The following is a 227,537-nucleotide window of genomic DNA, read 5'->3' as shown; positions in this document are numbered from 1 at the left end:
ACCCACCAGCCGGTCGAGCACATCGCCTCGCTGCGTTACATCCCCAACAACGACGTGTGGCGCCCGTGCGACGCCGCCGAGTCGGCGGTGAGCTGGAAGGCGGCGATCCTGCGCCGGGACAACCCGAGCTGCCTGATCTTCAGCCGCCAGAACCTGGCGCCGCAGGCGCGCAGTGCCGAACAGGTCAAGCTGATCGAGCGCGGCGGCTACGTGCTGGCCGACGCCGCCGGCACCCCGGACGTGATCCTGATCGGTACCGGCTCGGAAGTGGGGCTGGCCATGGCCGCCAAGGCCGAGCTGGACGCGGCCGGCATCAAGACCCGCGTGGTGTCGATGCCGTCCACCAACGTGTTCGATCGCCAGGACCCGGGCTACCGCGAATCGGTGCTGCCGCACGCGGTGCGCGCACGCGTGGCGGTGGAAGCCGGCGTCACCGGCTTCTGGCGCCAGTACGTGGGCCTGGACGGCGCCGTGATCGGCCTGGACAGCTTCGGCGCCTCGGCACCGGCCGACAAGCTGTACCAGCACTTCGGCATCACCACCGAGGCGGTGGTCGCCGCGGCCCGGGCGCAGCTGGCGAACTGACGCGCGGCATCGCTCCGTGGTGGAAAAAGGCCGGGATTTCCCGGCCTTTTTTCTGGCCACGGATGAGGTATCAGAGGTCCGCGCCTGCCGGCCCGTGCTGGCCCGCGATCCGTGCGCGTGCGAGCATCCGGCCAGCTGCCCGCGGGGGCGGCATTCCCGGAGAACCAGCATGAAGCGCGTGACCGGTATCGGCGGCATTTTCTTCAAGGCGAAGGACCCGGCCGCGCTGGCGGGGTGGTACCGCGACCATCTGGGGCTCGACGTCGGCGGCTGGAACGGCGCGGTCTTTCCCTGGGGAGGCGAGGGCAGTGCCCCGGGCATGACGATCTGGAGTCCGTTCGCGGCCGACACCGACTACATGGCGCCGGGCACCGCGTCGTTCATGGTCAACTTCCGCGTCGCCGACCTGGATGCGCTTCTTCCCGCGCTCCGTGCCGAGGGCTGCGATGTCGTCGACAGGACCGAGACCTCGGCGCAGGGAAAGTTCGGCTGGGTCATCGACCCCGAGGGCAACAAGGTCGAGCTCTGGGAGCCTGCACCGGGGCAGTAGTCCACGCGGAGAATCCAGAGCGGGCCGAGCGTATCGGCGCCGGCACCCGCGCCGGAGGGTGGGCGACGGCGTCCGTGTGCGGGCTGTCCGTGGAGCACGGGCGCCCGGCGCGGTGCGGGTCAGTCGCCTGGGCGTGCCCGCTGGCGCCGCTCAGGTCCGCGCCGTGCGCGCCAGCGCCAGCCGCAGCAGGCGCGCGTCGAGCCATTCGCTGAGGCCGGCAGCCCGCTCCAGCCGCATGCGCTGCAGGTACATGGCATCGTTGTCGCCGGACCCCTGGCGCAGGGCGGCAAGCACGGTACGCAGCTTGCCGCCGGCACTGCCGGTGTTGGCTTTCAACCAGCCCAGGGCACGCAGCAGGTCCTGCTCGACCGGGGTGAAGTCGCTGCCCAGCGGGTAGTCGGGCAGGCTGCCGTCGCGACGGAACGGTGCCAGTGCCGCGGACAGGACCCCGGCGCGGTTGCGCTGCCAGCGTGCCGGCGCCACGAAGTCGCCGGCCAGCTTCTTCGCGGCCCTGGCCTGTTGCAGCAGCGGCGCCTGGAAGGCGGCGTCGGTAATGCCGGCCATCGCGATCACGCAGTCCTCGTCGGTCATGCCGCGCAGGTCGGCGATGCCGTATTCGTTGATGAAGATATCGCGCAGGTGCCGCGGGATGGTGGTGTGGCCATAGTTCCAGCGCACATTGGACTGCGTCTTGCCGGCATCTTCGCGCAGCGCACGGAACATCAGCACGCCGCGGGCATCGGCCAGCGCGTGCGCCATCGCCACGAAGTTGTACTGGCCGCCGACCCCCGACACTACCCGGCCGTCCTCCAGTCCATCGGATACCGCCGCGCCGAGCGCGGTGGCCATCATGCAGGAATTGAAGAAGCGCGCCTGCCGGCGCTGCAGCCGCTGCAGGGCTTCGTCGCCGCTGCGGAACTGGTTGATCTCGCTGATGCGGCGCATGCCGATGGCGCGGCCTTCGTCGGCGGGCAGGTGCCGCAGCCAGTCGTAGAATTCAGGCGAGCCAAGATAGAACGCGCCATGCAGGTACTCGCCCTCCTCGGCCAGCCGCGCATGGTCGGCGGTGTACGCGCTGCCGTTGGCCAGGCGTTGCATCAGCGCCAGGTCGTCATGCACCTTGCGACGGATCACGCCACTCTGCACCAGCTTGCGGAAGCCCTCGTTGAGCATTTCGCTGCAGCCGTACAGGCCGCTGTCGAACGGCTCCAGCCCACCGATGGCGTGCACCAGCGGATGCTGCTCCAGTGCCGGATCCAGCGCGTGCAGTACCCGGCGATAGCGGGCGTTGTCGGTGTGGCGCAGGACCAGCGCATGGCTGAGCGCGTCGGCCAGCGCACCGATGCCGATCTGCAACGTGCCGCCGTCGCGCACCAGGGTGCTGGCATACAGGCCGATGGCGTAGTCGGCATCGCTTACCGGTTGCCGCGGCAGGCCGAACAGTTTCGGATACGGGCCGGGCGGGGTCAGCACCAGGTCGAAGAACCCGGCCTCGACCGTGGCGCTGCCGCCCAGCCAGGGCAGTTGCGGGTCGATCTCGGCGATCAGCAGCGGGCGTGGCAGCCCGCGAGCGATGACGGCGTCGATCGTGTCCTGGGTGAGATCGTTGTTGCATGACAGCGACAGCCGCGTACTGCCTTCGCGGCTGGCCACTTTCTGCACGATGGCATGCGGCGCGCGCTGCGCCAGCGCATCGGCGACGTGGGTGTAGTTGAGGCTGCTATAGGCGCGTTGCGCCTGCGCCGAGCGCAGCAGCGCCCCGGACTGCATGTAGAACTCCTCCACCTGCACATGCGCCGGCAGGGCATCGCGCGCGATCGCCTTGGCGTAGGCCAGGCGCGGGAAATCCGCGCCGAAATGGCGCTCGACGAACGGCCCCAGGAAGCGCGCCTGCAATCCGTCGCCGGCGGCATCGGGCGGATCGAGCGAGAGCGCGGTGTAGAGCTGCAGCGGATGCGATGGATCGTTCTCGATGCGCGCATACAGCGCATTGAGCAGGCGGTGCGGCTTGCCCAGCGCCAGCGGCGCGGCGATGCGCAGGGGGCCGCCGACATGGGCCAGCAGCCACGCCACGGCGGCATCGGGATCGGTCACGTGATGGGGCATGGCAGGCGCATCGTTCGTGGGAAGCGGCATTACAGCATCGGTGTGATGAAGCCGTGGTCGGCGCGCTTGACAGGTGGTTCGATTACTCGTGTAATCGTTAAAAATTACGGATGTAAACGATGATCCGGATCAGCGAAGCCGAAGCGGTGGTGATGGAGGTCCTGTGGGAGGCGCACCCGCTCGCGGCCGAGGACGTGATCGCGCGCGTCGCCGGGCGCAACGACTGGGCCGAAGCCACCGTCAAGACCCTGCTCAACCGCCTGCTCAACAAAGGCGCGATCAGCGCGGTGAAGGAGCGGCGGCGCTATCTGTATGCGCCGCGGGTGCAACGCGATGCCTGGGTGCTCGAGGAAAGCAGCAGCCTGCTCGAGCGCCTGTTCGACGGGCGCGTGGCGCCGCTGGTGGCGCACTTCAGCCAGCACCGGAAGCTGGGCCGCGACGACGTGGCCGAACTGCGCAGGCTGCTGGAGGAGCTCGATGATGACCAGCCTTGAGTTGATGCGGGCCTTGCTGGCCACCACGCTGGCCAGCAGCGCGGCGATGGCGGTGGTGCTGGCGCTGCGCGGCGTGGTGCGACGCCGGCTGGGTGCCAGCGCGGCCTACCTGCTGTGGCTGGCGGTGCCGGTGACGCTGCTGGCCGTGCTGGTGCCGGCGCCGCGGGTGGCGGTGCTGCCGATGCACGCCATCGGCGCGGTGCTGCCTGCCACCAGCGCCGTCCTCGGGCAGGCCACGCCGATGCTGCCGTGGACCTGGGCGCTGGGCGCGGCCTGGCTGGCGGGCGTGCTGCTGGCGATGGCGGGGTTGCTGCGCCAGCAGCGGCGTTTCGTCCGTGGGCTGGGAGCGCTGCAGCGCCGCGACGACGGCATCTGGCAGGCGCAGGGCATGGCCGGGCTGCCGGCCGTGGTCGGCCTGTGGCGGCCGCGCATCGTGTTGCCGGTGGACTTCGAACAGCGTTACACCGCGCCCGAGCGCCGGCTGGTGCTGATGCACGAACGGGTGCACCTGCACCGGGGCGACATCGTCGTCAACGCGCTGCTGGCGGCCATGCAGTGCCTGTACTGGTTCAACCCGCTCGTGCCGCTGGCGCTGCGCCGCTGCCGCGAGGACCAGGAATTCTCCTGCGACGAGCGCGTCATCGCCCGCAGCGATGGCGCGCGTCGCAGCTATGGCAACGCCATGCTCAAGACCGGGCTGTCGCTGTCGCCGTTGCCGGTGGGCTGCCACTGGCGGGACCCGCATCCGCTGAAGGAGCGTATCGCCATGTTGAAGCATCCCGTGCCCGGCAAGAAGCAGTGGTTGGCGATGGTGCTGTTGGCGGTGGGATTGTCATCGGGCCTGGGCTATGCGGCGTGGGCCGCGCAGCCGGCGCAGGTGCGGGCCGTCGCCACCGGCGCTGCCTATTACAGCGTGAAGCTGCGGTTGGACGTGGACGGCCAGGCCCGCGACTTCGAGGTGCGCGAGCAGGCGGGCAAGCCGTTCGCATTCTCGATGGACACGCCGGCCGGCCGCAGGTGGGAGGGGCAGTTCAAGGTCGACACGCTGGACACGGCGCGTGTCGCGTTGTCCGGCACCCTCCGCGAAGGCGACAGGATCATCGCGGCGCCGCGGCTGGTGGTGGCGATCGACGACGGCACGGCCGCCATGCATGCCCGCGCGAAGGACGGCGGTTCATCGTTCCGGATGGAGGCGGTCGTCACCGACCTCGGCAGGGACCCCGGCCCCGCAGCCGGTCTTTCCGCGCCGGCGGACGCGCCGGCGCGCACGGCGGGATTCGCCAGCATGCAGCCGCCGCGCTATCCACCGAGCATGAACACCGGCGAGGTGGTGCTGCTGGTCGAGGTGGCTGCCGATGGCACGGCTGCGGGCATCATGCTCGACCGCAGTTCGGGGCATGCCGACCTGGATGAAGCGGCCATGGAAGCGGCCCGCGCATGGACCTTCGTTCCGGCTTTCAAGGACGGCAGGGCGGTCGCCGGCAAGGTGCGCGTGCCGGTGCGTTTCGAGATGGACGCGACGACCGCCCCCGGCGCGGACGGCGCATCGTGATGCGGGGGGCTGTGCGCGGCGCGATGTGCCTGCTGCTGGCCCTGGCCGGTTGCGCGACGCGACCGGCCGTCACCGAAGACGTGGCGGACAGCAGCTACACCATCGGCCAGCGCCTGCTGCTGCCGGAGTCGGCGGGTGGGCAGGCCGGGGACGTGCAGCCCTACATGCTGTCCGGGCGTGAAGTCTTCCGCATGCCCCGGCCGGTGCATGCGCCGCCGCCGGAACTGCCGCCGCTGCAGGGCCGGCAATCGCTGCCGCCGGTGACGGTCTGCCTGAATGTCGTGGTCGATGCGCAGGGCGGGGTGCAGCGCAGCTTCCCGCTGCTGGGCCACAGCCAGTGCGGCGCCGGCAATGACGCCGGCAACGGGCATCTGCTGCAGGCCGCGGACGACGCCGTGCGGCAATGGCGCTTCGCGCCCGCGGCGATCTGCCGTTTCGCCGCCGGTGCCGCACCGGTGGCGCCGGATGACTGCAGCGGTGCCACGCAGGTGGAGGAGGTGCCGGTGACGCTGCCCTACGCCTTCACCTTCGAGATCGTGCAGGGGCAGGCACGCGTGCGGGTCGGCAATGCGCCGCGTTGAGCGGCGCGCTACGGCAACCCGTCGCGGCGGGGGCAGTGCCCGGCCATGCGCCAGCGGCAGGGCATCCGCCGGGCGGCGTCCGCTGCCGCGGGGTCAGCGCGGCGTCTGCGCGGTATCCAGCAGTGCGTTCAACAGCGCCGCCAGCCGTTCGCCGGCCAGGCGCAGCTGCGCTTCGGCCACCGGCCGCCAGGTGTCGGCGTAGGCCTGGCCGACCTTGCGGTTGGCCGGATACACGCCCTCGCGGGTGGCGATGCGGCAGCTCTGTTCGGCCCACAGCGAGGCATCGCGCTGCAGTTGCGGCGCGGTGATGCCCGCCGGAGCGGGCAGCGCCTGCAGGCGCTGCAGGTAGTGGTCGTCGTCCAGTTGGAGGGCGTAGAACATGCCGCTGTCCCACAGCGAGTGCAGGTTGGTGCCACGCTCGTTGAACTGCAGCTGGTAGGTGTTGCCGCCCTTGTCATGGCCGTAGCCGGCGTGCATGGGCTGATGCAGGTCGCCGGCCAGGTGCACGACGAATTTGAGTGCCTGCAGGCGCTCGCTGTCGGAGAGGCTGCGGTCGGCCAGGCGCGCGCTCTGTGCCTTCAGTGCCTCGACCACGCAGTCGCCGTCGCGGCAGTGTTTCGGCGGATCGTAGGTGCAGCCGTCCTCGGCCATGTTGATGTAGTGCCAGCCGGCCGAGCGCTTGCCCAGGTCCGGGTCCCCGGCGCGCAGCTGGTCGGCCCACGGTGCGATGCTGGCCAGGGTGGCGCCGGGCTCGGTGGCGAGCAGGCGCTGCACTTCCGCTGCCGCGGCGGGGTCCAGCCGGGTTTCGGCGATGCGCGCGACCAGGCGGTGGCCCTGCGCGCCCCAGGCGAAGGCGGGTGTGGAGACCAGGGAGCAGGCGGCCAGGACGACGCCGGAGAAAAGCAGGGGGGTGCGGACGCGGATTTTCATCGCCGCATTCTAGCGGCGCGGTGGCGGGTGCCGTGTGCCGAAAGTGGCGGGCCTGTCCACGACCCCACCGCGCTTGGCTCGCGGCGGGTCATGAACAGGCCCTGGGAAACGCCCTTCCCCCTCGGTACCGGGGGAGGGTGGGATCAGAACGAGCGGACGTAGGCCACGCCGTACACCAGCGGGTCGATGTTGGCGGTGCCCAGCTTGTTGCCGTTGACCTTGACCTTGGTGTCGATGTCGGCCCAGCGCAGGTCCACGCGCAGCGCGTCCTTCTTGGTCAGCGCGAAGTCCAGGCCGGCATGCGCGGCCAGGCCCCACGAGTCTTCCAGCTTCAGGCGGGTGCCGGCCAGCGCGCCCTTGCTGTCGGTGCTGAAGAACTTGGTGTAGTTCACGCCCAGGCCGACGAACGGGGTGACCTTGCTGCTGTTGGCGAAGTGGTACTGCAGCGAGACCACCGGCGGCAGCTGCTTGGTGCGGCCCACCGTGCCCACGCCGTCGATGCTGACGTCGTGCTGGAACGGCAGTGCGGCCAGCACTTCCACGCCCACGTTGTTGGCGACGAAGTATTCGAACGTCACGGTCGGACGCACGCTGCTGTCCACCTTGGTCGGCAGGGCGCCCAGGCCCAGGGCCGAACCGTTGAGGTCGCCGGCGCTGGACTTCGGATCGACGTTGTGGACGCCGACGCCCAGGGTCCAGTCACCCTTGGACTGCGCCATGGCGGGAGCGGCGGACAGGACCAGGGCGGCGGCGAGGCCGGACAGCAGCAGGGCGGGGGTCTTGCGCATGGTGCGTTTCCATTGCTTGGTGAGGATGGCGCAAGTCTCCGCGTGGCGGCGGACGCCTGCCTTGATCCGGATCAAACCGGCGTCCGCGCTCATGGCGCGTTCACGATCCGGGCGCTGGCGGGCCACGCTCCGTCGCCGATCCGCGCCGGGGCCGCCACGGCCAGCGGGCTGGGCCCGGCTGCTACAATGAGCCCCCTTTCCACCCCCGCCGCAGCGGTCTGCGGCCGCAGGAGTTCGTGAACATGGCAATCAAGGTCGGCATCAACGGTTTCGGTCGCATCGGGCGCAACGTGCTGCGCTCGGCAGTGTTGAACTTCGGCAACGACATCGAAGTCGTGGCCATCAACGATCTGCTGGAGCCGGATTACCTGGCCTACATGCTCAAGTACGACTCCGTGCACGGCCGCTTCAAGGCCGATGTCGCCATCGAGGGCGGCCACCTGCTGGTCAACGGCAAGAAGATCCGCCTGACCCAGGAGCGCGACCCGGCCAACCTGAAGTGGGACGAGGCGGGCGTCGACGTGGTGATCGAGTCCACCGGCCTGTTCCTGACCAAGGAAGCGGCGCAGAAGCACATCGATGCCGGCGCCAGGAAGGTGATCATGTCGGCGCCGTCCAAGGACGACACGCCGATGTTCGTGTTCGGCGTCAACGACAGGACCTATGCCGGCCAGGTGATCATCTCCAACGCCTCGTGCACCACCAACTGCCTGGCGCCGCTGGCCAAGGTCATCAACGACAAGTGGGGCATCAAGCGTGGCCTGATGACCACCGTGCACGCCGCCACCGCCACCCAGAAGACCGTCGACGGCCCGTCCAACAAGGACTGGCGCGGCGGCCGCGGCATCCTCGAGAACATCATCCCGTCGTCCACCGGCGCGGCCAAGGCCGTGGGCGTGGTGATCCCGGAACTCAACAAGAAGCTCACCGGCATGAGCTTCCGCGTGCCGACCTCGGACGTGTCGGTGGTCGACCTGACCGTCGAACTGGAGAAGCCGGCCACCTATGCCGAGATCTGCGCCGAAGTGAAGGCCCAGAGCGAGGGCCCGCTGAAGGGCGTGCTGGGCTACACCGAGGACAAGGTCGTGGCCACCGATTTCCGCGGCGAGACCCACACCTCGGTGTTCGACGCCGAAGCCGGCATCGCGCTGGACTCCACCTTCGTCAAGCTGGTCAGCTGGTACGACAACGAGTGGGGCTACTCCAACAAGTGCCTGGAAATGGTGCGCGTGGTCGCGGCCTGATCCGCACCGCGGGGATATGAAGGAAGGGCGCCGCGGGCGCCCTTCTTTTTGCCTGCGGCGGCGCGGATGCGGCAGGGCGCAGGGCGCCGTCGGGGCGGTTGCGCGGCTTGCGTTTCGACGGGGCGTGGATGAAGGTGGCGTGGCACCTTCCGGTGACAGGGACGGCGAATGGACGACGAGATCGTGTTGTTGGGGTTGCTGCTGCTGGCGGTGGTGCTGGCGGTGCCGGTGCTGCTGGTCATGGCACTGGTATCGGTGGCCTCGCTGAAGCGTCGGGTGGCCGCGCTTGAAGACGCGCTGGCGCGCGGGCAGGCCGGCGAAGCCGGCCGCGCCGCCGATCCGGGCAACGCGCGGCATGGGCTGCCGCAGGCACGCGAGCTCGCGCCCGCGCCGGTCGGGCCCGTGCCGGAACCCGCGATGGATGCGCCGGCGCCCCCATCGCCCGCGGTTGCGCCGCCGCTGCCGCCGCTGCGCGAACCCCTCGCGCCGCGGCAGGTCCGCAGCGCGCCCGGTCCCGCGCCCGTGCCGGAAGCGACGGCCGCGGCTGGGCCGAACCTCGTCGAGCGCGGCATCGCGTACATCAGGCAGTGGTTCACCCGCGGCAACGTGCCGGTCAAGGTCGGCATGCTGGTACTGCTGGCCGGCGTGGCGGCGCTGCTCAAGTACGGCAGCGATGCCGGCTGGTTCAGTTTCCCGCCTGCGTTCCGCCTGGCCGGGATCAGCCTGGCGGCATTGGCCGGGCTGGCGTTCGCCTGGCGCAAGCGCGGGAGCCACCGTGCGTTCGCGCTGGCCCTGCAGGGCGGTGCGATAGGCGTGCTGCTGCTGGTGGTGTTCGCCGCGTTCAAGAACCACGGCCTGATCGACGCGCTGCCGGCGTTCGCGATCAGCGTGGTGCTGATCGCCGGGCTGTGCGTGATGGCGGTGCTGCAGGAGTCGCGCACGCTGGCCATCCTCGGCGTGCTGGCCGGGTTCATGGCGCCGGTCTGGCTGTCCGATGGCAGCGGCAACCATGTCGGCCTGTTCTCGTACTACGCGCTGCTCAACGCCGGCATCTTCGCCATCGCCTGGGTGCGGCCGTGGCGCATCCTCAACCTGCTTGGTTTCGTCTTCACCTGGGGCATCGGCACGCTCTGGGGCGTGCTCGATTACGCGCCGGCCAAGTTCGCCAGCACCGAGCCGTTCCTGCTGCTGTTCTTCGCGTTCTACCTGCTGTTGCCGCTGCTCCATGCGCGCAAGGCGGCGACCCCGGGCGGTGCACGCATCGATGGCTGCCTGCTGTTCGGCACGCCGCTGGTGGCGTTCTCGCTGCAGGCCGCCCTGCTGCAGGGCGAGCGCATGCCGCTGGCACTGTGCGCGCTCGGCATGGCGGCGATCTATGCGCTGCTGGCGCGTGCGTTGTGGCACCGCGAGCGCCTGCATCTGCTGGCGCAGGGGCATGCCATCCTGGCGGTGGGCTTCGCCACGCTGGCGGTGCCGCTGGCGCTGTCGGCGCAGGCCACGGCCTCGGTCTTCGCGCTGGAAGGCGCCGGCCTGGTCTGGCTGGGCCTGATGCAGCAGCGCCGGCTGGCGCGCTGGACCGGCATCGGCCTGCAACTGGCGGCGGCGTTCGCGCTGGCGGTGGGCATCGAGGGCGCCCATGCCATTCCTGACGGTGCCGGATACGCCGTCGCCAACGCGACTTTCATGGGCGCGCTGCTGGTCGCGCTGGCCGGTTTCGCCAGCGCGTGGCTGTACCGCGGTGCCGGCAACATGCCGCTGGCCGCGATCGCCTATGCCTGGGGCCTGGCCTGGTGGATGGGCAATGCCGGTACCGAGATCGCGCGCTTCGTGGAGCCGCGCAGCGTCCTGCACGCGATGCTGCTGCTGCTGGGCGTGAGCGGCTGGGTGGCGGCCGAGGTGCACCGGCGCCGGCCGGCGCTGGCGCTGTCGCTGACCACGCTGGGGTGTCTGGTACTGGCGTTCCCGCTGGCGTTCCTGCAGCTCGCCGCGTACGGCCAGCCGTTTGCAGGCCACGGTGCCTGGGCCTGGCCGCTGTTCGCCGCGCTGGGCCTGCGCAGCCTGCTGTGCCTGCGCGCGGCGGGCGATGCCATCGCCGGCGCGGCGCAGCTTGCCTGGTGGCTGCTGTGGCCGACGGTGCTGTCGCTGTTGTCCTGGCACCTGGGCACGCGCTTCGCGCTGGCCGGGGGCTGGGTCGGCATGCTGCTGGCGCTGCCGTGGCTGCTGCTGGCGGCGGTGTCGATCCGCCGCTGGCGCTGGCTGGCGCAGCCGCTGGGTGCCGCGTTCGACCGCTACCGGCCGGTCCTGCAGGCGGCGACCTTCGCGGTGCTGGGCCTGTGGTGGCTGGTCTCGCTGGCCGGCGCCGGGGCTGCGGCGCCGCTGCCGTGGATCGCGCTGCTCAACCCGCTGGACCTGGCGCAGCTGGCGGTGCTGGTGCTGGCGGCGATGGCGCTGTGGTCCGCCGATGCGGGCACGCCGCTGGCCGGGCTGCGGCGGGGCCTGCTGCCGCTGGCGGCGCTGCTGCTGGTCAGCACCATCACCCTGCGCGCCGTGCATCACTGGGGCGGCATCGACTGGAATGGCCGCCTGATCGACACCAGCCTGGCGCAGACCAGCCTGACCGTGGTGTGGAGCCTGCTGGGCGTGATCGGCTGGGTGAGCGGCTCGCGCCGCGGGCAATGGGCCGTGTGGCTGGCCGGTGCGATCCTGATGGGCGTGGTGCTGGCCAAGCTGCTGCTGATCGACCGCGCCAACCTGGGCGACCTGCTGGGCATCGGCGCCTTCATCGCCTACGGACTGCTGTGCACCTTGGTGGGCTGGCTGGCGCCGGCACCGCCGCGACGCTCAGGTGCTGAAACGAACCACGAGGAAACAACCGCATGATCAGGCGTTTGTGGTGGATGGCGCTGCTGCCGCTGGCGGCGCAGGCGGCCGACGATTTCGCCATGCAGTGGCCGCTGCAGCCGGCGCATCCCGATGCCGGCGCGTATCGCGTGGTGCTGGATGCCGGGGTCTACCGTGCGGCGTACTGGCGCGACCTGCGCGACGTGCAGGTGATCGACGCCGACGGCAAGCCGATGGCCAGCGCGGTGCAGGCCGCGGCCACGCCGATCGCCGGGCCGGCGCGGCAGGTGGAACTGGACTGGTTCGCCGTGCCCGCCGGTGCCGCCACGACGACGGGCGGGGACCTGAGCGTGGTGGTGCAGCGCGACGCCGGTGGCAACGTGGTGTCGGTGCGCAATGCGCTGGGCACCGCCGCCGTGGGCCAGGGCGACCCGGTGTGGCTGGTGGACCTGGGGCGGCAGGCCGGGCAGGTGCAGGCATTGCGCGTGGAATGGGAAGGCGAGCCGGCGGCGCTGGACCTGGGCTACCGGCTGGAGGGCAGCGATGACCTGCGCCGCTGGCAGGTGCTGGACCCGGAAGTGCGGCTGGTAAGGCTGCGCAACCAGGGGCGGCAGTTGAGCAGCGAGCGCGTGGCGGTATCCACGGCGCTGCGCTACCTGCGGCTGGTGCCGCTGCAGCGTGAAGGCGCGCCGCCGCTGCGCGCGTTGCGTGGCGAGCTTGCCGGCGATGCGGTCGCTGGCGATTGGCAATGGGTCGAGCTGGCCGCATCGGTACCCGGCGGCGACCCGGTGGCCCGGTTCGGCTACCAGGTCCAGGGCCGTTTCCCGGTGCAGCGGGTGGACGTGGCGATGCCGGCCAACACCGCGGTGGCGTGGACTGTGTCCAGCCGCGACGAGGATCGCCGGCAGGCCGGCGCGGAGCCGGCCTGGCAGGTGCATGCCCGCGGCTGGAACACCTGGACGCTGCAGGAAGGCGGGCGCCGGCAGGCCTCGGCACCGCTGCAGCTCGGGCAGGAAACCAGTGACCGCGACTGGCAGCTGCAGGCCGAGCCGGCCATGGCCGGCACGCCGGCGCCGACCCTGAAACTGGGCTACCGGCCGGGCAGCGTGGTGTTCCTGGCCCAGGGCCGCGCGCCGTATCGGCTGGTCGCCGGAAACGCGCGGGCGGCCACCCGCGAAAGCAGCCTGGAGCCGATGCTGGCCGCGCTGCGGGCGCGCAACGGCGCGCAGTGGCAGCCGACGGTGGCGCGTCTGGGCGAAGGCACGGTACGTGCGGGCGACAAGGCCTATGCGCCGGCGGCACCGGTACGCGACTGGAAGAGCCTGCTGCTGTGGGCGGTGCTGGTGGCCGGTGCGCTGGCCGTGGCCGGTTTTGCGATCAGCCTGCTGCGCGGCGCCCGCCCCGCGAACGGCTGAGGCGGACACCGCGGGCGCCGCGTCCGCCGCGGCGGGCCTCAGCGCGCAGGCGCCCCGGCATGCCCCTGCGCGTACGTGGCCTGCGGGTCGATGAAGTCCCGCCGCAGCAGGCCGTAGATGGCGCTGTCACAGACCTCGCCGTTTACATGCCAGCGTTCGCGCAGCGTGCCTTCGCGGACGAAGCCGAGCTTTTCGACCAGCCGGCACGAGGCCAGGTTGCGCGGGTCGATGTCGGCTTCGATCCGGCGCAGGCCCATGCCGTCGAACAGATGGCGCAGGATCATGCGCAGCGCCTCGCTGGCCAGCCCGCGCCCCTGCCAGTCGCGATGCAGGCTGTAGCCGATCTCGGCGCGGCCCTGCTCCAGGTTCATCGCGAACACCGCGCTGGTGCCGATGAGCTGGTCGCTGCGCGCATCGGCGATGGCCCAGACCAGGACGTCCAGTTCGCGCCGCTGGCGGCGGATGTCGGCCAGCTTCTGCTCGGCCTGGGCCGGCCGGGTCCAGGCCGGACAGCTCCAGTAGCGCATCACCTGCGGATCGCCGTGGATGGCGAACAGGGCCGGCGCATCGTCCTCGCGCGGTTCGCGCAGGCGCAGGCGCAGGCTGGACAGTTCCGGTTGCGGCAGGCGCGTCGGCATCGTGCGTACCTCGGGTTTGCCCCGCCAGCGGGGGCGGGCGAGAATCACGGTTTGCCCACAGTCTTCCGGAGCCGACCCCGCCCTGTCCATCGTCCGCATGGCCCAGCTCGACCCCGCCGGCAAGCGCCTGCGGGTGGACCGGGGCGCGAGGCGGCCAGGGTGGACTGCCGCATCGGCCTGCCGCGCTGCCGGGACCGGCGTCCCCGGGCAGGCATGCCGTGCCATGACCGGCGGCTCCACGACGTATCCCACCCCTTCCCGAGAAGCCAGAGAATTGCACATGTCCATCGTTCGCATGACCGACCTTGATCTTTCCGGCAAGCGTGTCCTGATCCGCCAGGATCTCAACGTGCCGATCGACGACAACGGCACGATCACCTCCGAGCAGCGCATCACCGCGTCGCTGCCGACCCTGAAGCTGGCGCTGGAAAAGGGCGCCGCCGTGCTGGTGACCTCGCACCTGGGCCGGCCGAAGGAAGGCGTGTGGAGCGAGGCCGACTCGCTGGCGCCGGTGGCCGCGCGCCTGTCCCAGCTGCTGGGCGTCGAGGTGCCGCTGGTCAAGGACTGGGTGGATGGCGTGGACGTGGCCCCGGGCAGGATCGTGCTGCTGGAGAACTGCCGCATGAACGTGGGCGAGGGCAAGGATGACGAAGCCCTGTCGAAGAAGTACGCCGCGCTGTGCGACGTGTTCGTGATGGATGCCTTCGGCACCGCGCACCGTGCGCAGGCCTCGACCCATGGCGTGATCCGCTTCGCCCCGGTCGCCGCCGGTGGCCCGCTGCTGATGGCCGAGCTGGATGCGCTGGACAAGGCGCTGGCCAACCCCGCGCGGCCGCTGCTGGCGATCGTCGCCGGCTCCAAGGTGTCGACCAAGCTCGAGCTGCTCTCCAGCCTGGTCGGCAAGGTCGACCAGCTGATCGTCGGCGGCGGCATCGCCAACACCTTCATCGCCGCCGAGGGCCATGGCGTGGGCAAGTCGCTGGTGGAGAACGACCTGCTGGAAACCGCCCGCAGCATCGACGCGGCCGCCAGGGCGCGCGGCGCCGAGATTCCGCTGCCGGTCGACGTGGTCGTGGCCCCGGCCTTTGCCGCCGATGCGCCGGCCACCATCAAGGCGGTCGATGCGGTGGGCGCCGACGACATGATCCTGGACATCGGCCCGCAGACCGCCGCGCAGTACGCCGCGCTGATCGCCGGGGCCGGCACCGTGGTGTGGAACGGCCCGGTCGGGGTGTTCGAGTTCGATGCCTTCGGCAAGGGCACCGAAGCGCTGGCCCGCGCCATCGCCGCGTCCAGCGCGTTCTCCATCGCCGGCGGTGGCGACACCCTGGCCGCGGTGGACAAGTACGGCATCGCCGACAAGGTCAGCTACATCTCCACCGGCGGCGGCGCGTTCCTGGAATTCCTCGAGGGCAAGACCCTGCCGGCGGTGGCGGCGCTGGAGGCCCGCGGGGCGTGAGCCGCGATGTGCTGTTCTTCGATCTCGACGGCACGCTGATCGATTCGGCCGTCGGCATCACCCGCTGCGTGGCCTACGCACTGGAGCGGATGCAGCAGCCGGTGCCGCCGCCGGCCGAGCTGCGCCGCTGGATCGGACCGGCGCTGCGCACCAGCTTCACCCCGCTGTTCGGCGACGCGCAGCGCGTCGAACAGGCGGTGGCGCTGTATCGCGAACGCTTCGAACTGCACGGCTGGCAGGAACATGACGTCTATGCCGGCATCGGCGAGGTGGTGCAGGGGCTGCATGCCGCCGGCCACCGGTTGGCGGTGGTCACGGCCAAGAACGAGCCGCACGCGCGGCGGATCGTGGAACACCTGCCGTTCGGCGGCTGTTTCGAGGACGTGATCGGCGCCACCGCCGACGGCGCGCGCAGCCACAAGCCGGAGCTGATCGCTGAAGCGCTGCAGCGGTTGTCGCTGGCGCCCGCGCAGTGCTGGATGATCGGCGACCGGCGCATGGACATCGAGGGCGCGCGCCACCATGGCATGCGCAACGTCGGCGTGCTGTGGGGCTTCGGCGGCCGCGAGGAACTGAGTGCGGCCGGTGCCGGTTCGCTGGCCGGCACGCCAGCCGAGCTGGCGCGGCTGCTGTCGCGCTGACGCCGCGGCGGCGGGCGGAGCGCGGCGTGCGCTGAAGCCGCGCGCGCGGTGTATGCGCGCCGGTGGGCGACAGCCGCGACCGGTCCGTCGCAAGCGCCGGTCGTTGCCGTCGCGTTGTCCTGGCTGGCTGTCGGGTTGTCCCGTGTCGACAAATCGAGACTCGTGCGTGTCCGGTTGCCGCGTCGCCGGTGGACAGCGCGGTGTAACGCGAAGGTGATGTCCGGACATGCTGTCCGCGCTGTCTGCGGGACAGCGTGGAAAGTGTCTTCTGAAATCGTATGCGACATCGTTGTCATGCGGTGGATATGCTAATTTCGGCGGCCTTTCAGGGAGTTTTTGCACCATGATCGAACGCCAGCGCCGCACCAAGATCCTCGCCACCCTCGGACCGGCCACCGATGCGCCGGGCGTGCTCGACGATCTGTTCCGCGCCGGTGTCAACGTGGTGCGCCTGAACTTCTCCCATGGCGATCCGTCCGGCCAGGCCAAGCGCGCCGCCGAAGTGCGCGCCGCCGCCAACCGCATCGGTGTGGAAGTGGGCATCCTGGCCGACCTGCCGGGCCCGAAGATCCGCATCGAGCGCTTCGCCGAAGGCAAGGTGCAGCTCAAGGCCGGTGACCGCTTCGACCTGATCGCCAAGGCCGATGCGGCGCCCGGCGACGCCACCCAGGTGGGCGTGAGCTACCTCGGCCTGCCGCAGGACGTGGGCCCGGGCGACGTGCTGCTGCTGGACGATGGCCTGATGCAGCTGCAGGTGGTGGAGGTGCAGGGCGAGCGCATCATCAACACCGTGCTCAACGACGGCGTGCTGTCCGACCGCAAGGGCCTGAACAAGCAGGGCGGCGGCCTGTCGCTGGGCGCGTTGACCGAACGCGACAAGGAGCTGATCGGCATCGTGGCGAAGATCGGCGTGGACTTCATCGCCGTCTCGTTCTGCCGCAACGCGCAGGACATGAACGACGCCCGCGCCATTGCCCGCCAGCATGGCTGCGATGCGGCGCTGGTCTCCAAGATCGAGCGTACCGAGGCGATCGAGAACCTGGAGGAGATCGTCGAGGCCAGCGACGTGGTGATGGTCGCGCGCGGCGACCTGGGCGTGGAAATCGGCGACGCCGAACTGCCGGGCCTGCAGAAGAAGATCATCAAGGCCGCGCTGGCGCAGAACAAGGTGGTGATCACCGCCACGCAGATGCTGCAGTCGATGGTCGAAAGCCCGATCCCGACCCGCGCCGAAGTGCTGGACGTGGCCAACTCGGTCATCGACGGCACCGACGCGGTGATGCTGTCGGCCGAGACCGCCGCCGGCGCCTATCCGGTCAGGGCGGTCGAGGCGATGGCGCGCATCTGCCTCGGGGCCGAACGCCAGTTCCAGATCGACACCGATTTCAATGCCTCGCCGCGCAACCTGGAGCGCGCCGACCAGGCCATCGCCATGGCCACCATGTTCCTGTCCCAGCACGTGGGCGTGCGCGCGATCGTGGCGATGACCGAGTCCGGCGGCACCGCGCGCTACCTGTCGCGGTTCCGCGCCAAGGCGCCGGTGTTCGCGGTGACCCGCCACGACGGCGCGCGCCGGCAGATGGCGCTGATGCGCGACGTGTTCCCGATCAATTTCGACAGCCGTGGCTTCACCCCGCGCGAAGCCGCGCGCGGCAGCATCCGCCTGCTGGTCGAGGCCGGCCTGCTGCAGGCCGGCGACCGCGTCGTGTTCACCAGCGGCGAGCACATGGAAACCCACGGCGCCACCAACACCCTGCGCCTGCTCGAAGTCGGCAGCGACGGCCGCGCCAGCGGACTGGGCGAGCTCTGATCGATGTGCCTGCACGGGCCACCGCGGTGGCCCGTGCGTGACCGCGGTGGACAGGAATTGTCCTGGCCGGTGGATTGAAAGCGGTTCCAGTGCGTCCTCACGGCCGGCCGACGACGGCCGCGGGCTATAATCCGGGTTTTCCCGCACCCCGTCACAGGAACTTCATGAGCATCGAACTGCTGGCTGAAACCGCCCAGGCCATGGTCGCCCCGGGCAAGGGCATCATCGCCATCGACGAATCCACCGGCACGATCGCCAAGCGCTTCGCCAGCGTCGGCATCGAGAACACCGAAGAGAACCGCCGCGCCTACCGCGAGCTGCTGCTGACCACGCCCAAGCTCAACGAGCACATTTCCGGCGCGATCCTGTACGACGAAACCATCCGCCAGAGCACCCGCGACGGCGTGCCGTTCGCCAAGTACATGGCCGACCACGGCATGATCCCGGGCATCAAGGTCGACAAGGGCGCGCACCCGCTGGCCGGCTGCCCGGGCGAGCTGGTCACCGAAGGCCTGGACGGCCTGCGCGAGCGCCTGCAGGAGTACTACAAGCTGGGCGCGCGCTTCGCCAAGTGGCGTGCGGTCATCAACATCGGCGAGAGCATCCCGTCGGGCACCTGCATCGAGTCCAACGCCCACGCGCTGGCCCGCTACGCCGCGCTGTGCCAGGAATGCGGCCTGGTGCCGATGGTCGAGCCGGAAGTGATCATGGACGGCGACCACGACATCGAGACCTGCTACGAAGTCACCGAAGCCACCCTGCGCTCGCTGTTCGACGCGCTGTACCAGCAGAACGTGCTGCTGGAAGGCACCATCCTGAAGGCCTCGATGGTCATCTCCGGCAAGGACTGCGACGAGCAGGCCGACGTCGAGGAAGTGGCCGAAGCCACCGTGATGTGCCTGAAGAGCACCGTGCCGGCGATCCTGCCGGGCGTGGTGTTCCTGTCCGGCGGGCAGAGCGACGAGCAGTCCACCGCGCACCTGAACGCCATGAACCAGCTCGACAAGCTGCCGTGGCCGCTGAGCTTCTCCTACGGCCGCGCGATGCAGCAGGCCGCGCTGAAGCTGTGGGCCAAGGACATGAAGGGCAACTACGAGGCCGCGCAGAAGACCGTGTACGAGCGTGCCCGGGAAAACGGCCTGGCCGCGCTGGGCAAGTGGGAAGGCTGACCGGCCCCTGCCCGTGATGGATGTGGAAACGCCGGCCCTGTGCCGGCGTTTCCATGTGTGCGGGCCCGCAGCGTGACTGGCGGCCCGCGCCGCTAACGCGCGAACGATGGCAGCGGATCGTCCACGGCCACCGCCGCATGCGCCTGCGCGGCAACGGCCAGTGCCTGCTGGTAGGCCTTGAAGGTGGCGGTGTTGTAGGCCACCAGCACAATCCGCACCGGCCGCGCGTGGCTCTTCTGCCAGGTCACCGTTTCGGTGACGGCGATGGCGGCGGCCTGGTGCATGGGGTAGCCGTAGACGCCGCAGCTGATCGCCGGGAAGGCGATCGATTCCAGCCGCATCTGCTCGGCCAGCCGCAGCGATTGCCAGTAGCAGTTGGCGAGCAGCGCGGCCTCGTCGCGCTGGCCGCCGTGCCAGACCGGGCCGACGGTGTGGAACACATGGCGTGCCGGCAGCGCATGGCCGGCGGTGGCGCGGACCTCGCCCGGCGGGCAGCGCACGCCCGGGCGCAGTTCCGGCAGGCGCGCGCATTCGGCCAGCAGGCCCGGCCCGGCCGCGCTGTGGATCGTGCCGTCGACACCGCCGCCACCGAGCAGGCTCTCATTGGCCGCGTTGACGATGGCGTCCACGTCGAGGGTGGTGATGTCGCCGTGCCAGATGTCGATGTTCATGCCCGCGATCTTCCCTTCCCGTATATGAGCAAAACGTGACGGATGCACGGCTTGCGCCGGCCCACGGCAAAGTCTGAGGAAGATGCGTCTCCACGGCTGCGACGCGGCGCCCGGCAAGCAGCAAGGCCGCCCGGGGGCGGCCTTGTGCGGGGGGAGGGCGGCGCGCGGGACGCGGGGTTACGGCAGGCCGGCCAGCCAGTCGTCGTCGCTGCCTTCGTTGATGTCGGCGAACAGCGGGGTGGAGAAATAGCGCTCGCCGGTATCGGGCAGCATGGCCAGGATCACCGAGCCGGCCGGTGCGTTGGCGGCGACCTCCAGCGCGGTGGCGGCGGTGGCGCCGGAGGAGATGCCGACGAAGATGCCCTCCTCGGCGGCCAGCCGGCGCGAAGTCTCGATCGCGCGTTCGTCCTGCACCGTGTACAGCGCGTCGTAGACGTTGCGGTTGAGCACGTCCGGCAGGAAGTCCGGGGTCCAGCCCTGGATCTTGTGCGGCTTCCACTCGTCGCCCTTGAGCAGCGCCGCGCCGGCCGGCTCGGTGGCGATGATGCGGGTGTCCGGGCGCGCCAGTTTCAGCACCTCGCCCACGCCGGTCAGGGTACCGCCGGTGCCCCAGCCACTGACGAAGTAGTCCAGCCGCTTGCCGGCGAAGTCACGCAGGATCTCGGCGGCGGTGGTGTTGCGGTGGTAGGCCGGATTGGCCGGGTTGGCGAACTGGCTGGCGAGGAACCAACCGTGCCTGGCGGCCAGTTCCTTCGCCTTTTCCACCATGCCGGTGCCGCGTGCCGCGGCCGGGGTCAGGATCACCTTGGCGCCATACGCGCGCATCGCCTTGCGGCGTTCCACCGAGAAGGTCTCGGTCATCACCGCCACGAACTTGTAGCCGCGTGCGGCCGCGACCATGGCCAGGGCCACGCCGGTGTTGCCCGACGTGGCCTCGACGATGGTGTCGCCGGGCTTGAGCACGCCGCGCTTTTCTGCGTCGAGCACGATCGCCAGCGCCAGGCGGTCCTTGACCGAGCCGCCGGGGTTGAACGACTCGACCTTGACGTAGACGTCCACCCCGGCCGGCGCCAGGCGGTTGAGCTTGACCACCGGGGTATTGCCGACGGTGTCGAGGATGTTGCTGTAGATGGCCATGGGGATCTCCTGGAAGGAATCAGGCGGCGTCGGCCAGTGTGGTCGGCGGCGTCTTTGCTGAAGGTGAGGATGCGTGGGCAGCGGCGGGCAGCGGCGCCTGGCCGAACCAGTGCAGTTCGTTCGCCAGCGCGGCCACCTCGCCGACGACCAGCAGTGCCGGCGACTGCACCGCGTGCGTGGTGGCGGCCTCCGCCAGTTGCCGCAGGTGCCCGCTGACCACCCGCTGGCCGGGGCGCGAGCCGTTCTCCACCAGCGCGAACGGCGTGGCGGCGGGCAGCCCGGCTTCGAGCAGGTGCGCCTGGATCCGTGCCAGCGCGGCCACGCCCATGTAGAACACCAGGGTCTGTCGTGGCGCGGCCAGCGCATGCCAGTCGAGCGTGTCCAGCGATTCGCGGCAATGCGCGGTGACCAGGCGCAGCTGCTGGGCGTGGTCGCGGTGGGTGAGCGGGATGCCGGCGTGCGCGGCGCAGGCCAGTGCCGCGGTGATGCCCGGTACCACCTCGTAGGCGATGCCGTGCGCACGCAGGAACTGCAGCTCCTCGCCACCGCGGCCGAACACGAAGGCATCGCCGCCCTTGAGCCGTACCACGCGGCGACCGGCGCGGGCGTGTTCCAGCATCAGCGCGTGGATATGCTCCTGGCGGGTGCTGTGGCCGCGCGCGGACTTGCCGACTTCGATGCGGTCGGCGTCGCGGCGGGCCAGCTGCAGCACCTCGGCGCTGACCAGGCGGTCGTGCAGGATGACGTCGGCCTGGTTGAGCGCGCGCAATGCGGCCAGGGTGAGCAGGCCGGGGTCGCCGGAACCGGCGCCGACCAGCACCACCGAGCCGGCCGCTGCCGGCGGCTCGTCGGCCATCGCCTGCCGCAGCGCGGATTCGGCGTCGCCAGGGCGATGCCGGCGCAGCAGCTCCAGCACCGGGCCGTCGAGCAGGCGGTCGAAGAAGCGGCGGCGTGCGGCGGTGTCCGGGAAGCGCGCGCGGATGGCCGGGCGGTGGCGCCCGGCCAGTGCGGTCAGCTGGCCCCAGGCGCCATCGAACAGCTCTTCCAGCCGGCGGCGGACATGCCGCGCCACCATCGGCGCGGCGCCGCCGCTGGAGATGGCGATCTGCAGGGCGCCGCGCTCGACCACGGCCGGCACGTGGAAGCGCGACAGCTGTGCGTCGTCGACCACGTTCACGAACAGCCGCTGCGCCTCGGCCGCACGCGCGACCGCCTGGTTGACCGCGACCGTGTCGGTGGCGGCGACCACCAGCCACACGTCTTCGGCCAGCCAGCGCGTGTCGAACAGGCCGGGCAGCCAGTCGATGCGGCCGGCCTCGGCCAGCGCCCGCAGTGCCGGCGACAGGTGCGGCGCGCCGACCCGGGGCCGTGCACCGGCGTGCAGCAGCGCCTCGACCTTGCGCCCGGCCACCGCGCCACCGCCGACCACCAGCACGGCACGGCCGTTGAGATCGGCGAACAGCGGGAACAGGGGGGCGTCCAAGGTGGCAGGGGCGGCGGTCGTGGCAGGGATGCTGACCGTAGTCCCGCCCCGCGGGCCCCGGAAATGACTTGCCCCGCCTATCAAATTACTTTCGGTTATAAGTAGGCCATGCGATCTGACCTACAGTGGGTCGGGTCCCCGCCTAGCCTCCGCCCCGACCCCCGATGACCCTGACCCAACTGCGCTACCTGGTGGCGATCGCCGACGCCGAGCTGAACATCACGCTGGCGGCCACGCGCGTGCACGCCACCCAGCCGGGGCTGTCCAAGCAGCTCAAGCAGCTGGAGGACGAACTGGGCTTCCTGCTGTTCGTGCGCAAGGGGCGCAGCCTGGAGTCGGTGACCCCGGCCGGCGCGGAAGTGATCGCGCGGGCGCGGCTGGTGCTGGCCGAAGCCAACAACATCCGCACCTACGCCGCCAACCAGCGCCGCGAGAGCCACGGCCAGCTGGTCCTGACCACCACCCATACCCAGGCGCGCTTCGTGCTGCCGCCGGCGGTGGCGCGGATCAAGCAGGCCTATCCGCAGGTCAGCGTGCACCTGCAGCAGGCCGCCGAGAGCGACGCGCTGGACCTGCTCAGCCAGGGCGACGCCGACATCGCCATCGTCAGCACCGCCGGCGGCGAACCCAGCACCGGCATCGCGGTGCCGCTGTACCGCTGGCGGCGGCTGGTGCTGGTGCCCAAGGGCCATGCGCTGGAGCGTGCCGGCAGGCTGCCGGACATGGCCGCGCTGGCCGCCCACCCGCTGATCAGCTACGAATCCTCGACGCGGCCCAGTTCCTCGCTGCGCCGCGCCTTCGCCACCCAGGGGCTGGAGCCTGACCTGGCCCTGACCGCGCTCGATGCCGATCTGATCAAGACCTATGTACGCGCCGGCCTGGGCGTGGGCCTGCTGGCGGAAATGGCGGTCAGCGCCGGCGACGGCGACCTGCGCGCCTGGCCGGCGCCGTCGGCGATTCCCGAGTGCACCGCGTGGGCGGTGCTGCCGCGCGACCGCGTGCTGCGCGACTACGCGCTGGAACTGGTGCACGTGCTGGCGCCGCAGATCGACAAGCGCGACCTGCGGCGCGTGCTGGAGGGCAACCAGGCGGCCGACTGGCCGGTACCGCCGAGCTGGGAAGAGCTGACCCAGACCATCACCAACTGAGGCCGGCAACCAGCCTGGGATACCGGGCGCGCCGACTGCGCCGACTGCGCCGACGCGGGCCAGGAGCGCGTGGCCTGGCGCGTCGCGGTGTCCGCCGGCCCGCATCGGCGAGGATCCCGGGCCGGCGTCCGCGGCCTTCCGTCGGTACCGGTTTCCCCCTGCGGCGATGTGTCGCACATGGACGGCCGCGGCGGGGTCTTAAAATCGTGCCGTGATCCGATCCCCGCACATGCACCGCTGGATGTTGCTGCTTGCGCTGGCAGCCGCGCTGCTGATGGCGCTGGCGCCGGTGGTGAGCCGCGGGATGCAGGCCGTGCAGGGGGCGCATGCGTCGATGGCGCATGCGATGCCCGCGATGGCCATGGCGGGCGGCACGCAGGCGCTGCCGCCTGCGATGGATGCGCATGCCGGGCATGCCGATGCCGTCGGCTCTACCGGCAAGACCCCTGCGCCTGATCCGCATGCCGCCCATGGCGAGGCCTGCGACTACTGCACCATGGCGTCGCGGCTGCTGCCGTGGCTGGCGGTGCTGCTCCTGCTGGCACCGCTGCTGTACCGCATCGCGCCGCAGCCGGCGCGTGCCTCCCTGTTCAGCGCCGGCCTGCGCTGGCCGGCGCATCCGGCGCGTGGGCCGCCGTTGTTCTCCTGACGACAGATCCCCTTCTTCCCGCTGCCTGTCGCTTCGTGCGGCACGTGGCATGTCGTACCGGAGAATTCCATGTATCCCGTTTCCCGTACGCCGGGCGCCCCGGCGTGCCTGGCCGCCTGCGTCTGCCTGGCGCTGTTTCCCCTGCTCGCGCACGCCGACGAGCCCGATTCGATCAAGACCCTGGACACCCTGGTCGTGACCAGCGCCGCGCCGTCCTCGCCGCTGAACTGGGTCACCGACCCGCGCCTGCCGCGGCAGCCGGTGCCCGCCAGCGATGGCGCCGACTACCTCAAGACCGTTCCCGGCTTCTCCGCGATCCGCAACGGCGGCACCAACGGCGACCCGGTGCTGCGCGGCATGTCCGGTTCGCGGCTGAACATCCTCACCAACGACGGCAACCTGCTCGGCGCCTGTCCCTCGCGTATGGACAACCCGCTGTCCTACATCGCGCCGGAAACCTATGACCGGCTGACCGTCGTCAAGGGGCCGCAGAGCGTGCGCTGGGGTGCCGGCGCTTCGGCCGGCACGGTGCGCTTCGAGCGCGACATGCCGCGCTTCGACGCCCCGGGCATGGAGCTGCAGGCCAGCGCGCTGGGCGGCTCCAACAGCCGCAACGACCAGATGCTCGACGCCAGCTTCGGCAGCCGCCCGGGCTACGTGCGGGTCAACGGCAACCGCTCCGAGTCCGGCGACTACCGCGACGGCAACGGCGAGGTGGTGCCGTCGCGCTGGCGCAAGTGGAACGCCGATGTCGCCGTCGGCTGGACGCCGGATGCCGACACCGTGGTCGAACTCAATGCCGGCACCGGCGATGCCCTGGCCCGCTATGCCGGCCGTGGCATGGACGGGGCGGCGTTCAAGCGCAGCAGCTACGGCCTGCGTTTCGAGCGCGGCAACCTGCCCGGGGCATGGGACAAGCTGCAGGCCAACCTGTACTACAACGAGGCCGACCACTTGATGGACAACTACACGCTGCGCACGCCCAACCCGAACGGCAGCATGCCGATGCCGATGGCGTCCAACGTGGCGCGGCGCACCAGCGGCGGCCGCATCGCCTCGGAATGGCGCTGGCAGGACGTGGCCATCGTCGCCGGCATCGACGCCCAGGACAGCCGCCACCGCAAGCGCAAGGGCATGGGCCGCGACACCTGGAAGCAGATGCCGTGGATCCGCGATGCCGAACTCAGCAACACGGGGGCATTCGCCGAACTGACCTTCGGCGAGGACACGCCGCGGCGCTGGGTGAGCGGGTTGCGGGTGGACAAGGCGCAGGCCAAGGACCTGCGCGTGACCAGCGGTATGATGTCCATGCCCAACCCCACCGCCGGGCAGACGCGCGAGCAGACGCTGGGCAGCGGCTTCCTGCGCTACGAGCGCGACCACGGCCAGGCCTGGACCTGGTATGCCGGGCTCGGCCACAGCGAGCGCATGCCCGACTACTGGGAGCTGTTCTCTGCCGACGCCGGCCCGGCCGGCAGCGTCAACGCTTTCGCCGGGGTGAAGCCGGAGAAGACCACCCAGCTCGACCTCGGCCTGCAGTTCCGCGGGCGCACGCTCGATGCCTGGGTGTCGGCCTACGCGGGGCGCCTGCAGGACTACATCCTGTTCACCTACCGCAGCGGCGGCATGATGGGCAGCAGCACGCGTGCGGGCAATGTCGATGCGCGCATTGCCGGTGCCGAGGCCGGGCTGGAATGGCGGCCGGCGCAGGGCCTGAAGTTGGGCAGCACGCTGGCCTATGCCTGGGGCGAGAACCGCGACGAGCAGCGGCCGCTGCCGCAGATCCCGCCGCTGGAAGGCCGCTTCAGCGCATCCTGGGAACACGCGCGCTGGTCGACCGGGGCGTTGCTGCGGGTGGTCGCCGGGCAGGACCGGGTGGCGCAGGACGAAGGCAACGTGGTGGCGCGCGATCTCGGCCCGAGCGCCGGCTTCGCCACGCTGTCGCTCAACGCCGCCTACCGCATCAGCGATGGCCTGCGGGCCAGCGCCGGCGTGGACAACGTGTTCGACCGCGCCTATGCCGAACACCTCAACCTGGCCGGCAGCGCCGACTTCGGCTTCCCCGCCGACCCGGTGCGGATCAACGAACCCGGCCGCACGCTCTGGCTGAAGCTGGACTATCGCTACTGACGTGGCGGCTCCCGCTGCCGGGCGACCGGCAGCGGGAGACCTGTGTCATGCTTGCCCGACCAGGCACGGAGCAGGGAACCGCAGATGACGCACCGGGCCGTGGCCTATACCAGTACCGCCGTGGCCGGGCTGACCCCGGCCGACCTCGACCACCTGCTGGTCGATGCGCGCGCGCGCAACCGCATGGAAGGCGTCACCGGCGTGCTGCTCTACGACGGCCAGCGCTTCTTCCAGTATTTCGAGGGGCCGGATGCCGGCGTGGAGCGGATCTACGCGCGCATCCGCGGGTCGCGGATGCATGTCGAACTGGACGTGCTGCAGGACGGGCCGGTGCAGCAGTTGCATTTCATGCAGTGGCACATGGGCTGTACGCGTACCGACGGCAGCGTGCTGCTGCAGTTGAGCAGCCGCCAGTGGCAACAACAAGCGCGCTACCTGGGCGAGGACCTGGCACGCGCCAGCGATACGCCGGGGCTGCGCGGGTTGCTGGCGTTCTGGGAGCAGCAGGAAGCCGCGCTCAGCTGATCGCGCCCAGGCGGGCGACGCGTGGACACCGGCAGCACCGGCGGGCGCCAGCGTCCGGCCGCGGCAGCGCTCACATCTCGTGCAGCCCGCACTCGCGCTTGAGGCCGAAGAAGCGGGTGTCTTCCTCGCGCATGCCCGGCTCCCAGCGGCGGGTGGTGTGGTAGTCGCCGATGGAGACATAGCCCTGTTCCCACAGCGGGTGGTAGGGCAGGTCATGCTGCTTGAGGTACTGCCACACGTCGCGGTCGCTCCAGTCGGCGATCGGGTTGACCTTCCAGCGCGCATCGCGACGTTGCAGCACCGGCGTGGCGGCACGGCCGGCCGACTGGCTGCGGCGCAGGCCGGTGAACCAGGTGGCGGCCTGCAGTTCGTCCAGGGCGCGTTTCATCGGCTCGACCTTGCGCAGGTTGTTGTACTGCTCGATGCCGACCAGGCCCTGTTCCCACAGGCGGCCGTGGCGGGCCTCCATCCACGCGCGGCTGACCAGCGGCCGGTACACCTTCAGGTTCAGGCCCAGGCGCTCGGTCAGGGTGTCGGCGAAGCGGTAGGTTTCCGGGAACAGGTAGCCGGTGTCGATCAGGATCACCGGGATGTCCGGCTGCTGGCGGCTGAGCAGGTGCAGGGTCACCGCCGACTGTGCGCCGAAACTGGAGGACAGCACGTGCGTGCCCGGCAGGTGCTGCAATGCCCAGCGCACGCGCGCGGTTGCGTCCATCGCCTCGAGCCGCGCGTCGAGCGTGGCGACGTCCTCGGGGGCGGCAGTGCTTGCGGGGTCGCGGGAAGACAGGGGCAGGGCGCTCATGCGTGCAGTTCCACGGCAATCTGGCGGTGGGTGGGGTAGGGCGGCAGTTCGATCAGCCCGCTGCGGTGCAGGAAGTCGCCGAAGCGCTCGCCGGCCTCGCGGTCGCCGGCATAACGCGCCAGCAGCGGTTCCAGTGCCTGCAGGATCTGCGCCTCGGTGACGTTGTCGCGGTACAGCGTGTTCAGGCGCTGGCCGCGGTGGTCGCCGCCGAGGAACAGGTTGTAGCGGCCCGGTGCGCGGCCGACCAGGGCGATCTCGGCCAGGTACGGACGCGAGCAGCCGTTGGGGCAGCCGGACACGCGCAGCAGGATCGGCGCCTCGCGCAGCCCGTGCCGGGCCAGCAGCGGTTCCAGCGCGGCGAGGAAGCCGGGCAGGTAACGCTCGGCCTCGGCCATGGCCAGCGCGCAGGTCGGCAGCGCCACGCATGCCACCGCACTGCGCGCGGTGGCGGTGGGCGCGTTGTTCTCCAGGTCCAGCGCATGCTGCGCGACCAGCGCGTCGATGAGCGCGCGCTGCGCCGCCGGCACGCCGGCGATGATCACGTTCTGGTTGGCGGTCAGGCGGAACTCGCCGTGGTGGACGCGGGCGATCTCGCGCATGCCGGTCAGCAGCGGCCGGCCCGCGGTGTCGGCGATGCGCCCGCTGGGCAGCGACAGGGTCAGGTGCCAGAGCCCGTTGCCGCCCTCGACCCAGCCGAAGCGGTCGCCGTTGTGCTCGAAGCGGAACGGCCGCGCCGGCTGCAGGACGACGCCGGCCCGTTCCTGCATCAGCGCCACGATCGCGTCGGTGCCATGGTCGTCGATGGTGTATTTGAAACGCGCATGCTTGCGTTCCTCGCGGTCGCCCAGGTCGCGCTGCACGGCGATGGCGGCCTCGGCGATGGCGAACACCTGTTCCGGCGCCACGAAGCCGATCACGTTGCCCACCCGCGGGTAGTGCGCGGCGATGCCGTGGCTGGCGCCCATGCCGCCGCCGATGGCGACGTTGAAGCCGGCAAGGTGGCCGGCGTCGTCGACGATGGCGACCAGGCCGAGGTCGTTGGCGAACACGTCGACGTCGTTGTGCGGCGGCACCGCAACGGCGATCTTGAACTTGCGCGGCAGGTAGGTCTCGCCGTACAGCGGTTCGTGCTCGACCCCGCTTTCGGCCACCTTCTCTTCGTCCAGCCAGATCTCGTAGTAGGCGCGGGTGGCCGGGCGGAAGCGCAGCGACAGCTGCTGCGCCCATTCGTGTACCTGCGCATGCAGGTCCGACTGCAGCGGGTTGCTGGCGCCGAGCACGTTGCGGTTGACGTCGCCGCAGGCCGAGACCGTATCCAGCGCCGCGGCGTTGATCGCCTGCATCGTCGCCTTCAGTTCGCGCTTGATCACGCCATGGAACTGGAAGGTCTGGCGCGTGGTCACCCGCAGCGAGTGGTTGCCCCAGGTGGTGGCGATGCGGTCGAGCGCGAGCCACTGCCGCGGGGTGAACACGCCGCCCGGCGCGCGGATGCGGATCATGAACTGGTGCGCGGGCTCGAGCTTCTGCCGGCGGCGCTCGTCGCGCAGGTCGCGGTCGTCCTGCTGGTAGCTGCCATGGAACTTGATGGTGCGCTGGTCCTCGAAGCCCAGCGAGCCGGTGCTGGCGTCCAGCAGGCCCTCGCTGATGGTGCCGCGCAGGCGCCGGCTTTCGCGTTTGATCGTTTCGACGGAAGGGTGGCTCATGGTCTGTCCAATGGCTGTGTGGGCCGCGGCGGCGGCTTCAGTACACGTCGCGGGCGTAGCGGCCTTCGCGCTGCAGCGCGGACAGATAGTCGGCCGCGGCGTCGGCATCGCCGCCGTTGTGCGCGGCGATCACCTCCAGCAGCGCGGCGTGCACGTCCCTGCCCATGGCGATGGCGCCGCATACGTACAGGTGCGCGCCGCCCTGCAGCCAGTCGTACAGGTCGCGGCCGCGCTCGCGCAGACGCTGCTGCACGTAGATTCGTTGGTGCGGGTCCCCCGCAACTGCCCGCACCTCCCTGTGCGGGGAATACGGTTGGTCGCGCGAGAAGGCCAGGTCGAGGCGATGCAGCTCCTTCTTCTGCAGGGCCTCCTGCCACTCGACCTGGTAGAGGAAATCGGAGTTGAAGTGACGCGCGCCGAAGAACAGCCAGTTGCGGCCGCTGGCGCCGGTCTCGGCGCGCTCCTGGACGAAGCCGCGGAACGGCGCCACGCCGGTGCCGGGGCCGATCATGATGATGTCGCGGCTGGCGTCGGCGGGAACGCGGAAGCGCTCGTTCGGCTCGACGAACACCGGCACCTGCGCGCCTTCCTCCAGCGCGGCGAGGAACGCGCTGGCGGCGCCCACATGGCCACGGCCATGCGCGTCGTAGGCCAGTTCGTCGACGGTCAGGTGCACTTCCTCGCCCACCCGCTTGCGGCTGGTGGCGATCGAATACAGGCGATGCGCGGCCGGGCGCAGCGCGGCAACCAGGGCGCTGGCGTCCCAGTCGGCCGGCCAGCGTTGCAGCACGTCGACCAGCTGGTGGTCGGCGAACACCACGGCCAGCTCGTCGGCGCGGGCCGGCTGCAGCAGGCCGGCAAGGTCGGCGTTGCCGCTGCGTTCGGCCACGGTGGCCAGCAGCGGGCGCGAGATGCGGGTCAGCTCGCGGTGCCCGCCCAGCCACTGCGCCAGTGGGCGGTCGTGGCCGTCGTGGCTGACGCCGGTGTCGCCATCCAGCCCGGTGGCGGCGAGGATGGCATCGACCAGTTGCGGTGGATTGCGGTGGACGATGCCCAGCGCGTCGCCCGGCTCGTAGTGCAGGCCACTGCCTTCCAGCGACAGTTCGAGGTGATGCACGCGCTTGTCGATGCGACCGTACTGGCCATAGCCCGGGCCCTTGAAGTCGCGGCCGCTGATCAGGTGCCGCGCCAGCAGTTCGGCCGGGAACGGATGCGCGGCGCCGTGTGCGCCGCCCTGGCCGTGGCGCAGCGGGGTGACGTTGCTGGTGGCCGCCGCAACGCCTTCGCCCAGCACCTGGCGCGCATCGGCCAGGGCCCGCGTGCGCCAGGGCGTGGCCACGCTGTCGATGTCCAGGTCGGCCTCGCCCAGCGGCTGCAGGCGCTGCGCGCCCAGTTCGGCCAGGCGCGCATCCAGCCTGCGGCCGATGCCGCAGAAGTCGACGTAGCTGGAGTCGCCCAGGCCGAGCACGGCATACCTGAGTCCGGGCAGTTTCGGCGCGCGCCTGCCGGCGATGAATTCGACCAGGCCGATGGCGTCGTCCGGCGGATCGCCTTCGCCCTGGGTACTGATGACGATGTACAGCAGGCGCTCGCCGGCCAGCTCGCGGGTGGGGTAGGCGTCGGCGCGCAGCAGCCGCACCGCCAGTCCGGCGGCCTCGGCATCGCCGGCCAGCTGCTCGGCGGCACGGCGCGCGTTGCCGGTCTGGCTGCCGTAGACGATGGTCAGGCGCCCTGCGGCCTGCGCGGTGGGCGGGCCGCCGGCAATCACCGCCAGCGACGGCGGCGGATGGCCCTGGGCGAGGCCGGCGGCGAAGCCGGACAGCCACCACAGGCTGTTGCCGTCCAGGCCCTCCACCAGGCGCGCCAGCAGCGCCCTGCGTTCTTCGGGCAGGGGGCTGGGTGGCACGGTGGCGACGACGGCGGTCATGTCCTGTCCGGTCTGGGTTGGGGTGACCGATGCTAGGGAGCCGCGCGATGCGCGGGAAAGGATGCGCGGTTATCGGTTCATGCCCTGCGTTTATTTCTGCACGGGGTGGATGGGGCGCACACTCGCCGTCCCGCCGGGAACCTGTGCCCGGCTGCGCTGTTACCCTTCCCCCCGTTCTCTCAACACGTGCAGGCGCCGAGTCTTCCGCAATGACCGTTACCGCTCCCCTGTCGCACCTGGACCGGCTGGAAGCCGAGAGCATCCACATCCTGCGCGAGGTCGCGGCCGGGTTCGCCAACCCGGTGCTGCTGTATTCGGTCGGCAAGGACAGCTCGGTGCTGCTGCACCTGCTGCTCAAGGCATTCGCGCCCGGGGTGCCGCCGATCCCGCTGCTGCACGTGGATACGCGCTGGAAGTTCCGCGAGATGATCGCCTTCCGCGACCGCCGTGTCGCCGAGACCGGCGTGGACCTGCGCGTGCACATCAATCCCGATGGCATCGCCCGCGACATCGGCCCGGTGAGCCATGGCGCGTCCGTGCACACCGACGTGATGAAGACCCAGGGCCTGAAGCAGGCGCTGGACAAGTGGAAGTTCGATGCGGCCATCGGCGGCGCGCGTCGCGACGAGGAGAAGTCGCGGGCCAAGGAGCGCGTGTTCTCGTTCCGCAACGACCGCCATCGCTGGGATCCCAAGAACCAGCGCCCGGAGCTGTGGAACCTGTACAACGCGCGCATCCACCCCGGCGAGAGCGTGCGCGTGTTCCCCCTGTCCAACTGGACCGAGCTGGACATCTGGCTCTACATCTACCGCGAGCAGATCCCGGTGGTGCCGCTGTACTTCGCCGCCGAGCGCCCGGTCGTCGAGCGCGACGGCAGCCTGATCATGGTCGACGACGGGCGCCTGCCGTTGCTGCCGGGCGAGGTGCCGCAGCAGCGCAGGGTGCGGTTCCGCACGCTGGGCTGCTACCCGCTGACCGGCGCCATCGAATCGCAGGCCGACACGCTGGAGAAGATCATCGCCGAAATGCTGGTGTCCACCAGCTCCGAGCGGCAGGGCCGGGTGATCGACCACGACCCGTCCGCGTCGATGGAGAAGAAGAAGCTGGAGGGCTATTTCTGATGAACGCACCGGCAATGCCTTCCGATATCGCCACGTACCTGCAGCAGCACGAATCCAAGCCCCTGCTGCGTTTCATCACTTGCGGCAGCGTCGATGATGGCAAGAGCACGCTGATCGGGCGGCTGCTGTACGAGAGCAAGCGCCTGTTCGACGACCAGTTGGTCGCGCTGGAGGCCGACAGCCGCCGCCATGGCACCCAGGGCGAGCGCATCGACTACGCGTTGCTGCTGGACGGGCTGGCCGCCGAGCGCGAGCAGGGCATCACCATCGACGTGGCCTATCGCTATTTCGACACCGACCGGCGCAAGTACATCGTCGCCGACTGCCCGGGCCACGAGCAGTACACCCGCAACATGGCCACCGGCGCCTCCACCGCCGACCTGGCGGTGGTGCTGGTGGACGCGCGCAAGGGGCTGCTGCAGCAGACCCGCCGCCACAGCTACATCATCTCGCTGCTGGGCATCGGCCAGGTGGTGCTGGCGGTCAACAAGATGGACCTGGTCGATTACGACGCGGCGGTGTTCGAACGTATCGCCGGCGAGTACGCGGCATTGGCCGCGCAGATGGGCATCGCCCACGTGCAGGCCATCCCGCTGTCGGCGCTGGAAGGGCAGAACCTGTCCGCGCGCTCGGCGCTGATGCCGTGGTACGCCGGCCCGACCCTGCTCGAACACCTGGACACGATGGCCATCGCCGGCCATGGCGCCGGTGGCGGCCTGCGCCTGCCGGTGCAGTGGGTGAACCGGCCGCACCAGGATTTCCGCGGTTTCGCCGGCACCCTCGCCGCCGGCCAGGTGCGCGCCGGCGACGCGGTGGTGGTGCTGCCGTCGGCGCGGCGTTCGACGGTGCGCGAGGTACTGGGCCCGGATGGCCCGCTGGACGTCGCCCGTGCCGGCCAGGCGGTGACCCTGGTCCTGGCCGACGAGATCGACGTCAGCCGTGGCGATGTCATCGCCGCCGCCGGCGACCCGCCCGAGGTGGCCGACCAGTTCGCCGCGCACGTGCTGTGGATGGACGATGCCGCGCTGCTGCCCGGGCGGCCGTACTGGCTGCAGATCGGCAGCCGTACCGTGGCTGCCAGCATCAGCGAGATCAAGCACCGCGTCGACGTGAACACGCAGGACAAGCTGGCGGCCAAGCGGCTGGAATTGAACGAGGTCGGCTACTGCAACCTGTCGCTGGACGAGCCGATCGCCTTCGAACCGTATGCGCGCAACCGCGCGCTGGGCGGCTTCATCCTGATCGACCGCCAGAGCAACGCCACCGTCGCCGCCGGCACCCTGGACTTCGCCCTGCGTCGCGCCGGCAACGTGCACTGGCAGCACCTGGACGTGGACCGGGCCGCGCGTGCGCGCATCAAGGGACAGACCCCGCGGGTGCTGTGGTTCACCGGCCTGTCCGGCGCGGGCAAGTCCACCATCGCCAACCAGGTCGAGAAGCGCCTGCATGCGCGCGGCTGCCACACCTTCCTGCTCGATGGCGACAACGTCCGCCATGGCCTGAACCGCGACCTGGGCTTCACCGACGAGGACCGGGTGGAGAACATCCGCCGCGTGGCCGAGGTGGCCCGGCTGATGGTCGACGCCGGCCTGATCGTGCTGGTCAGCTTCATCTCGCCGTTCCGAGCCGAGCGGCAGATGGCGCGCGAGCGTTTCGCCGGGGGCGAGTTCATCGAGATCTTCGTCGACGTGCCGCTGGAGGTCGCCGAAGCGCGCGACGTGAAGGGCCTGTACCGCAAGGCGCGGGCCGGGCAGATTCCCAACTTCACCGGCATCGATTCGCCCTACGAGCCACCGGAAGCGCCGGAGCTGCACCTGTATGCCGATGGCGAGGCGCTGGACGCGATGGCCGACCAGGTGGTGCGGCTGGCGCTGCGCTGAGACGCCGGTCCGGCCCGGCCCGCTCCGCCCGGAGACGGGGGTCGGGTCGGGCGTGCGCCGTCGATGCTGCCCGTGCCATTGGCCGGGCCATGGCATGCGGTACGGCGCAGGCCGCACGCCGCACGCGTCCGCCGCCCGGCGGATCCAGGCCCCCGGTCAGGGCGGATGGATGCCCGCCCGGCGCGTGCCGGGCGTCCCTCCGGTGGCACCGGCATCCATCATGTCCCGGGCGCGGGCGCGGGCGCGGGCCCTGCGCCGTCCGTCGCGGCGGCCCGGCTTCCCGGCCCTTCGCCGCGGGGTGGTCCCCGGCCATAACGCCAGGTAATGGGCGCCCTCCTTCGGGGTGTGCCATGGCCCCACCCAATGGCACATCCGGCCCTTCACCGGCGCCGGCTAGACTGCCCGATCGTGTATTCGACGGAACTGCGTATGTTGGGGCGTTTTGCGGCCATCCTGGCCGGTGGCACTGTCTTGGCGCTGGTGTTGGCCGGTTGCGGCCGGGGTACCGGCGATGCGCCGCGCGCGCCGGGGGCCGCCGTGCCGGTGACCACCCAGGTGGTCGCGCACTCGGCGTGGAACGACACCCTGCAGGCGATCGGCACCACCAAGGCGCGCGAATCGGTGGCGGTCACCGCCAAGGTCAGCGAGATCATCGACGCGGTGCATTTCGACAGTGGCCAGGAAGTCAGCGCCGGCGCGCCGCTGGTGACCCTGCGCATCGAAGCGCAGCAGGCCGCGCTGGCCCAGGCCCAGGCCACCTTCGACGAGGCCGACCGCCTGTACCGGCGGCAGAGCGAGCTGGCCACCCAGCAGCTGGTCGCCAGTTCCACCCTGGACACCCAGAAGTCGATCCGTGACGCGGCCGAGGCGCGGGTGCGGCAGATGCGCGCGGATGTGGCCGATCGCCAGGTGCGGGCGCCGTTCGCCGGCGTGCTGGGCATCCGCCAGGTCAGCCCCGGCTCGCTGGTCACCCCGGCCACGGTCATCGCCACGCTCGACGACATCTCGCGGATGCATGTCGATTTCCAGGTGCCGGAAGCCGAGCTGGCTTCGCTCAAGCCCGGCGACAAGGTCAGCGGCAGCAGCATCGCCTATCCGGGGCGCAGCTTCGAAGGCGAGGTCAGCACCATCGATGCGCGCGTCGACCCGGGCAGCCGTGCGGTCACCGTGCGCGCCGATTTCTCCAACCCCGACCATGCGCTGCGCCCGGGCATGCTGCTGGATGTGCGCGTGTTCCGTCCCGAGCGCAAGGCACTGGTGATCCCGGAGATCGCGGTGGTCCAGGTCGGCCGTGATTCCTACGTGTTCCGGGTCAAGGGCGATGCCACCGTCGAGCGCGTCGACGTGAAGACCGGCACCCGCCGTTCCGGCGTGGTCGAGATCATGCAGGGCCTGGAAGCCGGCCAGCGCATCGTGGTCGACGGTACCGGCAAGCTGCGCCCGGGCCTGCGCATCGCCGATGCCAGGGCCGAACCGGCCGCCGCCGGGGCCCGCAGCGAATGAAGCTGTCGGACCTGTCGATCAAGCGGCCGGTACTGGCCGTGGTGATGAGCCTGCTGCTGGTGGTGCTGGGGCTGATGTCCTTCAACCGCCTGACCCTGCGCGAGCTGCCGGCGATCGACCCGCCCATCGTCTCGGTGTCGGTCGACTACACCGGCGCCTCGGCCGCGGTGATCGAGAGTCGCATCACCCAGGTGCTGGAAGACGCCCTGGCCGGCATCGAGGGCATCGACACCATCAACGCGCGCAGCACCAACGGCCGCGCGTCGGTGAGCATCGAGTTCACCGCCAACCGCGACATCGAGGCTGCCGCCAATGACGTGCGCGATGCGGTCAGCCGCGTCGCCGACCGCATGCCCGAAGAGGCGCGCCCGCCGGAGATCGCCAAGGTCGAGAGCGACGCCGACCCGATCATCTGGTTCAACATGAGCTCCTCGACGATGGACACGCTGGAGCTCAGCGACTACGCCGAGCGCTACGTGGTCGACCGTTTCTCCAGCATCGACGGCGTGGCCCAGGTGCGCATCGGCGGGCGCCAGCGCTATGCCATGCGCATCTGGCTGGACCGCGACCAGCTGGCCGCGCGCGGCCTGACCGTGGGCGAGGTGGAAGCGGCGTTGCGCAACGAGAACGTGGAACTGCCGGCCGGCCGCATCGAATCGACCGACCGCGACTTCACCCTGCGCGTGGAACGCAGCTACGTGGCCCCGGCCGATTTCGCCAGCATCCCGCTGGGCAAGGGCAGCGACGGTTACGTGGTGCGGCTGGGCGACGTGGCCAGGGTGGAGCTGGCCTCGGCCGAGCGCCGCGCCTACTACCGCAGCAACGGCGAGCCCGGCATCGGCATGGGCATCGTCAAGACCTCCACCGCCAACGCGCTGGACGTGGCCCGCGCGACCCGCGCCGAGGCCGAACGCATCGCCAGGACCCTGCCGGCCGGCACCCGGATCTTCGTCGCCTTCGACAACACCACGTTCATCGAGGCGGCGGTGGAGCGCGTCTACGCCACCCTGGTGGAGGCGATGCTCCTGGTGCTGGTGGTGATCTGGCTGTTCCTGGGCAGCCTGCGCGCGGCGCTGATCCCGGCGGTGACGGTACCGGTGTGCCTGGTGGCGGCGTTCATCGCGCTGTTCGCCTTCGGCTTCTCGATCAACCTGTTCACCCTGCTGGCGCTGGTGCTGTGCATCGGCCTGGTGGTGGACGACGCCATCGTGGTGGTGGAGAACGTGCAGCGGCGCATCGACCTGGGCGAACCGCCGCTGGTCGCCGCGCGGCGCGGCACCACGCAGGTGGCGTTCGCGGTGATCGCCACCACCGCGGTACTGGTGGCGGTGTTCCTGCCGGTGGGGTTCCTCGAAGGCAACACCGGCCGCCTGTTCCGCGAGCTGGCGGTGGCGCTGGCCGCGGCGGTGGCGCTGTCGGCCTTCGTCGCGCTGACCCTGACCCCGATGATGGCCTCCAAGCTGCTCAGGCCGCACAGCGAGCGCCGGCCCAGCCGCATCAACCGCTTCGTCGACCGCCAGCTGGCGCGCGTGGCGGCGGCCTACGGCCGCGTGCTGGACCGCCACGTGCAGCGCAGCTGGGTGTTCGGGCTGGTGATGCTGGCCGCGCTGGGTGCCAGCTGGGGCCTGTTCCGGCTGCTGCCCTCGGAGCTGGCGCCGGCCGAGGACCGCGGTTCGTTCCAGATCATCATCGACGGCCCGGAAGGCGCCGGCTTCGACTACACCGTCGGCCAGGTGCAGCAGGTCGAGCGCATCGTCGACCGCTTCGTCGGCCCCGAGGAGCCCATCGTGCGCGCCAACCCGCGCGTGCCGGGCGGCTGGGGCAACAGCGAGGAAATGCACACCGGCCGCATCAGCGTGTTCCTGCAGCCGTGGCGGCAGCGCGAGGAGGCCACCGCCGACGTCGCCGGCGCGCTGCAGAAGGAGCTGGATGGACTGAGCGGGGTGCGCGTGCGTACCCAGGTCGGCGGCGGCCTGGTGCGCAGCTTCGGGCAGCCGTTCCAGGTGGTGCTGGGCGGACCGGAGTACGCGGAGATCGCGCAGTGGCGCGACCGCCTGCTGGCGCGCATGGCCGACTACCCGGGCCTGGTCGGCGCCGATTCGGACTACAAGGAAACCCGGCCGCAGATGCGGGTCAACATCGACCGCCAGCGTGCCGCCGACCTGGGCGTGAGCGTGACCGACATCGGCCGCGCGCTGGAAACCATGATGGGCTCGCGCCGCGTCACCACCTTCGTCGACAACGGCGAGGAATACGACGTGCTGGTGCAGGCCGGCCGCGAGGGCCGCGCGTCGCCGGCCGACCTGGCCGCGATCCAGGTGCGCGCAAGGTCGGGCGAACTGGTGCCGCTGTCCAACCTGGTCCGCCTCAGCGAGGTGGCCGAGGCCGGCACCCTGAACCGCTTCAACCGGCTGCGCTCGATCACCATCAGCGCCAGCGTCGCCCCCGGCCACACGCTGGGCGAGACCATCGCCTGGGTGCAGCAGGTGGCGCGCGAGGAACTGCCCGAGTACGCGCAGATCGACTGGAAGGGCGAGTCGCGCGAGTACCAGAGCGCCGGTGGCGCGGTGCTGCTGACCTTCGCCATGGCGCTGCTGGTGGTCTACCTGGTGCTGGCCGCGCAGTTCGAGAGCTTCATCCACCCGCTGGTGATCATGCTCACCGTGCCGCTGGGCGTGCTCGGCGCCTTCATCGGCCTGTACGTCAGCGGCGGCACGCTCAACCTGTTCAGCCAGATCGGCATCGTCATGCTGGTCGGCCTGGCGGCGAAGAACGGCATCCTGATCGTGGAGTTCGCCAACCAGCTGCGCGACGAGGGCCGCAACGTGCACCAGGCCATCGTCGAGGCATCGACGGTGCGCCTGCGCCCGATCCTGATGACCTCCATCGCCACCGTGGTCGGCGCGGTGCCGCTGGTGCTGGCCGGCGGCCCGGGTTCGGCCAGCCGCGGCACCATCGGCATCGTGGTGATCTTCGGCGTCGCCGTCTCCACCTTCCTGTCGCTGTTCGTGGTGCCGGCGTTCTACGCGCTGCTGGCGCCCTACACCCAGTCGCCGGAAACGGTGGCCAACGAGCTGGCCAGGCAGGAACGCGACACGCCATCGGTGGGCGGGCATGCGTGAGCCGCCCGCCATCGGCGCGGTACGGCTGCGCCACTGGCGGGCGGACGACCTGGAGTCGCTGCTGCGGCATGCCGATGATGCGGCGGTGTCGCGCGGGCTGGGCACGCGCTTCCCCTATCCCTACACCCGTGCCGACGGCGAAGCGTTCCTGTCCGGGCGGGTGCTGGACCTGTCCGGGCCGGTGTTCGCGCTGGAGATCGACGGTGAGGCCTGCGGCGGCATCGGCGTGCAGCAGGGCAGCGGCGAACGCCGCCATGGCGCGACCCTGGGCTATTGGCTGGGGCGGCGCCACTGGGGGCAGGGCATCATGACCACGGTCGTGGACGGTTTCGCGCCGTGGGTGATGGACGAACTGGGCCTGTACCGGCTGGCGGCACAGGTCATGACCGGCAATCCCGCCTCGGCGCGGGTGCTGCTCAAGACCGGTTTCATCGAGGAAGGCCTGGAGCGCCAGGCCGTGTTCAAGGATGGCGTACTGCACGACATGCGCTGCTTCGCCCGCCTGCGGGCGTGGCCGCCGGGGTCGTGACGGCCCTGCACAGGGCCATGCAATCGTGGAAGAATCGCCGGTTCCTGAAGCCGGCACCCGCCTACCATCAGCCACCCGGGGAGATCGTGTGGAATCCATCGTCGAATATGTAAATGGCATCATCTGGAGCAATGCGCTGATCTTCATGTGCCTGGGCGCAGGGCTGTGGTTCACCCTGCGTACCCGTTTCATGCAGATCCGCGGCTTTGCGGAGATGTGCCGGCTCACCGTGCGCGGGCAGAAGTCCGATGCCGGTGTCTCCTCGTTCCAGGCGCTGGCCATGTCGATGGCCGGGCGCATGGGCATCGGCAACATCGCCGGCGTGGCCACCGCCATCGCCTACGGCGGCCCGGGCGCGATCTTCTGGATGTGGGTGATGGGCTTCCTCGGCGCCTCCACCTCCTACGTCGAGTCGACCCTGGCGCAGATCTACAAGACCAAGGATGCGGAAGGCCGCTACCGCGGCGGCCCGGCGTACTACATCGAAAAGGCGATGGGCCTGAAGTGGTACGCGGCGGTCTTCGCCGTGGCCACGGTGGTCGCCGCCGGCTTCCTGCTGCCGGGCGTACAGGCCAACGCCATCGCCGACAGCGCGGTCAACGTGCTGTGCACCGGCGCCGATGCCTGCGCTTCGCTGGGCGGCGCCGCCAGCATGAAGCTGTGGATCGGCATCGCGGTCGCGGTGCTGTTGGGCGTGATCATCTTCGGCGGGGTCAAGCGCATCGCCAGCTTCGCCGAAGTGATCGTGCCGTTCATGGCGCTGGGCTTCATCCTGATGGCCGTCGTGGTGATGATGCTCAACGCCGGCAAGGTGCCGGCGATGTTCGCCGACATCTTCTCCAGCGCCTTCGGCGCGCATGCGGCCTTCGGCGGCATCATCGGCCAGGCCATCGCCTGGGGCGTGAAGCGCGGCATCTATGCCAACGAGGCCGGCCAGGGTACCGGCCCGCACGCGGCCGCCGCGGCCGAGGTCTCGCACCCGGCCAAGCAGGGCTACGTGCAGGCGTTCGCCATCTACTTCGACACCATGCTGGTGTGCACCTCCACCGCCTTCCTGCTGCTGTCCACCGGCATGTACAACGTGTTCCGCGAGGTCACCGAAGGCGGCGTGCAGAAGCTGGAGGCGATCGTGAGCGGGGTGCCCGGCGTGGCGCCCTCTGAGGGTGCGCTGTTCACCCAGGCCGCGGTCGAGTCGGTGCTGCCGGGCTGGGGCGCGGGCTTCGTGGCGCTGGCGCTGTTCTTCTTCGCCTTCACCACCATCATGGCCTACTACTACATGGCCGAGACCAACCTGACCTACCTGGCCGGCAGCAACCGCACGCATCCGGCGGCGACGCTGTTGCTGCGCCTGGGCATCATGGGCATGGTGGTGTTCGGCGCCTTCCACAACGCCAAGATGGCGTGGGCGCTGGGCGACATCGGCGTCGGCCTGATGGCCTGGCTCAACGTGATCGCGATCCTGATCCTGCAGAAGCCGGCGATGCTGGCGCTGTCCGACTACGAGCGGCAGAAGAAGCTGGGCCTGGATCCGACGTTCGACCCGGATGCGCTGGGCATCCGCAACGCCGATTTCTGGCGCGGCAACAAATAAGCGAGTGCAACGGCAGTGAACAGCCCCTGGAACAATCGTCGTCCCTCCGCGCGCCCGCCGCGCGCCACGCCGCTGCCGCCTTCGGGCGCGCGCGGCGATGGCTCCGGTCCGGTACGCGGCAACGACGAACTGCGCCTGTATGGCGTCAACGCGGTACTGGCGATGCATGCGCGCCGCCCGCAGGCGTTGCGCAAGCTGTACCTGGCCGAGGCGCTGATTCCGCGCCTGCAGCCGTTGCTCAAGTGGTGCGTGGGCAACCGCGTCGGCTACCGCGTGGTCGGCGAGGGCGACCTCAACAAGCTCGCCGCCACCACCCACCACGAGGGCGTGGTGGCCGACGTGCTGCGCGCCGAGCCGCAGCCGCTGGCCGCCTGGCTGGCGGCGCTGGGCGAGGGGCCGGTGCTGGCGCTGTGGCTGGATGGCGTGGGCAACCCGCACAACTTCGGCGCGATCCTGCGCTCGGCCGCGCACTTCGGTGCGGCCGGCATCCTGTTGCCGGCCGAATCCACGCTGAGCCTGTCCGGGGCCGCCGCCCGTGTCGCCGAGGGCGGTGCCGAAGCGGTGCCGCTGGTGCGCCTGCCGGCGCTGCCGCAGGCGCTGTCGCAGCTGCGCGATGCCGGCTTCGCGCTGGCCGCGACGCTGGTGGAGGGCGGGCAGGACCTGTTCGCCACGCCGTTGCCGCCGCGCATGGTCTACGTGATGGGTGCCGAGGGCGAGGGCATGGACCGCGGCTTCGCGCAGAGCTGCGACCTGCGCCTGTCCATTCCCGGCACCGGCGCGGTGGAAAGCCTCAACGTCGCCGCGGCCACCGCGGTGTTCCTGGCCGGCTGGCGCAGCCGCCAGGCCAGGGGCTGAGGCGCGCGGCCACGCCGCTGCTGCGTCCCCCGGCCTGCCGGCAGCACCGACTCCGGCCGCGGCTGTCCGCCACGCCGGCTTGCCGCAGCGGCAGGAGGGCGCCGCTGCGCAGGACGAATCCGGTGACTAGCCGCGATAGCCGTTGCTGATCGGATAGCGCCGCTCGCGGCCGAATGCACGGCGCGAGATCTTCGGGCCGGGTGCGGCCTGGTGCCGCTTCCATTCGCTGGTGCGTACCAGCCGCAGCACCCGGTCCACCACCTCCGGCGCATAGCCGGCGCCGACGATGTCGCCGCGCGACTGCTCCTGGTCGATGTAGCGGTAGAGGATGCCGTCGAGCACGTCGTAGGCCGGCAGCGAATCCTGGTCGGTCTGGTTCTCGCGCAGTTCGGCCGAGGGCGCGCGCGCGATCACCGCCGGCGGGATCACCGGCGCGCCGCCGACGGTGTTGCGCCACTTCGACAGGCCGTAGACCTCGGTCTTGTACAGGTCCTTCAGTGGCGCATAGCCACCGCACATGTCGCCGTAGATGGTGGCGTAGCCGACCGCGTATTCGCTCTTGTTGCCGGTGGTCAGCAGCAGCCCGCCGAACTTGTTGGACAGCGCCATCATGATCACGCCCCGGCTGCGCGACTGCAGGTTCTCCTCGGTCACATCCGCGGCCTGGCCCTGGAACAGGGTCGACAGCGACTGCATCAGGCCCTGGAAGGCGGGCTCGATCGGCACCGACTCCAGCTTCACCCCGAGCGCGCGGCACTGCTCGGCGGCCAGGTCGTTGGACAGGTCGGCGGTATAGCGCGACGGCAGCGCCACCGCGGTGACGTTGTCCGCGCCCAGCGCATCGACCGCCAGCGCCAGCACCAGCGCCGAATCGATGCCGCCGGACAGGCCCAGCCAGACCTTGCCGAAGCCGTTCTTGCGGCAGTAGTCCTGGATCCCGCGGGTGATCGCGCGCCAGGCCAGCGCGTCCATGCTCTCGTCGCCGTCGTCGATCCAGCGCATCGGCACGAACGCGCGCGTGTCGGCGTCGTAGTCGACCACCAGCATTTCCTCGGCGAAGGCCAGCGCCGCCGGGTGTACCGTGCCGCTGCCGTCGGCCACGACCGAGGCGCCGTCGAACACCAGTGCGTCCTGGCCACCGACGAGGTTGACGTAGGCGATGGCGGCGCCGCTGTCGCGGCTGCGTTCGGCCAGCAGTGCGTCGCGCTGGGCATGCTTGCCGCGCTCGTAGGGCGAGGCATTGGCCACCAGCACCAGTTCGGCGCCTTCGGCCACGGTGGCGGCCAGCGGCTCGGCGAACCACAGGTCCTCGCAGACCAGCAGGCCCAGCTTGACCCCGCCGACCTCGAACACGCAGTTGCCGCCATCCGGGTCGACGTCGAAGTAGCGGCGCTCGTCGAACACCGCGTAGTTGGGCAGTTCGCGCTTGCGGTAGGTGGCGGCGATGGCACCGTCGCGCAAGACGCTGGCGGCGTTGTACACCACCGCGCCGGCACTCTGCGGCCAGCCCAGCACCGCGACGATGCCCTGGACCTGCGACGCGATGCGGGCGACCGCCTGCTCGCACTCGCGCAGGAACGCGGGGCGCAGCAGCAGGTCTTCCGGCGGGTAGCCGCTGACCGCCAATTCGGGGAACAGCACCACGTCGGCGCCGTACTCGTCGCGGGCGATCTGCGCCAGTTCGATGATGCGCGCGCTGTTGCCGGCCACGTCGCCGACCGGGAAGTCGTACTGCGCCAGGGCGATGCGGAGGGATCGGGACATGATGTCGGCTGCCTTGTCGTTGCAGGCGTCCACGACGGACGCGGGGGTGGGACGATGCCGGCATTATCCCAGATGTGCCGTTGACGCCAGCTGATGCCGGCGATGCCCGTATGCGACAACGCCCCCGGCGACGGGGGCGCTGCTGCGTTGCCACGCCCGCGCCCGCTGCCGGGCGCGCGTCGCGGGTCATTCCTTGGGCGGCACCACGTCCCTGGCTTCGCTGCCGAAGCTGCCTTCGGACTCGGCGGCCATATAGGCGAACACGGTATAGGCAGCCACGTTCTGCGCCAGCGCCTTCGGGTCGATCTTGTCCAGGGTGTCGTCGGCGGTGTGGTGCAGGTCGAAGTAGTCGGTTCCATCCTGGGCCAGCCACGCCCACGCACCGCCCTTGGCCGCCAGCGGGCCCACGTCCGGGCCGGGGCCGCCCTGGTCCGGGCGGTACTCGATGCCCAGCGGCGCCAGTACCCGGGCGATCTGCGCGGTGGCCTCGCGCGATCCGGCGGGGTTGCCCGAGCCGGTGTTGAAGGCGTAGATGCGGCCGGCACCGAAGTCGCTCTCGGCGGCGATGTGCTGCAGCGGGATTTCCCTGGCCTTCACGCGTGCGGCGGCATAGGCGAATCCGCCATGCAGGCCCTGTTCCTCGTTGGCGAAGGCAATCACCCGGATGCTGCGCCTGGGCGCCTGCCTGAGCTGGCCGATCAGGTGGCCGGCGGCCATGGTGATGCCGATGCCGGCGCCGTCATCAACTGCGCCGGTGCCCAGGTCCCAGGAGTCGAGGTGGCCGCCGATCACCACCACTTCCTTCGGCAGCTCGCGGCCGGTGATTTCGCCGATCACGTTCTGCGAGGTGTAGCTGCCGTCCCAGCCGCAGTCCAGGGTCATGCGGATCCGGGTCGGGCCGCGCGCGACCAGCCGCGCCAGCTGCTCCGCGTCGGGCACCGACAGCGCTGCCGACGGCACCGGGGTCAGGCCTTCGTCGAAGCGGGTGATGCCGGTATGCGGCACGCGGTGCGAATCGGTGCCGGCCGAGCGCATGATGTAGCCGAGCGCGCCCTTGCGGATCGCCTCGGAGGGGCCGCGGCTGCGCACCGTGCCGCCGATGCCGTAGTCCTCGCCGCTGCGGCTGCGGGTCATCTGGTAGTCGATGAAGGCGATCTTGCCGGCCAGCGACCCGGCCGGTGCCGCCTTCAGCGCATCCAGGCTGTCGAAGCGCACCACCTCGCCCTCGGCGGTACCGGCCGGGCTGCCGCCCAGGGCGGTGATCGCCAGCGGCTGCGCATGCGCGCCCAGTACCTGCGCCTGCTCGCTGCGGCGCTCCCACTTGGGGAAGGTGACCGGTTCGGTCCATACCCTGTCGAAGCCCAGCGCCCTGAACTTCGCCTTGGCCCATTCCACCGCGCGCGCATCGGCCTCGCTGCCGGCCAGGCGCGGGCCGACTTCGGTGGTCAGCGATTCGACCACCTTCCAGCCGGTATCGTCGGCCAGTGCCTGCTCGCGCAGTTCCACGGCCCTGGCCAGCGCCTGCTCGGGAATGCGGGTGGGGGCGGCCTGTACGCTGGCACAGGCGAGCACGGCGGCGATGGCGAAGGTGAGGCGGCGCATGGCGGGCTCCAGGTCGGTCGGGGGCGCACCGGTGCGTGCGCGGCGGCTGCGAGGGGTTCGCAGACAAAGAAGCCGCGAGCATACGCCCGCGGCTTCCGGTGCAACCGTGCTGGAGGTCATCGCCCCGGCGGGTGCATCACTTCCTGAGGGTGTCGCGGATCTCGCGCAGCAACAGCACTTCCTCGCTCGGCGCGGCCGGTGCGGCGGGCGCCTCCTCCTTCTTGCGCGACAGCCGGTTGACCACCTTGACCACCATGAAGATGGCGAAGGCGACGATGACGAACTGCACCACCGTGTTGATGAAGTCGCCATAGCCGACCACCACCGCCGGGATCTCGGTGCCGTCGGCGGCTACCCGCGCCGGCGCCAGCGTCCAGGCCAGCTTGGAGAAATCGACATTGCCGATCAGCCAGCCGATCGGCGGCATGATCACCTTGTCCACCAGCGAGGTGACGATCTTGCCGAACGCGCCGCCGATCACGACACCGACCGCCAGGTCGATGACGTTGCCGCGCATCGCGAACTCCTTGAACTCACTGATCATTCCCACGGGTTTCTCCTGTAAAGCGTGTAAGGGGGCAGGCACAGACTACCCCGACACCGGTCATCCGGCGATCATGCCGTCGCGGCGCGCGATGTTGCCCAGCCGCGCGCTGAAGCGGTCGCCGGGCTGCAGCGCGGCCACGCCCGCCGGGGTGCCCATGAACACCAGGTCGCCGGCGCGCAACGCATAGAGCCTGGACAGTTCGTGCAGGATTTCCGGCACGTTCCAGATCATGTTGTCCAGCGTGGAGTGCTGCCGCGTCTGGCCATTGACCTCCAGCGACAGTTCCAGCGGCGCCAGCTCGCCTACCTGCGTGGCGGGCACCAGCATGCTGACCGGTGCGGAATGATCGAAACCCTTGGCGATGTCCCACGGCCCGCCCTTGGCCTTGGCCGCGGCCTGCAGGTCGCGACGGGTCAGGTCCAGGCCGACGCCGTAGGCCAGCACCAGCGACATGGCCTGGTCGACCGGCAGCACGCCGTCCGGCGCGTCCTGGCCCAGTGCGACCACCAGCTCGACCTCATGGTGCAGGTCGGCGGTGGCCGGCGGGTAGGGAACCGGCGCATCGCCGGTGACGATGGCGTCGGCCGGCTTCATGAAGAACATCGGCTGCCCACGCTCGGCGGCCGATGCAGGTGCATTGGCGCCCATCTCGCGTGCATGGTCGGCGAAGTTGCGGCCCACGCAGTAGATGCGGCGCACGGGGAAGGTGCCGCCGCCGGCCACCGGGATGCGGGGAACGGGCGGAGCGGGAATCAGGTCGGTCATGGTCGGTCCGGAAACGGGGCTGGCCGCATGATGCCGGACGTCGCCGTCGCGTTGGTAGTACCGGCGGCCATGCGGGCGGGACAGCGGACGGCTGCGCATCGTGCGCGCGGGGCAGTCGCGGCCGGGCCGGATGCAACACGCCCGGCAGGGGCCGGGCGCGGGTGTCGAAGCCTGTCGGGGACGCCCGCCGTCAGTGGGCGTGCGGCAGCGCCGGCTTGCGCACCACGCGGTACTCGCCGTCCATCACGTTGCCGGCGGCCTTGCCCGCGGCACGCGCCCTGCGCGCGGCCAGCAGCTTCCAGGTCAGGCCGACCAGGATCATCGCCGCGCCGACGAACAGCCCGGCCACGACCAGTACCGCGAGGATCGCCAGGCCCAGCAGGCCCAGCGCGATCCGCAGCAACGGGTTGCGCGGCTTGCGCGGCGCGAACAGGTTGCGGAGGGTGGCGAACTGGAAGTAACGGATCTGCATGTCGGTGGTATGACGATTTGGCTGGCCGAAGTATCGGTGGGGATGCGGGCCAATGAGTGAATTTGTCGTTAAATGAGGTCGCGCATTCATGCGGGCCCCTGGCCGGGCGGGCCTGGCCGGCGTGCGACAATCGGCGCAATTTCCTGCTGTCATGCGGTCCCGCGATGTCCATGTCCGTCCCTTCCGCCGTCGAGCTGGCCCGGCTCGACGCCCTGCCCGACCCGGGGTTCCTCCTGGTGGAGGCGATGGTCGAGGGCGATGCCGAGCCGGTGATCCTGTACCGCGAAGGCGCCCAGGTACGGGCGTGGCTCAATGTCTGCCCGCATGCCGGCCGTCCGCTCGACTGGGCGCCGGGGCAGTTCCTGAAGAGTCGCGATGGCCACCTGGTCTGCGCGGTGCACGGCGCCGCGTTCGAGCTGCAGGGAGGCAACTGCGTGTCCGGGCCGTGCAAGGGCGACGCGCTGCGCGCGGTGCCGGTACGGGTGGAGGACGGCAGGGTGCTGCTGGGCTGATCCCGCTGCCGCGCCACGCGTGCGGCGCGGCGCTCAGAACATCAGGTTGACCATCACCACCACCACCAGCGTGTAGATCAGCGACAGCGGGCCGCCGACGCGCCACATCTCGCGCGGGGTGTACTTGGCCGGGCCCATCACCATCGAGATCACCGGGTTGGAGGCGGTCATCAGGTTGTTGGAGGCCGACAGCGCCACGATCAGCGCGAACGCGGTGGGGTTGCCGCCGGCGGCCAGCGCCAGGTTGACCGCGATCGGCACGGTGACGATGGTGGCGCCGACATGGCTGATCACCAGCGAGAACGCGGTGGTCAGCACCGCCAGCGCCAGTTCCAGCACCCAGATCGGGATGCCGGCCGGCAGCTTGTCGATGGTGTGGCCGGCGACCCAGGCCGCCGCGCCGCTGGAATCCATGGCCCAGCCCAGCGGGATCAGCCCGGCCATCATGAAGATGGTCTTCCAGTTGATCGAGGCATAGGCCTCGTCCATGCGCAGCACGCCGGTGAGCAGCATGCCGGCCACCCCGGTGAGCAGGGTCAGCGCCACCGGCAGGTGCGAGGTCAGCGCGATGATGATGGTGATGGCGAAGATCGCCATGGCGATCTTGAACTTGTGCGGGCGCTGTTCGCCCTTGGGGTAGTCGGTGACCACCACGAAGTCGCGGCTCTCGGCGGCGGCGGCCAGGTCCTGCCATATGCTGTGGAATACCAGCATGTCGCCGGCGCGCAGCGCCACGTTGCGCACGTCCTCGCGGATCACCTGCTTGTCGCGGTTGATCGCCAGCAGGCTGATGCCGCGCTCCTTGCGCAGCCGCAGCTGGCCGGCGGTCTTGCCGATCAGCTTCGAGGTCGGCGGGACCACCGCCTCGGAGATGCCGGCGCGACTGGGGTTGAACAGGTCGCCGAGGGTGCGCAGGCGCGAGGACATGCGCAGGAACTGGTTCTGCGCGAAGTCGGATACCGGCTGGCGCGGGCCCATCGCGCCGATCACGCTGCCGACCCAGATGCGCATGTCCGCCGGCGGCGCCAGGCGGGTGTCGTTGCCGGTCTTCAGCGCCAGCAGCAGCGGCGCCTCGAACAGGCTCTCGACCTCGCCCACGGTCATCCCGACCAGCGGGCTCTCGGCGGTCACCGTCAGCTCGAACACCTCGCCCTCGATGCCGTAGGCCTTGGCGAAGTAGCTTTCGGTGCGCGCCGGAGTCTGGCCATCGCCCTCCTCGGCGCCTTCGCGGGACAGCTTGCGGTCGCCGAAGAAGCGGAAATACAGCAGCGAGGCGACCAGCAGCGCGATGCCGATCGGCAACGGCGCGAACATCCGCAGCGGCTCGATGGTGGCAGTGCCGGAGGGCAGGTTGTTGTTGGCCGAGATCAGCAGGTCGTTGAGCAGGATCAGTGGCGAGTTGCCGACCATGGTCAGGCCGCCGCCCATCACGATGGCGGCGGTGATCGGCAGCAGCAGCCGCTTGAGGGTGAGCCCGGTATGCGAGGCCAGCCGCGAGGCCACCGGCAGGTACAGCGCCATCACCGACGGGTTCTGCATGAACGACGAATTGAGCCCGGCGGTGGCGCTGGTCAGCAGCAGCAGGCGCTGCTCCAGCCCGTGCGAGCGCCGCAGCAGCCAGCCGGCCAGCCGGTTCAGCGCGCCGGTGCGGTCCAGCCCGGCGCCGAGGATGGTGGTGGCGATGATGCTCATCACCGCGTTGCCGGAGAAGCCGCCGAAGATCTCCTCCGGTGCGATCAGGCCGGTGACGCCCAGCACCACCATCACCACCAGCGCCACCACGTCGGCGCGGATGCGCTCGAACAGGAACATCGCCATCGTGAAGCCGACCAGCCCGAGGACGAGCTTCATGTCGGTCGTCAGCGTGAGGGCGGTATCCATGCGTGGGCGGTTCCTTCAGTCCCGGTCAGGTGCGGTCGTAGAGCAGGTCCCAGACGCCGTGGCCGAGTTTCTGGCCGCGGGTCTCGAAATGGGTCTGTGGGCGCCAGTCCGGGCGCGCCACGCTGCCGCGCGGGCCGGCGCGGTTGGTCAGGCCTGCGGTGGCGTCGAGCACGTCCCACATCTGTTCGGCGTAGTCGGCCCAGTCGGTGGCGCAGTGCAGCAGCCCCCCGGGGCGCAGCTTGCGCACCAGCAGCGCGGCGAACGCCGGCTGCACCAGGCGCCGCTTGTTGTGGCGCTTCTTGTGCCACGGGTCGGGGAAATAGATGCGTACCTCGTCCAGCGCGCCGTCTGCGATCTCCTTCTCCAGCACTTCCACCGCGTCGTGGTGGTAGAGCTTGACATTGCCGGCGTCGTCGTCGGCCAGCGCGTTGAGCAGGCGGCCCACGCCCGGGGCATGCACCTCGATGCCGATGTAATCCTTGGAGGGGTCGAACCGCGCGGCATGGCGCAGCGCGGCGCCGTTGCCGAAGCCGATCTCCAGCACCTTGGGCGCAGTGCGGCCGAAGGTGGCGTCGAGATCGCGCGGCTGGCCGCTGAAGTCGATGCCGAAACGCGGCCAGCGCTCGTCGAACGCGCGCTGCTGGGCCGGGGTGAAGCGGCCCTGGCGCAGCACGAAGCTGCGGATCTCGCGGCGGCCTTCGGTGGCGGTGAAGGGCTTGGGCGGCGCCTTGGCGCCGGCGCTGTCGAAGGGATTGGTCATCAGCCGATCAACCCGTCCACCGGCGAGGATGCGCTGGCGTAGCGCTTGCGCGGGATGCGCCCGGCCAGGAAGGCTTCGCGGCCGGCCTCGACCGCCTTGCGCATGGCGCTGGCCATCAGCACCGGGTTGCGCGCGCCGGCGATGGCGGTGTTCATCAGCACGCCGTCGCAGCCCAGCTCCATGGCGATGGCGGCGTCCGAGGCGGTGCCGACGCCGGCGTCGACGATGATCGGCACCCTGGCGTTCTCGATGATCTCGATCAGGTTGTACCGGTTCTGGATGCCCAGGCCCGAACCGATCGGCGCGGCCAGCGGCATCACCGCGACGCAGCCGATTTCCTCCAGGCGCTTGCACAGGATCGGGTCGTCGGAGGTGTAGACCATCACCTCGAAACCGTCCTTGACCAGCTGCTCGGCGGCCTTGAGGGTCTGCACCACGTCCGGGTACAGGGTCTTCTGGTCGCCCAGCACCTCGAGCTTGGTCAGATTGTGGCCATCGAGCAGTTCGCGTGCCAGGCGGCAGGTGCGCACCGCGTCCTCGGCGGTATAGCAGCCGGCGGTGTTGGGCAGGATGGTGTAGCGGTCCGGCGGCAGCACGTCGAGCAGGTTCGGCTCGCCCGGGTTCTGGCCGATGTTGGTGCGGCGGATGGCGACGGTGACGATCTGGGCGCCGGCGGCCGCGGTGGCCAGGCGGGTTTCTTCCAGATCCTTGAACTTGCCGGTCCCGGTCAGGAGCCGGGACGCATAACTCTTGCCGGCGATGACCAGCGGATCGGTGGGGACGTGTGCGTTCATGGGGCGATTATCGCCCATCGCGCCAGGCGCCGCCCCGTTTTCAGGTGGCGCCATCCCGCGCAGCGGTGGCATCGGTGCTTTCCGGGCGGTGTCGGCACAGGCCTCGCGAGCATGGTTGCCGGTGGCCATGCCCGGCGCCGGTCAGCCGCCGCCCAGTGCGTGCACGATCTCGACCACGTCGCCCTCGTGCAGTTGCCACTGGCCGTGCCGGCTCCGGGAAACGATTTCGCCGTTGACCTCCACCGCGACGCGGCGTTCGGCCAGGCCTTCGGCGGCCAGCAGGGCGGCCAGGGTCAGCGGCGACGGGAGCTGGCGGGTTTCGCCATTGAGCTGGATATCCATGCCGTCATTCTCGCCAGCACGGCCGCAAAAGCCCAGCCCATGCGGCAGTGCAGCGTGAGCCTGCCGTGGTGCGGTGAAAAACTAGTTCCATGCGGCAGCGTACGCTGTCGTCTTCCTCGTCCGTGCAGGAGTCTCCCCATGCGTGCCACTTCCCGTCCACTGCGCACCGCGCTCGCCCTGGCGCTGGTCGCCGCCGCCGTTCCGGCGATGGCGCAGTCCCCGTTCTCGAGGACCGTGTTCTTCGGCGACAGCCTGACCGATACCGGCTACTTCCGTCCCATCCTGGTGCAGGTCAATCCCGGCGCCTCGGCCGCCGGCCGCTTCACCACCAACCCCGGCTGGGTCTGGTCCGACTACCTGGCCAACTACTACGGCACCAATGCCCAGCCCAACGGCAACGGCCAGGTGGGCGACAACTACGCTGCCGGCGGTGCGCGCGTGGATGTGGATGTCGGCAATCCGCTGAGCCCGCTGCTGCCGCCGATTCCGTCGCTCAAGAGCCAGCTCAACAGCTACCTGGCGGCCAATGGCGGTCGCGCCGATGCCAATGCGCTCTACACCGTGTGGGGCGGCGCCAACGACGTGTTCGCGGTGGCCGGCGGCGCACCGGCGCAGGCCACCATCGGCGCGGCGGTCGCCAGCCAGGTGGGCATGGTCGCCACGCTCAAGGCGGCCGGCGCCCAGTACGTGATGGTGCCCAGCCTGCCCGACATCGGCCTGACCCCGGCCTCGCGCGCCGGTGGCCCGGTGGCGATGGCGCAGGGCACCGCGCTGGCCAAGGCCTACAACGACGCGCTGTTCGGGGGGTTGAAGCAGGCCGGCCTGCAGGTCATCCCGATCGACACCTTCGGCATCCTGCAGGAGATCGTCGCCAACCCGGGGGCATACGGCTTCAGCAACGTGTCCGGCACCGCGTGCCAGCCGCAGGTCACCGCCCAGTCGCTGACCTGCACCCCGCTGAACTACGTCACCCCCAACGCCGCCGATACCTATGTATTCGCCGATGGCGTGCACCCGACCACGGCTGCACACCAGATCCTCGGGCAGTATTCGATTTCGGTGCTCGAGGGCCCGCGCCTGCAGCAGGTGCTGACCCATTCGGCGCAGACCACCGGTCGTGCCCGTGCCGCCCAGGTGGGCGGCCATCTCGCGGGCCGTCCGGCCGACGGCATGAGCTGGTGGGGCAACGTGCGCGGCGACATGCAGCGCTACGACCATGCCAACCTGTACGACGGCATGGCGCCGGCCGGCCTGTTCGGCATCGACTGGGCGCGCGACGGCATGGTGGTCGGCGGCTTCGCCGGCTACGGCCGCATGGACGCGGACTTCGGCAACAGCATGGGCGATTTCACCCAGTCCGATACCACCCTGGGCGTGTTTGCCGGCTGGTATGGCGACCGCGCCTGGGTCAACGGGCAGGCCAGCTACAGCTGGCTGGGCTATGACGTGACCCGCAAGGTGCAGCTGGGCCCGGCCACCCGCGAGCACAAGGGGTCGCCCGACGGCAGCAACCTGGCCGTCGCGCTCGATGCCGGCTATGAGTTCGGCCCGCAGGGCGGCTTCCGCCACGGCCCGGTGGCCGGGGTGGTGTGGCAGAAGGTCAAGCTGGACGGCTACCTGGAGAGCAACCCCAGCGCCACCGCGCTGGGCTATGCCGACCAGAACGTGGATTCCACCGTCGGCCGCATCGGCTGGCAGGCGCGTTTCGACGGCGGCAGCGTCCGCCCCTACGTGCAGGTCACCTACGACCATGAGTTCGAGGATGGCGGCAAGCAGGCCAGCGCCTGGCTGCAGACCATGGCCGACGTCGGTGCCTACAAGGTTCCGGGGCTGCAGTTCGACCGCAACTACGCCACCGCGGTGCTGGGCGCGCGGATGGACCTGTGGGGGCTGCAGAGCAATATCGGCGTGAGCACCACCGCGGGCCAGAAATCGGCACGCGACGCCACGCTGTTCGCCACGTTCAGCGGCGGATTCTGAGCCCGCTGCTGCGGGTTGCAGGGCGGCGCCGCGTCCCGGCGTCGCCCCTGTCCCGGACCGGCATCGGGCCTGCGCGCTGCAGATTGGCATTGCGCGGCAGGCCCCGGTCCACATAGACTGCGCATCGCCGCGCGGGTGTAGCTCAATGGTAGAGCAGAAGCTTCCCAAGCTTACGACGAGGGTTCGATTCCCTTCACCCGCTCCATCTTCCAGGTGCCGCACAGGCACCGAGGCGGCAGCCCAGGGCAGGGCGTGATGTCCCGGCCTGTCTTCCAGGCCCTGCGATGAAGCTCGCCATCCTCTCCCGCAACAGCAAGCTGTACTCGACCCGCCGTCTGGTCGAAGCGGCGCGCGCGCGCGGCCACACCGTGCGCATCCTCGACCCGCTGCGCTGCTACATGCGCATCAACGCGGGCGATTTCAGCATGCACTACAAGGGCCGGCCGCTGGCCGGCTTCGACGCGGTGATCCCGCGCATCGGCGCTTCCATCACCCGCTATGGCACCGCGGTGCTGCGCCAGTTCGAGATGATGGGCACGCGCACGCCCAATCCGTCCGACGCGATCCTGCGCGCGCGCGACAAGCTGCGCGCGCACCAGGTGCTGGCTGCCAAAGGCATCGACATGCCGGTGACGGTATTCGGCGACAACCCGGACGATACCCATGACCTGCTGTCCATGCTGGGGCCGCCGCCGCACGTGGTGAAGCTCAGCGAGGGCACCCAGGGCCGCGGGGTGATTCTCACCGAGAAGCTCAGTGCGTCCAAGGGCACGGTGGAGGCGCTGCGCGGGCTGTACGCCAACTTCCTGGTGCAGGAATTCATCGCCGAGGCCGAGGGCGCCGACCTGCGCTGCCTGGTCGTGGGCGACCAGGTGGTCGCGACCATGCGCCGGCAGGCCCAGGACGGCGATTTCCGCTCGAACCTGCATGCCGGCGGCAGCGCCGGCCCGGTGGTCTGCAGCCGGGCCGAGCAGCAGGTCGCGGTGCGTTCGGCCAAGGCCCTGGGGCTGGGCATCGCCGGGGTGGACATGATCCGCTCCCGGCGCGGGCCGCTGGTGCTCGAGGTGAACTCCACCCCCGGCCTGGAGGGCATCGAGAGCGTCTCCGGTGGCGATGTCGCCGGGCGGATGATCGACTATGTGGTCAATCTCAGGCGCTGAGCCCGGATTCCGAATTGCTTGCACGGTTTTAACGGGTCTTTAATTCCCCGGGTCCTACGCTTTCCCCACTGTGGCCAGCCTTCCTCAGCGGGTCCGGTGATCGGGAATCTTCAGGCCCTGGCGGTGTTCGCCGGGGCCTTGTTTTTTTCACTTGTTGCTGCCGATGAGGCAGGCTACAGTCGAGCGAATGACCAGACAGGAGGTTGAGGTATGAAACGGACGTTGCTTTTTGCCGCATTGATCGCGTTCCCGGTGATGTCAGCGATCGCTGCACCTGTGGCGGAAAAGCCGTTGATGGAAGGCAAGCCGTACGCCGAACAGCGCCTGCGCATCATGAATGATCTGCAGGGCGGCGAGGTCTACAGTGAAATCAGCGCGGAGAACCGCATGCGCGTGGTTGACGCGCTTGGCCGCATCGATGCGTTGCTGGGGAAAGGGGGGCACGCCAGTCTTCCGGACAAGGACAAGATCGAGGTCTTCAATGACCAGGACCTGGTCAATACCCTGCTGACCCAGGCGCGCGAGGACAGTCGCCTTGTCTGTCGCCGCGAACGCCCGGTCGGCAGCAACCGGCCACAGAACATCTGCATCACGGTCGCGGCCCGTCGACAGGCCCGCGAAAACGGGGCCGATACCCTGCGCGACCTGCGGATTTCGACGCAGAAGGTCGAAAACCCGTGACGTCCGGTCTGTCTTCTCCGGCAGCTTGAGTGCCGGACCACGGTGGAAGGCGTGGCTGGTGCCGGCGTGCGAGCGCCACGTCTTCCCCGTGTGTTGAACGGTTTTAATGAAGCCGGAGTCACGAGCCGGGTATGCTCTGCTCTTCGGTACATGACAGAGGTTCCCAGTGCGCATTCTCGTAATCGAAGACAACAGCGACATCGCGGCCAACCTGGGGGACTACCTTGAAGACCGCGGGCATACCGTGGATTTCGCGGCCGACGGCGTGACCGGCCTGCACCTGGCGGTCGTGCACGATTTCGATGCGATCGTGCTCGACCTGAACCTGCCGGGCATGGACGGCATCGAGGTCTGCCGCAAGCTGCGCAACGACGCGCGCAAGCAGACCCCGGTGCTGATGCTCACCGCGCGCGATTCGCTGGACAACAAGCTGGCCGGGTTCGACTCCGGTGCCGACGACTACCTGATCAAGCCGTTCGCGCTGCAGGAAGTCGAGGTGCGGCTCAACGCGCTGTCGCGTCGCGGCAAGGGCGGGCACACCCGCGTGCTGGAAACCGGTGACCTGGAGTACAACCTGGACACGCTGGAGGTTCGCCGGCAGGGCAAGCTGCTGCAGCTCAATCCGACCGCGCTGAAGATCCTGCAGGCGCTGATGGAGGCCTCGCCGGCGGTGGTCACCCGCCAGGAGCTGGAAACCCGGGTGTGGGGCGAGGAACTGCCCGATTCGGACTCCCTGCGCGTGCACATCCACGGCCTGCGCGCGGTGGTGGACAAGCCGTTCAACGCGCCCATGATCCAGACCCGCCATGGTATTGGATACCGGATCGCCGCACCCGATGCCTGAAAACGCCTCGCCGGCGGTCGTCCGCAAGCAGGGGCGGTATCGACGGCGCCTGCGCAGCCGCATCATCGTCTCGTTCGTGCTGCTGGGCTTCTGCCTGACGGCGCTGTTCGCATTCGCCACCAACTGGGCGCGGACCCGGGTGGAGAACCAGCTTGTCGAAGAGGTGATGAACCGGAACATCGACGAGTACGCCAAGCGATATTCGCTCGACCCCAGCCGGAACTCGACCTGGCCGGTGAAGCAGATGTATGCAAGGGCGGTGAAGCCTGACAAGTTCGAGGCGCTGCGGACTGAAGAGCCTGACTGGTATGAATTCAAGGATGGCATCCATAATCTCTCCGGGGTTGATGAGGGAGGTCTTCCGTTTTCTTACAAGTTGGCTGTGCGTAAAACGCCGCAAGCGTGGTTCTTCCTTGCTTATGACATGACCGACAGTATTCGCGGTGAGCAGCAGCTCAAGCGCGCCCTGTTCTTGTCGGTAGTCGTCTTCAGTGTTTTGTCCTGGATTCTGGGCTGGTGGTCGGCTTCGCGAGTGATGCGGCCGGTATCGGATCTGGCCAGGCGGCTGCGGGCCTATCGTGGGGGCAGCGCGCAGCCTGAACCGCTGGCGCTGCATTTCCCGGACGATGAGGTCGGTCAGCTCGCCGAGGCGCTGGACGACTATTCCGCGCGCCTGACCGAAGTGGTGCAGCGCGACCGCGAGTTCAACGCGGACGTGAGCCATGAACTGCGCACGCCGCTGGCGGTGATCCGTGGCGCGACCGAGCTGCTGCTCGCGCGCCCGGGCCTGGACGAGAAGATGCTGCAGCGCCTGCAGCGCATCCAGCGTGCCGAGCAGCAGTGCAGCGACCTGATCGGCTCGCTGCTGCTGCTGTCGCGCAACGAACGCGGGCAGGGCAGCAGCAACGTCGCCAAGGTCGCCGAACAGCTGCTCGAGGCGCACCGGGCACAGCTCGGCGGCAAGCCGCTGGAACTGGTGCTGGAAGGCGGCCGGGACCTGGTGATCGACGCGCCGGAAGCGGCGCTGTCGGTGGCGCTGGGCAACCTGATCGGCAATGCCGTGAAGTACACCCAGGAAGGCCAGGTCCGGGTGCGGGTGCTGGACGACGCGGTCGAAGTGATCGACACCGGCCCGGGGTTGAGCGAGAAGGATGCGGCGAGCCTGTTCCAGCGCGGTTACCGGGGTACCCATGCAGGCCATTCGCAGGGCGGCGGCATCGGCCTGTCCATCGTCAGCCGGCTGTGCGCGCTCTATGGCTGGCAGGTCAGCATCCGGCCGGGTGCCGAACGTGGCGTGGTTGGCAGGCTGACGTTCGCCCCCGCGGACTGAGCGCGCGGGCAGCCATCGCGCCGTGCCGTGCCGCGTCAGGGCGGCGGGTTTCCGGCAGCCAGGTGCCGGTACAGGCGATCCAGTGCTTCCACCTGCGGCTGCAGGTGTTCGGGGTGTCCGTCGTTGACGATCACGTCGTCGGCCAGCGCCAGCCGCTGCGCGCGGCTGGCCTGGGCCTGGATCATGCGTGTCGCCAGGGCGGCGTCGATGCTGTCGCGCTGGCGCAGGCGGGCGTGGCGCACCGTTTCGGCGGCGTCGACCACCACGATCCGGTCCAGCCAGGGATAGGTGGCCCGGCCACCGGCTTCGGCCAGCAACGGCACCGCGGCGATGGCATAGGGGCTTTCCGCGGCCTGGCAGGCCTCCCGCACGCGGGCGCGGATGGCCGGGTGGGTGATGGCTTCCAGTGCCCGGCGTTCCTCGTCGTTGCCGAATACATGCCCGCGCAGGCGCGCCCGGTCGAGCGTGCCGTCGGCCAGCAGCATCGCGGTGCCGAAGCGGTGGCCGATCTGTTCCAGTGCAGGGCTGCCCGGTGCCACCACTTCACGCGCGGCAAGGTCCGCGTCGGCCACCACAATGCCGAGTGCCTCGAAGCGCCGCGTGACCTCGCTTTTGCCCGAGGCGATGCCGCCGGTAAGCCCGACGATGAACCTGCTCATGGGCGGCGGCCCGTGTCCATGGGGTGGCCGGGGCCGCCGGCCGTGGTCACGCCAGGCCGGCCCACTGCCGGTAGGCGGCGACCATCGGATCGCCCCACATGAAGACCAGCCAGCCGGCGATGGCCAGGTAGGGACCGAACGGGATGGGCGTGGCGCGGTCGCGTCCGCGCGCGTACAGCCAGACCGAGCCGACGATGGCGCCCACCAGCGAGGACAGCAGGATGATCGGCAGGATGCCCTTCAGGCCGCACCAGGCGCCCAGCGCCGCCAGCAGCTTGAAATCGCCGTGGCCCATGCCCTCCTTGCCGGTGATCTGCTTGAACAGCCACCACACCGTCCACAGCGACAGGTAGCCCACCGCGGCACCGATCAGCGCAGGTTTGGTGGGCATGTACAGGTTGTCCATGCTGCCGATCAGGCCCAGCCACATCAGCGGCAGGGTCAGCTGGTCGGGCAGCAGCTGGGTGCGCAGGTCGATGCCGGACAGTGCGATCAGGAAACAGGTCAGTACGATCGCGCCGAAACCCTGCCAACCGAAGCCGAACTGCCACACGCTGGCCAGCACCAGCACGGCGGTCAGCAGTTCCACCAGCGGATACTGGATGGAGATCGGCGCCTGGCAATGGCGGCAGCGCCCGCGTTGCAGCAACCAGCTGAACAGCGGGATGTTCTCGTACCAGCTCAGCTTGTGCTTGCAGTGCGGGCAATGCGAGGGCTCCACCACCACGCCCGGCGGCGGCGGTTCGTAGATGTCCGGCTCGTCGAGGATCTCGCGCGCATCGCGCTTCCACTGCCACTCCATGCGCCGGGGCAGGCGCAGGATCACCACGTTAAGGAAGCTGCCGATCAGCAACCCCAGTCCCGCAGCGGCCGGGTAGCCGATGCCGGGATGCTGGTCGAGAAATGCCATGGGTCAATTATCCAACGACGGAAGCGAGCTTGAAGATCGGTAGGTACATGCCGACAACCATGCTGCCGACCACGACGCCGATGAACACCATGATTATCGGTTCGATCAGGCTGCTCAAGGCATCCACGGCATTGTTCACTTCCTGTTCGAAGTACTCGGCCACCTTGAACAGCATGGTGTCCAGCGCGCCGGCTTCCTCGCCGATGGCGGTCATCTGTACCACCATGTGCGGGAACAGGTTCACCTGTTTCATGGCCATGTTCACCGGATAGCCCACCGCCACGTCGTCGCGCATGTGCAGGACGGCATCCTCATAGGTCTTGTTGCCGGTGGCGCCGGCCACGATCCCCAGGGCTTCAACCAGCGGCACGCCGGCCTTGAAGGTCACTGCCGTGGTGCGGGCGAAGCGGGCAATCGAGCTGTTGTGCATGATCTGGCCGATCACCGGCACCTTCAGGATCAGCCGATCCATCGCGTACTGCATCTTCGGGCTGCGCTTGTAGGCGAAGATGGAACCGCCCACGCCCACGACCGACGCCAGCAGTATCAGCCACCACCAACTGACCATGAAGCGGGATGCCGCCACGATCATCTGGGTGAATACCGGCAGTTCCGTGCCGAAGCTCTTGAAGATGTCCTCGAACTGCGGCACGACCCACATCAGCAGCACCGAGCTGACCAGGAGTGCGACGACGATGACCATCGCCGGGTAGAACAGCGCCTTCTTGATCTTGCCTTTCAGCGACTCCAGGTTTTCCTGGTAGTTGGCGATGGTTTCCAGCACGGTCTCCAGCACGCCGGCGCCTTCGCCGGCCCGCACCAGGTTGCGGTACAGCTCGTCGAACTGAACCGGGTGCTTGCTGATGGCCTCGTACAGCGAGGAGCCGCCCTCCAGATCGGCGCGGACCTGCCCCACCAGCTTGGCCATGCGCGGGTTTCTATGGCCGCTGCCGATGATCTCCAGCGCGCTCACGATGGGCACGCCAGACTTCATCATGGTCGCCATCTGGCGGCTGAAGAAGGCGATGTCGCGGGCCTTGATGGGCTTGCCGGCGGCGCCGAACAATGGTTTGGGCTTGGGTTTGACCACCGATGGGGTGATGCCCAGCTTGCGCAGCTCGGCACGCAGCAGGTTGGCATTGCGGGCTTCCTGTTCGCCCTTCATCTTCACGCCGCGTTTGTCGGTCCCCTCCCAGACAAACGGCTGCATCAGGCTGGTGCTGCGATCCACGGGCGGTTTGTTCACTGCGCTGCGGGTAGCGGACATCGTTCTTCTCCCCGTCCGGCCACTCCCCGGGCCAGACAACTTCCGCATGGTAGCCGGTCCGCCGTAGGACGGCATCCATGGCGGCGACAAGCGTGGCGGTCATCACGTTCCGGTGGGATGGGCGGATGCCCCGGGTCTCCGGTGCTGCGGTGGGGCCGGGCGGGCCCTTCCATGCCCGGCCCGGGGGCAGGGGGGAGGGGGAGCCGCCGGGGGGTACGAGCTGGCAATAGAGTGTCGCGATGTGACGCAATGCGTCACCTTGGCGGTTTCATCTCAGAATCGACAGGCCGCGCTTCCCTTCTGCCGGAAGGCTGCCCATCATGCGTTCCGGGGATATGGCAGGCGTCGGGCTGCTGGCACACGACTTGCTGTTCAACCCGCACGGGGTGGGCGACGGCCCTCCCGGTGCTCACAATCCAAACCTCTAGGGGATGTACAGATGAAGAAGATGCAGAAGGGCTTCACCCTGATCGAACTGATGATCGTCGTCGCGATCATCGCCATCCTGGCTGCCATCGCGCTGCCGGCCTACAACAACTACCGCGTGAACTCGGCCGACGGCGCCTGCCAGGCCGAAGCCAAGGCCTACATGAACTCGGCCGTTGCCGCTCTCATGTCCAGCATGACGGTCAATCCTCCGAAGGCGAAGGCCTGCACCTCGCCGACCGCTGCGCTGGCCAGCATCACTGGTACCACCACCTTCGTCCCGAAGGGTCCGGGTAACAAGAACACCACCTGCAACAACGACACGGCCACCTGTGGCAAGCCGGGTGCGGGCGCTCCGTAATCACCGCGGAGTCGTGCCGTCCACAAAAAGCCCCTCTCAAGAGGGGCTTTTTGCTGACTACCCGTCCTGATACGTGAGGGGGTGCCTATGGCACACCAATTGCTTGGAAAGATGAGAAGGGGAGGGGTCCCCGGGGAATCGAGTGCCATGAATCGAAACGCGCACGGCTTTACTTTGGTCGAGCTGATGATCGTGGTCGCGATCATCGCCATCCTGGCGGCTATCGCCCTGCCTGCTTACAACAACTATCGGATCAAGTCGGCAGAAGGGGCCTGCCAGGCGGAAATGAAGAACTACGCCAATTTCGCCATCACCGCGATCTACAACAGTGTCACCATCCCGTCACCGCCACGTCGGGCATGCCCCACCGCGGATACGGCCGTCGATCTCAATACGCCGATTACCGGTACGCCCAAGTCGCCGGGTGTGGCAACGACGACCTGCGACATGCACACGGCGAACTGCGTGCTCTGATCGAGCGTTGTGCACCGTCGGCAGGCAGGGCGTGGAGCATGAAGGCAGTACGGAAGATCATCCAATCGGTGATACTTGAAGCCTTGGCACCTTCCTTTTTCCTTGCCGCATGACGCGATCACACTACAGATTCCTGCTGTACAGCCTGGTTTGCGCCGCGTTCGCGTCGCTGCTGTTCCTGCCGGGATTGCCGGGCGATTTCGTATTCGACGACCACATCAACATCATCGGCAACACCGGCATCGAGCTGCAGTCCCTGTCGCCTGCCGCCCTGGGCGAAACGCTGTTCAGCACGCAGTACGGGGGTATTACCCGGGTCATCCCCACGCTGACATTCGCGATCGATTACTACAGGGGGGGAGGGCTGGATCCGGCCACGTTCAAGTCCACCAATATCGCCATACACGCGCTTACGGCGCTGGTGCTGGCGGTGTTCCTGCGCGACCTGCTGTTGGCTGTCGGCCAGCGCCCCACCCGCGCCCGCTGGATCGCGCTTGCGATGGCGGTCGCATGGGCGGCGCATCCACTGCAGGTGTCTTCCGTACTCTATGTCGTGCAGCGCATGCAGACCCTTGCGACGCTGTTCATCGTGTTGTCGTTGTGGAGTTATCTCAGGGCTCGCCAGGCGCAGATCGAAGGCCGGAGCGGTCGCACCGGCTGGATGTTGACCGCGCTGCTCTGGATGCTGGCATTGGGCTGCAAGGAAGATGCCATCCTGCTTCCCGCGTATACGCTGGCGATGGAGCTGACCGTATTGCGTTTCGGGGCCGCGGACCAGGCGTTTGCCCGTAGATTGCGCTATGGCTACCTGTTCGCGGTCGTGGCTGGAGCCGTCGCGTTCTTGCTGGTGGTCGTTCCCCACTACTGGTCCTGGGATACCCACCACAACCGGAATTTCTCCAGCTACGAGCGCCTGTTGACGCAGGGGCGCGTGCTCTGCCTGTATCTCTGGGAGATCGTGCTCCCGCTGCCGTCGCATATGCCGTTCTACTACGACTGGCTGCAACCGTCGCGCGGCCTCCTGCAGCCCTGGACCACGATTCCGGCATGGCTGTTGATCGCTGCCCTGCTGGTGGCTGCCTGGAGGCTCCGTGTCCGCCATCCGCTGCTGGCGTTCGGGATCTTCCTGTTTTTTTCCGGGCACTTCGTCACCAGCAATGTTGTTGCCCTGGAGTTGGCGTTCGAGCATCGCAACCACCTGCCGTTGCTCGGGGCTGTGCTCGCAATCGGAAGTCTGTTGATCCTCCTTGTGGACCGATTCCAGTTCCGGCCGGTGCTTTCGGCCAGTGTCGTGGTCCTGATGTTGATGGCCCTTTCCTGGGCCACGCTCATCCGTGCCGGCTGGTGGAGCAGTGATCTGGCCCTGGCCCAGGCAAGCACGCGACTTGCCCCGACTTCCACGCGCGCATGGAACCAGCTCTGCGTCGCCTATTTCAATCTCGGTGGAGGCGACAGGCCGGACAATCCCTATCTGGACAAGGCCATCTCCGCATGCAGCAAGGGCGCGGACGTCAGTACCGATTCGATCAAGACCCTGACCAACATCATCGCGATGAAGGCTATTCAGGGCACCTTGTCCGCCGCCGACTGGGATCGCTACCTGCAGCGGCTCCGGCACGTCACCATGACGCCGGAGAACGCGTCTTCGATCTGGGTCATTCTCAACAAGGCGCGTGACGGTGCGTCGATGGATTCGGAGCGGGTCCTGGAGGCCATCGAAATCGTCAGCAAGCGCAGATCCCTCAAGCCGGTCGAGTCCGCTGCCATGGGATACTTCATCCTGGGGCATACGCAGCAGCCCGACAGGGCCTATCCGCATTTCGCCCACGCCGTGCGGAAGGCGAGGGATCCGGCTTTCACGCAAGGGCTTGTCGCGGAGATGCGCAAAGAGGGGCATGCCGACTGGGCGGACAGGCTGGAAGCTCTGACTCCGGATCCGGACGACGGAAGCGCGCCCCGTCAAATGCCCGAAAGCCGTAAGGAATAGAAGCTGGGCGGCGGGTGGCCTTGAGGTCGGGGTCGTGATCTCTTTCGTAGTGTCTGGGGCCCTGGATGAAGTGCACCCTGGCCGGGCGCGACGCTATCTGCTATCGCCGGACTGTCTGCCAGGTCCGGCAAGCAGCCGTTCCCAGTGCGCCGCCAATGCGGTGGTTGACAGATAGCGCTCGAAATAGTCGCGCGACTGGCGTTCCAGCCGGATGCGCCTCTCCGGATCCCGTGCAAGCAGGGTGATCGCCTCGGCCAGCGCGTCCGGCGTCGCGTCGCATGTCATGGCCGGGATCGGTGGGCAGCCACCGGGGGTGCTGTAGGCGTGCTGGGTGATGATCGCCTTGCCCGCGGCCATTGCCATGTAGAGCTTGAACGGCAATACGCGCGCGGCCTTGCCGTCGCCACCGAAGGCGCCCAGACAGATATCGGCGCCTGCCAGGTGCGCGGCGATGACGTCGGCGGGCTGCCATCCCCGCAGCCAGCTCACGGCGGGGTTGTCCCGCAGCCAGCGGGACGCTTCATCGGCCTGCTGTCCATCGCCGATCAGGGTGAACTCGAGGGAGTCCTGCCCGCGCAGCTTGTCGATGGCTTGTGCGATGGTCGTGGTGCCCTGGAGCGGCACGAACGTGCCGATAAATACGACGCGGTTCCCGTGGCCGCCGCGACGCCCGCTGTCACGCCCTGGCAGCAGTGCCTCATCCAGTGCCAATGGGAAGGCGTGGATACGTTCGAGCGGAACGCCGAACAACCGGTGGATATGGCGCGCGTTGGCCTGCGTGTCGACGATGACATGGGTTGCCGCCCCCAGTGCGCGAACCTCGGCCCGGAGCAGCAAGCGTGAGAGCCATCCGCCGGCCGCGCCCATGCCGCGGTCCTGGAAGAGCGAGTCCCAGAGGGTGATGTACGCATCGCAGACGCATTGCGGACGCCAGCGACGCGGCAGCCAGGAGAGGAGCCAGAGCAAAAAAATACTCGGATAGGGAATATACGCCACGTCCCCCGTACGACTTTCCAGCAGCAGGCGGATGGCCGAGAACGCATTGGCTGAGAGTAGCCGGACAAGAAATGCAAATGACCTGTGGGGTGGATCTTTGGTGATCTTCCAGAGATGAGTATCCTCCGGAAGCCAGCTGCCGCACTCGATTACATCGATCTGCTGCGTGTGGTGCATCATGCGCAGCGTGTTGATTGCGTTGGGGTAGCCGCTGCCACGTAAGCCGACGCCGGCAACAAGGATACGAGCGATGGCTTCTTCAGCCATGCATCGTGCCTTCGCGACTGCGTTCAGCCACGAGGATCAGGTTCATCGAATGGGGTGGATCAGTGCTGATGATGAAGTCGGTTTCATCGAAGCCATAGCTTGCCGGCGCAGTATGCGTATTCACGGGGCTGTTGCGCTTTACCTTGCCGATGACGGCATGTGTGAAGTCGAGCGCGGCACGTCGTACTGATTCAGGAATGAAGAACAGGGTGATGGGAAGTGTCAGCCATTTGATGCGGGTGTAGCGCTCAATCTCCGTTGCGGCTATTGCCCACGGCGCCCCCATGCGCAACTCGCTTTTCAGCTGGAAATGCCGACTCACCTTGCGGGCGAGTTGCGCCATTCCATACTCGCGCAGATGCCAGCGGTTCCAGGGCTTCTGCCATGGAAGCAGGCGGTTCCTGCGATCGGGCGTTATCAGGACAAGGGTGCCGCCTGGCTTAAGCAGACGATGTGCTTCGCGCAGGTAGGCGTCGTCATCGTTGACGTGTTCGATCACCTGGAAGGAGAGGACGACGTCGAATGATCCAGCAGCGAACGGTAGTGGAGACTGCGGGTCAATCTGCAGGAAGTGCAGATTCTCGTTTTGATACCGCGCCTTGGCATACAGCACGGCGTCAGCTGCGACATCAACGCCGTATGCTTCCTGTGCAAGTCCCGAAATGCGGAGGGTTCCGTACCCTGACCCGCAGCCGAAATCCAGCACTTTTTTTCCTTTGCAGAGCGCCTCTGCAAAGGCGTAACTGGCCGCATGCATGGCGTAGATAGTGTACGTGCCAAGCGATTGCATGTAGGCATCTTCCAGCACGCGTTCGCCGGTAGGTTCCAAGTCGATTTTCATGAAGGGGTGGCGGGCTTCTGAGTTGGCGGGCTGGGAAGAAGCGTGGCAACGAGGAAGCTGAGCAGGTCGCCACACATGCTGGTGACGCGGGCCAGCAGGACCAGTTGCACGATCTGGTGGCTGTTGCCATGACCGACCAGGATCAGCGTCATTATGCCCTCGCGTGCGCCCAGTCCGGCCGGTGTGCCGGGTGCAAGAAAACCGAGTATCCACGACAACGCAAAGGCGGCGGTTGCCAGTGGATAGTCGATGCTATCTGCCAGGCCCAGGGCAACGGCAAGCAGCCAGACGCCGAGGCCGATCATCAGATAGTTGCAGATGTAGGCGGCCAGGGCCAGCAGCGTCGCAGACGGGCCGGGCAGGCCACCGATGATCCGCAGGGCGCGGGCGGCCAGGCCAGCGCCATCAAAGGGAGGCAGCCTGATGCATAAGAGAAGCGTCACGCCAATACTGCCTCCCAGCAGCGCCAACAGCAGCCAGCGGTACTCGCCCAGATTGGCGGCGGCGGGAGTGATGGACAGCAGCAGGACGCCGACGATGATGCTGGCGGCCGAGGCGAGCAGGGTTTCTTGGAGCACACTCGCGACGTATGCCTGCAAGGGGATGCCTCGCTTGAATGCGAGCGCTGCCCGGCCCGCATGCTGTGCGATGTTGCCGGGGATGTACTTGGCCAGTTGCGCAATGCTGATGAGCCGCGTGAGCGCGCCGGCGGGATTGGGCTGGCGCTGCTGCAGCAGTAACTGGCGCCAGGCGAAGCCCGTTGCCGGGTAGATCGTCATGTAGCAGAGCGTGGCCACGAATACAGCGAGCAGGGTGCCGGGCTGCTTGAGCGTCGCCGCCAGCAGCCGCGGATCCAGGTTTCGCCAGGCAAACCAGAAGAAATAGGCCATCAGGCCCATTGCGATGATCAGCCCGGCCATGCGCCAGAGTTGCTTCATCTGTTGCTGGCCAGCAACAGATAGCCGCTGCCCCAGTCGGTATTGCGGGTGATGGTCTGGATCGCGAAGGCGGTAGATAGCAGCGCCTTGCCGGGTGCTGATGCAATCATCCTGCTGAACTTTGCGTAATTGCGGCGGTCAACGCCGCTGGAGGCCGAGGCTTGTTCCTTGCTCCTTTCGCCGCGCTGTCGGATGAGCTCGCGATAGACACGGTTTCCGGCCCATTCGGTCGCATTCGCGAGAGGGAAGCCGTAGCACTCGAAATGCTCGATCTGCAGGCCATGCGATTGAACAAGCTCCCGTATGTCCTGGCGGTCGTAGCGACGCCAATGCCCGGCCCAGGCGTCACCTTCGCCCCAGCGGTGGCGATGCGCAGGTACCGAAAGAACGAGTTTCCCGCCGGGTGCCAACCATCGTTGCCATTGATCGACAGCGGTATGGTCGTCCTCAATGTGCTCAAGCACATCGAAGGCGCAGACCAGGTCGAAGCGACCATCCCAGTCCGCTTGTGGAGTCGGGTGGATGGGGTACGGGTGCGGGCACGATCGGGTGATCCGCCCGGCCACAATGCGCGCTTCATCGGAGGTTTCCAGGCCTTGGACGGAAAACCCGATGCGATTCAGGTCGTAGAGCAGTGCGCCGGCACCGCAACCGATCTCCAGTAGTTTCTTTCCGGTGGGAATGGCACGTAGGGCGGACAGGATCCGGGCCCGGCGCAGAAGATAGCGGATGGGCGGCGTCCAGCCCGCTTCAGGCATGACGACGCCGGTAGTCATGGAGTAATACGGGCTCGACATTGGAAATGTGCCAGTTACATGCGGATGGACCGGAATCAGTTGTCACGCCGGTAGGTGAGATTGGTGATCTGCTCGGAGATCAACCCGATCAGGAAGATGATGACCGCTGCGCTGAACAGCAGCGTGCTCATGTTGGTCAGCCGGTGCATCGTGGCGAAGGTATAACCGTAATACCCGAGCCCGGTAAGGAAAAAACAGGCGGCGATCGGCGCGAACAGCTTCAGCGGCGAATACAGCGTCGCGATCTTGAAGATGATCAACAGGAAGCGGATGCCGTCCTTGATCGGGCGGATATGGCTGCTGGTACCCACGCGCCGTGCGACCGGTATCGGGACATAGGCCACCGGGTAGGCACTGCGGAAGAACGCCATGGTGCTGGTGGTGGGGTAGCTGAAGCCGTTCGGCAGCAGGTGCAGGAACTCGCGGAAGCGCTCGGCCCTCACGGCGCGGAAGCCGGAGGTGAGATCGTCGATGCGATGGCCGGTCATGTGGCTGGCGAGGCGGTTGTAGAAGCCGTTGGCGAGGCCGCGATGCAGGTTGGCCTGGCCGCTGCGGTCGCGCGCGCCGACCACCATGTCGTAGCCTTCTTCCAGCTTGGACAGCAGGGCGCCGATGTGCTCGGCACTGTGCTGGCCATCGGCGTCCATGAACACGAGGATATCGCCGGTGGCGGTGCGTGCGCCGCGCTTGATCGCCGCGCCATTGCCCATGGAGTACGGGTGGCTGACCACCAGGGCGCCGTGGCCGGCCGCAATGGCGGCGGTAGCGTCGCTGGAGCCGTCGTCGACGACGATGATTTCCGCCCGTGGCCAGGCCTGGCGCAGTGCCGGAAGGGTGCGCTGCAGCCCCTCGGCCTCGTTCTTGGCCGGCAGTATGATGCTCAGTCGCTGCACGTTCTGTACCTGTCGTTCTCCCCGGTGGACATGGTAGCGGGAACCTGCGGCCGTGGGATGGAGCGGGTTCTCATTCCTTGCGCGGGGGCATCGGAATAGAATTGCGCCATTGCCGTTGCCATCCACCCGGGGTGCCCGTTGAAAGCTCTTGTCTGCGGCGGCGCCGGCTACATAGGCAGCCACATGGCGCGGTTGCTGGCGGCGCATGGCCACCAGGTGGTGGTGCTGGACGACCTGTCCACCGGGCACGCGCAGGCGGTGCAGTGGGGGCGGCTGGTCCAGGCCGACGTGCTGCACCCCCCCTCGCTGGAGGCCGCGTTCGCCGGGCAGCGGTTCGACGCGGTGTTCCATTTCTGCGCGCGCTCGCTGGTCGCCGAGTCGATGGCCCAGCCCTACGACTACTACGCCAGCAACGTGGTGGGCACGCTCAACCTGCTCGAAGCGATGCGCAGGCACGGGGTGCGGCGGCTGGTGTTCTCCTCGAGCGCGTCGGTGTACGGGCAACCGGCCACCGGCATGGTCGACGAGGCCCACCCGACGCAGCCGACCAATCCCTATGGCGCCAGCAAGCTGATGGTCGAGCGCATCCTGGCCGACGCGGCCACTGCCTACGGGCTGGACTCGGTCGCGCTGCGGTACTTCAACGCGGCCGGCGCGACAGCCGATGCGTGCATCGGCGAGTCGCATGCCTGTGAGACCCACCTGATCCCCAACGTGCTGCGCGCGGTGCTCGGCGACGGGCCGGGGTTGAGGGTGTTCGGCGGCGACTATCCCACGCCCGACGGCACCTGCATCCGCGACTACGTGCATGTCGAGGATCTGGCGCAGGCGCACCTGCTGGCGCTGGATTACCTGGCCGCCCATCCGGGCGCCCACGCGTTCAATCTCGGCAACGGGCGCGGCTTTTCCGTGCGCGAGGTCATCGCCGCCGCATCCGCGGTGACCGGCCGCACGGTGCCCTGGGACATGGCGCCGCGCCGCGCCGGCGACCCCCCCATGCTGGTCGCCTCAAGCCAGCGGGCGAAGGCCGGGCTGGGCTGGTCGCCGGCATGGACCGGGTTGGAGGCCATCATCGAAAGTGCCTGGCGCTGGCATCGCGCGCAACCCTGGTAGGGGCGCGGCGCAGACACCGGCAGGCAGGCCCCCGGCACCGGGGGACGGCTGCCCGCACCGGCTGCTCCAGCCCGGCGCCCTGCGGGCAATGATCGGCAGGGTGGCGGCGGCCGGTGGCCGGACGATCGAGGGGCCGGCCATGCCGGTGGAGGGCCACTGGCAGGCGGGGAAGCCACGGGTACAATCGCCCAACTGTCGTCCGTGCCGGGGAACACCATGAATACAGCCGTTGCCGCCAATCTCGTGGGCATCACCGGGATCGCCCGCCGCCTGGTGCAGGACGGTGCGCTGGACGAGACCGCGGCGCGCAACGCGATGGCGCAGGCGGCGACGGCCAAGGTGCCGCTGGCGCAGTGGCTGGCCGAGAAGAAGCTGGTCAACGCCGCGCAGCTGGCCGCGGCCAATGCCGTCGAGTTCGGCATGCCGCTGCTGGATGCCTCGGTGTTCGACGCCAACCACAACGCGATGAAGCTGGTCAGCGAGGAGCTGCTGCGCAAGCACAACGTGCTGCCGCTGTTCAGGCGCGGCGGCAAGCTGTTCATCGGCACCAGCAACCCGACCCAGTCGCTGGACGAGATCAAGTTCCACACCAACCTGGTGGTCGAGCCGATCCTGGTCGACGAGGACCAGATCCGGCGCACGCTCGACCTGTGGGTGGCGAGCAACGAAAGCCTGACCGGCGGACTGGGCGACGACGAGGAGGGCATGGGCGACCTGGACGTCGCCGCCGGTGACGAGGACATGGGGGGCGGCGGCGATACCGGCATCGATGCCAAGGGCGACGACACCCCGGTGGTCAAGTTCGTCAACAAGGTACTGGTGGACGCGATCCGCCGCGGCGCCTCGGACATCCACTTCGAGCCCTACGAAGACGACTACCGGGTGCGGTTCCGCATCGACGGCCTGCTCAAGACGGTGGCCAGGGCGCCGGTGAAGCTGCGCGAGCGCATCGCCGCACGCCTGAAGGTGATGTCGCAGCTGGACATAGCCGAGAAGCGGGTGCCGCAGGACGGCCGCATCAAGCTCAACCTGTCCAAGACCAAGCAGATCGACTTCCGCGTGAGCACGCTGCCGACGCTGTTCGGCGAAAAGATCGTGCTGCGTATCCTCGATGGCAGCGCGGCCAAGCTCGGCATCGACAAGCTGGGTTACGAGCCGGTGCAGCAGAAGCTGTTCCTGGATGCCATCCACAAGCCCTATGGCATGGTGCTGGTGACCGGCCCCACCGGTTCGGGCAAGACCGTGTCGCTGTATACCGCGCTGGGCATCCTCAACGACGAGACGCGCAATATCTCCACCGCCGAGGACCCGGTCGAAATCCGCCTGCCGGGCGTGAACCAGGTGCAGCAGAACAACAAGCGCGGCATGACCTTCGCCGCGGCGCTGCGCTCGTTCCTGCGCCAGGATCCGGACGTGATCATGGTCGGCGAAATCCGTGACCTGGAGACCGCGGAAATCGCCATCAAGGCGGCGCAGACCGGCCATATGGTGCTGTCCACCCTGCACACCAACGATGCGCCGCAGACCATCGCGCGCCTGATGAACATGGGCATCGCCCCGTACAACATCACCTCCTCGGTCACCCTGGTCATCGCCCAGCGCCTGGCGCGGCGCCTGTGCTCCAACTGCAAGAAGCCGGCGCACCTGCCGGACAATGCGCTGCTGGCCGAGGGTTTCACCCAGGCGCAGATCGACAACGGCATCCAGCTCTACGAGCCGGTCGGCTGCGAGGAGTGCACCGAGGGTTACAAGGGGCGTACCGGCATCTACCAGGTGATGCCGATGACGGACGAGATCGCCACGATCGTGCTGCAGGGCGGCAATGCGCTGGACATCGCCGAGGCCGCGCAGAAGATCGGGGTCAACGACCTGCGCCAGTCGGCCCTGCTCAAGGCCGCGCAGGGCATCACCAGCCTGACCGAGATCAACCGCGTCACCAAGGACTGACCGCCCCTCCCGCGGCGTCCCGCGCCCTCCCCGCCCCGCGTGCCGGGGGAGGGTGCCTGGCATGGGCGGGCGGCCCTTTCCGGGGGGCGTCTTGCCGGGTCCGGCCGGGCCTGTCCCGGGACAACCGCCGCGGTCCTGGCGACGGGGGCCCGGAAGCCCGCCAGGCCGGCCCTCCCCGGGCGATCGAAGGCAGTTCCACCGCCGGCCAGGATTGCGCTACGCTGGCGCGGCACGTGTCGGTCCAGGGCAGCCAGGTCTGGGGGGAAGGGGCATGAGCGGTAGCGCATGGTCGGGCGAAGACAGGATGTTTGAGTTCCGCCAGGAACTGGTCGACAGTGGCCAGCCGCCGGACAGTCCTCCTTTTACCGTTTTGAGCGTCGATGACGATCCGGGCTTCCAGCAGTCGCTGCGGATGGCGTTGTCCGATTTCCGTTTCAACGAAAGCCCGCTGCGGCTGCTGACGGCGTCATCGTCCATCGAGGCGCGCGACGTGATGGCGGCCAATCCCGGCATCTCCGCGATCCTGCTGGACGTGGTGATGGAGACCGACGACGCGGGCCTGCAACTGGTGCGCGCGGTACGCGAGCAGCTGGGTAACTCCGAAGTGCGCATCGTGCTGATCACCGGGCAACCCGGCATGGCGCCGCTGCGCAAGACCCTGCAGCAACTGGACATCAGTGAGTACTGGCTCAAGACCGACCTGTACCGGGAACGCCTGCAGGGCATCGTCACCGGTTCGCTGCGGACCTGGAGCGAGATCCATGCGCTGGCGCGGGCCAAGCGCGGGTTGAAGCACATCGTGCAGGCCGGCAGCCGCCTGGCCGGGCTGCGCGATCCGGACGATTTCTCGCGCCAGTTGCTGTGCGAACTGGCGGCACTGCTGGAAGTGCCGCTCGATGGCCTGGTATGCGTGCACGACGGCTCAGTCGAGCTGCCGGTGTCCGAGGCGATGGTGACCGCGGCCGACGGCGGCTTCGCCGAGCTGCAGGGGTGCCGCGTGCAGGACATCGCCGACCCCATGGTCCGCGACCTGCTGCTGGACGCATTCACCCGCCGCTGCAGCATCGGCATGCCTTCCAGCCAGGTGCTGTTCCTCGATGGCGGCGGCACGGTGGCGCCGATGGCCATCTACCTGGCGACCGAGCGCTCGCTCGACGCCGAGGAGCATGAGCTGCTGCAGGTGTTCGTCACCCATGCCAATGCCGGCCTGGTCAACGTCGATCTGGCGGCGCGGCTGGAACGCGTGGCCTACCATGACAGCCTGCTGGACATCCCCAACGGCAATGCCCTGCGCCGTGACCTGCGGCAGGTGCTGGAACAGCCCGGGCCCTGCGGGCAGAGCCTGCTGGTGGTCGACCTGGGGCAGTACAGCGACGGCAGCCTGGCGCTGGGTCCGGAGCAGGGCGACCTGCTGCTGCAGCGCATGGCCGAGCGATTGGCGCAGATGTATCCGCCCCCCTGCAGCATCGCGCGGCTGCACGAGGGCACGTTTGCCGTGCTGGGGCCGTCGGAGCGGCTGGCGTCCGATCCCGTCGATGCGCTGGAACAGAGCGAGGACACCGGCGAGCTGCCATTCCTGCGGGTCGATGCGGCGCGGGTGGACCTGGACCAGTACCGGGGGGGCGCCGGCGGCGCGGTGGCTGCCGGCCTGCTGCTGGTGACCCGGATCCGTGCCAGCGGCGGGCATGGCGTGGCGGAATACCAGGTCGAGAGCGAGCAGGAGAACCTGTGCCGCTTCATGGAGTCGCGCGCGCTCTTCCGCGCGCTGCGCGAGGACCGCGTCGGTATCGCGCTGCAGGCGCAGGTGGACCTGGAGAGCGGGGCCATCGTCGGGGCCGAGGCGCTGGCGCGCTGGACCGAGGACGGACGCCCGCAATCGCCGGCCAGCTTCATCCCGGTGGCCGAGGCCAGCGGCCTGATCGTGCCGCTGGGTGGGCGTGTGATCGAACTGGTCTGCGATGCGCTGCGGGCGATGGAACGGGCCGGCTTCCCGGACATCCCGCTGTCGGTCAATGTGTCGCCGCTGCAACTGGGCCGTCGCGAATTCATCGAAGAGCTGGCCGCCATGGTGGCGCGCCACGGGATCGAGCCGCGCCGGATGGAAATCGAGATCACCGAAGGCGCGGTGATGGCCGACTACCAGGACGGCCGCGAGCTGCTGGCGCGCCTGCGCCGGCTCGGGTTCGGCATCGCGGTGGATGACTTCGGGACCGGCTATTCGTCGCTGCGCTACGTGCATTCGCTGCCGGTCACGCGGCTCAAGCTGGACCGGCAGTTCACCGCCGGCGTCGGCGAACAGGGCGGCAGCGCCAACGTGGCGGACATGATCATCGCGCTGGGCCGCCGGCTGGGCCTGGACATCGTTGCCGAAGGCGTGGAAACCCCGGACCAGGTTCAATGGCTGCGCCGCCATGGATGTCCCTGCGCACAAGGCTACCTGTTCGCGCATCCCGAACCGGTGGAGGATTTCATCGCACGGCTGCGTGGCCAGGGCTGAGCATGCGCCGCCTCTGGAAGTGGCCGCGTCTGCGTCTGCAGGAAGCGTGGGTCGCGTTGCGCGCGCACCCGTGGCGGGTGACGCTGATCGCCGCCCCCTGGCTGCTGGGCCTGCTGACCGTGGTGCCGATGCTCTGGTACGAAATGGACCGGGCCGTGCGCCTGCCCGAACGCCAGGCCGCGCAGGATGCGTTGGAGAACGCCGCGCAGTCGATGCTGCGCCGGCTGGGCCGGTTGCGCGATGACACGCGCTTCATCGCCTTCCTGACCCCGCGACTGCTGGAATCCGGGTCCGAGGCGCAGTTGCTGGAAACCTACACCAGCTTCCTGATGGCCGGGCGCGATTACCACAAGGTGCGCTGGATGGACGCGACCGGGCAGGAGCGCCTGCGCGTGGACCAGGAGGGCGGCAGCATCCTGCGCGTGCCGGGCGGCGCGCTGCAGGACAAGCGTGGCCGGCCGTTCTTCGAGAATGCGCTGCTGCTGCAGCCGGGCGAGATCCATCTTTCCCCGCTGGACCTGAATTTCGAGAACGGGCGCATCGAGCAGCCGTTGCGGCCGACTCTGCGCGCCTCCTCGCCGTTCGTAATGGCCGATGGCAGCGTCGGCGTGGCTGTGGTGAACCTGCACGGCAGCGTGCTGCTCAAGCGCCTGCGCGACCGTGCGTCGCAGTCGGGTTTCAGCCTGTACCTGGTCCATCCCGACGGCTATTGGCTGCTGGGCCCCACCCCGGGCGAGGCCTGGGGGTGGCAGCTGGGCCACGTCGAGCACACCGTGGCGACGTTCGATCCGGCGCTGTGGGCAGCCATGCAGCGACGGCCGTCCGGCAGCTGGCAGGACTGGAGTTTCTCGACCCTGCAGGCGGCCTGGCGCGGCACCGAGGGCGACCTGCTTGCGCACGCCGACCCGACGGTGGGGCAGCTGCGTCTGCTCGTGCACCGTTCGCGCCCGCCGGCCTCACGCTGGAAGGTCGTGCTCGGTGGCCTGGCCCTGCTGGGCGGGGGGGTAGTGCTGTGGCTGGTGCTGGCCCAGGCCGGCGGGATGGCGCGCGAGCGGGCCTACATGCAGCGGCTGCGCGACAGCAATGCCGCGCTGGAGCTGGCGAATGAGCACCTGCAGGCCGCCCAGGAGGAACTGGCGCGCGCCGAGCGCCTGTCTTCGCTGGGGCTGATGGTGGCTGGCGTCGCGCACGAAATGAACACCCCGCTGGCCAGTGCGCAGTTGGCGCTGGGGACCTTGCGTAGCGGCATCGCGCGGCTGCAGGCGCAGGTCATGGCGGGCCTGCGCCGCTCCGAACTGGACAGCTTCCTGGACGAGGCCACGGACGCGTGCACGCTGGCTGACGGGGAACTGCGGCGCACCTCGGCGCTGGTGCAGCGGTTCAAGCAGGTGGCGGTGGACCGCGCATCGCTGGAGCGCCGTGACTTCGACCTGGCCGAGGTCCTGCTCGATGCCGACCCGCGCCTGCGTCGCGGCAGCCTGGAAGACGGCATCGCGCTGGAGCTGGACCTGGAGCCGGGCATCGTCATGCACAGCTATCCGGGGCCCCTGGAGCAGGTGGTCGCCAACCTGCTCAACAACGCGCTGCTGCACGCGTATCCGCAGCCCCGGCGCGGGCGCATCCGGCTGTCGGCCCGCCGCGATGGCCAGGCGCTGGTGCGGATCGAGGTTGCCGATGATGGCCGCGGCATCGCCCCGGAGCACCTGTCGCGCATTTTCGAGCCGTTCTTCACTACCGCGCGGAACCGTGGCGGCACCGGGCTGGGGCTGCATATCGTCCACCAGATCGTGACCGAGGTGCTGGGCGGACGGATCGAGGTGAGCAGCCACCGTGCAGGCGACCCGGGCGGTCTGCCGGCGGGGACCTGTTTCACCCTGGTCCTCCCGCGCGAAGCGCCCGAGCGCCCACCGGGCAAGGCGTCCTAGCCGGAAGCGGGCCGGCCGGCGCCGGGCATGTCCGGCGGGCATGCCCGGACCGGGCACGCGGCGCGGGAGCGCGGTGCGCTTCGTCGTGGCAGGCGCAGGGCCATGCATGCGGCAATGATGGGCGACGGGTGACGGGCCGTTTTGGCCCGGGTGCGCTCCCCGCGCAGCGTGCGCCGCACCGGCGGCCCCGGGCGGCGACGCGCGGTGTCTCAGTCCATGCCCAGTTTCTTGAGCTTGTAGCGCAGCGCCCGGAAGGTGATGCCCAGCTGCGCCGCGGTGCGGGTCCGGTTCCAGCGGTTTTCTTCCAGCGCCTTCTGGATGGCCGCGCGTTCCATCTGTTCGATGTACGAGGGAAGGGCGGCATTGCCGGCATCGGTGTCGGTCGAAGCTTCCTCGGCCGCGCCGCCGGCATCGCAGCGCGGGACCGGCAGGCGCAGGTCGCTGGCGCCGATGCTGTCGCCATCGGCCAGGGCGAGCGCGCGTTCCAGTACGTTCTCCAGTTCGCGCACGTTGCCGGGGAAGGCATAGCCGCCCAGGGCATCCAGTGCCGAGGGCGACAACAGCGGCGTGGGCAGCTGCTGCGAGCGCGCCAGCCGGCTGAGGATGGCCGCGGCCAGCTGCGGCAGGTCGCCACGCCGCTCGCGCAGCGGCGGTACGCGCAGTTCGATGACGTTGATGCGGTAGTACAGGTCGTGGCGGAAGCGGCCGTCCTGCACCAGCACCGCCAGGTCCTTGTGCGTGGCCGACAGGATGCGCACGTCCACCGGCACTTCGGTGGCCGAGCCGACCGGTCGTACCGATTTCTCCTGGATCGCGCGCAGCAGCTTGACCTGCATCTGCAGCGGCAGTTCGGCGACTTCGTCCAGGAACAGGGTGCCGCCATGCGCGGCCTGGAACAGCCCCGGTTTGTCCGCATGCGCGCCGGTGAAGCTGCCCTTCTTGTGGCCGAAGAACTCGCTTTCCATCAGTTCGCCGGGAATGGCGCCGCAGTTGACCGGGATGAACGGCCCGGCCGCGCGTGCGCCCTGGTCGTGGATGGTGCGCGCCACCAGTTCCTTGCCGACGCCGGATTCGCCGACGATGTAGACCGGCGCCTGGCTGCGCGCGACCTTGGCGATGGTGGCGCGCAGGTCGGACATCGCCTGCGACCCGCCGAGCAGGCGCGAGGCGCTTTCCGGTGCCGCGGGCTGCGCCGCGCGCTCGCTGTTGTTGAGTTCCAGCGCGTGCTTGACCATGCCGCGCAGCACGCTGATGTCCACCGGCTTGCTGACGAAGTCGAAGGCGCCGGCCTTCAGCGCCTCCACCGCCAGGTCCATGCTGCCGAATGCGGTGATCATCGCCACCGGCGTACGCGGGTGGTCGCGTGCGATCTCGGTGACCAGCTCGATGCCGTTGCCGTCGGGCAGGCGCATGTCGGTCAGGCACAGATCGAAGCTGTTGCTGCCCAGCAGTTCGCGGGCTTCGGCCAGATTGGCGGCGGTACTGATGCGCAGTCCCATCCGGCCGAGAGTGAGGACCAGGAGTTCGCGGATGTCCCGTTCGTCGTCGACGACCAGCGCGCTATGCGTCACGTTCATGTTGAAAACGATAGCCGAGTCAGGCCCCGGGCGTCATCTTCCGGTCATCCCGGCCGCACCGGATCAGGCGGCGAAAGCGCCGTGCGGCGCAGGCATGACGATGCGGAAACAGGCGCCGCGGGTGGGAATCGGGATGTACTCCAGCCGTGCCTGGCTGGCCCGGCACAGCTCCTGCGCGATGTACAGGCCGAGCCCGGTGCCGTGTTCGGAGGTGGTGTAGAACGGCCGGAACAACTGCGCGGCCACCGCCTCGGGGATGCCGGGGCCGCGGTCGATCACGTCGATCAGCGCATGCCGGCCCGCGGATGCGACGCGTATGCGCACCTGCGCCGGTTCGTCGCCGGCGCGCCCGTACTTGAGCGCGTTGTGCACCAGCGCGGTCAGGACCTGGTGCAGGTGGCGCGGGTCCATCAGCGCCGGTACCGAGGATTCGCGGATGATGGATTCGACGTTGTCGGTCTCGGTGGACAGGGTCTGCCGGTACTCGAGCACGAAGCGGCGCACGAAGCTGGCCAGGTCCAGGTTCTCCGGGCTGGCGCGCTCGCGGCGGGCCAGCGCCAGCACGCTCTCGACGATGCCGTTGGTGCGCTGGCACTGCTGGTGGATGATCTGCAGCAGGCGGCGGTCGGCGTCGCCCAGGTCGCTGGATTCCTCCAGCAACTGGGTGGCGTAGTTGATCGCCGCCAGCGGGTTGCGGATCTCGTGGGCGAGGCTGGCCGAGAAGCGCCCCAGGGTGGACAGGGTGAGCGACTCGGCGCGGCGCGAGACCACGCTGGTGTCGTCCAGGAACAGCAGGGTCTGGTCGCTGTCGGCCAGCAACCGGGCGAAGCGCGGCTGCACTTCGGCCTGGCCGTTGGCCAGGTGCAGCGGCAGCTCTTCCTCGGCTGCGCCATTGCGCCAGCGTTGCAGGCGCCGGGCCAGTTCGGGTGCGACCTGGCCCAGCCGCGCCTGGCCGCCGGCCAGACCATCGCCGGCCTCGCCGAGCAGGGCGGTGGCGGCCTCGTTGGCAAGGGCGATGCGGCCGCCGCCGTCCACCACCAGTACCCCGGTGCGCATGCGGCGGATGATCAGCTCGTTGATCTCGAACAGGTTGGCGACTTCGGCGCCGCGCCGCTCGGCGAGCTGCTGGTTGCGGCGGGCGCGGTTGCCGATCTGGTAGCTGATCCAGGCCAGGGCGAGGTAGCTGGTGATGAACATCGCCAGCTCGGCCAGCGTGCGGGTGCTCTCGGCACCCTCCAGTTCGCGCCAGCCGAACTCGGCCACGGTGGCGATGCTGGCGATCATCGCCAGCAGCATGCCGCCGGACAGCGGCAGCATCATCGCCGCGGCGGAGATGTTGAACATCAGTGTCATCGAGATGCCGGCACTGGCGCCGGGCAGGGCATGGATGAGCAGGGTGGCGGCGAGGATGTCGCTCACCGCGCCCCAGAACACCAGCGGCTGCAGCCAGCGTTCGTTGCGCCCCCAGGCCAGCAGGCCCAGCGCGATCATCAGGTAGCCGATGCACACCGCGCGCGCCAGCAGCGGGTGGTGGGCCTCGCTCATCAGCGCGTTCAGCGGGCTGAACAGCAGCGCCGCGATCAGGCTGGCGATCAGCACCCGGTACAGCGCGAAGAAATAGAGCTCGCGCTGCGGTATCGATTCGATGCGGTCGATCAGCGAGGAACGGGAGAGCAAGCGCGGGGCTCCGGCGGGGGCGGCAGGTTGGAGTATAGGTGCGCGGTGGCGGCCGCCGTGGCCGCTCGCCGGGACAATCCGCCGGCGGCCGCCAGGTCACTGAAACAGTGCGGGATTCCGCTGCCTGGCGGGCGCCGCGGATGGCGTTCTTTGCGCCACGGGCCGTGGTCGGCGACAATGGTGGGCCCGCCCGCCCTGCAGGAAGGCCATCCATTGGCCCTGTGGACTCGTGGCGGTTGTTCCCATTCCCACGGTGACACATGAATTTCCACGAATACCAGGCAAAACAACTGCTTGCCGAGTACGGCATCCCCGTCCCGGCCGGCAAGGTCGCGGCTACCCCGGACGAGGCGGTCGCCGTTGCCCAGTCGCTGGGCCAGGGCCCCTGGATGGTCAAGGCGCAGATCCACGCAGGCGGCCGCGGCAAGGCCGGCGGCGTCAAGTTCTGCAAGACCGTCGAAGACGTGAAGGCCGCCGCGGCCAAGATGCTTGGCACCAAGATGGCGACCTACCAGACCGCCGGCGTCGAACTGCCGATCAACCTGGTGCTGGTCACCACCGCCGGTGAGATCGTCAAGGAGCTGTACCTGTCGGTGCTGGTCGACCGTGGCACCCGCACCATCAGCTTCATCGCCTCTTCGGAAGGCGGCATGGAGATCGAGCAGGTCGCCGCCGAGACCCCGGACAAGATCCACACCCTGAACGTGGACTTCGTCGAGGGCGTGCAGGGTTACCACGGCCGTGACATCGGCTTCAAGATGGGCCTGACCGCCAAGCAGGCCGGCCAGTTCGCCAACATCATGGTGAACCTGTACCGGATCTTCAACGAGAAGGACCTGGCGCTGGTCGAGATCAACCCGCTGGCGATCCTGGACGACGGCAACCTGTACGCGCTGGACGGCAAGTTCAACAGCGACGACAACGCCAGCTTCCGCCACAAGGAACTGGTCGCCATGCGCGACAAGTCCCAGGAAGACGAGACCGAAGTCACCGCTTCGGAGCTGGACATCAACTACGTGACCATGGACGGCAACATCGGCTGCATGGTCAACGGCGCCGGCCTGGCCATGGCCACCATGGACGTCATCAAGCTCAACGGCGGCGAGCCGGCGAACTTCCTGGACGTGGGCGGCGGCGCGAACAAGCAGCGCGTGATCGAGGCGTTCAAGCTGATCCTGTCCTCGGACAAGGTCGAGGGCATCTTCGTCAACATCTTCGGCGGCATCGTCCGCTGCGACATGATCGCCGAAGGCATCATCGCCGCGGTCAAGGAAGTGGGCGTCAAGGTCCCGGTGGTGGTGCGCCTGGAAGGCACCAACGTGGAAGAAGGCAAGCAGCTGCTGCGCGACAGCGGCATGGCCATCATCCCGGCCGACAACATCAACGACGGCGCCAAGAAGGTCGTTGAAGCGGTCAAGAACGCCGCCGCCTGATCATTCCCTGTTTCGGGGCACCGGGCTGCGCTTCTCCAGCCCCCTTGAGTCAAGGGGGCGGCATCGCCGCGAAGCGACGATGCGGGGGATGTGGCGGCATGTCTGAGTGATGTTCCGCATGGCGGAACATCATGTGGTTCCGAAGCCGACAAACAGCAAGAGATTCAGAGGACTCAAACGAATGTCCGTTTTGATTAACAAGAACACCAAGGTGATCGTGCAGGGCTTCACCGGCCAGCAGGGCACCTTCCACGCCACCCAGATGATCGAGTACGGCACCCAGGTCGTGGGCGGCGTCACCCCGGGCAAGGGCGGTACCACCCACATCGACCTGCCGGTGTTCAACACCGTGGCCGATGCCGTGGCCAGCACCGGCGCCGATGCGTCGGTCATCTACGTGCCGCCGCCGTTCGCCGCCGACGCCATCCTTGAAGCCGCTGCCGCCGGCATCAAGGTCATCGTCTGCATCACCGAGGGCATCCCGGTGCTGGACATGCTGCGGGTCAAGAACGTGCTGACCCGCACCTACCCGCAGACCGTGCTGATCGGGCCGAACTGCCCCGGCGTGATCACCCCGGGCGAGTGCAAGATCGGCATCATGCCGGGCCACATCCACAAGCCGGGCAAGATCGGCATCGTGTCGCGTTCGGGCACCCTGACCTATGAAGCGGTCAAGCAGACCACCGAAGTCGGCCTGGGCCAGTCCACCTGCATCGGCATCGGTGGCGACCCGATCAACGGCCTGAACTTCGTCGACTGCCTGAAGCTGTTCAACGAAGACCCGCAGACCGAAGGCATCATCATGGTCGGCGAAATCGGCGGCGACGCCGAGGAAGCCGGTGCCGAGTACATCAAGGCACACGTGAAGAAGCCGGTCGTCGGTTTCATCGCCGGTGCCTCGGCGCCGGCCGGCAAGCGCATGGGCCACGCCGGTGCGATCGCCTCGGGCGGCAAGGGCACCGCCGAGGGCAAGTTCGCGGCGATGGAAGCCGCTGGCGTCGTCACCGTGCGTTCGCCGGGCGACCTGGGCGCCGCCATCGCCAAGCTGGTCAAGTAAGACCGGCCGCGATGCGCAACGAAAAGGCCGCCTCCGGGCGGCCTTTTCGCATTCCAGAGGGCCGCGCCGGCGGCGTTCAGCGCAGCGATTTGATCGTCAGGTCCAGCGCGTCGCGGCCGCCCTCGCGCTGCAGCAGGCGCACCGGGACCGGCATGCCCGGCGCGACCCAGGCGATCTGTTCCTTGTTGCCGTCCACGCGCGAAACCTTGGTGGCTTCCACGGTCTTGCCGTCGACGGTCATGTTTTCCTTGCCGACGACGCGGTAGGACAGGGTCTTGACCCGGCCGTCGTCCACCATGCGGTAGTTGAGCGGCTTGCCGGCGGCAACGTCACGGGCGATGGCGAGGTTGATCAGCAGCCCGTCCATGTCGCCGTTCTGCAGCGCCACCGGCCCGCGCCGCTCCGGCTTGACGTCGCCGCTCCAGGTGGCCTGGCTGCTGCCCCAGTCGTAGCGTGCCTCGACCGCGCGGCGCTTGAACGGAATCACCGAGGCGTCGCGGCTGCTGAGCGGCCGCAGGCGGCCGTTCTGCTCGTCGAACAGCGTGCTCTGGCTCAGCTCGGCCAGCTGGTTCTTGACCTGCAGCGTATAGCGCCACTTGCCGCCGTTCTCCGCGGCCAGGGTCATCACGCCGTTGGCCTGCAGGCCCATGTAGCTGGCCTGGTAGTCGGCGGTGAACGGCTGCATGGCCAGCGCAGGGGTGCTTGCCAGCGCGGCCAGGGCCGCGGCGGCCAGTGGGAGGTGGCGCAGGATGGGCTTCATGCTCAGGCTCCTTGGTATTCGGTCAGGCGCAGGTCGATGGCGTCCTCGCCATCCTCGCGCTGCAGGATGCGCACCGGGGTCGGCACGCCGTTGGCGATCCACAGGATGGTTTCGTCGTTGCCGCCGTTGGTGCGGTAGACGCGCAGCGCGTCGTAGCTGAGGTCGCCGACCTGCACGGTCTCGGTGGCGGTGGCGGCCTGGTATTCGTACTGGCGGACCCGGCCCACGTCGACGTAGCGGTAGCGCAGCGGCTGGCCGGGGCGGGCGTCGCGCATCAGCGACAGGTTGAGCAGCAGCGCGCTCTGGTCGCCGGGCTGCAGGGGGATGGGGCGCTGCCGCTCCTTCTTGAGGTCGCCCTGCCACTGCGCGGTGCCATCGCGCCAGTCGTAGGTGCCGGTGACCTTCCTGCCCAGGAACAGCGCCTTCTTCACCGTGCTCTGGCTCAGCGGCACGTACACCGTGCCCTGGTTGTCGAACACGGTACTCTGCTCCAGGTTCAGGCCCAGCACGCCGGCGAACCCGCGGCGGCCGCGCACGGCCATGTCCACGCGCCAGCGCACGCCATCGTCATGGACCACGCGCATGGTCGCGTCGCCGGCCTCCTTGCCCTTGTAGAAGGCCTGGTAGGTGGCGACGAACGGCTCCAGTGCCGGCGGGTCCCATTCGGCCGGCGGCAGCGCCGCGGGCCCGGCGGGGGCGGTTTCCTGGGCCACGACCGGCAGGGTCGTCAGCAGGCTTGCCAGCACTACCGGTTTGAGGAAGGCGATGGTCATGCTCGGATCAGGGCGGATGGGATGGTCATCATGCCAGCCAGCGCATCAGCGGCATGTGCGGATCAGCGCCGAAGGGTCCCGTCGGAATCTAGGCGCAGTGGATTAAACAGGGACTGACCGTCGAGCAGCACCGTGCCGTCCCGTTCAGCCACGCGCCCGTCGATGAGCAGGCGTACGGTCGCCAGCAGCAGCGGGTGCTCGACCGCCAGGACCCGCGTGGCCAGGGCATCGGCGTCGTCGCCGGCCAGTACCGGCACCCGCGCCTGCGCGATCACCGCGCCCGCATCCAGCTCGGGGACGACGAAATGGACGCTGGCGCCATGTTCGGCATCGCCGGCCTCGATGGCGCGGGCGTGGGTGTGCAGGCCCTTGTGCAGCGGCAGCAGCGAAGGATGGATGTTGACCAGGCGGCCGGCGAAGCGCTGGACGAAGCCGGCGCCGAGGATGCGCATGTAGCCGGCGCAGACGATCCAGTCCGGTGCGCTGGCGGCCACGGCGTCGCCGAGCGCGGCATCGAAGGCCTCGCGGCTGGCGAATTCGCCTGGCTTGCGCGCCCAGCGCTGCGCCGCGGCGACCTTGTCCAGGGCCGCGGCGCCGGGCCGGTCGGAGAACACGCCGGCGATGCGCGCGTGCAGCTGCCCGTCGGCGATGCCGTCCAGCAGGCACTGCAGGTTGCTGCCGCGGCCGGAGGCGAGCACGGCGATGCGGGACGGCGCGCTCATTGGGGTGCCCGCCGTGCCAGTGGCCATGCCAGCAGGCTGCCGATGGTGGCCAGCAGCATGTCCGCGTGCGCGTCCCAGACATCGCCCTGCTGCCCGTTGTAGGCCTCGGCGGCTTCCGGCGACAACGCCAGGGCGATGCCCCATTCCAGCCATTCGTAGACCAGGCTGGAGCACATGACCATCATCACCGCCAGCACGAACGCCTGACCGCCACGCAGCGCCGGCCAGGCATGGCGCGCCAGCTGCGCCAGCGCCGGGGTGAAGCAGGCGCCATACAGGAGGTGGATCAGGCGATCGAAATGATTGCGCTGCCAGCCGAAGGCCGCGCCGGGCGACCAGCCGGTCAGCGCCTGCAGCCAGGCTTCGTACGGCACGTTGGAATACAGCCAGCGCGCACCGATGCAGTGCAGCGCGACGAATCCGCAGACCGCGGCGAAGGCGCCGACGCCCAGCGGCCAGCGCCGGTCCACCCACCACAACGCGGCCAGCCCGACCACGGTCAGCGAGCTGTGCAGGGCCTGTTCCAGCGGCCACATGGGTTTGATCCAGGTGAGCAGGAACACGGCGAGCACGCCGGCGAACGCGGCCTTCTTGGCGGGGGACATGGGACGGGGAGGGTCAGCCGATGCGGACGCGCTCGCCGCCGTCGGCCGCGACCACCTGGCCGATCCGCCAGTGCGCCAGCTGCAGCGCGTCGAGCGAGGCGCCGATGGCAGCGGCCTGGTCGGCCGGCACCAGCAGCACGAAGCCGATGCCGCAGTTGAAGGTGCGCCACATCTCGCTGTCGGCGACGTTGCCTTCGCGCTGCAGCCACTGGAACACCGGCGGCAGGGTCCAGCTTGCGGCGTCGATGTCCAGGCCCAGGCCGTCGGGCACGACCCGGATGATGTTCTCGGTCAGGCCGCCGCCGGTGATGTGGGCCATGCCGTGGATCGCCGCGCCGTGCTCCCGGAGCAGCGACAGGATCGGCTTGACGTACAGGCGGGTCGGCGCCATCAGCGCGTCGACCAGCTTCACGCCGTCCTCCAGCACCAGGTCCGCCGGCTGGCCGGCGCGGTCGTAGATGCGGCGCACCAGCGAGTAGCCGTTGGAGTGCGGGCCGGAGGAGGCGATGCCGATCAGCACGTCGCCCTGGCGCACGCTGGAGCCGTCCTTCAGCTCGCTCTTTTCCACCGCGGCCACGGTGAAGCCGGCCAGGTCGTACTCGCCCGGGGCGTACATGTCGGGCATCTCGGCGGTCTCGCCGCCGATCAGCGCGCAGCCGGCCTCGGTACAGCCGTTGGCGATGCCGCCGACCACGGCCGCGGCGGTGTCGATGTCGAGCTTGCCGGTGGCGAAGTAATCCAGGAAGAACAGCGGTTCGGCGCCCTGCACCAGCACGTCGTTCACGCACATGGCGACCAGGTCGATGCCGATGGTGTCGTGGCGGCCGAGCTGCTGGGCCAGCTTGAGCTTGGTGCCGACGCCATCGGTACCCGAGACCAGTACCGGCTCGCGGTACTTGCCCGACAGGTCGAACAGCGCGCCGAAACCGCCCAGCCCGCCCATCACCTCGGGACGGAAGCTGCGCTTGACCAGCGGCTTGATGCGCTCGACCAGTTCGTTGCCCGCGTCGATGTCCACGCCGGCGTCACGGTAGGTCAGGGGAGAGTTGGCGGAAGTCGGGGAACTGGTCACGGGCGGCTGCACTGGCGGGGTGAACGGGCGATTTTAACAGGCCACGTTGGCGCCAAGGCCGCATTCGGGCAACAATTCCCACCGGAACCGTCGAGCAATGGAACCCTCAATGCGTCGCAGCCTGGCCTTTTACCTGTTTCTGGCGCTCTGCCTGTCCGTCCCGGCGGCGCTTGCGCAGTCCGGCGTGCGCACCGAGGGCGATATCGCCAGCGCCCAGAATGCCTACGAGGCCGAGGTGCCGGTCAACAGCCAGGGCGACGCCGACCGCAACGGCGCGCTGGCGCGCGCGCTCGGCGCGGTGCTGGGCAAGCTGTCCGGCGACCGCAGCGCCATGACCCGCCCGGGCGTGGCGCAGGCGCTGCGCAGCGCCAAGGACCTGGTCGAGAGCTACGACTACCGCCAGGACCAGAGCGTCTCCGCATCCGGCGCGCCGAGCTTCCGGACCATGCTGGTGGCGCGTTTCCGCCAGGACGACGTGGACGGGCTGGTCGCGGCGCTGGGCCTGCCGATATGGCCGCAGCCACGGCCCAAGCCGGTGGTGTGGATGGCGATCGACGACGGCAGCGGCCCGCGCCTGGTGGGCGTGCAGCAGGCCAACGCGGCGCGCCCGCTGCTGGACCGCGCCATCGAACGCGGTTTCCGCCTGGGCCTGCCCGGTGGCGGCGCCGCCGAGCAGGCGCTGGTGGGCGCGATCTGGCGCCAGGACACCGCTGCCATCGCCCGTGCCTCGGCGCGTTACGCCCCGCCGATGCAACTGGTCGGCAAGCTGTACCGCGCCAGCGGTGGCGGCTGGATCGCCGACTGGGTGTTCGTCGACGACGGCCGCGAGCTGGCCCGCTGGAGCACCCGCGACGGCGACGCCCGCCGTGCCATGGCCGGCGGTGCCGACGGTGCCGCCGACGCGCTGGTCAAGCGCTACGCCAAGGCGCCGGTGACCGGTGCCGCCGGTATCTACCGGATCCGGGTCAGCGGCCTGCGCACCGCGGCCGACTACCTGCGGGTGGCCGCGACCCTGCAGTCGGTGGCGGTGGTGCGCTCGATCGTGCCGGTACAGGCCTCCGGCGACCGCCTGGAGCTGGACCTGGAGCTGATGAGCGGGCTGCAGGGCCTGAACCGCATGCTGGGCGCCGATGCCGCGCTGCAGCCGGTGGCGCCGCCTGCCGAAGGCGCGCCGGCGTCCACCACGGCCGAGTACCGCGTCCGATGAGCGGCAGCGCCGATACCGAGATCGCACTGTTCCTGCGCCGCGTGAAGTGGGCGGTGATGGGCGCGTTCGCAATGTGGGTGCTGTGGCTGCTGGCACCGATCCTGACCCCGTTCGTGGTCGCGCTGATGCTGGCCTGGCTGGGCGACCCGCTGGTGGACCGGCTGGAGGCCCGCGGCCGCTCGCGCAATACCGCGGTGATCCTGGTGTTCGCGTTGATGGTGCTGCTGCTGGCGCTGGCGCTGCTGATCCTGGTGCCGATGATCCAGCGCCAGATCGTCACCCTCGTGGCCGCGCTGCCGCAGGCGCAGGAATGGCTGATGGGTACGGCGCTGCCGTGGATCGAGCGGCGCACCGGCGTGGAGATCCTCGGCTGGCTGGAGCCCGAGCGCCTGTTCGAGTGGGTGCGCGCCCACTGGCAGCAGGCCGGCGGCGCGGCGAGCACGCTGTTCGGCTACCTGTCGCGTTCGGGCTTCGCGATGGTGGCCTGGGTGGTCAACCTGGCGCTGCTGCCGATCCTGGCCTATTACTTCCTGCGCGACTGGGACCGGCTGGTCGAGCGCGTGGCCTCGGTGATCCCGCGCAACCATATCGAGACCGTGTCGCGGCTGGCGCGCGAGTCCAACGATGTGCTGGGCGCGTTCATCCGCGGCCAGATCGCGGTGATGATCGCGCTGGGCGTGGTGTACGCGGTGGGGCTGTCGGTGGTGGGGCTCAATCTCGGCCTGCTGATCGGCCTGGTGGCCGGGCTCATCAGCTTCATTCCCTACCTGGGCGCCACCACCGGCGTGGTGCTGGCGGTGCTGGCGGCGCTGGTGCAGGCGCAGGGCTTCGACCTGAAGCTGCTGGCGCTGGTCGGCGTGGTGTTCACCGTCGGCCAGTTGCTGGAGAGCTACGTGCTCACCCCGCGCATCGTCGGCGACAAGATCGGCCTGCACCCGGTGGCGGTGATCTTCGCGGTGATGGCCGGTGGCCAGCTGTTCGGCTTCCTCGGCATGCTGCTGGCGCTGCCGGCGGCGGCGGTGATCAACGTGCTGCTGCGTTACGCGCACGAGCGCTACCGGCAGAGCGAGCTGTACGCCGGGCATGGCCCGACCATCGTGCTGCAGTCCAGTGGCGAGCCCGCCCCGGGCATGGGCATCGTGCCGAAGGACGTGGAGCCGAAGTGAGCGTGCCGCAGTTGCCGCTGGCCCTGCGCTACCCGCCGGACCAGCGATTGGAGAGTTTCATCGGCGCCCCGGACGGGGCGTTGGCGCAGTTGCGCGCCGCCGCCACCGGCGGCAGCCGCGACTGGGTGTACCTGGTGGGTCCCGCGGGCAGTGGCAAGACCCACCTGGCGCTGGCCGTGTGCGCGGCCGCCGAGCAGGCCGGGCGCGGCTCGGCCTACCTGCCGCTGCAGGCCGCCGCCGGGCGCCTGGGCGATGCGCTGGAGGCGCTGGAAGGGCGCGACGTGGTCGCGCTGGATGGCCTGGACGCCATCGCCGGCCAGCGCGGGGACGAGGTGGCGCTGTTCGATTTCCACAACCGCGCGCGTGCCGCCGGCGTGACCCTGCTCTATACCGCCAGCGCCGCACCCGACGCATTGGGGCTGGTGCTGCCGGACCTGCGCTCGCGGCTGTCGCAGTGCGGACGCATCATGCTCGACGCGCTGGACGACGACGGGCGCGGCGCGGTGCTGCGCGAGCGCGCGATCCGCCGTGGGCTGGCGCTGGACCAGGCGGCGATCGACTGGTTGCTCACCCGCACCGGGCGCGACCTGGGTGGACTGGTGGTGCTGCTGGACCGGCTCGACCGCGAATCGCTCGCGGCCAAGCGGCGCATCACCGTGCCGTTCCTGCGCAAGGTGCTGGACGCGTCCTGAGCGGCTCGCCCCGGCCGCACGTTTCCGCCGGCGATGCGCTCGCCGGAACCGGGCATCAGCGGGTGGGGAGCGGGCCCGCGTCCGCGCGCAGCGCGTCTTCCAGCGCCTGCAGGCGCTGCGGGGTGCCGACGTCGGTCCACTGGCCGCGGTAGTGCTGGCCACTGATGCGGCCCTGCGCCATGAAGTGCTTCTGCAACGGCACCACGCTGAAGCGCGGCGGCGTACGTTCGCTGCCGGGCGCATCGCCGATCACCGCGCGCCAGCCGTCGAGGATCGACGGGCGGTACACGCCGATGCCGGCGTAGGTCAGGCAGGGCGCGGCGCGGTCGTCGTGCAGCACGCCGTGCGCGTCGAGGTGGTAGTCGCCCCGCGGGTGCTGCGGCGGATTGTCCACCAGCAGCAGGTGCGCTTCGCCTGCAGGCTCGCGCGGCAGCAGCGAGAAATCGAAGTCGGTCCAGATGTCGCCGTTGACCACCAGGAACGGCGCGTCGCCCAGCAGTGGCAGCGCGTTGAGCATGCCGCCGCCGGTCTCCAGCGGCGTCGGCCCTTCGTGGGCGTAGTGCAGGCGCAGGTTCCAGCGGCTGCCGTCGCCCAGCGCCAGGGGGAACTGTTCGGCCAGCCACGAGGTGTTGATCACCACCTCGCGCACGCCGAGCGCGGCCAGCTTTTCCAGGTGCCATGCGATCAGTGGCTTGCCCCCGGCCAGCAGCAGCGGCTTGGGCGTGTGCTCGGTCAGCGGGCGCATGCGCTCGCCCAGCCCGGCGGCGAAAACCAGGGCCTTCATCATGCGGCCCGCGCGGCGAGCGCCGGCTTGATCCGCGATTGCAGCAGCGACTGCAGCGGGGCCAGCTGCGGGTGGCGCGGCAGGACCTCGTCCAGATAGGCGATGAAGCGCGGCACGTCTTCCAGGTAGTGGCTCTTGCCGTCGCGGTAGTGCAGGCGCGAGAAGATGCCGAGGATCTTCAGGTGCCGCTGCACGCCCATCCAGTCGGCATCGCGCAGGAAGGTGGCGCGGTCGGGCACCGGCAGGCCGGCGGCGCGCGCGCGCTCGTGGTAGCGCGCCAGCCAGCCGTCCACGCGTTCCAGCGGCCAGCTCAGGAACGCGTCCTTGAACAGGCTCACCGGGTCGTAGGCGATCGGCCCCCGCACCATGTCCTGGAAATCCAGGACCGCCGGGCCGTCGGCCACCGGCATCAGGTTGCGCGGCATGAAATCGCGATGCGCCATCAGCTGCGCCTGGCCCAGCGCATTGTCCATCAGCCGCCGTTGCACCAGTTGCAGGCCCTCGACCTCGCCGCAGTCCAGCTGCAGCCCGAGGTGGCGCTGCAGGAACCATTCGTCGAACAGGCCGGCATCGCGTTGCAGCAGCGCCTCGCCGAATTCGCCGAACCCGTCCGGTACCGGGATCGACTGCAGCCGGACCAACTGGGTCATGGCGCGCTCGAACCACGCATCGGCATTGTGCGCGTCCAGGATCCGGGCCAGGGTCGGCGCGCCCAGGTCCTCCAGCAGCAGGAAGCCGGCGTCAAGGTCCTGCGCGAGCAGCGCGGGTACCCGCAGTCCGTGCGCCAGCAGCAGCTCGCGCATGCGCAGCCACGGCCGTGGATCCTCCAGCCCGGGCGGGGCGTCCATGACGATGTGGCTGCCGCCGCGGCCGCTGACGCGCCAGTAGCTGCGGAAGCCGGCATCCACCGAGGCGCGCTCGATGCTGGCGGTGTCGTCGGCCAGGCGCTCGCGGGCCCACTCCAGGCGTTGCCGCGCGCGCTGCGGTTCGAGGGAAATGTCCGGGATCATCGGTGGAGCGTGCTCGCAGGTGCCAATGGCCCGGCCGCCGGGCGCCTGCGCTCCGGGGACGTGCCGTGTTCGAGGGAAAAAAGCGGGGCTTCAGCGCTTGCCGCTGACCAGCCGCAGCAGCGCCAGCAGGGCGACGGCCCCGATGATGGCGCCGACGAAGCCGGCCGGCTGCCCGGCGGCATACCAGCCCATCTCGCGGCCGAACCAGCCGGCGAACACCGCGCCGGCAATGCCCAGCACGATGGTCAGCAGGCAGCCCATGCGGTTGTTGCCGGGCATGAAGAAGCGCCCGAGCAGGCCGACCACGAAGCCGACCAGGATGATGTACAGCCAGCTGTCGCTGCCAAACAATCCGCTCATGTGCCCGCCCGCTCCGGTAAAAAACGCAGCCTAGCAAGGCCAGGCTGCGTCGTCATCGCGCCGCTCAGCAGCAGCCGTGGCCGCCGTGGCGGGTGCCGCTGTCGGCATGCACGGTGGAGCCGCTGGTCTCGCCGCGCAGGCTGGCCGCGTGGTGGTCGAACAGCACCTTGGACACGCAGGCGGTGACCCGCTTGCCCATCGGGATGTGCAGGAACTCGTTCGGGCCATGTGCGTTGGAGTGCGGCCCGAGCACGCCGGTGATCATGAACTGGGCGCCGGGGAACTTCTCGCCCAGCATGCCCATGAACGGGATCGAGCCGCCTTCGCCCATGTACATGGCCGGCTTGCCGAAGAAGGCCTGGCTGGCCGCGTCGATGGACTGTTCCAGCCACGGCGCCATGGCCGGCGCGTTCCAGCCGGTGGAGGCCTTTTCCAGTTCCAGGGTGACGTGCGCGCCGTTCGGCGGGTCGCGCAGCAGCGCCTCCTTCAGCAGCTCGCCGCAGGCCTTGCCGTTGGCGGTCGGCGGCAGGCGCAGCGACAGCTTCACCGAGGTCTCCGGGCGCAGCACGTTGCCGGCCGACTCCAGCGGCGGCATGCCGCCGATGCCGGTGACCGACAGCGCCGGGCGCCAGGTGCGGTTGAGCACCAGTTCGGTCAGGTCCTCGTTCATCGGCTTGAGCCCGTCGACCAGCGGGAACTTGTCGAAGATGGCGGTATCGACCACTTCGGCCGCGCGTTTGGCCTGCTCCAGGCGCCCGGCCGGGATCTCGGTGTGCAGGCCGTCGAGCAGGATGCGGCCGGTGTTCTCGTCCTCGATCCGCGAGAGCAGCTGGCGCAGCAGGCGGAAGCTGGACGGCACCACGCCGGAGGCGTCGCCGGAGTGCACGCCCTCGTTGAGCACCTTGACCGTGAAGTTGCCGCCGGTCAGGCCGCGCAGCGAGGTGGTGCACCACAGCTGGTCGTAGTTGGCGCAGCCCGAGTCCAGGCACACCACCAGCGACGGCTGGCCGATGCGCCCGGCCAGGTGGTCGACGTAGGCCGGCAGGTCGTAGGAGCCGGATTCCTCGCAGGCCTCGATCAGGATCACGCAGCGCGCGTGCGGCAGGCCCTGCTCCTGCAGGGCGAGCACGGCGGCCAGCGAACCGAACAGGGCATAGCCGTCGTCGGCGCCGCCGCGGCCGTACAGCTTGTCGCCGCGCAGCACCGGCTTCCACGGGCCCAGGTCGGCATCCCAGCCGGTCATCTCCGGCTGCTTGTCCAGGTGGCCGTAGAGCAGCACGGTGTCCTCGCCGGTTTCCGGGCCGGAGGCCGGGATTTCCAGGAAGATCAGCGGGGTACGGCCTTCCAGGCGGACCACCTCGACCTGCAGGCCCGGGATCTTCTGCGCCTTGGCCCAGTCCTCCATCAGCGCCACGGCCTGGTCCATGTAGCCATTGGCAACCCAGTTCGCGTCGAACATCGGCGACTTGTTGGGGATGCGGATGTAGTCGACCAGCTGCGGGACGATGTCGTTGTCCCACTTGTCACTCAGAAATTGGCCGAGCTTGGCGCTGTCCATTCGGGAACTCCGGTTGCGAAGGTTTCAGATGCGCCCATTCTACGCCGTCCGTCTTGTAGGAATTTTCCTACAAGGAATCGGGAGGTTTGCCGGCTGCGGGGTGAAGGCGCGCCGGATAGGCTGTGTTCATGTGGCGCGGAACACTGGTCTGGCCGGCGGGAATGCCGGCATTCCAGTCCAAGCCACAAGGAGTAGCAGCGATGAAGCTTTTCACCGTGATGCTGAAGTCACTGGTTCTGGCGTTGTTGTTGACCGCATCGGCACATGCCACGGACAAGGTCGACATCAACACCGCCACCGCGGCGGAGCTGGACCGGGTACTGGTGAATGTCGGCGCCGCCAAGGCGCAGGCGATCATCGAGTACCGACAGGCGAACGGTCCTTTCAAGAGTGTCGAGGAACTGGCACTGGTGAAAGGCATCGGATTGAAGACGGTCGAACGGAATCGTGACCTGATCGGCGTGGGTGCAGGAACCGCCTCCGCCGCCAGGAGTGCCAAGGCGGCAGCGGCCAAGCCGGTCGAAAGGCGTTGAGCGTGAAGGAGTTGCACTATGTGAGTCGTCTGGAAGACGGCCACACGGAGAACCCCGCATAGCCAGGAGGCAGGGGAGAGGCAGGAAGCCTACAAGTACGTGAATATCGCCCGGTGTTGCACAGTGACGTGCAGCCGGGCGATTCTTTTTGGGTCGTGGCGGACACCCGATGCTTGGCAGCGCGTGTGGCGTTCCCGGTCAACGCCCGCCGCCAGGCCGGGCTGCGTTTCCTGCCGGCCATGCAGACAAGGCGGATGCCTCGTTCTGCGCACCGGAGCCGGCGGGGTTCGGCGCCCGCGCAGGGGCTGGCGATACTGCTCCGATCCGATCCGATCCGATCCGACCCGATCCGATCCGACCCGATCCGACCCGGCCATCGGTCGCCATGTCCCGCTGCTGCAGGCCTGCCGGGCAGCGCACCCGGTGCGGGGCCTGCGACATGCGACGCGACCCATCGCGACCCATCCCGATGAGGCTGCCCGCGGGCGTCGAGGGGGCTGGGTTGACCGCGGAAAGCCGCCGGTCCGCGCCCGCGCGATGCGGGCGCCCCTGCCTCAGACCACGCCGGTGGCGTAGTACACGCCGATGATCGCGAACACCGCCAGGGTCTTGATCAGGGTGATGGCGAAGATGTCCTTGTAGGACTGGCGATGGGTCAGGCCGGTGACGGCGAGCACGGTGATGACCGCGCCGTTGTGCGGCAGCGTATCCATGCCGCCGGAGGCCATTGCCGCCACCCGGTGCAGTACTTCCATCGGGATGCCGGCGGCCTGCGCGTTGGCGATGAAGCTGTCGGCCATCGCCGCCAGGGCGATGCTCATGCCGCCCGAGGCCGAGCCGGTGATGCCGGCCATGGCGGTGACGGAAATGGCCTCGTTGACCAGCGGGTTGGGAATCGAACCCAGTGCGTTGGCCACGACCAGGAAGCCGGGCAGGGCGGCGATGACCGCGCCGAAGCCGTACTCGGAGGCGGTGTTCATCGACGCCAGCATGGCGCCGCCGATCGCCGATTTCGTGCCTTCGGCGAAGGCGGCCACCACCGGCTTCCAGGCGAGGACGACGACGCTGAGGATGCCCAGCAGCAGCGCGCCCTGCACCGCCCAGATGGCGGCGACCTTGGACACTTCCTGCACCACCGGCGCGGGGTTGCCGATCACTGCCGGCAGGAACGACTGGCTTTCGCCGTAGAAGCCCGGGATCCAGCGGGTGAACAGGAAATTGGCCACGCCCACCAGCAGCAGCGGCAGTACCGCCAGCAGCGGGTGCGCGAGGCGGTCGCCCTGGAACGGTTCGGGCTCGTTGCGCAGCGCCTCGTCGGCACCGGCGTATCCCTCGCCGCGGGCGATGGCGACCCGGCGCCGCCATTCCAGGTAGCTCATGCCCAGCACCAGGATCACCACCGTGCCGATCACCCCCAGCCACGGCGCGGCCCAGCTGGTGGTGCCGAAGAACGAGGCCGGGATGATGTTCTGGATCTGCGGCGTGCCCGGCAGCGCGTCCATGGTGAAGGTGAAGGCGCCCAGGGCGATGGTGCCCGGGATCAACCGCTTGGGAATGTTGCTCTGGCGGAACAGCTCGGCGGCGAACGGGTAGACCGCGAACACCACCACGAACAGCGACACCCCGCCATAGGTCAGCAGGGCGCAGACCAGCACGATGGACAGCATCGCGCGCTGTGCGCCGACCAGGCGGATGGTGGCGGTGACGATCGATTTGGAGAAGCCGGAGATCTCGATCAGCTTGCCGAACACCGCGCCGAGCAGGAATACCGGGAAATACAGCTTCAGGAAGCCGACCATCTTGTCCATGAACAGGCCGGTGAACATCGGCTGCACCAGCGTTGGGTCGGTCAGCAGCACCGCGCCCAGCGCCGCCACCGGCGCGAACAGGATCACGCTGTAGCCCCGGTAGGCCACGAACATCAGGAAGCACAGCGCCGCCAGTACGATCAGAAACGACATCCCACGGCTCCCCGGCCAGACACGATGCCGCCGAGTATCGGGAGCCCGGCCGGACCGGCCCACTGTACGAACGGACGATACGCCGGGTCCTAACGTCCCGTTAACGTGCGCAACGTGGGCGGCATCCGTGTGCCGCCGTGTCATACCCGGGAGGAGGGAGACCAATGAAGCGCAAGTATCTGAGCATGGCCGTGGGCTGTGCACTGCTGGCCCCGGCCGCGTTCGTGCAGGCCGAGGAACAGCAGCCGGCCGGCCACCAGCAGGCCACCCAGCTGGACGAAGTCACCGTGACCGCGCGCCGTCGCGCCGAGTCCATCCAGGACGTGCCGGTGGCGGTGTCGGCCTTCGGCGAGGAGCAGATCAAGGATCTGCAGGCCTCGACCGTGGAGGGCCTGCAGGGGGCGGTGCCGAACATGAACATCGCCCAGGGCCGCGGTTCGGCCAACAGCGTCAACGTGTTCATCCGTGGCATCGGCCAGCCGGATGCGCTGCAGACGTTCGATCCGGGCGTGGGCATGTACGTGGACGACGTCTACTACTCGCGCATCAACGGCGCGCTGTTCTCGCTGTTCGACATCCAGCAGCTGGAAGTGCTGCGCGGCCCGCAGGGCACCCTGTACGGCAAGAACTCCACCGGCGGCGCGATCAAGCTGACCACCAAGAATCCGTTCGACAACGAGGGCGGCGCGGTGGAAGTCACCGCCGGCGACTACGGCCGCCTGGAAGGCCGCTTCTACGTCTCGGGCAAGCTCAGCGACACCATCGCCGCCAGCATCGCCGGTGCCAAGATCACCAACGACGGTTACGTCAAGGACGCCGAGACCGGCAAGCGCTACAACGACGACGACACCGAGGCGCTGCGCTTCAAGATGGCGTTCAATCCGACCGACAGCTTCCGTGCCACGCTGTCGCTGGACACCACCAAGCAGGACGCGGCGCTGACCCTGGGCCGGCCGATGGCCAACCTGCGCCAGACCAGCCTCGCGCCGGCCGGCGTGATCGTGCTCAAGCCGGGCGAGACCGGCGAATGGAACCGTCGCGCCCTGACCTCGTTCAAGAATGGCGAGGGCCAGTACCTGAAGCACTCCGGCGCGTCGCTGGCGATGGACTGGGACATCAACGCGCAGTGGACGCTCAAGAGCATCAGCTCCTACCGCAAGCTCAAGACCAAGTCGTACATCGACATCGATGCCTCCGAGTACGAACTGGGCGACGTGCTGGTCGCGCTGAACCAGGACCAGAAGAGCCAGGAGTTCCAGCTGCATTACGACAACGGCTCCAACCTGCACGCCACCTTCGGCGCGTACTACATGAAGGAGAACGTGCCGTCCTACCAGGAGGCCTATGCCGACGACCTGTTCTCGTTCCTGGGGGCGAAGGTGCCGTTCCTGCGCACCATCAACGATGACCTGACCACCACCTCCAACGCCGCCTTCGCCCACCTCAACTGGGAGTTCGTGCCGAGCTGGACCGTGGCCGCGGGCGTGCGCTGGACCAAGGACAAGAAGGACTACGCCCGTTCCACCAGCACCTTCTGGGGCGCGCCGTTCACCGCCCTGAACGAAACCGTGGCCTTTGCCGCCAATGCCTCGTGGACCGCGGTCACGCCGTCGATCAGCCTGCAGAAGGCCTTCGGCGACAACCTGATGGGCTACGTGTCGGCCAACCGCGGCTTCAAGTCCGGCGGCTTCAACGGCCGCGCCAACACCAAGTACGACACCCAGCACGCCAAATTCGACCCGGAATACGTGTGGACCTACGAGCTCGGCCTGAAGGGCAGCTCGGCCGACCGCCGCTTCCGCGGCAGCGCGGCGGCGTTCTACAGCAACTACAGCGACTTCCAGGCGCGCGTCTCGCAGGACGTGGGCACCTTCCCGGTGCTGAACGCGGCCAAGCTCAACATCAAGGGCATCGAGCTCGAGGGCAGTGCGCTGCTGGGCGAGGCCACCACGCTGAGCGCGCAGGTCGGCTGGATGGACGCCAAGTACGACAAGTTCGAGGACTTCCGCCTGGATCCGTCGTACCCGGGCTTCGATCCGAACGTGAACCATGACAACGTGCCGTTCTCGCCGGACTGGACCGCGCGCGTGGCCCTGCAGCACGTGTTCGCGCTGGGCGACAACGGCAACCTGACCTTCGGCGGCGATGTCTCCTACCGTGGCAAGACCTGGCTGAGCGTGGACAACCGTGCCGTGCTGAGCCAGGACGCCTACACCCTGCTGGGCGTCTACGGCGTGTGGGATTCGCCGCAGATGGCCTGGCAGGTGCGTGCCGGCGTGCGCAACCTGACCGACAAGGAATACAAGACCGAAGGCCAGGAGTTCGCCAGCGTGGGCAACATCCAGACCGCCTACTACGGCCTGCCGCGCAACTGGTACATGTCGCTGCGCTACAACTTCTGAGGCGCGTGCCGCAGTTCTGCAACCCAGCCCTCCCTGCGCCTGCAGGGAGGGCTTTTTCGTGCGCGGGCCCGCAGCCGTGGGCCGGCGGTGGCGGGGCGCGGCCGCATGCCGCGCACGGGAGCGGCGCACGCCGCGCGGGGGCGCCGGCCACCGTGCCGCCGCCGGGCCGGTGGCCGTGCGGTTCCGCCTCGCGGGGCGTGCGCCGTATCCTGCCCGCCATGCATACGGGGAATGCTTGCGCATGTTGAGTCTGGTGACGGTGGCATTGGCCGGAGTGGCCTGGCTGGTGCTGATGTTCGGCGTCGCGCTGTACGGCGAACGCCGGCCAACCGTGTTCGCGCGCCACTGGCGCCATGTCTACGCGCTGTCGCTGGCGGTGCACTGCACCTCGTGGACGTTCTACGGCACGGTGACCCAGGCCGCGCGCTACGGCTGGCCACTGCCGCCGACCTTCGTCGGTGCGATCCTGTTCTACGCACTGGGCATCGGCATGATGGTGCGGCTGGTGCGGCTGGCCCGCGAGACCAATGCGACCTCGCTGGCCGACCTGATCGCCGCGCGGCTGGGGCGCGATGCGTGGCTGGCGGCCACGGTGACGCTGATCGCCGCGCTCGGGCTGATCCCCTACATCGCGCTGCAGCTCAAGGCGGTGGCGATGAGTTTCGCCATGCTCACCCTGCGCTCGGCCGATGCGGTGGACGCCGCGCCCTGGCGCGACAGCGCGCTGTATGTGGCGCTGGCGATGGCGCTGTTCGCGATGCTGTTCGGCGCGCGCCGTGCCGACGTGTCCGAGCACAACCGCGGGCTGGTGCTGGCGATGGCCGCCGAGTCGCTGTTCAAGCTGGGCGCGATGCTGGCGCTGGGCGCCTTCGTCTGGTTCGGGCTGGATGCGGTGGCGGTGCCGCCGCCCGCACCGGTGGCGGATGCGCCGGCCGGCGGCTTCATGCCGCTGGTGCTGCTCGGCGCGCTGGCGATGTTCCTGCTGCCGCACCAGTTCCACGTCGGTGTGGTGGAGTGCCGCGATCCGGCCGACATCCGCACCTCGCGCTGGCTGTTCCCGCTGTACCTGCTGCTGATCGCACTGCCGATCCTGCCCCTGGCGCGCGCCGGCAGCGCCCTGCTCGGCGACAGCGTGCCCAGCGACATGTACACCCTGGCCCTGCCGTTCTCGGCCGGGCATACCGGGGTGGCGCTGTTCGCCTTCCTCGGCGGGCTGAGCGCGGCCACCGGCATGGTGGTGGTCAGCACGTTGACCCTGAGCCTGATGATCGGCAACCACTGGTTCGCGCCGGGCCTGCTGCGCAGCACCTGGGCCCGCGCCGGCGGCGACCACCGCCGCGAGCTGGTGTGGCTGCGGCGCGCCGGCATCTGCGTGATCATGCTGCTGGCCTGGGCATACAGCCGCCTGATCGGGGGCGGCAACGTGCTCGCCGACATCGGCGCGATTTCGTTCTCGGCGATGGCCACGCTGGTGCCGGTGCTGGGGTTCGCCATCTGGCGGCCGCAGACGCCACCGCGCGCGGCCATCGCCGGAGTGCTGGCCGGCTTCGCCACCTGGGCCTGGGTGCTGCTGCTGCCGACCCTGCTGGAGAGCAGCGGCAGGGTGCCGGCCTGGCTTGCCGACGGACCGCTGGGCTGGCGCTGGCTGGCGCCGGAGGCGCTGTTCGGCCTGACCGGCTGGAGCCCGCTGGGGCGCGCGGTCGGTGCCAGCCTGTTCGTCGGCACCGGTATGACGCTGCTGGCGATGGCCTGGCGCCGCGACACGCCCGACCGCGCCCGGCGCAACCTGGATGCCGACGCGCTGCGCGACGCCGGCCGCCGCTTCCTGCCATGGGAGAAGGTGCAGCGGCTGCTGGCCGATGCGCCGCGGCAGGGGCCGGTGCCGGCGGCGACCGAGGCCAGCATCGAGCGCGAGTTGTCCTCGGTGCTTGGCGCGGCGTCGGCGCGGCTGCTGCTCGATGCCGCGCGCCGCGAGAGCGGCGAACTGGCCACGGTCGCGGCCATCGTCAGCGAGGCCTCGCTGGACCTGCGCTTCAACCAGCAGGTATTGCAGGCGGCATTGCAGAACATGAGCCAGGGCATCAGCGTGATCGACCGCGAGCAGCGGCTGGTGGCCTGGAACCGCCCGTATGCGCAGTTGTTCGGCTTTCCCGATGAACTGCTGCAGGTCGGCCGGCCGATCATCGACCTGACCCGTTGGGCGCTGCAGGCGATGCCGCAGCGTGGCAGCGATGAGCGTGCGGTTGACCGGCGCCTGGCGTTCATGCGTGCCGGCACCGCGCACCTCACCGAGCGGGTGTTCCCGGACGGCCGCATCGTCGAGATCCGCGGCAACCCCATGCCCGGCGGTGGTTTCGTGGCCACCTTCACCGACGTCACCGAGTTCCGCCGCACCGAACAGGAACTGATGCGCAGCAACGAGACGCTGGAGCAGCGCGTGGGCGAGCGCACTGCGCTGCTGGAGTCGGCCAAGCGCGAGGCCGAGCGCGCCAACGACGCCAAGAGCCGGTTCCTGGCCGCCATCGGCCATGACCTGCTGCAGCCGCTGCATGCCGCGCACCTGTTCACCGATACCCTGGCGCAGCAGGTGGAGGCGCCGTCGCAGCGGCAGGCGGTGGTGCAGATCCGCGGGGCGCTGGATTCGACCACGCAGTTGCTCACCGGCCTGTTCGACATGTCGCGGCTGGAGGCCGGCGGACTGGTGCCGCAGCCGCGCGAGATGCCGCTGGCCGAGGTGCTCGACCCGCTGGCCTCCGAGTTCCGTGCCCTGGCGGCGGCGCGTGGGCTGGCCTTCCGCTACGTGCCGACCCGGGCCTGGGTGAACAGCGACCCGCAGCTGCTGCGGCGGGTGCTGCAGAACTTCCTGGCCAATGCGGTGCGCTATACCGCCCGCGGTGGCGTGCTGCTGGGCGTGCGCCGCGAGGTCGGGCGCCTGCGCATCGAGGTGCACGACACCGGGCCGGGCATCGCCGCGGCCGAGCAGCGGCGCATTTTCGAAGAGTTCCGGCGCGGCGAGGACAGCGGCGGGCAGGGGCTGGGCCTGGGCCTGGCGATCGCCGATCGCATCGCCGGCCTGCTGGATGCGCCATTGCGGCTGCGCAGCGAACTGGGGCGCGGCACGGCGTTCTCGGTGGCGGTGTGTGGGGTGCGGATGCCGGTGCCGGCGGCAGCCCCGGCCGCGCCATCGCAGGCGCCGGACACGGTCGCGCGCGGGGCGATCCGGGTGCTGGTCGTGGACAACGACCCGGCGGCACTGGCCGGGCTGGCGGCGCTGCTGCGCGGATGGGGCTATGACGTCGCCGAGGCATCGGCCGAGGCCGGCGCGGTCGCGGCGATGCAGGCCGCGCCGGCGGCACTGTGGCTGTTCGACTACAACCTGGACGACGGCGACACCGGCACCGCGCTGCAGGCGCGGCTGGGGGCGCGCTTCGGCCCCCGGCCGACCCTGATCCTCAGCGCCGACGACAGCCTGGCCACCCGCCGCGATGTGCTGGAGCAGGGCCTGACCCTGCTGCACAAACCGGTGCGGCCGCTCGCGCTGAAGTCGATCATGGACCGGCTGCTGGCCGCGCGCGCGGTGGCCAGGCCATAGCGCGCGCGGTGGGGCGTGCTCAGCCCTGCGCGGTGCTGAATTCCTCGAACGCCGCCAGCGCGTTGGCCGCGTACATCAGCGACGGGCCGCCCCCCATGTAGACCGCCACGCCGAGCATCTCGCGGAACTCCTCCGGGGTGGCGCCCAGCCGGACCAGCGCCTTGGCATGGAAGCCGAGGCAGCCGTCGCAGCGGTTGGCCACGCCGATCGCCATGGCGATCAGTTCCTTGGTCTTTTCATCCAGCGCGCCGGCCGCCATCGCCGCCTTGCTGAGCGCGCCGAAGCCCTGCATCACATCGGCGTTGTGGGTGCGCAGCGGGGTGAGGTTGCGCGAGATGTCGCGGGTCAGGTCGGTGTAGGACGGAATGGCGCTCATCGGTGTTCTCCTTGGGGATCGGGGGCGCACGGTAGCTTGTGCGCAGGCAATAAACGGTGCGTTCAACCGCGCGGCGTGGTCATCGGCAGGCCCGCGTCGACCCAGGCCTGCATGCCGCCGGCGACGTTGACGCAGCGCACGCGCGGGTGCCCGGCCAGCGCCGCCTGGGCGATGCGCGAGCGCATGCCACTGTGGCAGATCAGCAGCAGTTCGCCGGTGGTGTCGGGCAGGTCCAGGCTCTCCAGTGCGCTGGCCGCACCCGCGCGGATGCGCGACAGCGGCAGCAGCCGCGCGCCGGGTGCGTGGCCACGGGCGAACTCGGCCGCTTCGCGCACATCCACCAGCACCGCGCCCGTGCGCTGGCGCGCGGCAGCTTCATGCGGCGCGAGCTGTCCGCCGCGGCCGCCGAACAGGGCCCGGAGCAGCGCGATCATGGCTTGCCCGCCTTGCCGCGGGCCGCGGGGCGGCCGCAGTAGATGCCGTGCAGGGTATGCATCACCGCCGCCGCCGGGCCGTCGGCCAGGGCGTAGACGATGGTCTGCGCTTCGCGCCGGGTCAGCACCAGGCCTTCCTCGCGCAGCACGGCCAGGTGCTGGGACAGGGCCGACTGGCTCAGGTCCAGCAGGGCGTTGATCTCGCCGACCGAACGCTCGCCTTCGGCCAGCAGGCACAGCACCTGCAGCCGGTTCTCGTTGGCCAGCGCCTTGAGCAGCTGCACGGCGTCGCCGGCATGCGCGCGCATCGCGGTCACGTCGAACGGCGGGCGGGAAGCGGTGGCGGCCATCATCATTCCAGTTCCAGGGGGAGCGCATCATTGCGCCATGCGTTGACGCCGCCGGCAAGCGAACGCACGTCGCTGAAGCCGAGCTGGCGCAGGCTGTCGGCGGCCAGCGCCGAGCGGCCGCCGGTCAGGCAGTACAGCAGCAGCGGACGGTCGGGGCGGGTCAGTTCCTGGCTGGTGGAACACGCCAGCGCCGGGTGGGCGTGGATGCGGAACTCCAGCACTCCGCGCGGGATGTTGACCGCACCGGGCAGGTGGCCGGCGGCATATTCGTCCGGCTCGCGCACGTCGATGAGCGCCACGCTGCCGGCCGGCCAGGCGGCGACTTCCTGCGGGGATGCCTCGCGGATGCGGGCGCGGGCGGCGGCGACCAGGTCGTTGATGGAGGCAGGCATGGCGGTTCCTTATATCAGTTGACGCTAATATTAGTAGATGCTAATGTTCATCGCAACCCGGCATCCGTGCCGTCCCGTGCAGCCCAGGAGAATCCGTATGAACCTCGATCGTGCCGTTCTTGCCTTCGCCGGCGTGATGGTCCTCGCCAGCGTCGCCCTCGCGCATTTCGTATCGCCGCTGTGGCTGTGGCTCACCGTGTTCGTCGGTGCCAACCTGCTGCAGGCCAGCGTCACCGGCTTCTGCCCGGCCGCCATCGTGTTCCGCAAGCTGGGCGTGCCCGGCGGCTGCGCGTTCAAGTAAGGCGGCGCCGTGGAACAGAACACCATGCGCCCGCGCCATGCCCTGGCACTGCTGCTGGCCGCCTCCCTGGCGGCCTGCGGCGGGGGCCAGCCGCAGCCCGCCCCGATCAAGGTCGAGGGCCTGTCCAGCATCGAAGTGCGGTCCGCCGACGCCGGCGAAGGGCGCGGCTGGGATGGCGTGGTGGAGGCCGTGCGCCAGGCCACGCTGTCGGCGCAGACCAGCGGGCGGGTGGCGCAGGTGGAGGCCGATGTCGATGACCGGGTGGCTGCCGGGCAGGTGCTGTTGCGGCTGACCGCGGTCGAGCAGCAGGCGGGGGTGGACGCGGCGCGTGCGCAGGTGCGTGCCGCCGAGGCCGCCGCGCGCGAGGCCGAGCTCGACTATCGCCGCCATGCCGACCTGGCGCAGGGACAGTACGTGTCGCGGGCGCAGCTGGACCGCGCACGCGCCGCGCGCGACACCGCCGTGGCCGCGCGCGATGCGGCCCGGGCGCAACTGGCCAGCGCCGGCCAGCAGGGCAGCTACACCCTGGTGCGCGCACCCTATGCCGGCATCGTCAGCAGTCGCGACGTCGAGCCGGGCGAGAGCGTGAACCCGGGCCAGCCGCTGATGACGGTGTTCGCACCCGATGCGCTGCGGGTGGAAGTCAGCGTGCCGCAGTCCGAGGCCGATGCGATCCGTGCCGATGCCGTGGCGCAGCTGCGCCTGGACGACGGGCGCCAGGTCAACGCGGCGCAGGTGACGGTATTCCCGGCCGCCGATGCCGCGACCCATGCGGTGAAGGTGCGGGTGCTGCTGCCGGTGCTGGACGCGGCGCCCGTGCCCGGCAATACGGTGCGGGTGGTGTTCCCCGCGGTGAAGGGCGGCGCGTATCCGCAGATACCGGTCTCGGCGCTGTTGCAGCGGGGCGAGGTCGATGCCGTCTACGTGCTGGCCGATGGCCGGCCGTCGCTGCGGCAGCTGCGCCTGGGCGAACGGCGCGGCGACTGGGTGGAAGTGATCGCCGGGATCAAGGCGGGCGAGCGCGTCGCCGCCGATCCACTGGCCGCGATGCAGGCGCTGGCCGCCGCCCGCGGGGAGCGTTGACATGGCGCCGCACGATACGCCGCGGCTGGGTGTTTCCGGCCGCCTGGCCCGCATTTTCCAGGACAACCCGCTGACCCCGATCCTGGCGTTGCTGGGGTTGCTGCTGGGCCTGGTCGCGGTGGCGATCACCCCGCGCGAGGAAGAGCCGCAGATCGACGTGACCATGGCCAACGTCATCGTGCCGTTCCTCGGCGCCGACGCGCGCCAGGTGGAGCAACTGGTGGCCTATCCGCTGGAGCGCAAGCTGGCCGGGATCGAGCAGGTCAAGCACACCTATTCGGTCAGCCGCCCGGGGCTGGCGGTGCTGACCGTGGAGTTCGAAGTCGGCGTGCAGCGGCAGCCGGCGCTGGTGCGCCTGTACGACAAGGTGTTTTCGAACATGGACTGGATGCCGCCGGACGTGGGCGTCGGCCAGCCGATCATCAAGCCCCGCGGCATCGACGACGTGCCGGTGATGGCGCTGACGCTGTGGGCCGACACGGCCGCGCCACCGGCGGCGGACCGCGGTGCCGGCTGGCGTGGCGCGCTGGAACTGTCCGAAGTCGCGCATACGCTGGAAACCGAGCTCAAGCACATCCCCGGCACCCGTGACGTCTACACCATCGGCGCGCCCGAGCGGGCGATGATGGTGACGCTGGACCCGGCGCGCCTGGCCGCCCATGGCCTGGCGGTGAACGACCTGGCCGCGGCGCTGCAGGCGGCGAACCTGGCGCGCCAGGCCGGCGAACGCATCGGCGGCGACGGCGTGGTGCAGGTCAGCGCGGGGCGCTTCCTCGCCGACCGCGCCGACGTGGCCGGGCTGGTGCTGGGCGTGGCCGGCGGGCAGCCGGTGCGGCTGGCCGACGTGGCCACGGTCAGCGATGCCACCGACCTGCCGTCGAGCTACGTCTGGCACGGCGCGCCGGCCGGGCGCGACGGCCCGCGCACCGGCGTGGCGCCGGCGGTGACCCTGGCCATCACCAAGCAGCCGGGCAGCAATGCGGCAGACATCACCCGCGCGGTGCTGGACCGGGTCGAGGCGCTGCGCGGGCAGGCCATTCCCGAAGGCGTGGAAGTGGCCGTCACCCGCGACTACGGCGCGACCGCCAGCGACAAGGCGCAGACCCTGATCAAGAAGCTGGTGTTCGCGACCGGTTCGGTGGTGCTGCTGGTGCTGTTCGCGCTGGGCCGCCGCGAGGCGCTGGTGATCGGTTCGGCGGTGGTGCTGACCCTGGCGGTGACGCTGTTCGCGTCCTGGGCCATGGGCTTCACCCTCAACCGCGTTTCGCTGTTCGCGCTGATCTTCTCGATCGGCATCCTCGTCGACGATGCCATCGTGGTGGTGGAGAACATCCACCGGCACATGGCGCAGGGCGGAAAGACCCTGCGCGAGGCGATCCCGCCGGCGGTCGACGAAGTAGGTGGGCCGACCATCCTGGCGACCTTCACCGTGATCGCCGCGCTGATGCCGATGGCCTTCGTCAGCGGGTTGATGGGGCCGTACATGCGGCCGATCCCGATCAACGCCTCGGTCGGCATGGTGCTGTCGCTGCTGATCGCGCTGGTGGTCACGCCGTGGCTGTCGCTGAAGCTGCTGCGCCGCCATGCCGGCGAAGCGGTGGCCGGCGCCCACGGCCATGTCGAAGGCGGCATGGCCGCGCGCCTGCACCGCGTGTTCGAGCGGGTGATGACGCCGTTCCTGGCCGGTGACGGCGCCGCGCGCCGGCGGCGCCTGCTGTTCCTCGCCATGGCCGTGCTGGTGGCGCTGGCCGCGAGCCTTGCGGTGTTCCGCCTGGTGGTGCTGAAGATGCTGCCGTTCGACAACAAGTCCGAACTGCAGCTGGTGGTGGACATGCCCGAAGGCAGCACTCTGGAGGCCACCAACGCGGTGCTCGCCGAGCTGGCCGGCGTGCTCGACCGCACCCCGGAAGTGCTGCACTACCAGGGCTACGCCGGCACCGCCGCACCGATCAATTTCAATGGGCTGGTACGCCAGTACTACCTGCGCGAGGGCGCCAACGCCGGCGACCTGCAGGTCAACCTGGTCGACCGCCACGCGCGCAGCCGCAAGAGCCACGACATCGCCGTGGCGCTGCGCCCGGAAGTGGCGCGGATCGGGCGCCGCCATGGCGCCTCGGTGAAGGTGGTGGAAGTGCCGCCGGGACCGCCCGTGCTGTCGCCGATCGTGGCCGAGCTGTACGGCCCGGACTATGCGCGCCTGCGCCAGATCGGGCGCACGCTGACCCAGCGCTTCCTCGACACCGGCGGCATCGTCGACGTCGACAGCAGCGTCGAGGCCGATGCCGCGCGCGAGGTGCTGGTGGTGGACCGCGAGCGCGCGGCGCGGCTGGGCGTGTCGCAGGCGGACATCGTGCAGACGATCGCCGCCGGGCTGTCGGGCAGCGACGCCAGCCACGTCATCGACAGCGGCTCGCTGTACCCGCGCCCGATCCGGCTGCGGCTGCCGGCCACCGGCCAGGCCACGCTCGACGGCGTGCTGGCGCTGCGGGTACGCGGCGGCAACGGCCAGCTGGTGCCGTTGTCGGAGCTGGTGACGGTGCGGCGCGCGCAGTGGGATGGCGCGATCCAGCACAAGGACCTGCTGCCGGTGGTGTACGTGATGGGCGACGAGAGCGGCAGCATCGACAGCCCGCTGTACGGCATGTTCGACCTGGTCGGCCAGGTCGGCGACAACGCCATCGACGGCCAGCGCCTGTCGCAGTTCTTCGTGCGCCAGCCGACCGACGGCGCTGGCTTCGGCATCAAGTGGGACGGCGAATGGCAGATCACCTACGAGACCTTCCGCGACATGGGCATCGCCTATGCCGCCGGCATGGTGCTGATCTACCTGCTGGTGGTGGCGTACTTCCGCAACTACGCGGTGCCGCTGGTGATCATGGCGCCAATCCCGCTGACCGTGATCGGGGTGATGCCGGGCCATGCCCTGCTCGGGGCGCAGTTCACCGCGACCAGCATGATCGGCATGATCGCGCTGGCCGGCATCATCGTGCGCAACTCGATCCTGCTGGTGGATTTCATCAACCACCTGGTCGAGCGCGGACAGACCCTGGAGCAGGCGGTGGTCGATGCCTGCGCGGTGCGCGCCCAGCCGATCGCGCTCACCGCGCTCGCGGCGATGGCCGGTGCGTTCTTCATCCTCGACGACCCGATCTTCAACGGCCTGGCGATCGCGCTGATCTTCGGCATCCTGGTGTCCACCGTGCTTACCCTGGTGGTGATCCCGCTGCTGTACTACGCGCTGCTGTCGCACCGTCGCCGGCGCCAGGCGCAGGCATGACCCGCGGCGCGGCGCGTACCCGCGCGCCGCGCGCTACAGGTCGCTTTGCCGGCTGGGGTCGCTCAGTTCCAGTTCGCGCAGCACCACGCTGGCCTGGGTGCGGTTGCGCACGCCCAGGCGCTCGAAGATCGCCGACAGGTGCGCCTTGACCGTGCGCTCCTGCACGTCCAGGCGGTCGGCGATCTGCTTGTTGAGCAGGCCCTCGGCGACCAGCGCCAGTACCCGGAACTGCTGCGGCGACAGGCTGGCCAGGCGTGCGGCCAGTTCGCTGTCGTGGCTGGAGGACTGCGCCCGCGCCACCGCTGCGCGCAGCGACGCCGGCAGCCATTGCTCGCAGGCCATGACGCTGCGGATCGCCTCGCGCAGCTCGTTCAGTCCCGAGCTCTTGGGCAGGTAGCCGGCGGCGCCGTGGTCGAGCGCGCGCCGCACCACGCGCGGGTCGTCATTGGCCGACACCACGATCACCGCCACGCCCGGGTGCTGGGCGCGGATCGCCGCCAGCCCGGCCAGCCCGTGGTTGCCGGGCATGTGCAGGTCGAGCAGGATCAGGTCGGTGTCGGGCGCGGCGTCCAGCGCGGCCAGCACGCCCTCGAGCGACTCGGCCTCACGTACCTGCAGGTCGGCCACCGCCTCGCCCGCGGCCTGGCGCAGCGCGGCGCGGAACAGCGGGTGGTCGTCGGCGATCAGCAGGCTGGGCATGGGGCAGGAAGGGGCGGGTGATGCCTGCATTGTCGGCCAATGTGTGGCGGCGGCGCATCCCGGCCGGCAGCGGCGCCGCTGGCGCGGTCGCGGTGCCGGGCAGGCTGCGCTGCCATGCGCTTACTGCGCGGTCCAGGCGCCATCCATCGGCAGCGCCGCGCCGGTGAGGTTGTGCGCCTCGCGGCGGCACAGCCATACCACCATCGCGGCGATGTCCTCGGGCAGCGACATGCGCAGGCTGGGCTGCTTCTCCTCGAGCAGGGCGCGCACGCCGTCGTCGCGGCTGCCGCCGTTGCGGTGCGCCTGGATCTGCGGCTCGATCAGGGGGGTCTCCACCCAGCCCGGGCATACGCAGTTGACCGTGACCCCGCCGCTGTCGCGGCTGCCGGCCGCGGCGTATTCCAGCGCGGCCACCTTGCTCAGGCCGACGATGCCGAACTTGCTGGCCACGTAGGGCGCCTTGTTCTTCGACGCCACCAGCCCGTGCACCGAGGCGATGTTGACCACCCGGCCGTAGCCGCGCGCGGCCATGCCCGGCAGCGCCTGCTGCATGGTGTGGAAGGCGGCGCTGAGGTTGATGGCGATGATGTCGTCCCACTTGCCCGCCGGCTGCTCGGCCAGCGGCGCGGCATGCTGGATGCCGGCGCAGTTGACCAGCACGTCGAGCGCGCCCCAGTCCTGCACCGCGGCCATCATCGCCTCGATCTCGGCTGGATTGCGCAGGTCCGCGCCGAAGTGGCGCGACTGCCCGCCGGCCGCGGCGACGCTGGCCAGCGCGGCATCGATCTGCCCGGCCGTGCCCAGGCCGTTGATCGCCACGCGCGCACCGGCGGCGGACAGGGCCTGGGCGATGGCCAGGCCGATGCCCGACGTGCTGCCGGTGACCAGCGCGGTGCGGCCCTGCAGGAAGCGGTCCATGGGAACTCCGTGAAACAGTGGGGAAGGCTGCAGAACGTAGCAGCCGGAACGTAAGCGCCGCGTGGTACGAAAGTACGATGGGCCGGGCGGGGCGCTCTGCTAGTGTGGGGACATGACTACTTCCCTCCTGCGCGCCGCCTGCGGCCTCATCGTCGGATTCGGCCTGGCGTCGTGCGCCAGCGGCCCTGCGTCCAAGTCCGTGGAGTCTTCCATGTTCAGCAACGAACTGCGCAGCGAGCATCGCGGCAACGACGACCTGTTGACCGCCGGACTGGGCCTGGCCGGGCTGCGCAGCCTGGCGCCGCCGGCATTCGCCGATGCTGGCGCGCCCACCGTGGAGGAACTGCGCCGGCGCGCGCTGTGGGGCAGTTGGCGCGGCATCGCCGATCTGGCCCCGGGCGGTGGCTATGGCGATCTGTTCGGCGACCTGGCGCCGGTGCCGGGGCGCGAGTATTCGGCCTATGCGCGCCTGCCCGGCGCCCACCAGCCGCACCGCGTGCTGGCGCAGGTGCCTGATGGTTTCGACACCAGCCGGCGCTGCGTGCTGGTGGCACCGGCGTCCGGTTCGCGCGGCATCTACGGCGCGGTGTCGGTGGCGGCGGCCTGGGGCCTGCCGCGCGGCTGCGCGGTGGTCTACACCGACAAGGGTGCCGGCAGCGACTATTTCGACCTGGATGCGCAGATGGGCGTGCGTGCCAACGGCATGGTCGGCGCGCTCGGCGAGGCCGCCGACCTGGCCTTCGTTCCGGATGCGCCGGTCAATGCGTCCGGCGTGGCGTTCAAGCACGCCCATTCGCGGGACAACCCGGAAGCGGACTGGGGCCGCCACGTGAAGCAGGCCGCCGAGTTCGCGCTGTTGGCGCTGGACCAGGCGTTCCCGCAGGCCGCGCCCTTCACTTTCGCCAATACCCGCGTGATCGCGGTGGGCATCTCCAACGGCGGCGGTGCGGTGCTGCGCGCGGCGGAGATGGAGGGCGACTGGCTGGACGCGGTGGTTGCCGGCGAACCGAGCGTGCTGTCCAGTGGCGCCGGTTCGCGCGCGCTGTACGACTACGCCACCGAGGCGGCGCTGCTGATGCCGTGCGCGCAGCTGCACATGGCCGACCTGCCGCAACCGCCGCTGACCGCCGCGCTGCAGGCCGGCGCGGCCGTGCGCTGCGCCACGCTGGCGGCCGAAGGCGTCATCGCCGGTGCCACCCCGGCGGCGCAGGCGCGGTCGGCCTACGAACTGATGCTGGACAAGGGCTGGACCGACGCCGCGCTGCGTGCCGGCGCGTTGTCCACCGGCTTCGACCTGTGGCGCGCGGTCGCCGCCGGCTATGCCTCGGCCTATGGCCGCTATGGCGTGGGCCAGCATCCGTGCGGCTTCAGCTTCGCTGCGCAGAACCCGGATTTCTCGCCGCGTGCGGCCACCGCCGCCGAACGCGCGGCGTGGATCGCCGATGGCAGCGGCATCCCGCCGGGGGCCGGGGTCGGCCTGCTCGACAGCAAGGTGCAGTTGCCGGACCTGACCTACCCTGGACTGAAGTGCCTGCGTGGCCTGTGGGATGGGCAGGGCGAGGATGCCCGCCGCGTGCAGGCCGGCATCGAGGCCACCCGTGCCGGGCTGCCGCGCAGCGGCCTGCCGGTGATGGTGGTGCACGGCACCGACGACGGCCTGATCCCGCCGGCGTTCAGCAGTGCTCCCTATGTGGCCGCGGCCAAGGCCGCCGGGCGCGAGGTGAACTACTGGCAGGTGCGCCATGTGCAGCACTTCGACGGCTTTCTCGGGTTGCCCGACTACGGCGCGCGCTACCTGCCGCTGCTGCCCTACGTGCATGCCGCGCTGGACCGCGTGCAGGCGCGCCTGGACAAGGGCACGCCGTTGCCGGCCGACGCGGTGATCCAGACCACGCCGCGCATGGGCAAGCCGCTGTCCGCCGAGAACCTGGCGCTGCCCAGGTAAGCGGCGCGCGCACAATCCGGGCCGTGGCCGCGCCGCGGCCATGGCGGGCGGCGTGGCATCATGCGCCGATGGATATCCTGACGACGCCTTCCCGGGTGATCCCGGCCGCCGACTACCACCGCGAGCGGTGGCGCAACGGCCTGGGCTGGACCCGCGAAATCCTGCGCCTGCCGGAACAGGGGCAGTGGCAGCTGCGCCTGTCCATCGCCGAGATCGAGCGCGACGCGGCGTTCTCCGCGTTCGCCGGCATCGAACGCGAACTGGTGCTGCTGGAGGGCGAGGGCCTGCGCCTGCGCTTCGCCGATGGCCGCTGCGAAACCCTGTTGCCGCCCTACCAGCGGCTGCGCTTTGCCGGCGAGGATGAACTGACCGGCGAACTGGTCGATGGCCCGAGCCGCGATTTCAACCTGATGTGGCGCCGTGACGACCTGCACGCCGAACTACTGCACCGGCCGCTGGTCGGCAGCATGCTGTTCTTCTGCGAACCGCAGGCGGCGTGGGCGATCCACCTGCTGGCCGGGCAGGCGACCTTCGAGGACCCGATGCTGCCGCCGCTGCAGGCCGGCGATACCGCCTGGCTGGGTGCGGGCGAGCGCCGGCGCCACGCGCTGCACGGTGGTGGCGAGCTGCTGGCGATACGGGTGACGCCGGCCGCGGACGTCGCCTGAGGCGCTGGCGACGCATCGACAGGGGCGCGTGCGCCGGTCGATGATGGGGCCTGGCGGCGCGACCGGGAGCGATGATGGGCCGGACCACACGCAAGGACGTCGATGCCTTCATCGATGCGCTCGATCACCCGCTGCTGCCGCTGATACGCGCGCTGCGCACGTTGCTGCTGGCGCTGGACCCGGCGATCAGCGACGAGATCAAGTGGAACGCGCCGAGCTTCCGCACCACCGGGCACTTCGCCACGATGCAGCTGCGCAGGCCCGACGCGGTGCGCCTGGTCCTGCACCTTGGGGCCAGGCCACGCAGCCTGCCGGCGGCGGCCATCGCCGATCCCGACGGCCTGCTCACCTGGCTCGGTCCGGACCGTGCGTTGCTTGAATTCCGCGCCGTCGCCGAACTGGACAGCCGCCGCGCCGCGGTGACGGCGCTGCTCCGGCAATGGATGGCGCAACTGGCGTGAAGCAGGGCGCGCGCCTGCCGCCGCCAGCCCGGTGCCATCAGTACACGTCGCGGCGGTAGCGCCGCTGCATCACCAGCTGTTCCTTGCATTGGCTTCCCAGCGCCTGCGCGATCACCGCGTCCACCGCCGGTGCCATGCCCTGCAGGCTGCCGCAGACCAGCACGGTGGCGCCGTCGTCGACCCAGCGCCGCAGCCGCGCCGCCTGCGCGGCCAGTGCGTCCTGCACGTAGCGGTGGGGGGCCGCCATCGCGGCTGAACACGGCATCCAGGTGTTCGATCCAGCCCTCGCGGTGCCACTGTTCCAGCTCTTCGCCGAAGTGGAAATCGTGCGCGCGGTTGCGTTCTCCGAACAGCAGCCAGTTGCGCCGCGCGCCGGCGTCGATGCGTGCGCGCAGGTGCGCGCGCAGGCCGGCGATGCCGGTGCCGTTGCCGATCAGCACCAGCGGCGCGTCGCCGGCCGGCGGGTGGAAGTTGGGGTTGGAGCGCAGGCGCAGGTCGATGCGCGCGCCGATGGCGGCGTGGTCGCACAGCCAGCCGCTGGCCAGGCCCGGGGTGCCGTCCGGATGCGACTGCCGCCGCAGCAGCAGCCGCAGGTGGTTCTCCGATGGCAGCGAGGCGATGGAGTATTCCCGGTGCGGCAATGGCTGCAGCGCCGCCGCGATCGCGTCGGGCCCGTTGCCGTCGAGCGTGTCGGGCAGCCGGGCGGTGGCCAGCCGTTCGCGCAGCAGGCGGCCATCGGCCAGCGTCGCCTGCGTGTCCAGCGCATGCGCGCGCATCCATTGTTCGACCGTGGCCGGCGCATGCCGCGGACCGATCTCGGCGATATCGCCGGCCTGCCAGGCGGGCAGCTCGCCGTCGGCCGGTTGCAGGCACAGCTGGAACACCGGGCCGCCGACGCTGCCGGGATTGGAGCAGGTGCGCGCCTGCAGCACCCAGGGCTGGTAGTCGGGCGCGCTCCAGTCGGCCTGGACGCTGCCGTCGCCGAACTGGCCCAGCAACTGCTGCCAGTGGCGCAGCGCGGCCGGATCGGCGTTGTCCACTTCCACCGTATCGAACAACGGCTGCGCGCCCTGCCGGCGCAGCCAGTCGTCGAGGCGGTGGCCGAACGCGCAGTAATCCGCGTAGCTGCGGTCGCCCAGGGCCAGCACCGCGTATTGCAGGTCCGGCAGCGCCGGTGCCTGCCGCATCACCTGGCCGAGGAAGGCCAGTGCGTGGTCGGGCGGGTCGCCTTCGCCGGTGGTACTGGCGATGAACAGCGCCTTGCGGGTGCGGGCCAGCAGCGCCGCATCGACCTGGTCGAGCGCCCGCAGGCGCACCCGGCAACCGCCATCGCGCAGGCTCTGCGCGGTATGCCCGGCCAACTGCCGGGCGAAGCCGGTCTGGCTGGCCCAGACCACCAGCAGCGGGGGGGGCCCGGCCTCGCCGGTATCGTCCTGGCGCGGGCGTGCCCGCCACCACAGCGCCGCGCACCACGCCGCATAGCCGAGCACCGCGGCCAGCGCGATCCAGCGCCGCGCCGGCAGCGGCGTGGGCTGCCAGCCGTCTTCACCCAGGTGCAGGCGCAGCAGCAGCGCGGCGATGGCCAGCAGCGCGGCGATGACCACGGCATTGCCGGCGATGGCGCGCATGGAGCCCGTGCGGTTCATGCGCTGCCCGCATCCAGCTGTTGCCGGAAGCCGCGCGACAGTGTTTCCACGGGGCCTTCGGTACCGTGCTGGAGGAAGCGCGCGGCCAGGCCATGGGCATCGGCGAAAGCGCATCCCTGGTCGGCCCCCATCACCGTCAATGCGGTGGCCCAGGCGTCGGCCAGCATCGCCTCGCGGTGGAGCACGGTGACCGCGGCGGCGGCGCGTGCCACCGGCGCATGCCGGCGCGGGTCGAGGGTGTGGCTGTAACTCACCCCGTCGTGTTCATAGCGGTGCCAGCGGTCGCCGGAGGTGGCCACGGCCAGGTCGTCGAGTGCCAGCACGCGCGGCGGCTGCCCGCTGCCGGCATCCTCGTCCGGTGCCGATTCGACCAGTACCCGCCACGGCTGGCCGTCCGGCTTGCGGCCGCGGCCATGCAGTTCGCCGCCGACCTCGACCAGCGCCGCTTCGATGCCCTGGCCGTGCAGCCAGCGGCTGACCGCGTCCACGCCATAGCCCTTGGCGATCGCCGACAGGTCCAGTTGCAGGCCGCCGGGTTGCAGCAGCGCCTGCGCCTGCGCGTCCAGCTGCAGCCGCTCCCAGCCGCAATGCGCGGCGACGCGGGCGACCTGCGCGGCATCGGGCGGGTTGCGGTGCCGCGCGTCGGCACCGAAACCCCACAGTGCCACCAGGGGGCCGACGGTAGGGTCGAAGGCACCGCCGCTGCGCTCGGCCACGGCATGCGCGGCCAGCAGTACGCGCCAGAAGTCGTCCGGCAGCGCCTGCCAGTGGCCACTGGCCGCACGGTTGTAGCGGCTGATGTCCGAGCCGGGTTCCCAGGTGCTCATCTGCGCGACCACGCGGTCGAGCTGCGCCTGGATGCCGGCATGCAGCGGATGCAGGTCGCGGTCGCGCGGCACCACCAGCTTGACGCTCCAGGTGGTGCCCATGGTGTGGCCGCCGAGTGCGGCGATGTCCGATGACATGGCGTCGGGGAGGGATGCGGGGGAGCAGGGCAGGTCGGAGGCGGCCGCCGTTGTCGCGGCGGCCGGCGGGAACGGGAGGAGCGGCGCGGGCGGCTCCTCCCGGCGTGCCAGCGCCTTACTGCGGCAGCACTTCCAGGGTGGCGACGTAGCTCAGCCGGCGCTGCCTGGCCTGCGGCGTGCTGGTCTTGCCGTCGCTGGTCGAGGTCTCCAGCCAGTACATGCCCGGCTCCGGCCAGGTCACCTTGAAGCTGCCGTCGGCGCCGGTGGTCACCTTGATCTCGTCCTGCGCGTTGCGGTAGCGGGTGGCGCCACGCACGATTTCCACTTCCAGTCCACTGGCCGGCTGGCCGTCGACCACCAGTTTGAACGTGGCTTCCTCGCCGGCGAACAGGTCGTTGGGATGGGTGACCGGCACCAGTTCCAGGCCCGTGCCGGTGGCCGCGACGGTGCTCGGCTTGCCCTTGGTGACGAAGGTCTCCACCCGGCCGATGCCTTCGGTGACCTGGAGGTTCTGCGCGTTCTTCGGGATCTTGGTGGCCAGGTCCTCGGCCGTGGCGTTGCGCAGGAAGCCGCCACGGGCGCCGCCCATGCCACCGGCCGCCGGCTTGTCCTTGGCCGCGGCCAGGCTCTCCGGGGTATCCCAGCGCGCGGACAGGCCACGGTTGAGGTTGGCGATGCGGTAGGTGCCTTCCTGCGCCAGCGGCACGTCGAACACGCTGCGGTACTTGCCGGTGGCCGGATTCTGCGGCGGCAGCGTGCTGCCGTCGGGCGCGGCAATGCTGACGTTGTCCAGGCGCATCGGCACGTGGTCGGGGTAATAGAGCTGGTTGGACACCGCGGCGTCGACCGTCACCCAGGCATCGTTGCCGGCGACGACGGTGGCCGAGGGCAGCAGCCACTGCTTGTGGGCCAGGGCGGAGAACGGGAGCGAGGCGGCGATCAGCGCGGCGAGCAGGGTGGTGCGTTTCATGCGGGTTTCTCCTTGTCCGGAACGTCAGGGCTTGGTGGCGAGGGTGACCAGGCCGAGCTCGCTCTGGCCCCGGGCGCTGCCGTTGCCGGCCTTGCCCTTCCACTCGAATGGAATCTTCAGCAGCTCGCGGCCACCGACTTCGCGCACGGCCTCCACCACCAGGGTGTACTGGCCGGCAGGCAGGGCGCGCAGCTGCGGCTGGCTGTCACTGAAGCCCAGCGCGTGCTTGCCGGCCGGCCGGGTCGGGCCGGTCACGCCATCCACCGGCACCTGCAGGGTGCGGCCGCTCTTGCGCCACCACTGGCGCAGGTCGGGCAGCCACTTGGTGCCATGGCCTTCGGCGTTGGACGTCTGCTGGTACCACACCGACAGGTTGGCCACGGACTTCTGCCCGCCATCCTCGATCCACACCGCCACGTAGGGACGGTGGTACTCGGCCACGTTGAGCCTGGGGATCTCGACGTTGATGTCCAGGCTCGCGGCGTAGGCCGCCGGGGTGGCGGCGAGCAGCCCGCTCAGGGCGATGGTGAGGGTGACGCGCATGGTGCGACTCCGTAGGGGAAGCGTGTGTCAGTGGATGAGGAGCAGGGCGATCAGCAGCGGGACCAGCAGGCCCAGCCCGACCAGCGGCCAGGTCATGCGCCGTTGCCGCGCATGCAGGTGCAGCAGGAACAGGCCGGTGATGCAGAACACCAGGCAGGCCACCGCGAACAGGTCGATGAACCAGCCCCAGCCGGCGCCGGCGTTGCGGCCCTTGTGCAGGTCGTTGAAGTACGACACCCAGCCGCGGCGGGTCCGTTCGAACTCCACCGCGCCGGTCTCGCGGTCGATGCTCAGCCAGGCGTCGCTGCCGGGGCCGGGCAGGGACAGGTAGACCTCCTGCGGCGACCATTCGGCCGTGCGCCCGCCGATGGCCAGGTCCAGCTCGCGCGCCAGCCAGTCGGCAACCCGCGCCGGCAGCGGCGCATTGCCGTCTTCCTGCGTGGCCAGCGCCTGCAGCAGCGGCGGCGGCAGTTCCAGCTGGCGGTTGCTGACCTCGGGCGTGCCCTCGATCTTCGCGGCATGGTTGAGGGTGATGCCGGTGGCCGCGAACAGCAGCATGCCGATCAGGCAGACCGCCGAGCTGATCCAGTGCCACTGGTGCAGCGTGCGCAGCCAGAAGCCGCGGCTGGCCTGCTGCTGGACGAGATCGGCGGGGGAGCGTTCGGTGGACACGTGCGTGGTGCGGTGGAAAGAGATGGAATTAGAACATTGATGAGAATGATTCGCAATTTGTATCGCTCTGTGTCCCGGCCCGGCGGGTGGAGCAGGCGCCACCCGCCAGGGTGGATCAAAAGCGCACGTTCAGGCTCATCCAGACGCTGCGCGCCTTGTCCTTGTTGTTGTAGTCGTCCTCGAACAGCACCTCGTTGGTCACGTCGCCGTAGATGCCGTTGCCGTTGAGGTCGTTGAACGTGGTCTGGTAGGTGGTGAAGTCGCGGTCGAGCAGGTTGTTGATGCGCGCGTTGATGGTCAGCCAGCCGGTGGCCTCGTACGACGCCCCCAGGTGCAGCACCGTGTAGTCCTTGTAGTACAGCTCCTTGCCGGTGACGGCGCTGACGCCGCGGTAGCGCCTGGAGCGTGCCTCGGCGGTCAGGAACAGGCTCAGGCGGTCGCTGGCCTGCCAGTCGAACGTGGCATTGGCCATGTGCCGCGCGCTGTTGCCCAGCGGCAGCCCCTTCTCCGCGCCGCTCTTCTGCTCGCTGTCGGTGAAGGTGTAGTTGGCGCGCAGGCCGAAGGCGTCGCTGATCGCCCAGCGCGCGGCCAGCTCGGCGCCCTGGATCACGACTTCGTCGATGTTGACCGTGCGGTTGCTGCTCGAATAGCCCAGCTCGGCATACTCGCCGCTGCTGGTGCAGCTCAGGGCCAGGCCGGCGCCGCACGGCTGGCTGTCGATCTTGTCGTCGAAGCGGTTGTGGAACAGCGTGGCGTTGAAGTTGTGGCCCTGCGGGTGCTGCCAGTACACCGCCAGCTCGGTGCTGGTGCTGGTTTCCGGCTTCAGGTCCGGGTTGCCGAAGAACGGCAGCGTGCCCTGGCCGCCGAAGCCGATGACGCCGTCGTACAGGTCGGTGGTCCTGGGCGTCTTGAAGCCGGTGCTGACGCCGCCCTTGATCGTCCACTGCTCGTTCAGGGCATAGACGCCGTACAGGCGCGGGCTCAGGTGGTCGCCGAACACCTTGTGGTCGTCGTAGCGCAGGCCCGCGGTGAGGGTCAGCGGCGCGCTCACCTTCCAGTTGTCCTCGACGAACAGCGAGTACATGTCGTGTTCCTGCTTCAGCCCGGGCGTGCCCTTCTCGGTGCCGAACACGCCGTCGGTCAGTTCGCCGCGGATGACCTGCGTACCGGCCACCAGGGTGTGCTCGCCGGCGGCCTGGAACGGAATGTCGAGCTTGGCGTCCAGGGTGTACTGCGCGCTCTCCAGGGTGCGCTTGGGGCGCGGCAGGAAGGTGGACTCGGCCAGGGCGCGGCGCTCGGCCAGGCCCATGCCGGCGTACGCGCCGGTACCGTCGATCATCGCCAGCAGGCGTTCGCGCTCGGCCACGGTGAACGGCAGGGTGCGGCCATCGTTGTTGGTGGCCACCCGCGCCAGCGAGACGAAACTGTTGCCGATGTCCCACTGGCCTTCGTGGGTCAGCGCCCAGGCATCGCGGGTGAACGCCTGCGACGCGCTGTAGCCGACCCGCGGGTCGGCGCGGCGCGCCCAGGTGCCGCCGTTGGCGCGGCAGGCGGCGGCATTGGCGCCGGTCGCGCCGCTGCAGTAGTTGGATGCGCGCCAGATGCTGTTGATGTTGTCGACGGTACCGACGGGGTACTCCTCCACGCCGCTGTCGTTGATCTTGATCTTGTTGTCGTAGGTTTGCCGCGAGGTGTCGTAGTCCAGCGACAGGGTCTGGTTGTCGGACGGCATCCAGGCCAGGGTGATGCCGCCGGCCTTGTTGGTGTTGTCCACGGTCTTGCCGCCGCTGCCGAAGCCCAGCGGGCGGGTGTGCAGGCCGCCGGCCGGATCGGTGGCCGGCGCGTAGGTCGGGTTGGAGGCCTTGCGCTCGTACCAGCTGCCGCGTGCGCTCAGGTTGAGCACCCCGGGCAGCAGCGGCCCGGTGACGAAGAAGTCCACGGTGCTGTCGTCGCCGAACGCGTCGTCGGTCTCGACGGTGCGGGCGATGCTGGCCGAGCCGTGCCAGCTGTCGAGGGTGCGCCGGGTGATGATGTTGATCACCCCGCCCATGGCGTCGGCGCCATACAGCGTGGACATCGGCCCGCGGATCACCTCGATGCGCTCGATCGCGTCCAGCGGCGGGATGTGGTTGAACTGGTTGCCGCCGAAGTTGTTCGGGTAGATGTCGCCGTGGTTGTTCTGGCGGCGGCCGTTGACCAGGATCAGCGTGTAGTCCGCGCCCATGCCGCGCATGGAGATGGTGCCCTGGCCGGTCTTGTCGCGGGTTTCGCCCACATCCACGCCTTCCAGGTCGCGCACCGCGTCCAGCAGGGTCATGTACGGACGCCTGGACAGCTCCTCGTGGGTGATCACCGAGATGCTGGCCGGTGCGGCGGTGATCTTCTGCTCGAAGCCGGACGCGGTGACCACGACGGTGTCCAGCGTGGACGGCTGCGGCGCGGGGACGCCGGAGGCATGGGCCAGCGCCGGCAGCGCGGCGAGCAGGGCGAGGGCGAGGGAAGTGCGCGCGGCGGGCGCGCGGAAGCGATGGCGCAGAGCCATGGGAAGACCTCGGGAACGGAACGGGAAAAGGCACGGCGGGCCGCTGGCGCGCGGGCGCCACGGCAGCGACGGATGGGGCGGCGGAACAGGCGCGGCGTGGCCGCGCGGCGGCGGCTCAGCGCGGAGGGGGCGCCTGGCTGCGCTGCGACCGCCAGTGGGTGGGCAGGGCGGCCGGCGGTACGGGCATGGCGCCCGGCAGGGGAGGCTGGAGGTACGCGGCCATGTCCATGGCACGGGCCGCCGGGCGCGGGGGCGCGGCGCGCAGCCAGGCCGCGCGCGGCGCCTGCAGCGTGGCCACGCGGCGCAGCTTGGCGGGTGTTTCCTGCTCGGCCGGTCCGCCCGCGGGCGCTTCTTCGCCCGCGCCTGCCGCCGCTGCCACCGCCAGGCGCGCGGCCGCCGCCGGCTGGGTGCCGGCAGGTCCCAGCAGCAGGCACAGCGCCATCAGCACCCACAGCGGTGCACGCAGGCCGTTGCGCAGGTGCGCAAGGGCGGGCAGGCAGCGGTGTCGGAGCAGGTGGTGCATCGAATCCCCGGTGGGTGCGCGTGGCCGCCGGTCAGGCGGCCGGCGTCGTCATCCAATTGTAGTTGGGATTCGTTATCCTATGCAAATAAGAATTCATTTCATTTGAAGCCGGATTGACGCGGGTCAATCCGGCCACCGCACCGTCGCGTCAGACCTCGGCCCATTGCCGCAGCAGGTTGTGGTACACGCCGGTCAGCTGCAGTACCGCGTTGGCATCGGCGTTGCCGTGGCGCAGGGTTTCGATGGACGTATCCATCTCGAACAGCAGCCGTCGCCGCGCATCGTCGCGGACCATGCTCTGCACCCAGAAGAACGACGCCAGCCGCGCGCCACGGGTGACCGGCGTCACCTGGTGCAGGCTGCTGGAGGGATACAGGACCAGGTCGCCGGCCGGCAGCTTCACCGCGTGTTCGCCATAGGTGTCGCTGATGACCAGTTCGCCGCCTTCGTACTCGTCCGGCGGGTTGAGGAACAGGGTGCACGACACGTCCGAGCGCAGCTGTTCGCCGTGGGACAGGTTCATCACCGCGCCGTCGACGTGGAAGCCGTAGGTGCCGCCGCCGGTGTAGCGGTTGAAGCGGGGCGGCAGGTACTTCAGCGGCAGGGCGGCGCTGAAGAACAGCGGGTGCCTGGCCAGTGCCAGCAGGATGGTTTCGCCCAGTTCGCGCCGCAGCGGCGAATCCTCCGGCAACTGCTCGTTGCGCTTGGCCTGGGCGCCGAGGTGGCCCACCGTCTGGCGGCCATCGGTCCATTGCGCGGCGTCGAGCCTGGCGCGGAATCCGGCGACCTGCGCCGGTGTCAACACGTTGGGGATATGCAGCAGCATGGGGGTTCCTCAGTCTGCGGGATGTTCGACCAGCGCGCGTACCCGCGGGTGCGGCGATGCGGCCAGTTGCGGGACGATGTGCGCCATGAACGCGGGGCTGCCGTGCGCGAGCGCGAGCCGCAGCCAGTGCAGGGCTTCGTCGATGCGGCCCTGCTGCAGCACGATGGAGGCGTAGTTGGCCTGCCCGCGGAAGTCGCCGGCTTCGGCCGCGCGCCGGTACCACTCCAGCGCCGCCTGCGGATCGCGCGCGGTCTCCAGCCCGTCTTCCAGGTGGCGCGCCAGCAGGTTCATCGACTTGGCGTGGCCCAGGTGGGCGGCACGGGTGTAGAGCGCGAGCGCCTGGCGCCGATCCTGCGCCACGCCGCGGCCGGTGGCGAGCAGGTTGGCATGGTTGTACATGCCCCAGTCCAGCCCGGCGTCGGCCGCGCGGCGGTACCACACGGCGGCCAGCGCCAGGTCGATGGCGGTGCCCTGGCCCAGCTCGTGGCAGCGCCCCAGCATGTTCATCGCCACCGCGTCGCCGTTGTTGGCCGCGGTGGCGTACCACAGCAGCGCGGCCTCGGCGTCGCGCGCGGTCCCCTTGCCGTCCATGTGCATCTGCGCCAGCAGCAGCTGCGCGCCGACCTGCCCGTGCAGGGCGGCATCGCGGACTTCGGCGAAGGCCGCCTGCGGATCGGAACGCAGGCGCGCGGCCAGCGCGTCGGCATCGAGCGGGGGGCGGGAGGGCGTGGACATCGCGGGCCTGGGTCGAGCCTGGCAGTGGCGTGGGGAACGCTGCGCCGGAGCCGGTGGCGGGGAAACCGGCCACCGTCCCGGCGCGCGGGCATCAGAACCTGACGTTGAGCGCCAGCGTGGCCGAACGCCCCGGCGCGATGCTCGCGTAATGCGAGGCATAGGCCTTGGTGAAGTAGATCTTGTCGGTCAGGTTCTGCAGGTTGAGCTGCAGGCTGATGTTGTCCTGGATCGCGTAGCTGGCCATCGCGTCCCAGCGCGTATAGGCCGGGATCCACTTGCTGTTGGCCGCGTCGCCGTACTGCTTGTCGACGTAGCTGGCGCCGCCGCCGACGGTCAGGCCGAACGGGAACGCATAGGTGGTCCACAGCGTGGCGGCATGCCTGGGCGTGTTCGGGAAGACGTTGCCGTTGTTCGGCGAGACGATCCACACGCCCGGGGCCGGGCAGCCGGTGCGGCTGGAGACCGAGCAGACGTAGCCGTTGTCCTTCAGTTCCGAATCCATCCAGGTGTAGCCGCCGGCGACGCTCCAGCGGTCGCTGATCTGGCCGTTGACGCCGATCTCCACGCCGTTGATCGCCTTGCTGCCGGCGTTCTGGGTGTTGCCGTTGTCGAGCACGACGCGGGCATTGTTCATCTCGGTATGGAAGAGCGCTGCCGTCAGGTTCAGGCGGTTGCCGAACAGGTCCCACTTGGTGCCCAGTTCGTAGTTCTTCGTTTCCTGCGGCTTCAGGTTCTGGATGGCGGCGCTGATCGAATCGTTGCCTTCACCGCTGTCCATGCCCGGCGGGGTGGACGAGGTGCCATAGGAGAGATAGATGCTGCCGTTGGCCGTCGGCTTGAACACCACGCCGGCCTGGTAGTTGAGGAAGGCCTCGCTGTTGCCCAGCACGGTCGGCGCCTTGCCGGCGACCGGGGTGACCTGTTCGGTGTCGTAGTCGTCCCAGCGCAGGCCGAGGTTGAGCAGCCAGCGCGGGCTCAGTTCGATGGTGTCGAACGCGTACACCGAGGTGGTGCGGGTAGTCTGGCGGATGTCCAGCGCCTTGTCGCTGCGGGTGACCGGATGGCTGGCGGCCCACGGGTCGTTCGGGTCGGGAGCGTAGAAATCGGTGCAGTTCCAGCCGGTCGCCGCGCCGGTGGTCGGGCAGGCCTGGGTGCCGTCGATGGCGTTGTTGGTGCCGCCGCCGCCGATCAGGTAGCGGCCCTTGCTGCTCTTCTCCTCGCTGTACTCGACCCCGGCGCTGTAGCTGTGCGCCAGCGCGCCGGTGCGGAACGCGCCGGTCAGGCTCAGCTGGTCGGCGAAGGTGCGGGTGTCGATGGCGCGGTCGTTGGTGCGGCGCCACAGGGTGCCGTACTTGTTGGGGTTGTTCTTGCTGTCGTCCGGCTGGGTCCACAGGTAGTCGTTGCTGGTGTTGCCCAGGCGCGCGATGTTGCGCAGCTTGTGGCCGCCCAGGTCGTAGCTGGCATCGATGGTGCTGATGTCGGCGCGGGTACGCTGGAAGTCGCGGTCCTTCAGCCCGTAGTAGTTGTTGCGGTCGGGCACCAGCGGCCGGCCGGTGGTGGTGCCGGTGGCCGGGTCGGCATACGGGAAGCCGCCGGCGTCGGGCAGGTCGTCGGTTTCCAGGTGGTAATGGCTGGCGATCACCTGCAGCGGACCGTTCAGGCCGAACGCGACCGACGGGGCGATGCCCCAGCGGCTGACATTGGCGGCGTCGCGGCCGGGAATGTCGGCGGCGTGCCTGAGCAGGTTCAGGCGCGCGGCGATGCCATCGCCCAGCACGTAGTTGGCGTCCACGGTACCGCGGGCGTAGCGGTCGCTGCCCACGCCCATGCTGACGCTGGTCTCGTTCTTCAGCTTCGGGGTCTTGCTGACCAGGTTGATGCTGCCGCCACCGGAATCGCGGCCGCCATAGGCTGAGCTTGGCCCCTTGACCACTTCCAGCTGCTCCAGGTCGAACACCTCGCGGGTCTGCGTGCCGACATCGCGCAGGCCGTCCACGAACATGTTGCTCTGGCCGTCGAAGCCGCGCAGGAACGGGCGGTCGCCGGTGGAGTTGCCGCCCTCGCCGGCGCCGAAGGTGATGCCGGGAACCATGCGCAGTGCGTCCACCAGGTTGGTGGCGCCGATTTCCTGGAGGGTCTTCTCGGTGACGACCGCCACCGACTTGGGGGTGTCCAGCAGCTCGGCGGTGAACTTGGGCGAGGACGGTGCGAACCAGCTGCCGCGGACCTGGACCTTGTCCAGGTCGGTGGCCTGTACGGCGCCGGCATCCGCGTCCGCGGCCTGCGCGGTCAGCGGGGAAAAGCCGGCGGCCAGGGTGGCCGTGGCCAGCACGGTGGCGCGCGGCGCGTACTTGCGGGTCTTGATGTGGTTCATGGATGACGATGTCCGGGGAAAAGTGAAGACGAAAGCGGCAGCGCAGGCGCCGGCAGTGCGGACGCCCGGGAGGCGGATCAGCGAAGCGGGGGGTGGCCGGCGGGCGCCCATGGCCCGTGGCCGGCATCCGCGCGGAATTCAGCCGTGGCGGCTGGCAGGTGGTGCATGCGCCGGTGGCGACCGGTACGTCCGTGCGCCGGGCGTCGCCGGAACGCTGGCCGGCAGCCGCGGCGAGGCCAGCCGGGGTGCATGCCGGGCTGGCCAGTGCGCACCCCATGCCTGCGCCGGGCGCGCGCTGCCGGGCGCTTCGGCGTCGGCCTCGGCCATCGCAGGCATGTGCATCGCCTGCCCGCCCGGGGCCATCGGCTGGCCGGCGGACGTGGCAACGGGAACATCAGCGATGGGCCGTGCGCTGGCGTGGGCCGCGGGAGCCAGCGCCGCCACCAGCAAGGTGGCGAGGAAAAAGCCGACAAGCAGCCACAGGCGCCAGTACCGCCGGACCGGGACGGTCGGCAGGCAGGGCGGGGCTCCGTTGCAGGAGCTCCGCGGGTAGGCGCGGGCGGCATGCATAACGGTAAATTAAACGATAATGATTCGCATGTCCACAATCATGCGGGGCGCCCCCGGCCCAGGGCGCCATTGCCCGGCTCAGTCGCGGTCGTCGCGGGCCCAGATGCCGCCGTTTTCGCGCTTGACCGGGAACCTGGGCACCGCGGTGTAGGCCGGGGCGCACAGCGCGCGGCCGTCGCGGACGTCGAAACGGGCGCCGTGCAGGACGCACTCGATGCTGCCCTCGACCGGATCGATGCTGCCAGAGGACAGTTCGAACTCCTCGTGGGTGCACTGGTCTTCCAGCGCGTACAGCTCGCCGTCCAGGTTGAACACGACGATCGGGGCGCCGGTGACGTCGTCGAACGCGGTCTTCATCTCGCCCGGCAGCAGTTCCCCGCTGGCGCAGACGTAGGTCCAGGTCGCGCTCATGCCGCGCCCTCCAGCGGTTTCTCCAGCACCTCGAAGCGCAGGTCGTCGCGCTTGGGCAGGCCGAAGCGCGCGTCGCCGTAGGGGAACGGCTTCTTGATCCCGGTGCGGGCATAGCCGCGGCGCTCGTAGAAGGCGATCAGCTCCTCGCGGCAGTCGATCACCGTCATCTGCATGCTCGGCAGCCGCCAGTGCCCGGCCACGTGGCGCTCGGCCTGCCGCATGACCTGCTTGCCGACCCCGCCGCCCTGCGCGGTGGGGCTGACCGCGAACATGCCGAAGTAGCCATGGCCGTCCTCGTCGGCGACGTGGCAGCAGGCCAGCAGCCGGCCGCCCTGCTCGGCCAGCAGGATCGCGCTGCGCGGACGCTGGATGTCGGCGAGGATGCCTTCGGCATCCACCCGCTGGCCGTCGAGGAGGTCGGCTTCGGTGGTCCAGCCCACGCGCGAGGCGTCGCCACGGTAGGCGGAGGTGACCAGTTCGATCAGGGCCGGAACGTCGTCCGGGGTGGCGGTGCGGAAGGTGAGGGCGTCCATGCCCGCATTGTAGGACGCGGCCACGCCCGGCTCCATGCAATGCTCAGCCCAGCAGGGCACGTACCTTCTTCAGCGCGGCCATGAACGCCTCGATCTCCGCATGCGTGTTGTAGAACGCCAGCGAGGCGCGGCAGGTCGCGGCCACCCCGTAGTACTGCAGCAGCGGATGCGCGCAGTGCTGGCCCGAGCGCACCGCCACGCCCTGCAGGTCGAGCAGGGTGGCCAGGTCGTGCGCGTGCGCGCCCTCGACCAGGAAGGAGACCACGGCCGCCTTGTGCGGGGCGGTGCCGAAGATGCGCACGCCTTCCACGCGCTGCAGCTCCTCGGTGAAGTGCGCCAGCAGTTCCTGCTCGCGGGCGGCGATATGGCCGCGGCCGAGGCCGTCCAGGTAGTCGACCGCCACGCCAAGACCGATGAAGCCGGCGATGTTGGGCGTGCCGGCCTCGAACTTCTGCGGGGCGTCGTTGAACACCGTGCCCTCGAAGCTGACTTCCTTGATCATTTCGCCACCGCCCAGGAACGGCGGCATGTCCTGCAGCAGTTCGCGGCGTGCCCACAGTGCGCCGGTGCCGGTGGGCCCGCACATCTTGTGGCCGGTGACGGCATAGAAGTCGCAGCCGATGGCGGCCACGTCCAGCTCCAGGTGCGGCGCGGCCTGGGAACCGTCGATGACGGTGACGATGCCGCGCCGGCGCGCTTCGCGGCAGATCTCGCGGACCGGGTTGACCGTGCCCAGCACGTTGGAGACGTGGGTCAGCGCCAGCAGCTTCACCTCCGGCGTCATCGCCGCGTGCAGCGCGTCCATGTCCAGGCTGCCGTCCGCGGTGATCTCGGCCACGCGGATGCGGGCGCCGGTGCGCTCGGCGACCAGCTGCCAGGGCACGATGTTGGCGTGGTGTTCCATGCGCGAGACCAGGATCACGTCGCCGGCCTTCAGCCGCGGCAGCGCCCACGAGTAGGCCACCAGGTTGATGGCGAAGGTGGTGCCGCTGCACAGCACCAGTTCGTTGGCGCGCACATTGAGGAAGCGCGCCAGCTTGGTGCGCGCGCCTTCGTAGGCATCGGTGGCCTCGGTCCCCAGCGCGTGCACCGCGCGGCTGACGTTGGCGTTGTAGCGGCGATAGAACTCGTCCACCGCGCCGATCACCGGCACCGGCTTCTGCGCGGTGTTGGCGTTGTCGAAATACACCAGCGGCTTGCCGTTGACCTCGCGCATCAGCAGCGGGAAATCGGCGCGCACGCGCTCCCAGTCGGGGGCGCTGCCGGTGGCGGGAATCGGGCGCGGGGAGGAAAGGTTCATGCCATGCCTGCCTGTTGCAGCGCCTGGCCCAGGTGGTGGACCAGCTTCTCGGTGAGGATCTCGTCCACGGCCGCCAGCGGCTCGTTGCAGAACGCGGTGCTGAGCATGGCGCGCGCCTGTTCGGCCGGCACCCCGCGCGAGCGCAGGTAGAACAGCGAGTTGGCATCGAGCTGGCCGACGGTGGCGCCGTGCGCGGCCTTGACCTCGTCGGCGTCGATCACCAGCGTCGGCTGGGTGTCGATCTCGGCGTCGGCGGACAGCAGCAGGTTCTTGTTTGACAGGTTGGCGTCGGTGCCGTCGGCGCCTTCGCGGATGTGGATGCCACCGTGGAACACGACCCGGCTGCGGTTGGCGGCCACGCCCCGCCACAGCAGTTCGGCGCGGGTGTCGCGGGCGATGTGCTCGATGCCCAGGCGGGTGTCGATGTGGCGGCGGCCGGTGCCCAGCAGCACGCCATTGGCGACCAGCCGGGCGTTGTCGCCTTCCAGGCGCACGTTGAGTTCGTGGCGGCTCAGCGCGGCGCCCAGTTCCAGGTCGATGCGGCGGTACTCCGCATCGCGCGCCAGCACCGCGTCGGTACGCAGCAGCGAGGTGGCGCGCGCGCTGTCGGCCTGCACGCGGGCATGCGCGAGCCGGGCGTCCTGCGCCAGGTGGACGTGCACCAGGGTGTTGTCCAGGTGCGCGCTGTCGCCGGCCTGCAGGTGGTGCTCGACCAGGTTCAGCGAAGCGCCGCGGCGCAGCTCGAACAGGTGGCGGTGGTGCCAGGCGATGTCGTTCGCGTCCCTGGCCCCGGCGGTGGCATCGGCGTGCGCGGCGCCCGGCGGCGCGCTGACGAAGACCAGGTGCAACGGCGTCGCCGCGGCGATGCCTTCGGCCACCTGCACCAGCACGCCCTCGTCGGCAAGCGCGGCATTGAGCTGGGCGAAGACCTCCTCGGCGCGGTCGAAGCGGCGGCCGAGGAAACCGGCGGCCAGCGGCTCGTCGCGGCGCACGGACGACAGCGTGCGCACCTGCACGCCGGCGTCCAGCCCGGACAGGTCGCTGTGGGCGTCGCTGGGGCGGCCGTTGACGAAGACCAGCCGCGGCGCCGGGATGGCGGCCAGCAACGCGTCATCGACGCTCGGCGCCTGCAGCGGCGCGGCACCGAAGCTGCGGCGTTCGAGCTGGCGCAGCGAGGTGTACTTCCAGGCTTCGCTGCGCGCGGCGGGCAACCCGCTGCGCAGCGCGGCATCGAGCGTGGCGCGACGCTCGTCGTTGCCGCAGAACGCGGCGGCCAGCGATTGCAGGAGCGGACTCATTACTTGGCTGCCTCGCGCACCACGCGGTCCTTGAGGAAGTCGTAGCCGTGCGCTTCCAGCTCCAGCGCCAGCTCCGGGCCGCCGCTCTTGACGATGCGACCGTCGGCCAGCACGTGCACCACGTCCGGCTTGATGTAGTCGAGCAGGCGCTGGTAGTGGGTGATGACCAGGAACGAGCGTTCCGGCGAGCGCAGCGCGTTGACGCCGTCGGCCACGCTCTTGAGCGCGTCGATGTCCAGCCCGGAGTCGGTCTCGTCGAGGATCGCCAGCTTCGGTTCCAGCACCGCCAGCTGGAAGATCTCGTTGCGCTTCTTCTCGCCGCCGGAGAAGCCCTCGTTGACGCCGCGGTGCAGCAGCTCGTCCTTCAGGTGCAGCACGGCCAGCTTCTGCCGCACCAGCTTGAGGAACTGCATGGAGTCCAGTTCCGGCTCGCCGCGGGTCTTGCGCTGGGCGTTGAGCGCGGCGCGCAGGAAATAGGTGTTGTTCACGCCCGGGATCTCCACCGGGTACTGGAACGCCAGGAACAGGCCGGCGGCGGCGCGCGCTTCCGGCTCCAGCTCCAGCAGGTCGTTGCCTTCGAAGCGCACGCTGCCGTCGGTCACCTCGTAGCCGTCGCGGCCGGACAGTACGTTGCCCAGGGTCGACTTGCCGGCGCCGTTGGGGCCCATGATGGCGTGGACTTCACCGGGCTTCACGTCCAGCGACAGGCCCTTGAGGATTTCCTTGTCGCCGATGCTTGCGTGGAGGTTTTCGATCTTCAGCATGAGGGTGCGGTCTTCAAATTTGAATGTGGGGCGGGGCGATCAGAGCTCGCCTTCGGCGCGATCGAGGAAGGTGGCGCGCAGCCAGTGGGTGCGCTGCCGGGTGAGCCCGGCCTTGTTGGCCGAGTACAGCATCGGGTACATCGAGCCGTACAGGACGCGCGGGTTCTCGTCCTTGCCCACCGGGTAGCGTGCCTCGATGTCGGCGTCGCGCAGCTGGATCCACAGGCGCTGGGCGCTGCGCAGCTTGTCGATGGCCACCGGCTGGCCCTGCAGCTTCTGCATCACCTGCCGGTATACGGCGTTGAGCTCGGCATCGCTGGCGTCGGCGTCGCGCGCGGCGCATTCGTTGATGTCCAGCTGGGTGCGGGGATCGTCGCAGGCCTTGCCCGGCGAGGCGGCCGAGGCAGCCACCGGCAGCAATGCCAGCAGGAGCAGGGGCAGGGGCAGGCGGATCATCCGACCGAGCCTTCCAGCGACACTTCCAGCAGCTTCTTGGCTTCCACCGCGAACTCCATCGGCAGCTCCTTGAACACCTGCTTGCAGAAGCCGTCGACGATCATCGACACCGCGTTCTCCTGGTCGATGCCGCGCGCGCGGCAGTAGAACAGCTGGTCATCGGAGATCTTGGAGGTGGTGGCCTCGTGCTCGACGGTGGCGGCGGGGTTCTTCACCTCGATGTAGGGGAAGGTGTGGGCGCCGCACTTCTTGCCGATCAGCAGCGAATCGCACTGGGTGTAGTTGCGCGCGCCCTCGGCCCCGGCGGCGACCTTGACCAGGCCGCGGTAGGTGTTCTGGCCGTGGCCGGCGCTGATGCCCTTGGAGACGATCTTGCTCTTGGTGCGTTTGCCGACGTGGATCATCTTGGTGCCGGTGTCGGCCTGCTGGCGGTGGTGGGTCAGCGCCACCGAGTGGAACTCGCCCACCGAGTCGTCGCCCAGCAGCACGCACGACGGGTACTTCCAGGTGATCGCCGAGCCGGTTTCCACCTGGGTCCAGGTGACCTTGGAGCGGGCGCCGCGGCATTCGGCGCGCTTGGTGACGAAGTTGTAGATGCCGCCCACGCCGTTCTCGTCGCCCGGGTACCAGTTCTGCACGGTGGAGTACTTGATCTCGGCGTCTTCCAGCGCCACCAGCTCCACCACCGCGGCGTGCAGCTGGTTCTCGTCGCGCATCGGCGCGGTGCAGCCTTCCAGGTAGGAGACGTGGCCCTTGTCCTCGCAGATGATCAGCGTGCGCTCGAACTGGCCGGTGTTGTTGGCGTTGATGCGGAAGTAGGTGCTCAGCTCCATCGGGCAGCGCACGCCCTTGGGCACGAACACGAAGCTGCCGTCGGAGAACACTGCCGAATTGAGCGCGGCGAAATAGTTGTCGCCCACCGGTACCACCGAGCCCAGGTACTGGCGGACCAGCTCGGGATACTCGCGGATGGCCTCGGAGATCGAGCAGAAGATCACGCCCTTGTCGGCCAGTTCCTTGCGGAACGTGGTGCCGACCGAGACCGAGTCGAACACCGCGTCGACCGCCACGCCGGCCAGCTTGGCGCGCTCGTGCAGCGGCACGCCGAGCTTGTCGTAGGTGTCCAGCAGCTCCTTGGGCACTTCGTCCAGCGACTTGTACTTGGGGCCCTTGGGCGCGGAGTAATAGCTCAGCGCCTGCAGGTCGATCGGGCCGATCTGCAGCTTGGCCCAGTCCGGCTGGCGCAGGGTCAGGAAGTGGCGGTAGGCGTCCAGGCGCCACTGCGTCATCCACTCCGGTTCGTCCTTCTTGGCCGACAGGGCGCGGATGATGTCCTCGTCCAGGCCCGGCGGGAACGACTCGGATTCGATCTCGGTGACGAAGCCGGCCTCGTACTTGCGGCCCAGCTGTTCGTGGATCTCGCGGTTGGGGGTGTCGGCGCTGCCGACGCTTTCGATGGTCTCGGTGGCCATGAGGCTGCCTACGGAATTCAGGAAACGATGCTGACGTCGATGCGCCGGCGATCAGCAAGTGGGAGGGGGTGCAGCATCTGCGCCAGCGTCACCCCGCGCAGGGCGTCGGCGACCACGTCGTTGATCAGCCGCCAGTTCGAGCGCACGCCGCACTGGCCGGCGATGCCGCACTGGCTCTCGCCCTGGCTGCACTCGGTGATCGCCAGCGGGCCTTCCATCGCCTCGACGATCTCGATCAGGCTGATCCCGGTGGCCGGACGGGTCAGACGGTAGCCGCCGCGCACGCCGCGCAGGCCCTCGACCAGCCCGGCCTGCGCCAGCGGCTTGAGCAGCTTGCTGACCGTGGGCGGCTCGAGCCCAGCGGCCTCGGCCAGCTCGGTCGCGCTGAGCACCTCGTCCGGCCGCGTGGCGAGCACGGTCATGACGACGCTGGCGTAGTCGGTGAGCTTGGTGACGCGGAGCATGGGAAGGCGGGGGGATCAATGTGGACCGAAATTGTACGCTTTTGTGGGCGAGGCCTCAAATCCGCTTCCCGGCGACGCGTTGATGCAGGTCAAGCCGGCGGTATCCGGCGCCCGGGCTTGGGAAGCCTGCGCGACTGCGCGAGAATCCCCCTTCCCATCGTTTCCCGGCCATGTACATGCCCAAGAAGATCCAGGCGCGCAAATCCACCATCCACGGCAATGGCGTGTTCGCGCTGGCGGCCATCGCCAAGGGCGAACGTGTCATCGAGTACAAGGGGCTGCGCCGGACCCACGCCGAGGTGGACGCCGACGATGCGGGCGATGTGGAAAGCGGCCATACCTTCCTGTTCACGCTCAACGACGATTACGTCATCGATGCCAGCTACAAGGGCAATGACGCGCGCTGGATCAACCACAGCTGCGACCCCAACTGCGAGGCGCTGATCGAAGAGGCCGAGGGCGACGACCGTACCGCGGACAAGGTGTTCATCGAGGCGATCCGCGCGATCCGCCCGGGCGAGGAGCTGACCTACAACTACGGCATCACCCTGGCCGAGCGCCACACCCCGCGCCTGAAGAAAATCTGGGAGTGCCGCTGCGGTTCGCCCAAGTGCACCGGCACCATGCTGCAGCCCAAGCGCTGAGGCGGGCGCGCGGGGCGTTCCCAGGCCGGGCCGCAGGCGCGGCCCGGGTCCACGCCCGGCAGGGCGGGCGTCAGTTGCCGGGCAGTCCCTGCGGCAGCAGCGCGCCCAGGTTCTGGTTGAAGTCCACCGCGATGCGGCCGTTCTCGATGCCCACCGACTTCACCTGCAGCGCGCCCATCACGTTGGCGATGGCCGGTTCGATGCGGTAGATCGGCTCGCGGCGCGCATAGTCGGCCAGCCAGGTGTTGAGCAGGCTGCGCGTGCCGGCATCGAGTTCGGCGCCGGCCATGGCCGGGCGGAACGCGTCGACGGTCGGCTGTTCCAGGTGGAAGCCACGGGTCTGCGCGTCGTAGCGCAGGCCGCTGCTGAGCTGCACGTTGCCCACCGGCATCGGCGCACCGCCGGCGGCGGCCATGGCCAGGTCGAACTGCAGGTTCAGGCGGCTGCCCGCCGGCAGCGTGAGCCGCGGCTGGCTGACGGTCATCGCGAGCAGCCCGCCGAGGGCCTTCTGCGAGCGCGGAAAGCTGCCATCCAGGTAGTGCTGCACGTCGGCCGCGTCGACCATGAGCTTGCGGCCGCTGACCTGCGGCGAGGCGTGGGCGCTGGTGGCCATGACCACGCAGGCGACGGCGGGCAGCAACAGGGAGCGGAGGTTCATCGTATCGGCCTGCGAAGAGTGTGGCGGGGGAAGCGACGCACGATACCCGGAAACGGTGAATGGCCGGTTAGCGCGGCGGCGTCGCCACCGCACTCACCGTGCCTGGCGCAGTGCCTGCAGCTTCGCGATCAGCCCGTCGAGTTCCGGCTGCAGTGCCGCCAGCGGGTGGGCGTCGTCGCGCGCGGCCACGGCCAGCGCTTCCAGCAGGCCGGTGGCGACCACCGCGCCTGCAGCCTCGTTGCACGACAGGCGCCGCTGCCGCTGTGCGTCCTCCAGTTCGTGCATCCAGTTGCGCGGGCTGCGTTGTTCGAACTCGATGGTGCAACGGCCGCTGCACTGCAGGCCATCGGCTTCGATCGGCGTGACGGTGATGCGGTAGCGGTGCTTGCTGCTGGACATGGTGTGGCGTGTGAGCGTGGGGCTTGGCGACCACCATAGGCCCGCTGGGCGGCCGGGGCGAGGCGCCGGCCCATGACGCTGTGTTCCAGTCGATACCGCATCGCACCGGCCATCGCTGGCGCGCACCCCGCGGCAGGGGCCTGGCAATGCCGGGCGTCGCCCCGGCGATGGCCGCCACGCCGGGGCCGCCGGGCGTGCGGCGCACGCCATGGACCCGATTCCAGGGAGATGCATGGCCCACGCTCCAGGCAGGCCACGTCACCCGGGCGCGCACCTGCAGATGCCTCCCGGCAGGGGGATTGCGCTTGTTCCGGCAGCGGGTTGGCGTGGCTGGCGGACGAACCGCCTCCGCAGGCATGCCGCTTGCCGCGCAATCGGCGCGCAATGCCGCAGGGTGCGGCCTTGGCAGTGCGCGGCGACGATCCGTGCGCGTACCGGTGGCGCCGCAAAAAAAAAACGGGACGGCATGGCCGTCCCGTTCTCTCGCCCAGGGCGCGCGGATCAGATCGCGGCGTCCTTGAGCTTCTTGAGCGGACGCACCTTGATCTTGGTGGAGGCCGGCTTGGCGGCGAACCACTGCTCTTCCTTGGTGAACGGGTTGATGCCCTTGCGCTTCGGCTTGGCCGGCACGTTCACGGTGGAGATCTTCAGCAGGCCCGGCAGGGTGAAGCTGCCAGCGCCCTTCTTGTTGACCGATGCGGCAACGGCGCCTTCCAGCGCGGCCAGGACGGAGCGGACATCCTTGGCAGCGACGCTGGTCGCCTCGGCCAGGTGTGCAACCAGACCCGACTTGGTCAGGGCTTCCTTGATCGGCTTGGGAGCGGCCGGCTTGGCGGCGGCCTTCGTAGCGACTTTCTTCGCTGCCTTCTTCGGGGCAGCCTTCTTAGCGGTCTTTGCCATGGTTTCCTGTTCCGTGAGCGGGTGGTTGTGGTCATGCCGACCCCGTCGGCAAGCGAAATGTAGGGCATGCGCGGTGCATCGCCAATAGGTCGGGGCACAAAAACCCCATAAAAATTGCTTCCAACCGCCCTTCCGGCGTGCCGTCGGGCCACGATCGCGGGAAAACCGGCTGTAAAGCCCGGGGCCGCGCACCGGTCGCGGCCCCGGCCATGCGCGGCGGCGGCAGGGGGCGGCCGCGATGCGCGCTGCCGCCGCGGCGCACAGGGCGCTAACGAATGCCCGCCTAGGCTGGGTCTCCCTTCAACGCACGCACAGGAGACATGCCATGGGTATTTCGCGCCACGCCACCGCGCACTGGGAGGGAGACCTCAAGAGCGGGCAGGGGCGGCTGAGCACGCCGCAGAGCGGGTTGATGGAGAACACGCGCTACGCGTTTTCCAGCCGCTTCGGCGACGAGAAGGGCACCAATCCCGAAGAACTGATCGCCGCCGCGCACGCGGGCTGCTTCACCATGGCGCTGTCGGCAAAGCTGACGGAAGCCGGTTTCCCGCCGCGCTCGCTCGACACCCGCGCCGATGTCGATCTGTCGATGGACGGCGGTCCGCAGCTGTCGCGCATCCGGCTGAAGGTGAAGGCGGTGGTGCCCGGCATGGACGAGGTGAAGTTCCGCGCGGTGGCCGACGATGCCAAGCAGAACTGCCCGGTGTCCAAGGCGCTCAGCGCGGTGCCGATCAGCCTGGAAACCGAGTTCGCCGGCTGATCCGGCGGCCGGGGCGGTGCCGTTGCCGCCCCGGCGTTCCGGTTCAGGGGCGTTTCACGCGCCGCGCCGGAGCATCCGTCCATCCTCCATCCCATACGCCGGTGCGGCCGCCATGTCCCGATCATTGCCTCTTGCAGGTGTCCTGGTCTTCGGTTGCCTGCTGGCGTTCACCGCCTCGGCGCAGCGCTACGACGACGGCAGCTATCGCCCCTATCCGGGCAGCGGCCAGTGGCGCGACGATGATGGCCGCTACGGCCGCGACGACAACGGCCCGGTCTACGACTACGCGCGCGTGGTGCGGGTGGACCCGATCATCGTCGACGGCGGCGGCCGCCGTGGAGACTGCTACGCGCGCAGCGAGGGCGACTATGTGTACGACGCGGACGGCTACCGGCAGGAGCGCGACGACGCCCGCGACCATGGCGACGGGCGCTACGTCGACGGCTATCGCCAGGGCAACGATGGCGGGCGCCAGGTGGCCACGGTGATCGGCGGTCTGGCCGGCGCGATCATCGGCAGCCGCATCGGCGGCGGCGATGGCCGCTACCTGGGCACCGCGATCGGCACCGTGGCCGGCGGCGCCGCCGGGCGCGCGATCTACGATGCCAACAACCGCCCGCTCTACCGCCGCTCGGACGTGCGCGTGTGCGAGCCGCAGCGCGAGGGCTACGGCTACGAGAGCGAGCGCGTGGCCGGTTACGACGTCACCTACGAATACGCCGGCCGCGAGTACCACACCCGCCGCGACTACCACCCGGGCGAACGCATCCGGGTGCGGGTGGACGTCAGCGCCGACTGACCTGCGCGCGGCGCGGGCCGCGGGCGTCTGGCCGCGGCCCTGCGGCAGCGTGCCCTGGCGTTCGTTGTCAGCCCTGGCCGATGGCGGCATAGTCGCCGTTTCCGTTGGCCAGGAGTGTCCCTGCATGCGCCGTACCGCCGCCTGTCTCGCCGTCCTGCTTCCCTGTCTGCATGTGGCGCCGGCCGCGGCCGGAGTGCGGGTGCTGCTCGCCGACACCATCCATACCGGCGATCCGCAGCAGCCCATGGCCAGTGCGCTGGCGTGGGACACGGACGACGGCCGCCTGCTCGCGGTGGGCGAGCGCAAGGCCGTGCTGCGACGCTATCCGCAGGCCCCGCGCGTCGATGCCGGCAAGGCCACCGTGGTGCCGGGCCTGATCGACGCGCACGCGCACCTGGTCGGCCTCGGCAACACCCTGGCGCAGGCCGACCTCAGTGGCGCGCGCAGCCGTGCCGAAGTGGTGGAACGACTGCAGGCCTTCGAGAAGACGCTGGCGCCGGGCGAGTGGCTGCTGGGCGCCGGCTGGGACCAGAACCGCTGGGACGACACCGCGTTCCCGACCGCGGCCGACCTGGACGCGGCGTTCCCCGAACGGCCGGTGTACCTGGAGCGCATCGACGGCCACGCCGGCTGGGCCAACGGCGCCGCGTTGCGGATCGCGGAAAAGAAGGCCGGCAGGCCGTTGTCCGGCGACTGGCAGCCCGACGGCGGGCGCATCCTGCGCGACGCCGCCGGCAAGCCGGCCGGCGTGCTGGTGGACGCCGCATCCGCGCTGGTCAGCGCGCATATCCCGGCACCTGACGCGGCGGTGCGCGAGAAGCGCCTGCACGCGGCACTGCAACTGGCGGTCAGCAACGGGCTGACCGGCGTGCACGACATGGGCGTGTCGCGCGGGGACCTGGCGGTGATGAAACGGCTGGCCGACCAGGGCAGATTGCCGCTGCGCATCGACGCCTATGCCGACGGCAACAACGCGGCGCTGGACGACCTGTGCGCCAACGGGCTCTACACCCACCCGGGCGGACGCCTGCAGATGCACGGGGTGAAGCTGTTCATGGACGGCGCGCTGGGCAGCCGCGGCGCGGCCCTGCTGGCCGACTACAGCGACGACCCGCACAACCGCGGGCTGCTGATGACCTCGCCGGAGGAATTCGAGGTGGCCGTGCGCAGGGCCGATGGCTGCAAGGTGCAGGTGGCCACGCATGCGATCGGCGACCGCGGCAACCGCATCGTGCTCGACACCTACGAAAAGGTGCTGGGCGCGCACAAGGACAACGACCACCGCTGGCGCGTGGAGCACGCCCAGGTGGTGGCGCTGGAGGACATCCCGCGCTTCGCCCGGCTCGGTGTGATCGCCTCGATGCAGCCCACCCATGCCACTTCGGACATGGGGTGGGCCGAGCAGCGCGTGGGGCCGGAGCGGATCAAGGGCGCCTATGCCTGGCAGCGTTATCTGCACAGCGGTGCGCGGCTGGCGCTGGGGTCGGATTTCCCGGTCGAGCAGGTCGATCCGCGGCTGGGCCTGTACGCGGCGGTGACCCGCCAGGACCGCGATGGCCGGCCGCCGGGCGGGTGGCAGCCGGAGCAGCGCCTGAGCCCGGCCGAAGCGCTGCGTGGCTTCACCAGCGACGCGGCGTATGCCGGGCATGACGAAGCCCGGGTCGGGCGCCTGCGCGCGGGCCTGCGCGCGGACTTCGTCGTACTCGACCGCGATCCGCTCGATGCGGCCGCCGGCCGCCTGGACGGGTTGCAGGTGCTGTCCACCTGGGTTGATGGCGAAGCGGTCTACACCGCGGCACCGCCGGCCAGCCAGGGCTGACGCCGCCGCGGTGCCGCGGCGATGACGGCCCGGCAGCGCCGCGCGGCGGTTGCCAGGTCGCCGCGCATGCATGCCGCACCGGACGCCAGGCTGCGCCGGCATGCCACCGCACATCCATGCCACCTGCGGGCGGCATGGGCGGAAAAGCCGCGCAGTTGCGGGCGATATCCGGTGCCGCAGTCGAGGTTGCGGAAGAAACAATCCGATCTTCGGCGCTTCATCGATTGCGATTCACGTCGCCCTGCGAAACAGGACGGCGCTGGAAACAGCGTCCGGCCAGGTGGCGTCGCGCCCCTTGGAACAAGCGCTTGCGCGCGCCTGCGCCGCGTTTGCATGCAGGCCCCGACAAGCAGATGCACCCGGTTGCATCGGCAATGAAATTTGTCTTCCCGTAGACATTGCGCATTGTTCGTTCACGAGTTGGCACTGTCGGTACGCCCCATGCGGGGCGTCCCCCAGTCATAGCGAATTCGGGTAACGAACAAAAATGCGCAAGCCACTCCCGCTTCATCCCCTGACGTTGTGCGTTCTGGCAAGCCTGGCCGCCTCTGCCGGCGTCCATGCCCAGACCAAGGAAGAAGGCAGCGATCGCAAGGTCAGCGATCTCGCCACGGTCAGCGTCTCCGCCTCGCGCATCGACCGCCCCGACCTGGTGGCGCCGACGCCGACCCTGCCGATCACCGCCGAGGAGCTGAAGCTCGATTCGCGCACCAACATCGGTGCCGCGCTCAATGACCTGCCGCAGTTCCGCGCGACCAGTTCGCCGCAGACCACCGGCTCCAACACCGGTGCCGGCAACGCGCCGGTCGATCTACGCGGCCTGGGCATCTCGCGCACCCTGGTGCTGCAGGACGGTCGCCGCATCTCCAGCGACAACGACCTGAACACGATCCCGTCGATCGTCGTCAAAAGCGTCGACGTGGTGACCGGCGGTGCCTCCGCGGCATGGGGGTCGGGTGCGGTCGGCGGCGTGGTCAACATCAGCCTGGATCACGATTTCGTCGGCTTCAAGGCGGGCGCCCAGGCCGGGCAGTCCACCTACAACGACGGCAAGGAGAAGCGCTTCGAGGCAGCCTGGGGCACGGATTTCGCCGATGGGCGCGGCCATTTCCTGGTCGGCGGCGAGTTCCTCGACAACGATGGCATCGTGCCGCGCAGTTCGCGCAGCCGGGCCGGTCGCTGGTCGACGTTGTCCATCGGCAACGGCCAGTACCAGTTGATGCCCGATGTCGGCTTCGCCGACGCGGGTTACGGCGGCCTGATCCTGTCCGGCGTGCTCAAGGGCAAGGCGTTCAACCCGGACGGGTCGCTGCGCGACTTCCAGTACGGCCGTGTCGTCGGTGCGCTGATGAGTGGCGGCGAGGGACCGTCGAACGACGACTACAGCCCGCTCAGCGCGCCGCAGAAGCGGTATTCGGTGCTCACCAGCGGTCGCTACGATCTCAATGACGACGTGCGCCTGACCGCCGAAGTGCGCCATTCGCGGATGTACAACAACTACATCTGGTTCGGCGACCACAACCGCAACAACCTGGACATCGGCATCGACAACGCGTTCCTGCCGCAGAAGGTGCGCGAGGCGATGCAGCAGGCCGGCGAGACCAGGTTGCGCATCGGCCGCTTCAACAACGACATCAATTACCCGCACATCGATTTCGAGCGCAAGACCACGCAGGCCGCGCTCGCGCTGGACGGCTATGCCGGCGACTGGCGCTGGAGCGCGTACTACAGCCACGGCGAGGCCGAGGCGAATTTCGATACGCCGGGGTTCATCCTGCGCGAGGCATGGGCCAATGCCATCGATTCGGTGATCGATCCGTCCACCGGCGGGCCGGTGTGCCGCGTCAGCCTGGCCAACCCGGCGGTGCACTGCGTGCCGATCAACGTGTTCGGCGAAGGCGCGCCGTCGCAGGAGGCCATCGACTACGTCACCGGCACCCCGCAGCAGCGCGCCAGGACCACGCTGGACGTGTTTGGCGCCAGCCTGCGCGGCGAACCCTGGGAGCTGCCCGCGGGCCCGGTCTCGGTGGCGTTCGGCGTGGAGGGCCGGCGCGAGGCGATCGACCAGCGCGTCGGCGAACTGGACGCGGCCAAGGCTTTCCGTTCGTTCAACTTCAGTGCCATGAAGGGCTCGTTCAACGTCAAGGAGGCCTTCGGCGAGGTGCTGGTGCCGCTGGTCAGGGACGTGCCCGGCCTGAACAACCTGGCGCTGAGTGCGGCCGCGCGCATCTCCGACTACAACACCACCGGCTCGATCTGGTCGTGGAAGCTCGGCTTCACCAATGAGTTCGTCGACGGCTTCCGCGGCCGCATCGCCCGTTCCCGCGATATCCGCTCGGCCAACCTGGGCGAGCTGTTCACCACCACCACCACCGGCTGGAGCTACGTCACCGACCCGACCAACAACCAGACCGTCTATGCGTTGAGCAACGGCGGCGGCAACCCGGGGCTGCGTCCGGAAACGGCCGACACCCTGACCGCTGGGCTGAGCTGGTCGCCGCGGGCGGTCGAAGGGCTGGACCTGTCGGTGGACTATTTCAACATCGACATCAAGGACGTGATCACCACGATCGGGCTGCAGGACATCCTCAACCGCTGTGCCGCCGGCAATGCCGAGCTGTGCAGCCGGGTCGAGCGCGACGCGGGAGGCAACATCACCCGCATCGTCTCCACCTACACCAACCTGTCCCAGTACAAGACCGACGGCGTCGACCTGGAAGCTTCCTACCGCCGCGACGCCCGCCTGTTCGGCGTGCCCGGGCGGCTGCGCCTGCGCACCCTGGCGACCTGGGTCAACAGCCTGAGCACGGACGACGGGGTCAAGCAGATGGAGTACGTGGGCTCGCAGGGCTACGCGTTCGGGCTGGGCGTGCCGAAGTGGCGCGCGGTGTCCAGCATCGCCTTCGACAGCGACGCCTTCTCGGTCAACGCGCGCGCGCGCTACCTGTCCGCAGGCGACTACGACCGCAACCAGAACATCGTCAACAACCGGATCGGCAGCTACGTGTACTACGACGTGGGCGGCGCCTACCGGCTGGGCGGCGAGGGCAGGGTCGAGCTGTATGCCAGCGCCAACAACGTCTTCAACAAGAAGGCGCCCATCGCCGCCACGTTCTCGCCCTATTACGACGTCATGGGGGCCTACTACACCGCCGGCGTGCGGGTGAAGTTCTGAGCGGCGCGGCCGCCAACCGACAAGGAGCAGAAATGAATCATGCACTCCGTACCCTGCTGGCGGCGGCATTGGCCGTCGCCGGCAGTGCGGCCGCAGTGGTTCCGGTGCCGCCGGCGATCCATGCCGACGGCGTTCCCGCCATTCCCGCGGCGACCGCGGAGGCCAGCGCCCGCTACCTGGAATACCGCCGTGCCGCCTTCCTTGGCTGGGACCCGCAGAACCGCTCGGTCCTGATGAAGACCCGCTTCGGCGGCACCGACCAGTTGCACAGCGTGCAGTCGCCCGGCGCCGCTCGCACCCAGCTCAGCTTCGAGGCCGAGCCGGTCCCCTTCGCCAGCCACGCCCCGGGCGACAGCGGCCACCTGGTGGTGCAGAAGGACATCGGCGGCAACGAGTTCTTCCAGCTGTACCTGCTGAAGGACGGCCGCCTGGAGCTGCTGACCGACGGCAGGTCGCGCAACTGGTTCGGCAGCTGGAGCCGCGATGGCCGCCTGCTCGGTTACGCCTCCTCGCGGCGCAACGGCGCGGACATGGACCTCTACGTGCTGGATCCGGCCCGGCCAGGCAGCGACCGGATGGTCGCGCAGGTCAGCGGCGGCGGCTGGAACATCTCCGACTTCTCGCACGACGGCGCGCGCGCGCTGGCCATCAACCGGCTGTCGATCAACCATGCCGTGCTGGCCGAGGTCGACCTGCGCAGGGGCGGGATGAAGGTGCTGACCCCGGCGCGCGGGCGCGCGTCCTATGCCGATGCGCGCTACGCCCGCGACGGGCGGATATGGGTGCTGTCCAACCGCGATTCGGATTTCGTCCGGCTGGGCAAGCTGGACCCGCGCAGCGGCGCATTCGCCCCGGTCAGCCGCGAACCGCGCTGGGACGTGACCGACTACGCGGTATCGGACGACGAGCAGGTGCTGGTCTATGCGATCAACGACGCCGGCGTGTCGCGGCTGCGCGTGGGCGATGGCCAGGGCGCCAACCTGCGGCAGGTCGACGGCCTGCCCGACGGTGTCCTGGACTGGAGCATCGGCCAGCTGCTGCAGATCGCGCCGTGGGGCGAGATCGGCCTGAGCCTGTCGTCGGCCAAGGTGCCCGGCGACGTCTATTCGGTGAATGCCAGGACGCTGGAGGTCCGGCGCTGGACCCGGAGCGAAGCCGGTGGACTGGACCTGGAGCGCAACCGCGAGCCGGAGCGGGTGGAGGTCGCCAGCTTCGACGGCGAGAAGGTGTCCGGCTTCCTGTACCGCCCCGATCCCGCCCGCTTCCCGGGCAGGCGCCCGTTGATCATGGACATCCACGGCGGGCCGGAAGGGCAGAGCCGGCCGGGTTTCCTCGGCGCCGACAACTATCTGCTCAATGAGCTCGGCGTGGCCCTGTTCCTGCCCAACGTGCGCGGTTCCTCGGGCTACGGCACCCGCTTCCTGGACCTGGACAACGGCCCGTGGAAACGCGAGGACTCGGTCAGGGACGTGGGGGCGTTCATCGACGCACTGGCGGCCGATCCGGCGCTGGACGCGGCCCGGTTCGCGGTCTACGGCTTCAGCTACGGCGGCTACATGTGCTACGCCTCGGCGGTGCATTACAGCGACCGCCTGCGCTCGGCCAGCTGCGCCGTCGCCATTTCCGACTTCGTCACTTTCCTGGAGAACACCCAGGCGTACCGGCGCGACCTGCGGCGCGTGGAGTACGGCGACGAGCGCGATCCGGCCCAGCGCGCCCGGCTGGCGGAGATATCGCCGTTGCGCAATGTCGGGAAGATCCGGATTCCGCTGATGGTCGCCGCCGGCGGCAACGATCCGCGGGTGCCGGCCTCCGAGGCCGAGCAGATCGTCAAGGCGCTGCGCGCGCAGGGCGGCGACGCCTGGCACGTGCTGGCGCGCAACGAAGGCCACGGTTTCCACAAGCGCGAGAACCGCGACTACATCTTCTGGGCCGGGATCGAGTTCTGGAAGAAGACGCTGCTCGCCCCGGCGGAGTAGGCGCCACGGCAGGCGTCGGCATTGGCCGGCGCCTCCGCTTCAGCGGTCGTCGTGCAGCTGGCCGCCGGGCAGGAACACCCAGGTGCGGGTGACCTGCAGGATGTCGATGTCGTCGCGGGTGCGCGGCAGCGGCGGGAACGGCTGCGCCAGTTCCACCACGCGCAGCGCGGCGGCGTCGAGCAGCGGCGTGCCGCTGCTGCGCAGGATGCGGCTGCTCTCCACGCTGCCGTCGCGGCGCACGCCCACGGTGATCACCACCTGGCCGCCGAGGCGGCGCTGGCGCGCTTCGTCCGGGTAGTTCAGGTTGCCCACGCGCTCGGCGCGGTCGACCCAGGCGCGCAGGTAGTTCGCGTACGCATATTCGCGGGTGCTGGCCGAGACGAACTTGCGGTTCGGGCGCCTGGCGTACTGTTCCGAGCGCAGGTGCACCTCGGCGGCCAGCCGTGCCATCTCCGCGTCGCGCTGCTCGCGTGCGGTCATCGGCGCGTCCGGCTCGGGGCGTTCGGGCAGCGGCCGCGGCTGCGCCTGGGCCACCACCACCTCGCCGTGGGTGCTGCTGACCACGCGCGCCTGCGGCGGTGGCGGCGCGGCGGCGGCCTGGCGTTGCGTCGGGACCGGCGCGATGCCGTCATCGGGGCGTGGCACGATGCCGGCCTGGCTGTCGCGCGGCCGTTGCGGCGTGTCGTGGTCGCCGCCGCCCTGCTGGTTGGCCTGGGCCATGAAATCGGCCTGCTCCGGCGTCAGTGGCGTGCTGGTCTGGCTGAAGATCACGTCCAGCGTCGGCACCAGCGGCGCGTTGCTGCCGACCGCGAAGCCCACGCCCAGGATCAGCAGCCCGTGCACCAGCAGCGAGAGCGTCAGCGTGGCGCCCAGCCGTTGCTGCTCGGTGATGCGTGCCGGCGGCGGCAGGGCATCCACGGGTACGCTCATCGCGGCAGGCCGGCCTCGATCGCGTCGAACAGCTGGCCGGCGATGTTCAGGCCGAACTGGGCGTCGAGTTCGCGGGCGCAGGTCGGGCTGGTGACGTTGACCTCGGTGAGATAGTCGCCGATCACGTCCAGGCCGACGAAGCGCATGCCGCGCCGCTTCATCTCCGGGCCGACCTGGGCGGCGATCCAGCGGTCGCGCTCGCTCAGCGGGCGGCCTTCGCCGCGGCCGCCGGCGGCGAGGTTGCCGCGGAACTCATCGCCCTGCGGGATGCGCGCCAGGCAGTAATCGACCGGCTCGCCGTCGATCAGCAGGATGCGCTTGTCGCCGGCGCTGATGGCGGGGATGAAACGCTGCGCCAGCGCCAGCCGGCGGCCGCCGTCGGTGAGCGTCTCCAGGATCACGTTGAGGTTGGCGTCGCCGGTGCCGCTGCGGAAGATCGAACGCCCGCCCATGCCGTCCAGCGGCTTGAGCACGACCTGGCCGTGCTCCAGGGCGAAGGCCTTGAGCGCGGCGGCGCTGCGGCTGACCAGGGTCGGCGGGCAGCATTGCGGGAACAGCAGGGCGGCCAGCTTCTCGTTGTAGTCGCGCAGCCCCTGCGGGTCGTTGACCACGCAGGCGCCGGCGGCCTGGGCCACCGACAGCACCTGGGTGTCGTACAGGAACTCGCCGTCGAACGGCGGGTCCTTGCGCATCAGCACGATCTGGCCCGGGCCGAACGCGGTGCGGGTGTAGCTGCCCAGGGTGAACCAGCCGGCCGGGTCGTCGCGCACCTGCAGCGGTGCGGTGTCGGCCACGGCGGTGCCGCCTTCCAGCGCCAGCCCGCCGGGGCGCACGTAGTGCAGGCGGTGGCCGCGCCGCTGGGCCTCCAGCAGCATGGCGAAGGTGGTGTCCTTGGCGATCTTGATTTGGGCGATGGGGTCCATCACCACGATGACGTCCAGCATGATCCACGGCCTTTCGGGTCAGGCGGCGATGGTAGCGCCCCGGCACGACGGGCGCCCAGCGCCATGCGCGGTCCGGAGCGTTGCGGGGCTGAATGGCCCTGCGCAGCGACTGCGATGGGGTTCACACTGTGCGCGGCGATGGCCCCGCGATGACGGCGGCCCTTGACAGTTTGCGGCCGGACTGGGATATAGACCGCTTTCGCAGCAGCTCCACGTTCAGATGGCGCGCTGCGCGCCCGGGGAAATCGCAATGGTTGAAAACATGGCTGCGGGTGGGGAACTCGCAGGGTTGAAGGTGATGGTCATCGACGATTCGAAGACCATCCGCCGTACCGCCGAGACACTGCTCAAGCGCGAGGGCTGCGAGGTCGTGACCGCGACCGACGGCTTCGAGGCATTGGCCAAGATCGCCGACCAGCAGCCGCAGATCATCTTCGTCGACATCATGATGCCGCGGCTGGATGGCTATCAGACCTGCGCGCTGATCAAGGGCAACCAGCTGTTCAAGTCCACGCCGGTGATCATGCTGTCCTCCAAGGATGGCCTGTTCGACAAGGCGCGCGGGCGCATCGTCGGCTCCGAGCAGTACCTGACCAAGCCTTTCACCCGCGAAGAACTACTGGGCGCCATCCGCACATACGTCAACGCCTGACCAGGGGGTAAGGCACATGGCTCGAATCCTGTTGATCGAGGACTCACCGACCGACCGGGCGGTGTTCACGCAATGGCTGGAGAAGGCCGGGCACGAAGTGCTCGCCACCGACAATGCCGAGGACGGCCTGCAGATGGCGCGCAGCCAGGCACCGCAACTGGTGCTGATGGACGTGGTGCTGCCCGGCATGAGCGGGTTCCAGGCCACGCGCGCGCTGTCGCGCGACGAGGCCACCCGCGGCATCCCGGTCCTGATCGTCAGTACCAAGAGCATGGAGACCGACATGGCCTGGGGCATGCGCCAGGGTGCGTCGGATTACGTGGTCAAGCCGCCGCGCGAGGATGACCTGATCGCGCGGATCAACAAACTGGTGGGTTGATGCGATCTCCCTTCGACATCCTCGAAGCCTACGAGCGGCGCAGCCTGGCGCACGCGGTGCAGCTGCCGGAACGGCATTTCTCGACGGACGTCTGGCGCGGCGTGGGCTACCGCATCGGCAGCCGGCGCCTGGTGTCCGATTTCCGCGAGGTGGTCGAAATCGTGCCGATGCCGCCGGTGACCCCGGTGCCGGGGGCGCAGCCGTGGCTGCTGGGCGTGGGCAACCTGCGCGGCAACCTGTTTCCGGTGGTGGACCTGAAGTACTTCCTGGAAGGGCAGCGCACCGTCCAGCAGGAAGGCCACCGGGTGCTGATCATGCGCCAGACCGGCGGCGACGTCGCCATCAGCATCGATGAGCTCTACGGGCAGCGCAGTTTCGAGCTGTCCGCCCAGGTCCCGGCCGGCGACATCGCCGAGGGCCGCTACGCCCATTTCGTCGAGCACGCCTTCAATGACGGCGACCACGACTGGGGGGTGTTCTCGCTTTCCCTGCTGTCGCGCACGCCTGAATTCCGGCAGGCCGCCGCCTGAGTGCGGGCCCGCCTTTCCGTATTGGATACCGAGGTCGAAACATGAGTACTGCTCCGGACGCCGCCAAGACCAGCAAGCTTGGCAACGTGAGTACCAATTTCTGGCTGGGCCTGCTGGTACTGTCGATGATCGTGTTCGGCGCCAACACCGGCGTGGCGACCTGGCAGGGCAGCCGCCTGGCCGGCGCCGGCACCGGTGCGGCCGACCTGCAGGTGCTGTCGCAGCAGCTGGCCAACCAGGGCCGCGAGGCGGTGGCCGGCAACCGCGCCGCCTACGCCGCGTTCAAGGACACCCGCGCCCGGGTCGACCGCACCGTGGGTGAGCTGCAGGGCCGGTTCGGCCAGGAGGCCGGCGTGGCCGCGCCGCTGCGGCAACTGGTCGAGACCTGGCAGCCGCTGTCCAAGAACGCCGAGCAGATCGTGGCCAGCGAGCCCGCGGTGCTGGCGCTTGCCGGCAACGCCGACAATTTCGTCGGCGCGGTGCCGCAGCTGCAGGCGCAGCTGAACGAAGTGGTGCGCGCGATGACCGCCGGCGGCGCCCAGTCCAGCCAGATCTACAACGGCCTGCAGCAGGTCGTGGTGGTGGGCTCGATGGCCCGCCGCGTCACCGAAATCCGCGCCGGTGGCCCCGGCGCCAGCGGTGCCGGCGACGCCCTGGCCCGCGACATGACCGTGTTCACCCAGGTGCTCGAAGGCCTGCGCAACGGCAGCGAGGAACTGGGCATCACCGCGGTGCGCAACCCCAACGCGCAGGTGGCGCTGGAGCAGTCGGCCACCCAGTGGGCCAAGATGAAGAAGGACGCCGACGCGATCCTGGCCAGCTCGCGCAACCTGTTCGCCGCGCAGTCCTCGGCCGCGGCGCTGGCCAGCGGCTCGGACCGCATGCTGGACAACAGCCGCAAGCTGTTCGATGCGTTCTCCGCGTTCGGCTCCACCCGCGACACCCGCATCTTCCCCAACTTCTGGTGGAGCGTGGTGTTCGGCGCGCTGTCGGTGCTGTCGATCATCGGCTTCGTGTGGAGCACGGTGCGCAGCCGTTCGCGCGAACAGGAACTGCGCTACCAGACCCAGGTGGAGTTCAACAGCCGCAACCAGCAGGCGATCATGCGCCTGCTGGACGAAATCAGCTCGCTGGGTGAAGGCGACCTGACGGTGAAGGCCTCGGTGACCGAGGACATGACCGGCGCCATCGCCGACGCGATCAACTATGCCGTGGACGAACTGCGTCACCTGGTGACCACGATCAACGACATCTCCAGCAAGGTGGCGGTGTCGGCGCAGGAAACCCAGGCCACCGCCATGCAGCTGGCCGAGGCCGCCGGCCACCAGGCCGACGAGATCACCAGCGCCTCGGACCGCATCGGCGAAATCGCCTCGTCCATCGAACAGGTGTCGCGCAACTCCAGCGAGTCGGCCGAAGTGGCGCAGCGCTCGGTGGTCATCGCCACCGAGGGTGCCGGCGTGGTGCGCCAGACCATCCAGGGCATGGACCAGATCCGCGACCAGATCCAGGAAACCTCCAAGCGCATCAAGCGCCTGGGCGAGTCCTCGCAGGAGATCGGTTCGATCGTGGAACTGATCAACGACATTTCCGAGCAGACCAACATCCTGGCGTTGAACGCGGCCGTGCAGGCGGCATCGGCCGGCGAGGCGGGCCGTGGTTTCGCGGTCGTGGCCGACGAAGTGCAGCGACTGGCGGAACGCACCTCCGGTGCGACCCGGCGTATCGAAGGCCTGGTGCAGGCCATTCAGGCCGACACCAACGAGGCGGTGACCTCGATGGAGCAGACCACCGCCGAAGTGGTGTCGGGCGCGCGCCTGGCCGAGGACGCCGGTACCGCGCTGACCGAGATCGAACGCGTGTCCAACGCGCTCAACACCCTGATCAAGAACATCTCCATTGCCGCCCACCAGCAGGCCGCCGCCGCGACCGACATCACCCAGACCATGGGCGTGATCCGGCAGATCACCGGCCAGACCTCGCAGGGTGCCGGGCAGACCGCCGATTCGCTTGGACAGCTGAACCAGCTGGCGGCGGACCTGCGGCGTTCGGTGGCCGACTTCAAGCTTCCGGCCTGAACCGGTTGAACGGGCGGGGATGGAAAGGAACCAGCAGATGAAGTGTCGTCATACCGCACAACAGGGCCGCCCGGACGGCAAGCGAACCATGCTGCACGGGAGGGTGCGATGAGTACCTTGCGCGATGCGATGAGCCACGCGGCGCTGGGCTGGGTCAAGCCGGAGCTGGACGAGACCCTGCGCCAGGCGCGCAGCGAGATCGAGTACTTCGTCGAGGATCCGGCCGATGCCAGCCGCATGCGCTTCTGCGCCGGCTACCTGCACCAGGTGCAGGGCACGCTGCGTATGGTCGAACTGTATGCCCCGGCGATGGTGGCCGAGGAGCTTGAGCTGCTGGCCGACGCCGTGCGCGATGGCGCCGTGCCGGACCGCGACGAGGCCTGCGCCACCCTGATGCGCGGCACCGTGCTGCTGCCCGATTACCTGGAACGCCTGCAGAACGGCCACCGCGATATTCCGATCGTGCTGCTGCCGCTGCTCAACGAGATCCGCGCCGCGCGCGCCGCCGAAGGCATCAACGAGGGCGTGCTGCTGGCGTTCGACCCGGAAGCGGGCAAGGCCAGCGAGGCCGAACTGGAGCATGCGCGCGGCAGCCTGCAGGGGCGCAACCGCGAGCTGCTGGACACGGTCGGCAACGCGGTGAAGGAAGAACTGCTGCGCATCAAGGATGCGCTGGACCTGCACGTGCGCATGGGCGGGGCGACCGCCGACCTGCAGACCCAGGTCAACGAACTGGGCGCGGTATCCGACACGCTGGGCGTGATGGGACTGGGCGTGGCCCGCGGCGTGGTCGCGCAGCAGCGCGACGCGTTGCGCGAAGTGGTCGATGGCAGCCGTCCCATCGACGACAACCTGCTGCTGGACATCGCCGGGGCGCTGCTCTACGTCGATGCCTCGCTGGACGACCAGGTCGCCTACCTCGGCGCCGCCCTGGAGGGCGACGAGGATCCGGCCGCGGTGGAGACCCGGCGCACGGTCGAGGTGCTGGCCCACGAGGCCATCGCCAACTTCGCCGCCGCGCGCGAAGCCTTCGTCGCGTTCATCGAGACCAATTGGGACCATGCGCGCCTGCAGGACGTGCCGCGCCTGCTGGACGAGGTGTCCGGCGCGCTGCGCATGCTCGACCTGCGGGTGCCGGCGGACTACATGAACGGCATCCGCCAGTACATCGGCGTGGAGCTGATCGGGCGCAGGCGCATCCCCGGCGGGCGCCAGCTGGACACGCTGGCCGATGCCATGGCCAGCCTGGAGTACTACCTGGAGGCGCTGCGCGAACGGCGCCCCGGTCGCGAGGAGATCCTCGACATCACCCGCAGCAGCCTGGAGGCGCTGCGTTACTGGCCGGTGCCCGTCGCAGGCCGGCAGGAAGACGCCGCCCCGGCGTTCGTGATGGACGCCGCCGGCGAAACGCCGGTGCCGGCATCCCCGGTCGCCGCCGACCCGGCACCGTTCGAGGCGCCGCAGGCGCCCGTCGAGACGCCCACGCCGCTGGTGTTCGGTGACGCCATCCATGCGCCGCCGCCATCGGCTGCACCGGCAGCGGCCGCCGAGCCGCCCGCATTGCCGGCGTGGAATGCGGCCGACGGCTTCGGTGCCTTCGATCCCGTCGCTGCCGAAGGCGTGCCCGCCACCGCCGAGGCGGGTCTCAGCGTCGCCCCGCTGGACCTCTCGGCTGATTCCGGTCTGGCGTTGGAGCCGTTCGCTGCCGAGGCCACGGGCGATACGCACGCGACGGATGCCGGTGCCCCGGCATTTCTCAGCGTCGGTGCCGGCGATACCGCGCCGGAGGAATCCATCGCCCCGCTGTCCTTCGATGCAGCGTCGTTCGAATCCACCGGTGACGAACCGGCCGCCAAGGCCGTCGCAGCCCCGGCCGCAGCCGATGGCGGCAGCGAAGCCGCCGCGCCGGACCATGAAATCGCGGCGTTCCTGGCCGAACTGGACAGGGCCGCTGCAGCGTTCGATCCGCTCACCGTCGAGACCGACGCGCCCGCGGCCCCCGTCGTGGATGCGCCGGCGGCGCTTCCCGCCATGCAGGCCGGCGAAGGCGTGGACGGCGGGTTCGACAATGATGCCGAGCAGATCGACCAGGACATCCGCGATGTGTTCATCGAGGAGTTCGACGAGGAGCTGCAGAACCTGGGCCGGTTGCTGCCGGCATGGCGCGCCGCGCCCGAGAGCATGGAGCGCCTGCGCCCCGTGCGGCGCGTGTTCCATACGCTCAAGGGCAGCGGTCGGCTGGTCGGCGCGCGGACGCTGGGCGAGTTCAGCTGGAAGATCGAGAGCATGCTCAACCGCGTGCTCGATGGCAGCCGCCCGGCCAGCCCGGCGGTGGTCGCGCTGGTGAGCCAGGCCTACGACGTGCTGCCGCAGTTCAATGCCGCCCTGCGCGGCAACGGCCGCATCCACGCCGACGTGGCGGGCATGCAGGACATCGCCGACCGCGTCGCGGCCGGCGAGGAAGCCTTCCATGTCGCCGCCGCGCCCGCCGCCGCGCCCGCCGCGGCCACGCCCCCGGCTACGGCTACGGCCGCGGCGCCCGCGCCTGCGGCCACCGGCGGTACGCCGGCTTCCGTGGACAGCGTGCTGCGCGAGATCCTCGAGGCCGAGGTGGGCCAGCACCTGGCCACCGTCGAGGCGTGGCTGTCGCAGTCGCAGCCGCAGCCGCAGCCGGTGAGCGAGCAGCTGCTGCGCGCGGTGCATACCATGAGCGGCGCCTTCGCCATGACCGAGGTGCCGGAGATCACCGCGGTGACCGCGCCGGTCGAGTCGTTCGTCAAGCGCTCGCTGGCCAATGCCGTGGTGCCGAGCGCCGATGGCGTGGCCGCGCTGGGCGAGGCCGCCACTGCGGTGGCCGCCACCATCACCGCGCTGCAGGCGCCGTCGCCGCTGATCCCGTCGTTCGCACCGCTGGCCGCGCGCCTGCGCGAGCTGGCCGATGCCCTGCCGGAGGCGCAATGGCCGCCGCAGGTACACGACGACTTCGACGACCCGGCCGACGCCATGCCGGTTGCCTCCACGCCGGTTGCAGCCGCGGAGCCGGAGCCGCTGCCGGTGGCCGAGGAACTGGCCAGCATCAGCGATCTTTCCGCCTATTTCGATCCGGCGCTGCTGGAGGCTTCGTTCGCGGATGCCCCCACGCACGATGCCAGTGTTCCCCAGGACGCGCCCGCCACTGCGGTGGACGAGACGGTTGCGCTGCAGGTCTTCGAGTGGCTGGAAGACGATGCGGGCGCAGGCGAGGCGGACGCCGCGACCGCCGCCGCAACCGGGACCGCATCCGGGTTCTCCGGTGCGCCGCAGGACGAGGCGGCAACCGGGGCGGCGCAGGACGGCACGCTCGATGACGCCGTCATTTCGCTGCAGCTGGATGACGTGGAGCAGGAAATCCAGACAAGCGCCGACTTCGTGTCGGAGCCGGTGCTGGACGCAACGTCGATTGTTTTCGAGCCGATCGAGCCGATCGAGCCGATGCAGGCGATGCCGCCCGCCGGCGAGATGGACAGCGATGCCACCGATGCGGGAGTCGCGCCGGTCGAACCGGCGACGGACGCCGCCGCCACACCGCAGGATGAAGCGCGCCACGACGACAGCGTCGCCGGGTCCGATGCCGCTGCCGCGGCGCCGATCGAGATCGAACAGGAGATGGCCGCCATGCCGACGCCGTCGCTGGATGCCGTCGAGCCGGTGGAACCACCGACCGGGCAGGGCGAGGCTGCGGCCGACGCCGTGCCGGCGGAGACCGCCCTCGAGGCCGGAATCGAAACCGAAGCTGCGGGCGAGGCAGAAGCCGAGCCCGAGCCAGAGGCTGAAGCTGAAGCGCAGGCAGAGGCGGAAGCGGAAGCGGAAGCGGAAGCAGGAGCCGATGCGGCGCTCGAGCTGACGCCGCTGACGCCGCCGGTGCAGGAAGCCGAGTCGCCTGCGGTCGCCGCGGAAGCGGCGGCATTCGATGCCGGCCCGCTCGACTTCGACGACCTCGACCGCGAACTGGTCGATATCTTCGTCGAGGAAGGCAAGGACCTGCTCGACCATTGCGACCGCCTCATCAGCGAGCTGCGCTCGGCACCGGAAGACCGCGAACTGCTGGCCGGGCTGCAGCGCGACCTGCATACGCTCAAGGGCGGCGCGCGCATGGCCGGCATCAATGCCATCGGCGACCTCGGCCACGGCATCGAGTCGCTGCTGGAAGCGGTGGCGGCCAGCCGCACCGAGATCGGCCGCGGCGACGTGCAGCTGCTCGAGCGCGGTTTCGACCGCCTGCACCAGTTGCTGATCCGCACCGGCGCACACCGCGCGGTGCAGATGCCGGTCGATCTCATCGAGGCGTTCGAGGCGCGTACCGCCGGTGGCGAAGCGCTGGAAGCGACTGCGTCGGCCGATGCCGTGCCGCCGTCGCTGGCGGCCGTGGCATCGACCGCCGTCGACGTGCCGCAGGCAGCGCCTGAAGCGCAATGGCAGGCGGCGAGCACCGCCGCCGATCCGGCACCGCCGTCGCCGGTCGATGCCGCAGGCGATGGGGCGTCGGACAGCCAGGCCGTTGCCGAAGTTGAAGCGGTCACCGAAGTCGAGATCGAAGTTGGCGCCGACGCCGACGCCGACGCCGTGGCAGTGCCGGCGACCGCGACCGCGACTGCGCCCGTGGTCGAATCGCGGCCGCTGCCTGCCGCGGCCATCGCCAGCGAGCCGCTGTCGCCGCCCGTGGTCGAGGCCCAGGCCGTCGACGAGGAGGGGAGCACCCGCACCCAGGAGCAGGTGCGCGTGCGCGCCGACCTGCTCGACCGCCTGGTCAACCACGCCGGCGAGGTTGCGATCTACCGCTCGCGCCTGGAGCAGCAGCTGGGCGCGTTCCGCAGCGCCATGGGCGAGCTGGACCGTACCAACGCCCGCCTGCGCGACCAGCTGCGCCGCCTGGACCTGGAAACCGAGGCGCAGATCGTCGCCCGTTACCGTCGCGAGCAGGAGCAGGCCGACCAGGCGTTCGATCCGCTGGAACTGGACCGCTTCTCGACCCTGCAGCAGCTCAGCCGCGCGCTGAACGAATCGGCGGCCGACCTGGGTGGCCTGCAGGGCGTGCTCGACGACCTGTCGCGCAACTACGACGCCCTGCTGCAGCAGCAGTCGCGCGTCAGCTCGGAGCTGCAGGACGGCCTGATGCGTGCGCGCATGGTGCCGTTCGATGGCCTGGTGCCGCGCCTGCGTCGCGTGGTGCGGCAGGCCGCGCAGGACATCGGCAAGCAGGTGCACCTGAACCTGGAAGGCACCCACGGCGAACTCGACCGCAACGTGCTCGACCGCATGGTCGCGCCGCTGGAGCACATGCTGCGCAACTCCGTGGCCCATGGCCTGGAAACGCCGGAGCAGCGCCTGGCCGCCGGCAAGCCGGAAGAGGGCGTCATCACCCTGCGCCTGCGCCGCGAAGGTTCGGAAATCGTGCTGGAAGTCGCCGACGACGGCGCCGGCCTGGACCGCGAGGCCATCCGTCGCCGCGGCGAGCAGCGTGGCCTGATCCAGCCCGGCGAGCAGGTGGAAGACGCGCGCCTGGACAACCTCATCTTCGCCTCCGGTTTCAGCACCAGCGAGCAGGTCAGCCAGCTCGCCGGCCGCGGCGTGGGCATGGACGTGGTACGCAACGAAGTGCGCCAGCTCGGCGGCTCGGTGGACATCCACTCGGTACGCGGCGAAGGCGTCACCTTCACCCTGCGCCTGCCGCAGACGCTGGCCGTCACCCAGGCCGTGTTCGTGCGCATCGGCGAAACCACCTTCGCGGTGCCGGTGGCGTCGGTCAGCGGTATCGGCCGCATCGCCCGCGAGCGTTTCGAGTCCGGCCAGGGCGGTTACCACTACAACGGCGAGGACTTCGCGCTGCACGATCTCGGTACGCTGGTCGGGCAGGCCGTGGCCAAGGCCGAAGGCCAGCCGCAGATCCCGCTGCTGCTGGTGCGCGCCGGCGACCTGCGCGCCGCCGTGGCGATCGACCAGGTGCTGGGCAACCGCGAAATCGTGGTCAAGCCGGTGGGCCTGCAGATCGCCTCGGTACCGGGCATCTACGGCGCCACCATCACCGGCGAAGGCAATGTCGTGGTGATCCTGGACGTCGCGCCGCTGGTGCGCCGCCACCTGTCGCAGCCGCAGCAGCCGGTGGAAGCGGCCGCGGTCGGCCAGCAGCGGCAGGTGCCGCTGGTGATGGTGGTGGACGACTCGCTGACCATGCGCAAGGTCACCGGCCGCGTGCTGGAGCGCCACAACTTCGAAGTGGTGGCCGCGCGCGACGGCGTCGAGGCGCTGGAACGGCTCGAGGAGCGCGTGCCGGACCTGATGCTGCTGGACATCGAAATGCCGCGCATGGATGGCTACGAGCTGGCCACCGCGATGCGCGCCGACCCGCGTTACAAGGAAGTGCCGATCGTGATGATCACCTCGCGCAGCGGCGACAAGCACCGCCAGCGCGCATTCGAGATCGGCGTGCAGCGCTATCTCGGCAAGCCGTACCAGGAGCTGGATCTGATGCGTAACGTCTACGACCTGCTGGGGATCGCCCGTGTCCGCGAGTGACCGCTCCGCCGCCAGGCCCGTGGCCCTGCTGGCGCGGCCCGGCGTGGCCCGCGACCGCCTGCGCGAGGCGGTACTCGCCGCTGGCGGCGCGCTGGTCCTGGAAGAAGACCCGGGCGTGCTGGACCCGGCCGCCCTGCAGGCGGTGGGGCCGGCGATGGTGCTGGTGGCGCTCGAACCCGCGCTCGAGGACGCGCTGGAGCGTCTTGCCCCGGCCCTGGAGGCTCCGCAACTGGAGCTGATGTTCGAGGAAGCCGAACTGGCCGCGCGCCGCGAAGGCTGGGATGCGCAGCGTTGGACGCGCCACCTCGCCGCCAAGCTGCAGGGCCATGACCAGGTGTTGCCGCCGGGGCAGGAAGACGAAGCGTTGCCGCTGCCCGAACCGGGCATGCCCGAGCGCCCGGCCGAGCGCCATGCCGACGCGCCGCTGCAGTTCCATGTCGAAGAGGCGGCGCAGCACCTGGACGAAGTGCCGGCCGACACGCTGTATGCACCGCCGCCGGCAGTCCACGACCGCCCCGAGGTGCTGAGCTTCGAGGAGCTGATGGCCAGGGCGCCGGCCAGGGCCGAGCCCGCCCCCGGGTCGGCCGGACCGCCCGAGCTGCCGCCGCTGGAGGATGCCCCGGCCCCGGCGGCCGCTGGCAGCCCATCCCTGCCCGGCAGTTTCCACAGCTGGTCGCTGCTCGACGACGATGCCTATGTCGCGCCCGCTGTGGCCGCCCCGCCGGCCGTGGACGTCGCCCTGGCACAGACCGAGGCCGCGGACGCCATCGGCACCGGCGCGCTGTCGCTGGTCGCGCTGGACGCGGACGCGGGGGCTGCCGCGCAGGGCGCGGTGCTGCTGCTGGCCGGCATCGGCGGGCCCGATGCGGTGCGTCGCCTGCTGAGCGCGCTGCCGGATGATTTCCCGCTGCCGGTCCTGGTGCAGATGCGCCTGGACGGTGGCCGCTACGCCAACCTGGTCAAGCAGATGTCGCGCGTCGCCATGCTGCCGGTCGCCCTGGCCGAGGCCGGGCAGGCGCTTGAAGGCGGCAATGTCTACGTGCTGCAGGACGGTGTCGGGGTGGCCGCGCAGGCCGGTGGGCTGCGTTTCGCCGATGAAACGGTGCCGGTGCTGCAGGCATTGGCGGCGGATCGCTCGGCGGTGGTGATGCTCAGTGGCGCCGACCCGTCGCTGGTGCCGGAGGCGCTGGCGTTCGCCGAGCGCGGCGGCTGGGTGGCGGGGCAGAGCGGCGATGGCTGCTACGACCCGGAAGCCGCCAGCCAGCTGGCCGTGGCCGGGCATCCGGCCGGGCCGCCGGAATACCTCGCCGGCGAGCTGGTCCAGCGCAGCTACGGCTGAGCCGCACACGATCAAGGAATCGACCATGAGTTACGCAAGCAATGACGAAGTCCGCGGCGTCCTGATCCAGGCCGGCGCCGAGCGCGTACTGCTGCCCAATGCCACCGTCGCCGAGATGATGTCGCGGGTGCCGGTGCAGCCCATCGAGGGTGCGCCCGACTGGCTGGCCGGCTACATCGCCTGGCAGGGCTGGGAGGTGCCGCTGCTGTCCTATGCCCGCTTCAACGGCGGCGACGAGCCGGTCTCCGGCAGCAACAAGGTGGTGGTGCTCAAGGCGCTGGGGGGCAACCCGGAGATGCCGTACTTCGCGCTGCTGACCCAGTCCTTCCCGCAGCTGATTGCGGTGCCGCGCGATGGCCTGCTCGCCGACGCCTCCGAGGAGAGCCTGCCGCAGGGCGTGCACATGCGCGTGCTGCTGGGCGAACAGAGCGCGCTGCTGCCGGACCTGGACGCGATCGAAAGCGCGGTGGTCGCCGCGCTGGCGGCGGTGGTCTGAGCCACGCCCGGCTGCGCGCCGGGTCCCGCTGACAACCTTCCCGCCGCCGGGGGATCGTCGCCGACGCCCCCGCCGTGACCGTGGCCGCCGCTACAGGTCGCCCAGCCGTGCCTGCAATGCCGCGATCGCGGCCAGGCCCGCGGTCTCGGTGCGCAGGATGCGCGGTCCCAGCTGCAACCCCTGGAAGCCGGCATCGCCCAGTTGCTGGCGGTCGCGCGGCGACCAGCCGCCTTCCGGACCGATGGCGATCACCACGCCGCCCGCCGGCGCGGGCGGCAGCGCGGACAGGCGATGCTCGCCCAGGGGATCCAGGGTCAGGCGCAGGCTCTGCGCAGGCAACGCCGCCGCCGCCGCGGCCAGCGCCTGCGGGGGCGACAGCGCCGGAATGCGGGCGCGGCCGGATTGGCCGCAGGCCGCGCCGACCACGCTGCGCCAGTGCGCGAGGCGCTTCTCGGCACGTGCAGCATCCAGCTTCACTTCGGTGCGCTCGGCGTTCACCGGGATGATGGCGGTCACGCCCAGCTCGGTGGCCTTCTGCAGGATCAGGTCCATCTTCTCGCCGCGGGCGATGCCCTGCAGCAGGGTGATGGCCAGCGGCGATTCGTTGTCCAGCGCGCGTGCGGCGTCGATACGTACCTGCACCTCGCGCTTGCCCACCGCCAGCAGCGTTGCCGCGTAGTCGCTGCCGTCGCCGTTGAACAGCACGCAGGCATCGCCCTCGCGCAGGCGCATCACCCGTACCAGGTGGTTGGCGGCGTCCTCGGGCAGCGCCAGGGTCTGCCCGGGCTGCAGCGGCAGCGCCACGGGGCAGCGGGTCAGGCGCATGCGCGGCTCCGGCAAGGCGGGTTCAACGGCGCGACGGCGGGGTCTGCTAGCATTTCGGGCTCATGGAAACGTATCTGCCAGTGCGCATTCTAGCGATCCGCCCGTCTTCCGCCCGGGGCCGTGCATGAGCCGCCGGCTGCCGCTCATCCATCACGTGCGTGGGGAGGACATCGGCCCGTTCCACCAGGAGCACCTTGACCTGGAGTTCTCCAACGGCGAGCGCCGGCATTTCCAGCGGCTGGTCAGTCGTGGCCATGGGGCCGTCGTGGTGGTGCCGATGCTGGACGAGGACACCGTGCTGCTGGTGCGTGAATACGCCGCCGGCCTGCACCGCTACGAACTGGGGCTGGTGAAGGGCCGCATCGATGCCGGCGAGACGCCGGAGCAGGCCGCCGACCGCGAGCTCAAGGAAGAGGCCGGCTATGGCGCCCGCCGCATCGACGTGCTGCGCACGCTGACCCTGGCGCCGACCTACATGAGCCACCAGTCGTGGCTGGTGCTGGCGCGCGATCTCTACCCCGAGCGCCTTGCCGGCGACGAACCCGAGGAACTGGAAGTGGTGCCCTGGAAACTGGCTGACCTGGATGCGCTGATGCTGCGCGAGGATTTTTCCGAGGGGCGCTCGCTGGCGGCCTTGTTCATCGCCCGCGAATGGCTGGGGACGGCGCGATGAGCGCCGTGGACGCAGCGCTGCGCGAAGCCGTCATCGGCATTGCCCGGCAGGCCGGCGCGGCGATCATGCAGGTCTATGCCGACGGGTTCGACGTCGAGCACAAGGACGACCTGAGCCCGCTCACCAGCGCCGACCTCGCCGCCCACCATGTGATCGTGCACGGCCTGGCGCAGCTGACCCCGGACCTGCCGGTGCTGTCGGAGGAGTCGGCGCAGCTGCCGTGGGACGCGCGCCGGCAGTGGCAGGACTACTGGCTGGTCGACCCGCTGGACGGCACCCGCGAGTTCATCAAGCGCAACGGCGAATTCAGCGTCAACATCGCGCTGATCCGCGACGGCGCGCCGGTGTTCGGCGTGGTCCAGGCACCGGTGAGCGACGTCGTCTGGCACGCCATGCGTGGCGATGGCGCGTGGCGCCGCGAGGGCGGGCGCGAGGATGCGATCCTCACCCGGCGGCCGCCGGCGCTGCCGCTGCGGGTGGCGGCCAGCCGCTCGCACCGCGATGCGCGCACCGGCGAACTGCTCGCGCGCATGGGCGAGATCGAACTGGTGGCGCAGGGCTCCTCGCTGAAGTTCTGCCGCATCGCCGAGGGCACGCTGGACGTGTACCCGCGGCTGGGGCCGACCAGCGAATGGGATACCGCCGCCGGGCAGTGCGTGCTGGAAGCGGCCGGTGGCGTGCTGCTGGCCGCCGACACCGGCGAGCCGTTCCATTACAACCGCCGGCCGCGCCTGCTCAATGGCGACTTCATCGCGCTGGGCGATCCCGCGCTGCCCTGGCGCGACTGGCTGGCCGCGCCGTGAGCGGCAGCGGCGACCTGGGCGCGCCGGGCGACATCGGTACCCTGCTGCGGATCATGGCGCGCCTGCGCGATCCGCACGGCGGTTGCCCGTGGGACCTGCAGCAGGATTTCTCCAGCATCGCGCCCTATACGATCGAGGAGGCCTACGAGGTCGCCGACGCGATCGACCGCAACGACCTGGCCGACCTCAGGGACGAACTGGGCGACCTGCTGCTGCAGGTGGTGTTCCATGCGCAGATGGCCAGCGAGCAGGGCGCGTTCGCCTTCGCCGACGTGGTCGCGGCGATCAGCGGCAAGATGCTGCGCCGGCATCCGCACGTATTCGGCGACGCACAGGCCGATGACGCCGGCCAGGTGGTCGCCAACTGGGAGCAGATCAAGCAGCGCGAGCGCGCCGATGCCGGCGACACCGACGGCTCGGCGCTGGCCGGCATCGCGCCCGGCCTGCCCGAATGGCAGCGGGCGCTGAAGCTGCAGAAGCGGGCCGCGCGTACCGGTTTCGACTGGCCCGACGTCGCCCCGGTGCTGGACAAGCTGCGCGAGGAAGTGGACGAGGTGCAGGCCGAGTTCGACAGCGCCGCGCACCCGGGCAGCCACGCGCGGCTGGAAGACGAGATCGGCGACCTGCTGTTCGTCTGCGCCAATCTCGCCCGTCACGCCCGGGTGGACCCGGGCAGCGCGCTGCGCCGCGCCAATCTCAAGTTCGAGCGTCGCTTCCGCGCCATGGAAGCGCTTGCCGCCGCGCGCGGGCAGGCGATGTCCGCCCTGGACCTGCAACAGCAGGAAGCGTTGTGGCAGGCGGTCAAGCAGGCGGAGAAGGACGCGCCGTGATCAAGACCCTGGCGCTGTTCGGGGTGACCGCGCTGGCCGAGATCGTCGGCTGCTACCTGCCGTGGCTGTGGCTGCGCCAGCAGGGCAGCGCGTGGCTGCTGCTGCCGGCGGCGGCCAGCCTGGCCCTGTTCGCCTGGCTGCTGACCCTGCACCCGACCGCCAGCGGCCGCGTCTATGCCGCCTATGGCGGCGTCTACGTCTGCGTTGCGCTGCTGTGGCTGTGGCGCGTGGATGGCGTGGCGCCGACCCGCTGGGACCTGCTCGGCGCCGCCCTGTGCCTGTTGGGCATGGGCGTGATCATGGCCGCCCCGCGAGGCGCTGCGCCCTAGGGCGCTATGCTGCGCGCAGTGCCCGCCCCGGGATGCGCCCATGGCCCGCTTCGCCAGCTTCCGCGAGTTCTATCCGTTCTACCTCGGTGAACACCGCAACCGCACCTGCCGCCGGCTGCATGTGGTGGGCAGCGGTGCCGCGCTGCTGTGCCTGCTGGCGGCGTTGCTGAGCGGGCGCTGGCCCTGGGCGCTGGCGGCGCTGGGCTGCGGCTATGGATTCGCCTGGGTGGGGCATTTCTTCTTCGAACACAACCGTCCGGCCACGTTCAGTCATCCGCTGTATTCGTTCGCCGGCGACTGGGTGATGTTCGTGCAGGTGCTGCGCGGCCGGCTGCCGTTCTAGCCTCCGCGGGCTGGCTATACTCGGTACATACCCGGGGATCGGGTTCCACAAGGAGCGTACTGATGGGCAGCGGTGTTTTTCTCGCGGTGGTGATACTGGTGGCCGGTGCCATCGTCCTGTTCAAGACCGTGCGCATGGTGCCGCAGGGGTATGAGTGGACGGTGGAGCGTTTCGGCCGCTATACCCACACCATGTCGCCCGGCCTGCATTTCCTGATCCCGGTCGTCTACGGCGTCGGCCGCAAGGTCAACATGATGGAGCAGGTGCTGGACGTGCCCAGCCAGGAAGTCATCACCAAGGACAATGCGGTGGTGCGGGTGGACGGCGTGGTGTTCTTCCAGGTGCTGGATGCGGCCAAGGCCGCCTACGAGGTCGCCAACCTGGAGGTGGCGATGATCGCACTGGTGCAGACCAACATCCGCACGGTGATCGGCTCGATGGACCTGGACGAATCGCTCAGCCAGCGCGAGACCATCAACGCGCAGCTGCTGAGTGTGGTCGACCATGCCACCAATCCCTGGGGCATCAAGGTCAACCGCATCGAGATCCGCGATATCCAGCCGCCGCGCGACCTGGTCGATTCGATGGCGCGGCAGATGAAGGCCGAGCGCGAGAAGCGCGCGCAGATCCTCGAGGCCGAGGGCCTGCGCCAGGCCGAGATCCTGCGCGCCGACGGCGAGAAGCAGGCGGCGGTGCTGGAGGCCGAAGGCCGCAAGGAGGCCGCGTTCCGCGATGCCGAGGCGCGCGAGCGCCTGGCGCAGGCCGAAGCCAAGGCCACTTCGATGGTGTCCGAGGCCATCGCCCAGGGCGACGTGCAGGCGATCAACTATTTCATCGCGCAGAAGTACGTGGAGGCTTTCCGCGAACTGGCCAGCTCGCCCAACCAGAAGCTGGTGCTGATGCCGATGGAAGCCAGCGGCGTGATCGGTTCCATCGCCGGTGTCGCCGAGCTGGCCCGCGAGGCCTTCGCCAGGCAGGAAGAGCGCAAGGCATCGCCGTCGCGCGGCAACCCGCCGCCGCTGGGGCGCTGAGCCATGCGCTGGGAAGTGGTGGGCTGGGCGGCGCTGGCGGTGATCCTGTTCGCCGCCGAAGCGATGGCCCCGGGCGCATTCATGCTGTGGATGGGCTTTGCCGCCGCCGCCGTGTTCCTGGGGGTGTGGGCGTACGACGGGCTGCCCGTGCTGATGCAGGTCGTGCTGTTCGTGGTGCTCAGTTTCGTCTCGATCCAGGTCTACCGCACCTGGTTCCGCCGGCGTGCGCGGCCCAGCGACCAGCCGCTGCTCAACCGTCGCGCCGAGCAGTTGATCGGGCGGGTGGTGGTGCTGGAGCAGGCCATCGCCAACGGCGTTGGCCGGGCCAGGATCGACGATGCGTTCTGGGTGGTGTCCGGCCCGGACCTGCCGGCCGGCAGCCACGTGCGCGTGGTGGCAGTGGACGGCATGACGCTGAAGGTGCAGGAGGCCTGAGGCACGGCGGCGCGGGTTCCGTGCCGCCATGGGCTTTGCCCGGGGCCATCTGGGATAATGGCGTCTTTCCCCGCATGGAACGGCCATGACCCTGAAGACTCTCCTCAACGAAACCCACCGCTCGCTCGGCGCCAAGATGGTCGATTTCGGCGGTTGGGACATGCCGATCCACTACGGTTCGCAGATCGACGAGCACCACCTGGTGCGCCGCGCCGCGGGCATGTTCGACGTCAGCCACATGACCGTGGTCGACCTGAAGGGTGCGCGCACCCGCGAGTTCCTGCGCCAGCTGCTGGCCAATTCGATCGACAAGCTCAAGGTCACCGGCAAGGCGCTGTATTCCTGCATGCTCAACGCGCAGGGCGGGGTGATCGACGACCTGATCGTCTACTTCCTGGCCGACGACCTGTTCCGCATGGTGGTCAACGCCTCCACCCGCGAGAAGGACCTGGCCTGGATCCGCCAGCATGCCCAGGCCTTCGGCGTGGACGTGATCGAGCGCGAGGACCTGGCGATCGTCGCGGTGCAGGGGCCGCAGGCGCGCGCGCTGGTCGCCGGCCTGGTCGCCGAGGGCGACCGTGCCGCGCTGGAAAAGCTCGGCCGCTTCGCCGCGCTGGACGTCGCCTCCGCCGACGGCGTGCCGCTGTTCGTGGCGCGCACCGGCTACACCGGCGAGGACGGCTATGAGGTGCTGCTGCCGCAGGCGGCGGTGGTCGGGTTCTGGAACGCGCTGCTGGCCGCAGGCGTGAAGCCGGCCGGTCTTGGCGCGCGCGACACGCTGCGCCTGGAAGCGGGCATGAACCTCTACGGCCAGGACATGGACGAGGGCGTCACCCCGTACGAAGCCGCGCTGGCCTGGACCGTCGCCCTCGACGAGGGCCGTGGGTTCATCGGCCGCGACGTGCTGGAGGCGCAGAAGGCCGCCGGCAACGCGCGGCAGATGATCGGCCTGGTGATGGATGACAAGGGCGTGCTGCGCCACGGGCAGAAGGTGCTCACTGCCAATGGCGAGGGCGAAATCCTGTCCGGCACGTTCTCGCCGACGCTGGGCAAGGCCATCGCCTTCGCCCGGGTGCCGGCCGGCGAACCGGGCGACGTGCGCGTGGACATCCGCGGCAAGGAAGTGCCGGTGCGCGTGGTCAAGTTCCCGTTCGTGCGCGACGGCCAGCCGCAACCCGGCATCAACGGCTGACCTTCCATGGGCGCGCGGGGCATCGTCCCGCGCCGTCCGTTAAACTAAGCGTCCATCCCGTCCACCGTTTCTTCCGGAGCAGTTCCATGAGCGAGATCCCCGGCGACCTCAAATTCCTCAAATCCCACGAATGGGCCCGCGTCGAAGGCAATGGCCGCGTCACCGTCGGTATTTCCGACCACGCGCAGGGCCTGCTCGGCGACCTGGTCTATGTCGAACTGCCCGCCGTGGGCGACACGGTGCAGGCCGGCAACGCCGCGGCCGTGGTCGAGTCGGTCAAGGCCGCCTCCGACGTCTACAGCCCGGTGTCGGGCACCGTGATCGAAGTCAACGAAGCGCTGGCCGACAAGCCGGAAACCATCAACGAGGACGCCTACGGCGAAGGCTGGCTGTTCGTGGTCGAGATGTCCGAGCCGGAGCAGGTGAATGAACTGCTGGGTCCGGACGACTACGCCGAACTGCTGGAGAACGACGACCACTGATCCGGTCGCCTCGGGTAAACGGAAACGGCCGCCTTGTGCGGCCGTTTCCGTTTCCGTTTCCGGCCACCGCGACGTCGGCGGCGTGTCGCCGCTCCGTCGCCTTGTCGATGCGGTGGGCGAGCGCGGGCATGCCGCCGGGCATCGGTCGCGGGAGGGCGGTGCGCGGCGGTCGTCGGCCGACGTCCATGCGCGACGTCCGGACCACCCGGCGAAGCGGCGAGCAGAGGTCGCGATCGCGATCGGCGGGAAGCCGGCAATGGCTCTGGCGGGTGCGAAGTGTTTGCGCAAAACCTTCCCCGCGATGCGCGCAGGCACGTCCGCGGCGGATCAAAACCAGGTTGCACCGACATTTTTTTTTCACATGCCTGGAACTGCGCCGCCGCCGGCGGCGCGCGCGCGATGCGCGACGCCGCACAATCGGGCCGGGAACGAATAGTGCTTTTTTTACGGTGTTTTTCGCATGCGCCGGCATTGCGCGTGCGATGCGCGTGGCCGCATCGATGGATGCGCGGGTGGCGAAGACGGGTGTTGCCGGCAGGGTCGGTGTGAAGCTTTCCGTAAAAAGTTGCGCGCGGGTAGTTGACAGTAAAAAAAAACCGTGATTAGGTTTCGCCCAGCAGACCTTTGCTGCGGAAGCGAGTGAGCCGGATCAACATTCAGATGCGAAGCACAACCTGGACGTCCGCCACGATTGCGCAGATGGTGGAGCAGGAGTCGCTTCCTTCCGCGAAACACCCCCCGAACAAGACATGGCACCCGTGGCGGGAATCGTTGCGGGTGTTTCTGTATCCGTCACGATGCGGCTGACGCATCGTCGGTCCTCCGCGATACACCGCGGATTTGCTTCAACTGGGCATTTCAATTCCATAGATCACTGACGAGGAGCCATCCAATGGCCACGAAGAAAGCTGCGAAGAAGCCGGCCGCCAAGAAGGCGGTGAAGAAGGTCGCGAAGAAGGCTGCTGCCAAGAAGGCAGTGAAGAAGGTCGCGAAGAAGGCCACCGCCAAGAAGGCAGTGAAGAAGGTTGCCAAGAAGGCGACCGCCAAGAAGGCAGTGAAGAAGGTCGCCAAGAAGACCACCGCCAAGAAGGCGGTGAAGAAGGCGGCGAAGAAGGTTGCCAAGAAGGTTGCCAAGAAGACCACCGCCAAGAAGGCCGTGAAGAAGGTCGCCAAGAAGGCCACTGCCAAGAAGGCGGTGAAGAAGGTCGCCAAGAAGGCCACCGCCAAGAAGGCGGTGAAGAAGGTCGCGAAGAAGGCTGCTGCCAAGAAGCCGGCCGCCAAGAAGGTTGCTGCCAAGAAGAAGCCGGCTGCCCGCAAGAAGAAGGCGGCTCCGGTCGCGCTTCCGGCCACCCCGGCGCCGCTGATCTGATCCAGCGCTGAAGCTGTACCTGGAACTCCTTCCCCGACTGCCCAGCGGGGAGGGAGTTTTTTTATTTCACGATGACTCCAGCATCGAAATTCGCTGGACTGCGCTCAGACCCGATACAGCAGGTTTATCAATAACTTAGCCGTGTCCATCATATGCCGGTGCTTTCTGAAACCTGACCCGGCTTCCCTCCGCTTGGCCCCCATGTGGCTCTTGGAAACGGGTCTTTCCGAGGAGTCATCATGGCTAAGATCAAGCTCACCAAAACCGCCGTGGATGCGGCGCAACCCCAGGCGCAGGCCGTTGAACTGCGGGATACCGTGGTACCCGGCTTCCTGTGCAAGATCACTCCGGCGGGCCGCAAGGTGTTCATGCTCCAGTACCGGACGAACACCGGAGAGCGCCGCAAGCCCGCCCTAGGCTTGTTCGGCGAACTGACCGTGGAGCAGGCCCGCGTGATGGCGCAGGACTGGCTGGCCGAGGTTCGCCGGGGCGGCGACCCCGGCGGGGCCAAGGCCGAGGCGCGCAAAGCACCGACGGTCGAAGCGTTGTGCAAGAAGTTCATGGAGGACTACTCCAAGAAACGCAACAAGCCGAGCACGCAGGAAGGCTATCAGGCCGTCATCGACCGCAACATCGTCCCGTTGCTGGGCCGCAAGAAGGTTCAGGATGTGAAGCGCCCCGACATTGCCGGGTTGATGGAGAAGCTGGCATACAAGCCGGCCGACGCGAATCACACGTTCGGCGTGCTGCGCAAGATGTTCAACATGGCCGAAGTGTGGGGCTTCCGCCCGGATGGCACCAATCCCTGCCGACACGTTCCCATGTTCCCGGCGGGCAAGGCTACCCGTCTCATCAATGACGAGGAAATGGCGCGGATCTTCCGTCACCTGGATCACTTGGAGGCCGAGGGGCTGGAGAACTACGTCATCCCGCTGGCGATCCGGCTGCAATTCGAGTTCGCCGGCCGCCGCTCCGAAATCTGCGCGCTCGAATGGAGTTGGATCGACCTGGAAAACCGGCGCGTGGTGTGGCCCGACAGCAAGACCGGCGGCATGTCCAAGCCCTTGAGCGAAGAAGCCCACCGGCTGCTTTCGACCGCACCCCGCCGGGAAGGTTGCCCATACGTTCTGCCGTCGCCCAACGACCCAGCCAAGCACCTGACATATGGCGAGCACTACGGCGGCTGGACTCGGGCGCTCAAGGCGGCTGGCGTGCCTCACGTCGGCACGCACGGCATCCGCCACCGCTCGGCGACTGACATTGCCAATTCCGGCATCCCGGTCAAGGTCGGTATGGTGCTGACGGCGCACAAGACCGTGGCGATGTTCATGCGCTACGTCCACACCGAGGACAAGCCGGTGCGCGAAGCGGCCGAACTGGTGGCGAGCCGGCGCAAGACGATCACCGGCACCAAGCAACCTCCAGCGGAGGCGACAGCATGATCAGGAGCAAGGTATCCGCGCCTTTGCCCGCAGCGCCGGCGGTGCTGTTGGGCGACATTCGAGTGCTGATCGAGGCGGCGCGGCAGCGCGCCGCCTCGGCAGTGAATAGCGAACTGACGATGCTCTACTGGCGCATCGGTCAGCGCATCCACACGCAGGTTCTGGAGGGGCGGCGGGCCGACTACGGCGAAGAAGTCGTGCTGACCCTCGCGACGCAGTTGGTGAAGGAGTACGGCAGCAGTTTTTCGATGAAGAACCTGCGCAGAATGGTGCAGTTCGCCGCCACGTTCCCGGACGAGCAGATTGTCGTATCACTGATACGACAATTGAGCTGGACGCACTTCATCGCCCTGATCCCGCTGAAAGACCCGCTCCAGCGGGACTATTACGCGCAGATGGCGAGCGCCGAACGCTGGAGCGTGCGCACTCTGCGCGAGCGCATCGACTCGATGCTGTACGAACGCACGGCGCTGTCGAAGAAGCCGAGCGAGACGATCGCGAAGGAACTGGCGACGATGCGCGATGCGCAGCGCATGTCGCCCGCCCTGGTCATGCGCGACCCGTACATCCTCGACTTCTTGGGGCTGCGGGACACTTGGCAGGAAGGCGACTTGGAGGCGGCGATCATCCGCGAAATGGAATCCTTCCTGCTGGAACTGGGCGCGGGTTTCAGCTTCGTGGCCCGGCAGAAGCGCATCCAAATTGACGGGGACGACTTCCACCTCGACCTGCTGTTCTACAACCGAAAGCTGCAGCGATTGGTCGCGGTGGAGTTGAAGGTAGGCGACTTCAAGGCGGCCTACAAAGGACAGATGGAGCTTTACCTTCGCTGGCTGGACAAACACGAGCGCGAGCCGGCTGAAGCCTCGCCGCTGGGGATCATCCTTTGCACCGGCAAGAAGCGCGAGCAGATCGAACTGCTAGAACTGGATAAGTCAGGTATCCACGTTGCCGAATACCTAACGACATTGCCGCCACGCGAAATGCTGGCCGAGCGGCTACAGCAGGCGACCGCACGTGCCCGGCTGCAAATTGAACAGCGTGACGACGACATAGCTAGGCGCTGATTCAGAGCCCCAAGTCGATCAGGGTCAATATGCACGAAACACTCGTGCTCATCGGTGCAGGAGTGGCACCAATGATGATCGACATGGCATTCCGCCGGGACTTTACAAGTCCCTCCTTGTATGAGCTACTTGACCAGCGGTCAGCACGGCAACGCAACGATCGGCGAAGGCGACTGGCACTGCAAGCACACCAAGATGCTGGGCGCGCGTCAAACCGACGTAGAGCACGCGCTTGGCCTCTGCGTCGGCGCGTGCTTCCCACGACTCGAACAGAGCTTCACTCCGGTTTTCAGGAGCGCGATTGGGTGGAATCACGACGCACACTGCACCGTACTCACGGCCTTTCGCCTCGTGAATCTTGGCACATGCAAGGCCAAGAACGATCGGCATTTGAAGATGGTTCGACCATTGCGCATTGGTTGGCCGACGAAAGAAATTACGCACGGTCACACCGGCTGGCAGCGGTAGTCCCATTCGTTCCATCTCCGCATGCACACAGGCTATCCAGGCGAGCCGATCAGCATCAGTATTCCCGCACTCTCTGGGAAGGCTCATTAGGAAACTCAGCGTACGTCTTCGATGTGCTCGCCGATCCATACCAAGGCGTTCGACGGTTCTCCATAGATGCTCGTTTGGTTGGCGTAGCCCCATGAGATCCAGAAGCACCGTTTCCACTACCTGAACCACAGCCTCTCTCGATCGCGCGGTCGCGGCGGGTGACCAGAACTCCGCCACTTTCCGAGCCAGCGACTCAATCCGCGAACTTCCGTTCGAGTCATTGGTGGTCGCACCCGCAGCCCGCTGCGCAACCTTGCCTGAATGCGCCAGGATAATCGCGTCCGTCGAATCCAAGCCAAGCTCAGCTACCCGATCAAGGAAAGCCTGACCGATCGTCGCTGTTGGGCCTCGGCCACCGTATGTCAGAAGCAAAACTGGATGTTCAACATTCGCGGTGTCACCGACAGACTGATCTACCTGACCAGCATTCCTAAGTGTGGCGGCTAACCGGCAGACCGCAGGGCTACTACGAAAATTGCCCGTTAACCCTCGATGCGATTCAACGGGGTACGTCGCCTTGAATTCATGAACCCCTGCAGGATTGCCGTTACGAAATTCGTAGATTGCCTGGTCGGGGTCGCACACGAACGTGACATGTACGCCGTGCGCTCTGAGCCAAGACAGGATTTGCAGATCGAGCGGATTGCAATCCTGACCTTCGTCCACCATGACTTCGTGGAAACGTGCCGCCAGCGAGCGACCGAGTGCCCCGCCATTCACTGGGTCACGAATCAGCCCCAACGTTTGAACGCGGGCGTCGCCGGCACTCATATAGCCTGCCCGCAACAAGCCACGTCGCCGGTGCGCCGCCGCCTGTTGATATCGGACCTGATGCTGGCGCACATGATTTTGCAATCCGGCGTGTCCGATCCTCTCTGGATCAATGATATTGGTTTCCGGGTCGAACAAATCTAGGCTCACCGGATCACCTCGAAAAGCGAATTGCCCAGACAGCCGGATTTCTATGCCAAGAGTGTCCCAACTATCGAGGATGATTGGTCGCGTCGGGCTTGTTGCCGCGCAGCTTGGCAGTACCACGAAATGCCTAACGAAAGCATCAAGCGTCCCCATGAAACTAGGATGCTTCAAGAGCGAGTCGAGCCCTGCGGCCTGGCAGCGTTCGCGAAACTCATCGACGGCAGAGTTTGTGAACGAGAGTACTGCCACACCACGGCGTAGTGGTAAGGTGGCGGCGATCCTAGCTAGGCGAGCAATGATCGTGCGGGTCTTTCCAGCGCCGGGACAAGCATGAACGAAGGCACCGCCAACGTGTGCGGCAAATGCTTCCTGCTCAGCCGTCAGACCGTGAATGCCGGTCATGCTTGCGAAGCGCCACGAATTGCATCTGCGAGATAGGGCGGTACAACAAATGCTTCGCCCGCCGCAATACGTGAAGCCATGGCCTGGGCCAAGTCGCCCTTGCGGGTCTTTTTCGCCTCAATCAGCTTGAGAAATGCATCGGGACGGTCTTGCACTGCGACTCTCTCGATTTGATCCTCCCAGTCGCGACGCGAGTTGCGATGCAGACGAAGAAACGCACTCTTGAGGAAGGCTTCGTTTCCAGCGCTGAAAATCTCGTGCTCCAACGTGTGCTGATTGGTTAGCACGGTCAGTGCCTGCGGTGCGCCATGCGTTGCGGCTAGGTTTTCCAGATCAACCTTCCGATTTCCCAACACAGTTGGGTCGGCGTCGGTGATCACAATCAGCCGGTCAGCGATGCGTGCATCGCCATGTGGGCGTAGCAGCACCTCTACATAGGGGCGGAAGTCCACACCTTCGATCGGCACGATGACCCCTCCCTTGAATCGGAGCCATCCATCGGCATCACCGACGAGAACAAGCTTCTGCGCCAATACTGGCAGCAGCAGCGCCTCCGCGATTCCTTCCACTAGGATGGCCCTATTGCCGAACAGCAGCGCGGAGCGCGTCACGTCCAGATAGCGGCTGATCTTATCCAGTGTCTTTGGCTTGAGACCGATTTCGGCAATGGGCACACTGACCGATTCTGAAACCGCGACACCGTTTTGGTCGCGACGACGCGAGCGCATGACCACTAGATGCATCGGAGAGACCCATGCCGTCAGGTTCGGCGAATGGGTCGTCACGACGATCTGGATGCGGCCTTCCGGCTTGCCAGGCTCGATGACACGATCAGTCGATTGGCGCGCTTGGTCTAGCAGGAATTCGAGCACAAGAACCTGCAACTGCGGGTGCAGATGCGCTTCAGGTTCTTCGACGAGAAAAATCGTGAGGTCGGCTTCCTTGGCTTTGGCTAGTTCGACCACCACCGTGGCCATATAGAGTAAATTGGAGTAGCCCAGACCAGAAGCCCGGATGTCTTCGGGCACTAGACCGGAATCGGCAAGACGAAACCTCAAATCGCGGGCGACGTCCAGTAGGGTTTCGGCGCCGAAGTCCAACGCTGCCGTTTGCGGGCGGACCCCATTGGTCAGCAAACCTAAGGCGGTACCGATCTCCGTGTTCATCGTAGTCAGGATGTCAGGCCGGTCATCCGCGCGCCTGACGCCAGCGAGGAAATCTTGTTCTTGATCCTTTGGCAGGAAGTTGCGCAGCAGCGCCATGACCCGTGTACCGCTGCCAGTGCCAAGCGCCTGATGCGCATCGCGTAAGGGCGGCAGGTAGACATGCCGGATCAGTTCAGAGGAACCAGCCTCCGGTTCGTTGGTGTCAAAGCGCCCGGCCCAGACAGTGGTTTTGCCCCGCGGCGCGCGCTCGGACCGTGACTCATACCGATAGCCGAAGACGGCTTCGTTCTTGGTGGGATCAGGGACTGCCGAGATCAGCAGTCCTTTCAGCGTGTCGCTGAGTTCTCGGAAAACGCCTTCGATCTGGAAGTTCGGGGCAGTCGCGTGGCGTCGTACATCTTCATCCTCCGGATACCGCTCCCGGCGTCCGCTCAACGGCAAGGTGAGTAACCGGATCGCATCTACGACGTTGGATTTGCCGCCATTGTTCTCACCGACCAAGACCGTCAGATCGGGACGGAGACTGACGGTCACATTGTCGCAAGACCGAAAGCGCGAAATTGTTAGCCCGCCCAAATACATCAAGCCTCCCTTGCCGACTCTAAAAGCCCAGACCAATTTTTAAATGCTTTTTTTCCCTCGCGGTTGGCGGTCAACCGTCATCGGGGTCGTACTAACTGTCCTTCAAAACGGTTGAAAACATGACTCGGTCAAGTTCCCAATAATCGAGCAAACAATAGAGCATGCTACGAAGCTCAGGTGTCGCTGTCGTATCTGAAGAAAAATCCCTGCTCATCGCGAGTTGCTCGAACTCCTTCGCTACAGCAAAGAGTGTTCTGGCGACATCTTGCTTCGCAAAGAACTCGCCAAGGACGGCGGTATTAAGGTTCGCCAACTGTCGTTCAATGCTAGATCGGACTTGCCTGGCTGTCGCCGCACCATCGCTGGCGTGTTGCTCAATGAGTCCCATCGAGACATTCAATATCTTCTTGAGACCTGCACTACCTTTCGAGCCATAGGTGAATCCGTCCTTGATAAGTACACCGCGTTCCGATTGCTCATGGAACGAAATCTCCTTCATGCAAAAGTCAACTGCGACCGCAATGAACGAACAAACCATATACAAGCAGCGTAGAGCAACCTCACGCTGATTGTTCTTTGTTATGGATTGCTCCGCAAAGAACTTGCCTTGCATGAGCCACTCATTGCAACTGTCAAACGAAAGTGATTTCGCCAGCAAGCTTTTGGAATGAGCTATGCGACCACGCCAGTCACCATCCAGCTTGCTCAGAGAATATTCGTCAATCTTTGAGAAGAATTCTTCGTCAGAGAACCTCAACGCATTGGGGGCATCTGCCTTGTCCAGCTTACCCAGAAAGGTGCCATCGAGAACAAGGATTCCCAAATCTCGGCCGAAATCCTTTACTTCCTGACGTTTCTCCGTGGTCGCGACCACCGCGTTGGTGGCTTTGGTTGCAATGCGAAGCCCTTGAACCCAGAATATCCGCTCTATAGCTTGTGGCGTCTTCTTGTTTTTGGCATCCACCAGAGTGATTTCACGTGATACGGATGACGTACGACTGTAGAGCCACAGATCAATATCAGTGACGTCAAAACCTTCGTAGATAAAGGGAACCCCTCGCACCACGTAGTAGCCGGCTTTGAGGAAGTAGCTTCGCAGCAATTCCTCCATTCGGGGGCCTTTAAGCAAAACTTGCTGTCCCTTGGTCATATGCCTCCTCCCGTGCGGAGGATAGAGAGCATGTCATTGGTAGCCTTGGGGCTTGCCTTGATTTGTGCTCGCCTAACTTTCTCACGATTGTGTTCAGGGCCGTTGAATATGGTGACTGCCGCAGTCGGCAGTGAATTGAGAGAATGTTCGCTGACATCACCTTGCCTGATGGCTTGCAATGCAAGCTCACCAACTTCCGTTTTCAGCAACTTCAGCATTGGGCCGCTGCGGCCCTTTTTGGTGCCATGCTTGACTTCGACGACACCCTTCAATTCCAGCACTTTGTAGTCCTGCGCAATGGCATTCACTGGTCCCACGCTTTCACCTCGAACCAGTGCGCTCAGTAGCGCGTCAACCATCTGAATCTGCCCCCTGGCATAGCTGCTCTTCGTCATCCCATAGGTCACGGAACTGACAAATGCCTTAGCCAGATCAAATGCATCATCGACCATTGAGTTGCTGTACTTTGAGAAAGCGGATGGCAGTGTCAGGAACCCAGCATCCTCGGTCGAATTACTGACAACGCTGATATCAAACAACCCAATGGCAGCCACCTTTTTGAAAAGCGGCTCGCCCAGAAGTTGTGTCGCATAGTCCGTGCTGACGCAGGCGCGTTTCTTCAGCGTATCAGTAAGCTCATTGAGCTTTGTCTGCTCGGCGGATGAAAGTGAGTCGAGGACCGCTTTTATTTTTCGGGTTGTTTCACGACGGAATAGATTTCCGTTAAACAACAATCTTTGCCCAGCGCCGAGGTCTTCAGCGTCCACGAATCCAATTTGTTCAGCATCGGACATCAGGCGCTGAATGTCGGGTGTTGCCAGCTTATAGAAGTCGGCCAATTCCGTGGAGACATGGCCGGACAGCACGGGCTCGATCGACGCCTTTTCCGCGAGCGCAATCGAAGCGACTTCGGACGCGCCTGGCATGAGGGCATCGAATATATCTGCGGTATGTTGGAGGGTCTTCGCAGTTGTGACGCCAAGAACGGCAACACCCCCATTCGCGGTGTCAATCAGTTGCTGCTGTTTCAGAACTTCGATGAGTTTTGGAAGCTCGAAGGTCGTATTGATATTTGCCGCTTGCGCCAGAACGTTCAGACGATCGTTGTTGAGTGTTGCGTGGTTGTTTGACGAGATTGCAGAGAGCAAGATGCCCGCCTTACCCGCGAGAAAGGTCTTGTCGTAGCCAGCTTGGTTCGTTATTCCTTGGAGTTTGTTGGTGTGATGAATCAACCATGATCCTTTGGTCTTCTTGTCCATTTCTCCCCCTATAAGAAAAATCTTGTGCAACTAGTGGAATTCCGCCGGCCTTCAGATTTAATTGACCTTGTATTTCTGCGTCATCCAAACCGAATACCGAACAAGCCCCCGTCTTCCGTGGCGTCGGTCAGGCGCTTAGGCAGCACGTAATCGTTGAGGTCGAAACCATCAATGGTCTCTTTGAAGGCATCGTCTTCATTCATCGTCACGATGTACTGGAAGCCAAGCTCCTGCGCGATCTCCGAGCCCAGACGCAACGCGCTGATGACTTGGCGCCCATCGACGCCATCAAACAGATGGCTGTCATGAATTAAGAATCCAGGCCCGATTTTCCGCTTGGCACACAGGCGCATCAGCATCATGTCGAAGCAGAAAATCTGCATATTCTTGATGCCCTTGCTGCGTTGCCCCTGCATCGGAAACTTGAACATCGGGCCGTTGGATGTTTCGTCTATCGTCATGCTGCCGGCCGATTCGTACAGGCGCTGCGAGGTCTCCTCAAAGGCGACGATGGCCTCCGCCAGTCGATCTTTCTGCTCGGCGAAATCGCGCCGCAAGCGGATGGTGAGGCGATTGCGCTCAATCTCCAGTTCGTTCTTTGTGCCTTCAAGCTGTTCGGCCGCTTCAAAGCGTTGCCGCAGCGATTCCACTTCGGACTCCAGCCGGCCCAGTTCTCCTTGCAGCTTGAGGAACTGTTCCAGCGCACCGTGGCTCTTCAGGATGCCCAGCACTTCGCCACGCCGTTGGTCGAACTGCGCCTTTTTGCCATCGCGCAGTTCAATACGTAGCTTTGCAGCTTCGAGTTCGCTGGAGAGGTAGTCCTTGCGATTGCGGACCACCGATTCGTGAAAACTCTTCACGTCCTCATAGCGGCGCTTCACCAGGCCGGGAAGCACAATGCCCGCTTCTTGATAGACGGCCTGCAGGTCTTCGAGATCAGGAGGAACCTCTGACGCTAGTGCGCTTTCCAGATCCCGGATCGCTGAAAAGTCGATGGTGTTGGCGTTGGCCAATTCATTGAGCTGGCGGGTCAGTGCGGCGCTTTCAAGTTCCAGCTCGCGATATTCAGGCAGAACGTGGAACGTCTCTACTTCTACATGAAGCTTCTTGAGACGGGCCTCGCGCAGCGTCAGCTCAGTGCGCAAGTCGGCCGCCTTGCCGATGATCGAGCCGAACGCACCATTCCCTGCCGCCTTCTTCAGCTCTTCCAGCGTCTTCTCTCGATCGCGAACTGCTTGCCAATCGCGCGCAATCTGCCAGTCCAATCCGAGCAGGAACATGAGCGCCATTTGCATGTCGCCAGTGCCTTGCATCGTGGCCTGCTTTTCCGGCGTCATGAAGGCGCCACTTGCTTGCCGGCGCACGAAGTAGGCAAAGAGCGAACGGAACGACGGCGGCTTGCTGCCGGCAGCTTCCAGGCTGCTCAAACCAAACATCTGCTCTCCGAGGAATGCGCACCACTCGGTAGCCGAAAACTTGACCTTCGACGCAGGCGGGGCAGTCACAAAGATTTTTGCTTTTGTGCCACCGCTGCGCTCAACGACGGTGCGCTCCGACTTCAGATCGAAGTCCATACCGAAGGAGTGCTCAACCAGTTCCTGGGTGCGAAAAATTGATTCAGGACCGGCGTCGGCGCCGAGCAGGAAATGCACCAGCTCTACGAAGCTGGTTTTTCCCGCCCGATTGCGCGTCTGCTTGCTGCTTGCACCCTCGGTTTTCTGAGCAAGTAAGACATTCAGACCTGGCTTCAGGTCTTCAATACGCTTGAAGCTGGGTAGCGTACTGAAAATGTGATGAATCAAGGCGCCCTCCGTGCCACGAGGCCGCTTTCGAGTTCAATGGTCCCCATGGCGTACAGAAGGTCGAGTGCGAGCAAGAACCAGTCATAGGTAATTTTCCGAGGCATTGTGGCTACGCCTGTTTCATGCTTGTTCAGTTCCTCCCACAACGCAGAGACGGTCTTCGGCCGCACAAGGTAGGTCAAAACGTGGGCGCCGACGGTCAACAGTGCTCGATCCTGTTGCAGATGCTTGGAGGGCAGAATCATGCAGCCCCCACCGCTTGGGCGTCTTCAAAAATCTCGCATTTGTCGAACAGATATGCCATGACGGCCAGCACTGCCGCCTTATGTGTCGGCGTGGTGTTGGCTGTGCCACCGGCCCACGTTTCGAGCCGGCCGAATATCTCATCGGGGTGCAGTGCGGGAATCTGGTCTCGCAGCGTCAAGTATTCACTTTTGAACGCCTGCGCGATCTGCTCGCCGTACTTCGGGTTCTTCCAGTTATTGAAGAACTGCTCCACGAGCGTTGACTTCTGCATACCGATCTTCAAAAAGTCGGCGACGGCCTGAGACAGCAGGTTTGCCTCGATCTTGCCGCGTGAGACATCTTTCACTTCGCTGGCCGTGGGCACGGGCGTGATACTGATATGGGTCAGGACGGCCACCAGGTCGCCAAACCCCAAATTGACATTCGCTTCCATCGTTAGCGAAGGGCCGAACCAGGATTCGAGATCCTGCAAGTTCAACTGGCGAAACTTCGCCAGCATCTCCTCGTAGCCGCAGTGGCCAATTTTGATCTTTGGGTTTTCCTGCCCGATTTTCGCCAGCGCTTCGATGATGTGAGGGCCCAAACGACCGTCCTGCGCATTGTGGACAAAGGTCCACTCATCGAAATATTTCTCCCAGTGCTCTTTAGCGCCGTCGAAATCCTCATTGATCTTCTTGACCGCTTCGGCGGCTGTCAATTCATTGGGAGCGTAACTTTGGTAGAGGATGCGCGCCGAAGGCAGGTACCCATCATTTTTCCGATCGCCAACATTGCCCCACGGGCGGCATGCCATGAAATCATTGGGATGGGCTTTCGACATTAGCTTCTCGAACAGACGTTGAAAACCGTCCCCTTTGGATTCCAAGAAGGCGATGCGGAAATCTTTTTCGTAATTGAGTTGCTGTAAGCGATCCATGGCTTCAAGCCCGTGATTTGGTGTTTTTAGTTATTTTCAGGCGCTGCCTCATGGCTTCTTGGTATTCGTCTGCTGCTGCCCTCGGTTCACATCAAATGGGAGCGCCTTATCAGCCGCAATTCGCGTCAGCAGTATCCGGATGGCGTCCGATACGGACAGGCCCATCCCCGCCAGCACGTTTGTGGCTTCCTCTTTGATATGCCCGTCAATCCGGGCGCGAACAACGTCACTGGTTGCCATACCTGCCTCAAACATTTTGTAGCTACATTGTGCCTCGTTTGTGCCTCAATGTCATTTACATTTTGATAAAACAGGTTGGCCGTCCCGACGTGCCGCGTCGCGGCTATCCGGCTTTGATCCCTGACGCCTACGGCTCTGTGGGCCTACGCGCTGCCGGTTGCACTCCAGGGGAAAGTCCTGTGGGCTATCCCCGCCGCGCTGCGCTTGGCGCCCCTGCAAGGCCGCCGCCCCGGCTGCGCCGGCGCGGCAATACCGAACCCCGCAAAGGCCGCTTGTCCACCACCGAAGATCCTCGCTGCATCTTCGCAACTGTATTGGCGTCTCCGGCCAGGAACATGGCCGGTCGCGCTGTCGTGCTTCGCATCGAGCCGCCTGCGGCGTCTCGCCCCTGACGGGCTTCCATCGTTCCCTCGCTCCGCTCGGCTGACGCCTACGGCCCGGCTTCCAGCTTCGGGCCTGCGCGCTTCGCTTGCGTGCGGTTCGGCACACAGGGACGGCCGTTGCCATGTCCAGCCGTCTCTCCTGACTCCATCACCTTGTCCGCGACCGTAGCCCGCTCCCGTGTGCCGTCAAGGCGCGCAGGGCCGTGTCCTCGGCTGCGCCTGCGGGCCGCACCAACCCTGCGCTTGTCTCCTTGACGGCCCCCGTCCGCGCGCTCCTTTGGCCGCGGGCGATGAACTCAGGAAAGACGGTGGCAACAGGGCCAACCGGGTTCCTCGTGCCAACCGCACAGAACAGCCAAGAGCTGGGCTTCCGAATCTAGGAATCCGGTGTGCGGTTTGAACAGCAAACCCTTTTCGTCAGGAGAAAGACCATGCAACTCGCATCCCGTTTCGCTTCCCGCTCCCCCTCGATGCGCAGCGATTACCCGCTGACCGATGACCAGATTCACCGCGTGGCCCCGTCCATCTTCGCGGACGCGCCGCATGAGAGCCGTTCGCAGCGGTACGCCTATATCCCCACCGCCGCCGTGCTGGCCGAACTGCGCAAGGAAGGGTTCCAGCCCTTCATGGTGACGCAAACCCGCGTGCGTGACGAAGGCAAGCGCGAGCACACCAAACACATGCTGCGCCTGCGCCACGCCAGCCAGATCAACGGCGCGGAGGCCAACGAAATCGTGCTGCTGAACTCCCATGACGGGACGAGCAGCTATCAGATGTTGGCCGGCATGTTCCGGTTCGTGTGCAGCAATGGGCTGGTGTGCGGCGACACCGTGGCCGATGTGCGCGTTCCCCACAAAGGCGATGTTTCCGGGCATGTCATCGAAGGCGCTTACGAAGTCTTGCGCGGCTTCGACCGGGTGAAGGATTCCCGCGATGCCATGCGCGCTATCACGCTGGACGAAGGCGAAGCCGAAGTGTTCGCCCGTTCCGCACTGGCCCTCAAGTACGACCCCACCGACAACAAGCCTGCACCCATCACCGAATCGCAAATCCTGATGCCGCGCCGTTTCGACGACCGCCGCCCGGACTTGTGGAGCGTGTTCAACCGCACCCAAGAAAACCTGACCAAAGGCGGATTGCATGGTCGCAGCGCCAACGGTCGCCGCCAGCAAACCCGCCCGGTGCAGGGCATTGATTCCGATGTGCGCCTCAATCGCGCCCTCTGGATGCTGGCCGATGGCCTGCGCCAGTTGAAAGCCTGATTCCCCACGCGGCAGGGGCAGGCAGCAGCCCTTGCCGCGTTCTTCGCTGCTGCATCCCTGAACCGATAGGAGTTATCACCATGAACGCCGTTACCCAAACCGAAGCCCGCGCCATCAGTACCGCCGCCGCTATCCCGCTGGAAGCTGCCGACCCGACCAAGAACCTGATTCTGGTTCCGCTGTCGCGGCTGGTGTCGCGCCCGACCGGGCGCAACGTGCGCAAGACCCCGCGCATGTCCATTCCCGAACTCGCCGCCAGCATCCAGCGTGTGGGCCTGCTGCAAAACTTGATCGTCATTGCCGCCGCCGATGGCGAGCATTACGAAGTCGTGGCCGGTGGCCGTCGCCTTGCAGCCTTGAAGCTGCTGGCGAAGAAGCATCGAATCAGCAAGGAATGGGACGTGCCTTGCCTGCTGGTGGCCGATGGCACCGCCCGCACCGCCAGCCTGACCGAGAACGTGCAGCGCGAAGCCATGCACCCCGCCGACCAGTTCGAGGCATTCGCCGCGCTGGTGGCCGAAGGCCGACCCATCGAGGACATAGCCGCCGATTTCAGCGTGTCCCCTCTGGTGGTGCAGCGCCGCCTGAAACTCGCCAACGTGTCGCCCCGGCTGCTGGCCGACTACCGCGCCGAAGCCGTCACGCTCGATCAGTTGATGGCCCTTGCCATCACCGACGACCACGCCGCGCAGGAAAGCGCCTTCTACGATGCGCCGACGTGGCAGCGCAACCCGCACAACCTGCGCGAACGCCTCACCGAACGCGAAATCGACGCATACCGGCATCCGCTGGTGCGCTTCGTCGGGCTGGACGGCTACCAGCAGGCAGGCGGCGGCATCCGCCGCGACCTGTTCGCGGAAGGCGACAAGGGCGTGTATCTGACCGATGCCGCGCTGCTGGAACGGCTGGCGCAAGACAAGCTGGCAGGCATCGCCGCCGAGGTGCAGGCTGAAGGCTGGGCGTGGGTGGATGCCACGCCGGGCATGACCCATGCCGACCTGCAAGCCTTCCAGCGTGCGCCGAGGGAACGCCGCAGCCCGAACAAGCGCGACGCGCAGCGCATCGAGAAGCTGCAAGCCAAGATGCAGGAAGTGGCCGAAGCCGTGGATGCCGCGCTGGACGACGAGGACGAGGAAAAGGCCGATGCCTTGCAGGAAGAAGGCGAACGCCTGGGCGAGCGGTTGCAGGCGCTGGAAGATGGCCTGCTGGACTACGCGGCCAACGTGAAGGCCGCAGCCGGTGCCATCGTCAGCATCGACCGCGACGGGCAGGCAGTGATTCATCGCGGGCTGCTGCGCGAAGCAGAGGCCAAGGCACTGCGCACGCTGGAACGGCTGCGGCAGGGTTTCGGCAGCGAAGGCGAAGCCGCGAACGACGACGAAGGCGAGGACGGAGACGACGACAGGCAGCCCAAGACCGCCGCCATGTCCGACAGGCTGGCGCAGCGGTTGAGCGCCCACCGCACCGCCGCGCTGCAAATCGAAGTCGCCCGGCATCCGCAGGCCGCGCTGGCCGCCGTGGTACATGGCATGGTGCAGACCGTCTTGCAGGAAAGCTACTACGGCCACGATCTGCCGCTGGGTGTGAGCCTGAAACAGCAAGACCGGCTCGAAAGCCTTGCCCCGGACATGTCGGAATCGCCTGCCGCCGTGGCGCTGCGCACCTTGCAGGAAGTCGCGGGCGAAGCCTTGCCGGATGACAGCGCCGAACTGTTCGCCGCGCTGCTGGCGAAGCCGCAGGATGAACTGGTGCGCCTGTTGGCCGTGTGCGTGGCGTCCACGGTGGACGTGGTGACGCCCCGCGCTACGCAGCACCAGCCCGGCGCGGAACTGGCGCAAGCGGTGGGGCTGGACATGGCGGCATGGTGGAAGCCGACCGCAGACGGTTACTTCCAGCATGTGCCGAAGGCCGCGATTCTGGAAGCCGTGGAACAGTACGCCCCGGCGCACGTCACCCGGCTGGCGAAGTTGAAGAAGGCCGACATTGCCAGCGAAGCCGAACGGCTGGCCGATGGCACCGGCTGGATGCCCGCCATCTTCCGCGCCGAAGCCCCGCAGCAGGACGCGCAGGAGGTGGTGACGGACGAGGAAGCCGAACAGCCGGAGGAAGTCGCCGCCGTGGCGGATGAGCAGCCGCAGGCCGAGGCACTGGCCGCGTGATCTGGCACCACAGATAGCGCCCCGGCTCCGGCCGGGGCGCTTCATGCCGAGGATTCCCCCATGAGCCACGACACCACGAACCGCCCCCGCATGGCCGCGACCTACGCCCCCGGAACGGTACGCGCCCGCCGCTGGCATGGCGATGGCGACGTGCGGGGCTACCGCCCGCCTCGCGGCTGGACAGCCCGCGCCGACCTGACCGACCTGCACCCCATCACGGGCCGCGCCTTGCCGCGTGCCGTGTGGTGGATCATCGAAACCAAAGAATAGAGAGCAGCCCCGCGCCCAAGCCGTTCCGTCTTGGGCGCGGGGAATGCCAAAAATCCGGGCGCGGCGGTGGCCGCGCCCGGTTTCAAGGCCCAAAACCAGAGCGCCCCTGCGCCGCCTTCGGGCAGGCCGCGCAGGGGCGGCGCACAAGTAGCCTTGTGCGCGGGAAACCCTCGAAGCCCATAAGTGCGTCGGCGCACAACGCAGACGACATTCCGAATGCGCCCCGCCCCAATGGTCGGGGCTTGTGGGCCTACGCCCCGGCTTGCTGCCGCAGGTTGCACGAAAGCGTGCCGTCCTCGACGCTGGCGGTTCGTCACCTGTACGTCACGAAGGACGGTTCACCGACACGCCACCCGGCCTTGCAATGGAGCTTCCACGCCACGCCTCAAGCAAGAGGCCGCCTGCTACGTCAGGGGCGCTTTCACCTTGTCGCTGGGCGTTGTCCTTGCCCGTGCCAGGGCGCAAGCCGGTGAAGCCGTCACGCGGGAAGCCGAGTCGGCCATGTTTCCTTTCGGGGCGGGGCGGTCCAAGGCGTCCTGTCTGTTTGTGAATCCTGGCGGTGGCCGGGCTTCTATGGCTACAACCTTCCAGCGAAAACAATTTCCCCTGCGCTGCGTGCATTCCTCGCGGGACAAATTCTTTTCGCTTCCAGGCGCTCCACTGCGTTGCGCCCGCAAGCGGTGCAGCCAGCCCGTCCCCCGCCGGTCGGATCACAACAGGACGCGATGGGCGCGAACCCTGTTCAACCGAAAGGAGATTCATCATGGCAAACATCGGCACCTTCACCGCAGAGAAAGACGGCTTCACCGGCACGCTTCGCACCCTGACCCTCAACGTCAAGGTCAAGCTGGTTGCCAACGACAAAGGCGAGAACGAAAACGCCCCCGACTTCCGCCTTCAGGCGGCCGGCCACGACATCGGCGCGGGGTGGAAGAAGACCAGCGAAGCCGGGCGGGCTTACATCTCCGTGACCCTCGACGATCCTTCGTTCCCGGCAACGGTCTATGCCCGCCTGATCGAGAGCGAGGACGGCACGCACGACCTGATCTGGTCGCGCAGCAAGCCCAAGGCGGCCTGACGGCCGCCCACCGCGCCCCGTCCCTTGCGGCGGGGCGCGATGCTGCTGATCGCAGCGCCGCACGCACATGGTTTCGGCAGTTGTCTCATGCGCCGCATGTTCAGGGCCAGCATCGCATCGGTGATGGTCGAATGGCTCGAAGCCCGTGGCGACAAGCGCAAGATGGCGTGTCGGCGCTGAAAGCGCCGCCGGGCTTTCGGGCTGCACCCCGTGCCGACTTCGCCGTCACGGCCATGCGGCTTCAATCCCTCACGCCTTCGCGCCTGAGGCGCTGCGCGCTCCGCTTGCGGCTATGTCTCGGACGCCGCGATCTGGCTTTCCGTCTCGGCCATCAGCACCGCCGTACTGCAATCGAGTGCGCGGGCGATTTTGAAGATGACCGCGAGCGTGGGCATGTGTTCGCCACGCTCGATCTTGCCCATGTGCGAACGCTCGATGCCGGCCAGGTGCGCCAGCGATTCTTGCGCAATCCCTCGCTCCATCCGTAGCGCACGCACCGCCGCGCCGAAGGCTTGCGCCAGGTCGGCATCGAAAGTGGTAGCGCCGGCCGGTCGGCCTGGCTGAACGGATCGCTTCTGCATAGACAGAAGCGTCGAATCGAAGGACAATTAAAACCACGTTATCTTTAACTCATTGGCGAAAAACGCTGTTCCGTGCTTTTACGGAAATCCGTATCTACGGATTCCAACAGAACCGGGGAATCGCATCCGTGTCTTTCCGGCTTCCTACAATTGCGCTTCTGCGCTTGCGTTCTTCCAAGGATGCGATGGCTTGCGCATCCGTGCTTGCGCACGAAAGCACGGAGACGGTTTGGCGGTTCCGTGCTTCGACGCACAAGCGCATCCGCGCATCCTCGGTTTCGTGGGGGTTCCGACCATGACCTTGCCACTTGTCACCGCTGACGAACGCGCCCGGCTGCTCTCCCACGGGGCGGCGCTCGCCGCTGGCCAGCACCTCGACCCGCTGCCCGTGGTGCGGCTGTTCACCCCCGACGCGCATGTGACCTGGCTGCTGGTCTCGCTCGATCCCGCCGATGGCGATACGGCCTACGGCCTGATCGACCTCGGGATCGGGATGCCCTCGCTGGGCACGGTCAAGCTCTCCGACCTGGCCGGCATCGTCGGCCCGCGCAAGCTGCCGGTGCGGCGGGACCGGTATTTCCAGGCGCTGCGCCCACTGTCGGAGTACGTCCGGCTGGCGCAGGAGAACGGCGCGATCACGGACTGATAGAGGCCAGCGCAGCCCGGCCAGCCGGGGCGCATTGTGACTATTTCGGTCTTACCCAAGACCTGTACGGTCTCAATCGGCATTGATGCACCGAAGCGGTGCCAGCCTGATGCAAACAGTCATGATCTTTGGCGCGGCCTGCGGCACGGTATCCGATGCCGCGCACCATTTCCGGGTTGCGCAGCCGTCGCGTTCAGACGATTTCCGCAACACGCCGGAGCCAAACGGTCTTGACACCGACAGTTACAGCTTAACCTTTTTGATGATGACCTGATGGCGTTTCGATAGCTCCCGCACGGCGGAATCCGTGGCGACGCACCCCAAGCACAGGGAGGTCTCGCTATGACTGATCGCAGCGCCGAACACTGGTATCCGACAGCGGCCTATCTCTACGTCCTGCACCTGGACGGCCCCGCGCTTGCTTGGGAATACTTGCGCCGAAACCCCGGCTACCGCCGCGACTGGCTGCGCCGTCGCCGGCGGCCGGACGCGGCGCTGGCTTGGGGCCTGCGCCTGCTGGAAGATCCCACTCTGGATGCGCGCGACGCGCACCCAGCCTGGTTCCCCGATCATGATGCCGTGGTGCAGCTTCTTCCAGATGCCGACCCGCCGCCCGAAGCCTCTGCCTTCGCGTTCTGGCGCGTGCCTGGTCGCAAGCAACTGATCCACGACGGCAAGCGCCTGGTGTTGGTGTCGCACTGGCCCGGCTGCTGCCTGCGGCTCGCGCTCGCGCCGGGCCTGGAAGACGGCATGGCCTACCTCTACGCCACCCGCGCGTGCGCCACGCCCTGCGCGCGCTATCGCACGCTGGCGGCCGAACTGGACGCCTTGGCCGCCGCCACGGTTGCCGCGCCGACGGCAGCGGCCCGCTCCCGGCCCACGCCGGCCGCGGTGCTGGAACTGCACACCTTGCAGGCGCTGGACGCGACCCTGGCGGGTGCGTCCTTGCGCGAAGTCGCCGAAGGGCTGTTCGGCGCGGATGCCGTCGTGGCCGACTGGCACAAGGACAGCGCCTTGCGTGCCCGCGTGCGGCGGCTGGTGCGGCGTGGCGAGGCGCTGATGCGCGGCGGCTATCGCAGTCTGGCGCAGCTTCCGCCAGTGGCATCGCAGTAAGGGGGACGTTTTGGAGTCCCTGCAATTCGTCCCTTAGCAAGAAGCCTCGCTTTCTTGAAAGTGCCTCTATCCGGCCGCGTGGTGTGGCCGGGCTTGATGGAGGTACATCCCATGCGACCCGCTCCCTTGCGGCCTGCCGCCGCTGCTGTCGCTGCGCCCGCGCAGCCCCAACGCTACCTGACAAACGACGAAGCCGCCGAGTACCTGCGCCTTTCGCCGCGCACGCTGGAGAAGCAGCGCGTGATCGGCGGCGGCCCGAAGTTCCGCAAGTTCGGCCGCCGCGTCATGTATGCCGTGAGCGACCTCGACGCCTGGGCCGATGCGCGCAGCTACGCGGCGACTTCCGACCCGGAATATGCCGAACGGCATGCGGGCGACTACCGTGACGGCCGCTGATTTCTGGCTCGCCGGTGGCCATCGCCATGTCCAGCCCATCGCTGCCCCTGCGGCAGCGACCACCGCAGCAACGCGAACAGCTCGACCTGTTCCGCGCGCTGCCGGGCGACATGGCACCACGCGACAGCCAGGACTTGATGGCCTTTCCGTTCTTCTCGCTGGCGAAGTCGCGGCGCACGGCGCCGATCGACTTCCGGGCAGGCGGCATCACCATCCGCGTGGAAGGCACGCAGGAACACGGCATCGCCACGATCTGGGATGCCGACATCCTGATCTGGGCCGCCAGCCAGGTCGTGGAAGCCCGCGATGCGGGCATCCCGACCTCGCGGCTGATGCAGGTGCGCCCCTACGAGATCCTGCGCTTCATCGGGCGCGGTACGTCGCTACGCGACTACCAGCGCCTCAAGGCCGCGCTCGACCGACTGCAATCGACCACGGTGGCCACGTCCATCCGCGAAACCACGGGACGGCGACTGCATCGCTTCTCGTGGATCAACGAGTGGAAGGAACTGGCCGATGCCAGCGGCACACCGCTGGGCATCGAGCTGATCCTGCCGGACTGGTTCTATGCGGGCGTGGTGGACGCGGCCCTGGTGCTGACCATCGACCCGACGTACTTCCGGCTGACGGGCGGCATCGAGCGGTGGCTGTATCGGCTGGTGCGCAAGCACGGAGGCCGGCAGGAGCACGGCTGGCAATTCGATTTCCAGCACCTGTACCGCAAGTCGGGCAGCGTGGCGCGCTTCTACGACTTCGCCGCCGATCTGCGCGCCCTGGTGGCGCGTCAATCGTTGCCCGGCTATGTCCTGGGCATCGAGCGGATGCCTGGCGAGAAAGCCGAACTGCTGACCTTCCGGCCCGTGCCGGCCACGGCACGGGGATAACTGCGGGAAAACCTGTTAATTCACTCGTGCTATCAGGCAACAGGAGGCTCGTGCTATCAGGCAACAAGTCCTCGTGCTATCAGGCACAAAAATCGGCTGCAAACCCGCGCCATTGCTGGGTTTGCGCGCCCCTTAACTTCCCTAACAGTAAATACATAACTTTTAGTAGAAGCGCGCCGTTTCGGTGGACAACCACCAAACGGCACGAAAAGCAGGAGCGAAAGACCGGCTTTCCAGCACGGAGGGCCGCGCCATGATCCTCGCTCTGCTAAACCAGAAAGGCGGTGTCGGCAAGACCACGCTCGCCACCCACATCGCGGGTGAACTGGCGCTGCGCGGCCAGCATGTCGTCCTGCTCGATGCCGACCCGCAGGGTTCATCGCTGGATTGGACGCAGCGCAGAAGTCAGCAAGGCTTGCCACGGCTGTTCAGCGCGGTGGGCCTTGCCCGCGAAACGCTGCATCAGGAAGCGCCAGAACTCGCCAGGCGGGCCGATCACGTCATCATTGACGGGCCGCCGCGCATCGCCGCCTTGGCGCGCTCCGCGCTGCTGGCGGCCGAGCGCGTGCTGATTCCCGTACAGCCCAGTCCCTACGACGTGTGGGCCAGCGCCGAGATGGTTTCGCTGATCCGCGAGGCACAGGTGTTCCGGCCTGCGCTGCGCGCGGCCTTTGTCATCAACCGGCGCGTCAGCACCACCATCATCGGCCGCGAGGCGCGGCAATCGCTGGCCGAGCAGCCGCTGCCCGCGCTGCGCTCGGAGATCCACCAGCGCATCGTCTTCGCCGACAGCGTGGCCGCTGGCCGGCTCGCCCGCGAGACAACGCCCGACGGCGCCGCCGCCCGCGAAATCACCGCCCTGGTGGACGAACTGCTGCGGTGGCCGACATGACAGCCAAGCCACCATCACGCGGCAAGCGCGTCGGCATCGGTGCACGTCCGCCCGCGAATCCGCACGCAGAAGCGTGGATTCGCCAAGGCGACGCCGATGCGCTGGGCAAAGGCGACCTCTACACCGCGCGCCTGACCCTCGATATCACGCCCGCCATGCGCGCGCGCATCAAGGTGTCGGCCTTCACGCAAGGCGTGACCGTGGCCGACCTGCTGCGCGGCCTGCTGGAGCGGGAGTTTCCCGAGCACCACAGGGAGAACACACCATGACGGCATCCGCTTCGCCTGCCGCTGGCGCGGCCACGGCTGCGCCACAGCCATCATTCATCGTGCCTTCCGGCCAACCCGCCAGCGCGCCGCTGACGCGCGTGGCGCTGGCCTACATCGAGGCCCGTTTCAAGCTCTATCTGCGCTTCGGTGAACCGGCGCGCACGCTGCGCCTGGACGACTGGAGGCGCTGCGCGGTGTTCCTGCCGGGCGCGATGCTCTGCCGCATCCGCTGGCAGGCCAACGACTACGGAACGATCCGCTGGCAGCTCATGGTGATGCAGACCACCACGCCGCTCGATGCCGTGCAGCGCATCCCCGGCGTGCGTCCAGGCGCACGCCTGCTGCTGCACGCAGAAGGCGATGCCAACGTGCGCGCCGTGCTGGAACGCATTGACGCCATCGAAACGTTGGGTATCGCCGCCATCGACGTGTCGCCCGCGTACTGGCGCACCCTGGGCAACCGTCTGGCGGCCCGCCATGCGCTGCCCGAATACACCGCCGAGCGGCACTCCGCCTGGCTGGCTGGAAGGGCGCTGCCATGACGACCCAATCCCCCATCGCGCGCACGCCCGAAGCCGCGCCGCATCCTCGATCGCGCCTGCGCGTTCGCATCACGCTGGCGGGCTTCGCCGCCGTCGGCCTCGCTGCGCTGGCCTGGGCGGCTTTCGTGTCGCCTCTGCCGCGTCTGACCTACAACCCGTCCGACAGCGTGGCGGTCGGCTGGTATCGCATCGAACCGTTCGACCCGCGCACCGCCTCGCTGCCACGTCCGCTGTCCGTGGACAGCATCGTGCTGGTGCCGCTGCCCGACAGGGCTGCCATGCTCGCTGCGCAGCGCGGCTACCTGCCGACCCGCGTGCCGCTGCTCAAACGTGTGGGCGCGGTCGCACCTCAACACGTCTGCATCGTCGCCGGCCAGGTACGCATCGACGGCGTGCCTGCGGCCGCCGCGCTGCCTGCCGACCGGCTGGGCCGGCCGCTGCCATCCTTGCAGCTTTGCCGCCGCCTTGAACCGGGCGAACTGTTCCTGTTGAGCGTGACCAATCCGGCATCGTTCGACAGCCGCTATTTCGGCCCGGTCAGCGCATCCGCCGTGATCGGCGTTGCGCATCCGGTGTGGCTGGAGACACGCCCATGATGGCCGCCGATTCGCTGCACGTCGCCGTGCATCACATCGTGCCATCGGGCATGTCGTTCTGCTGGCCGTCGCGGTGTCGTCGCGCGTGCAGTGCGGGTGCATTCGCACCGCACTTCGCGCTGCCTTCGGCGCAGCCGTCCAACGTGCAGGCGTCTTGCCTCGAACGCGCCCGGCCTATGGCCGTCGCCGCGTTTGCCGGCGGGCTGACTGCTTGCGCAGCAGCGCCGCCGGGCCGCCGACGCCCGGAGCGAAAGCGAAGGGCAAAGGCGGAAGGCAAGATTGAAGGGTGCGGCACCAGGGTGCGCGCAAAGCCAGTCTGCACGTGGGGGTGGCGCGGCACGCGCCTGATGGCGGCTTCGTGCCGCGACAGCAGCCAATGCCTTGCAGCCATTGGAGAATCCGCGTGCCTCGCCCGCCAGGGTGCGACGGGCTTGCCTGGAGCCACGCCATGAACCAGCGTGGAAACTCCCCCGGTGACGACCATTTCCGCATCCGGCCCGGCAAGCCCAAGCAGCGCGGCGACACCTTCGTTTCGCAGGTGCTGCGCCAGGCCGGCAAGGCGGCCAACGCGACCGGCAGCAAGGGGGGCAAGGCGCCCGGTTCACGCCTGGGACGCGGCCATGTGGCGGCCCGCTTCACCGGCCAGTCGCTGACGGCAAACGCACGCCGCGCCATGGTCAAGGTGCGGCTGGTGTATCTCCAGCAGGCCAGCGGCCGCTCCACCGTCCGGCACCTGCGCTACATCGAGCGCGAGGGGATGGACAGGCAGGGCGGGCCGGGCCATGCCTACGGGCCGGCGACCGACGAGGCCGACACCGCCGCCTTCGAGGAACGCGGCCGGGGCGACCGCCATCAATTCCGCTTCATCGTCTCCCCGGAAGACGCGGAACAACTCGACGACCTGCGCACTTACACCCGGCACCTGATGCAGCGCATGGAGGCCGACCTGGGCACGCGACTGGACTGGGTGGCGGTCGATCACTGGAACACCGACAACCCGCACACCCACGTCGTGCTGCGCGGCAAGGACGACACCGGCAAGGATCTGATCGTCTCGCAGGACTACATCACGCGCGGCATGCGCGAGCGGGCGATGGAACTGGCGACCGAATGGCTGGGGCCGCGCACCGAGCTGGAGATACACCGCGCCCTGGCCCGCGAAGTGGAACAGGAGCGATGGACAAGCCTGGATCGCACCTTGCAGCGCGAAGCCGTCGATGGCCTGGTTCATACGGAACGGCTTGCCGAACCCAGGCTGCAACGCCGGCGCCTGCTGCTCGTCGGTCGCCTGCAACACTTGCAGCGCATGGGGCTGGCGACGGAAACGGCGCCGGGCACCTGGGCCGTTCATGCAGAAGCTGAATCCACCCTGCGGGCGATGGCCGAGCGCGGCGACATCATCCGCACCATGCAGCGAGCGATGGGTGGCAGGCAGCGCGAGCTGGCCGTGTTCCAGCCCGGCCAGGAAGATGGCGAAAACGGCCACAGCATCGTGGGCCGTGTCGTAGGCAAAGGGCTGGCCGACGAGTTGTACGACCGAGGCTATCTGGTCATCGACGGCGTGGACGGCAAGGCGCACTACGTCGCGCTGCCGCCGCGCACCGAGCTGGAGCAGTACCCGGCCGGCGCCATCGTGGAAGTGAAGGGTTCGACCGAGGTTCGCGCCGCCGACAAGAACATCGCCGCGCTGGCGAGTGGTGGCCTGTACCGTGCCGATCATCACCTGGCCATCGAACAGGGCCGGGCCAAGCCCGGACGCGACCCGCAGGAGGTTGTCGCGGCTCACGTCCGGCGGCTGGAAGCCCTGCGCAGGGCCGGCATCGTGGAGCGCGTGGTCGAAGGGCTATGGAAAGTGCCGGACGACCTGGCCGAGCGTGGCCGCCAGTACGATGCGCAACGGCTGGGTGGCGCGGCGGTGGAGCTGAAATCGCATCTGCCCATCGAGCGGCAGGCCCGCGTCATCGGAGCGACCTGGCTGGATCAGCAATTGATCGGCGGTGGCTCTGGCTTGGGCGACCTGGGCTTTGGCGGCGATGCGAAGCAGGCCATGCAGCAGCGCGCCGACTTCCTCGAAGAACAGGGGCTGGCCCAGCGGCGCGGGCAGCGCATCATCCTGGCGCGCAACCTGCTTGGCACGCTGCGCAACCGGGAACTGGCGCAGGCCGCGAAGGACATTGCCGCCGACACCGGCCTGGAGCATCGCCCGACGGCGGATGGGCAGCGGGTCGCCGGTATCTACCGGCGCTCGGTCATGCTGGCGAGCGGGCGCTACGCGATGCTCGATGACGGCATGGGATTCAGTCTAGTGCCGTGGCGGCCGGTAATTGAACAGCGGCTGGGCCAACAGGTCGCCGCGACCGTGCGTGCAGGTGGTGTGTCTTGGGAGGTCGGGCGGCAGCGCGGCCCAAGCATCGCTTGAAAGTTATTGGAATCGAGCTTCGACCTTTCACCGGAATCTGCGCTTACGGCGCATTGCATGGCTCCGATCAATTACTCTCATACAGTCTTGGTGGTCTCTAGCAGGCGCCGCGCAAGCGCCATCGCGTTATCCGGCCCGGTAATGTTGGCAAACCCCATCAATACCCCTCCCTTGGCGGACTTTCTGATACGCCAGTGGCTCAATGCCTGAACCGCCAAACCGTGGGCCTGCGCCGCGGCAGCAAAGTCGCGGTCGCTACGTTGCCCACTCAGCATCGCGAGCACGTGGGTTCCGCCTGCCTGCGTTGCAATACTGAGATTCGCTCCGAACACCTGAGTCAGCGCATCAACCAGGTAGCCCCGCCGCTCCGCATAGAGCGAACGCATTTTGCGGAGGTGACGGGAAAAATGGCCTTGCTCCATGAATTCGGCCACCGTTGCCTGCGGCAAGATGGAACCTGGACCGGGCAGATGATTCGCCGACTCTCTAAACCGCCCAATGTGCGACTCGGGGACAACTAGGTAACCCAGACGCAGGCCTGGAAACAACACTTTGCTGAAGGTGCTGCTGTAGAGCACGCGCTCATCCCGATCCAGGCTTTTCAGGGCGGGCAATGGTCGGCCGTGGTAGCGAAACTCACTGTCGTAGTCGTCCTCGATAATCCACGCCTGCCGCCGCCTGGCCCATTTCAGCAGCTCCAGTCGCCGAGGCAAGGACAGAGCAACACCCATGGGACACTGGTGGGTGGGCGTGACCACGGCAAACCGCGCTTGGGCGGCGCGTCGCTGCGCGGTACCTACGCTCAGCCCTTCTTCATCCACCGGAATCGGGACCAGGCGCATCCCGATGCGCAGCAGAAAGTCCCGGGCATAGACGTAACCCGGGTCTTCGTACCAGCCCTCGTCGCCGCTTTTCAGCACAGTGCGGCACACCAGTTCCAGTGCCCCTCGGTAGCCAGCCGTGATGAAGACCTGCTCGTGGGAGCAGACGATGCCACGTGATATGCCCAGGTAGGTGGCGATGGCGTGTCGCAGCGGTTCATAGCCGGCGGGGTCTGGATAGTTCATGGCTGCCGCGTCGAGAACACGCAAGCTGCGGCCAGCGAGACGGGTCCATGTCTTGCGGGGGAACGCATCCAGAGCAGGCAGGCCGAACTGGAAGGGTTGAGGCTCGTCGGACGCTGTCTGCCGGCGCACTGGCGGCTGTACATGGGGCTTGGACGGAGCCGCTCGCCTTGACTCGCCCAGGGTGTCCAGGCGCGGGGAAACGACTGTACCGGCTGGGCCACGTGCCAGGAAATAACCTTCGCCGGTCAACATCTGATACGCCAGTTCTACGGTGCCTCGCGCGAGACTGAGTTCGCTGGCGAGGCTACGCACCGATGGCACACGGTCTCCCGGCCGCAGCTTGCCAGCGGCGATCGCTTCCCGAAAGCGCCGATACAACTGCAAATAGATCGGCGCGTCCGACTGCCGACTCGGTTTGAGCTGCCGCAAATCCAAGTTCGATGTCCCAGTCATTTTTCCAATTCTTGCACCTATGGAGTAGGACGTAATTTTCCTAAAATCCCTGACTTATGACAAGGAAATCGAAGATGAGCGAATTACGCCTGCCTTACAGAACTCTCTCGCCCGATGCCTACCGCGGTCTCATTGCCACCAGCCAGGCGCTCGAAAAGAGCAATCTAGGCAAGGAACTGGTCGAGCTGGTGTACCTGCGGGTGTCCCAGATCAACGGCTGCGCGTACTGCCTGGAAATGCACACGACGGCGCTTCGTGCGGGTGGCACGCCACAGGTCAAGCTCGATAGCTTGGCAGGCTGGCGGGTCAGTTCACACTTCAGCGAGCGCGAGCGGGCCGCGCTTGCCTGGGCCGAGTCCCTGGTGAATGTCGCGGACACCCACGCTCCCGATGAAGATTTCGCGCCCCTGAAAGCACACTTCAGCGATGTAGAGATTTCCGACCTGTGCTTCGCCGTCGCACTGATGAGTGCGTTCAACCGTCTGGCGATTGGAGTCCGTCAATAACCCATCCGGCGGGAATCGGCGCAGTCACCTGCCAAGAATAGGGGCGCTGCCCGGATGAAACAGGAGACAAAGCATGCTTGAAATCAGACCCAACTGCGAACTGTGCGACAAGGATTTGCCTGCCGACAGCCTTGATGCGCGCATTTGCAGCTACGAATGCACGTTCTGCGCTGACTGCGCGACCGGGGTATTGAACAACGTGTGTCCCACCTGCGGAGGTGGGTTCGCCCCCAGGCCAATCCGACCGCGCCGATCCTGGCGGCCGGAGCTGAATTTGGGGCTTGCCAATCATCCTGCCGGTACAGCGCGCAAGCACTGCAAGTTCACCACCGACGAGATCGCGAGCCATGTTCAGAGCATCAAAGATATTGCCCCCCAGGACAGGTAGCGAAACGGATTCGACCTCTCATCAAATCGCACAACAGCCGGGCGCTGGGGTGATTGGTGACCGTCGCCACGACAACTCCGAAGGAACGCGAGAGTCTCGCAGGCGCCAGTGGCTGCGGTATCTGATGGAAATGTATGGCGTTGCCGCCAATCGCTGAAAGCGGGCTTCCCTGTGGGGCAACCACCATCCGGGTAACCCAGTCAAAACCATCTCAAAAACTGGAAGGGTAAAGAACAGCATGAGCCAGAATTGCAATCAATATGGACAACCGATCGGAGAAACCCTGGCGAACTGGTCGGCGCGTCCGTTGCCCGGCGATGTGACGCTGGAGGGGACTTTTTGCCGCCTTGAGCCGCTGAATGCGGAGCGCCACGCCGGCGATCTGTACGCGGCATACAGTTCCGCCCCTGACGGGCGCGACTGGACCTACATGTTCGCTGGCCCCTTCAATAGCGCGGACGAGTACCACAGCTACGCTGAAACCGCAGCGCGCAGCACCGACCCCAAGCACTATGCAGTCATCGACACCAGGCTGGGAAAAGCTGTCGGCACGCTATCCCTGATGCGGGTCGATCCTGGCAATGGCGCCATCGAGGTGGGCAATGTCGCATTCTCTCCGCTGATGAAACAGAAGCCCGCCTCTACCGAGGCCCAGTTCCTGCTCATGCAGTACGTGTTCGATGAACTCAAGTACCGCCGTTATGAGTGGAAATGCGACAGCCTGAACGCGCCGTCCCGGAAGGCGGCGGACCGGCTCGGTTTCAGCTTCGAGGGCATCTTCCGCCAAGCGGTGATTTACAAGGGGCGCTCGCGCGATACCGCGTGGTTTTCCATCATCGACAAGGAATGGGCATCGCTCAAAGCGGCGTTTCTCGCTTGGCTCGCACCCGCCAACTTTGACAGCGAAGGGAAGCAGATCAGGACGCTGGCCGAGATCCGAAAGGAGCAGTCGCAAAATTGAAGCGACTGCGTTTTGACCAACTCAGTCGGGCGATTGCCGGATTTCGCAAGGAGGCTATACGGTCACCTCGCATCTTTGGTACCAGTAGAACGCATCTGGACTCAGAGCGCGTTCTCCACCCCGGCGAGATGCGCCCAGCTTTGGCGGCCCTTGTCTGCCGATGCCTGGTCGCCGAGAACGCTTCACCATGACAACTGAAATTGATGAAACCTCCCCAAGCTATCGGGGATGGCGGATCGTTGTTTTGTGCTTCACAGTGGCCGTATTCTCCTGGGGATTCGCCTTCTACGGCCAAAGCATCTATCTCGCTGAGCTGCAACGCCTGCATGGCTGGTCGTCTTTCACCGTCTCGACGGCGAGCACGATGTCCTATCTTGCTGGTGCCCTCCTGGTACTTTTCACTGGCGAGGCCATTAACCGATGGGGACCGCGACGCTTCCTGCTTGGCGGCGTGAGTTGCCTTGCGCTCGCCGTAGTGCTCATCGGGCAAGCACGGGCGGCGTGGCAGATTTATCCAGCCTACCTGCTGATGGCAATGGGCTGGTCGGCCATGAATGTCGTTGCGATCACCACCTTGATCGCCCTCTGGTTCGACACCAAGCGCGGTCTCGCGATCAGCCTGGCGCTCAATGGGGCGAGCTTTGGCGGCATAGCCTGGGCACCTATCCTTCTGGCCGCCATCGGACACGTCGGGTTGGAAGTGGCTTCGCTGGCAGGCTCGGCCATCATGCTCGTCGTTCTTGTTCCGATGATTCTTGCATGGGGCAGCAGGCCACCACCCTCCAAGTCTTCGCGGCGGACGAATGCAAGCGTTTCACACGTGACCAGCGACAGTGATTCGGGCATGCCGTGGACGCGGATACGGGCACTGCATAGCCCGGCGTTCTGGTCGCTGTCCGGTCCCTTTGCCTTAGCGTTGTTCGCGCAGGTCGGCTTTCTTGTCCACCTTGTCGCCATTCTGGAGCCGACGATAGGCCGGGCTTCGGCCGGCCTTGCCATCTCCATCGTTTCCGTCACGGCCGTCGTTGGTCGGGTGGGCCTCGGCTTTGTCATCGACCGCCTGAACATGAGGCGGGCCAGTGCGCTGTCCATGGCGTCGCAGGCTGTGGCCTTGCTGCTGATCGGCCTGTTCGACGACCGGCTCGTGCTTCTGTCCGCCTGCGCGCTGTTCGGGCTTTCAGTGGGCAACGTGATTACGCTTCCGGCACTCATCGTTCAGAAGGAATTCGACGCGAGAGCTTTTGCGCTGATCGTCGGATTATCGACCGCCATCGGCCAAGTGACCTACGCCTTCGGGCCTGGGCTGATCGGCCTGCTGCGCGACACATCCGGCAGCTACTCCGGGCCGATATTTCTTTGTACCGCTTTGCTGACGGTTGCCGCTGTGGTCGTTTCAGTGCCGCAAAAGAGACCCGATCATTTGCAGTAGCGACACCGTAATTTGACGAACCTAGGAGATCCACTATGAGCGATAAAACCGTAATTCGCGATGCCTTGCAGTCTGACCAAGACGATTGGCTCCGGCTTTGGGCTGGCTACAACACGTTCTATGAAACCAGCGTGCCACCCGCCATCACCGCCCGGACTTGGCAGCGCATTCTTGACCCCAAATCATCGACGTTCTGCCGAATAGCCGAGCACGATGGCCGGGTGATCGGTTTCAGCACCAGCGTCTTGCACGACAGTACCTGGACCGCCGCACCAGGCTGCTATCTGGAAGATTTGTTCGTGGACCCCGAGTGTCGGGGTAAAGGCATCGGGCGGAAGTTGATTGAAGACCTGGTGTCCTTGGCCAAGAAAAACGGGTGGGCAAGGCTTTACTGGCATACCCGGGACGACAACCCGGCACGCAAGCTGTATGACGAATTTGTCGCCGCAGATCGTTTCGTTCGCTACCGCTTGCAGTTCTAAAGCCCGCGAAAGCGGGCTTCTCTAGGCGGATGCGCTATGGGGTCGCCTGCTTGCCAAGTAGCGCGTTAAGCTCCGCGCCGGAGGGGGCACCGGCGAAACCGTCGAACCGGCCTTGCTCGGCGATCAGACGGGCCGCAGTCAGGAAGCCACCCCAAGCTGCCCGGGCCAACGCGCCACCGACGCTGACGCGCCGAACGCCGAGGTCGGCAAGGTCCTGTAAAGTCAGATCGCTTTCCCAGCCGATGAGCACATTCACCGGCTTGGGTGCAACCGCCGCGACCACCGCGCTGATCTGTTCGCGTGTCTTGATACCGGGTGCGTAGAGACAATCCGCTCCGGCATCCGCATAAGCCTTCAGCCGCAGGATGGCATCGTCGAGATCGGGGCGGCCCACGAAGAAGTTCTCCGCGCGCCCGATCAGCAAGGCCTCGCCGCCCGTGGCGTCAATCGCAGCGCGTGCCGCGCGCATCCGCTCGACCGATTCAGCCAGGCTGCGCAGCGGTGCCTGCGCGTCGCCTGTCGAATCTTCGATGGAGATGCCTGCCACGCCGGTTTCGACCGCCATGCGCACGCTCTCGGCCACGCCCTCGGGCGTGTCGGCAAACCCGCTCTCGAAATCGGCATTGATCGGCAGGTCGGAGGCCTCGACCATGTAGCGCATGTGCGCCAGGGTTTCATCACGGGAAAGCTGTCCGTCTGCCCGCGCACAAGACCAGGCGTAGCCCGAGCTGGTCGTTGCCAATGCCTTGAAGCCGAGGCTGGCCAGCGCACTGGCGCTGCCGGCGTCCCACGGGTTTGGCAGCACGAAACAGCCCGATTGATGTAGTGCGCGGAATGCCGCGCGTTTTTGGGAAATGCTCGGATGGCTCATGAATATCTCCTTTGATTTTCTTGGGTGGCTGCTAGTGGGCAGCCAGTGCGGGTTTAGCGGCACTGTGCCGCTCCTGGACGAGCACGATCACCGTGGTGATGACCATGAAGCAGACGGAAGCCCAGAGCACGCCGCTGGCTAACCCGCGGTCGAGCAGGAAACCGAACAGAACCGGCCCGATGACACCCCCGACATTGAATCCGGTGGAGACGATGCCGAACGTCTTGCCCTCTGCCCCAGCCGGCGAAGCGGCACGCACCAGCATGTCACGCGACGGCGCCACGATTCCGGTCAAAAAGCCAATCGCCCCCAGCGCCAGGGCCAGCAGCAGCGGTGGCAGCGGTAGGCCGATGACGATCACAACGAAGACCGCCGCCAACGCGAATGCACCCGCAGCCAGGTAGCCGTGCTTGTCCGTTCGGTCTGCAAGCACGCCGCCTGCCAGCACACCGAAGGCGCTGGCGAACATGAAGACGGTCAACGCCATGTTGGCAGCCGGTAGCGTGACGTTGAACCCCTGGACCAGTGCGGAGACAGAGAATTTTTCGATGGCACCAGTGCTGAGGCTGAGCATGGCGAACAGCAGTGTCAGGACGGCCAGGGTTCCCAGCGGTGTGGTCAACGGCCTGGCTCTCACCTTGGCCTTTTCGGTGGCCGTCGGGCTTGCTGCCTTTGCCGGTTCTGGCGAGCCGAGTCCCACGACGAACAGCCCGACCAGCCCGGCCCCGGCGGCGATGGCAAACGACCAGCGCGGCTCCCAGGCCAGCGCAGCGCCCACCATCAGCGGCGGTGCGAGAGCCGCACCTAGAAATCCCGCGAAGGTGTGAATGGAGAAGGCCCGCCCCATTCTTTCGGGAACGATGCCCCGCGACAGCAATGAGTAATCGGCGGGGTGGTAAACGCCGTTGGCCAACCCGGCCAGTCCCATTGCTACGAGCAGGCAAAGATAGGTTGGGAAGATGGCAAGCAGTGAGAAACTCAGTGAACCGAGCGCCAGCGCGGCCAACAGCATCCGTCGCGCCCCAGCGCGATCGACAAGAAACCCGAGTGGGGCTTGCACCAGGGCTGACACGATGTTGAACACGCCGATTGCGATCCCCAGCTCGACGAAGCTGACCTGCATCGCGGTTGGCAGCAACGGCAACATGGCGGGCACCGCCATGATGTGCAGGTGACTGACCAGGTGGGCGGTAGAGACCTGGGCCAGCAGCCCGTTTGATGACGAAGCCATGTGGACATCCTTGTGAGTCACCGATCCAGTGCGCGAAGCACATTGGCGAGCTTCTTGACCGCGATTTCCAGCTCCTTCGGGGCGTAAGCGGCAAACCCCATGAGAAAACCGGCCTTATGCTTGCTCGACGCATGCAGAGGTGTCAGCCCCAGCAAGTCGATGCCGGCACGGCGTGCGGTATCAATGGCCTCCCGCTCCGGGATGTCGCGCACGAAGACACAGGGCATTTGCATGCCGCCATTGGGCACCCTCGGTTCCACGAAGTCGGCCAGGTGTTTGCGGACAAGCAGTTCCAGAGCGTCGCGTCGTTCGGCATAGACGCCGCGCATGGTCCGAACGTGCGAGCCGAAGTGTCCGCCCTCCATGAACCGCGCCAGCGTCAACTGCGGGATGGAGGCGCTATGGCCGTCCTGCAGCGTGCGGGCCACTGTCATTGGCGCGACGAGCTGCGATGGCAGCACCATGTAGCCGATGCGCAGGCCCGGAAACATGGATTTGGTGAATGTGCCGATGTAAATGGTCCGGTCGTGCGCATCGAGACCTTGCACGCATGCGGTCGGCTTGCCGGCGTAGTGGAACTCGCTGTCGTAGTCGTCCTCGATGATCCAGGCTTGGTTCCTATGTGCCCACTCGATGATTGCAAGCCGTCGGTCAAGCGCAAGCGTGGCTCCAGTCGGGAACTGGTGCGATGGGGTCAGAAAAATCGCTTTTGCGGGTTGCGCCGCGTTCTGCAATGATTCGATCCGAATCCCCTGGGCATCCAACGGCACCGGCACGGATTCGAGGCCCGCAGCGTCGAAGGCACGACGCGCGCCGTGGTAGGCGGGATCTTCGATAAAGACCCGGTCCCCTGCATCGAGCAGCACAGTGGCGCACAGCGACAACGCCTGTTGCGAACTGGTCAATACCAATATGCGATCAGGTGTGGCACGGGCTCCACGTTCGAGGTTGACGTAATCCGCGATGGCCCGACGCAGTGCCTCCACACCCTGCGGATGGCTGTGTGTCAGGGCAAGCGTTCCATGTTCCTTCAACACCTGACGCTGCAGCCGCTCCCACGTTTGCAACGGGAAGCTTCGCGTCTCTGGCACCCCCGGCGCGAAGGGGCGCGGTATCAGGGCCTCGCGTACACCGCCGTTCTGGAAGATTGCGGCCCCACGCTGGCTGAGACGTGGTGATTCACGGTGCAGCTTTACCCGCTGGCTCGTGCCTCGCCTCGGAGGCACCTGTGCCCGTTCCGACACGAAGCTGCCGCTACCCACTCGCCGGTCGATGAACCCCTCCGCATGCAATTGGCTGTACGCGGCTTCGACTGTGTCCCGCGAAACGCCCAGCGACTGTGCAAGCGCCCGCGAGGCGGGCAAGGGCCGACCGACTTCCAACGCGCCGTCCAGGATCAATTGCCGGATCGCACGCTGAATGCGGGCGTGCAGCGACAGGGCGCCATGAGCCGGGTCACCTATCCAGGCTTTGACAGATTCGAGTTGGGCGTGCTTGAACAATTGGTAGGTATCTCACCGAGAAATTGGTATGATTGCTCCTACCATTTTAAGGCGAAAATTGGGCATCAACAAGGCTTAGGAGACATCGACAGGTCATGCCTTTTGCTACTTCGCGGCCCACTTTGGGCGCGCGCTTCCCCCGGTTTTATTCAGTGATGGCGCCCTGAGATGTCGCTCGAACTCGTTCTTTCCCTACTGGCTGGCGCGGCTGCTGGCGGCTTTGTCAATGGCCTCGCCGGGTTCGGCACTGCCTTGCTGTCCCTTGGCATATGGCTGCAGGTCATGCCGCCTTGGCAGGCCGTCTCCATCGTGGCAGCGATGTCCGTGGTCAGTGGTGTTCAAAGCCTGTGGTTTATCCGAGGCGAGTTGGGAAGCGGCACCCGGCGCCTCCCGCGCTTTCTGTTGCCCGCTCTGGTTGGCATACCGATCGGCGCTGCAACCCTGGAATTCATCAGCGCGCCACTGCTGAAATTGGTGATCGCCGGTTTCATGCTGCTCTATGGGGCTTTCTTCGCATTTCGCCGATCACTGCCTCATCTGGAGCGACCCATGCCCAAGACAGACGCTCTGGTTGGCTTCTGCGGTGGCTTCCTTGGGGGAGCGGCTTCGCTTTCGGGCGCGTTACCGACCATGTGGTGCGCCATGCAACCCTGGACCAAAGGGGAGACGAGCGCGGTACTGCGTCCTTACAACGTGGTGATCCTCGGGATCGCGGTCGGGATTTTTGCCTGGCAGGGGTATTACACGCGAGAGACATTGATCCTGATGGCTATTGCGTTACCCGCCACGATTGTTTCGTCTCAGATTGGCATTGCCGTTTTTCGCAGGCTTTCTGACCAGCAGTTCAGACGCTTGCTGATCTGGCTGCTGTTCAGTGCGGGTGCGCTTTTGGCACTGCGCGAACTCACTTGACTAGCTGCTACAGATTCCAGTGGTAACTGGTACAGCGGAGCCTATTCACGCGCAGGTCGTTTTCCATTTTTTCTGCGGCACTCCGCAGCATGCCAATCGCTGCAATCTACCCGCAGCCGCGTTTGAGATGACCAACACAGCGACGCCGTAATGTGTCGGTACCCCGCCGCAAACGTGTTTTCCGCTGCTGCCAAGCACTCCTGACCGCTCAGCGCGCACGTGGCGGACAAGCCTGGGTTGATCCTGGGTAATCGCCAATTGGCATGTACGACACGAAGAAAGTGGAGGGGCGCAACAGGCCATTTTCAGGTTAAAACATAACTCCCAATAAAGGTTCTTGGAACCGAGTCCGCAGGAGTTATGAAAAAAACCATGTCATCCGCAACCCCACCTTCATCCATACGGCTGAGCGATCTCACCCACCCTGTCGTCGCCGGCCTGATTTCGGTCATCGTCAATTACGGCGGCACGTTCATTCTGGTGTTCCAGGCCGCCAAAGTGGCTGGCCTCAGCCCGGAGCTGACGGCCTCGTGGGTGTGGTCGATTTCGATCGGTGTTGGGGTGACGGGGATCATGCTGAGCTGGATCGCCCGCGAGCCGATCATCACGGCCTGGTCCACACCGGCGGCGGCGTTTCTCGTCACGGCGCTGGCAACCACGCCCTATGCGGAGGCGGTCGGTGCGTACCTGATTTCCGCAGCGGCTTTCGTTCTGCTCGGCCTGTCGGGCTACTTCGAGAAGGTCATCCGGCTGATTCCGCCCGGTGTGGCCGCCGGGCTGCTGGCGGGCATCCTGCTGCAGTTCGGGATTGGTGCCTTCGGCGGCATGAGCGTCGATCCGCTGCTGGCAGGCCTGCTGATCGTCGCCTACGTCGTGCTGAAACGGTTCACGGCACGCTATGCCGTGGTCGGCATCTTGGTGTTGGGCCTGGCGTTCCTGCTGATCCAGGACCGTGTCGATCTGTCCGGCCTGGCGCTGAAGTTCGCGGCTCCGGTCTTCACCATGCCATCGTTCTCGCTCAACGCATTGCTGAGCGTGGCATTGCCGCTGTTCCTCATCACCCTGACCGGCCAATACATGCCCGGCATGCTGGTGCTGCGCAATGATGGGTTCAAGACCAGTGCCAATCCCATCGTGACGGTCACCGGGCTGGGCTCGCTGCTGATGGCGCCGTTCGGCTCGCACGCCTTCAACGTCGCTGCGATCACAGCGGCCATCTGCACGGGGCGCGAGGCACATGAAGACCCGTCCAAGCGCTGGATCGCCGGCATCGCAGCGGGCGTGTTCTACATCCTCGTCGGCGTGTTCGGCGTGACGCTGGCCGCCGTTTTCATGGCGTTCCCGGCAACGTTCATCACCACACTGGCGGGCCTTGCGCTGCTGGGCACCATCGGCGGCAGCCTGGCCAGCGCCATGGCCGATGCCAAGACCCGGGAAGCCTCGCTGATCACCTTCCTGGCCGCTGCGGCCAACATCAAGATGCTGGGCATTGGCGGTGCCTTCTGGGGTCTGCTGATCGGCCTGGTGGCCTACGCCGTGCTCAATGGTCGGTGTTCGCGTCCCAAGCCGCAGATCGAGGCGGCCCCCACTGCTGTACCGGCAGCGAGCAAAGGAGCGGCCAACTGATGCAAGCCTCGGCTGTCACGCAGACCAGTCACGACCAGCACGGCCTGTACCCGCAGGCAACCACGGTCAAGGACTTCCGCCGGAATCTGGTGAAGGTGCGCGAACGCATCGACGCAGCCTCCCGCCGCGCCGGCCGCGACCCCGCGAATGTGCGTCTGCTGCCTGTCAGCAAGACCTTTGATGAGGCGCACATCCGCTTGGCCTACGCCGCCGGTTGCCGCCAGCTCGGCGAGAACAAGGTGCAGGAAGCCCACCGCAAGTGGACTGCCATGGCAGACCTGGCGGATCTTCAGTGGTCGGTCATCGGCCACCTGCAGACCAACAAGGCCAAACTGGTAGCCGCCTTTGCGACGGAGTTCCAGGCGCTCGACAGCCTGCGTGTCGCTGAAGCGTTGGACCGCCGCCTGCAGGTCGAGGGACGTTCGCTGGACGTCTTCGTTCAGGTCAATACCTCCGGCGAGGCCAGCAAGTACGGGTTGCAGCCGCAAGAGGTGTTGTCGTTCGTCAAAGAACTGCCGGCATTCACAGCCTTGCGTGTGCGGGGTTTGATGACGCTGGCGTTGTTCTCCAGCGAAGCCGAGCGCGTGCGGCAGTGCTTCGTCCTGCTGCGAAACCTGCGCGATCAGTTGCGCGAATGCGCACCAGTGGGCATTGGGCTGGAAGAACTGTCCATGGGCATGTCCGGTGACTTCGAGATCGCCATCGAGGAAGGCGCCACCGTCGTGCGCGTCGGCCAGGCCATTTTTGGTGCCCGCAGTACCCCTGACAGCCACTACTGGCCTGCGGGTTCAACCGCTGAGGAACCGCCGTCATGAAGACCGCCATCGCCATTCACCATGTCTGCTTCGAGGACCTGGGTACGCTGGAGTCCTTGCTTGAAGCCCGAGGCTACGCCATCCGCTATGTGGATGCCACGGTCGATGACCTGCGCACGGTCGATGTCGTGACCCCGGATTTGCTGGTCGTGCTCGGCGGCCCGATCGGTGCCTTCGATGAGGCGCTTTACCCGTTCATCGCCGACGAGTTGAACTTGTTGCACAAGCGACTGGAGAGCCGGAAAGCGCTGTTGGGTATTTGCCTTGGGGCGCAGTTGATCGCCCGCGCACTGGGCGCTCATGTCGCACCAATGGGCATCAAGGAAATCGGCTATGCCCCCTTGAACCTGACAGCGGAAGGACAGAACTCCCCGCTGGGAGCGCTCGGCGATGTACCTGTGCTGCACTGGCACGGCGACCAGTTCGACATCCCGACGGGTGCAGTGCGCCTGGCGGCTACGGACGTCTGCTCCAACCAGGCATTTGCCCTCGGGCATCATGTCCTCGGACTCCAGTTCCATCTGGAAGCAGATGCGCGGCGAATCGAACGCTGGCTGGTCGGCCATAGCTGTGAACTCGCGCAATCGGGGATCGACCTGCTCGAACTTCGCGCCCGAGCCCATGCGCTGCAGGCCCAGTTGCCGGCAGCAGCTTCTGCGGTGCTCTCTCGTTGGCTTGATGCGGTTGAACCAGATTCCCAACGAGGCCGGCCATGAGAGCAGCGTCATTTTCCGAGGACAGACAGCCGCTCAAGATCGACGTTGTTTCAGTGCAATCGCAGGTGGTCTATGGGCGCGTTGGAAACAATGCTGCCGTGCCCACGCTGGAAGCCCTTGGCCTGACCGTGGCTGCCGTGCCGACCGTGGTACTGAGCAACATCCCGAGCTATCCCTCGATCCACGGCGGCGCACTCCCTGTCGAGTGGTTCGACGGCTACTTGCAGGACTTGAGCGCGCGTGGTGCGTTGAATGCGCTGCGTGCCGTCCAAGTGGGGTATCTCGGAAACGCCGGCCAGGCGATAGCGCTGCGTGCCTGGATCGAGACCTTGCTCGCGAATCGGCCCCACCTGCGCGTTGTCATCGACCCCGTGATCGGCGATCAGGAGCATGGGATCTACAGCGCCGACGGGATCGCTGACGTTTACAGAGGCGGGTTCACCGCACTGGCAAACGGTTTGACGCCCAACGCTTTTGAACTGGCCTGCCTGACGGGCATGCCTGCGGACGACCTCAAGGGCGTGGTGTCCGCAGCAAGGTCTTTGCTTACCGGGCGTACCGAATGGGTCGCCGTGACCAGCGCAGTTCCAGATGCCTGGACGCCGGATGAGATGTGGATCGTCGTGGTGACCGAACGGCAAGTGCATTTGATCAGGCATCCGCGTGTCGCTGTTGCACTGGCCGGTACGGGCGACCTGTTCAGCGCCTGCTTGAGCGGGCACTGGCTAAACGGAGTGGCGTTGGAAGCCGCCGCTGCAATGGCCTGTGAGCATGTCGTTCGCGCCTTGCGTATTACCGAGCTGGCACAAGCCAAGGAGCTTGTGCTCCCGCGATGGTCTTTCGAGCCGGAGCCAGAGGAAATCTTCATCCACGACATCACGGCGGACTTCGGGCACCTGACGTGCGCTTTCGCCGAGCCCAAGGAACGATCATGACCAACCCCTCCTACTTGATGCGGGCCTATGCCCGCCAACCCGTCTCCTTCACGCGGGGGAGCGGCGCGCGCCTCTGGGACCAGCAGGGCGTCGAATACCTGGATGCCATTGCCGGCGTCGCCGTGACCAGCCTCGGGCATGCGAACACGGAAATCGCCCAGGTCATCGCCGAGCAGGCGGGCACGCTGCTGCACACCTCCAACGTGTTTCGCATTGACTGGCAGGAGCAACTGGGCGAGCGTCTGTGCGCACTGACGGGGATGGAGAAGGGTTTCTTCTGCAATTCCGGTGCGGAAGCGAACGAAGCTGCGTTGAAGCTGGCACGGCTGTACGGCCACCACAAGCAAGTGGCCCAGCCGCAGATCCTGGTGATGGAGAACGCCTTCCATGGCCGCACCATCGCCACGCTCACCGCGACCGACAACCCAGCCAAACAGCAGGGCTTCGAGCCGTTGCTGCCCGGGTTTCTGCGCGTGCCCTTCAACGATATCGACGCGGTGCACCGGATGGCCGAGCAGTCGTGCGACATCGTGGCGGTACTGATCGAACCCGTGCAGGGCGAAGGCGGCATTCGCGTTGCCGACGCGGCGTACCTGCGGGCCTTGCGCACGCTGTGCGATCAGCAGGGGTGGTTGCTCATGCTCGATGAAATCCAGTGCGGCATGGGCCGCACCGGCGCGTGGTTCGCGCACCAGCACACCGGCATTGTCCCCGACGTCATGACGGTGGCCAAAGCACTGGGCAATGGCTTTCCCATCGGCGCCTGCCTGGCACGCGGAGAAGTGGCCGATCTGCTGTCGCCCGGCCAGCACGGCACGACCTTCGGCGGCAATCCGTTGGCCTGCCGCGTGGGTTACACCGTACTCGACATCATGGCGCGGGACGACTTGCCCAAGCGGGCCGCGACGCTGGGAGATCGCTTGCTTTCCGGTTTGCGTGACGCGCTGGCCGGCCACCCCGAGGTTGTCACGATCCGGGGCCTGGGCCTGATGGTGGGAATCGAACTGAACCGGGACTGCAAGGAGCTGGTCGGCCGTGCCTTGAGCGAGCATCGCCTGCTTATCACGGTGACCCGGAACTCCACCATCCGGCTGCTGCCTGCCCTGATCTGCGACGAAGCGCAGATTGACGACATCGTCGCGCGCGTTGCGGCTCTCCTGTCGCCAGAAGCGACCACGTGTGCGGGCACGGCTGCGATGACCGGACACATGGAGGCGACATCATGAAAACTGAGTCGATCTACAACCAACCGGACGCCGACGGATTCTTCGGCCGCTACGGGGGGAGCTTCATCAGCGAGACGCTGGCTCAAGCGGTGGAAGAACTGCAGCAGGCCTATCTGTTCTACCGCGATGACCCCCATTTCGTCGTCGGGTTTCAGGAGGAACTGGCTGACTACGTTGGCCGCCCCTCTCCGGTGTACTACGCCCGGCGTCTCAGCGAACAAACGGGCGGTGCGCGCATCTTCCTCAAGCGGGAAGACCTCAACCACACCGGCGCGCACAAGATCAACAACGTGATCGGGCAGGCCATGCTTGCCCAGCGCATGGGCAAGCGACGCATCATCGCCGAGACAGGCGCGGGCCAGCACGGCGTTGCCACTGCAACGATCTGCGCGCGCTATGGCCTGGAATGCGTGATCTACATGGGCAGTGAGGATATCCGTCGGCAAAGCCCCAACGTCCAGCGCATGGAGCTGCTGGGCGCGACCGTGGTGCCGGTCGAAAGTGGCTGCCGCACTTTGAAGGACGCCATGAACGACGCGATCCGCGATTGGGTCACCAACGTCGATGACACCTTCTACCTGATTGGCTCGGTGGCTGGCATGCACCCGTACCCGACAATGGTGCGGGATTTTCAGACGGTGATAGGCAAGGAGTGTCTGTTGCAGATGCCGGCGCTGTTCAAGCGCCTTGGCATGGCGAAGGAACACCCTGACGTGGTGGTCGCCTGCGTCGGCGGCGGCAGCAACGCCATCGGCATTTTTCACCCCTACATCGAGCACGCGGCCGTGCGCCTGGTCGGTGTCGAAGCGGCGGGCCTCGGTTTGGAGACCGGCCAGCACGCCGCGTCGATCCAACGCGGCAGCGCAGGCGTGCTGCACGGCAGCCGGTCCCTCGTTCTGCAGGACGATCACGGACAGGTGCAACACACCCACAGCATCAGCGCCGGCCTCGACTACCCCGGTGTTGGGCCGGAACACGCCTGGCTTCATGAGATCGGCCGCGTCGAATACGTCGGTGCTACCGACGATGAAGCCCTGCATGCCTTCCATTTGCTGAGCCGTGTGGAGGGGATCATTCCCGCGCTGGAGGCCAGCCACGCCGTAGCCCACGCAGTCAAGCTCGCGGCAACGCTGCCGCAGGAGCAGGTCATCCTGGTGAACCTGTCAGGACGCGGTGACAAGGACATGGACACGGTGATGGCCCAAACCGGGAGAGACAAACGATGAGCAGGCTCCAGGCCACCTTCAAGCGTTTGCAGCGGGAGGGACGCAAGGCCCTCATTCCTTATGCCACGGCCGGCTATCCATATGCGGACATCACCCCCGCGTTGATGCACGTGCTGGTCGAGGCCGGCGCCGACGTCATCGAACTGGGCGTGCCGTTCTCCGACCCGTCTGCGGATGGCCCAACGATCCAGGCAGCCTCCGAGCGCGCCTTGCAACAGGGCATCGGGATGCCGCAGGTGCTTGAACAGGTGCGGCAATTCCGCCAGTCCGATACCACCACGCCTGTGGTCCTGATGGGATACGCCAATCCCATCGAACGCTACGAGCAGATCCGCCAACCAGGCGCCTTCGCCGCAGATGCCGCTGCCGCAGGTGTCGATGGCGTGCTTGTGGTGGATTACCCGCCGGAAGTGGCGGGCGACCTTAGCGCACAACTGCGCCAGCACGGCATCGACTTGATTTTCCTGTTGGCACAAACCTCGACCGAGCGGCGCATTCGGCAAGTCGCCGAACGTGCGAGCGGCTATGTGTATTGCGTGTCCATCAAGGGTGTCACGGGAGCCAAGACCCTGGACATCGACCAGGTCAAGGCAACGCTGGCGCGGATTCGCCAGCACGTGCGGATTCCTGTCGGTGTCGGCTTTGGTATCCGTGATGCCCACACCGCACGCCAGATCGCCCAGGTCGCCGATGCCGTCGTGATCGGCTCCTGGCTGATCGAAAGCCTGGAAGGCAAGCCGGCGGCGGATGCCTTGGCGGCCGCCAGCGACCTGACCCGCTCTGTCCGCAGACAACTGGAACTGGACGTTCCCGAGCAGACGTCCAGCCCTAAAGCCAAGAACGCCAAACCATAGGAGTATTGCCATGTATGACTCATCCCTGACTCTCGCCCAATTCGATCCCGAACTGGATCAAGCCGTCCAGAACGAAGAACGACGCCAGGAAGACCACGTCGAGCTGATCGCCTCGGAGAACTACGCCAGCCCGTTGGTGATGGCGATTCAGGATTCGGTGTTCACCAACAAATACGCCGAAGGCTATCCCGACAAGCGCTACTACAGTGGTTGCGAGAACGTGGACGTCGCCGAAAGGCTGGCGATCGAGCGGGCAAAGCAACTGTTCGACTGCGATTACGCCAACGTACAGCCTCACGCCGGTGCGCAGGCCAACGCTGCGGTGTACCTGGCGCTGACCAGCCCGGGCGATACCGTGATGGGGATGAACTTGGCTCAGGGCGGACACCTGACCCACGGAAATCCTTCCAATTTCTCCGGCCGGCACTACAAGATCGTGCCCTATGGTCTGAACCCCGAAACGGGCCTCATCGACTACGACGAAATGGAGCGCATCGCGCTGGAAACCCGGCCCAAGATGCTGATCGGTGGTTTCTCGGCGTATTCGCGGCACAAGGACTGGGCACGCATGCGTGCCATCGCCGATAAAGTCGGCGCGATCTTCTGGGTGGACATGGCGCACGTGGCCGGCCTGGTGGCCGCAGGCGAGTATCCGAATCCGCTGCCCCATGCCCATGTGGTGACCAGCACCACCCACAAGACGCTGCGCGGGCCGCGCGGCGGCCTCATCCTGGCCAAAGGACAGAGCGAGGACTTCTACAAGAAGCTCAACTCCGCCGTGTTCCCTGGCATCCAGGGCGGCCCGCTGATGCACGTCATCGCCGCGAAGGCGGTGGCGTTCAAGGAAGCGTTGTCTCCTGCGTTCAAAACCTACCAAAAACAGGTCGTGACCAACGCCCGAGCCATGGCTGCGGTGCTCCAGAAGCGCGGCTACAAGATCGTGTCGGGCGGCACCGACAACCACCTGATGTTGATCGACTTGTCCGACAAGCCCTACACCGGCAAGGATGCGGATGCAGCCTTGAGCAATGCCTACATGACGGCAAACAAGAACTCAGTTCCCAACGACCCGCGCTCACCTTTCGTGACCTCGGGCGTGCGCATCGGCACTCCCGCAGTGACTACTCGCGGCTTCGGTGTTCCTGAGTGTGAAGAGCTTGCCGGGTGGCTATGCGATGTGCTCGACGGGCTGGAAAACGGCACTTGCGACAAGGTCACGCAGCAGGTGCGCGACAAGGTCGTGACACTTTGCCGCCGCTTCCCCGTCTACGAATAAACGACGCACGCTCGTTGAAAAACGATAGCAACCACTGGAACGAATAAACCGATGTAGTGCATTCATGCTTGTGGAGGAACAGGGCTAATGGAATTACGCCATCTTCGTTGTTTTCTGGCCGTCGCCGAAGAACTCCACTTCGCTCGTGCTGCCGAGCGACTGCATATTGAACAATCCCCGCTGTCACGCACCATCAAGGAGTTGGAAGAAGACCTGGGCGAACAGTTGTTCATTCGCACCAGCCGCAGCACACGCCTGACACGGGCGGGTAAGCTGCTTCTGGAGCATGTGCCGCGCGTGTTCACCGCCTTGCAACAGGCCCGCGACAGTGTGAAAGCAGCGACCAATGGCTTCCACGGCCAGTTGCGTATCGCGCTGTCCGATGGCATCACGCCGTCACGCCTGCCGGCTTTGCTCGCAATGTGTAGGCAGGAGGAACCCGAGGTCGATATCCGTCTGTTCGAGGTGCCGTTGGCTCAGCAAATCAAGGGGCTGCACGACGATCTGTACGACGTGGGGTTTGCGCAGTCCGATGAGGTGGGTGAAGGCATTGCAGCCCAAGCGGTGTGGAGCGATCCGCTGATGGTGGCAGTGCCCGCGCGCCACCCCTTGCTCAAGTTCAAGCGCATCCCCCTGGAAGAAATGATGCGTTACCCGCTCGTGCTCTGCGATCCGCTCGCGTGCGAAGGGCATGCGCGCCAGGTCGAGCGCGTGCTGCGACGCTCGGACATGGAGCCGCTGATTGCCGAGCGCGTGGCCTCGTGCGATTTGATGATGGTGATGGTGTCGGCCGGCTTTGCGCTGGGCCTGACCGGCGCACCACACATCGCGGCTAGCCGCGAGCCGGGTGTGGTCGCGCGTCCCTTGGCGGGGCGTGCCCCCATGCTGACGACCTACCTGCTGTACCGGGAAGGCGAATCTTCGGAAGTGCTGTCCCGATTCATCGAAAGGGTGCAGGTCATCGACTTGCCCGAAGGCGCGAGACCCGCACCATCCCCTGAACCCGATCCGCCGGAGGACATCGAGCCATGAAGCGAATAATCCCTTTGCTGCTGCTTGCCGCACTCACCGCCTGCGGCCAATCGGACACGCCGAAGTCGGCCAATTTGCCGACCGTGGACGAACTGGCCGCCGACCCGGCGCGGTTGAAGGAACTGCGCCAGCAATGCAAGACCGACCGTGCGAATCTGGGCGACGTGTTGTGCAACCGGGTGGCAGAGGCCACGCGCAAGCGGTTCTATGGCGATGGGAAGACGCCCTACACGCCATCGGAGACGTCGCCGAAGTTCTGATCGCCTGTCCTTCGCAAAATAATCAGCCGTTCTCTGCAAACACGCCGCAGCGCGCTTGTGCCTGCGGCGTTTCTATTGGGTTCCACCCAACCTGAAACATTGCTTTTTTCATCATCTTGCTTCCGATAACAGTCTTTGACCGGCACTGACCCGGCACTGATCCTCGCGCTATGCGGCACGTCCTTGTGCCGCTTCTGAACGGGGTAAAGCGCAGGAACATCGGAGGTCAGTCAATGCAAGCTCAGGGCGTGCTGTTTGGGCAGATCGCCGCCGTCTTCGGCATCGTGATCGCCGGCGTATGGAGTGCAACGCAATGGACAGCCGCCACCCTGGGCTATCAACTACGCCTTGGCTCGCCGTGGTTCGATTTCTTTGGCACCCCGGTCTATCACCCCTGGCGGCTCTTTGAGTGGTGGTTCTTCTTCGATGCCTACGCGCCGCATGTCTTCGACATCGGTGGGGCCATCGCCGGCGGCAGTGGTTTGGTGGCCGTGGTCGTCGCCATCGCCATGTCGGTGTGGCGCTCGCGGCAAGCGCGCCTCGTCACCACCTACGGATCGGCGCGCTGGGCCGAAGCGAACGACATTCGCAAGGCCGGGCTGACCCAGGCGGCCGGCGTCTTCCTCGGTAAGTATCGCAACGAGTACCTGCGCCATGAAGGCCCGGAACATGTCCTGACCTTTGCACCGACCCGTAGCGGTAAAGGCGTCGGCCTGGTGGTGCCCACGCTGCTGTCGTGGCCCGCGTCGGTCGTCATCCACGACATCAAGGGAGAGAACTGGCAGATCACCGCCGGCTGGCGTTCGCGCTTCTCGCATTGTCTGCTGTTCAACCCGACCGATGCGAAGTCAGCAGCCTACAACCCGCTGCTGGAGGTTCGGCGCGGTGCGCATGAAGTGCGCGACGTTCAGAACATCGCCGACATCCTGGTCGATCCCGAAGGCGCGCTGGAGAAGCGCAATCACTGGGAGAAGACTTCGCACGCGCTGCTGGTCGGGGCCATCCTGCATGTGCTCTATGCCGGCGAGGACAAGACACTGCGCGGTGTTGCCAATTTCCTCTCCGACCCGGCCAGCCCGTTCGAGCTGACCTTGCATCGGATGATGACGACGAAGCACCTGGGCGATGCACCGCATCCGGTGGTCGCATCCGCTGCCCGCGAAGTGATGAACAAGTCGGACAACGAACGGTCGGGCGTGTTGTCCACGGCCATGTCGTTCCTGGGGCTGTACCGCGACCCCACGGTGGCTGAAGTCACCTCGCGCTGCGACTGGCGCATCGCCGACCTGATCGCGTCCGAGCATCCGGTGTCGCTGTATCTGGTGGTGCCGCCTTCGGACATTTCGCGCACCAAACCGCTCATCCGCCTGATCCTCAACCAGATCGGCCGGCGGCTCACCGAATCGCTCGACGGCAGCGACGGCATCGAGCGCCGCCACAAGCTGCTGCTGATGCTTGACGAGTTCCCGGCCCTGGGTCGGCTCGATTTCTTCGAGACGGCCTTGGCCTTCATGGCGGGCTACGGCATCCGCAGCTTCCTCATCGCGCAGTCGCTCAACCAGATCGACAAAGCCTACGGACAGAACCATTCCATCCTCGACAACTGCCATGTCCGGGTGACTTTCGCTACCAACGACGAAAGGACAGCGAAAAGGATTTCCGAAACGCTCGGCACGGCCACCGAGCTGCGCGCGCAGCGCAACTACGCCGGCCACCGGCTCGCGCCGTGGCTCGGGCACCTGATGGTGTCGCGCCAGGAGACGGCCCGCCCGCTGCTGACGCCCGGCGAAGTCATGCAACTACCGCCCGACGAATCGGTGGTCATGGTTTCCAGCATGGCACCGATCAAGGCGAAGAAGCTGCGCTACTACGCCGACGCGAATTTCAAGAACCGCGTATTGCCGCCGCCCGCGCTCGCGGCTGGGCAAATCACTGGACGTTATGCCGATGCGCCACCGGCCCGGCCCGACGACTGGAGCGGCCTGGCGATTCCAGCCGTGCCAACGGCCCCGGCTGCGGGCCTGTCAAGCGATGGCGCGGGCACCGCCGACGACGGCGGGCCGCGCCGCCAGCCAGAGCTATCTGAAGTCACCGAATACAGCCCCGAACCACAGCCTGCCGGCAACGACCTGGCGCTGCTCGATGACGACGACGACCTACCGCTGCCTGGTTTTGCATCTTTCCCCGGCCAGCTCGACCCGGCCATGCAGCGCACGGCCCGGCTGGCTTCCCTCGACCCCAACGACGGAATCGACTTATGAGCCAATACCGCCTCAACCTGTTCATCCAGCCTGAGCACGCCAAGCGTCTCGAAGAACTGGCCGCCAAGAAGGGCGTGTCCAAGTCGTCCATCGTCGCGGCGGCTCTCGCATCGTGGCTATCGCCCGATGCCGGCGACCAGCGCGAGGCCGCCATCGCCAAGCGGCTGGATCGCCTGTCGCGGCAGACCGAACGCCTGGAGCGCGACCAGAACATCCAGATCGAGACGCTGGCGCTGTTCATCCGCTACTTCCTGACCGTCAGCACGCCGGTGCCCGAGGCCCATCAGGATGCGGCCCGCGCCCAGGGCAAGGCGCGCTTCGAGCAATTCGTGGAACAGCTTGGCCGCCACCTGCTGCGAGGCCGAAGCCTGGTGCGCGACGTGGTGGAAGAACTGCACCCCGACCCGATACGGATGGACGACGCGGCGGCGCTGGCCGAAGCCCATGAACGTGCTGCGGAGCGTGCCTCATGAGCGCCGTTCCGCAAACCCCGCCCGAACGCTCCTCCATCGCCGCTTCGATGGATCGCCGCATCCAGATGCTGCGCACGGCGATGGGGCCAGTCATCGCCGCCGCGCTGGCCGACCCGGACGTGGTGGAAATCATGCTCAACCCCGACCGCACCCTATGGGTGGATCGGTTGTCGTCGGGCCGCACGCCGTTGGGCGTGGAACTGTCCGAAGACGATGGCGAACGCATCATCCGGCTGGTGGCCGCGCACGTCGGCGCGGAGGTGCATCGCGGCCGACCGCTGCTGACCGCCGAGCTGCCCGAAACCGGCGAACGCTTCGAGGGCATCCTGCCCCCGGCCGCACCCGGCCCGGCCTTCGCGCTGCGCAAGCGCGCCGTGAGCATCATCGGCCTGGATCGCTACGTCGCCGACGGCATCCTGACCACAGGCCAAGCGGACTTCCTGCGCCGCGCCGTGCGCGAGCGCCAGAACATCCTGATCGCGGGCGCGACCAGCAGCGGCAAGACCACGCTCGCCAATGCCTTGCTGGCCGAGATTGCCGCCACCGGCGACCGCGTGCTGGTGCTCGAAGACACCATCGAGCTGCAATGCGCAGCCCGCGACCATGTGCCGCTGCGCACCCGCGCCGGCGTGGTGTCCATGACCGAGTTGGTGCGGGCCACGATGCGCCTGCGGCCCGACCGCGTGATCGTCGGCGAAGTGCGCGGCGGCGAAGCCCTGGACTTGGTGAAGGTATGGGGCACCGGCCATCCCGGCGGCATTGCCACCATCCATGCCGGTTCCGCGCTGGGTGCGTTGCTGCGCCTGGAGCAACTGATTCTCGAAGTGGCGGTGAACCCGCCCCGCGCCCTGATCGCCGAGGCGGTCAACGTGGTGATCCACATCGCCGGACGCGGCCGCAAGCGCCGCGTCGAAAGCATCGCCCGCGTCGTCGGTTTCGACGGTGTGGGCTACCGGCTGGCGGATGCACTGGAAACGCCGTTTCCCGAGCTGACGCCGGTTCCTCTTGCAGCCGATGCCGCTGCGCCTTCCCCATCCCTTGACCAACCTGGAGAACTGCCATGACGCAGATGCACGTTCCTGCTTTCCGCTTTTCCGTAAATCCGCTTCCCCACCTGTCCAGCCTGGCACGGCTGCGCAGCCTGGCCCGCCCTGCGGGGCAAGGGCTGCTGCTGGCCGCGCTGCTGTTGTTCCTGGCCGGAACGGCGCAGGCCGCCGGTTCCTCGATGCCGTGGGAAGGCCCGCTGCAATCCATCCTCGAATCCATCCAGGGGCCGGTGGCGCGCATCGTCGCGGTCATCATCATCATCGCCACGGGCCTCGCGCTGGCCTTCGGCGACACATCGGGGGGCTTTCGCAAGCTGATCCAGATCGTGTTCGGCCTGTCCATCGCGTTCGCGGCTTCGAGCTTCTTCCTGTCGTTCTTCAGCTTCTCCGGCGGGGCCGTCGTATGAGCGGGCCGGACAGCTTCGCGGCCGGCTTTGAAGTGCCGCTGCATCGTTCGCTGACCGAACCGCTCTTGATGGGCGGCGCACCGCGTACCGTGGCGATCGCCAACGGCACGCTGGCAGCCGCCGTCGGGCTGGGCCTGCAACTCTGGATTCCTGGCGTCGTGCTCTGGATCGTCGGCCACTCGCTGGCGGTCTGGGGGGCGCGCGTCGATCCGCAGTTCATGCAGGTCTTCGCCCGGCACATCAAGCACAAGCCGCTGCTGGACGTGTAGGGGGATGCCGCCATGCTGAACCTTGCCGAATACCGCCAGCGGCCCGCCTTGCTGGCCGACTGGCTGCCCTGGGCAGGGCTGGTCGCGCCGGGTGTCGTCTTGAACAAGGACGGCAGTTTTCAGCGCACGGCGCGCTTTCGCGGGCCGGATCTGGACAGCGCCACGCAGGGCGAGTTGATCGCCACCACGGCGCGGCTGAACAACGCGCTGCGCCGGCTGGGATCGGGCTGGGCGCTGTTCATCGAGGCCGAGCGCCGGCCGGCGGCGGATTACCCGCATTCCGACTTCCCCGAACCGCTGTCTTGGCTGGTGGACGAGGAACGCCGCGCAGCCTTCGAGGAATCGGGCAACCACTACGAAAGCAGCTACCACCTGACGCTGGCCTACCTGCCGCCGGAGGAATCGCGCGCCCGTGCGGCCAAGCTGCTCTACGAGCATGCGCCGGGCGATGGCGTGGACTGGCGGGGCCGACTCGATGCCTTCGTGGCGGAAACCGATCGGGTTTTCGACCTGCTCGATGGCGTGATGCCGGAAATCGCCTGGCTGGATGACGCGCAGACGCTGACCTACCTGCACGCCACGGTTTCGGCGCGACGCTACCGACTGGCCGTGCCCGAAGTGCCTTTCCACCTCGACGCACTGCTGGCCGATTCCGCCCTGGTCGGGGGCCTCGCGCCCATGCTGGGCGACCAGCACCTGCGCGTGGTGTCGGTGCGCGGTTTCCCGACTTCCACCTGGCCGGGCCTGCTGGACGACCTCAACCGCCTGGGCTTTGCCTATCGCTGGAGTACCCGATTCCTCTGCCTCGACAAAGCCGAGGCGGAAAAGGAACTGGGCCGCCTGCGCCGCCAGTGGTTCGCCAAGCGCAAGAACGTCATCGCGCTACTGCGCGAAACGATCTTTCAGCAGGAAAGCCCGCTGGTCGATACCGACGCGAGCAACAAGGCGGCCGACGCCGATGCTGCCTTGCAGGAGCTGGGCAGCGATCAAGTCGCCTTCGGCTACCTCACCGCCACGGTGACGGTGCTCGATACCGACCCGACCGTGGCCGACGAGAAGCTGCGCATGGTGGAGCGCGTGATTCAGGGCCGGGGTTTCGTGACCATCCCCGAAACGCTCAACGCCGTCGATGCGTGGCTGTCGTCCATCCCCGGCAACGCCTATGCCAACGTGCGCCAGCCCATCGTCTCGACGCTGAACCTGGCGCACATGATGCCAGTCTCGGCGGTGTGGGCCGGCCCCGAGCGCAACAAGCATCTGGACGGCCCGCCGCTGATCGTCACGCGCACCGATGGCGCGACGCCGTTCCGGCTGGTGACGCACATCGGCGACGTGGGGCACACGATGATCGTCGGCCCGACCGGCATGGGCAAGTCGGTCTTGGTCGCCATGATGGCCATGCAGTTCCGCCGCTATCGCGGCTCGCGCGTCTTTGTCTTTGACGTGGGGCGATCCATACGCGCCGCTACTTTGGGCCTGGGTGGCGAGCACTACGACCTCAGTGCGGATGGCGAGATCGCCTTTCAGCCGCTCGCCCGCATCGACCGAGAGGGCTACCGCACCTGGGCCGCCGAATGGATCGAAGGGCGCCTGCTGCACGAAGGTGTGACCGTGGGCCCCGACGAGAAGGCCGCCATCTGGTCGGCGCTCGGCAGCCTGGCCGGTGCGCCCGTGGAACAGCGCACGCTGACCGGCCTGTCCGTCTTGCTGCAATCGAACGTGCTGCGCCAGGCGCTCGCGCCCTACGTGCTCGGTGGCGCGCACGGCAAGTTGCTGGATGCAGACCACGACCGGCTGGGCAGCGCGGATGTGCAGTGCTTCGAGATGGAAGAACTCATGCACAGCAAGGCCGCCGTGCTGGCTGTTCTGAACTACCTCTTTGCCCGCCTGGAAGAACGATTCGATGGCTCGCCAACGATGCTTTTTCTCGGGGAGGCGTGGGTCTTTCTGGACGATCCCGTATTCGCGGCCCGGCTTCGGCAATGGCTCAAGACCTTGCGAAAGAAGCAGGTTTCCGTCGTTTTCGATACGCAGTCGCTCGCGGACGTCAAAGAGTCATCCATCGCACCGGCAGTCATCGAAAGCTGCGCGAGCCGTATTTTTCTTCCTAACCCACAGGCCACCGAGCCGCAGATCCGCACGATCTACGAGGGCTTCGGCCTCAACAGCCGGCAGATCGAAATCGTCGCCACCGCGCAGCCCAAGCGCGACTACTACTACCAATCGCGCCTCGGAAACCGCCTGTTCGACCTCGATCTGGGGCCGGCCGCGCTCGCCTTCGCGGGCGCATCCACACCGCAAGACCAGCGCGACATAGAGCGCGTGCTGACGCAGGCCGGCGCTCCCGGCTTCGCCGGTGCGTGGCTGCGCCATCGCGGCCTCGATTGGGCCGCCGACCTGCTGCCGTCCTCACCGGCGGCGGCTTCTTTCCTCGCTTCTCAACTACCGGAGGTTTCACCATGAAGACCAAGCCCCGTTTGCTGTCCGTCTCGCTTGCCGCCGTGCTGTCGGTGTCGCTGCTGGCCGTCCAGCCCGCATCCGCGCTGACGGTGTTCGATCCGTCGAACTTCGTGCAGAACACGCTGACCGCCATCCGCACGCTGGAGCAGATCAATAACCAGATCAACCAACTTCAGAACGAAGCGCAGATGCTGATGAACCAGGCGCGCAACCTGGCGAATCTGGACTTCAACATCGTCAACCGGCTGCGCTCGACGCTGGCGACCACCGAGCGCCTGATCGCCGAGGCGCGCGGCCTGGCCTACGACGTGCAGAGCATGGATGCCACGTTCGCCCGCCTATACCCGGAGCAGTACGCGGCCACCATCAGCGGCGACCAGATGCTGCGCGACGCGCAGGAACGCTGGAAGAACACCTTGAACGGCCTGCATACAGCCATGCGGATGCAGGCGCAGGTGTCGCAGAACCTGACCCAAGACGAAAGCGCGCTGGCCGATCTAGTCAGCCAGAGCCAGTCCGCCACCGGCGCGCTGCAAGCCATGCAGGCGACGAACCAGCTTCTCGCCTTGCAGGCCAAGCAGTCCATCCAGGCGCAGCAGCTCCAGATCACCCAAGACCGGGCGGCATCGCTGGAACTGGCGCGGCAGGCGGCGGCCACGGAGCGCGCCCGCGAAGTGCGGCGGCGCTTCCTGGGCACCGGCACGCCGTACACGCCGCAGTCCGTCAACTTCTACAACAACTGACGGGAGGCGGCCATGCGATGCGTTCCCGTTCTGTCGGTTTCGCTGCTGGCCGTGCTGCTGACCGCTTGCGGCCAGTCGTCCGACCAACAAAGGGCCGACGACCTGGCCGCCACCTTGGCCGCCGATCCCGTGCGGCTCAAGGCGCTGCGCACCCGATGCGAAGCCGACCGGCAAGCCGCAGGCGAAGACACCTGCCGGGCCGCCGCCGAAGCCTTCCGGCGGCGGTTCTTCGCCGGCCAGACCGGGCCGGACGAATACCGGACGCTGGCCGAACTGCCACCGATTCCGGCGAGCTTCGACACACCCATTGACGACGCGCCGGAAGGCGATGCGCCGCCCGCGGCTACGGAGGACACGCCATGAACGACGTGACCATCATTGACCGTTTCCTCGATACCTTCTCGCGCTACATCGACTCGGGTTTCGGGTTGCTGCATGGCGAAGTGGCGTTCCTGACGGCCACGCTGATCGTCATCGACATGACCATCGCCGGCCTGTATTGGGCCATGAGCCATGCCACCGGCCAGGGCGAGGACGTGATCGCCAAGCTGCTGCGCAAGGTGCTTTACGTCGGTGCCTTCGCCTACATCATCAACAACTTCAACTGGCTGGCCGGCATCGTGTTCCGGTCGTTCGCCGGCCTGGGCCTGACGGCCACCGGCTCGGCCATCACGATGGAGAACTTCTTGAAACCCGGCCGGCTGGCGAAGACGGGCATCGACGCTGGGGCGCCGATTCTGGAACAGATCGGCGATATGGCCGGCTTTCCCGAAGTGTTCGTGAACCTCGACCCCATCGTGGTGCTGTTCCTGGCCTGGCTGGTGGTGATTCTCTGCTTCTTCGTCCTGGCGGTGCAGCTTTTCATCACGCTGATCGAGTTCAAGCTGACCACGCTCGCCGGTTTCGTCTTGATCCCGTTTGCACTCTGGAACAAAACCTCGTTCCTCGCGGAAAAGGTGCTCGGCAATGTGGTGTCGTCGGGCATCAAGGTCTTGGTGCTGGCCGTCATCGTCGGCATCGGCTCGGGCCTGTTCGCGGAGTTCCAGGTTCATCCCGACGATCCTTCCATCGACCACGCGCTGGTCGTGATGCTGGCCTCGCTCGCGTTGCTGGCGCTGGGCATCTTCGGCCCCGGCATCGCCACGGGCCTGGTATCCGGTGCGCCGCAGCTCGGCGCGGGCGCGATGGCCGGCGCAGCCGTCGGCGCGGTCGGCACAGGTGTTGCCATTGGTGCCGCCGCGACCGGCGTGGGCGGTGCCGTGGCCGCCGGGGCGCGGATGGCGCCGGCCGCCGCGAAGCTGGCCGGTGCCGGGGCGCGTGCCGCGACCTCGGCGGCTGGCAGCGCGAAGTCGGCCTTCCAGGCCGGTTCCGCCGCTGCGGGCGGCGGGGCCAAGGGCGCGGTGGCTGGCCTCGGTAATGTCGCCAAGACCGGCGCGCAGGCCGCAGGCCGCCGCGCTGCGTCCGGCGCTTCCGCTGCCGGGCAGAAGGTGGCTGATTCCTTCCGGGCTGGCTGGAACGGCACCGATGCCGGCGCCAGCGCTGCCGGTTCCGGCCAGGCCGCCGCAGGCGAAGGCGTGGACGGCGCCGCCAGCGCGCCCAAGCAAGAGCAACCCGCCTGGGCCAAGCGGATGCACCGCCGCCAGCAGATCACCCATGCCGCGACCACCGCCGCCCACACGCTGCGCGGTGGCGACGGTGGCGGCTCGGGCCAAGGCCCGAGCCTGCGCACCGATGAATGACGCGATACCTGACCCTCAAGGAGAACACCAATGCGATTCAAACGCCCGCAGGTGCGCTATGCCGATACGCCGCAGCCTGCCACCCCATATCAATCCGCCGCCCAGGTGTGGGACGAGCGCATCGGCTCGGCCCGCGTCCAGGCCAAGAACTGGCGATTCATGGCCTTCGGCTGCCTCACCCTCGCGCTGCTGATGGCCAGCGGCCTGGTGTGGCGCTCGGCGCAGTCCATCGTCACACCCTATGTCATCGAGGTCGATCAGTCAGGGCAGGTGCGCGCCGTGGGCGAGGCGGCGACGCCGTACCGGCCCGCCGATGCGCAGATCGCGCACCACCTGGCGCGCTTTGTGACGCTGGTGCGCTCGCTGTCCATCGACCCCATCGTCGTGCGGCAGAACTGGCTGGATGCCTACGACTACACCACCGACAAGGGGGCGGCGGTGCTCAACGACTACGCCAGCAAAAACGATCCCTTCGCCCGCATCGGCAAGGAATCGGTCACGGTGCAGATCACCAGCGTTGTCCGCGCCAGCGACACGTCTTTCAACGTGCGCTGGACGGAACAGCGGTTCATCAACGGCGCACCCGCCGGCACAGAGCGGTGGAACGCCGTGCTGTCCACCGTTCTGCAAACCCCGCGCACCGAACAGCGCCTGCGCAAGAACCCGCTGGGTATCTACGTCAATGGCCTGTCGTGGAGCCGCGAACTGGATTCTTCCGAAGGAGCCAAGCCATGAATGCACTTTTCCGTCAATCCGTTTTGCCATTGATTTTGCTTGCCCTCGCGGGCTGCGCCTCGCAGGGCAAGCCGCCGCCGTCCATCTCGCTCGATGAGCCGGTGCAGGCGCAACCGCTGCCGGAGCCACCCGCGCCGGTGGAAGTGGTTGCCGTGCCCGAGCCGCTGGCGCTCCCGGCACAGTTGAAGCCTCAGCCTGAAGTGGACGCGTCCCCGGCCGTGCCGGAGCCGACCGACGAGAAGGTGCGCGTGTCCCGCGCCAACGCCGAGGCACGTATCGCGCCGACCCGCGAGGGTTACATCAATGCGATTCAGGTCTGGCCCTTCACCGATGGCGCGCTCTATCAGGTCTATGCGTCCGTAGGCCGCGTAACCGTGATCGCGCTCCAACCCGGCGAGGAACTGGTGACGGTGGCCGCAGGCGATACCGTCCGGTGGATTGTGGGTGACACATCCAGCGGCAGCGGCGAGGCGCTGCGCGTCAATGTGCTGGTCAAACCGATCCGCTCGGGCCTCAAGACCAATCTGGTCATCACCACCAGCCGCCGCACGTACCTGCTGGAGCTGACCTCGACGGAGAAGGCGTGGATGGCCTCGGTGTCCTGGGACTACCCGAAAGACCGGATGCTGGCCTTGCAGCGCCAGTCGCAGGCGGCCAGCGCCGCCGCGCCGGTCGATACCGGCCTGTCGCTGGAGAAGATCCGTTTCCGCTACGCGGTGTCGGGCAGCAATCCGCCGTGGAAGCCGCTGCGCGCCTTCGATGACGGCGAGAAGGTCTATATCCAGTTCCCGGCGGGCATCGCTCAGGGCGAACTGCCGCCGCTGTTCGTCATTGGCGCGCAGGGCGACGGGCAACTGGTGAACTACCGTTTCCGCTCGCCGTACTACATCGTGGATCGGCTGTTCGGTGCGGCCGAACTGCGCCTGGGCGGCGACGGCGGCGACGTGGTGCGGATCGAGCGCACCGATGGCGTGGCGCGGAGGAACTGACCATGAGCCAGGACGATACCCCCGACCTTGCCGCCCCGCAGGCGGCGAAGGTGGCGCCCGAGGCGGTGGCGCTGCGCGCCCAGCCGCGCCCGGTGACGCGCCTGAACCGGCGCACGCTCGCCATCCTCGCAGGCACCCTGGCGGTCGCCGTGCTCGGCGCGCTGATGTGGTCGCTGCAACCGCAGCGGCGCGGCGCTGGCGAGCAGACCGAGCTTTACAACGTCGATCGCGTGTCGAAGTCGGAAGGTCTGGACGGGTTGCCGGCGGATTACTCCAAGCTGCCGCCGGCCTTGCCGCCTGCCGTGCCGGAGCTGGGGCCGCCACTGCCGGGCGATCTTGGCCCGGCCATCGTGAAATCGCAGCAACCGGTGACGGCCGCCTACGCGGCCCCCGGCCACGATCCGAACGACGCGCTGCGCAAGGAAGCCGAAGCGGCCGCGGCCTCGTCCGTGTTCTTCCGCTCGGGTGCGCAGAAGGCCGCGCCGGTGGCGCAGTCGCAGGTGGCCGCTGCGCCGGGCTTCGCCGCCAATGCGGCCTTCGACCCAATGGCCGCCGGGCCGGCCTCGACGCCGGCCCAGCCTGCCGACCCGACCGCCGTGCAGAATCGGCAAGATCAGAAGGAGGCTTTCCTGAAAGGTGGTTCTACTGAAACCCGTAATTCCGGCAATCTGACCCTGCCGGCTTCGCCGTATCAGGTCATGGCCGGAACGGTGGTCGCCGGCGCGCTGGTGACGGGCATCAAGTCGGACTTGCCGGGTGACGTGATCGCCACGGTGACGGAGCCGGTCTATGACACGGCCAGCGGGCGTTTCCTGCTGATCCCGCAAGGCTCGCGCATCCTGGGGCGCTACAACAGTTCGGTCAGCTACGGACAGAGCCGCGTGCAGGTGGTGTGGAACCGGATCATCCTGCCCGACACGTCATCGCTCACGCTCGATAACCTCGTCGGCACCGATCCGGCCGGCTATGCCGGGCTGGAAGACGACGTGGACTGGCATTGGGATCGCATCTTTGCCGGTGCGGCGCTGACCACGCTGCTGGGCATCGGCGCCGAGCTGGCCGCGCCGGAGAACCGCCAGGACGGTGATCGCGTCATCATCGCCGGGCGCGACAGCGCCCAGGACAGCATCAATCAGGTCGGCCAGGAGATGACCCGGCGCAACCTCAACATCCAGCCTACCTTGACCGAACGGCCGGGCCTGCCGGTTCGCATCATCGTTAACCGCGACCTGGCGCTGCGGCCGTACCAACCGTTGTTCTTCAATCGGGGGACTTCACGATGAGCACGACCAAAAAGCTGCGGCTCGGGCCGCTACCGAAGACCGAAAGCACCAAGCTGACTTTCGCTTGCTCGACCAGCCTGAAAGCCGACCTCGACCGCTACGCCGCGCTGCACGCGCAGACGTATGGCGAGGCGGTCGATGCAGCGACCCTGATCCCGCACATGCTGGAGGCGTTCATGGCCGGGGATCGGGGATTCAGGAAGAGAGGGTTGGGCAAGGCCGCGCCGCCGAAGCCAAGCTGATGATGGCTGTTCCCGCTGGTGCTCATCACTCGAACGCGCAGCCCAGGGCTGCGCGTTCTTCGTTCTGGAGGACTATGACCGATTGGGCTATGATGATCGCACGCGGCCGCCGCCTGCTGGCAATCGTCCCCGATTCAGCACGCTCCGGCTTTATACCGCGACGCTCTTATGTGGCTCCCAGCCCGCAACGCCGCAGTTCTGCAAAGCGGCCCGAAGTAGAGCTAAACCCGCGCCCCATATGGACTTACGGCCATCAAGCCATTTTCAAAAATGACTTGACGCCGCCAATTTTTTATGCGTGCGCGTCACCCGGCGCGCGGCCGGCGTGCTGCCGGGTGCCACGGACGACAGGCACCGCATGCGGACGCCTGCTGGCGAGGGGCGCGCTGGCGCGGTGCATCGCCAGGCGCTCGCGCCGGTCCGTTTCCGGTGACTGCAGGCGCTGCTGCGCCGATGCCGGGCAACGCGGGGTGATTGCGCCCGGGGCGCGCGGCCGGGCGCGGGTGCCGCTGCGGATGCGGGGCAACGAAAAAGGCGGCCGGAGCCGCCTTGTCGGTGCGTACCGTGGGCGCCGGGTCAGCGCGGGGACGCGGTGGCCCGGTCGGAGGCGACGCCCTTCCGCCCACGCGGTGGATTGGCCGGCGTGTCCTCGGCCATCAGGTTGTCGCTGCCGAAGTCGGTATCCACGTCCAGCCAGCGCTGCGTCGGCAGGCCGATGGCGCGATCGAGGATGGTCGGCATCAGCCCGCTGGGCACGCTGCTCTCGCCATTCCACATCACGGCGATGCCGAGGTCGCGCTCGGGCAACAGGGCGACCAGGCCGCGATAGCCCTGCACCGCGCCGGCATGGAACACCACGGTATGGCCGGCGTAATCGAACACGCGCCAGCCCAGCGCATAGCCGGCCGAGTCCAGCCGCTGGCGGCGCCAGCCCGAACGCATTTCGCCCGGCGTGTTGACCAGCGGTGCATGCAGGGTGGCCAGCAGCGGCGCCGGCAGTACGTCCTGGCGGTGCCCGGTATGCGCCAGCAGCCATTGCGCCATGTCGCTGGCGCTGGCGTTGACGCCGGCGGCCGGGGCGACGCGGTAATAGGTGGGCTTGGGCGCCAGCGACACCCAGCCATTGCGGCTGCGCACGTGCGGGCGCGCCCAGCGCGGACTGGCCTGGATGCCGGCCAGGCCGAGGCTGGCGTCGTTCATGCCCAGCGGCTTGAAGATGCGGCGCTCGACGGCCTGCTCGTAGAAACTGCCGGAGGCCGCGTAGACCACGTCGCCGATCAGGCTGAAGGCGACGTTCTGGTAGGCGTAGCAATCGCCCGGCTCGCACTTGAGCGGCGCACTGGCGAGCTTGCGGGTCAGCGTGTAGTAGTCGGCGTTGGCCTCGATGTCGCGGTCGTAGGCGTTGTAAGGCAGGCCGACGCGGTGGCTGAGCACGTCGGCCACGGTCAGCCGGCGGGTCGCATCGGGCGTGCCCAGCTGGAAGCCGGGCACATAGTCGGTGACCTTGCTGTCCCAGCGCAGGGTGCCGTCGTTGACCAGCAACCCGGCCATGGTGCCGGCGAAGGCCTTGGACAGCGAGGCCAGGCGGAACACGGTGTGCGCGTCCACCGGCTGCGGGTTGCCGATATCGGTGACGCCGAAGCCGCGCGCGGACAGCACGCGGCCGTTCTGCACGATCGCCATGGCGATGCCGGGCACGCGGTTGCCGTAGGTGAGCTGTTCGGCCATCGATTCGATGGCGGCGACATTGAAGCCGTCGGGCAGTGCCTGCACCTGGTCCGGACGCAGCGCGACCCGGTAGGGCATCGGCTGCGTCGGCGACTGCATCGGCGCGTTTTCAAGGTTGACCGGCAACTGCGGGGCCGATTCCGGCAGCGGCTGCTGAGCGGTGGGTGTCTGGGCGGTGGTTGACAGTGCGAAGGGCATCAACACACCGAGCAATCCCGATGCCACCGGACGGAAACGCCGGCGTCTGCTGTTGTCTTTCATCGTGATCGATGCCTGCTAGCTAAGGCTGTCGCCGATTCTAGCGCTGCTTTTCTCGATTGCACAAACGGGGAGAAGATGAATAGGCATCATCTTGATATTGCAGGGTTTTGTCGCTGGATCATCGATCAGGGCGGCGATCCGGCCTGCGGGTCGAGGATCAACGCCGCCGCGCGCTCGGCCATCATGATCACCGGTGCGTTGGTGTTGCCGCTGACCAGCGTGGGCATCGCCGAGGCATCGATCACGCGCAGTCCCTCCACGCCGCGCAGCCGCAACTGCGGGTCGAGCACCGCCGCGTCGTCGCTGCCCATGCGGCAGGTGCCGACCGGGTGGTAGATGGTTTCGGCCTTGGCGCGGATGAACGCTTCCAGCCCGGCATCGTCCAGGTCCTCGCGCGCGGGGAAGACCGGTGCGCGCCGCCAGCGATCGAAGGCGGGCTGGCGCAGGAGGTCGCGGCTCAGGCGTGCGGCTTCGATCATCATCCGCAGGTCGAAGCCGTCGCTGTCGCCCAGGTAGTTGGCGTGGATCCTGGGCGGTAGCGACGGCTCCGCGCCGGCCAGGGCGATGTGCCCGCGGCTGCGCGGGTGCAGGTAGCAGGCGTGCAGGGTGTAGCCGTCGCCAGGCAGCCGGTGGCGGCCGTGGTCGTCGAGCATCGCCGGTACGAAATGGAACTGGATGTCGGCGCGCTCGTCGGCGGCGAGGCGCGAGCGCATGAAACCGCCGGCCTCGGCGATGTTGCTGCTGCCGGCGCCGCGATGGCCGCGCAGGAACCAGTCGAACGCGATCTTCAGCTCGCTGGCGCGGTCGTAGCTGACCCCGGGAACGGTGCGGTACAGGGTGCAGATGTCCAGGTGGTCCTGCAGGTTGGCGCCGACCTGTGGCTGGTCGAGCTGCACCGCGATGCCGTGGGCGCGCAGGGCATCGGCCGGGCCGATCCCGGAGAGCATCAGCAGCTGCGGCGAATTGACCGCGCCGGCGCTGAGCAGGACCTCGCATCGCGCGTGCAGGTGCAGCCGTCGCCCGCCGTGGCGCAGGGCGATGCCGTGCGCGCGTCCGGCGTCGACCAGGATGCGCTCGACCAGGGCCCCGGTCAGTACCTGCAGGTTGCGGCGCGGTCGTGCCGGCGCCAGATAGGCGGCGGCCGACGAACAGCGCGCACCTTCCTTCTGCGTCACCTGGTACAGGCCGACGCCGATCTGCGCCGGTCCGTTGAAATCATGATTGTGCGGATGGCCGGCCTGCACGCCGGCTTCGACGAAGGCATGGCTGAGCGGGTTGACGTAACGCAGGTCGGAAACATGCAGCGGGCCGTCGCCGCCGTGCAGCGCGTCGCCGCCGCGGCTGTTGCGTTCGCTCCGGCGGAACCACGGCAGCACGCCGGCCCAGTCCCAGCCGGTGGCACCGGCCGCGGCCCAGCGGTCGTAGTCGCCGGCGACGCCGCGCACGTAGCACATCGCATTGATCGAACTCGAGCCGCCCAGGACCTTGCCGCGCGGCCACCACAGCCGCCGTCCCTGCAACTGCGGTTCCGGTTCGGTGTGGTAGCTCCAGTTGAGGCGGCGGTTGTCGACCAGCCGTGCCAGCCCGGCCGGCATGTGGATGAACGGGTTGCGGTCGCGCGGGCCGGCCTCGACCAGCAGCACCTGCACCTGTGGATCGGCACTGAGCCGGTTGGCCAGCACGCAGCCGGCCGAACCGGCACCGATGATGATGTAGTCGAATTCCCGCATCGCGCTTCCCCGTGGCGTGTCGCCAGCATAGCCGGGACGCAGGCCCGCACTGGCGATGTTGCAGTGCATCGGATACCGTGCGCGCTTTGTTGCGACAGGTGCAGGCCGATGCGGTCCGGTCAGGGCAGGGTACATGCGGGGGAGCGGCTGGCGGTTGCGCTGTCCTTCGCCTATTTCTTTTGCGTGCTGGCCGCGTACTACGTGATCCGCCCGCTGCGCGAGCAGCTGGCCGCCGCGGTCGGCTCGACCCAGCTGCCCTGGTTCTACGGCGCCACGTTCATCGGCACCCTGCTGCTGTCGCCGCTGTTCGCCGCCCTGGTGACGCGCTGGCCGCGGCGGGTGGTGATGCCGGTGGTCCAGGTGTTCTTCATCGCCTGCCTGCTCGGCTTCGTCCCGCTGTTCGCGTGGCCGGAGCTGCTCGGGCCGAAGACGCTGGGGGTGACGTTCTTCGTCTGGGTGAGCGTGTTCAACCTGTTCGTGGTGTCGGTGTTCTGGAGCTTCATGTCCGACATCTGGGACAGCGGGCAGGCGCGGCGCCTGTTCCCGGTCATTGCCGTGGCCGGTACGGTGGGCGCGGTCGCCGGCCCGATGTTGACCCGTTCGCTGGTCGGCGTGATCGGCGTGGCGCCGCTGCTGGTGGTCTCGGCGGCACTGCTGTGCCTGGCGCTGGGGTGCGTCGTGGCCCTGGGGCGCTGGGCGCGGCGGCATGGCGCGCGCCGCCACGAACCCGGCCACGAGGCCGCGGTCGGCGGTGGCATGTTCGACGGCCTCAAGCAGGTGTTCGCCGATCCGTTCATCCGCAACATGTCGATCCTGCTGCTGCTGGCCGACGGCATCGGCACGGTGAACTATGCGCTGGTGACCGACTACTCCGGGGCCACGTTCGCCGACGCGGTGGCGCGCACCCGCTTTGCCGCCAACATCGACCTGGCCGGCAACGTGCTGACCGCCATCACCCAGCTCACCCTCACCCGCTGGCTGCTGCCGCGCAAGGGGCCGGGCATCGTCATCATGATCTGGGCGCTGGTCAGCGTCGGCGCGCTGTCGCTGGTGCTGTTCGCGCGCGACCCGCACGCGCCGCTGCTGATGGGCATGCCGGCGGTGGCGATCGCACTGATCGTCAGTCGCGGCCTGGCCTACGGCATGGCCGAGCCGGCGCGGCACAGCCTGTACACCCGGGTGCCGCGCAGCGTGCGCTACAAGGGCCAGAATGCGGTGGACACGGCGGTATGGCGGTTCGGCGACATGTCCATCGCGCTGGGCATGAACTGGTTGCGCGTGCTGGGCATGGGCACTGCCGGTTTCGCCGGCGTCAGCGCGGCCGCCGCGGTGATCGCCGCCGGCATCGGCTGGCGGCTGTCGCGTCGCCCCGAAGGCGTGCCGGCGGCACAGACGCCGCCCCCGCGCTGATGCCGGCGCAGGGCGCGTGCGGTTCGACGGCGCGTCTCAGGCCAGCGCCAGCGGCACGGCATGCAGCGCCGCGCCCAGCGCGAACAACGCGCTCAGCAGGTGCACGCGCCAGTCGTGGATGCGCAGGAATACGAACTGCTCCAGCATGCGTCCCACCCAGAACAACGCCATGAATCCCAGCAGCGCCCGTCCCAGCGGCGTGGCGGGCAGTTCGCGGCCGAATGCCAGCGCCAGCGCGCCCATGCCCAGGAAGACGTAGACCAGGCGCAGATTGAGGATCTGCATGATCGCGCGGTTGGCCCGGCTGTTGCCGGCGAGGTCGCGTTTCCAGTCGAACAGTCTCCAGAAGGCCAGGTGGAAGGCCGCGAAGCCCAGGCTGTGCACGCCGCCCAGGCGCACCAGCAGTTCGGCGGTGTCCATGGCTCACCCGTTTCCGTGGCGCGGCGACACCCACATCGCGATGTGGGCGACGAACACTTCGGTGCCGGCGGCATCGCTGATGCCCACGCGCACGGGCAATTCGTAGCCGACGGTGGCGCTGGCGATCGGGCGTTCCGGCACGGCGACCGCGTGCAGTCGACCGCGCGCCTTGGCCAGGTAGTGCACCTGCATGCCCTTGGGGATCCAGCGCATGCCGGCCGGAAGCGAGGCGTCGGTCATCAGCCCGGCGGTCAGCTCGGCGAGGTTGCACAGCGCGATGGCATGCACGGTGCCGAGGTGGTTGCGCACGGCGCGGCGGTCGGCCAGCGTGCCTTCGCAGCGGCCCGCTTCGAGCACGGTGATGCGCGGGCGGATGCTGGCGAAGTAGGGCGCCTTGAAGCACACCGCGCGGGTGAACAGCCAGCGCCCGCCCGGCCGGCGCGCCAGGCGCCGGTACAGCGTCAGCAATGGGAGTGTCATGCCTGCCTCGTCGAAAAGGAAACGGCGGGCATGCGCCCGCCGTTCCGGTTGCGTCCGATGGCCCGGTTCAGGCCACCTGCTGCGGCTGCCGGCCGTGGTGGTCGTAATACGACGCGGCACGCAGCTCATGCGGATCGAAGTCGTCCACGGTGATGGTATCCAGGGTGATCGCGCGCAGTTCCTCCAGCAGGGTGCGCTCGTCCTGGGTGATGACCCCTTCGGCGACCGCCTCGTCCAGCTGCGCCGGGAAGGTCAGCGCCTCGATGCCCTTGGTCTTGAGCGCCTTGAGG

203 protein-coding genes, 1 tRNA gene and 4 pseudogenes (2 of these 208 only partly in view) are annotated in these 227,537 nt (G+C 68.1%); 121 read left to right on the top strand and 87 right to left on the bottom strand.

Translation table 11 applies throughout. From position 1 onward, the window contains the following. A protein-coding gene (gene tkt, locus F0P95_RS16460; RefSeq protein WP_182335131.1) for a transketolase crosses the window boundary here: on the top strand, positions 1-585 show its 3' end. 1,422 nt of this gene lie to the left of the window's left edge; 585 of the gene's 2,007 nt are visible here — the last part of the coding sequence; its start codon lies beyond the left edge, outside the window; the stop codon is at positions 583-585. Positions 586-754: 169 nt separating this feature from the next. Then, a complete protein-coding gene (locus F0P95_RS16455; protein WP_182335130.1) occupies positions 755-1,135 on the top strand; it encodes a VOC family protein in 381 nt (126 codons plus the stop codon). Positions 1,136-1,285: 150 nt separating this feature from the next. Here F0P95_RS16455 and F0P95_RS16450 read toward each other — a convergent pair whose 3' ends face one another. Further along, positions 1,286-3,241, bottom strand: a complete 1,956-nt coding sequence (locus F0P95_RS16450) for an acetyl-CoA hydrolase/transferase C-terminal domain-containing protein (RefSeq protein ID WP_182335129.1) — start codon at positions 3,239-3,241, stop codon at positions 1,286-1,288. Positions 3,242-3,360: 119 nt separating this feature from the next. On the opposite strand from F0P95_RS16450, the gene F0P95_RS16445 reads away from it, so the two are divergent. Genes F0P95_RS16445 through F0P95_RS16435 form a run of 3 tightly spaced genes read left to right on the top strand, consistent with a single transcriptional unit; the run spans position 3,361 to position 5,868 of the window. After that, positions 3,361-3,735 carry a BlaI/MecI/CopY family transcriptional regulator gene (locus F0P95_RS16445; RefSeq protein ID WP_054667330.1) on the top strand — a complete coding sequence of 125 codons (375 nt, stop codon included), beginning with the start codon at positions 3,361-3,363 and terminating at the stop codon, positions 3,733-3,735. Further along, on the top strand, positions 3,719-5,287 hold the full coding sequence (locus tag F0P95_RS16440) for a TonB family protein (protein WP_182335128.1): 1,569 nt from the start codon (positions 3,719-3,721) through the stop codon (positions 5,285-5,287). The genes F0P95_RS16445 and F0P95_RS16440 overlap by 17 nt, the downstream gene beginning before the upstream one ends. After that, complete coding sequence (locus F0P95_RS16435) at positions 5,284-5,868, top strand: hypothetical protein (protein WP_425515889.1); 585 nt, start codon at positions 5,284-5,286, stop codon at positions 5,866-5,868. The genes F0P95_RS16440 and F0P95_RS16435 overlap by 4 nt, the downstream gene beginning before the upstream one ends. Before the next feature lie 93 nt (positions 5,869-5,961). On the opposite strand, the gene F0P95_RS16430 is transcribed toward F0P95_RS16435, so the two are convergent. Both F0P95_RS16430 and F0P95_RS16425 read right to left on the bottom strand, forming a co-directional pair. After that, positions 5,962-6,798: a S1/P1 nuclease gene (locus F0P95_RS16430; RefSeq protein ID WP_182335127.1), complete on the bottom strand. Its 837-nt coding sequence runs from the start codon at positions 6,796-6,798 to the stop codon at positions 5,962-5,964. 143 nt (positions 6,799-6,941) lie between these two features. Continuing rightward, positions 6,942-7,586, bottom strand: coding sequence for an OmpW/AlkL family protein (locus tag F0P95_RS16425; protein WP_054668757.1), 645 nt, complete (start codon positions 7,584-7,586; stop codon positions 6,942-6,944). 242 nt (positions 7,587-7,828) lie between these two features. Between F0P95_RS16425 and gap the strand changes: the two genes are divergently transcribed. The 3 genes from gap (at position 7,829) to F0P95_RS16410 (ending at position 13,086) form a co-directional block, all read left to right on the top strand. Continuing rightward, the gene (gap, locus tag F0P95_RS16420; protein WP_182335126.1) at positions 7,829-8,830 is read left to right on the top strand and encodes a type I glyceraldehyde-3-phosphate dehydrogenase; all 1,002 of its coding nucleotides are present in this window, start codon (positions 7,829-7,831) and stop codon (positions 8,828-8,830) included. A gap of 168 nt (positions 8,831-8,998) precedes the next feature. Next, positions 8,999-11,710: a DUF2339 domain-containing protein gene (locus F0P95_RS16415; RefSeq protein WP_182335125.1), complete on the top strand. Its 2,712-nt coding sequence runs from the start codon at positions 8,999-9,001 to the stop codon at positions 11,708-11,710. Beyond that, entirely contained in the window at positions 11,707-13,086 is a 1,380-nt protein-coding gene (locus F0P95_RS16410) for a DUF3999 domain-containing protein (protein ID WP_182335124.1), read from the top strand. The genes F0P95_RS16415 and F0P95_RS16410 overlap by 4 nt, the downstream gene beginning before the upstream one ends. A gap of 38 nt (positions 13,087-13,124) precedes the next feature. On the opposite strand, the gene F0P95_RS16405 is transcribed toward F0P95_RS16410, so the two are convergent. Then, positions 13,125-13,724 (bottom strand): GNAT family N-acetyltransferase, encoded by a 600-nt coding sequence (locus F0P95_RS16405; protein WP_182335123.1) that lies wholly within the window; start codon positions 13,722-13,724, stop codon positions 13,125-13,127. 280 nt (positions 13,725-14,004) lie between these two features. Here F0P95_RS16405 and F0P95_RS16400 point away from each other — a divergent pair, with 280 nt between their 5' ends. The 4 genes from F0P95_RS16400 (at position 14,005) to F0P95_RS16385 (ending at position 18,803) form a co-directional block, all read left to right on the top strand. Further along, complete coding sequence (locus F0P95_RS16400) at positions 14,005-15,183, top strand: phosphoglycerate kinase (protein WP_182335122.1); 1,179 nt, start codon at positions 14,005-14,007, stop codon at positions 15,181-15,183. Continuing rightward, entirely contained in the window at positions 15,180-15,824 is a 645-nt protein-coding gene (locus F0P95_RS16395; RefSeq protein ID WP_182335121.1) for an HAD hydrolase-like protein, read from the top strand. Before F0P95_RS16400 ends, F0P95_RS16395 begins: the two co-directional genes overlap by 4 nt. Before the next feature lie 343 nt (positions 15,825-16,167). Continuing rightward, positions 16,168-17,634 carry a pyruvate kinase gene (gene pyk, locus F0P95_RS16390; protein ID WP_182335120.1) on the top strand — a complete coding sequence of 489 codons (1,467 nt, stop codon included), beginning with the start codon at positions 16,168-16,170 and terminating at the stop codon, positions 17,632-17,634. A 164-nt stretch (positions 17,635-17,798) separates the two neighbouring features. After that, positions 17,799-18,803, top strand: coding sequence for a class I fructose-bisphosphate aldolase (locus tag F0P95_RS16385; protein ID WP_056931203.1), 1,005 nt, complete (start codon positions 17,799-17,801; stop codon positions 18,801-18,803). 92 nt (positions 18,804-18,895) lie between these two features. On the opposite strand, the gene F0P95_RS16380 is transcribed toward F0P95_RS16385, so the two are convergent. From F0P95_RS16380 to cysG, 3 genes are all read right to left on the bottom strand, one after another. Beyond that, the gene (locus tag F0P95_RS16380; RefSeq protein ID WP_182335119.1) at positions 18,896-19,474 is read right to left on the bottom strand and encodes an O-acetyl-ADP-ribose deacetylase; all 579 of its coding nucleotides are present in this window, start codon (positions 19,472-19,474) and stop codon (positions 18,896-18,898) included. A gap of 177 nt (positions 19,475-19,651) precedes the next feature. Further along, the gene (cysK, locus tag F0P95_RS16375) at positions 19,652-20,611 is read right to left on the bottom strand and encodes a cysteine synthase A (protein ID WP_182335118.1); all 960 of its coding nucleotides are present in this window, start codon (positions 20,609-20,611) and stop codon (positions 19,652-19,654) included. Positions 20,612-20,630: 19 nt separating this feature from the next. Then, positions 20,631-22,094, bottom strand: a complete 1,464-nt coding sequence (gene cysG, locus F0P95_RS16370; protein WP_182335117.1) for a siroheme synthase CysG — start codon at positions 22,092-22,094, stop codon at positions 20,631-20,633. Between the two features lie 164 nt (positions 22,095-22,258). Between cysG and F0P95_RS16365 the strand changes: the two genes are divergently transcribed. The 4 genes from F0P95_RS16365 (at position 22,259) to F0P95_RS16350 (ending at position 26,546) form a co-directional block, all read left to right on the top strand. Next, positions 22,259-23,242, top strand: coding sequence for a LysR family transcriptional regulator (locus F0P95_RS16365; RefSeq protein WP_182335116.1), 984 nt, complete (start codon positions 22,259-22,261; stop codon positions 23,240-23,242). A 211-nt stretch (positions 23,243-23,453) separates the two neighbouring features. Continuing rightward, positions 23,454-23,891 carry a DUF2946 family protein gene (locus F0P95_RS16360; RefSeq protein WP_425515888.1) on the top strand — a complete coding sequence of 146 codons (438 nt, stop codon included), beginning with the start codon at positions 23,454-23,456 and terminating at the stop codon, positions 23,889-23,891. Positions 23,892-23,960: 69 nt separating this feature from the next. After that, complete coding sequence (locus F0P95_RS16355) at positions 23,961-26,021, top strand: TonB-dependent copper receptor (RefSeq protein ID WP_182335115.1); 2,061 nt, start codon at positions 23,961-23,963, stop codon at positions 26,019-26,021. A gap of 84 nt (positions 26,022-26,105) precedes the next feature. After that, positions 26,106-26,546 (top strand): BLUF domain-containing protein, encoded by a 441-nt coding sequence (locus F0P95_RS16350; protein WP_182335114.1) that lies wholly within the window; start codon positions 26,106-26,108, stop codon positions 26,544-26,546. Between the two features lie 70 nt (positions 26,547-26,616). On the opposite strand, the gene F0P95_RS16345 is transcribed toward F0P95_RS16350, so the two are convergent. Genes F0P95_RS16345 through F0P95_RS16335 form a run of 3 tightly spaced genes read right to left on the bottom strand, consistent with a single transcriptional unit; the run spans position 26,617 to position 30,978 of the window. Beyond that, complete coding sequence (locus F0P95_RS16345; RefSeq protein ID WP_182335113.1) at positions 26,617-27,348, bottom strand: phosphoadenylyl-sulfate reductase; 732 nt, start codon at positions 27,346-27,348, stop codon at positions 26,617-26,619. Next, positions 27,345-29,051 carry an assimilatory sulfite reductase (NADPH) hemoprotein subunit gene (gene cysI, locus F0P95_RS16340; RefSeq protein ID WP_182335112.1) on the bottom strand — a complete coding sequence of 569 codons (1,707 nt, stop codon included), beginning with the start codon at positions 29,049-29,051 and terminating at the stop codon, positions 27,345-27,347. Before cysI ends, F0P95_RS16345 begins: the two co-directional genes overlap by 4 nt. 37 nt (positions 29,052-29,088) lie before the next feature. After that, entirely contained in the window at positions 29,089-30,978 is a 1,890-nt protein-coding gene (locus F0P95_RS16335; protein WP_182335111.1) for an assimilatory sulfite reductase (NADPH) flavoprotein subunit, read from the bottom strand. A gap of 209 nt (positions 30,979-31,187) precedes the next feature. Between F0P95_RS16335 and cysD the strand changes: the two genes are divergently transcribed. The 7 genes and pseudogenes from cysD (at position 31,188) to F0P95_RS16300 (ending at position 41,579) form a co-directional block, all read left to right on the top strand. Next, positions 31,188-32,099: a sulfate adenylyltransferase subunit CysD gene (gene cysD, locus F0P95_RS16330; RefSeq protein ID WP_182335110.1), complete on the top strand. Its 912-nt coding sequence runs from the start codon at positions 31,188-31,190 to the stop codon at positions 32,097-32,099. A 26-nt stretch (positions 32,100-32,125) separates the two neighbouring features. Next, positions 32,126-33,979, top strand: a pseudogene (gene cysN / locus F0P95_RS16325) (sulfate adenylyltransferase subunit CysN); the annotation flags it as partial. Between the two features lie 429 nt (positions 33,980-34,408). Then, complete coding sequence (locus F0P95_RS16320; protein WP_182335108.1) at positions 34,409-35,482, top strand: efflux RND transporter periplasmic adaptor subunit; 1,074 nt, start codon at positions 34,409-34,411, stop codon at positions 35,480-35,482. Next, entirely contained in the window at positions 35,479-38,604 is a 3,126-nt protein-coding gene (locus F0P95_RS16315) for an efflux RND transporter permease subunit (protein ID WP_182335107.1), read from the top strand. Before F0P95_RS16320 ends, F0P95_RS16315 begins: the two co-directional genes overlap by 4 nt. Beyond that, positions 38,597-39,133, top strand: coding sequence for a GNAT family N-acetyltransferase (locus F0P95_RS16310; RefSeq protein WP_182335106.1), 537 nt, complete (start codon positions 38,597-38,599; stop codon positions 39,131-39,133). Before F0P95_RS16315 ends, F0P95_RS16310 begins: the two co-directional genes overlap by 8 nt. Before the next feature lie 145 nt (positions 39,134-39,278). Continuing rightward, the gene (locus tag F0P95_RS16305; protein ID WP_425515943.1) at positions 39,279-40,724 is read left to right on the top strand and encodes an alanine/glycine:cation symporter family protein; all 1,446 of its coding nucleotides are present in this window, start codon (positions 39,279-39,281) and stop codon (positions 40,722-40,724) included. 15 nt (positions 40,725-40,739) lie between these two features. Beyond that, positions 40,740-41,579, top strand: coding sequence for a TrmH family RNA methyltransferase (locus tag F0P95_RS16300; protein ID WP_182335104.1), 840 nt, complete (start codon positions 40,740-40,742; stop codon positions 41,577-41,579). Between the two features lie 126 nt (positions 41,580-41,705). Here the strand turns inward: F0P95_RS16300 and F0P95_RS16295 are convergent, their stop codons facing one another. The 5 genes from F0P95_RS16295 to F0P95_RS16275 form a co-directional block, all read right to left on the bottom strand. After that, positions 41,706-43,343 carry an NAD+ synthase gene (locus F0P95_RS16295; protein WP_182335103.1) on the bottom strand — a complete coding sequence of 546 codons (1,638 nt, stop codon included), beginning with the start codon at positions 43,341-43,343 and terminating at the stop codon, positions 41,706-41,708. Positions 43,344-43,529: 186 nt separating this feature from the next. Beyond that, complete coding sequence (locus F0P95_RS16290; protein ID WP_182335102.1) at positions 43,530-44,945, bottom strand: M28 family peptidase; 1,416 nt, start codon at positions 44,943-44,945, stop codon at positions 43,530-43,532. A 136-nt stretch (positions 44,946-45,081) separates the two neighbouring features. Further along, positions 45,082-45,495, bottom strand: a complete 414-nt coding sequence (gene mscL, locus F0P95_RS16285) for a large-conductance mechanosensitive channel protein MscL (protein WP_054667277.1) — start codon at positions 45,493-45,495, stop codon at positions 45,082-45,084. Positions 45,496-45,549: 54 nt separating this feature from the next. Next, entirely contained in the window at positions 45,550-46,257 is a 708-nt protein-coding gene (locus tag F0P95_RS16280; protein WP_182335101.1) for a fumarylacetoacetate hydrolase family protein, read from the bottom strand. 190 nt (positions 46,258-46,447) lie between these two features. Beyond that, positions 46,448-46,729: a hypothetical protein gene (locus tag F0P95_RS16275; protein WP_182335100.1), complete on the bottom strand. Its 282-nt coding sequence runs from the start codon at positions 46,727-46,729 to the stop codon at positions 46,448-46,450. A gap of 170 nt (positions 46,730-46,899) precedes the next feature. On the opposite strand from F0P95_RS16275, the gene F0P95_RS16270 reads away from it, so the two are divergent. After that, the gene (locus tag F0P95_RS16270; protein WP_182335099.1) at positions 46,900-47,241 is read left to right on the top strand and encodes a Rieske (2Fe-2S) protein; all 342 of its coding nucleotides are present in this window, start codon (positions 46,900-46,902) and stop codon (positions 47,239-47,241) included. A gap of 33 nt (positions 47,242-47,274) precedes the next feature. Here F0P95_RS16270 and F0P95_RS16265 read toward each other — a convergent pair whose 3' ends face one another. The 4 genes from F0P95_RS16265 to thiS form a co-directional block, all read right to left on the bottom strand. Continuing rightward, positions 47,275-49,122 (bottom strand): SLC13 family permease, encoded by a 1,848-nt coding sequence (locus F0P95_RS16265; RefSeq protein ID WP_182335098.1) that lies wholly within the window; start codon positions 49,120-49,122, stop codon positions 47,275-47,277. Positions 49,123-49,147: 25 nt separating this feature from the next. Beyond that, positions 49,148-49,882 (bottom strand): tRNA (guanosine(46)-N7)-methyltransferase TrmB, encoded by a 735-nt coding sequence (gene trmB / locus F0P95_RS16260; protein WP_182335097.1) that lies wholly within the window; start codon positions 49,880-49,882, stop codon positions 49,148-49,150. Then, positions 49,882-50,676, bottom strand: a complete 795-nt coding sequence (locus F0P95_RS16255; RefSeq protein WP_182335096.1) for a thiazole synthase — start codon at positions 50,674-50,676, stop codon at positions 49,882-49,884. Before F0P95_RS16255 ends, trmB begins: the two co-directional genes overlap by 1 nt. 141 nt (positions 50,677-50,817) lie before the next feature. After that, a complete protein-coding gene (thiS, locus tag F0P95_RS16250; protein WP_182335095.1) occupies positions 50,818-51,018 on the bottom strand; it encodes a sulfur carrier protein ThiS in 201 nt (66 codons plus the stop codon). 138 nt (positions 51,019-51,156) lie between these two features. Here thiS and F0P95_RS16245 point away from each other — a divergent pair, with 138 nt between their 5' ends. The 6 genes from F0P95_RS16245 to F0P95_RS16220 all read left to right on the top strand — a co-directional run bounded on the left by F0P95_RS16245 (position 51,157) and on the right by F0P95_RS16220 (position 57,013). Further along, positions 51,157-52,998 (top strand): autotransporter outer membrane beta-barrel domain-containing protein, encoded by a 1,842-nt coding sequence (locus F0P95_RS16245; protein WP_182335094.1) that lies wholly within the window; start codon positions 51,157-51,159, stop codon positions 52,996-52,998. A 131-nt stretch (positions 52,999-53,129) separates the two neighbouring features. Then, positions 53,130-53,203, top strand: a tRNA-Gly gene (locus F0P95_RS16240). Positions 53,204-53,282: 79 nt separating this feature from the next. Beyond that, the gene (rimK, locus tag F0P95_RS16235; RefSeq protein ID WP_182335093.1) at positions 53,283-54,158 is read left to right on the top strand and encodes a 30S ribosomal protein S6--L-glutamate ligase; all 876 of its coding nucleotides are present in this window, start codon (positions 53,283-53,285) and stop codon (positions 54,156-54,158) included. Between the two features lie 210 nt (positions 54,159-54,368). Next, positions 54,369-54,839, top strand: coding sequence for a hypothetical protein (locus F0P95_RS16230; protein ID WP_182335092.1), 471 nt, complete (start codon positions 54,369-54,371; stop codon positions 54,837-54,839). 166 nt (positions 54,840-55,005) lie between these two features. Further along, complete coding sequence (locus F0P95_RS16225) at positions 55,006-55,683, top strand: response regulator transcription factor (RefSeq protein WP_054667261.1); 678 nt, start codon at positions 55,006-55,008, stop codon at positions 55,681-55,683. Continuing rightward, complete coding sequence (locus tag F0P95_RS16220) at positions 55,676-57,013, top strand: sensor histidine kinase (RefSeq protein ID WP_182335091.1); 1,338 nt, start codon at positions 55,676-55,678, stop codon at positions 57,011-57,013. The genes F0P95_RS16225 and F0P95_RS16220 overlap by 8 nt, the downstream gene beginning before the upstream one ends. A gap of 35 nt (positions 57,014-57,048) precedes the next feature. Here F0P95_RS16220 and coaE read toward each other — a convergent pair whose 3' ends face one another. The 3 genes from coaE to F0P95_RS16205 are packed head-to-tail and all read right to left on the bottom strand — an operon-like array spanning position 57,049 to position 59,849. Further along, entirely contained in the window at positions 57,049-57,672 is a 624-nt protein-coding gene (gene coaE / locus F0P95_RS16215; RefSeq protein WP_182335090.1) for a dephospho-CoA kinase, read from the bottom strand. A 46-nt stretch (positions 57,673-57,718) separates the two neighbouring features. Continuing rightward, positions 57,719-58,582 (bottom strand): prepilin peptidase, encoded by an 864-nt coding sequence (locus tag F0P95_RS16210; protein WP_182335089.1) that lies wholly within the window; start codon positions 58,580-58,582, stop codon positions 57,719-57,721. A 7-nt stretch (positions 58,583-58,589) separates the two neighbouring features. Then, the gene (locus F0P95_RS16205) at positions 58,590-59,849 is read right to left on the bottom strand and encodes a type II secretion system F family protein (RefSeq protein WP_182335088.1); all 1,260 of its coding nucleotides are present in this window, start codon (positions 59,847-59,849) and stop codon (positions 58,590-58,592) included. 439 nt (positions 59,850-60,288) lie between these two features. On the opposite strand from F0P95_RS16205, the pseudogene F0P95_RS17385 reads away from it, so the two are divergent. The 3 genes and pseudogenes from F0P95_RS17385 to F0P95_RS16190 all read left to right on the top strand — a co-directional run. Beyond that, a pseudogene (locus F0P95_RS17385) lies at positions 60,289-60,397 on the top strand (prepilin-type N-terminal cleavage/methylation domain-containing protein); the annotation flags it as partial. Positions 60,398-60,783: 386 nt separating this feature from the next. Beyond that, positions 60,784-60,892 (top strand): annotated as a pseudogene (locus F0P95_RS17740) (prepilin-type N-terminal cleavage/methylation domain-containing protein); the annotation flags it as partial. A gap of 327 nt (positions 60,893-61,219) precedes the next feature. Then, a complete protein-coding gene (locus tag F0P95_RS16190; protein ID WP_182335085.1) occupies positions 61,220-63,097 on the top strand; it encodes a hypothetical protein in 1,878 nt (625 codons plus the stop codon). A 93-nt stretch (positions 63,098-63,190) separates the two neighbouring features. Here the strand turns inward: F0P95_RS16190 and F0P95_RS16185 are convergent, their stop codons facing one another. From F0P95_RS16185 to F0P95_RS16165, 5 genes are read right to left on the bottom strand one after another with little or no spacing between them, the layout of a single operon-like run. Beyond that, positions 63,191-64,360 (bottom strand): glycosyltransferase, encoded by a 1,170-nt coding sequence (locus F0P95_RS16185; RefSeq protein WP_182335084.1) that lies wholly within the window; start codon positions 64,358-64,360, stop codon positions 63,191-63,193. Next, positions 64,353-65,201, bottom strand: coding sequence for a class I SAM-dependent methyltransferase (locus tag F0P95_RS16180; RefSeq protein ID WP_182335083.1), 849 nt, complete (start codon positions 65,199-65,201; stop codon positions 64,353-64,355). The genes F0P95_RS16185 and F0P95_RS16180 overlap by 8 nt, the downstream gene beginning before the upstream one ends. After that, a complete protein-coding gene (locus F0P95_RS16175; RefSeq protein WP_182335082.1) occupies positions 65,198-66,139 on the bottom strand; it encodes a lysylphosphatidylglycerol synthase domain-containing protein in 942 nt (313 codons plus the stop codon). The genes F0P95_RS16180 and F0P95_RS16175 overlap by 4 nt, the downstream gene beginning before the upstream one ends. Next, positions 66,136-66,915, bottom strand: coding sequence for a class I SAM-dependent methyltransferase (locus F0P95_RS16170; protein ID WP_182335081.1), 780 nt, complete (start codon positions 66,913-66,915; stop codon positions 66,136-66,138). Before F0P95_RS16170 ends, F0P95_RS16175 begins: the two co-directional genes overlap by 4 nt. A gap of 56 nt (positions 66,916-66,971) precedes the next feature. Further along, complete coding sequence (locus tag F0P95_RS16165) at positions 66,972-67,829, bottom strand: glycosyltransferase family 2 protein (protein ID WP_182335080.1); 858 nt, start codon at positions 67,827-67,829, stop codon at positions 66,972-66,974. Positions 67,830-67,967: 138 nt separating this feature from the next. Between F0P95_RS16165 and galE the strand changes: the two genes are divergently transcribed. The 4 genes from galE (at position 67,968) to F0P95_RS16145 (ending at position 75,311) form a co-directional block, all read left to right on the top strand. Continuing rightward, the gene (gene galE, locus F0P95_RS16160) at positions 67,968-68,942 is read left to right on the top strand and encodes a UDP-glucose 4-epimerase GalE (RefSeq protein WP_182335079.1); all 975 of its coding nucleotides are present in this window, start codon (positions 67,968-67,970) and stop codon (positions 68,940-68,942) included. Between the two features lie 216 nt (positions 68,943-69,158). Next, entirely contained in the window at positions 69,159-70,889 is a 1,731-nt protein-coding gene (pilB, locus tag F0P95_RS16155) for a type IV-A pilus assembly ATPase PilB (protein WP_182335078.1), read from the top strand. Between the two features lie 304 nt (positions 70,890-71,193). Continuing rightward, on the top strand, positions 71,194-73,386 hold the full coding sequence (locus tag F0P95_RS16150; protein WP_182335077.1) for a GGDEF/EAL domain-containing response regulator: 2,193 nt from the start codon (positions 71,194-71,196) through the stop codon (positions 73,384-73,386). A gap of 2 nt (positions 73,387-73,388) precedes the next feature. Continuing rightward, positions 73,389-75,311 carry a sensor histidine kinase gene (locus tag F0P95_RS16145; RefSeq protein WP_182335076.1) on the top strand — a complete coding sequence of 641 codons (1,923 nt, stop codon included), beginning with the start codon at positions 73,389-73,391 and terminating at the stop codon, positions 75,309-75,311. A 209-nt stretch (positions 75,312-75,520) separates the two neighbouring features. Here the strand turns inward: F0P95_RS16145 and F0P95_RS16140 are convergent, their stop codons facing one another. Together F0P95_RS16140 and F0P95_RS16135 are read right to left on the bottom strand one after the other, a co-directional pair. Further along, on the bottom strand, positions 75,521-76,888 hold the full coding sequence (locus F0P95_RS16140; RefSeq protein ID WP_182335075.1) for a sigma-54-dependent transcriptional regulator: 1,368 nt from the start codon (positions 76,886-76,888) through the stop codon (positions 75,521-75,523). 63 nt (positions 76,889-76,951) lie between these two features. Then, a complete protein-coding gene (locus F0P95_RS16135; RefSeq protein ID WP_182335074.1) occupies positions 76,952-78,565 on the bottom strand; it encodes a sensor histidine kinase in 1,614 nt (537 codons plus the stop codon). A gap of 260 nt (positions 78,566-78,825) precedes the next feature. Here F0P95_RS16135 and sucC point away from each other — a divergent pair, with 260 nt between their 5' ends. Together sucC and sucD are read left to right on the top strand one after the other, a co-directional pair. Continuing rightward, positions 78,826-79,998 (top strand): ADP-forming succinate--CoA ligase subunit beta, encoded by a 1,173-nt coding sequence (sucC, locus tag F0P95_RS16130; RefSeq protein ID WP_054667218.1) that lies wholly within the window; start codon positions 78,826-78,828, stop codon positions 79,996-79,998. 181 nt (positions 79,999-80,179) lie between these two features. Further along, positions 80,180-81,055, top strand: coding sequence for a succinate--CoA ligase subunit alpha (gene sucD, locus F0P95_RS16125; RefSeq protein WP_182335073.1), 876 nt, complete (start codon positions 80,180-80,182; stop codon positions 81,053-81,055). 76 nt (positions 81,056-81,131) lie between these two features. Here sucD and F0P95_RS16120 read toward each other — a convergent pair whose 3' ends face one another. The 5 genes from F0P95_RS16120 to purM form a co-directional block, all read right to left on the bottom strand. Continuing rightward, on the bottom strand, positions 81,132-81,815 hold the full coding sequence (locus tag F0P95_RS16120) for a DUF3108 domain-containing protein (protein ID WP_182335072.1): 684 nt from the start codon (positions 81,813-81,815) through the stop codon (positions 81,132-81,134). Between the two features lie 2 nt (positions 81,816-81,817). Next, positions 81,818-82,588 carry a DUF3108 domain-containing protein gene (locus F0P95_RS16115; protein ID WP_182335071.1) on the bottom strand — a complete coding sequence of 257 codons (771 nt, stop codon included), beginning with the start codon at positions 82,586-82,588 and terminating at the stop codon, positions 81,818-81,820. 62 nt (positions 82,589-82,650) lie between these two features. Beyond that, on the bottom strand, positions 82,651-83,310 hold the full coding sequence (gene purN, locus F0P95_RS16110) for a phosphoribosylglycinamide formyltransferase (protein ID WP_182335070.1): 660 nt from the start codon (positions 83,308-83,310) through the stop codon (positions 82,651-82,653). Further along, entirely contained in the window at positions 83,307-83,915 is a 609-nt protein-coding gene (locus F0P95_RS16105) for a DUF2238 domain-containing protein (RefSeq protein ID WP_182335069.1), read from the bottom strand. Before F0P95_RS16105 ends, purN begins: the two co-directional genes overlap by 4 nt. Before the next feature lie 13 nt (positions 83,916-83,928). After that, positions 83,929-84,987: a phosphoribosylformylglycinamidine cyclo-ligase gene (gene purM, locus F0P95_RS16100; RefSeq protein WP_182335068.1), complete on the bottom strand. Its 1,059-nt coding sequence runs from the start codon at positions 84,985-84,987 to the stop codon at positions 83,929-83,931. Positions 84,988-85,084: 97 nt separating this feature from the next. Here purM and F0P95_RS16095 point away from each other — a divergent pair, with 97 nt between their 5' ends. Genes F0P95_RS16095 through hda form a run of 3 tightly spaced genes read left to right on the top strand, consistent with a single transcriptional unit; the run spans position 85,085 to position 88,052 of the window. After that, a complete protein-coding gene (locus tag F0P95_RS16095) occupies positions 85,085-86,194 on the top strand; it encodes a DUF2066 domain-containing protein (protein WP_182335067.1) in 1,110 nt (369 codons plus the stop codon). Next, the gene (locus F0P95_RS16090; RefSeq protein ID WP_182335066.1) at positions 86,191-87,360 is read left to right on the top strand and encodes an AI-2E family transporter; all 1,170 of its coding nucleotides are present in this window, start codon (positions 86,191-86,193) and stop codon (positions 87,358-87,360) included. Before F0P95_RS16095 ends, F0P95_RS16090 begins: the two co-directional genes overlap by 4 nt. Beyond that, complete coding sequence (gene hda / locus F0P95_RS16085) at positions 87,357-88,052, top strand: DnaA regulatory inactivator Hda (RefSeq protein ID WP_182335065.1); 696 nt, start codon at positions 87,357-87,359, stop codon at positions 88,050-88,052. Before F0P95_RS16090 ends, hda begins: the two co-directional genes overlap by 4 nt. Positions 88,053-88,107: 55 nt before the next feature. Here the strand turns inward: hda and murU are convergent, their stop codons facing one another. The 4 genes from murU to F0P95_RS16065 all read right to left on the bottom strand — a co-directional run bounded on the left by murU (position 88,108) and on the right by F0P95_RS16065 (position 91,764). Further along, entirely contained in the window at positions 88,108-88,836 is a 729-nt protein-coding gene (gene murU / locus F0P95_RS16080; RefSeq protein WP_182335064.1) for an N-acetylmuramate alpha-1-phosphate uridylyltransferase MurU, read from the bottom strand. Further along, positions 88,836-89,843, bottom strand: coding sequence for an aminoglycoside phosphotransferase family protein (locus F0P95_RS16075; protein WP_425515942.1), 1,008 nt, complete (start codon positions 89,841-89,843; stop codon positions 88,836-88,838). The genes murU and F0P95_RS16075 overlap by 1 nt, the downstream gene beginning before the upstream one ends. A 93-nt stretch (positions 89,844-89,936) precedes the next feature. Continuing rightward, positions 89,937-90,206 (bottom strand): GlsB/YeaQ/YmgE family stress response membrane protein, encoded by a 270-nt coding sequence (locus F0P95_RS16070; protein WP_182335062.1) that lies wholly within the window; start codon positions 90,204-90,206, stop codon positions 89,937-89,939. Between the two features lie 64 nt (positions 90,207-90,270). Next, positions 90,271-91,764, bottom strand: coding sequence for a M20 family metallopeptidase (locus F0P95_RS16065; RefSeq protein WP_182335061.1), 1,494 nt, complete (start codon positions 91,762-91,764; stop codon positions 90,271-90,273). Between the two features lie 128 nt (positions 91,765-91,892). Here F0P95_RS16065 and F0P95_RS16060 point away from each other — a divergent pair, with 128 nt between their 5' ends. Beyond that, the gene (locus F0P95_RS16060; protein ID WP_182337054.1) at positions 91,893-92,297 is read left to right on the top strand and encodes a ComEA family DNA-binding protein; all 405 of its coding nucleotides are present in this window, start codon (positions 91,893-91,895) and stop codon (positions 92,295-92,297) included. A gap of 554 nt (positions 92,298-92,851) precedes the next feature. Here F0P95_RS16060 and F0P95_RS16055 read toward each other — a convergent pair. Then, positions 92,852-94,258 (bottom strand): GntP family permease, encoded by a 1,407-nt coding sequence (locus F0P95_RS16055; RefSeq protein ID WP_182335060.1) that lies wholly within the window; start codon positions 94,256-94,258, stop codon positions 92,852-92,854. A gap of 164 nt (positions 94,259-94,422) precedes the next feature. Here F0P95_RS16055 and F0P95_RS16050 point away from each other — a divergent pair, with 164 nt between their 5' ends. Beyond that, on the top strand, positions 94,423-96,660 hold the full coding sequence (locus tag F0P95_RS16050) for a TonB-dependent receptor (RefSeq protein WP_182335059.1): 2,238 nt from the start codon (positions 94,423-94,425) through the stop codon (positions 96,658-96,660). 241 nt (positions 96,661-96,901) lie between these two features. Then, entirely contained in the window at positions 96,902-100,252 is a 3,351-nt protein-coding gene (locus F0P95_RS16045; RefSeq protein WP_182335058.1) for a PAS-domain containing protein, read from the top strand. Between the two features lie 19 nt (positions 100,253-100,271). On the opposite strand, the gene F0P95_RS16040 is transcribed toward F0P95_RS16045, so the two are convergent. The 4 genes from F0P95_RS16040 to F0P95_RS16025 all read right to left on the bottom strand — a co-directional run bounded on the left by F0P95_RS16040 (position 100,272) and on the right by F0P95_RS16025 (position 101,804). After that, positions 100,272-100,628: a carboxymuconolactone decarboxylase family protein gene (locus F0P95_RS16040; protein ID WP_054667199.1), complete on the bottom strand. Its 357-nt coding sequence runs from the start codon at positions 100,626-100,628 to the stop codon at positions 100,272-100,274. Positions 100,629-100,690: 62 nt separating this feature from the next. Then, positions 100,691-101,062: a rhodanese-like domain-containing protein gene (locus tag F0P95_RS16035; protein WP_182335057.1), complete on the bottom strand. Its 372-nt coding sequence runs from the start codon at positions 101,060-101,062 to the stop codon at positions 100,691-100,693. Further along, positions 101,059-101,415, bottom strand: coding sequence for an ArsR/SmtB family transcription factor (locus F0P95_RS16030; RefSeq protein WP_425515940.1), 357 nt, complete (start codon positions 101,413-101,415; stop codon positions 101,059-101,061). Before F0P95_RS16030 ends, F0P95_RS16035 begins: the two co-directional genes overlap by 4 nt. Further along, positions 101,415-101,804, bottom strand: a complete 390-nt coding sequence (locus F0P95_RS16025) for a rhodanese-like domain-containing protein (RefSeq protein WP_182335056.1) — start codon at positions 101,802-101,804, stop codon at positions 101,415-101,417. Before F0P95_RS16025 ends, F0P95_RS16030 begins: the two co-directional genes overlap by 1 nt. Before the next feature lie 97 nt (positions 101,805-101,901). Between F0P95_RS16025 and F0P95_RS16020 the strand changes: the two genes are divergently transcribed. The 3 genes from F0P95_RS16020 to F0P95_RS16010 are packed head-to-tail and all read left to right on the top strand — an operon-like array spanning position 101,902 to position 106,465. After that, on the top strand, positions 101,902-102,105 hold the full coding sequence (locus F0P95_RS16020; RefSeq protein WP_056931262.1) for a YgaP family membrane protein: 204 nt from the start codon (positions 101,902-101,904) through the stop codon (positions 102,103-102,105). Between the two features lie 9 nt (positions 102,106-102,114). Continuing rightward, on the top strand, positions 102,115-103,188 hold the full coding sequence (locus F0P95_RS16015) for an efflux RND transporter periplasmic adaptor subunit (protein WP_232528704.1): 1,074 nt from the start codon (positions 102,115-102,117) through the stop codon (positions 103,186-103,188). A gap of 1 nt (position 103,189) precedes the next feature. Beyond that, entirely contained in the window at positions 103,190-106,465 is a 3,276-nt protein-coding gene (locus F0P95_RS16010; RefSeq protein WP_182335055.1) for an efflux RND transporter permease subunit, read from the top strand. A gap of 33 nt (positions 106,466-106,498) precedes the next feature. Here F0P95_RS16010 and F0P95_RS16005 read toward each other — a convergent pair whose 3' ends face one another. Next, positions 106,499-107,164: a response regulator transcription factor gene (locus tag F0P95_RS16005; RefSeq protein WP_054667194.1), complete on the bottom strand. Its 666-nt coding sequence runs from the start codon at positions 107,162-107,164 to the stop codon at positions 106,499-106,501. Positions 107,165-107,284: 120 nt separating this feature from the next. Further along, entirely contained in the window at positions 107,285-108,082 is a 798-nt protein-coding gene (locus tag F0P95_RS16000; protein ID WP_182335054.1) for a 3-hydroxybutyrate dehydrogenase, read from the bottom strand. 112 nt (positions 108,083-108,194) lie between these two features. On the opposite strand from F0P95_RS16000, the gene F0P95_RS15995 reads away from it, so the two are divergent. From F0P95_RS15995 to F0P95_RS15985, 3 genes are all read left to right on the top strand, one after another. Beyond that, positions 108,195-110,027, top strand: a complete 1,833-nt coding sequence (locus F0P95_RS15995; protein ID WP_182335053.1) for a 3-hydroxybutyrate oligomer hydrolase family protein — start codon at positions 108,195-108,197, stop codon at positions 110,025-110,027. Between the two features lie 68 nt (positions 110,028-110,095). Further along, positions 110,096-110,695 (top strand): HutD/Ves family protein, encoded by a 600-nt coding sequence (locus F0P95_RS15990; RefSeq protein ID WP_182335052.1) that lies wholly within the window; start codon positions 110,096-110,098, stop codon positions 110,693-110,695. A 71-nt stretch (positions 110,696-110,766) separates the two neighbouring features. Then, complete coding sequence (locus tag F0P95_RS15985) at positions 110,767-111,156, top strand: DUF1801 domain-containing protein (RefSeq protein ID WP_425515885.1); 390 nt, start codon at positions 110,767-110,769, stop codon at positions 111,154-111,156. Between the two features lie 37 nt (positions 111,157-111,193). Here the strand turns inward: F0P95_RS15985 and F0P95_RS15980 are convergent. The 18 genes and pseudogenes from F0P95_RS15980 to F0P95_RS15895 form a co-directional block, all read right to left on the bottom strand. Then, a pseudogene (locus F0P95_RS15980) lies at positions 111,194-112,802 on the bottom strand (sulfite reductase subunit alpha). Continuing rightward, positions 112,799-113,767, bottom strand: a complete 969-nt coding sequence (locus F0P95_RS15975; protein ID WP_182335050.1) for an FAD:protein FMN transferase — start codon at positions 113,765-113,767, stop codon at positions 112,799-112,801. Before F0P95_RS15975 ends, F0P95_RS15980 begins: the two are co-directional and overlap by 4 nt. Positions 113,768-113,882: 115 nt before the next feature. Further along, positions 113,883-114,737 carry a DUF4198 domain-containing protein gene (locus F0P95_RS15970; protein WP_182335049.1) on the bottom strand — a complete coding sequence of 285 codons (855 nt, stop codon included), beginning with the start codon at positions 114,735-114,737 and terminating at the stop codon, positions 113,883-113,885. A gap of 24 nt (positions 114,738-114,761) precedes the next feature. Further along, positions 114,762-115,280, bottom strand: coding sequence for a DUF2271 domain-containing protein (locus F0P95_RS15965; protein ID WP_054667181.1), 519 nt, complete (start codon positions 115,278-115,280; stop codon positions 114,762-114,764). A gap of 27 nt (positions 115,281-115,307) precedes the next feature. Beyond that, on the bottom strand, positions 115,308-115,952 hold the full coding sequence (locus F0P95_RS15960; protein ID WP_182335048.1) for a PepSY-associated TM helix domain-containing protein: 645 nt from the start codon (positions 115,950-115,952) through the stop codon (positions 115,308-115,310). Between the two features lie 115 nt (positions 115,953-116,067). After that, positions 116,068-118,494: a TonB-dependent receptor domain-containing protein gene (locus F0P95_RS15955; RefSeq protein ID WP_182335047.1), complete on the bottom strand. Its 2,427-nt coding sequence runs from the start codon at positions 118,492-118,494 to the stop codon at positions 116,068-116,070. A 115-nt stretch (positions 118,495-118,609) separates the two neighbouring features. Next, complete coding sequence (locus tag F0P95_RS15950) at positions 118,610-119,017, bottom strand: hypothetical protein (protein ID WP_182335046.1); 408 nt, start codon at positions 119,015-119,017, stop codon at positions 118,610-118,612. Between the two features lie 148 nt (positions 119,018-119,165). After that, positions 119,166-119,843, bottom strand: a complete 678-nt coding sequence (locus F0P95_RS15945; RefSeq protein WP_182335045.1) for a Fe2+-dependent dioxygenase — start codon at positions 119,841-119,843, stop codon at positions 119,166-119,168. Positions 119,844-119,852: 9 nt separating this feature from the next. Further along, positions 119,853-120,578, bottom strand: a complete 726-nt coding sequence (locus tag F0P95_RS15940; RefSeq protein WP_182335044.1) for a tetratricopeptide repeat protein — start codon at positions 120,576-120,578, stop codon at positions 119,853-119,855. Positions 120,579-120,669: 91 nt separating this feature from the next. Further along, complete coding sequence (locus F0P95_RS15935; protein WP_182335043.1) at positions 120,670-122,952, bottom strand: TonB-dependent receptor; 2,283 nt, start codon at positions 122,950-122,952, stop codon at positions 120,670-120,672. A 648-nt stretch (positions 122,953-123,600) separates the two neighbouring features. Next, positions 123,601-123,933 carry a non-heme iron oxygenase ferredoxin subunit gene (locus tag F0P95_RS15930; protein WP_182335042.1) on the bottom strand — a complete coding sequence of 111 codons (333 nt, stop codon included), beginning with the start codon at positions 123,931-123,933 and terminating at the stop codon, positions 123,601-123,603. Further along, positions 123,930-124,466 (bottom strand): GNAT family N-acetyltransferase, encoded by a 537-nt coding sequence (locus tag F0P95_RS15925; RefSeq protein ID WP_182337050.1) that lies wholly within the window; start codon positions 124,464-124,466, stop codon positions 123,930-123,932. The genes F0P95_RS15930 and F0P95_RS15925 overlap by 4 nt, the downstream gene beginning before the upstream one ends. Positions 124,467-124,509: 43 nt before the next feature. Next, positions 124,510-125,766: a cysteine desulfurase gene (locus F0P95_RS15920; protein WP_182335041.1), complete on the bottom strand. Its 1,257-nt coding sequence runs from the start codon at positions 125,764-125,766 to the stop codon at positions 124,510-124,512. Beyond that, a complete protein-coding gene (gene sufD / locus F0P95_RS15915) occupies positions 125,763-127,064 on the bottom strand; it encodes a Fe-S cluster assembly protein SufD (RefSeq protein ID WP_182335040.1) in 1,302 nt (433 codons plus the stop codon). The genes F0P95_RS15920 and sufD overlap by 4 nt, the downstream gene beginning before the upstream one ends. Further along, positions 127,064-127,819, bottom strand: coding sequence for a Fe-S cluster assembly ATPase SufC (sufC, locus tag F0P95_RS15910; protein ID WP_380610790.1), 756 nt, complete (start codon positions 127,817-127,819; stop codon positions 127,064-127,066). Before sufC ends, sufD begins: the two co-directional genes overlap by 1 nt. A gap of 48 nt (positions 127,820-127,867) precedes the next feature. Continuing rightward, entirely contained in the window at positions 127,868-128,284 is a 417-nt protein-coding gene (locus F0P95_RS15905; RefSeq protein WP_182335039.1) for a lysozyme inhibitor LprI family protein, read from the bottom strand. Further along, entirely contained in the window at positions 128,281-129,756 is a 1,476-nt protein-coding gene (gene sufB / locus F0P95_RS15900; protein ID WP_182335038.1) for a Fe-S cluster assembly protein SufB, read from the bottom strand. The genes F0P95_RS15905 and sufB overlap by 4 nt, the downstream gene beginning before the upstream one ends. Before the next feature lie 17 nt (positions 129,757-129,773). Next, positions 129,774-130,220 (bottom strand): SUF system Fe-S cluster assembly regulator, encoded by a 447-nt coding sequence (locus F0P95_RS15895; protein WP_182335037.1) that lies wholly within the window; start codon positions 130,218-130,220, stop codon positions 129,774-129,776. A 176-nt stretch (positions 130,221-130,396) separates the two neighbouring features. On the opposite strand from F0P95_RS15895, the gene F0P95_RS15890 reads away from it, so the two are divergent. Then, positions 130,397-130,864, top strand: a complete 468-nt coding sequence (locus tag F0P95_RS15890) for an SET domain-containing protein (protein ID WP_182335036.1) — start codon at positions 130,397-130,399, stop codon at positions 130,862-130,864. Positions 130,865-130,934: 70 nt separating this feature from the next. Here F0P95_RS15890 and F0P95_RS15885 read toward each other — a convergent pair whose 3' ends face one another. The 3 genes from F0P95_RS15885 to F0P95_RS15875 all read right to left on the bottom strand — a co-directional run bounded on the left by F0P95_RS15885 (position 130,935) and on the right by F0P95_RS15875 (position 132,821). Then, positions 130,935-131,522, bottom strand: coding sequence for a DUF1439 domain-containing protein (locus F0P95_RS15885; RefSeq protein ID WP_182335035.1), 588 nt, complete (start codon positions 131,520-131,522; stop codon positions 130,935-130,937). A 93-nt stretch (positions 131,523-131,615) separates the two neighbouring features. Continuing rightward, entirely contained in the window at positions 131,616-131,921 is a 306-nt protein-coding gene (locus F0P95_RS15880) for a DUF3861 family protein (protein WP_054667157.1), read from the bottom strand. A 501-nt stretch (positions 131,922-132,422) separates the two neighbouring features. Next, positions 132,423-132,821 carry an HU family DNA-binding protein gene (locus tag F0P95_RS15875; protein ID WP_054667155.1) on the bottom strand — a complete coding sequence of 133 codons (399 nt, stop codon included), beginning with the start codon at positions 132,819-132,821 and terminating at the stop codon, positions 132,423-132,425. 325 nt (positions 132,822-133,146) lie between these two features. Between F0P95_RS15875 and F0P95_RS15870 the strand changes: the two genes are divergently transcribed. From F0P95_RS15870 to F0P95_RS15850, 5 genes are all read left to right on the top strand, one after another. Next, a complete protein-coding gene (locus F0P95_RS15870) occupies positions 133,147-133,581 on the top strand; it encodes an OsmC family protein (RefSeq protein WP_182335034.1) in 435 nt (144 codons plus the stop codon). A gap of 112 nt (positions 133,582-133,693) precedes the next feature. Continuing rightward, entirely contained in the window at positions 133,694-134,380 is a 687-nt protein-coding gene (locus F0P95_RS15865) for a glycine zipper 2TM domain-containing protein (RefSeq protein ID WP_182335033.1), read from the top strand. Positions 134,381-134,504: 124 nt separating this feature from the next. Continuing rightward, a complete protein-coding gene (locus tag F0P95_RS15860; RefSeq protein ID WP_182335032.1) occupies positions 134,505-136,199 on the top strand; it encodes an amidohydrolase in 1,695 nt (564 codons plus the stop codon). A gap of 487 nt (positions 136,200-136,686) precedes the next feature. Beyond that, on the top strand, positions 136,687-139,374 hold the full coding sequence (locus F0P95_RS15855) for a TonB-dependent receptor domain-containing protein (RefSeq protein ID WP_182335031.1): 2,688 nt from the start codon (positions 136,687-136,689) through the stop codon (positions 139,372-139,374). Positions 139,375-139,406: 32 nt separating this feature from the next. Further along, positions 139,407-141,353 (top strand): S9 family peptidase, encoded by a 1,947-nt coding sequence (locus tag F0P95_RS15850; RefSeq protein ID WP_182335030.1) that lies wholly within the window; start codon positions 139,407-139,409, stop codon positions 141,351-141,353. Positions 141,354-141,392: 39 nt separating this feature from the next. Here F0P95_RS15850 and tolA read toward each other — a convergent pair whose 3' ends face one another. Both tolA and gshB read right to left on the bottom strand, forming a co-directional pair. After that, complete coding sequence (gene tolA / locus F0P95_RS15845; RefSeq protein ID WP_182335029.1) at positions 141,393-142,283, bottom strand: cell envelope integrity protein TolA; 891 nt, start codon at positions 142,281-142,283, stop codon at positions 141,393-141,395. Continuing rightward, a complete protein-coding gene (gene gshB / locus F0P95_RS15840; RefSeq protein WP_182337048.1) occupies positions 142,280-143,230 on the bottom strand; it encodes a glutathione synthase in 951 nt (316 codons plus the stop codon). The genes tolA and gshB overlap by 4 nt, the downstream gene beginning before the upstream one ends. Before the next feature lie 247 nt (positions 143,231-143,477). On the opposite strand from gshB, the gene pilG reads away from it, so the two are divergent. From pilG to F0P95_RS15805, 7 genes are all read left to right on the top strand, one after another. After that, a complete protein-coding gene (gene pilG / locus F0P95_RS15835; RefSeq protein ID WP_054667142.1) occupies positions 143,478-143,879 on the top strand; it encodes a twitching motility response regulator PilG in 402 nt (133 codons plus the stop codon). Positions 143,880-143,895: 16 nt separating this feature from the next. Next, positions 143,896-144,258 carry a response regulator gene (locus F0P95_RS15830; RefSeq protein ID WP_055771240.1) on the top strand — a complete coding sequence of 121 codons (363 nt, stop codon included), beginning with the start codon at positions 143,896-143,898 and terminating at the stop codon, positions 144,256-144,258. Next, positions 144,258-144,788 (top strand): chemotaxis protein CheW, encoded by a 531-nt coding sequence (locus tag F0P95_RS15825; RefSeq protein ID WP_182335028.1) that lies wholly within the window; start codon positions 144,258-144,260, stop codon positions 144,786-144,788. The genes F0P95_RS15830 and F0P95_RS15825 overlap by 1 nt, the downstream gene beginning before the upstream one ends. Positions 144,789-144,829: 41 nt before the next feature. Further along, positions 144,830-146,866 (top strand): methyl-accepting chemotaxis protein, encoded by a 2,037-nt coding sequence (locus F0P95_RS15820; protein WP_182335027.1) that lies wholly within the window; start codon positions 144,830-144,832, stop codon positions 146,864-146,866. Between the two features lie 108 nt (positions 146,867-146,974). Next, positions 146,975-153,418: a hybrid sensor histidine kinase/response regulator gene (locus F0P95_RS15815; RefSeq protein WP_182335026.1), complete on the top strand. Its 6,444-nt coding sequence runs from the start codon at positions 146,975-146,977 to the stop codon at positions 153,416-153,418. Then, positions 153,405-154,757 (top strand): chemotaxis protein CheB, encoded by a 1,353-nt coding sequence (locus F0P95_RS15810; RefSeq protein ID WP_182335025.1) that lies wholly within the window; start codon positions 153,405-153,407, stop codon positions 154,755-154,757. Before F0P95_RS15815 ends, F0P95_RS15810 begins: the two co-directional genes overlap by 14 nt. A 25-nt stretch (positions 154,758-154,782) precedes the next feature. Next, the gene (locus F0P95_RS15805; RefSeq protein ID WP_182335024.1) at positions 154,783-155,253 is read left to right on the top strand and encodes a chemotaxis protein CheW; all 471 of its coding nucleotides are present in this window, start codon (positions 154,783-154,785) and stop codon (positions 155,251-155,253) included. Between the two features lie 90 nt (positions 155,254-155,343). On the opposite strand, the gene F0P95_RS15800 is transcribed toward F0P95_RS15805, so the two are convergent. Next, on the bottom strand, positions 155,344-156,078 hold the full coding sequence (locus F0P95_RS15800; protein ID WP_182335023.1) for a 16S rRNA (uracil(1498)-N(3))-methyltransferase: 735 nt from the start codon (positions 156,076-156,078) through the stop codon (positions 155,344-155,346). A 124-nt stretch (positions 156,079-156,202) separates the two neighbouring features. Between F0P95_RS15800 and nudE the strand changes: the two genes are divergently transcribed. From nudE to F0P95_RS15740, 12 genes are all read left to right on the top strand, one after another. Then, positions 156,203-156,751, top strand: a complete 549-nt coding sequence (gene nudE, locus F0P95_RS15795) for an ADP compounds hydrolase NudE (protein WP_182335021.1) — start codon at positions 156,203-156,205, stop codon at positions 156,749-156,751. Beyond that, positions 156,748-157,554, top strand: coding sequence for a 3'(2'),5'-bisphosphate nucleotidase CysQ (gene cysQ, locus F0P95_RS15790; protein WP_182335019.1), 807 nt, complete (start codon positions 156,748-156,750; stop codon positions 157,552-157,554). The genes nudE and cysQ overlap by 4 nt, the downstream gene beginning before the upstream one ends. A gap of 53 nt (positions 157,555-157,607) precedes the next feature. Then, positions 157,608-158,384 carry a nucleoside triphosphate pyrophosphohydrolase gene (gene mazG / locus F0P95_RS15785; protein ID WP_182337044.1) on the top strand — a complete coding sequence of 259 codons (777 nt, stop codon included), beginning with the start codon at positions 157,608-157,610 and terminating at the stop codon, positions 158,382-158,384. Then, positions 158,384-158,713 (top strand): YnfA family protein, encoded by a 330-nt coding sequence (locus F0P95_RS15780; protein WP_182337046.1) that lies wholly within the window; start codon positions 158,384-158,386, stop codon positions 158,711-158,713. Before mazG ends, F0P95_RS15780 begins: the two co-directional genes overlap by 1 nt. Positions 158,714-158,753: 40 nt before the next feature. Beyond that, positions 158,754-159,056 (top strand): Mpo1-like protein, encoded by a 303-nt coding sequence (locus F0P95_RS15775; RefSeq protein ID WP_182335018.1) that lies wholly within the window; start codon positions 158,754-158,756, stop codon positions 159,054-159,056. Positions 159,057-159,118: 62 nt separating this feature from the next. Further along, positions 159,119-160,087: an SPFH domain-containing protein gene (locus F0P95_RS15770; RefSeq protein WP_182335016.1), complete on the top strand. Its 969-nt coding sequence runs from the start codon at positions 159,119-159,121 to the stop codon at positions 160,085-160,087. A 3-nt stretch (positions 160,088-160,090) separates the two neighbouring features. Beyond that, positions 160,091-160,522: an NfeD family protein gene (locus F0P95_RS15765; protein ID WP_182335014.1), complete on the top strand. Its 432-nt coding sequence runs from the start codon at positions 160,091-160,093 to the stop codon at positions 160,520-160,522. Between the two features lie 85 nt (positions 160,523-160,607). Further along, positions 160,608-161,714 carry a glycine cleavage system aminomethyltransferase GcvT gene (gcvT, locus tag F0P95_RS15760; RefSeq protein ID WP_182335012.1) on the top strand — a complete coding sequence of 369 codons (1,107 nt, stop codon included), beginning with the start codon at positions 160,608-160,610 and terminating at the stop codon, positions 161,712-161,714. Positions 161,715-161,800: 86 nt separating this feature from the next. Continuing rightward, positions 161,801-162,196 (top strand): glycine cleavage system protein GcvH, encoded by a 396-nt coding sequence (gene gcvH, locus F0P95_RS15755; protein ID WP_182335010.1) that lies wholly within the window; start codon positions 161,801-161,803, stop codon positions 162,194-162,196. A gap of 937 nt (positions 162,197-163,133) precedes the next feature. After that, positions 163,134-163,565 carry a hypothetical protein gene (locus tag F0P95_RS15750; RefSeq protein ID WP_182335009.1) on the top strand — a complete coding sequence of 144 codons (432 nt, stop codon included), beginning with the start codon at positions 163,134-163,136 and terminating at the stop codon, positions 163,563-163,565. A gap of 239 nt (positions 163,566-163,804) precedes the next feature. Further along, complete coding sequence (locus F0P95_RS15745) at positions 163,805-165,007, top strand: tyrosine-type recombinase/integrase (RefSeq protein WP_182335007.1); 1,203 nt, start codon at positions 163,805-163,807, stop codon at positions 165,005-165,007. Beyond that, the gene (locus tag F0P95_RS15740; protein WP_182335006.1) at positions 165,004-166,074 is read left to right on the top strand and encodes a PDDEXK nuclease domain-containing protein; all 1,071 of its coding nucleotides are present in this window, start codon (positions 165,004-165,006) and stop codon (positions 166,072-166,074) included. The genes F0P95_RS15745 and F0P95_RS15740 overlap by 4 nt, the downstream gene beginning before the upstream one ends. Before the next feature lie 102 nt (positions 166,075-166,176). Here the strand turns inward: F0P95_RS15740 and F0P95_RS15735 are convergent, their stop codons facing one another. From F0P95_RS15735 to F0P95_RS15700, 8 genes are all read right to left on the bottom strand, one after another. After that, a complete protein-coding gene (locus F0P95_RS15735) occupies positions 166,177-167,952 on the bottom strand; it encodes an ATP-dependent helicase (RefSeq protein WP_182335004.1) in 1,776 nt (591 codons plus the stop codon). After that, positions 167,949-169,700, bottom strand: coding sequence for an ATP-dependent nuclease (locus F0P95_RS15730; protein WP_182335003.1), 1,752 nt, complete (start codon positions 169,698-169,700; stop codon positions 167,949-167,951). Before F0P95_RS15730 ends, F0P95_RS15735 begins: the two co-directional genes overlap by 4 nt. 91 nt (positions 169,701-169,791) lie before the next feature. Next, positions 169,792-170,850, bottom strand: coding sequence for a hypothetical protein (locus tag F0P95_RS15725; RefSeq protein WP_198422009.1), 1,059 nt, complete (start codon positions 170,848-170,850; stop codon positions 169,792-169,794). Further along, positions 170,847-172,109, bottom strand: coding sequence for a hypothetical protein (locus F0P95_RS15720; RefSeq protein WP_182335001.1), 1,263 nt, complete (start codon positions 172,107-172,109; stop codon positions 170,847-170,849). The genes F0P95_RS15725 and F0P95_RS15720 overlap by 4 nt, the downstream gene beginning before the upstream one ends. Positions 172,110-172,189: 80 nt before the next feature. Then, entirely contained in the window at positions 172,190-173,911 is a 1,722-nt protein-coding gene (locus tag F0P95_RS15715) for an ABC-three component system protein (protein WP_182334999.1), read from the bottom strand. Next, positions 173,908-174,156: an ABC-three component system middle component 6 gene (locus F0P95_RS15710; RefSeq protein ID WP_182334997.1), complete on the bottom strand. Its 249-nt coding sequence runs from the start codon at positions 174,154-174,156 to the stop codon at positions 173,908-173,910. Before F0P95_RS15710 ends, F0P95_RS15715 begins: the two co-directional genes overlap by 4 nt. Next, entirely contained in the window at positions 174,153-175,073 is a 921-nt protein-coding gene (locus tag F0P95_RS15705) for an ABC-three component system protein (protein WP_182334996.1), read from the bottom strand. The genes F0P95_RS15710 and F0P95_RS15705 overlap by 4 nt, the downstream gene beginning before the upstream one ends. A 48-nt stretch (positions 175,074-175,121) precedes the next feature. Next, on the bottom strand, positions 175,122-175,313 hold the full coding sequence (locus F0P95_RS15700) for a type II toxin-antitoxin system RelB/DinJ family antitoxin (protein WP_028622339.1): 192 nt from the start codon (positions 175,311-175,313) through the stop codon (positions 175,122-175,124). 814 nt (positions 175,314-176,127) lie between these two features. Between F0P95_RS15700 and F0P95_RS15695 the strand changes: the two genes are divergently transcribed. The 5 genes from F0P95_RS15695 (at position 176,128) to F0P95_RS15675 (ending at position 180,645) form a co-directional block, all read left to right on the top strand. Beyond that, on the top strand, positions 176,128-176,958 hold the full coding sequence (locus tag F0P95_RS15695) for a DUF932 domain-containing protein (protein ID WP_182334995.1): 831 nt from the start codon (positions 176,128-176,130) through the stop codon (positions 176,956-176,958). An 80-nt stretch (positions 176,959-177,038) separates the two neighbouring features. Next, positions 177,039-179,117 (top strand): ParB/RepB/Spo0J family partition protein, encoded by a 2,079-nt coding sequence (locus F0P95_RS15690; RefSeq protein ID WP_182334994.1) that lies wholly within the window; start codon positions 177,039-177,041, stop codon positions 179,115-179,117. Between the two features lie 60 nt (positions 179,118-179,177). After that, the gene (locus tag F0P95_RS15685; protein ID WP_033474825.1) at positions 179,178-179,387 is read left to right on the top strand and encodes a hypothetical protein; all 210 of its coding nucleotides are present in this window, start codon (positions 179,178-179,180) and stop codon (positions 179,385-179,387) included. A 763-nt stretch (positions 179,388-180,150) separates the two neighbouring features. After that, on the top strand, positions 180,151-180,465 hold the full coding sequence (locus tag F0P95_RS15680) for a DUF736 domain-containing protein (RefSeq protein WP_182334992.1): 315 nt from the start codon (positions 180,151-180,153) through the stop codon (positions 180,463-180,465). A 39-nt stretch (positions 180,466-180,504) separates the two neighbouring features. Beyond that, on the top strand, positions 180,505-180,645 hold the full coding sequence (locus F0P95_RS15675) for a hypothetical protein (protein WP_182334990.1): 141 nt from the start codon (positions 180,505-180,507) through the stop codon (positions 180,643-180,645). A gap of 110 nt (positions 180,646-180,755) precedes the next feature. Here the strand turns inward: F0P95_RS15675 and F0P95_RS15670 are convergent, their stop codons facing one another. After that, on the bottom strand, positions 180,756-181,046 hold the full coding sequence (locus F0P95_RS15670) for a helix-turn-helix domain-containing protein (protein WP_182337039.1): 291 nt from the start codon (positions 181,044-181,046) through the stop codon (positions 180,756-180,758). A 190-nt stretch (positions 181,047-181,236) separates the two neighbouring features. On the opposite strand from F0P95_RS15670, the gene F0P95_RS15665 reads away from it, so the two are divergent. The 10 genes from F0P95_RS15665 (at position 181,237) to F0P95_RS15620 (ending at position 188,803) form a co-directional block, all read left to right on the top strand. Next, positions 181,237-181,692 carry a DUF2958 domain-containing protein gene (locus tag F0P95_RS15665; RefSeq protein WP_425515883.1) on the top strand — a complete coding sequence of 152 codons (456 nt, stop codon included), beginning with the start codon at positions 181,237-181,239 and terminating at the stop codon, positions 181,690-181,692. Between the two features lie 121 nt (positions 181,693-181,813). Further along, the gene (locus F0P95_RS15660; RefSeq protein WP_182334989.1) at positions 181,814-181,966 is read left to right on the top strand and encodes a hypothetical protein; all 153 of its coding nucleotides are present in this window, start codon (positions 181,814-181,816) and stop codon (positions 181,964-181,966) included. A gap of 68 nt (positions 181,967-182,034) precedes the next feature. Further along, complete coding sequence (locus F0P95_RS15655; RefSeq protein ID WP_182334987.1) at positions 182,035-182,805, top strand: DUF2285 domain-containing protein; 771 nt, start codon at positions 182,035-182,037, stop codon at positions 182,803-182,805. Between the two features lie 111 nt (positions 182,806-182,916). Continuing rightward, the gene (locus F0P95_RS15650; RefSeq protein WP_076412929.1) at positions 182,917-183,201 is read left to right on the top strand and encodes a helix-turn-helix transcriptional regulator; all 285 of its coding nucleotides are present in this window, start codon (positions 182,917-182,919) and stop codon (positions 183,199-183,201) included. 14 nt (positions 183,202-183,215) lie between these two features. Beyond that, positions 183,216-184,085 carry a replication initiator protein A gene (locus F0P95_RS15645; RefSeq protein ID WP_425515882.1) on the top strand — a complete coding sequence of 290 codons (870 nt, stop codon included), beginning with the start codon at positions 183,216-183,218 and terminating at the stop codon, positions 184,083-184,085. A gap of 253 nt (positions 184,086-184,338) precedes the next feature. Continuing rightward, positions 184,339-184,977: a ParA family partition ATPase gene (parA, locus tag F0P95_RS15640; RefSeq protein ID WP_182334983.1), complete on the top strand. Its 639-nt coding sequence runs from the start codon at positions 184,339-184,341 to the stop codon at positions 184,975-184,977. Beyond that, the gene (locus F0P95_RS15635; RefSeq protein ID WP_182334981.1) at positions 184,974-185,246 is read left to right on the top strand and encodes a chromosome partitioning protein ParB; all 273 of its coding nucleotides are present in this window, start codon (positions 184,974-184,976) and stop codon (positions 185,244-185,246) included. Before parA ends, F0P95_RS15635 begins: the two co-directional genes overlap by 4 nt. Beyond that, positions 185,243-185,788, top strand: a complete 546-nt coding sequence (locus F0P95_RS15630; protein ID WP_182334979.1) for a DUF2840 domain-containing protein — start codon at positions 185,243-185,245, stop codon at positions 185,786-185,788. The genes F0P95_RS15635 and F0P95_RS15630 overlap by 4 nt, the downstream gene beginning before the upstream one ends. Then, on the top strand, positions 185,785-186,384 hold the full coding sequence (locus F0P95_RS15625; RefSeq protein ID WP_182334978.1) for a S26 family signal peptidase: 600 nt from the start codon (positions 185,785-185,787) through the stop codon (positions 186,382-186,384). The genes F0P95_RS15630 and F0P95_RS15625 overlap by 4 nt, the downstream gene beginning before the upstream one ends. Positions 186,385-186,832: 448 nt before the next feature. Then, a complete protein-coding gene (locus F0P95_RS15620; protein WP_041111052.1) occupies positions 186,833-188,803 on the top strand; it encodes a relaxase/mobilization nuclease domain-containing protein in 1,971 nt (656 codons plus the stop codon). 77 nt (positions 188,804-188,880) lie between these two features. On the opposite strand, the gene pdxR (F0P95_RS15615) is transcribed toward F0P95_RS15620, so the two are convergent. Then, positions 188,881-190,323, bottom strand: a complete 1,443-nt coding sequence (gene pdxR / locus F0P95_RS15615) for a MocR-like pyridoxine biosynthesis transcription factor PdxR (RefSeq protein ID WP_199861614.1) — start codon at positions 190,321-190,323, stop codon at positions 188,881-188,883. A 74-nt stretch (positions 190,324-190,397) separates the two neighbouring features. Between pdxR (F0P95_RS15615) and F0P95_RS15610 the strand changes: the two genes are divergently transcribed. The 5 genes from F0P95_RS15610 to F0P95_RS15590 all read left to right on the top strand — a co-directional run bounded on the left by F0P95_RS15610 (position 190,398) and on the right by F0P95_RS15590 (position 194,089). Next, a complete protein-coding gene (locus tag F0P95_RS15610; protein ID WP_041111050.1) occupies positions 190,398-190,829 on the top strand; it encodes a carboxymuconolactone decarboxylase family protein in 432 nt (143 codons plus the stop codon). Between the two features lie 73 nt (positions 190,830-190,902). Continuing rightward, on the top strand, positions 190,903-191,217 hold the full coding sequence (locus tag F0P95_RS15605; RefSeq protein WP_041111048.1) for a DUF1272 domain-containing protein: 315 nt from the start codon (positions 190,903-190,905) through the stop codon (positions 191,215-191,217). A gap of 238 nt (positions 191,218-191,455) precedes the next feature. Continuing rightward, complete coding sequence (locus F0P95_RS15600) at positions 191,456-192,178, top strand: GNAT family N-acetyltransferase (protein WP_041111046.1); 723 nt, start codon at positions 191,456-191,458, stop codon at positions 192,176-192,178. A 187-nt stretch (positions 192,179-192,365) separates the two neighbouring features. Further along, the gene (locus tag F0P95_RS15595) at positions 192,366-193,607 is read left to right on the top strand and encodes an MFS transporter (RefSeq protein ID WP_041111044.1); all 1,242 of its coding nucleotides are present in this window, start codon (positions 192,366-192,368) and stop codon (positions 193,605-193,607) included. 35 nt (positions 193,608-193,642) lie between these two features. Continuing rightward, a complete protein-coding gene (locus tag F0P95_RS15590) occupies positions 193,643-194,089 on the top strand; it encodes a GNAT family N-acetyltransferase (RefSeq protein WP_041111040.1) in 447 nt (148 codons plus the stop codon). A 34-nt stretch (positions 194,090-194,123) separates the two neighbouring features. Here the strand turns inward: F0P95_RS15590 and F0P95_RS15585 are convergent, their stop codons facing one another. Genes F0P95_RS15585 through pdxR (F0P95_RS15575) form a run of 3 tightly spaced genes read right to left on the bottom strand, consistent with a single transcriptional unit; the run spans position 194,124 to position 197,693 of the window. Then, complete coding sequence (locus F0P95_RS15585; RefSeq protein ID WP_041111038.1) at positions 194,124-194,960, bottom strand: isocitrate lyase/PEP mutase family protein; 837 nt, start codon at positions 194,958-194,960, stop codon at positions 194,124-194,126. Positions 194,961-194,991: 31 nt separating this feature from the next. Further along, on the bottom strand, positions 194,992-196,191 hold the full coding sequence (locus tag F0P95_RS15580) for an MFS transporter (protein WP_041111036.1): 1,200 nt from the start codon (positions 196,189-196,191) through the stop codon (positions 194,992-194,994). Positions 196,192-196,208: 17 nt separating this feature from the next. Beyond that, complete coding sequence (gene pdxR, locus F0P95_RS15575) at positions 196,209-197,693, bottom strand: MocR-like pyridoxine biosynthesis transcription factor PdxR (protein ID WP_041111034.1); 1,485 nt, start codon at positions 197,691-197,693, stop codon at positions 196,209-196,211. Between the two features lie 168 nt (positions 197,694-197,861). On the opposite strand from pdxR (F0P95_RS15575), the gene F0P95_RS15570 reads away from it, so the two are divergent. The 24 genes from F0P95_RS15570 to F0P95_RS15455 all read left to right on the top strand — a co-directional run bounded on the left by F0P95_RS15570 (position 197,862) and on the right by F0P95_RS15455 (position 221,218). Next, a complete protein-coding gene (locus tag F0P95_RS15570; RefSeq protein ID WP_041111032.1) occupies positions 197,862-198,605 on the top strand; it encodes a sulfite exporter TauE/SafE family protein in 744 nt (247 codons plus the stop codon). A gap of 372 nt (positions 198,606-198,977) precedes the next feature. Further along, on the top strand, positions 198,978-200,231 hold the full coding sequence (locus F0P95_RS15565; RefSeq protein WP_041111030.1) for a benzoate/H(+) symporter BenE family transporter: 1,254 nt from the start codon (positions 198,978-198,980) through the stop codon (positions 200,229-200,231). Beyond that, positions 200,231-201,046, top strand: coding sequence for a YggS family pyridoxal phosphate-dependent enzyme (locus tag F0P95_RS15560; protein ID WP_041111028.1), 816 nt, complete (start codon positions 200,231-200,233; stop codon positions 201,044-201,046). The genes F0P95_RS15565 and F0P95_RS15560 overlap by 1 nt, the downstream gene beginning before the upstream one ends. Next, a complete protein-coding gene (locus F0P95_RS15555; RefSeq protein ID WP_041111026.1) occupies positions 201,043-201,762 on the top strand; it encodes a glutamine amidotransferase in 720 nt (239 codons plus the stop codon). Before F0P95_RS15560 ends, F0P95_RS15555 begins: the two co-directional genes overlap by 4 nt. Next, entirely contained in the window at positions 201,759-202,697 is a 939-nt protein-coding gene (gene pdxK, locus F0P95_RS15550) for a pyridoxine/pyridoxal/pyridoxamine kinase (protein WP_071222559.1), read from the top strand. Before F0P95_RS15555 ends, pdxK begins: the two co-directional genes overlap by 4 nt. Next, positions 202,694-203,923 (top strand): aspartate aminotransferase family protein, encoded by a 1,230-nt coding sequence (locus tag F0P95_RS15545; RefSeq protein WP_052813588.1) that lies wholly within the window; start codon positions 202,694-202,696, stop codon positions 203,921-203,923. The genes pdxK and F0P95_RS15545 overlap by 4 nt, the downstream gene beginning before the upstream one ends. Then, on the top strand, positions 203,920-205,149 hold the full coding sequence (gene trpB, locus F0P95_RS15540; RefSeq protein WP_052813587.1) for a tryptophan synthase subunit beta: 1,230 nt from the start codon (positions 203,920-203,922) through the stop codon (positions 205,147-205,149). Before F0P95_RS15545 ends, trpB begins: the two co-directional genes overlap by 4 nt. Next, entirely contained in the window at positions 205,146-206,003 is an 858-nt protein-coding gene (trpA, locus tag F0P95_RS15535) for a tryptophan synthase subunit alpha (protein WP_052813586.1), read from the top strand. The genes trpB and trpA overlap by 4 nt, the downstream gene beginning before the upstream one ends. A 10-nt stretch (positions 206,004-206,013) precedes the next feature. Further along, complete coding sequence (glyA, locus tag F0P95_RS15530) at positions 206,014-207,279, top strand: serine hydroxymethyltransferase (RefSeq protein WP_041111024.1); 1,266 nt, start codon at positions 206,014-206,016, stop codon at positions 207,277-207,279. 87 nt (positions 207,280-207,366) lie between these two features. Then, a complete protein-coding gene (locus F0P95_RS15525) occupies positions 207,367-208,311 on the top strand; it encodes a LysR family transcriptional regulator (RefSeq protein ID WP_041111022.1) in 945 nt (314 codons plus the stop codon). After that, a complete protein-coding gene (locus F0P95_RS15520) occupies positions 208,308-208,571 on the top strand; it encodes an EexN family lipoprotein (RefSeq protein WP_041111020.1) in 264 nt (87 codons plus the stop codon). The genes F0P95_RS15525 and F0P95_RS15520 overlap by 4 nt, the downstream gene beginning before the upstream one ends. A gap of 233 nt (positions 208,572-208,804) precedes the next feature. Then, complete coding sequence (locus F0P95_RS15515; protein WP_041111018.1) at positions 208,805-210,832, top strand: conjugal transfer protein TraG; 2,028 nt, start codon at positions 208,805-208,807, stop codon at positions 210,830-210,832. Further along, complete coding sequence (locus tag F0P95_RS15510; RefSeq protein WP_041111016.1) at positions 210,829-211,305, top strand: ribbon-helix-helix protein, CopG family; 477 nt, start codon at positions 210,829-210,831, stop codon at positions 211,303-211,305. Before F0P95_RS15515 ends, F0P95_RS15510 begins: the two co-directional genes overlap by 4 nt. Further along, on the top strand, positions 211,302-212,369 hold the full coding sequence (trbB, locus tag F0P95_RS15505; protein WP_041111014.1) for a P-type conjugative transfer ATPase TrbB: 1,068 nt from the start codon (positions 211,302-211,304) through the stop codon (positions 212,367-212,369). Before F0P95_RS15510 ends, trbB begins: the two co-directional genes overlap by 4 nt. Further along, positions 212,366-212,758, top strand: a complete 393-nt coding sequence (locus tag F0P95_RS15500; protein WP_041111012.1) for a TrbC/VirB2 family type IV secretion system protein — start codon at positions 212,366-212,368, stop codon at positions 212,756-212,758. Before trbB ends, F0P95_RS15500 begins: the two co-directional genes overlap by 4 nt. Next, complete coding sequence (locus F0P95_RS15495) at positions 212,755-213,027, top strand: VirB3 family type IV secretion system protein (protein ID WP_004883097.1); 273 nt, start codon at positions 212,755-212,757, stop codon at positions 213,025-213,027. Before F0P95_RS15500 ends, F0P95_RS15495 begins: the two co-directional genes overlap by 4 nt. A gap of 12 nt (positions 213,028-213,039) precedes the next feature. Continuing rightward, the gene (trbE, locus tag F0P95_RS15490; protein ID WP_041111009.1) at positions 213,040-215,490 is read left to right on the top strand and encodes a conjugal transfer protein TrbE; all 2,451 of its coding nucleotides are present in this window, start codon (positions 213,040-213,042) and stop codon (positions 215,488-215,490) included. Further along, positions 215,487-216,230, top strand: a complete 744-nt coding sequence (gene trbJ, locus F0P95_RS15485) for a P-type conjugative transfer protein TrbJ (protein ID WP_041111007.1) — start codon at positions 215,487-215,489, stop codon at positions 216,228-216,230. The genes trbE and trbJ overlap by 4 nt, the downstream gene beginning before the upstream one ends. A gap of 12 nt (positions 216,231-216,242) precedes the next feature. Beyond that, positions 216,243-216,593: a hypothetical protein gene (locus F0P95_RS15480; protein ID WP_041111005.1), complete on the top strand. Its 351-nt coding sequence runs from the start codon at positions 216,243-216,245 to the stop codon at positions 216,591-216,593. Next, positions 216,590-217,969 (top strand): P-type conjugative transfer protein TrbL, encoded by a 1,380-nt coding sequence (gene trbL, locus F0P95_RS15475; RefSeq protein WP_182334976.1) that lies wholly within the window; start codon positions 216,590-216,592, stop codon positions 217,967-217,969. Before F0P95_RS15480 ends, trbL begins: the two co-directional genes overlap by 4 nt. Positions 217,970-217,999: 30 nt before the next feature. After that, on the top strand, positions 218,000-218,704 hold the full coding sequence (gene trbF, locus F0P95_RS15470; RefSeq protein WP_041110574.1) for a conjugal transfer protein TrbF: 705 nt from the start codon (positions 218,000-218,002) through the stop codon (positions 218,702-218,704). Further along, complete coding sequence (gene trbG, locus F0P95_RS15465) at positions 218,701-219,693, top strand: P-type conjugative transfer protein TrbG (RefSeq protein ID WP_041110576.1); 993 nt, start codon at positions 218,701-218,703, stop codon at positions 219,691-219,693. The genes trbF and trbG overlap by 4 nt, the downstream gene beginning before the upstream one ends. 2 nt (positions 219,694-219,695) lie before the next feature. Then, on the top strand, positions 219,696-220,976 hold the full coding sequence (locus tag F0P95_RS15460) for a TraB/TrbI/VirB10 family type IV secretion system protein (RefSeq protein ID WP_182334974.1): 1,281 nt from the start codon (positions 219,696-219,698) through the stop codon (positions 220,974-220,976). Next, positions 220,973-221,218, top strand: a complete 246-nt coding sequence (locus F0P95_RS15455) for a DUF2274 domain-containing protein (protein WP_041110578.1) — start codon at positions 220,973-220,975, stop codon at positions 221,216-221,218. Before F0P95_RS15460 ends, F0P95_RS15455 begins: the two co-directional genes overlap by 4 nt. 576 nt (positions 221,219-221,794) lie before the next feature. Here F0P95_RS15455 and F0P95_RS15450 read toward each other — a convergent pair. Together F0P95_RS15450 and F0P95_RS15445 are read right to left on the bottom strand one after the other, a co-directional pair. Further along, the gene (locus F0P95_RS15450) at positions 221,795-223,207 is read right to left on the bottom strand and encodes a serine hydrolase domain-containing protein (RefSeq protein ID WP_182334972.1); all 1,413 of its coding nucleotides are present in this window, start codon (positions 223,205-223,207) and stop codon (positions 221,795-221,797) included. Between the two features lie 125 nt (positions 223,208-223,332). Further along, the gene (locus F0P95_RS15445) at positions 223,333-224,937 is read right to left on the bottom strand and encodes a GMC family oxidoreductase (RefSeq protein WP_182334970.1); all 1,605 of its coding nucleotides are present in this window, start codon (positions 224,935-224,937) and stop codon (positions 223,333-223,335) included. A gap of 108 nt (positions 224,938-225,045) precedes the next feature. On the opposite strand from F0P95_RS15445, the gene F0P95_RS15440 reads away from it, so the two are divergent. Beyond that, complete coding sequence (locus F0P95_RS15440; RefSeq protein ID WP_232528703.1) at positions 225,046-226,347, top strand: NTP/NDP exchange transporter; 1,302 nt, start codon at positions 225,046-225,048, stop codon at positions 226,345-226,347. A 36-nt stretch (positions 226,348-226,383) separates the two neighbouring features. Here F0P95_RS15440 and F0P95_RS15435 read toward each other — a convergent pair whose 3' ends face one another. The 3 genes from F0P95_RS15435 to F0P95_RS15425 all read right to left on the bottom strand — a co-directional run. Continuing rightward, positions 226,384-226,767 carry a hypothetical protein gene (locus F0P95_RS15435; protein WP_182334969.1) on the bottom strand — a complete coding sequence of 128 codons (384 nt, stop codon included), beginning with the start codon at positions 226,765-226,767 and terminating at the stop codon, positions 226,384-226,386. Between the two features lie 3 nt (positions 226,768-226,770). Then, positions 226,771-227,247 carry a hotdog fold domain-containing protein gene (locus F0P95_RS15430; protein WP_182334968.1) on the bottom strand — a complete coding sequence of 159 codons (477 nt, stop codon included), beginning with the start codon at positions 227,245-227,247 and terminating at the stop codon, positions 226,771-226,773. Between the two features lie 67 nt (positions 227,248-227,314). Next, positions 227,315-227,537 carry the 3' end of an acyl-CoA dehydrogenase gene (locus F0P95_RS15425; protein ID WP_182334967.1) on the bottom strand. Its footprint extends 2,249 nt past the window's final position, so the window shows 223 of its 2,472 coding nt (coding positions 2,250-2,472); its start codon lies beyond the right edge, outside the window — the gene reads right to left on this strand; its stop codon occupies positions 227,315-227,317.

Origin of the sequence: Stenotrophomonas acidaminiphila (assembly GCF_014109845.1) — a bacterium.
GTDB classification, from domain to species: Bacteria; Pseudomonadota; Gammaproteobacteria; order Xanthomonadales; family Xanthomonadaceae; genus Stenotrophomonas; species Stenotrophomonas acidaminiphila.
The sequence above is the reverse complement of the archived record's forward strand: the minus strand, read 5'-3'. Positions and strand labels throughout refer to the sequence as shown.

Coding starts and splice junctions, on each gene's coding strand:
- F0P95_RS16455 (WP_182335130.1), top strand. CDS start 755: ATGAAGCGCGTGACCGGTATCGGCGGCATTTTCTTCAAGGCGAAGGAC.
- F0P95_RS16450 (WP_182335129.1), bottom strand. CDS start 3,241: ATGCCCCATCACGTGACCGATCCCGATGCCGCCGTGGCGTGGCTGCTG.
- F0P95_RS16445 (WP_054667330.1), top strand. CDS start 3,361: ATGATCCGGATCAGCGAAGCCGAAGCGGTGGTGATGGAGGTCCTGTGG.
- F0P95_RS16440 (WP_182335128.1), top strand. CDS start 3,719: ATGATGACCAGCCTTGAGTTGATGCGGGCCTTGCTGGCCACCACGCTG.
- F0P95_RS16430 (WP_182335127.1), bottom strand. CDS start 6,798: ATGAAAATCCGCGTCCGCACCCCCCTGCTTTTCTCCGGCGTCGTCCTG.
- F0P95_RS16425 (WP_054668757.1), bottom strand. CDS start 7,586: ATGCGCAAGACCCCCGCCCTGCTGCTGTCCGGCCTCGCCGCCGCCCTG.
- gap (WP_182335126.1), top strand. CDS start 7,829: ATGGCAATCAAGGTCGGCATCAACGGTTTCGGTCGCATCGGGCGCAAC.
- F0P95_RS16415 (WP_182335125.1), top strand. CDS start 8,999: ATGGACGACGAGATCGTGTTGTTGGGGTTGCTGCTGCTGGCGGTGGTG.
- F0P95_RS16410 (WP_182335124.1), top strand. CDS start 11,707: ATGATCAGGCGTTTGTGGTGGATGGCGCTGCTGCCGCTGGCGGCGCAG.
- F0P95_RS16405 (WP_182335123.1), bottom strand. CDS start 13,724: ATGCCGACGCGCCTGCCGCAACCGGAACTGTCCAGCCTGCGCCTGCGC.
- F0P95_RS16400 (WP_182335122.1), top strand. CDS start 14,005: ATGTCCATCGTTCGCATGACCGACCTTGATCTTTCCGGCAAGCGTGTC.
- pyk (WP_182335120.1), top strand. CDS start 16,168: ATGATCGAACGCCAGCGCCGCACCAAGATCCTCGCCACCCTCGGACCG.
- F0P95_RS16385 (WP_056931203.1), top strand. CDS start 17,799: ATGAGCATCGAACTGCTGGCTGAAACCGCCCAGGCCATGGTCGCCCCG.
- F0P95_RS16380 (WP_182335119.1), bottom strand. CDS start 19,474: ATGAACATCGACATCTGGCACGGCGACATCACCACCCTCGACGTGGAC.
- cysK (WP_182335118.1), bottom strand. CDS start 20,611: ATGGCCATCTACAGCAACATCCTCGACACCGTCGGCAATACCCCGGTG.
- F0P95_RS16365 (WP_182335116.1), top strand. CDS start 22,259: ATGACCCTGACCCAACTGCGCTACCTGGTGGCGATCGCCGACGCCGAG.
- F0P95_RS16355 (WP_182335115.1), top strand. CDS start 23,961: ATGTATCCCGTTTCCCGTACGCCGGGCGCCCCGGCGTGCCTGGCCGCC.
- F0P95_RS16350 (WP_182335114.1), top strand. CDS start 26,106: ATGACGCACCGGGCCGTGGCCTATACCAGTACCGCCGTGGCCGGGCTG.
- F0P95_RS16345 (WP_182335113.1), bottom strand. CDS start 27,348: ATGAGCGCCCTGCCCCTGTCTTCCCGCGACCCCGCAAGCACTGCCGCC.
- cysI (WP_182335112.1), bottom strand. CDS start 29,051: ATGAGCCACCCTTCCGTCGAAACGATCAAACGCGAAAGCCGGCGCCTG.
- F0P95_RS16335 (WP_182335111.1), bottom strand. CDS start 30,978: ATGACCGCCGTCGTCGCCACCGTGCCACCCAGCCCCCTGCCCGAAGAA.
- cysD (WP_182335110.1), top strand. CDS start 31,188: ATGACCGTTACCGCTCCCCTGTCGCACCTGGACCGGCTGGAAGCCGAG.
- F0P95_RS16320 (WP_182335108.1), top strand. CDS start 34,409: ATGTTGGGGCGTTTTGCGGCCATCCTGGCCGGTGGCACTGTCTTGGCG.
- F0P95_RS16315 (WP_182335107.1), top strand. CDS start 35,479: ATGAAGCTGTCGGACCTGTCGATCAAGCGGCCGGTACTGGCCGTGGTG.
- F0P95_RS16310 (WP_182335106.1), top strand. CDS start 38,597: ATGCGTGAGCCGCCCGCCATCGGCGCGGTACGGCTGCGCCACTGGCGG.
- F0P95_RS16305 (WP_425515943.1), top strand. CDS start 39,279: ATGTGCCTGGGCGCAGGGCTGTGGTTCACCCTGCGTACCCGTTTCATG.
- F0P95_RS16295 (WP_182335103.1), bottom strand. CDS start 43,343: ATGTCCCGATCCCTCCGCATCGCCCTGGCGCAGTACGACTTCCCGGTC.
- F0P95_RS16290 (WP_182335102.1), bottom strand. CDS start 44,945: ATGCGCCGCCTCACCTTCGCCATCGCCGCCGTGCTCGCCTGTGCCAGC.
- F0P95_RS16280 (WP_182335101.1), bottom strand. CDS start 46,257: ATGACCGACCTGATTCCCGCTCCGCCCGTTCCCCGCATCCCGGTGGCC.
- F0P95_RS16275 (WP_182335100.1), bottom strand. CDS start 46,729: ATGCAGATCCGTTACTTCCAGTTCGCCACCCTCCGCAACCTGTTCGCG.
- F0P95_RS16270 (WP_182335099.1), top strand. CDS start 46,900: ATGTCCGTCCCTTCCGCCGTCGAGCTGGCCCGGCTCGACGCCCTGCCC.
- F0P95_RS16265 (WP_182335098.1), bottom strand. CDS start 49,122: ATGGATACCGCCCTCACGCTGACGACCGACATGAAGCTCGTCCTCGGG.
- trmB (WP_182335097.1), bottom strand. CDS start 49,882: ATGACCAATCCCTTCGACAGCGCCGGCGCCAAGGCGCCGCCCAAGCCC.
- F0P95_RS16255 (WP_182335096.1), bottom strand. CDS start 50,676: ATGAACGCACACGTCCCCACCGATCCGCTGGTCATCGCCGGCAAGAGT.
- thiS (WP_182335095.1), bottom strand. CDS start 51,018: ATGGATATCCAGCTCAATGGCGAAACCCGCCAGCTCCCGTCGCCGCTG.
- F0P95_RS16245 (WP_182335094.1), top strand. CDS start 51,157: ATGCGTGCCACTTCCCGTCCACTGCGCACCGCGCTCGCCCTGGCGCTG.
- rimK (WP_182335093.1), top strand. CDS start 53,283: ATGAAGCTCGCCATCCTCTCCCGCAACAGCAAGCTGTACTCGACCCGC.
- F0P95_RS16230 (WP_182335092.1), top strand. CDS start 54,369: ATGAAACGGACGTTGCTTTTTGCCGCATTGATCGCGTTCCCGGTGATG.
- F0P95_RS16220 (WP_182335091.1), top strand. CDS start 55,676: ATGCCTGAAAACGCCTCGCCGGCGGTCGTCCGCAAGCAGGGGCGGTAT.
- coaE (WP_182335090.1), bottom strand. CDS start 57,672: ATGAGCAGGTTCATCGTCGGGCTTACCGGCGGCATCGCCTCGGGCAAA.
- F0P95_RS16210 (WP_182335089.1), bottom strand. CDS start 58,582: ATGGCATTTCTCGACCAGCATCCCGGCATCGGCTACCCGGCCGCTGCG.
- F0P95_RS16205 (WP_182335088.1), bottom strand. CDS start 59,849: ATGTCCGCTACCCGCAGCGCAGTGAACAAACCGCCCGTGGATCGCAGC.
- F0P95_RS16190 (WP_182335085.1), top strand. CDS start 61,220: ATGACGCGATCACACTACAGATTCCTGCTGTACAGCCTGGTTTGCGCC.
- F0P95_RS16185 (WP_182335084.1), bottom strand. CDS start 64,360: ATGGCTGAAGAAGCCATCGCTCGTATCCTTGTTGCCGGCGTCGGCTTA.
- F0P95_RS16180 (WP_182335083.1), bottom strand. CDS start 65,201: ATGAAAATCGACTTGGAACCTACCGGCGAACGCGTGCTGGAAGATGCC.
- F0P95_RS16175 (WP_182335082.1), bottom strand. CDS start 66,139: ATGAAGCAACTCTGGCGCATGGCCGGGCTGATCATCGCAATGGGCCTG.
- F0P95_RS16170 (WP_182335081.1), bottom strand. CDS start 66,915: ATGACTACCGGCGTCGTCATGCCTGAAGCGGGCTGGACGCCGCCCATC.
- pilB (WP_182335078.1), top strand. CDS start 69,159: ATGAATACAGCCGTTGCCGCCAATCTCGTGGGCATCACCGGGATCGCC.
- F0P95_RS16150 (WP_182335077.1), top strand. CDS start 71,194: ATGTTTGAGTTCCGCCAGGAACTGGTCGACAGTGGCCAGCCGCCGGAC.
- F0P95_RS16145 (WP_182335076.1), top strand. CDS start 73,389: ATGCGCCGCCTCTGGAAGTGGCCGCGTCTGCGTCTGCAGGAAGCGTGG.
- F0P95_RS16140 (WP_182335075.1), bottom strand. CDS start 76,888: ATGAACGTGACGCATAGCGCGCTGGTCGTCGACGACGAACGGGACATC.
- sucC (WP_054667218.1), top strand. CDS start 78,826: ATGAATTTCCACGAATACCAGGCAAAACAACTGCTTGCCGAGTACGGC.
- sucD (WP_182335073.1), top strand. CDS start 80,180: ATGTCCGTTTTGATTAACAAGAACACCAAGGTGATCGTGCAGGGCTTC.
- F0P95_RS16120 (WP_182335072.1), bottom strand. CDS start 81,815: ATGAAGCCCATCCTGCGCCACCTCCCACTGGCCGCCGCGGCCCTGGCC.
- F0P95_RS16115 (WP_182335071.1), bottom strand. CDS start 82,588: ATGACCATCGCCTTCCTCAAACCGGTAGTGCTGGCAAGCCTGCTGACG.
- purN (WP_182335070.1), bottom strand. CDS start 83,310: ATGAGCGCGCCGTCCCGCATCGCCGTGCTCGCCTCCGGCCGCGGCAGC.
- F0P95_RS16105 (WP_182335069.1), bottom strand. CDS start 83,915: ATGTCCCCCGCCAAGAAGGCCGCGTTCGCCGGCGTGCTCGCCGTGTTC.
- F0P95_RS16095 (WP_182335067.1), top strand. CDS start 85,085: ATGGAACCCTCAATGCGTCGCAGCCTGGCCTTTTACCTGTTTCTGGCG.
- F0P95_RS16090 (WP_182335066.1), top strand. CDS start 86,191: ATGAGCGGCAGCGCCGATACCGAGATCGCACTGTTCCTGCGCCGCGTG.
- murU (WP_182335064.1), bottom strand. CDS start 88,836: ATGAAGGCCCTGGTTTTCGCCGCCGGGCTGGGCGAGCGCATGCGCCCG.
- F0P95_RS16070 (WP_182335062.1), bottom strand. CDS start 90,206: ATGAGCGGATTGTTTGGCAGCGACAGCTGGCTGTACATCATCCTGGTC.
- F0P95_RS16065 (WP_182335061.1), bottom strand. CDS start 91,764: ATGGACAGCGCCAAGCTCGGCCAATTTCTGAGTGACAAGTGGGACAAC.
- F0P95_RS16060 (WP_182337054.1), top strand. CDS start 91,893: ATGTGGCGCGGAACACTGGTCTGGCCGGCGGGAATGCCGGCATTCCAG.
- F0P95_RS16055 (WP_182335060.1), bottom strand. CDS start 94,258: ATGTCGTTTCTGATCGTACTGGCGGCGCTGTGCTTCCTGATGTTCGTG.
- F0P95_RS16050 (WP_182335059.1), top strand. CDS start 94,423: ATGAAGCGCAAGTATCTGAGCATGGCCGTGGGCTGTGCACTGCTGGCC.
- F0P95_RS16045 (WP_182335058.1), top strand. CDS start 96,902: ATGTTGAGTCTGGTGACGGTGGCATTGGCCGGAGTGGCCTGGCTGGTG.
- F0P95_RS16040 (WP_054667199.1), bottom strand. CDS start 100,628: ATGAGCGCCATTCCGTCCTACACCGACCTGACCCGCGACATCTCGCGC.
- F0P95_RS16035 (WP_182335057.1), bottom strand. CDS start 101,062: ATGATCGCGCTGCTCCGGGCCCTGTTCGGCGGCCGCGGCGGACAGCTC.
- F0P95_RS16030 (WP_425515940.1), bottom strand. CDS start 101,415: ATGATGGCCGCCACCGCTTCCCGCCCGCCGTTCGACGTGACCGCGATG.
- F0P95_RS16025 (WP_182335056.1), bottom strand. CDS start 101,804: ATGCCTGCCTCCATCAACGACCTGGTCGCCGCCGCCCGCGCCCGCATC.
- F0P95_RS16020 (WP_056931262.1), top strand. CDS start 101,902: ATGAACCTCGATCGTGCCGTTCTTGCCTTCGCCGGCGTGATGGTCCTC.
- F0P95_RS16010 (WP_182335055.1), top strand. CDS start 103,190: ATGGCGCCGCACGATACGCCGCGGCTGGGTGTTTCCGGCCGCCTGGCC.
- F0P95_RS16005 (WP_054667194.1), bottom strand. CDS start 107,164: ATGCCCAGCCTGCTGATCGCCGACGACCACCCGCTGTTCCGCGCCGCG.
- F0P95_RS16000 (WP_182335054.1), bottom strand. CDS start 108,082: ATGGACCGCTTCCTGCAGGGCCGCACCGCGCTGGTCACCGGCAGCACG.
- F0P95_RS15995 (WP_182335053.1), top strand. CDS start 108,195: ATGACTACTTCCCTCCTGCGCGCCGCCTGCGGCCTCATCGTCGGATTC.
- F0P95_RS15990 (WP_182335052.1), top strand. CDS start 110,096: ATGGATATCCTGACGACGCCTTCCCGGGTGATCCCGGCCGCCGACTAC.
- F0P95_RS15985 (WP_425515885.1), top strand. CDS start 110,767: ATGATGGGCCGGACCACACGCAAGGACGTCGATGCCTTCATCGATGCG.
- F0P95_RS15975 (WP_182335050.1), bottom strand. CDS start 113,767: ATGTCATCGGACATCGCCGCACTCGGCGGCCACACCATGGGCACCACC.
- F0P95_RS15970 (WP_182335049.1), bottom strand. CDS start 114,737: ATGAAACGCACCACCCTGCTCGCCGCGCTGATCGCCGCCTCGCTCCCG.
- F0P95_RS15965 (WP_054667181.1), bottom strand. CDS start 115,280: ATGCGCGTCACCCTCACCATCGCCCTGAGCGGGCTGCTCGCCGCCACC.
- F0P95_RS15955 (WP_182335047.1), bottom strand. CDS start 118,494: ATGGCTCTGCGCCATCGCTTCCGCGCGCCCGCCGCGCGCACTTCCCTC.
- F0P95_RS15950 (WP_182335046.1), bottom strand. CDS start 119,017: ATGCACCACCTGCTCCGACACCGCTGCCTGCCCGCCCTTGCGCACCTG.
- F0P95_RS15945 (WP_182335045.1), bottom strand. CDS start 119,843: ATGCTGCTGCATATCCCCAACGTGTTGACACCGGCGCAGGTCGCCGGA.
- F0P95_RS15940 (WP_182335044.1), bottom strand. CDS start 120,578: ATGTCCACGCCCTCCCGCCCCCCGCTCGATGCCGACGCGCTGGCCGCG.
- F0P95_RS15935 (WP_182335043.1), bottom strand. CDS start 122,952: ATGAACCACATCAAGACCCGCAAGTACGCGCCGCGCGCCACCGTGCTG.
- F0P95_RS15930 (WP_182335042.1), bottom strand. CDS start 123,933: ATGAGCGCGACCTGGACCTACGTCTGCGCCAGCGGGGAACTGCTGCCG.
- F0P95_RS15925 (WP_182337050.1), bottom strand. CDS start 124,466: ATGGACGCCCTCACCTTCCGCACCGCCACCCCGGACGACGTTCCGGCC.
- F0P95_RS15920 (WP_182335041.1), bottom strand. CDS start 125,766: ATGAACCTTTCCTCCCCGCGCCCGATTCCCGCCACCGGCAGCGCCCCC.
- sufD (WP_182335040.1), bottom strand. CDS start 127,064: ATGAGTCCGCTCCTGCAATCGCTGGCCGCCGCGTTCTGCGGCAACGAC.
- F0P95_RS15905 (WP_182335039.1), bottom strand. CDS start 128,284: ATGATCCGCCTGCCCCTGCCCCTGCTCCTGCTGGCATTGCTGCCGGTG.
- sufB (WP_182335038.1), bottom strand. CDS start 129,756: ATGGCCACCGAGACCATCGAAAGCGTCGGCAGCGCCGACACCCCCAAC.
- F0P95_RS15895 (WP_182335037.1), bottom strand. CDS start 130,220: ATGCTCCGCGTCACCAAGCTCACCGACTACGCCAGCGTCGTCATGACC.
- F0P95_RS15890 (WP_182335036.1), top strand. CDS start 130,397: ATGCCCAAGAAGATCCAGGCGCGCAAATCCACCATCCACGGCAATGGC.
- F0P95_RS15885 (WP_182335035.1), bottom strand. CDS start 131,522: ATGAACCTCCGCTCCCTGTTGCTGCCCGCCGTCGCCTGCGTGGTCATG.
- F0P95_RS15880 (WP_054667157.1), bottom strand. CDS start 131,921: ATGTCCAGCAGCAAGCACCGCTACCGCATCACCGTCACGCCGATCGAA.
- F0P95_RS15875 (WP_054667155.1), bottom strand. CDS start 132,821: ATGGCAAAGACCGCTAAGAAGGCTGCCCCGAAGAAGGCAGCGAAGAAA.
- F0P95_RS15870 (WP_182335034.1), top strand. CDS start 133,147: ATGGGTATTTCGCGCCACGCCACCGCGCACTGGGAGGGAGACCTCAAG.
- F0P95_RS15865 (WP_182335033.1), top strand. CDS start 133,694: ATGTCCCGATCATTGCCTCTTGCAGGTGTCCTGGTCTTCGGTTGCCTG.
- F0P95_RS15860 (WP_182335032.1), top strand. CDS start 134,505: ATGCGCCGTACCGCCGCCTGTCTCGCCGTCCTGCTTCCCTGTCTGCAT.
- F0P95_RS15855 (WP_182335031.1), top strand. CDS start 136,687: ATGCGCAAGCCACTCCCGCTTCATCCCCTGACGTTGTGCGTTCTGGCA.
- F0P95_RS15850 (WP_182335030.1), top strand. CDS start 139,407: ATGAATCATGCACTCCGTACCCTGCTGGCGGCGGCATTGGCCGTCGCC.
- tolA (WP_182335029.1), bottom strand. CDS start 142,283: ATGAGCGTACCCGTGGATGCCCTGCCGCCGCCGGCACGCATCACCGAG.
- pilG (WP_054667142.1), top strand. CDS start 143,478: ATGGTTGAAAACATGGCTGCGGGTGGGGAACTCGCAGGGTTGAAGGTG.
- F0P95_RS15830 (WP_055771240.1), top strand. CDS start 143,896: ATGGCTCGAATCCTGTTGATCGAGGACTCACCGACCGACCGGGCGGTG.
- F0P95_RS15825 (WP_182335028.1), top strand. CDS start 144,258: ATGCGATCTCCCTTCGACATCCTCGAAGCCTACGAGCGGCGCAGCCTG.
- F0P95_RS15820 (WP_182335027.1), top strand. CDS start 144,830: ATGAGTACTGCTCCGGACGCCGCCAAGACCAGCAAGCTTGGCAACGTG.
- F0P95_RS15815 (WP_182335026.1), top strand. CDS start 146,975: ATGAGTACCTTGCGCGATGCGATGAGCCACGCGGCGCTGGGCTGGGTC.
- F0P95_RS15805 (WP_182335024.1), top strand. CDS start 154,783: ATGAGTTACGCAAGCAATGACGAAGTCCGCGGCGTCCTGATCCAGGCC.
- F0P95_RS15800 (WP_182335023.1), bottom strand. CDS start 156,078: ATGCGCCTGACCCGCTGCCCCGTGGCGCTGCCGCTGCAGCCCGGGCAG.
- nudE (WP_182335021.1), top strand. CDS start 156,203: ATGAGCCGCCGGCTGCCGCTCATCCATCACGTGCGTGGGGAGGACATC.
- cysQ (WP_182335019.1), top strand. CDS start 156,748: ATGAGCGCCGTGGACGCAGCGCTGCGCGAAGCCGTCATCGGCATTGCC.
- mazG (WP_182337044.1), top strand. CDS start 157,608: ATGGCGCGCCTGCGCGATCCGCACGGCGGTTGCCCGTGGGACCTGCAG.
- F0P95_RS15775 (WP_182335018.1), top strand. CDS start 158,754: ATGGCCCGCTTCGCCAGCTTCCGCGAGTTCTATCCGTTCTACCTCGGT.
- F0P95_RS15770 (WP_182335016.1), top strand. CDS start 159,119: ATGGGCAGCGGTGTTTTTCTCGCGGTGGTGATACTGGTGGCCGGTGCC.
- F0P95_RS15765 (WP_182335014.1), top strand. CDS start 160,091: ATGCGCTGGGAAGTGGTGGGCTGGGCGGCGCTGGCGGTGATCCTGTTC.
- gcvT (WP_182335012.1), top strand. CDS start 160,608: ATGACCCTGAAGACTCTCCTCAACGAAACCCACCGCTCGCTCGGCGCC.
- gcvH (WP_182335010.1), top strand. CDS start 161,801: ATGAGCGAGATCCCCGGCGACCTCAAATTCCTCAAATCCCACGAATGG.
- F0P95_RS15745 (WP_182335007.1), top strand. CDS start 163,805: ATGGCTAAGATCAAGCTCACCAAAACCGCCGTGGATGCGGCGCAACCC.
- F0P95_RS15740 (WP_182335006.1), top strand. CDS start 165,004: ATGATCAGGAGCAAGGTATCCGCGCCTTTGCCCGCAGCGCCGGCGGTG.
- F0P95_RS15735 (WP_182335004.1), bottom strand. CDS start 167,952: ATGACCGGCATTCACGGTCTGACGGCTGAGCAGGAAGCATTTGCCGCA.
- F0P95_RS15730 (WP_182335003.1), bottom strand. CDS start 169,700: ATGTATTTGGGCGGGCTAACAATTTCGCGCTTTCGGTCTTGCGACAAT.
- F0P95_RS15725 (WP_198422009.1), bottom strand. CDS start 170,850: ATGACCAAGGGACAGCAAGTTTTGCTTAAAGGCCCCCGAATGGAGGAA.
- F0P95_RS15720 (WP_182335001.1), bottom strand. CDS start 172,109: ATGGACAAGAAGACCAAAGGATCATGGTTGATTCATCACACCAACAAA.
- F0P95_RS15710 (WP_182334997.1), bottom strand. CDS start 174,156: ATGATTCTGCCCTCCAAGCATCTGCAACAGGATCGAGCACTGTTGACC.
- F0P95_RS15705 (WP_182334996.1), bottom strand. CDS start 175,073: ATGGATCGCTTACAGCAACTCAATTACGAAAAAGATTTCCGCATCGCC.
- F0P95_RS15700 (WP_028622339.1), bottom strand. CDS start 175,313: ATGGCAACCAGTGACGTTGTTCGCGCCCGGATTGACGGGCATATCAAA.
- F0P95_RS15695 (WP_182334995.1), top strand. CDS start 176,128: ATGCAACTCGCATCCCGTTTCGCTTCCCGCTCCCCCTCGATGCGCAGC.
- F0P95_RS15690 (WP_182334994.1), top strand. CDS start 177,039: ATGAACGCCGTTACCCAAACCGAAGCCCGCGCCATCAGTACCGCCGCC.
- F0P95_RS15685 (WP_033474825.1), top strand. CDS start 179,178: ATGAGCCACGACACCACGAACCGCCCCCGCATGGCCGCGACCTACGCC.
- F0P95_RS15680 (WP_182334992.1), top strand. CDS start 180,151: ATGGCAAACATCGGCACCTTCACCGCAGAGAAAGACGGCTTCACCGGC.
- F0P95_RS15675 (WP_182334990.1), top strand. CDS start 180,505: ATGCTGCTGATCGCAGCGCCGCACGCACATGGTTTCGGCAGTTGTCTC.
- F0P95_RS15670 (WP_182337039.1), bottom strand. CDS start 181,046: ATGCAGAAGCGATCCGTTCAGCCAGGCCGACCGGCCGGCGCTACCACT.
- F0P95_RS15660 (WP_182334989.1), top strand. CDS start 181,814: ATGATCTTTGGCGCGGCCTGCGGCACGGTATCCGATGCCGCGCACCAT.
- F0P95_RS15655 (WP_182334987.1), top strand. CDS start 182,035: ATGACTGATCGCAGCGCCGAACACTGGTATCCGACAGCGGCCTATCTC.
- F0P95_RS15650 (WP_076412929.1), top strand. CDS start 182,917: ATGCGACCCGCTCCCTTGCGGCCTGCCGCCGCTGCTGTCGCTGCGCCC.
- parA (WP_182334983.1), top strand. CDS start 184,339: ATGATCCTCGCTCTGCTAAACCAGAAAGGCGGTGTCGGCAAGACCACG.
- F0P95_RS15635 (WP_182334981.1), top strand. CDS start 184,974: ATGACAGCCAAGCCACCATCACGCGGCAAGCGCGTCGGCATCGGTGCA.
- F0P95_RS15630 (WP_182334979.1), top strand. CDS start 185,243: ATGACGGCATCCGCTTCGCCTGCCGCTGGCGCGGCCACGGCTGCGCCA.
- F0P95_RS15625 (WP_182334978.1), top strand. CDS start 185,785: ATGACGACCCAATCCCCCATCGCGCGCACGCCCGAAGCCGCGCCGCAT.
- F0P95_RS15620 (WP_041111052.1), top strand. CDS start 186,833: ATGAACCAGCGTGGAAACTCCCCCGGTGACGACCATTTCCGCATCCGG.
- pdxR (WP_199861614.1), bottom strand. CDS start 190,323: ATGACTGGGACATCGAACTTGGATTTGCGGCAGCTCAAACCGAGTCGG.
- F0P95_RS15610 (WP_041111050.1), top strand. CDS start 190,398: ATGAGCGAATTACGCCTGCCTTACAGAACTCTCTCGCCCGATGCCTAC.
- F0P95_RS15605 (WP_041111048.1), top strand. CDS start 190,903: ATGCTTGAAATCAGACCCAACTGCGAACTGTGCGACAAGGATTTGCCT.
- F0P95_RS15600 (WP_041111046.1), top strand. CDS start 191,456: ATGAGCCAGAATTGCAATCAATATGGACAACCGATCGGAGAAACCCTG.
- F0P95_RS15595 (WP_041111044.1), top strand. CDS start 192,366: ATGACAACTGAAATTGATGAAACCTCCCCAAGCTATCGGGGATGGCGG.
- F0P95_RS15590 (WP_041111040.1), top strand. CDS start 193,643: ATGAGCGATAAAACCGTAATTCGCGATGCCTTGCAGTCTGACCAAGAC.
- F0P95_RS15585 (WP_041111038.1), bottom strand. CDS start 194,960: ATGAGCCATCCGAGCATTTCCCAAAAACGCGCGGCATTCCGCGCACTA.
- F0P95_RS15580 (WP_041111036.1), bottom strand. CDS start 196,191: ATGGCTTCGTCATCAAACGGGCTGCTGGCCCAGGTCTCTACCGCCCAC.
- F0P95_RS15570 (WP_041111032.1), top strand. CDS start 197,862: ATGTCGCTCGAACTCGTTCTTTCCCTACTGGCTGGCGCGGCTGCTGGC.
- F0P95_RS15565 (WP_041111030.1), top strand. CDS start 198,978: ATGTCATCCGCAACCCCACCTTCATCCATACGGCTGAGCGATCTCACC.
- F0P95_RS15560 (WP_041111028.1), top strand. CDS start 200,231: ATGCAAGCCTCGGCTGTCACGCAGACCAGTCACGACCAGCACGGCCTG.
- F0P95_RS15555 (WP_041111026.1), top strand. CDS start 201,043: ATGAAGACCGCCATCGCCATTCACCATGTCTGCTTCGAGGACCTGGGT.
- pdxK (WP_071222559.1), top strand. CDS start 201,759: ATGAGAGCAGCGTCATTTTCCGAGGACAGACAGCCGCTCAAGATCGAC.
- F0P95_RS15545 (WP_052813588.1), top strand. CDS start 202,694: ATGACCAACCCCTCCTACTTGATGCGGGCCTATGCCCGCCAACCCGTC.
- trpB (WP_052813587.1), top strand. CDS start 203,920: ATGAAAACTGAGTCGATCTACAACCAACCGGACGCCGACGGATTCTTC.
- trpA (WP_052813586.1), top strand. CDS start 205,146: ATGAGCAGGCTCCAGGCCACCTTCAAGCGTTTGCAGCGGGAGGGACGC.
- glyA (WP_041111024.1), top strand. CDS start 206,014: ATGTATGACTCATCCCTGACTCTCGCCCAATTCGATCCCGAACTGGAT.
- F0P95_RS15525 (WP_041111022.1), top strand. CDS start 207,367: ATGGAATTACGCCATCTTCGTTGTTTTCTGGCCGTCGCCGAAGAACTC.
- F0P95_RS15520 (WP_041111020.1), top strand. CDS start 208,308: ATGAAGCGAATAATCCCTTTGCTGCTGCTTGCCGCACTCACCGCCTGC.
- F0P95_RS15515 (WP_041111018.1), top strand. CDS start 208,805: ATGCAAGCTCAGGGCGTGCTGTTTGGGCAGATCGCCGCCGTCTTCGGC.
- F0P95_RS15510 (WP_041111016.1), top strand. CDS start 210,829: ATGAGCCAATACCGCCTCAACCTGTTCATCCAGCCTGAGCACGCCAAG.
- trbB (WP_041111014.1), top strand. CDS start 211,302: ATGAGCGCCGTTCCGCAAACCCCGCCCGAACGCTCCTCCATCGCCGCT.
- F0P95_RS15500 (WP_041111012.1), top strand. CDS start 212,366: ATGACGCAGATGCACGTTCCTGCTTTCCGCTTTTCCGTAAATCCGCTT.
- F0P95_RS15495 (WP_004883097.1), top strand. CDS start 212,755: ATGAGCGGGCCGGACAGCTTCGCGGCCGGCTTTGAAGTGCCGCTGCAT.
- trbE (WP_041111009.1), top strand. CDS start 213,040: ATGCTGAACCTTGCCGAATACCGCCAGCGGCCCGCCTTGCTGGCCGAC.
- trbJ (WP_041111007.1), top strand. CDS start 215,487: ATGAAGACCAAGCCCCGTTTGCTGTCCGTCTCGCTTGCCGCCGTGCTG.
- F0P95_RS15480 (WP_041111005.1), top strand. CDS start 216,243: ATGCGATGCGTTCCCGTTCTGTCGGTTTCGCTGCTGGCCGTGCTGCTG.
- trbL (WP_182334976.1), top strand. CDS start 216,590: ATGAACGACGTGACCATCATTGACCGTTTCCTCGATACCTTCTCGCGC.
- trbF (WP_041110574.1), top strand. CDS start 218,000: ATGCGATTCAAACGCCCGCAGGTGCGCTATGCCGATACGCCGCAGCCT.
- trbG (WP_041110576.1), top strand. CDS start 218,701: ATGAATGCACTTTTCCGTCAATCCGTTTTGCCATTGATTTTGCTTGCC.
- F0P95_RS15460 (WP_182334974.1), top strand. CDS start 219,696: ATGAGCCAGGACGATACCCCCGACCTTGCCGCCCCGCAGGCGGCGAAG.
- F0P95_RS15455 (WP_041110578.1), top strand. CDS start 220,973: ATGAGCACGACCAAAAAGCTGCGGCTCGGGCCGCTACCGAAGACCGAA.
- F0P95_RS15450 (WP_182334972.1), bottom strand. CDS start 223,207: ATGAAAGACAACAGCAGACGCCGGCGTTTCCGTCCGGTGGCATCGGGA.
- F0P95_RS15445 (WP_182334970.1), bottom strand. CDS start 224,937: ATGCGGGAATTCGACTACATCATCATCGGTGCCGGTTCGGCCGGCTGC.
- F0P95_RS15440 (WP_232528703.1), top strand. CDS start 225,046: ATGCGGTCCGGTCAGGGCAGGGTACATGCGGGGGAGCGGCTGGCGGTT.
- F0P95_RS15435 (WP_182334969.1), bottom strand. CDS start 226,767: ATGGACACCGCCGAACTGCTGGTGCGCCTGGGCGGCGTGCACAGCCTG.
- F0P95_RS15430 (WP_182334968.1), bottom strand. CDS start 227,247: ATGACACTCCCATTGCTGACGCTGTACCGGCGCCTGGCGCGCCGGCCG.